This window comes from Enterobacter cloacae complex sp. HYC033_NIDB, from assembly GCF_056673335.1.
This window is the reverse complement of record NZ_CP115123.1, coordinates 4,705,385-4,889,125: the sequence shown is the minus strand read 5'-3', so window position 1 is coordinate 4,889,125 and position 183,741 is coordinate 4,705,385. Positions and strand designations below refer to the sequence as shown.

The window sequence follows — 183,741 nt, the reverse complement described above, 5'->3', positions numbered from 1 at the left end:
GCTGATGGCCAGATACGGTATCAGCGAGCTTGACGCCAGTCTTACATCTGTGCGCGAGGCGTCTTCCCGCACGGCCCCTTCGGATGCTGAAAAAGTTCCGGAATGGATGGTGACCCTTGTCCGGGGCGTCTGTCATGCCTTTGGCTGCCGCGCTTATTACTCATGGCGTCAGACCTCTGCCGGGTATCGCCGTTCGGTAACCTTTTACGGATTCAGTGAAAAACCTGAGATAGCAGCCTATGCCTTTGATGTGCTGACGCGCCAGCTGAAAGATGCCACAAATTCTTATCTCAAAACCCAGAGTAAGCGGCTGAAACTGGCCACACGCCGGGCGAGAGCGGAGCAGTTCCGTGACGGCTGGGTATGTGGGGTGCGTGAGGTGATATCGGCAACTGACATCAGCAGCGAGGAGGAGCAGGTGATGAGCCACTGGCTGGAAAGCCGCAGTATGAAAACAGTCACAACCCGTGAACTGAAAGCCTGCCGCGGGGCGGATACAGCACGTTATCAGGGGTATGAAGCCGGACAAAATGCCCGTATTCATCATGGTGTCAGCGGCCGGGGTCCGGCAGCCATTGGTTACCGTCAGGATTAAGGGGGAATGATGAACAGTTTATCTCAGGCTGCCAACGGATTGCTGATGCAGCTGGTTATGGATCTCAGAAGTGGCTATCTGCGCCGCTGCGAATCGCTGGGACTGAACCGCGAGGAAATGCAGATGCTGCAGGGGCTCTCGCTCGAAGAGCTTCACTACCTTTCCGGCAGTGAGGTGTCGATCATCAGTGTGGGCATCAATCACGGCAATCTGGTGCGCATGCTGCAGCAGGCCCGGACGGAACAGAAACGACTCCAGCGTATCGATCGGGCGCTGGCGCTGGGCGGCTCCATTGAACTGATGGCCAATTACTTCGGGCTCTCCAGTACGGACGTGGCGGCCCGCCGTCGTATTGCCGGTATCGATGTCCGGCCGGGGCGCGGTAACGCACTGGGTGATGAGGAAAACGCCGCCCTGTGGCGTCAGTGGCAAAAGTCCGGCGTTGAAGATGCGGAAAGTGCTGACGGGCTGGACGTAATGATGCTGGCTGCAGAACAGATGAACGTCTCGCTGACGTCCGTCTGGCATGCCGTCCGCGGCTGGCACAAAACCCGGCAGCCTTCTCCGGCACGAATGCCGGTAAGGAAGACGGCATGAAATACAGGATGGTTGCGCCGGGCCTGCGGGCTCCCCATGGTACGCCGCCGCAATGCTGTCAGAAGGCGTTACGTCAGGTTCGCCGTTTCCGGCAGGGGGCGCGTAATTACACCCGGCTCGATGAGAAAGGCTGCGGTTACTACAAAATCGATCTCGGCCCGTTCTGGCGTTTGCTGAGTCGCAACGAAGGCCGGACATGGCTTCTTCTCAGCCACGAACGCTATAACAGCGCCATACGGAAATAGCAGCATGACAGCCTGTTTACCCTGCACCCGTACGCGGGTGCATTACTAAGCATACTGACAGTTCAGAACGGCCGTGATGGCGGCCGAAAAGGAAAAATAATGAGTCTGCCTGCAGAAAGCCTGATTGCTTATACGCTGGATAAAATGAATGCCCGCCTTGCGGCCAGACCCCGGCGGGATGATGGCAGGATACGTAACGGCCTGCTGTTTACCGGAAATGTGCATGATTCCATTCCCCGCCGGCTGTTGCTCGACACGCGGTTGTCACCACTGGACAAGATGGGCTGGATGATGATCCGGCTGTATGCACAAAATAATGAGGGGGCAGTTTTCCCCAGCTATGACGAACTGCAACTGCAGCTTGCCTCACCCGGAAAGGGGAAAGCCTCAAGGGAAACGGTAAGCCGCGTCCTGCTTATGCTACGAATAACCGGCTGGCTCAGCCTCTGTAAACGCGTGCGGGATGATAAAGGGCGGGTGCGGGGGAATATCTATGCTCAGCACGATGAGCCCCTGACGTTCAGCGATGCGGAAACGCTCGACCCCCGCTTCCTTGATACGGTGGCGGATGCCTGCCTGAGTAAAAACCGGACTATCAGCCAGACCGCCCGCGAAGTGCTCGACGATATAAAAAACGACCCCACCATGCGCCATTATCGCAGCCATCTTGCGCTGATCGAATCGCGTCTGGACCGCCCACAGACGCCCAGCCAGATGGCGAAACATCATCACCGAATACCCCGTCCCGCACCGGGTTCGGAAACCGAACTCAGTCATAAACGGCCAGGAATCATCGCTAAAAAACAGGGTTCGGATACCGAACTCAGCCCAGAAAGATACAACAATTCACTGAGTTCGGAATCCGTACTGCCAGTAAAAACAGGCAGTTATGACCGGGTTCGGAAACCGAACCATTACGTACGTAGTATCACACACAGTGTGAATAAAAATACGTACGTACCGGGTAAACCTGTGCTTCCCGACAGTTTGCATGAACTTGTGCCGGCAGAAGATATTGCCATGCTGACCGCCCAGCTGCAGGCGCTGCCTGAAGAACAGGCACAACTTGTGCTGCTCAGCCTGCAAAAGGTGATGGCACGCCAGCAGCTCAGCAACCCGGTTGGCTGGTTGCTGGCCGTAATGAAAAAGGCCCGTGAGGGCAGGTTATACGCGCCCCGTCAGGCTGATGATTCGCCTGAGAGTGCCGTGCAAAAAAATGCTCAGCGTCCTGAACAACAGCTGTGGAAGCCAGAACCACGTTCTTCTGTCCATCCTGTATCGGAAGAGAACATACGAAATTTGGTTAGAGATATTCGTAGAAAGCTAAACGATAGATAGCTACTTCTAGAACCGGAGGTTAAAAAACAACCACCGCTGCGAGTGGCAGCAGTGGTTAAAAAGCAATCGGTGCTGCGAGTGGTAGCAGTGGTTAAAAAGTAATCGGTGCTGCGAGTGGCAGCAGTGGTTAAAAAGCAAACAGTGCTGCGAGTGGCAGCGGCGGATAAAAAATGTACAGCACTGTATGGGTCTGGTTTGAGTAAAACATGAAAGGATTTTATCTTTTGATTTTTAAGCAGTTTGAGGTGTCATTCTATATAACTGACTACTTCAACGCCCTGAGCCAGCCCGCTATGAAGCCATATAAGTGAATTTCCGAGATTAGGGATCTGGTTTCTAGTTGTCCCCAAGCTCCTGCCTGAAGAGTATCACTGACTCAGGTCGAACCTGACCGGGATCTTACAGGAGATGATTTCATGACCACTGAAAATGAAACGCGAAGCGATAAACCGGGCGGACTCACATCCTCCCTGAAAATCGAGATCCACTCAAACTATGCTATCCGTCTCTGGGAAGGCCGCCCGCAGGCTCAGGCGAAGGAGGGTGTAAAGAAAGTTAAGCATGCCATCATGAGTATGCCCCAGGCTATTAAGCGCTCAGGAATTATTTATCAGGATTCCCTGGCAGATAACCCATGGGCAGATGAGGCGATGTTCAGGGTTGAAACGCTTTTGAATGAAGCTGGAGAACATATCAAAAGCCGGGTAGAAGAACTTGAGGTCATATTGAAATCAGTTCCCCCTGCTGTTTCATTTTCTGACATTGCCTCCTCGTCTCCACTTAATATAGGCGTATACAGTCGTTCTCCGCTGGGTTACAGATGTGTATGGGTACTCGTCGGATATGACCAGATGGCCCTTAAAGCATTCCAGGCGGCTCATTACGGTCTCATATCCCGCAACCGTCGCGATGAACTACTGAGCCATTGCGCTCACTTAATCAGAAAAGTATATGGTGTGCTACGCCTTTATCGAACCGTCAAGGTTAACCGTGCTGACATAGCAATCCAGACTAAAGAAGCACAACAGGCAATAGAAAAACTGGGCATGCCCGATACTGACATTCTTACTGGTAAGAAACGCTCTTCCTTTTCTCCACCTCTGAGAAAAGCCGTTCAGGAGGAGAAATAATATGATTCGCCCTGTGTTCCTCCTCACCTCCTTCTTTTTACTGAGCGGATGCGCAACAACGGACTGGGCTGCGATTAATAAACAGGTCAGCGATACCGCTGCGAACCTGACAAAAACGTTAGGCGGCAACGACAGCGGAGAAAGTGGCGGGATGCCGCTGATGAGCCCGGCGGGGCAACAGGCCATGCAGTCCGTCGATAAAACGTTCTCCGTGCCGGTCGATGTGGATACCGCGGCGGCCCGCCTGAAGCGCCATTACAAATTTATCTCCACACAGGAGCTTGAGGCACTGCGGCAGGCCGCAAATGACGGGGACTGGAAAGCGGCGGCAGAAGATGATGCGCATCCCGTCTGGGACGCCATGCCGGGCAGCTACTACAAAATGGGCTCCGACTGGAACGGACGTGATCACCTGGATATCGAAATCGAGAAAAACGGGTCCGGCAGCAGGCTCTATGTTGTCTATCGCTCATCATCATCACAGCGTCTGGCCGGGTCCGGCGTCACGAAGCTGATGAATGATGTCCGCGCTGTTGCGGCGGGTGAAAAACGCTGATGCGGGAGGCAACACATGCAACTCTTTCTGTGTGAAAAACCCTCCCAGGCAAAGGATATTGCCCGCGTGCTGGGTATCAGCAAGCGTGAGCAGGGATTTATCAGCGGCGGTAACATCGTTGTGACCTGGGCGGTCGGCCATTTACTCGAAACTGCCAGCCCTGAAGCCTATGGCGAGCAGTATGGCAGGCCATGGCGTGCCGATGTTCTGCCTGTGCTGCCTGAGGCCTGGAAAATGGTCGTTAAAGAGCAGACAAAATCGCAGTTCACCGTTATCAGTAAGCTGCTCAAAAAGGCGTCTGAAGTGGTCATCGCAACCGATGCCGACCGCGAGGGCGAGGTGATCGCTCGTGAGCTGATGGAATACTGCCGCTACAGTGGCGCGGTACGCCGGCTCTGGTTGTCAGCCCTGGATGAGGCCAGTGTGAAGGAAGCACTTAGCAGTATTCTTCCGGGGGAAAAAACAGCCCTGCTGTATGATGCCGGCAAGGGCAGGAGCCAGGCGGACTGGCTCATTGGCATGAACCTGACGCGTCTTTATACCCTTAAGGCCCGTGACTCAGGGGTGTCAGAAGTGCTGTCCGTCGGGCGGGTACAGACGCCGACGCTTGCTATGGTGGTTAACAGGGATAATGAAATCACATCCTTCGTGCCAAAGCCCTGGTGGCAGGTACATGCGCTTATTGAAAAAGAGGGCGTCCGGTTCCGGGCAGTCTGGGTGCCCGTTGAGCAGTACTGTGATGAGGAAAAGCGTTGCATCAATCCCCAGGCCGCCCGGGCGGTGGGGCAGTTGTGTCAGCAGCAGGGCAGGGCTGTGGTACTGGAGGTAACACAGAAGCGGGAAAAAACGGCGGCCCCCCTCTGTTTTGACCTGGGCACCCTTCAGCAGGTCTGCTCCCGAAAGTTCGGCATGGGCGCAAATGATGTGCTCGCCATTGCCCAATCCCTCTACGAAACCCACAAAGCGACCACCTACCCCCGGACAGATTGCGGTTTCCTTCCAACTTCGATGCAGCAGGAAATACCCGACGTTCTGGCGGCAGTGGCAAAATCCGATCCCGCTGTGGCCCCGGTACTGAATCAGCTGGACAGGAAGTTTGTCTCGCGTGTCTGGAATGACAAGAAAATCACCGCGCACCATGCCATCATTCCCACCCGACAGGCATTTGATTTGTCGCGCCTCAGCGCCGATGAGCTGAAGGTCTACCATCTGATTCGCCAGCATTATTTCGCCCAGTTCCTTCCGCTGCAGGAATCTGACGTGACGGAGGCGTCTTTCAATATCGGTGGTCAGCTGTTCCGTACACGCGGGAAAGTCGGTGTGGTGACGGGCTGGAAGTCATTGTTCCAGGCTGAAAAAGATGACGATGAAGAGGACGTCGACGGTGACAGTATGGCGCTGCCGGCGCTGGCAAAAGGGGATATTTGCGCTGTCACCGGTTCTGAGGTTAAAGATATGAAAACCAGTCCGCCTAAACCGTTCACGGAGGGGACGTTGATTGCTGCCATGAAGAACGCGGCCAGTTTCGTCAGTGACCCGAAGCTCAAGAAAGTGCTGCGTGATAACGCAGGTCTGGGCACAGAGGCGACGCGTGCGGCAGTACTCGAAACCCTCTTCAAACGACACTATCTGGAGAAAAAAGGGAAGCACATCCACTCAACGCAGATGGCCCGGGAGCTGATTGCGGCCCTGCCGGAAACGCTGACGAGCCCGGGCATGACCGCATTATGGGAGCAGGCACTGGATGATATTTCGCAGGGGAAAATGTCGCTTGCGGTCTTTATGCAAAAGCAGCTGCAGTGGACCCGTCACCTTGTCGAAAAAGGCCGCCAGGACAGTGTGAAAATCACCGCTCCCGTCACGCCCCCTTGTCCGTTATGCAAAGGGCCCACACGTAAACGCAAAGGTAAGAAAGGAGATTTTTGGGGTTGCGTGCGTTACCCAGACTGCAAAGGTATTATTAACACCAACGGGAAAAAGACCACAAAGCGCAAAAAAGCAGCATCAGGGACAAAAACAGAATCATCCGCACAGTGATGAGTTATTTCACTGTACAACCCCGGGCCGGGTTCTGCTAATGTGACTACGCTTCGATATGTACCCCTTTGCCGGAGGCAGCCAGCTTAACTTTAACGGGATTAATCTGGCAACCGGCACGACGGTCTGCCATCGCACATCTGGCAGGAACTGTAAGACGCATGCGCTCCGTGAAAATCGCGTCGGGAACGGATCCCCGGAGTAGTGAGATACATTAAGGTCTGGTACAGCCCCCACGGCGTTGCATATGCAGCGCCGTTTTCATTTCTGGTTTTATGGGTTGACACCAGGCTTGTTTGGTTTAAAAATCAACAGTGCTTACCGCTGTTTTTCACAGCCAGCTAAAGTTTCAGCAGTCTGAGAGAAACGCCTTAGGGTGACTGCCAGCTAACGTTTCACCGGTCTGAGAGAAACACCTTCGGGTGACCGGAAAATCCTCGCAGCCTGAGAGAGGATACCTTCGGGTGGTAAATCCGTTTAACCTCTGGAAACGGATATCACTGCACAGTGATTGAGGTCCTTTCAACATACCAGACTCTCAGGATTCAACCGATCCTGACCCCCGACGGGAAACCACTCCCGTCAGGGCAGATGGTTTCTCCGCCGTACCTTTTTTTACCTCCATGGAGAAAACATCATGTCTGCAAACAATACTTCTGCATCTGCAAAATCTGAGTACTTCAACCTGACTATCAAAGGCATCGGGTATCTCAGCAACATCCGCCAGGTTAACCATCAGAATGGCTCGTTCCTCAGCTGCGTAATAAATGCACTGAGTGGTCCGACTGATAATCCGGCCTACGTCCGTTTTGACATTTCTGTCGCAGGTAAAGAGGCAACCAGCCTTATCGCCCGCTGCCAGAAAGCCGTCGATGAAGACAAGAAAGTCCTGTTGGGCTTTAACCTGAGTAACCCGTCCACGGACATATTTACGCTGAACAAAGGCGACCATGCCGGCGAACAGCGCGTCAGTCTGAAAGCCCGCCTGATAAAGGTGGACTGGATCAAAATAGGCCAGGAAATGGTTTACAAGACTGAAAAATCTGACTCCGTGCCGCCGCAGAATGGCTCTGCCGCACAACAAAACTACGCAGAAAACTCATTCTGATGCGCACCTGACACACCCCGTTCGCGGGGTGTTTCTTTATTCCTTACAGGAGAAATGATTATGTCCTCACGCGGCGTTAACAAGGTTATCCTTGTCGGAAACCTCGGCCAGGATCCTGAAGTTCGTTATATTCCCAACGGCAGTGCAGTTGCCACCCTTTCTCTGGCCACGTCTGAGAGCTGGCGCGATAAGCAGTCCGGCGAACAGAAAGAAGTGACCGAATGGCACAGGGTGGTTATTTTCGGCAAGCTGGCAGAAATTGCGGGTGAATATCTGCGCAAAGGCTCCCAGGTTTACATCGAGGGTCAGCTGCGCACACGCAAATGGACCGATCAGGCCGGCCAGGAGAAATACACCACAGAGGTGGTGGTCAATATTGGTGGCACCATGCAGATGCTTGGCGGCCGCCAGTCCGGCAGCGGACAGAATACGTCTTCCCGGAATGACTGGGGGCAGCCTCAGCAACCTTCAGGACCGACTCACAGTGGCCAGGCCTCCGGCAGCAGTGCCGGTGCGCCACCGATGGACTTCGATGACGATATACCGTTCATTGGATTCGGGTATGACTGTTCCAGAGTGGCAATTCACGCCCTCTGAATTAATGGAGCTTTGACTGTTATGACTGTCTCTGACAAACTTCAGGAAGCAACTTTTTATGTTGCATCTTATGTTATCCCCGGAGCATATCTGTTCTGGCGGTTTCTTCACTTTTTGACTAACGGAGGCTTGTATGGGAGCACGTTACGATTCAGACGTTGTTGCCTGGGCCAGTGAACAGGCAGCTTTACTGCGTGCCGGAAAGCTCAGTCAGATTGATATTGAGAACATCGCCGAGGAGATTGAAGACGTGGGCAAAAGTGAAAAGCGTGAGCTGGCCAGCCGTATGGCTGTCTTACTGGCCCACCTTCTTAAATGGAAGTTTCAGCCAACCCATCGAGGTAAAAGCTGGGAGTTAACCATTAAAGGTCAGCGTGATTTGATTGTACGACGTCTGAACAAGACGCCGAGCCTGAAAAGCGCGTTTTCTGATCCTGAATGGCTTGCGGATGTGTGGTTTGACGCCCGCGCCGATGCTTCCAAAGAAACCGGCATAGGTCTGGATATCTTTCCTGAAGACAGCATCTGGACAACAGATACTATTCTCAGTAACGAGTTTTACCCGGACTGATTACTGTCTGTTTCACCGCAACGCCATCCTTTCGGGTGGCGTTTTTTTTCATCAACGGAAAATCAGTTGTTAATTGAGTGAAACCGGACCGATTCCGCACAGTGAGGGCTGTTTTATCACTGTACAGGAAAATTCCGGATGAAACGTAACACCTCTCACAACGTATTTTCACCAGGCAGGCTTGCCACTGTTCTTCCCCTGCTGCTCCTTGCGGGCTGTGTTTCCCAGCCGCAAAAGTTGCAACAGCGTGCGCCTGCCGACCCGACACCCGGCACCACCGTCACCCGCAACGTTCAGCCGGTCTCTCCGGACGAGTATGCGCGGACGCCGGAAGTGGTGCGCTACGATCGTTATCTGCTGGTCAGCACCGATCCGCAGGCGGCCCAGCGTGACCCTCTCTCCCAGATTATTGATATCCGTATCCCGTCATCCCTGCATCCTACCGTGGCGGATGCGCTGCGTTACGCCCTGCGCCAGTCCGGTTATTCCCTGTGCGCGACAGGCTCCGCCAACGGCGTGCTTTACCGCCAGGCATTGCCGGCGGTTCAGTACCAGCTGGGCCCGATGCGCCTGCGTACTGCCCTGCAGGTCCTGGCCGGTCCGGCCTGGCAGCTTGAGGTGGATGATGTACAGCGTGTGGTCTGCCACAGCCTGCGCGACGGCTACCAGCTGCCGGTCTCCCAGCTTCCGCCGCCGGTCAGCAGCTGGTCCACGCCTGCGCCGTCCGCCGTGTCACAACCGGCCATCAGCGCCCCTCAGTCAGTACCCGTTAAACCTGTCAGCGGAGGGTTTCTGAGAAAATGAGCGAACAGCAACCATTCCATACTGACCCCGCTCCGGCTCGTAAAAGATTCAGCTGGCGTCCCCGCTGCCGCCTCATCTGGGGCGCTGCCAGCGGTGTGGCGCTGGCCGGCATTCTGGCGCTGGGCTACACCGCCTTCAGTCTGGGCATATCGAACCTTGATGAACGCCTTGCACGCCTTGAATCTCAGGGCAGTACAGCGGCCACTGTTGAGACAGTCGCGGCCCTGCAGTCAGATGTGACCACGCTCAAAACCGGCCTGCAGGATACCCGGAAAAAACTTGGTGAGATGCAGCAGGAGCTGAGCGCTGCTGCGAAACAGGCCGGCAGCGACGACGCCGTGCGTCAGTCATTGCGAACCCTTCAGGACGCCCAGCAGGGGCTGGAAACCCGCCTGAGTGCGCTGACTGAGCAGCTGACAGCGCTGAAATCACAGCCGGCACCCGCACCCGCCGCACCTGTCGCCGCACCGGTCAAAAAAAACGCGCCTGCTGCAAAAAAGCCCCGTCCCGCTGACACACGTCGTGCTGCTCCGTCCCTTCGCGTGGCCCGCAATGCGCCTTTTGTGCTGACGGGCGTGGAGAAGCGGGGGGCAGAGTCCTGGGCTGCCATCGCGCCCCGGGGCTACAGCAGCCTGTCGCAGGTGGCCCTGGTCGGAGAGGGCGAAACCGTTGCCGGCTGGACGCTGGTCAGTGCCGGTTATGGTGAGGCGACGTTTCGGGTTAACGGCCGCCTGACCGTGCTCAGAGCAGAATAACGGAGCGAATGATGAAACTGAAACACACCTTTTTAGCCGCCATGCTGCTGAGTCCCCTGACCCTGGCCGCGACCACATCAGGACAGACGGATGTCAGCCGACAGGAATCAACACAACGGGCGGACTCCGCACAGCAAAACCTGCAGCAGCAGGCCGGTCAGTGGGGACTCAGTGCCGACGATTATCAGCGTTATCAGCAGCTGATGAAGGGACCCCGGGGTACCCAGTCGCCGGGTCTCGATCCGCTTTCCACCCTCGGTATCGAGGCGCAGACGCCGGCAGAGCGCCGTAAGTTTGCTGAAAAGTGGGTGAAGGAAGAGTTTGCCCGCACCCAGAAAGAGCTTGATTTCCAGCGTGAGGTGAACGCGGCCTGGCAGCGCCTGTATCCGGGCACACTGCCGGTCAATATGGGGAACGCCTCCGGCGTGGCGCACGACAGTGGCGGCCGGCTGGCACTGTTCGTCAGGTCAAAAGACTGCGCAACCTGCGACGCGAAACTGTCTGCCGTGCTGGCTGACAACCGGCCGGTGGACATCTATCTGGTCGACAGCCAGGGCAGTGATGATGCGCTTCGCAGCTGGGCGCGGGACCATCACATTCCCGTGGAAAAGGTCCGCAAGCGCCAGATCACGCTTAACCACGACGGCGGCCGGTGGATGCGCTTTGGTAACGGCCTGATGCCGGTTTTACTGCAGCAGGCGGGAGACGGTAAATGGGCAATCGCAGCATTCTGACCGGCGCGCTGGCGCTGGGCTTACTGATGGCGGCCGTCCCTGACGGCCATGCTGACCAGACGGTGCCGGAGGGTTACGTCCGCGTGGCCATGGCGCACGGCGTGCCCCCCGAAGCGCTTTACTCGGTATCACTGAGCGAGTCTTCGCGCAAACTTCCCCGCGGAATACGGCCATGGCCCTGGACCATCAATGTGGCAGGCAAAGGGTATCGCTATGAGACGCGCCTGCAGGCCTGGCAGGCGCTGCAGGTCTTTATGAAGCGTCACCCGCTTAAGCGCATCGATGTCGGTATTGCCCAGGTCAATCTGGGCTGGAACGGTCATCATTTTGCCTCGACGTGGGATGCGTTTGACCCTTACACCAACCTGAACGCCGCCGCCACCATTCTGCGTGAGTGCTGGGCGCGTAAGCCAGGCAGCTGGCTGGATGCGGCCGGCTGCTACCACCATCCCGCAGGTGGTCAGCCTGCTGCACGTTACCGCGCCATTGTGAGAGGGCATCTGGCAAAAATCAGCCCTGCACCCCGCATTTCTGCGCCGGCAGCTGAAGCGCCCCGCTCGGTTGCTGCGCTCACCCCCGATCCAGGCTTCGTCTGGACTGAACCCGGGAGATAACCCTGATGAAAACGCTGTCCTTACTGCTGTTTACCCTCCTTCCCCTGACCGGCCATGCTGAACTGAATGTGATTGCTGATCTGGGCGGTGAAGATGCTGCGCCGTATTTTGAGGCCGTTAATAAACAGCCCGGCATGCCCGGCGTCAGTGACGTACAGCCTTCACGCCAGCCGGACCACGGTGTTCCGCTGGCTGACGGGATGGCGGGTATGTTACCCGTTAACACACCTGAACTGAGCCCGGGGAATACAGCAGACCGGCCGCTGCAGTTGCCCGGCATTGGGGCGTTGTTTCTGATCGGGGATGATGCTCTGTCCCGTGAATGGCTGAAAGCCAATGCCGGCGCGCTGGCTGAACAGCATGCGGCCGGGATGATAGTCAACGTCACAGACATGGATACCGTGCGCGAGCTGCGCGAGCTGGCACCCGGTGTCAGCCTGGCCCCGGCTTCCGGCAGCGAACTGGCCCGTCGCCTGCAGATTGCGCATTATCCGGTACTCATCACCGATACCGGCCTGACGCAGCAGGTTAAGCCGTGATGAGCGCGCCAGATATCAACGGTCTGCTGATGGCGCACCCTTACGGGGCGGTCATACTGGTTGTCCTTTTCCTGGTGGTGATGGCCTTTCTGAACCTGCGTCGGCGGGAGAAAGCCAGCACCCGCCGTCACCGGCGATACCGGGCAACGGCGGGGCGGGTACTGGATAAACTGACCCGCCTGCCGGGAGACGGGCAGCGTCTGAGCTATCTGCGCAAAGTCAGTCCCTATGTCTTTGAAGAGCTGTTGCTCTCTGCCTTTGAACGCCAGGGGCTGACCGTGGTGCGCAATGCCTCCTACAGCGGTGACGGCGGCCTTGATGGTCAGGTCATCATTGACGGTGAGCACTGGCTTATCCAGGCCAAACGGTACAGTCGTGCTGTTTCCCCCGCACATGTTGAGGACTTCGACCGGCTTCTCCTGCAGTCCGGCCGCCGGGGGCTGTTTATCCACACGGGCCGTACCGGAAAAATGAGCCGCACCATTCGCACGGCGTCACCGCGTCTGCGCATCATCAGCGGGCAACGCCTGCTGGCCATTCTCGCCGGTCAGGACGTCCGGCAGTATCTCTGAGGAATCTTTTATGCACATCTTCCTGAACAGCCTGCGTTACGCGTTGTGGCTTGTGTTCTGTTTATTCCGTCATGCCGTTTTCGTGCCTGCCGCTTTCGGCGGTGTCTACCTGCTCGCCTGGCTTGTTTTCGGCCATCCGGTCAGTGACCTGAACGACCAGTTGCAGAAGGAGGCAACGGCATGGCGCACCGCGCCGCCCGGACATTACATGTGGGAGGAATGCCCGGCGCCTGATAATGCGGCTCCGCCTGATGCAAAGCCGGCAGCCTGTACCGTCACTGCCGTCTCCACAGAAACCGCGGCGAACAATTACCTGCTGTCATTGCGGGCTGTATGGATCATTTTTTTCATCCTGTCGAATGTTCTGTATGTGCTCTGGCGCTTACTGGCGGATGCCCTGCGTTACCACTCCCTTTCCTGCAGGGAAGCCGGTGCCGGGAGGGGAACGTATATCCGTATAGCCGACGGTAAAATTATAAAGGAGGCAGACGATGAGTAACCGTTACGTCATTGAGGCCCTGCTGCGTCCGGCCGTTGAGCTGAATACCGCCGTGGTATCGGGCATGGCGGCGTATGTCTGTGTGCAGGCACCCTGGGCTGTCGCTCTGGCTCCGTCTGTCAGCTATGTCACCGCAGCCGGGTTTGCGGCGCTGGCCGTCACCCGCACGCATCAGGGGATGAAGATTATTCGCTACCGCCGGAATCTCCGCCGCCTGCCGCGCTATGTCATGAGTACTAAACAGATCCCCGTCAGTCATCGTCGCCTGTTTCTAGGCCGGGGGTTCCGCTGGACGCAGAAACACACCCAGCGGCTGCAGGATACGTTGCGCCCTGAAGTGGCCCGTTACCTGCAGCCAAACCGCTTTTACCTGGGGGCGCGTCAGCTCGAAATGATGACAGAGCACCGTCTGCCCTGGCTGGGTAAGCTGCTGAGTGCCGATACGCCGCTGAACCCGGTGCGGCCATTACCACCGGTGGGCGGCAATCCGGCGCTGCACGGCATCGAGCCCGACGAAAAAGACGTCACCCTGGCTCTGGGGGAGCGCGTTGGCCATACGGTGGTGTACGGCACCACGCGCGTCGGGAAGACCCGGCTGGCAGAGCTGCTGGTCACCCAGGATATCCGGCGGGGTGAAGTCACCATCGTGTTTGATCCGAAAGGCGACGCAGACCTGATGAAACGCGTCTGGGCAGAGGCCCACCGGGCCGGACGCGGGGACAAGCTGTATATTTTTCATCTTGGCTGGCCTGAAATTTCAGCCCGTTATAATGCCGTCGGGCGTTTTGGTCGCGTGTCAGAGGTGGCGTCCCGCGTGGCCGGTCAGCTGTCGGGTGAGGGGAACAGCGCGGCATTTCGCGAATTTGCCTGGCGGTTCGTCAACATCATCGCCCGTGCGCTGGTCGCCCTGGGTGAGCGCCCTGACTACACGCTGATCATGCGCTACGTGAACAATATCGCCGATCTCTATATCCGCTATGCGGAAAAAATCATCCAGGCGCAGCTGCCGGCTCTGCAGACGCAGATTGAGAATAATCAGCAGGTGCTGGGAGAGGACGACGTGCCCCGTAACATGCAGGGTCAGCCGGATGCCTTACGTATCTGGGCCATTGAGGTTGCCCTGAGTTCAGAAGAGGGTAAAAAACTCTATGATCCCATCCTTGACGGGCTGCGGTCAGCGGTACGTTATGACCGTACTTACTTTGACAAAATCGTGGCGTCGCTGCTGCCGCTGCTGGAAAAACTGACCACCGGCAAGACCGCCGAGCTGCTGTCGCCGGATTATCAGGACATTGACGACACGCGGCCGATTTTTGACTGGGAACAGATCATCCGTAAAAAAGCCGTGGTGTATGTGGGGCTCGATGCGCTCAGTGACAGTGAAGTGGCGAGCGCGGTCGGTAACTCCATGTTCGCCGATCTGGTGAGTGTGGCCGGGCACATTTATAAACACGGTATCAATGCGGGCCTGCCGGGCGGGAAAGAAGGGAAGTCCCTGATTAACCTGCACTGCGATGAGTTTAACGAGCTGATGGGGTATGAGTTTATTCCTCTCATCAACAAAGGGGGCGGTGCCGGCATGCAGGTGACGGCCTATACCCAGACGTCTTCTGATATTGAGGCACGCATCGGGAATGCGGCCAAGACGGCCCAGGTACAGGGTAACTTTAACAACCTGATTATGCTGCGCGTCAGGGAGAACCGCACCGCCGAGTTGCTGACCACGCAGCTGCCGCAGGTGGAGATTTACACCAAAACGCTGGTCTCCGGGCACCAGGACACGGCGGATGTCAATGCAGACCAGGACTTCACCTCAAGCACCCAGGACCGCGTCGGGACGGTAAAAGTCCCACTACTGGAGCCGGCCGATATCGTGACGCTACCAAAAGGGCAGGCGTTTGCCCTGCTGGAAGGAGGGCAACTGTGGAAAATCCGCATGCCGCTGCCTGCCGGGGATGCTGATGATGTGCTGATGCCGGAAAGTATTGAGAAAATAGCGGAGGAGATGCGGCGCAGCTATCACAGCGGCGAATCCTGGTGGCGGGACGGCCCGGCCCTGAACGTGCCGGTCACAGGAGGGGCGAATGGCTGAGGTAAAACGTCCCCCACAGCAGCAGACGCTGCCGGAACGCAAGCACGGCATTCTGTATAATCTGCTCTGGGGCTGGCCATGGGCCCTGGTGGGCGTGGTGCTGTCCTCGCTGCTGCTGAGCCTGCTGATTGAATATATCGGCATCGCCTTCTTCTGGCCGGAAGCCGGGGCGGCGCACAGTGAAGCGGTCATGAACACCGAGCTGGGGTGGCTGTCCACAGAGTTCACCCGCAGCCTGCTGCTGTCTGAGCCATCGGTGACGGTTGTGCGCTGGGTTAGCACCGCGTATCAGTGGGCCTTTGTGGACAGTGGCTTCCTTGACTGGGTCCGGCAGCAGTATGCGCACCAGATGCACAGTGACAATGCAGTCACGCGGGAAATCAACAGCTGGAGCGGCTGGCTTGCCGGCTACCTGCGTGAATACCTGCTGGCCACGGTATGGATAAGCATTATCACACTGGTACGCGTCACCATCCTGGTGCTGTCCGTCCCGCTGTTTGTGCTGGTCGTGGTGGTGGCCCTGGTTGAGGGGCTGGGGCGGCGTGATCTGCGGCGTTACGGGGCGGGGTATGAAAGTTCTTTTGTCTATCACCATGCCAAGAAACTGGTCAAACCGGCAGCCGTGGTGCCCGCCATGCTGTACCTTTCCTGGCCCACTGCAGTCTACCCCAATCTGCTGTTGTTGCCGGCGGCTGTCCTGTTGGGTATCGCCGTGACCGTGACCACTGCCTCATTCAAGAAGTATCTTTAAATCAGGGCTGGACGGAGGCGTGCAAAACTTGTTTTGCGCGCCTGCCGTCAGCAGACAAGCCATGAAACCACTGTTACTGGCGCGTCAGTGTCAGTTATTAAATACCGTCAGTTCTGTCACTTTGAAGCTGTCTGGCTTGTTGGTTATGCTGTCGTAGGGTGCCTGTAGCTTCCATTGCTGACCCGGCTCCAGATTTTCAGCCATCGCTGCCGTATTTCCTATTACTGCCCCATTCTGAAGCAAGTTGAATTTGACAATTACAGTCTTCACAGGCCCACCTGACACGTTTGTTCCCGTGCCTTCAATTTGCTGCAAACCATTTGCTGCTGTGGCGAAATGCAGGTCTGAAAGTTGGACTTTGCCAGTACCGTCGGCCGCAAGAACAGGGCCGGTAATCAGTGCAGTGATTAACGTGGCCTTCAGAACAGTCTTCATCATTTTCATTTTCCCTCTGTTTACCGTTGAGTTTTCTTAATATCACAATGAACCTTTATTTACAGCTAAACCTGCCACCGGCACTGACCTGCAATTAATTTTGAAATTCCTGTTTAGGGTTTATCGCTGACCCGACGCTCCCTCTTCCGCATCCTGTCCGCACCCCTTAATCCTTCTGGAGGTGCGTATGAACTCAAATCGTCCGGCCATGCGGCGCAACCGTCGTGTCCCGGGCATCACTGGCCTGGTATTGCTGACCTTTCTGGCATCAGCTGCTGCACAGGCATCCGAGAAAGACGAGCTTGCGTCTGTTCAGCGTCAGCTGGACCAGGTTCAGGCGTCGCTTGAACGGGCCCGCGTGGCGGCTGCACAGGCCGACCCGGCTGACCGTGGCCGCTTTTTCTTTGATTACCGTCAGGCCACATCCGATCTCAACACCATCCGCAGCGGCATTGACCGCTATCTGGAGCCCTCCCGCGCGCAACCGCGTGACCCGTCTTATGTGGCCGGTAATTACCGGCGGGAGCGGCCCTGATGCCCATGACATCCGAACAAACGAACGCGTTTAAAGCCGGCTCCGGCAGTCTTGATGTGAACATCCTTCATCTGCTCTGCATCGGGGCACTGCTGGCATTTCTTTTTTTATGGGCCGCGTGGGCGCTGTCGGATGTCTGGACCGGCTGGAGTAACACCAAAGTGCGGGACGCGGCCCTGGGGCGTTTTGCCGTCCGCACCGTGCTGCTGTTGCTTGTGTGTATCTGGATGTTTGCCAGTTAACCCGATTATGAACGTTAAGTCAGGAGATGAATTCCATGCACCATTCTGAGTCTGTTGTTGCCCGCCTGCGCCGTCTCGCCAGTCGTACGCTGACCCGCGCCGGTACGCTTGCCCTCCTGGGCTGGCTCACCTGCAAACCGGCCTTTGCGGACTTGCCAAGCGTTGAAGCGCCTGAATCCGGAGGCGGAAGCGGGCTGTCCGGACAAATCAAGGGCTACCTGCAGGACGGCATTGTTATCGGGGGGCTGGTCGTGGCGGCCGTTGCCTTTATCAACGTTGCCATTGCCGCCCTGCACACCTTCACCGAAGTCCGCAATGAGAAAGCCACCTGGACCAAATTCGGGGCCATTGTGGTGGTGGGTGTGGTGCTGCTGGTTGCCGTTATCTGGCTGCTCGGCAAGTCTGCCGACATTCTGTTGTAGGAGCCTGCGACGATGCAGACCATTCGTTTTTTACCTGACCGTCTCAACAGTGAGCCCGTGGTATTTCGCGGGTTTACCACCCATGAGATGGGGCTGGCAGCCCTTGCCGGCGCGGGTGCGGGTCTGCTCCTGTCACTGCCGTTTATCCCGCTTGCCGGCTGGGTTGTCGTTCCCACCGGCCTGCTGGTCATGCCGCTGCTGCTCGTCTGGTTCGGCGGCCGCTGGATGGCCAGGCTCAAGCGCGGTAAGCCCGAGAACTGGCTCTGGCAGCGACTGGAGACGAAAAAACGCCGGCTGGGGATGGGCAATCCGAAACTGATTGTGGATGCCCGGGGCTGGTCAGTGAAACGTAACAGGAGAGCCTCATGAGCCGTTTTCGCCATGCGGTAAAAGACCGCGACCAGCATATTCAGACGCTGCGCATCGCCTGCGCCGTGCTTGCCTTTTTCCTTTTATTCACCTGTGCAGGCTGGATGCTGGCACCCAGCAAGCTGACCGTGCATAACCCGCCGGATTTACGTACCGGCAGCACGCGGCCCTGGTGGGAAGTGCCGCCCCCGACGGTCTACTCCTTTGCGTTCTACATTTTTCAGCAGCTCAATGCCTGGCCGAAAAACGGCGAGGTGGATTATTCCGCCAAAATCAATGCGCTGTCGCCGTATCTGACGCCGTCCTGTCAGGATTTCCTGAAAGCGGATGCAAAGAAACGCGGTGACGCCGGGGAGCTCACCGACCGCGTGCGCGTGGTGTATGAAGTGCCTGGTCGCGGTTACCAGTCACAGAGCGTGACCGTACAGGATCGCGATCACTGGATTGCCCGCCTGGACGTGGTGGCCGACGAATATTTCCATGCCGAGCCGGTCAAACGCGCCCTGGTACGTTACCCGCTTAAAGTGGTGCGCTGGGAAGGTGATGCGGAGCGCAACCCGTTCGGGCTGGCGCTGGACTGTTATGCCGGTGTGCCCCAGCGTCTGGAGGCGGCACCGCCTGCACCTAAACCGGAGAAGTCAGGAGTGTTTCAGTGATGAGTAAAAACCCCCACTACCGCGCCGGGCTGATGGCGCTGTCCTTCGCCCTGCTGCCCCTGGCAATGCTGGTATCACGTCCTGCCGGCGCAGATGAGCTGATGAAATGGGAGCGTATTCCGCTGCAGATCCCCCTGAAGGTGGGGCAGGAGCGGGTGGTCTTTGTGGACAAAAACGTCCGCGTCGGTTTTCCGCCGGCGCTTAACGGTAAACTCCGGGTGCAGAGCACCGGGGGAGCCGTCTACCTGAAAGCCGACAGCGCCTTTCCGCAGACGCGGGTGCAGCTGCAGGATGTGGAAAGCGGCGAGGTTCTGCTGTTTGATATCGCCGCCGGTGAAAAAGGGCCGACTGAGCCGGTGCGGCTGGTCTACAGCGGTGATGTCAGCACGCTGAGTCACGCCGGCGATGCGGCCGGTCAGCCAGGTGGTGCAGACCGGGCTGCTTCCGGATCAGGCTCATCTGCTCCCACCGGCAGCGATGATGGTACTCAGGCAAAGCGTAAAAAAATCCGCTACAGCGCCCCCATCCCGGTGCTGCTGACCCGATATGCCGCTCAGAGCCTTTATGCTCCGGCACGTACGGTCGAGGCGGTCCCGGGTATTCATCCGGTCAATCCTCATCTGCCCCGACGTGTCAGCACGCTGTATCCCTCTGAACCATTAACGGTCACGCCGCTGGCTGGCTGGGGTGTGGCAAACCGCAGCGTGGTGGCACTCAGGCTCACGAACACCGGCAGCCGTAAGGTCGTTCTGGATCCACGCTCGCTGCAGGGACAGTTTGTGTCCGCCACCTTCCAGCACCGCTGGGTCGGTCCGGCCGGCACGCCTGAAGACACCACCACGGTGTATGTGGTGACCGCCGGTCGTCCGGAGAGCGCATTCATTGCTGAGCCGTCTGCACTGCGTAAAGCGACCCGCACGGTAAAACAGGAGGCCCGCCATGCAGATTAAATCTAATGCCCTGGTGAAGTTTATCGTGCCGGCCGTGGTGATTGCCGGGCTGGCCGTGGGGCTCAAAAGCTGCAAAAACGAACCGGCAGAACAACCTCAGGCAAAACAAAGCGGCTCCCTGAAAAACCTCTCGCCGGATGAACTGAAGGCGCTGGGGGTGGAAGGCGACACGCCGGAGGACACCCTGCGCACGCTCATCGGCCGGCTGAACGATGTGCGTGACCGCCAGAAAACGCTGGATAAGCAGAACGCGGATTTGGTGAAAGAAAACGAACGGTTGCGCCGGCGCAATCAGGACGTTTCAGGACAGGTGAATGAGGCCGTTAATGGCCTGCGCGAGCAGTACGACAAGCGGCAGGCTCAGCTTCAGAACGAACAACTGAGCCTGACGGCGAAAATCCAGGAGCTGACTGACAAACTCAAAAAGCCTGACAGCGAGAAAAAAACGGCGGACAGCGATATCCCGCTGGGGCTGGGACTGGACGGCATGGGCAGCAGCACCGGGGGGAGCGCTTCTCAGGGCAGTGACGGCATGATGTGGGTCGCGCCGACGGACCAGAAAGAGACGGATCCGCGGGATGCGGCCAGCGGCAAAGCCTCACCTCAGTTCCCGACCTCTTTTCTGGGGGAAAATGAGCTGACCCGCCAGAAAGCCGCCTATGAGCAGAAAGTGAAGGGACGGACGAATGAAAAAGGGGCGGAAGAGAGCGCCGAGCCGGTTTACACGCTGCCGGAAAATTCCACGCTGGTCGGCAGCCGCGCCATGACGGCACTGCTTGGCCGGGTGCCCATCAACGGCACCGTGACCGATCCTTATCCGTTCAAGGTGCTTATCGGTAAGGATAACCTGACGGCGAACGGCATCGAGTTACCGGACGTCGAAGGGGCGATTGTTTCGGGGACGGCCAGCGGCGACTGGACGCTGTCCTGCGTGCGCGGGCAGGTTAACAGCGTCACCTTTGTTTTTTCCGACGGTACGGTGCGCACCCTCCCCAGACCCGACACCAGTAACAACGCCGGCGGGCAAAATAATAACGCTCAGGCTAAACAGGATACCGGCACCAGTGGCGGTATCGGTTGGATTTCGGATGAAAACGGGATCCCGTGCATTGGCGGCGAACGTAAGTCCAACGCCTCCACCTACCTGCCCACCATCTTTGGCCTGTCGGCTGCCGGTGCGGCGGGTGAAGCGATGAGCCAGGGGCAGTACACGACGCAGAACAACGTGAATGGCATTTCCGCCACCATGACCGGCGACGCCGGACAGGCGGCGCTGGGGAAAGCCATTTCCGGCGGCATGTCTGAAACCACCGACTGGATCAAACAGCGTTACGGGATGACGTTTGATGCCATTTATGTGCCGCCCGGTGCCCGTCTCGCCGTGCATATCACCCGTCAGCTGGCCATTGATTATGAAGATAAGGGCCGTAAGGTGCGCTACGACTTCACCCTGCCGGGTGGCGTCAGTGACAATGGCGGACTGGACTGAGTACACGGCCATGGCGGGACAGATAACGTTTTTCCCTCTTTCATCCGTGTGCTGGATGTTCAGCGACGGGGCAGGCTGGCATATTGACGTGATCCCTGCGTCTTCTGCGGTTCTGTTGCTGCGACCCGTCGCGCTGTTGCCTGCCGGCGCACCTTTACTGCGCTGGCGCAATGGCCAGCTTTTACTGGATATCGGCAGGTTCTCCCTGCCGCTCAGTGCCCGGGAGTGTGCCGTTTCGTGGCGCAGCCCGAAAATCCCGCGCCGGCTTTACTGCCCGCGTATGACATTACGGGAGCTGGGGCACCTGCTGAATGTCAGTGCGTTCGTTTTTATCTGCGGCGGTTACGATCCGGCCGCCTCACAAAGGAGATACCGGTAATGTACAGAACGGTTTTCATTCTGGCCCTGAGCTGTGTAATGCTCAGCGGCTGCTCAACCTCCAAAGAGGAAATGCTGCCGGCGGGCGATAACACCATGCTTGAACTGTGGAACGGGGCGGACGGTGGCGGCAGTACTTCCCGCCAGTCTGCGGCGGCCCGCGACACGCTGCGACGCCCGCTGACGGGCAGCGAAACGCAGGCGGACGCGCAGGCCGACCGCAGCTACAGCCGTACTCAGGAAAGCGAAATCACCCAGCAGTTTCCCCGGCTGCCCAACCCCGACATGGTGATGTACCTGTATCCCCATCTGGCAGACGGTAACACGCCGGTGCCGGGTTACAGCACTGTGTTCCCGTTCTACAGCCAGACGCAGTATGCCATGCCTGGCGAGCGCACGGAGGCCCTGTAATGCTTTCACTGTTTACGCGTAATAAATCCACCGACCGGCAGACGCCGGTTGATGACGGCCAGTCCGTTCAGGCAGATGAAACCCTGACCGCGGCCGTGAAGGGCCGGCAACCTCTGAAGCGCCCCGGGAAAATGACGCGCCAGGATGAGGAGAAGGTTTATCACGCCAATCCGTCCATCATTGACTTTTTGCCCTGGGCAGAATTTCTCGATGAAGAGCAGTGTCTCCTGCTTGATGACGGCGTGTCGGTGGGGGCCGTTTATGATGTGACACCGGTGGCGACCGAAGGGCGAACCGAAGAGCGCCTGGAGCAGATCCGGGACTCGGTTGAGGATGCACTTCAGGACAGCTTTGATGAACATGACGTGAATCCCTGGGTCGTGCAGTTCTTCTGCCAGGACGAGGACGACACTGACGCGTACCTGGACAGGCTGCGCGGGTATGTCAAACCACATGCACAGCGCACGGCGTTTACCGACGCCTGGCTGGGTGAAATGGAGCGCCATATCCGCAGTATCTCCCGGCCTGAGGGACTTTTTACTGACTCGCTGATTACCGGCCAGCCGTGGCGCGGGCAGCAGCGCCGCACCCGGATGGTTGTTTATCGCTGGCTTGGTAAAAGCCGGGATCCGATGCCGCCGGTGGCGATGCTCAATCAGGTGTGTGACCGGGTCGTTAATGCCCTGGGCGGGGCGGGGATCCGCTGCACCCGGCAGAACGGCCTGCAGGTGCATGGCTGGCTGCTGCGGCTGTTCAATCCGTCACCGGACTGGGTGGAGAAAACCACGCTCTATCGGCAGGCTGCTTACGCAGACCCGCGCGAGACACCTGAAGGCACCGTGCCGGTCAGCAATGATTTTGCCGAAACCCTGTGGTTCACGCCGCCGGTTTCAGACCCGGAAAACGGCGTGTGGTGGATTGACAACAAGCCGCACTGCGCGGTGGCGGTGGAAAAACTGCGTACACCGCCGGAGCCGGGCACCCTGACCGGCGAGAAAAGCCGGGGTGAAAAGAAAATTAATGCCCTGATGGATATGTTTCCGGAAGGGACCATGGTGTGCATGACCGTGGTGGTACAGCCCCAGGACCGGCTTGAAGAGCAGTTTAACCGGCTGTCGAAAAATGCGGTCGGTGAGAATACCGAGTCGGGCCGCGTCCGCCAGGATGTGAAGACGGTCAAAGAGTATCTGGGCAACCGGCACAAGCTGTACCGGGCGGGGATCACCTTCCTGCTGCGCGGCGACGACATGACCAGCCTGAAGCGCAAGCGGCTGGAGCTGTCCACCGTATTGCTAGGGGCCGGTCTGCAGCCGGTACGGCCGGAGTTTGAAGAAGGTCCGCTGAACAGCTGGCTGCGGGCGCTGCCGATGTGCTTTAACCCGGACAGCGACAAAAAACACTGGTATACCCGTCTGACATGGGTTCAGCACCTGGCAGGACTTTTGCCGGTAACCGGGCGGGAAACCGGCACGGGGCATCCCGGCTTCAGCTTTTTCAACCGCGGCGGGGATACCCTTACATTCGATCCGCTCAACAAGCTCGACCGCACCCAGAACGCGCATCTGCTGTTGTTCGGCCCGACCGGGGCGGGCAAGTCGGCCACGCTGTGTGCCGCGCTCTCCCAGCTGATGGCCGTCCATCGTCCGCGGCTGTTTATTGCGGAGGCCGGCAACTCGTTCGGCCTGCTGGCCGACTTCTTTGACAGCCTCGGGCTGACGGTGAATAAAATCAGCGTCAAACCCGGAAGCGGCGTCAGTCTGCCGCCGTTTGCTGATGCTCACAAACTGGTGGAAGAAGGCCTGGCCGCCCAGGCCGTGGATGAGAGCGACCTGCCTGATATCGACACGGACGACGATGGCGAGGATGACAAGCGTGACGTTCTCGGTGAAATGGAAATCTCCGCGCGCATGATGATCACCGGCGGCGACCCGAAAGAAGAGGCTGACCTTAAGCGTGCCGACAGGGCGATGATACGTGAGGCGCTGCTGATGGCGGCACATGCCACGTATAAGGAAGGGCGGCAGATGCTGCCGTCTGACCTGCAGAAGGCGCTGTACGACATTGCCTCTGACAACGATGAGGGCGTCATCAATGTCCGCAATGCTCAGCGCAAGGCGAAAGCGGCGGAAATGGCGGAATCCCTGGGCATGTTCACTCAGGCCGGGAGCTTTGAAGCGGAGCTGTTCAACCGCGAAGGGGAGCTGTGGCCGGAAGCGGACGTGACGCTGGTCGACCTGGGGCATCTGGCGCGTGAGGGTTACGAGGCGCAGATGGCCCTGACCATGGTCTCGATGACCAACATGATCAACAACATCGCGGAGCGTGACCAGTTCCTGGGCCGGGATATTGTCTTCACGGTGGATGAGGCGCATATCGTGACGGTCAACCCGCTGCTGTCGCCCTACATGACGAAGGTGGTCAAGATGTGGCGTAAGCTCGGTGCCTGGCTGTGGCTGGCCACCCAGAACCTTAAAGACTACCCGGATATTGCCGAAAAAATGCTGAACATGGCGGAATGGTGGATTTGTCTGACCATGCCCCCGGAGGAGGTCAAAGATATCAGCCGTTTCCGCGCGCTCACGCCGGAGCAGGAATCGGTGCTGCTTTCCGCCAGTAAACTGTCGGGGTGTTATACGGAAGGCGTGGTGCTGGCGAAACGGATCGAAGCGCTGTTTCGTGCCGTGCCGCCCAGTCTCTTCCTGGCACTGGGCATGACGGAAAAAGAAGAGAAAGCCGAACGCCGGGCGCTGATGAATGAATTTCACTGCAGCGAACTCGAGGCGGCAAAACGCGTCGCGCAGAATCTGGACCGTCTGCGCGGTCTGACGGATAAACAACAGGAGCCTGCCACGGTATGATGACACTGAAGTACCCTGAACCCGCCATTCATGAGCACAGTGGCGGTGCGCTTTTCACCCTGTCGCCTCAGGGGGAGCCCGGCTTGCTCCCGGCGACACATCAGCATCTGGTGAGGCTGCGGGCGATGCTCAGGCAGCGCCTGACCGGGCCGGTCAAAATGACGTGTCACCCGCACCGGGTGGGACTCAGCAGCAGCGTGGCCATCTATCTTGAGGGAAAGCTGAAGCAGGCGGTGAATATTCTTATCACCGTGACGGGACAGACGAGCTGGCCGCAGGAAGAGGAGTATGCGCATCCGCGCTGGTATATCACGGTGCCGGATTCGGCTGACCTGGTGTATCTGATGCTGTGGATTAACGGGCTTGACGTATAACTACAGACTTGCCTTCACCAGGGGCATGATTACAAAAAGAAAATAACAATATTGCATACCGGCCCTCAGGGCCGGTTTTTTGCTAAGTAACGTCATAAAATTGACTACGAGGTCAAGAAGATTTCCTTCGCATAACCTTCTTAACGCATTCACTTATAAATCCTTTTTGCTGATGGGAAATATCCATGAACATTGATTCACCTTCCATTTTGAAAGGTAAAACTCCTCCCTCGTATGCAAACCCTGTTTTGTTTAGAGGATAAAATAGCGCAATCCTATACTCTGCTTCATGAGAAAATATATTTGGTTTAAAAAAAACAAGTTCTTCAGGAGTGAAGCTGTCTGGTGCCGTTCCTGGATGATAATAGATCACATCTTTCCCTTTAATTTCAGTACCCGGGAATCTGTGGTCTAAAAGAGAAAGTCTTTCTTGGAGGAGATCAACGTCGAATGCGATGCAGATATCAGCTTTAAAAGCAGCATAGAGTTCTGGCTCATCTTGCCGATTACTCAAACATATACAATAACAATGACGAGGCGATAGCGTAAACATGGGATCTGCAGTCATATCGTCAGGGTTAAGGGTGCGCCCATTAATTTTTATAGCAACTTGATAACGATCCGGAGTGAAAATTTTTTCCATTTCATTATCGCGCATTTTTTCGTTTTCCATGCGTGAATAATGCGTCAGGTCACACAGTCGTATCGGAGCTTCGTCGCGGATAACGGGGCCAAGAATCTTCTCCTTTCCATACAGATACCTGATATTCATCATCACCTCTGGCAATTTAGTTGAATGATTACAGATTAGTACTTTATGCCGGGTTTAACCGTCTGTAGTTATATCATTAGCTAAATGGTTGTGATCATTTCCTACTGCAAAAGCTACAGATTCGCTGATTAATTTTTTTGTTCGGGTATAGAATTTAATGCGGCTTTTTTGAACGGCCACGGGCACGCTGTCAGGCGATTCAGTCTGACGGAGCCCCGATTCATGAAACTGACCTCACTTGTTTTCCTGCCGGCTCTGCTGCCGGCATCCGTACTGGCCGGCACGGTCGTCTTCACCGACAGTCAGCATCTGCCGGCAAATCTGCCGCCGGACGTGCCGGTGGTACTTCTTGATGGTCCTGACCAACTGCAGGCCGAGATGTTCGGGGAACTGCCTGCAGACCCGCAGCAGGCCGAAGCACAGGTCAGGCAGGTTATGGCATCATCTGCCTGGCAACAAAAACAGCTGCAGCTGAATGATTCCTATCGCCAGGTGGTCCGGGCCTGGGAACTGGGCATTAAAAAAGTGCCGGCCGTGGTGTTTGATGACCGCGATGTGGTGTACGGCACCACGGATGTTGACGTGGCCACTTCCCTGCGTAACCGGGGGGGTGGTCAGTGAATACAAAACCTTCCCGCATCAGAACCACAGTGTGCTCGCTGGCGGTTGCCACGGTACTGGGTACGGCAACCGCGCCGGCAGCTGTTGCAGCACTTAACACGGCGCAGATTATTGCCAGCGCCGTATCGCAAAACTGTATCAGCTGGCGTGTCAGTGGCATCTGTTACTGGCTGTTCTGCACCCCCTTTGGCTGCAAGGTGCGCACGTCGGTCAAAGTCACCCACTTCATTCCTCAGGCAGTCGTTTCGACCTATGTCGCGCCGGGCGGCAACCCGTGGCAGGAAATGGCGTTTGTCAGCCAGACCGCCGGCGGGCTGGAAAGTGCCGTGACCAGCGGGCTTTCCGGTGTTTCTGCCGGAGGAGCCAATCCGGCAGACATGAAAAATCCCGGCCAGCGCAAGTCCGCCGTGCGTTTCAAGTATGCCGATGCGATTGGCCACCCGGCCACCTCCCTGATTGGCGGCAGTATTCCGGGCTATTCCTGTGATACCGCAGCCACCCCGTTAATGCCTTACTTCCTGAGTACGCTGGATTCGGCGGCCTGGCGCACGGGCGTACCGGAGTCCCTGTATCCGGAAGCGCTTGTGCCCGGCCAGCGGGAAATCGGCAGTCAGGCAGCAGCCAATATGTGGGGCAACATCTATCCCCGTTCGGGGTTTATCAGCCAGACCGATGATGACAAAGCCTCTGCCGTGGTGGCGCAGCGTGTGGCAGACATTATCACCCGCGCCGGGCAGCCCCATGTTTATCAGGTGCTCCAGGGCAGCCATCATGACGGGTACTGGCCACCGGGCGAAGTCACGGAAAACACCGGCACGCGCAATCACAAATGGCAGCGGCTGGCTCCCCACATGACTCAGTCATGTGCCGTCTTCCCGGACGGGAGCTATACCGCCGCGAGCGATAACAATGAAGCCTTTGCGTTCTGGCAGCCCTACAGCTGCTGCAAAAAGCGCGGGCAGAAATTTTTGGGCAGCACTGATATCTGATGAGGAAAACCGTGAAAAAAACACCTTCATTTTCAGCCGTTCGCTTAAGCCTGCTGCTGACCGGCTCACTGCTGACTGTCCTCCCGGGCGCGCACGCGGCCGATGATGACAATACCATCCTGGGCATGTCCCTGCCGCAGGTGAACAACAGCGCCATCGGTTACGGCAAGTCCGTCGATGGTGCGGTGTCGGACAAACTGTTCTACACCCTCGGCGGCGGCTCGGTCATTTCCCAGCCGGCCACGCGCGGCAATATGCAGAAGCTGGGGCTGAATACCGGCTGGAGCAGTGACCTGATGTGCGGCAATTTTGATCTGAAAACCACAGTCGGCAACCAGCTCAACGGCGTCACATCAGGCTTTAAAAACCTGATGGGCGACGTGATTCAGGGGGCCACCGGCGCGGTGGCCAGTCTGCCGGCGATGGTCATTCAGCGGGCTAACCCCGGTCTGTATGACATGCTCACCAACGGCGTGCTTCAGGCCAATGTGTCATTCGACAAGGCGCAACTCAACTGCCAGAACATGGCGAAAAAAATGATGGACTTCAGCGACAGCAGTAACTGGACGCAGCAGGCCATGATGGATGAGTACAAATCCATCGTAAACAGCGGTGATGCTGACGCAGTTCGTGTTGATGACGCAGGTCGCAAGGCCAGCGGCGCGTCAGGTAGTAACTGGGTTGGCGGCCAAAAACGTGGGGGGGCGGGGCAGCCCGCGATACGTGTCACCCATGACCTTGTCGCTGCCGGCTACAACATGATGAACGGTCTGCCCGTCACGTCTGATTCGACCGTGGGCGAAAGCAGCTGTAACGGTGGCGCATGCTCTAAATTCGGCAGCGCGGAAGAGGCGGCGGCCATGACCGTGAAGGTGCTGGGCGATCGCTCGATGCGCACCTGTGCCAACGCGAGTGAATGTACCAGCGGTGATGCGGATGACCAGCCCGGTACGACCGTTGCCGGCACCGGTTTTGCCCCACTGCTGGAAGAGGCAACCAAAGCCAACGCTGAGCAGCTGGTCAGGCTCGTCAACGGTACGGAAAAGCCCACGGCCGCGAATCTGGCGAAGCTGAAAACTGGCGGACTGCCGGTGACGGCCGGCGTGATTAAAGCCCTGCAGCGTGATCCGGATAACGCGGCCCTAACCGCCCGCCTTGCAGGCGAACTGGCCATGTCTGACACGGTGGAAACGGCGCTGCTGATGCGTCGCATGATGGTTACCGGTATGTCGGAGCCGAATGCCGCTGCCCAGCCAAAGGCCATTGATACCGCCGGCCAGCGCATTGAGGCGCTGGATCGGGAAATCGCGGCGCTGAAAAACGAGATGGAGATGAAGCGCGAACTGTCACGTAATTCTGTGCTGACCATTATCGACAGGGAGAATCAGCGCGTCGAAACCAACCCGCAGACCCAGTCCGATGACAATACCGACAGTCGCTTCAACCAGATGGCAGCGCCGCAGTCGGCTGAATGAGGGAATAAGGATGCGTAATAAAACGACTGTCAGGAAAGTCTTGACCCGTGCCGGCTTCTTCCTCGCCTGTATGGCGCTGTTCATGGTGGTCTCACTGATGATGGCTGACACCGCCATGAAACATCCGACTGAAGCTGCTGCATTCCGGAGCTGGATGCAGTCGACGCGTTACGGCTGGCTGATGTGGCGACTGGCGCTGTATGCGCTTGTTGCCTGGGGCCTCTGGAAAATCCGGCATGCGCCGGGTTTTCGGGAGGCATACCGGCGGCCGCTGCTGCGCATCAGTGTGGTCAGTGTGCTTTTTATCGCGTTGTGTGAGTACGCGATGTTTACCGGTCCGGGAGCCTGACGATGACAACAAACAGCTATCTTGAGTATTTTCTCACGCTGCTCGGCTGGGTGATCAATAACGGCCTGTGGAATGTCCTGCTGAGCACCGGGCTTTTTGTCCTGCCGCTGGCGTTTAAGGTGGTGGGGATCTGGCTCAAAGTCCGTGAAGAGGGGGAGGATGAAGGCAACAAGGGGATGCTGTCGCTGCCTCGTATCGAGAACGCGCTGTATGCCGGATTCCTGGTGATGATTGCCTGCTGCGTACCGCTGATTAATGTCAGCCTCAGTACGATGCAGTACGACACAACCCGGGCAAAGAGCTGTGGTGTGTGGACGCCAAAAGCGCCGGATGAAAGCGGGTATGCCGGCGTGGTCACCAGTCTCAACGACCAGACGGCCGCAGCACCGGTGTGGTGGGTGCTGATTCATAAACTCTCGAAAGGGGTAACCCAGGCGGCCGTGGCGACCATTCCCTGCCGCCCTGACATGCGGCAGATCCGCTTTGAAGTGCAGCATACGCGTATCGACAACAAAGCGCTGGCGCAGGAACTGCAGGACTTCACCAACGACTGCTATTCGGTTGCGCTGTATCTGTGGAAGCAACAGGATCAGGGCCAGACAAAGGACAAAACTACGCTGCGTGATATCGAATGGATTGGCAGCAGTACATTCCTGAGCCGGTACTATCCTTCGTTGCAGTCCAAACTGCCCCGGGCTGCGTTCCCATGGTCTGACAGCCGGGACAGTGGCCGGCCCAATACCGGAAGAGGAGGCTATCCCACCTGCAGCGAGTGGTGGAGCAGTACGGACACAGGACTGAAAGCGCGGGTGAAAGATCAGGCCGACCCCGATATGTGGCTGCGTATCTCGGCCGCAATGAAAATGTCAGGCTTTAACGACAGTGACTATCAGGAAGCCGTCATCCGTCGTCTGGTAAGCCCGGAAAGCCTGACTGTCTCACAGAATGGTCACGTGTATGCCGGCTATGGCGGCAATGCCGATTTTACCCTGGATAATGCCGCGGCGCGCGTGGCCTCCATTGGCGGTACGGCCCTCGGCAGTCTGGCCGCGTTCCCGGCGTTCGATGCGATGCGACAGGCGCTGCCAATGGTGCAGGCCATCCTGCTGATGGCAATATATGTCATGCTGCCGCTGATCCTGGCATTTGCGGCCTACGAATTCAAAACCGTTATTACGCTGACCTTTGTGATGTTTGCTCTTAACTTCCTGACATTCTGGTGGGAACTGGCGCGCTGGCTCGACAGCTGGCTGTTAACCGCGTTGTACAGTTCGGATACACACAGTCGGTTCAATATGGCGGGACTGCAGAACAGCTCAGATGACCTTATTATGAATCTGGTTATGGGCACTATGTTTCTGGTACTTCCTGCTGTTTGGTTAGGGGCATTATCATGGGCAGGAGTTACCATCGGGAATGCTTTAAGCTCAGCATATCAGCAAGGAACAGCAAAAGCTGAAAGCTCTGGAGGTAAGTTGGGAGAGGCTGGAGCTAATGCTGTTGCAAATAAAGCTATGAAGTAAGCGTAAATTGTCACAAATGAGTAAGGGGGAGCCCTTACTCATCCTCGTTAACCATACGCCCTGCAGCGTCGTACCATCCCCATCCATGCTGGCCATCACGATATTTTCCATAACCTGGCTGCTCTTCCATAAAGTTCTCACATGGTGCATTTTCACTTTCGGAGAGATGTTTTCTATGAGGTGAGAGCACGGCACTAATGAGAAACAATGATCCAAAAGTGAGGATTACAAAACATGCAATGGGTATCATTGGGATATGCCCACACCAAGACGGTAGACGATGAGTAGCCGCCCACGACACACACCGTTTATCCCAGTTTAATAGAGTAGTTCTGGCTCGTTTCCATATACCCGCAAAACGGACGCCACGATTCCAGGCGCGTTTCTCTTGAGACTGATACATCACCCCCTCCGAATTACGTGAATTCTAAAGGGACTATAGCGGAATTTTTGTGCAATTACGAACATCCATGATACCTGACTGAGAACACTAATTAATTCTTTAAAACTCATCAGGTTACTTTTTTCCAAATAGTTACAGCTTGTCATCGTTGAAAATGCATTATTATACTGTATTTATAAACAGTATAATTTGAGGGGGGCGAGTTATGCCAATTCCTTTAGAACAGACGATGTGTTGGGATAAAAGTTCGCAGAAAAATTCAGCAAACACACCGGTTTTGATGATGGCGGCGATAGCCAGACTTACAGGTAGCAATCCATCACTGGCATGTGTTCCTTTGTTTGGCGATGGGGTTTCATGTGGTTTCCCTTCTCCCGCTCAGGATTATGTTGAAAAGCGTCTTTCCCTGGATGACCTTTGTATCCGCTATCCAGAAAGTACTTACCTGGTGCGAGCAGAAGGGGATTCGATGCGTAACGCCGGTATCAGAGATGGAGATTTATTAATAGTTGAATGTATTCGTGAGGCCAAGCACGGTGATATTGTCATTGCAGCTGTAAATGGAGAGTTTACCTGTAAACGACTGCAGTTGTTGCCTTCTCCAGCCCTGTTGCCAGCTAATCCCGCATATTCAGCTATACCCCTGACTGACGACATCGAAACCGTTGTCTTCGGTGTGGTACGCCATCTTGTGCATTCATTCAAGTTTAGGGGCGCTTAGCAGTGTTCGCCCTAGTCGATGTTAACTCATTTTACGCTTCCTGCGAGACAGTTTTCAGACCAGATCTCCGTGGCAAACCTGTGGTGGTGCTGTCTAATAACGATGGCTGCATAATAGCCCGTTCCTCAGCAGCAAAATCACTTGGGTTAAAAATGGGCGATCCCTGGTTCAAGGTTGGTCGTGAGGCTGAGAAAAAGGGTGTTGTAGCATTTTCAAGTAATTACAGCTTATAGTAAGTTAAATGGAATGCAACATCTTCGGTATAAACTTTAATCAGTTGTTATGAACTGAAAGGGGAAGGCCGTGAACACTTCCATGCATTCCGCATCTGCTCTTCTGCTGACTGAGCAGTGGCTTACAATTCTTTCGAATTTAGGAAGAGCCAGCGCAACTATTAAAGCCTATCGAAGTGCCCTGACGCATTTTTTTGCCTTCTGTGAAATACACGACATTGCTCCTGAAAGAGCTTCCTTTGAAGACATTGCAGGATATATCCGACCTCAGCTCCCTGATATGCCGTCGTCCGTTGCAAGCGCCACGCTCCAGTTGCGCCTTTCAGCTCTTCGTCTCTGGTATGACTTTCTGGTTTATCAGGATATTTGCAGTCTCAACCCGTTACCCCGTTCGGGTTTGCCTGGTGCCATTTATACCGGACGCGGCCTGATCCCACGTATCAACCGACTCCCCGTTATTCACGATGACGGGGAGTGGCTCAGGTTCCTGAAACACGTTTCTGCAGCGCCTCTGCGTGACCGACTGATGCTTGCTCTGGCTTATTATGGGGCGCTCCGACGTACTGAAGTGACGGCTCTGAGGCTTGAGGACATTGACCTGGCTCATCGCCTGATACGCATCCGGGCAGAAACGACGAAAAACAGACGGGAAAGAATGGTCTGCTATAGCGCCGACGTTGCGCCGGTACTGGCAAACCATTTTCAAAAGCTACGGCTGGAAGGCTGGTCAGGCGGTGCTTTGTTCCGTTCCGTCTCTGACCGTAATTACGGCGCTCCTCTCTCTTTCTGGAGCTGGAGTAAAACCGTACGGAAATGGGCGGCAGAGACTGATCAGCCAGACATCACCACGCATACTTTTCGTCACCTCCGGCTGACGCATCTGGCACGGGCCGGATGGAAACTGCATGAACTGGCTACTTATGCAGGGCACAGGGACCCACGTACAACACAAATTTATATTCATCTGTCGGGAACGGATATGGCTGCCCGCATGGCTGCTGCCGTCGCTGAAACCGACCGTAAGATTGCAGGGCTTATCTTTCAGGCGGGAGCCGTGTGATGAAAGCAGAAACAGGAATTCATAAAATTTATGTCCCCTTCAGGCGTTCAGATTATCAGCTGAATAATGTGTTAAGCATTGAAGAGCTTGAGGCATTAAGCACAGGGCACAAACGTATCTCTGCTTTGAGCAAGCAAGGTCCGCTGTCATCTTTACTGCGGCCACTTCAGGATATTGCCGCCCGCAGCGGTACGAGTGACAGACTCGTCAGGATTATCATTCCTGTCGTGCTGGCGGAAATACACCGGACAAGGAAACCCTGCTGGCTGTGGGATTCGGAAAAGTGGCTGACGTTGTGCCTGCAGCACCGTTCCGGCAGGCCCCTTATTGCGGCATTTGCCTTCCATCTTGGCCCGTTTCCCTCACCGTTCGACCTGCCGCATCATGGTGCTCCGTCGTTGTACGCCTGTGCCATCTATGGCCGGGACATTTTCATTCAGGAACTCAACCGGCTGACTGATACGCTTGTCTCGCTGGGATACAAACGACAGAACCAGAAAAACGCCCTGTCAGCCCTGCTGGGCATACTGATGATGATGAACAATAATCCTGAGCTTGAAAGCTTCACAACTGAACTCCTGTGGCGCGCGCAGAATTATCACGATCGGGGAATCGCACGAACAGTAGGCAGAGTTTCACATGCGCTGGCCGCAATGGGCATCCTCAAAAGTGCCGTACGTATGCGCAATTACCGTGAGTGGCACGAAAAACCCACAGAAAATATTGCCACAGAGTGGGTAACGTGGTGCCGGCGCTGGAGAGAAACGTCGGTGCTTCGGCCCCGGTCCAGAGAGAGCCAGTACAGCTTTATCCTCCGCTGCGGTCTGTGGCTCGCCCGCGAGCATCCGGAAATTCGCTCGCCGTCCGACTGGACAATGGAGATCTGCGCCAGCTTCATTGCTGCAATCGGAAGAATGAAGGTTGATGAACTTTCACTGGGTACAGAACGTGGGGTGCGCCGCTCTCCACGTTCCGGAGAGCCCATGCTGCCAAATTCCCGTGCCGGTTTCGTGTATGCCGTTCGTCGTTTTATGTTTGACTACGAACTCTGGGAATGGGGACGTCTGAAATTCAGTCCGGCCCGCCATCTCTCCACACCTGATACACCGCTCTTTCGTCAGGGCGTCAATCCGCGTGTTATTGATGATCCTGTATGGCTGAAACTGGTCTGGGCAAGCCTGAATCTGCGTCAGGAAGATTTGCTCAGTGAAATTCACTACCCCCTCTCTATGCTGCAGGCTATGGCAGTCATCTGGACGCATGCAGGGCTGCGTCAGAATGAGCTGATGCGCCTGACCGCTGGCTGCATCATTCCACAATCGGAAGATATTAACCGGGACGACGGCAGTACCATTCCTGCCGGGACTCTTTGCTATCTGAACGTGCCGGCCGGCAAGACATCTAAAGCCTTTGTTAAGCCGGTTTCTGCAGTGGTGAAAAAGTATGTCGATATCTGGCTGGCAGAACGACCAGAAGAACAGGCAGCTCTGACGGATGAACGCACCGGTGAAAAAGTCCGTTTTCTGTTTCAGTACCGGGGCAAACCGGTGGGAAGAGACATAATAAACCGCACCGTTATTCCGGTTCTCTGTGCCCGGGCAGGAGTGCCTGAGGAAGACAGCCGGGGCCCCATTACCAGCCACAGGGGACGCGCATCGGCCGTAACTGCCCTGGCCAGTGTTCCTCAGGGCATGTCTTTATACGAGCTGATGCAGTGGTCAGGACACTCTTCGCCGCAATCCACCATGCATTATATTCGAATACGCCCGACGCAGCTTGCTGCCTCTTTTGTTAAAGCTGACCGGGTAGCGCACATGATAAGCGTGCTGATTGATCATGACCCCGCAGCAACCAGCCTCACGGGACCTGCGACATATTATGATCTGGGCGACTCTTTCTGTACTAATCCCTTCTGGAGCAGTTGCCCGCACCGTATGGCATGCATCGGATGTGATTTTAATCTGCCAAAGAGAAGTGCAAGAGGACTGTTACTGGAAAGTAAGGCATCGGTAAAACATTATCTTGAAGAAGTGCCACTGACGCCCGATGAGAAAGAAGTAATAGAAGGTGATGTGGAAAAACTGAACGCCGCTCTTATGAAAACAGATATCCCACGTATTCTGTAGCAGGCCCTGACCGGAATTCACTTTATGTGTGTGAAGGACGGCGTAGTAAGGAGCTGCTACGCCGTAACGAAAGTAATAAAAAAGAGCTTATTTACTGAGCCATACTTCCATCTGCCGTATTTCTTCTTTCTAGGCGCTGATAATGCTTTCAGCCATCTTCCGCATTGCCGGTGATTTACCATAACGGAGTTCCGTTTCGGCCATGGCAATGGCTCCTTTGTGATGTTCAATCATGCTCCTGGCAAATGCCCTGTCTGCATCCGGGTCCTGTACGGCCTTTATCATTCCTTCGTGCATATTATTCATGCCGTCCATATAGGCCTCAGAAGACGGTGACATTCCGGCATGGTTTCCGTGTACTGCCTGCGCAGCCGTTGCCGGAAACACGACTGCGAGCATCAGCAATAAAATCATGTTACGCGGTTTCATACTCTCTTCCTTTATCGGAGTGCAGATTAGCGGCTATTTTCAGGTGCCTGTCTTTACCGGAAGAGCAGCCAGACAGGTTACTTACGCAACAGGCGCAGACCGTTTGCCACGACAAGCAGGCTTGCCCCCACATCCGCGAATACGGCCATCCACATGGTCCCCATACCTGCAATGGTCAGGGCCAGGAACACTGCCTTGATCCCAATAGCCATAACGATATTCTGAACCAGAATGTTATACGTCTGCCGGGAGAGTCGGACAAAAGCCGGAATTTTACGCAAATCATCATCCATGAGGGCCACATCGGCAGTCTCGATGGCGGTATCCGTGCCCATTGCACCCATGGCAAAGCCGATATCGGCGCGGGCCAGCGCCGGTGCATCATTGATGCCGTCGCCCACCATGCCGGTCGTGCCCTGCGCCGTAAATGTTTCTACAGCACGCAGTTTATCTTCCGGCAGTTGATCCCCCCGCGCCTCATCGATACCAACCTGACCGGCAATGGCCTGCGCAGTGTGCGCATTGTCTCCGGTCAGCATGAGCGTTTTAACACCCAGACTATGCAACTGACTTATCGCCTCGCGGCTGCTTTCCTTCACCGTATCAGCCACCGCAAACAGCCCTAGCACCTGATGAGTGTCACAGAGCATGATGACCGTTTTACCCCCGGTCTCCAGTTCCGTTAGTGCAGCCCTGACCGCTTCCGGACAGCGCACCGTTTCTTCAGCCAGCCTCAGATTGCCCAGACTGTAGGTTTGACCGTTGATGACGCCGCGCACGCCGCGGCCTGGCAGAGCCTCAAAGTTTTCCACTTCATAACGCTGAATGCCATCTGATGCCGCCGATACAGCCTGCGAAACCGGATGATCGGAGTAACCTGCCAGGCTCACAGCCAGACTGCGCCCCTCATCTTCTGCCACCCCGGTATAGATAATCGCATCCGTCTGTACCGGCTTACCGTGCGTCAGGGTGCCGGTCTTGTCGAGCGCCAGCCACTTCAGCTTTCGGCCTTCTTCAAGATAAACGCCGCCCTTGATCAATATCCCCCGGCGGGCTGCTGCCGTCAGGCCACTGACAATGGTCACTGGCGTGGAAATGACCAGCGCACAGGGGCAGGCGATAACCAGCATCACCAGCGCCTTGTAAATCCACTCCTGCCAGCTTTCACCTGCAATCAGCGGTGGGAGAACGGCAACTGCGACGGCAATAGCAAACACCACAGGGGTATAAATTTGTGCAAAGCGATCAACAAAGCGCTGCGTAGGGGCTTTTGCCCCCTGCGCTTCCTCCACGGCATGAATGATACGCGCCAGCGTGGTATTTCCGGCAGCGGCCGTTACACGGTACTCAAAGCCACCGGAGCCGTTGACCGTCCCGGCGAAGACCGGGTCACCTTCCCCTTTATCCACCGGCAGACTTTCGCCGGTAATAGGTGCCTGATTAATGGCGGTCCTGCCCCGGACCACCGTGCCGTCGAGAGCGATACGCTCGCCCGGTTTTACCCTGACCACGCTGTTAAGGGATACAGACCTGGCCTCAGTTTCTTTCCAGGAGCCGTCCGGTTGCTGAACCGTGGCCGTTTCAGGCGTCAGCTTCATCAGAGAGCCGATGGCATTGCGGGCGCGATCAAGAGATTTCGCTTCAATCAGTTCCGCAATCGTGAACAGCACCATTACCATGGCGGCTTCAGGCCACTGTCCGAGCGCCAGCGCCCCGGTGACGGCAATACTCATCAGGGCGTTGATATTCAGGTTGCCGTTGCGAAGAGCAATCCAGCCTTTTTTGTACGTGGACAGGCCACAGGCCGCAACGGCAGCCAGAGCAAGAGCCGCTTCCAGCCATTCCGGCATGCCCGCCCAGTGCATGGCTTCGGCGGCGATTGCCGCCACACCGGCAAGCGCGAGCGGCCACCAGTGTTTTTTCTTTTCCTCAGTGACCGCGTGCCGGCCATTACTGTCAGGAAGTTCAGGTTCAAAGCCCAGAGAACGAATGGCGGCCAGAACCGGCTCCAGCGTATCCGGTGCGTGAACCACCGTCAGTACACGCTGCATAAGATTGAAATCCAGTTCCTTGACGGCTGACATGCCGTCCAGCTTTTTACGGATCATGCCCTCTTCAACCGGGCAGTCCATCTGCATGATCCTGATACTGGTACGCACCCCGTCAGCGGTCACCTGCTGCGTCTGCAGCTCACCGAATGTGACAGGGGCAGGCGAGCAGCAGGAACCGCCGGTATTTTCCGCCTCACGGCCTGAGCAGCAGCTGCCTTCAGGCTGCATTGCTTTATCAATCGGTTCCGGGTCAAAACCCAGCGAGCGCACCGCCTGCAGAACCGGTTCCAGCGCCTGCGGTGTATGGGTCACGGTAAGCACCCTCTGTATCAGATTGAATTCAAGATTGCTGACGGCAGGTAATTTTGCCAGTTTTTTTCGGAGGAGCGTCTCCTCCGTCGGGCAGTCCATCTGCATGATGCGCAGACGCGTCTGAACGTCATCGTTGCGGGGAAGCTCTGCAACCGGTTCGGACATCTGGCTCAGGCCGTCCGTTGAGCAGCAGCTCCCGGTGCTGCAACAGGCCGGTGTGGTCTGAGTCGTTTTTGGTGGCATTTTCCCTGAAGCCTCAGTCGGGGCAGTGGCGGTATTTTTAACAGACGCCTCCTCTCCGGTTGCGGCTGATCCACATTTTTTATTACTGCAGCAGTCACTCATTTTTTTATCCCGTTCATAACGTATACTGGCATTAAAGACCCTGATGTAACTACAGGGTCAAGCTCAGAAGAGGTGTGATATGAAAATTGGTGAACTGGCCCGCCAGGCGGGATGTCCTGTAGAGACGGTACGTTATTATGAGCGAGAGGGGCTTCTGCAGGCCGCATTGCGGGACCAGACTAATAACTACCGCCATTACGATAGCGCACATCTCGAAAGGCTTATGTTTATCCGGCGCTGCCGGGCGCTCGATATGACCCATGAAGAAATCCGGGTGTTGCTGCAGGCGCGCAGCCAGCCAGACGCAGACTGCGGTACGGTTAATGCCCTGATAAATGAACATCTGAACCACGTTCAGGCCCGTATTCGTGAACTAAATATGCTGGAAAAACAACTATTTGAGCTCCACAGCCACTGCAATGCCAACCGGGCAACACGGGACTGCGGTATTCTGCGCGAACTGGAGCAGGCAGAAGAGCCTGAGGATATCGTGCCGGTTATCACTGCAGGTCATCTGGCCGGAAGCCACTCTTACTGATGCTGCTTTCTGCCATAAGTAGAACGGTTCACTAAAGAAACAGGCTTTTTTTGTGATGTTACTTCGTCATGCCCGACCATTAAGGCAGCTGAAAGTGTGCTGCCGTTAAAATCTGTGTGATATCGTTTAACCGCTATTCCCTCATTAAGCTGTACTGAAAAGCCTGTAAGCACGTCAAAACATATATGAATTTATAAATATAAAGTTGACCTTTCGTCTGCAGCAGACGAGACTTGTTGCTGTCCGCCACGAAGGAGAAATTATGCCGTCACTGCTGCCCCTGCAACTTTTTAAGAATCTTTCTGACGAAACCCGGCTCAGCCTGGTGCTGTTGTTGCGCGAAAAAGGGGAGCTTTGCGTCTGCGAGCTTGTATCTATCCTGAAAGAAACACAGCCAAAAATATCGCGGCACCTGGCCCTGCTCAGAGAGAGTGGACTGCTTATCGACAGGCGCGACGGCAAGTGGATCCATTACCGGTTATCGCCACACATGCCTGCGTGGGCAGCAGCGGTCATTGAGCAGGCATATCTGTGTCAGCGGGATGAAATTCTTCATCTCAGTCAGCAGGCTGAGCGTGATAACGCAACCACCAACGGCAAAGCTGTCTGCATGTAAAAATTTTATCTAAACACATTCGATTAAACGCATATATTTACAGGGTACAGTTAGCAGCCCGCTTCAACGGGCAGTTATAATTAAGAAGGAGAGGGTATGTTTCTGGCGGGTGCGATTTTTATTCTGACGCTGGTACTGGTTATCTGGCAGCCGAAAGGACTCAGTATTGGCTGGAGTGCCGTTATCGGCGCCGCGCTGGCGCTGCTGACCGGCGTAGTACAAATCGGGGATATTCCGGTGGTCTGGCAGATTGTCTGGAACGCCACGGCCACGTTTATTGCGGTCATCATTATCAGCCTGCTGCTCGATGAGTCCGGCTTTTTTGAATGGGCCGCGCTGCACGTTTCCCGCTGGGGAGGCGGCAGGGGCCGGCTGCTGTTCACGTATATCGTTCTGCTGGGTGCGGCAGTGGCGGCGCTGTTTGCCAATGACGGAGCCGCGCTAATTCTGACGCCGATCGTTATCGCCATGCTGCTGGCGCTGGGCTTCAGCCCCGGGGCCACGCTGGCGTTTGTGATGGCGGCCGGGTTTATCGCCGATACCTCCAGCCTGCCGCTCATCGTGTCAAACCTGGTCAACATCGTCACGGCAGACTTCTTTAAACTGGGTTTCAGCGAGTATGCCTCGGTGATGGTGCCGGTGAATATCGCGTCCGTGGCCGCCACGCTGGTGATGCTGCACCTGTTTTTCCGCAGGGACATCCCGGACACTTACGACCTGGCGAAGCTGAAGGCGCCGCGTGAGGCCATTCGCGATGCGCGTACCTTTAAAACCGGCTGGATTGTTCTCATCCTGCTGCTGATCGGCTTCTTTGCCCTCGAACCACTCGGCGTGCCGGTCAGCCTTGTGGCCGCGGTGGCGGCGTTTATTCTCTGGCTGGTAGCCCGGAAAGGCAATGTGATTGATACCGGAAAGGTACTGAAAGGTGCGCCCTGGCAGATCGTTATCTTCTCGCTGGGCATGTACCTGGTGGTATACGGACTACGCAATGCCGGGCTAACTGATTACCTTTCTGCCGCCCTGAACCGGTTTGCCGAGCATGGCGTCTGGGGCGCAACGCTCGGCACCGGCTTTCTGACGGCGGCGCTTTCATCAGTCATGAACAACATGCCTACCGTGCTGGTTGGCGCGCTCTCCATTGACGGCAGCACCGCTCAGGGCGTGGTGAAGGAGGCGATGATTTACGCCAACATCATCGGCTGCGACCTCGGTCCGAAAATCACCCCTATCGGTAGCCTCGCTACCCTGCTGTGGCTGCACGTCCTGGCACAGAAAAACATAACCGTCAGCTGGGGCTACTACTTCCGCGTGGGCATCGTGATGACCCTGCCGGTACTGTTTGTGACGCTGGCTGCGCTGGCCCTGCGCCTGTCTGTTTAACCTTAACCCCGGAGCTGTGCCTGTGCAGCGCCTTTATGGAGTAACGCTCATGACTGACATTACCATTTATCACAATCCGGCCTGCGGGACGTCCCGCAATACCCTGGCGCTTATCCGCAACAGCGGCACCGAGCCCACGGTGATTCTGTATCTGGAAACACCGCCGTCGCGCGACGAGCTGAAAAAGCTGATTACGGACATGGACATTAGCGTGCGTGCCCTGCTGCGTAAAAATACCGATCCCTACGAGCAGCTCGGCCTGGCTGAAGACCGGTTCAGCGATGAAGAACTGCTCGATGCGATGCTGGCTCATCCGATCCTCATTAATCGTCCGGTGGTGGTGACGCCGCTGGGAACGAAGCTCTGCCGCCCCTCCGAAGTGGTTCTGGGCATACTGCCGGACCCGCAGAAGGGAGCGTTTACCAAAGAGGACGGCGAAGCAGTCATTGATGAGCAAGGGAATCGCGTCAGCCACTGATGTTTCCCTTGGCTGTGACAGGGAAAATGTGAAAAAGCCGGCAGATGCCGGCTTTTTTATATGCTGCGCTGGTTTACCCGCTCAGAGAGCTGCGCAGCACTCTCCTTCCTTTCGCTGTAGCGGTCGGTGAGATAACCACTACGACCGCGCGTCAGCAGGGTGAACTTCATCAGTTCCTCCATGACGTCCACTATGCGGTCATAATACGGAGAAGGCTTCATGCGGCCGTCCTCATCAAACTCGGCCCAGGCTTTTGCAACGGATGACTGGTTCGGGATAGTGATCATCCGCATCCAGCGCCCAAGAATACGCATCTGGTTTACGGCGTTGAAAGACTGTGAGCCTCCGCTGACCTGCATGACAGCAAGGGTTTTCCCCTGCGAGGGCCGGACCGCCCCGGACGTCAGCGGTATCCAGTCAATCTGCGTCTTCATGATGCCGGTCATGGCACCGTGACGCTCAGGAGAGCACCAGACCATCCCTTCAGACCAGAGCACTAGCTGGCGCAGCTCTGCGACCTTCGGATGCGTCTCAGGTACATCATCCGGCAGCGGCAGGCCGGACGGATTGAATAACTTCACCTCCGCGCCCATGGCCGTCAGCAGCCGTGCGGCCTCTTCCGTGGTGAGTCGGCTGTAAGAGCGCTCCCGAAGCGAACCGTAGAGCATCAGTATGCGGGGCGGATGCGCCACCTCTTCGGCCTTTAATTTCTCTTCCGAAAGGGGCGTATCCAGGAGTGTCAGATCGATATTGTTCAGGGCATCATTCACGTTATTCACAATGGAGTCTCTTTATGGGAAATCTCGGTAGACAGGCTGCAGCTACTGCCACCGGCGCAGCACTCTTCAGTGAGAAAAGCCATCAGCTGCTCAAGCTGCGCATAGCAAGGTCTGCAGAACAAGGTACGACTCTGCCGTTCCTGGCTTATGAGTCCAGCGGACATCAGCGCTGAAAGATGATGGCTGAGCGTGGAGGCAGGAATCTCAAGGTGCTTCTGCAGTTCGCCAACCGGCAGGCCTTCATGACCAGCCCTGACCAGCTCCCGGTATATGCGGAGACGTGTCGGGTGGCCCAGTTCTCGAAGTGCGTTTGCTGCGGTGTGTAAATCCATGCGGCCTCCTTTAACTATATTTCCAGAATAATAGAAATATGGAAGCCGTCAAACATTTTTTTCGTGAAGGGTAGATGCTCCATGGTCCCGGTTCTGCACAACAGAGCCAGAATGACGCTGCCAGAGGACCACAGAAATCGCCGTAATGATCAGGGTCAGGATGAAGGAAAAAAGCAGCGTGCCGGGTATACCGTAGCGCTCCAGCAGTATGGCATACGCAGACGGAGCCAGTGCCGCGAGAAAAAATGCCGGCGACATCAGTATTCCTGTTTTGCGGGCGTACTGCTGCGGATCAAACAGCACAAGAGGAAGTACGGCCTTCACGATCGTATTCAGTCCGTTTACGGCCCCATAGCCCAGAACGAAAAAGGCTGTAGCCACAGGAGTAATGCTGCCTGCAAGGCCGGTCAGAAAACAGAGGGGAAGCAGGATACCGGTTATAAGGTTCAGGCGTATCGCGGAGATTCGTGCACCTGAAACTACACCCAGCAGACGGGCACCTAACTGCCCCACTCCCCACAGCATGCCAGCCAGAGCAGGCACGCCATAAGAGGCCAGTATCCGGGGAAAATGTGTGGACACGCCGGTGGAGACAAAGCTTATCAACGCTATCAGAGTGGCATACCACAGGCCGCTGATGAGTGCTTTTGTGTCCTCTGATGTTGCTGTTGCGTCAGCCGAATGGCCGGATCGCCCTGTTACGGGAAGTTTTACCCGACTGCCTGCCGGAACGGCAGTTAAAAAAAACAGGCTCAGCAGGCCCGCACAGCCATAAATGATGACGGCATGCCGCCAGTCGGTGACGTGAAGAAGCGCTGCGCCAGCAGGCCAGAAAGCGGCCGACGCGAGACCGCCCAGCAGGGTGACCAGAGAGATTGCCTTGCGAGCCTCTGCGCCTGCGGTTTCCACAAGCATGGCAAAAGCGGCGTCATACAGAGCAAGCCGCATGCCCGCGCCTGTCAGGATCCAGACGGCATCCCACGCTAATGTTGAATAGGTAAACGCCATCAGAAAACACCCGATGGTTATAGCCAAAGTTCCCGCCATCATCAGGGTGCGTCCACCGGTACGGGCCATTACGGGACCGATAAGCGGTGAAACCAGCCCCATAACGAGCATGGCAACGCTCAGGCCGGAGAATGTCTCACCGGAAGACCAGCCTGTTTCCGCCATGATGGCGGCTCCGAAGACACCCGGCATGTAGAACGTAATACCCCAGTTGATAAGCTGCGTCATGCCGATGCAGAAAATGGTGCGGCCTGTCAGATATCCTTGTGTCATTCTGTACTTTCCGGAAGCGTAGCGTCGCCATGCCCGAGCGTACGCTGCAGGATAACCGTATCGAGCCAGCGCCCATGCTTGAATCCTACAGACCTGAGGGTGCCAGTGATGCTGAAGCCTGCAGCGCGGTGAAGAGCAAGGGAGGCAGTATTTTCACTGTTCCCCACCACCGCTACAAGTTGCCGAAAACCACGGGCTTCTGCCCATCCTACTGCACGGGATAGCAGCATTTTTCCAATGCCCCGCCCCTGATACGTGGCATCAACATATACAGAGTCTTCCAGAGTAAAGCGATAGGCGCACCGTTCCCGGTATAGAGACAAATAGCAGTATCCTCGAACAATTCCTCCGTCAACCGCCACCAACCAGGGCAGTCCTGCTGCATGTACCTTTTTCAGCCGGGCTGCCATTTCAGCCTCACCCGGCGGTTCGGTTTCAAAAGTGGCGGTGCCGTGTAATACGTGATAAGCATAAATCTGTTGTATAGCGGGAATATGTCGTTCATCTGCTTCGGTTATTTCCATCAGTACAGCTCCCTTTCAGATCAGAAACAGAGACTAACCCGGATGAATCATTTCAGACAGGCAGCAGGGCTTATCAGCGTTATGAGGAAAACTTTGGCATGGCAACACTGAACCTCGATCATCTGGCTACCTTCAGGCTGGTCATCAGCCGGGGCAGTTTCTCGGGGGCGGCAGAAGTACTTGGCTTGTCGCAACCGGCAGTGAGCCTGCAGATAAGACAGCTGGAGCAGACGCTTAAGGTCAGGCTTATTGAGCGAACCAGCCGGGGAGTAAGACCAACGACTGCCGGTTTGACTCTCGCTGAACACTGCATGAAAATTGATGCGGTGGTAAGCGGAGCGGTTGAAGCGGTTTCCCTGCATTCAGACGAAATAACCGGCACCGTTACTGTCGGCACAGGCGCAACAGCCTGTATCCATCTGCTACCTCACTTACTGCAGCAACTTCGACAGACCCATCCCCTGCTGAAGGTGGATGTACGCACAGGCAATACTTCAGATATTGTACGGGGAGTGGAGGAAAACCGTATAGATATTGGTCTGGTAACGCTGCCGGCAGCCGGTAAATGCCTGAGTGTCAGCCCGCTGGGTACGGATGAGTTTGTTGTAATCATGGAAAAGGACACCTCGGAGCAGAGTGCAAAACCGCTGTCTCCTGATACCCTTTTGCCACTGCCGCTGATTGTATTTGAACCCGGAAGTGCCACACGCGATCTGATTGACGGATGGTTCAGCGATGCAGGGCATACTGTCAGCCCGGTTATGGAGCTTGGCAGTATTGAAGCCATTAAAAGGATGGTTCGTTCCGGCCTGGGTTACAGCATCGTTCCCCGTATGTCCGTTGCAAGTCATGAAGAAAGGCAGGGTCTCAGTCTTTACTCAGTAACGCCATCGCTTCACCGGACTCTGGGGACAGTGATGCGGGAGGATCGGATTGTCAGCAGGGGCATAAGTGAAGTACTGAACAGACTAAGTAAGATCTTTCCTGAATCAAAATAAATTTTTAACATGCCCTGACACAGAAAGTCCTGATAGCTGCTTGTTTTACGAGCTGTCGTTCCGCTATAAATTCAAATAAATCAATAGTCCATTATTTTAATGATATTTGTGTCGCCCCACGCTTCTTGCTTCGTCCGTAAAGTCAGACAATACTACTGTAAATACGTACAGCATTTTGACAGGGATTTTTGCTATGTTTCACGCCTTTGAGTTGATGCACCCGGCGGATAATCCGCCGCCCAGCTACAGGCCCCTTTTCCTGGAACGCGTACCCTGCGGTTTTCCCTCTCCTTGCCAGGACTATGCGGAGCAGGAACTCGACTTAAACGAATATCTAATAGCCCACAGGGCAAGCACCTTTTTCCTGCGCGCACAGGGCAACAGCATGCAGGATATAGGACTTTACGACGGCGATCTGCTGATAGTCGATCGGGCACTCAGGCCTGAGCACGGCGACGTGGTTATCGCTGTACTGTACGGCGAATTTACGGTCAAGCGCCTTCTTATTACCCAGAAAGGGCCGGTATTGCAGCCGATGAATCCCGCCTATCCTGTTATTATCCCAGACCCGGATACCCTGGAAATTTTCGGCGTAGTGGCGCACTTCGTGCACACTCCGCGCCGGAGAAACTGATATGTGCGGGTTATCTACACACGGCGGAGATCATGATGTCCATGTTCGGCCTGGCTGACGTTAATTCATTCTATGCCAGCTGCGAGACGCTGTTCCGCCCGGACCTGCGTGGCAGACCTGTGCTAGTGCTCAGCAACAACGACGGATGCGTCATTGCACGCTCCGCTGGCGCAAAAGCGCTTGGCATCAAAATGGGTGCGCCATGGTTTGAGGTAAAAACACAGGATTATCCGGAAAAGGTGCACGTGTTCAGCTCCAATTACGCGCTTTATCACAGCCTCAGCCAGAGAGTAATGACCGCGCTTGAAGAGATAACGCCACGCGTCGAGCAGTACAGCATTGATGAGATGTTTCTGGATCTCACCGGTATTGACGGCTGTGAGAACTTCGAAACTTTTGGCCGTCGCCTGCGTGCGCATGTCTTTACCACAACGGGTCTCACCGTCGGTATCGGCATGGGGCCGACCAAAACACTGGCAAAATCGGCCCAGTGGGCGGGCAAGGAGTGGAAGCAGTTTCGCGGCGTACTGGCGCTTACGCCAGGTAATCCGAAACGTACTGAAACCCTGCTGGCTAACCAGCCCGTTGAGGAAATATGGGGCGTGGGACGGCGTATCGGTAAACGACTCAACCTTATGGGCATCGAAACTGCTCTGCAGCTATCACGCGCGCGTCCGAAGTTCATTCGCGATAACTTTTCCGTGGTGCTGGAGCGCACCGTACGCGAGCTGAACGGTGAATCATGTATTCCGCTCGAAGAGCTGCCACCGGCAAAACAGCAGATTGTCTGTAGCCGCAGCTTCGGCGAGCGAATTACCTCAAAAGTCGCTATGCAGCAGGCGCTGTGTCAGTACGCTGCGCGCGCAGCGGAAAAACTGCGCGGGGAACGTCAGTACTGTCGCAACATCGGTGTGTTTATCCGGACGTCGCCACACGCAAACGGTGAGGTTTTTTACGGGAACAGCGCTGGTGAGAAACTGACGCTGCCAACACAGGACACGCGTGACATTATTGAATCTGCGATGCGATCACTTGACCGTATCTGGCTTGAGGGTCGAAGGTACATGAAAGCAGGTATCATGCTTGATAACTTCACTCCAAACGGTGTAAGCCAGCTCAATCTGTTTGAAGATAACCAGCCGCGGGCCAATAGCGCACAGCTGATGAAGGTACTGGATGATATCAACCAGTCCGGAATGGGAAATGTATGGTTTGCGGGCCAGGGCATTAATACCGAATGGAAAATGAAACGTGAAATGCTAAGCCCTGCTTGGACCACGCGCTGGTCTGACATACCTAAAGCGCGCGTGCTTTGAGTCGGTTACTAATTAAGCTGTTGAAATTGTATTCCACATAAATGCTGATATGTCAGACAGAGTGATGCCTATTTTGCAGTTACTGACTCCGCGTGTGGAAATTTACAGTATCGATGAAGCTTTTTGTGATCTTACGGGTATGCGTAATCTGTTATCGCTTGAGGTGTTTGGCCATCAGATACGTGATCAGATTAAGCGAAGAACACATCTGACTGTGGGAGTGGGAATAGGCCCTACAAAAACGCTCGCCAAACTGGCTCAGTATGCAAGTAAGCGCTGGCCCGCAACGCGAGGTGTGGTAGATCTCAGTGACAGACAGCGTCAGCGTAAGTTAATGGCTTTAGTACCAGTTGAGGAGGTCTGGGGTATAGGACGGCGGCTGGGTAAAAAATTACAGTTTATGGGCATTAACAATGCACTTCAGCTGGCTGAGCTGTCGCCTTCATTCATTCGTAAACAGTTCTCAGTAGTTGTTGAGCGCACGGTCAGAGAGCTGAACGGTATTCCTTGCCTCGGTTTAGAAGAATTTACTGCCCCAAAAGAACAAATCATATGCTCCCGATCTTTTGGAGAAAAACCGTCGGACGAAGTCAGCCTGCATCAGGCCATTTGCGCTCATGCTGAACGTGCAGCAGAAAAACTCCGTGCAGAGCATCAATTTTGTAAACGGGTAGCAGTTTTCATCAGTACCAGCCCTTTCTCAGAAAATGAGGTGTTTTATAAGAATCAGGCGGTAACAGAGCTTGCTGTACCCGCTCAGGATTCACGGGATATCATTAACGCGGCTATAAAGGCATTTGATACGATATTTGTACCAGGGCACCGTTATCATCGTGCTGGCGTGATGCTCACTGATTTCCGAAGCGCTGCCGTATCTCAATTGACCCTTTTTGATGACTTTCAGCCTCATCGTAACAGCGAAGAGCTGATGACATTAATAGACAGCATTAACCATTCAGGCAAAGGCTCTGTTTGGTTTGCAGGGCAAGGTATTAAAGATGCATCTATGGGCTGGAAGATGCGCAGAGAAAGGCTTTCCCCCGCCTTCACGACTAAGCTAAGTGATATAATTAAAGTGAAGTGAGCTTCCTTTTTACGCCCAGCCATTTGGTATACCTCATCATTGACTTTCATTATACAATACGGCAGGGTTTTACAGTCTGTTACAATGTGACGGAATAGTAAGTCGTACTAAAGCTGTTATTTTCACGGTAAAAATAGGGAGAAAAAAGGAATATGAAGGGTCTATATACTATTTTAATACTACCTGTTCTCGTAACAGCTTGTAGTATGAATGATATAGCAACTACAAACCAGAAAATCAGTGATGGTGCCTCAGGAATAATGAATTCCCTGAGAGGTAACTCCTCAGGAAATGATGAGCAGCGTATGAAAGTATCTCCTTCAGAAAAAAAAGAATCGACCTCTAAAAGTTATACTGTACCAGTAGATGTTGATACTGCAGCAGCAAGAATTAAAAGGAAGTTTAAGTTTATCTCTAATGATGAACTGAGATCAATTAGAGAAAAAAATAACGATGGCGAATGGACTGCCAGCGCAATTACCGATAGTAATCAGGAATGGGATGCGATGACTGGAAGTTATTATAAAATGGGCTCAGATTGGGGCGACTATGATGATCACCTAACTATTGAGCTAGAAAAAAATGGGTCAGGTAGTCGTATTCATATAACGTACAGTTCTTCTTCAAAGCAAAGACTCGCAAGTAGCGGCTTGCAGGATTTAATGCAAAATATTAAGAATGTAGCTGAAGGGAAGTAACTAATTATTAAGGGTGTGGATATTGCTATATCCGCACTCATAAATCTATAAGGAGTAAGTGTGTTTAATCTCTTGTCCTATTTCCATAATAAATATAAAGGCCGAATTATAGAGTGTGACGAAACTCTGGATTACAGAGCCAACTTTGAGCATGCATTAAAATTTACAAAAGGGCTGGGCTTTAATGAAGGTTCAATAACGGATTTGAAGGATGGTGAATTGGATTATCATAATATGATGGCAAAAGTGTGTCATGAAGCAGAAGTGGATAGCTTCTCTTTTTCAGCAGGGCAATGTCTCAAGTGGTGTCATTTCCTTCAGCCATATTTTGAATCCGCACTTGGCTGTAAAATTTGGACGACAGTCGGTCAATTATGGAAGGGAGATAAATGGCTTTATAATCCCACATATGATGAATTTGAAAAATGGTCCAACAAGGGATTTCAGCCCGAAGATTTTTCTGAGACGCCTGCTCTAAATCTTCATGCCTGGTATACAACAGATACTGGTCATTTGATTGATATTTCATATCTGAGTACTCTTTCAAATGTATTTCCTGATTGCCATGAATATACTGGAGGTGTGCTGGTAGGTAAGCCAAATGATATTTTTCCTGGCTATCAATACGTACCTATAGTCGTTGGGCAAGGTATAGTAGAAAAAATTCAAAGCAAATCTTTTATACCTTTTCTTGCTAATGACGTTGAGGATCTAATGTCTGTTGGAATGGTGATATATGCAGACCCTAACAATGAATAATATAAGAAAGTTGACGATCATCTGAGGCGTTGCTAACATCACCAGTGCATTAGAAGTCGCTACGGCGACCATCCAAAACCCCTGTAACCTGAGAGGGGTGCCTTCGGGCGGTTACCAGCCAATGCTTCAGCGGTCTGAGAGAAGCGCCTTCGGGTGACTGCCAGCTAATGTCCCACATACCTGAGAGGGACGCCTTATGGCGGTAAACCCGTTTAACCTTTGAAAACGGGGGCCACTAATGTGGATAAGGTCACCGACCAAAAACTGGCCGGCTAACGCCTCAATGATTCACATCTTCCTGATGTTGAATTGTCATTAAAGGAGCTGAATCAGGCTCTGATCTTTCACTACGTTATGATTCTTGCCAGGGATACGCCCTGAGTTTCGTACGACTTTTGCATCGACGGATAAGGCCATTTGGCACATTTGGCCGCTTACGGAGTTGCATTAGGAGCACGAAGCTGCGCGGCGTCACTTGTGAAGTGGCGAAGACACTACCAAGTGACGCGCGCAGCGCATAACGTCTCAACCCACGTACGACGTGGTTTTCAACGTTTTACTACCATCTGACCAACATGTAGTCCGTGTTAGTACGGTATTAAACTCACTTTTACATCAACGTAAGCACGACGGAAGGCCGTCTGAACGTTCAATTATCAGTAAGGAGGAAATCGACTCGGTATCGATGGCGACACTACGAACAGTAGTGTTGGAGGCAGCTTGACGTAAGTCAGCTCTGCATAAGCAGCAAACAGATCAGAGATCTGGGGTGCCTCGCAAGAACTCAACAATTCGCCGCCCCGATGCACAGATACCAGTTGAGACGCAGGAAGCGCAAAAGCAACCGTGTCGTCGGGGATGAATTACTGGGGTACAGATCCGTCCGCTTATTTACAAGCCGAGGGACGTGTATCCCTGTGGAGATATAGGAATGTCCAGATTCAGTAAACAGCTGTGCAAACAACTTGTCACACTTGCTCGTCAGGGAAGGGGAAGTTATAAAACTGTGGCTGACCGCTCAAGAATTGCAGAACGTTTTTCTGAACGTCTGTCTGAACTGAATATTCAGATTAGGGACGTAAAACATATCAAAACTTCCCATATTGAAAAATATATTGAGAGCAGGAAGGCAGACAGTTTGTCTCTCAGGACGTTACAGAATGAGATGTCTGCTATCCGCTCTGTTTTATTATCAGCAGGAAGAAATAAACTGGCCGATCCCAATCATACCAGCCTGAGTAATCAGGCCCTGGGAATTTCTGGTGCTAACCGGGATGGCACTAAACTTCCTATTACAGATGAAAAACTTAATGCGGTTGTGAATTTTGCGCTTAAAAAAGATGAAGGTGTTGCGCTCGCGGTACAACTTTCAAGATACCTTGGATTGAGAACAGAAGAAACCGTGCAGTCCGCAAAGTCGTTAAAAACATGGAAGCAGTCATTGATTAACAATAATGAGCGTGTCCGTGTTGTTTTCGGGACTAAAGGCGGGCGGCCGAGAGAAACAACAGTTTTCAATCGTGAAAAAGTTTTATCAATTCTTGATAAGGCAATTCATTATGTCAGTGAACATAACGGAAAACTGATTGATAAACCTTCTCTGCATACTGCAATAGATCGTTACCGAAATATTGTACGAGAGGCAGGGATGAATGGTAAAAATGCCCCGCATAGTTTGCGTTACGCTTATTCACGTGATGCTGTAAATCATCATATTAAAAATGGAATGAGCCGCGACGAAGCTGAAGCATTAGTATCGATGGATTTGGGGCATGGAGATGGCCGTGGTCGTTATATTAAACAAGTTTATTTTCGCGGTGAAACAGAATAAGTTGTTTCTTTACTGAATTTTCAGGACGTAGCGCCACAGCTCATTCAGGGCTGTGGCTTTTCTAAATTTCAATCCGTATCTTTACATGCTCGAATAACTGTCATGCGTGAAACGCCGGCGAGCCTTGCCGTTTCATTTATTGATTTTCCGTTTTTCTTGCGAAGCGTTCTAATTAACTCATGTTTTTCCTTATCTGCTAGCCTCCCCCTGTATTTCCCTTTTTCCTTGGCGGCTGTAATTCCTTCCATCTGCCTTCTGCGACGATCTTCATAATCTTTACGGGCGATAGCAGCTAACATGTCCAGCATCATATTATTCACTGCCCGGAGCATACTATGAGTAAAGTCATAAGCTGATGGTGTGGACAGGGCAATGTGACTTGTAGGCAAATCAAGGCTTATTATTGAAAGCGATTTCTCATTAATCATCTTTTTTAAAGATTCCCAGCCATTATCATCCAGGCGTGAAAGCCGATCTACTTGTTCTATAAGTATCGCATCCCCTGGCTCTGTATCCTGAAGCAGTCTCATCAGTTCCGGTCGGTGCAATGCTGCGCCTGAAGCATTTTCAACATACCAGCCAGCAATGCGATGATTGTGTTGTTGAGCAAAGTCCTTGAGCCTCGATTTTGCACGCAGTGCATCCTGTTCCTGAGTTGAAGCACGAAGATATCCAAATATAAACAAAGTTCCTCCGGCAGTAACATTAAAATAGTCACATTCCAATCGGTATCATTTAAGTGGTAACTTATTTATATTCTACCAATAAACTGGATAGTATTTAATAGGTATACCCATTTGATACCCAGGTTGACATAATCACTATTTGCTCTGAAAATAGACAGGCTTACTTGTTGCTACATGCAACCAGCTAATGCTCCGGCAGTCTGAGAGGAGCGCCTTCGGGTGACTGCCAGCCAACGTTTTACCGGTCTGAGAGAAACACCTTCGGGTGACCGGAAAATCCTCGCAGCCTGAGAGAGGATACCTTCGGGTGGTAAATCCGTTTAACCTCTGGAAACGGATATTGAATCGCCATGGGTTTAACAGACACCTCAGAGTCATTTAAGATGGCTTAAAGAGAGGTGCCCATGAGCGGTAAGCGTTATCCCGAAGAGTTTAAAACTGAAGCAGTCAAACAGGTTGTTGATCGCGGTTATTCTGTTGCCAGCGTTGCAACACGTCTCGATATCACCACCCACAGCCTTTATGCCTGGATAAAGAAGTACGGTCCGGATTCTTCCACTAATAAAGAACAGTCAGATGCTCAGGCCGAGATCCGCCGTCTCCAGAAAGAGCTGAAACGGGTTACCGACGAACGGGACATATTAAAAAAAGCTGCGGCGTACTTCGCAAAGCTGTCCGACTGAGGTACGCCTTTATCCGTGACAACTCCTGTTGCTGGCCTGTTCGCCTGCTCTGTCGGGTGCTGGATGTTCATCCCAGTGGTTTTTACGCCTGGCTTCAGCAGCCGCATTCACAACGCCATCAGGCAGACCTGAGACTGACAGGACAGATTAAACAGTTCTGGCTGGAATTGGGATGCGTCTATGGTTATCGCAAAATCCATCTGGATCTGCGTGACAGCGGGCAACAGTGCGGAGTAAACAGAGTCTGGAGACTGATGAAACGTGTCGGAATAAAGGCTCAGGTCGGATACCGAAGCCCGCGGGCACGTAAAGGCGAGGCCAGTATCGTGTCACCCAACAGGCTCCAGCGACAGTTCAATCCGGATGCTCCTGATGAGCGTTGGGTAACGGACATAACCTACATCAGGACCCACGAAGGCTGGCTGTATCTTGCCGTTGTTGTTGATCTGTTCTCACGCAAAATTATCGGCTGGTCCATGCAATCCCGGATGACAAAGGACATTGTCCTGAACGCACTGCTGATGGCTGTATGGCGGCGTAATCCCGAAAAACAGGTGCTGGTTCATTCGGATCAGGGCAGTCAGTACACAAGCCATGAGTGGCAGTCGTTCCTGAAATCACACGGCCTGGAGGGTAGCATGAGCCGTCGCGGTAACTGCCATGATAATGCGGTTGCAGAAAGTTTTTTCCAGTTGTTGAAACGTGAACGGATAAAGAAAAAGATCTACGGAACGCGAGAAGAAGCCCGCAGTGATATTTTTGATTACATCGAAATGTTTTATAACAGTAAGCGTCGGCATGGTTCTAGCGAACAGATGTCACCGACAGAATATGAAAAACAGTATTATCAACGGCTCGGAAGTGTCTAGATTATCCGTGGCGATTCAGTACGTTATGTCACCAGAAATGAGACAGGTGAACCCGTTGTAAAAATGCCGGATGACGATGTGCTGAAGGAAGCAACTGAAAGCCTGGGGGTGTTGCCAGAGACTGGTATGGAAAGGGCTAAAGGCATTGTTCTGGTAGAAGGAAAGTCGGATGTCACTTTCCTGAGGCATGCGGCCAGTTCATTTAAACAATCAGGTGTGCTGCCAGCCTCTCTTGAGGACGTGAAAATTGTGCCAGTCCTCATAGGAGGATGCGGGAGCGTCAAACACTGGGTTACCTTAAATCTGGCCAACGATCTGGGGCTTCCCTGGTGCGTATTTCTGGACTCCGATATTGGGGGAGACCCTGCACAGGTTCTGTCCATTCAGAAACGTAAAAAAGAAGTGGAGGAAGCCGGTAAGGTATTCTTCGCCACGCGCAAACGTGAAATAGAGAACTATCTCTGCCCGGATCTGATCGAAGAAATTACCGGTGTAGCAGTCACGTTTACGGACACCTGTGACGCTAAAAAAATAATCGGCCGGGCTGTGGGAATGAAACCCGATAATGTGCTTGATAAATTCTGGCCCCAGATGACAGCGGAAAGAATAATCTCAAGATCAACCTATCATGACGGAACGCAGGAAAGAATTGAACTGATTGAGATCCTGAGCGACATTATTTCCATGACGAGATAATGTGTTAAAATAATCGCAGCTGCATATATTCCGGTCCACAGCAAAGGACCGGAGTATAGAATATAAAAAACCCGAAATTAATCGGGTTTTAATTATTTAACGTTTAACAGGATCCCGTGCCCGGGAGTGATTTAAAATTACGCTTATCATGGCGTTTTTGCAATCTTTATTTTTGACTGCCAAGCCATTTATTCATCTGCTCGATTTCACCTTTCTGAGCTTTAATGATGTCCTGCGCAAGCTTTCTCATTTCGGGATCTTTTCCGTATTTAAGCTCGGTCTCAGCCATTGCTATTGCTCCTTCATGGTGTGCGATCATACCTTTTGCAAAGGCCTTATCGGGATCGGGCTCATTAACGGCGGCCATCATTTTTTCATGCATGTCTTTCATGCCAGCCATATATTCCTGTGACGATGCCGATGAGTGCATATCTGACATTTTCATTTCCGAATGTTCGGCAGAAATTGCTGGCAGGGATAACATTAATATAACAAAAAGGGTGTTTTTGATTTTCATTTAATAAATCCTTTTCAGGTAGGTACCGGTTAATTGTAGCTGAGTCATATAAAAAAGCCCCCTGATGGGGGCAAAAATGTCACAACATATCCGGTTAAGGAATAATCTATCAAGGAAAGGGTAAAAAGCACGGATACTACAGTCGCATTCAGCCTACATTGATCATGCGGCGGTGCGCTTCGGCCATGGCCTGATGTGGGCCGGACTGACCGTTATTCATGAATTCATGGGCAACCGCTGCTCTTTCATGCTCATCCATCGCCGCGTAAGACGTTGAAGGGACGGTCGTGGATACTGTGTTATTTCCCATCATCTTCTGATGACTTTCCACCATTTTCTGGTGCGCATCTGCCGATCCGTTCGTCATGGTTTCATGAGCAATAATGGCCTGTTCATGCTGGTCCATACCGGTCATACGGGGAGCAGTCCCCTGGATCCCGACAGGAGCCGCAGCAGACTGCATCTGGTGAGCAGGGGCCTGTGCATTGTTGACGCGCTCATGGATATTCACGGTTTCAGTGGCCCAGGCCGAAGAAATTAAACCAAAGCCCAGCAAAGATGCTAATACGATATTTTTCATGATAACTCTCCATTTCTCAATTAATGATGTCCGGGGAAGTACAACCGGTGTTTTCAGTTTCATAACTTAAACAGGTTCGGCAGTTCTTATTTCTCCGGGAGATGGCTGGATATTCATTCCTGGCGTACTCTGACGCCGGGTATTGATGAAGCAATCCAGCCTTCCTGATAAGTTGCACTAATTATATCGAATGGCTTCTGTTTGCTGCATGACAGGCTAATGACATCTTTGTCATTTAAATCTTTATTCTCAGTGTTGGGGATCCGGAATCATTTTCTCCAGTCTGGGTACGGATAAAATAAAACGTGTCGAGCGTATATCCGATTCCACATGTACTCTTCCGTGATGTGCTTCCACGATTGACTTCACAATCGCAAGACCGATGCCGCTGCCTTCTCCTTTTCGTTGTCTGGACGGATCCACCCGATAAAAACGGTCAAACAGCCTTGATAAATGCTCTTCAGGGATTGGTTTCCCCGGATTTTCAATCACAAGGTCAAAAAAGCTCCCCTGTTTTCTTATTGAGACGGTGATTGCCTGTCCCTCAGGGGTATAACGCAGGGCATTGGATAACAGATTATTGATCGCTCTTCTAAACATTTGTGGATCTCCCTCGACCAGACAGGGCATCCCGTTAAATTTGAGCGTGATATTGCGTTCTTCGGCCCAGGCTTCGAAAAACTCGAAGACTTTCATGACTTCCGCTCTGAGGTCAAACATGACCCTGTCAGGTATCAGCTGATTATTATCTGCCTGTGCCAGGAACAGCATATCGCTGACCATTTTGGTCATCCGGTTATACTCTTCAAGACTGGAATAGAGGACATCCTCAAGTTCCCTCTGTGTTCGATCCTGACTCAGTGCGATTTCAGTCTGCGTCACCAGATTGGTGATGGGCGTTCTGATCTCATGCGCGATATCGGCAGAGAAATTGGCCTGGCGGGTAAAGACATCCTCAATCTTTCCAATCATATGATTGAACGAGATAACCAGTTGCTCCAGCTCAATGGGAACGCGTGTCGGTTCCAGTCGCGCATCAAGATTCTCGGAGGTGATGTTTTTAATGGCATTGCTGACATTACGAAGGGGCAGGTGCCCCTGACGGACAGCGATTCGAATGATCAGAACAATCAACAGGCTTATCACGACGGCAATCGCAATCAGGTTCTTTTTCAGCGCATCGAGGTAATGGAGATGGAAATTAATGGATAGGCCAGTCAGCATGACATAGTTCTGCTGTTTGCCCTGAAATATCGCCTGACCAGAGGAGGCGATAATCCTGTATGTTTCCATCTTCATTTCGGACCCGGTATCCATCGGTCCCGCAGGATCCTCCACCGTCCAGAGAAAGACATCCCGTGCGCGGCTGTGCTCGCTAAAATCTGCTGAATTCACTGCCGGGCGTAGTGCCGCCCCCTGAGCTGAGCTAAAGAGCACTTCACCCCTGGGATTGAGGAGCAAAAGGGCAACGTTGCGGTAGCTGGCAATTGATTCCTTTATTTTGCTTATTTTTTTATCATCCGGATCCACCGGGGACTGCAGTATACGGTTCAGTGTGGTGCTGATTTGTTGAAGATCGCTGACATCCTGCTCGGCAAAATGATTTTCAACAGAATGCAGCATAAACCAGGTGAAGGCGATAAAAGCCAGTATCGTGGACAGGCTGATAAAAAAGGTCAGCCGCAGAGCGAGTGAGAAAGGGCGTCTGGAAGGTTTGCTATGCATCCGGGACCTCCAGCATGTAGCCCACGCCCCGGACTGTCTGGATCAGCTTTGTCTCGTAATCGTTGTCTATTTTAGCGCGGAGTCGCTTTACTGCGACATCGATCGCATTAGTGTCGCTGTCAAAATTCATGTCCCAGACCTGAGAGGCAATCAGGGAGCGGGGAAGAACCTCTCCCTGATGGCGAATGAAGAATTCCAGCAGGCTGAACTCTTTACTGGTGAGCACAATGCGGTTTCCGGCGCGACTGACTTTTCTGGATACGAGATCAATCGAGAGGTCAGCCACCTTAAACTGGCTTTCCGTGATCATCGTGTTTCCCCGCCTCAGAAGGGTTCTCACCCGGGCGAGCAGTTCGGCAAACGCAAAGGGTTTAACCAGATAATCGTCCGCACCCAGTTCCAGTCCTTTGACCCTATGTTCGATCGTGCCGAGGGCTGTCAGCAGTAAGACCGGCATACCCTTTCCGGCAGTGCGCAGCATGCGGATGATATCCCAGCCGTTCACATCAGGTAGCATGATATCCAGAATGACTAAATCATACTCGGCTGTCATGGCGAGATGATATCCGGTAAGACCATTATCAGCGTGATCCACTACGAACCCTGCCTCTGTAAGCCCTTTGCTGAGATATTCACCTGTTTTAATTTCGTCTTCGACGATCAATATTTTCATCTTGCTCCCCGGCTGGCTGCTAATGTCATTCTATTGCGCCCACGATCGTTATCAACGGATTACAGCAAAAATGACAACATTGTCATTATCCTGTCACTCGGCAAACAGAGAGCGTTAGGTAAAGTACCCCTATCAATACTCTGGACTTCATTTGAACCATTTACCAGGTCTGCCTGGACGAGAAGCGTTATGTTCAAATTAAAATTACTCAGCATTAGCACGATATTCATCCTGGCAGGCTGCGTGTCGCTTGCGCCTGAATATCAGCGGCCCGCAGCACCGGTACCCCAGCAGTTTTCACTGTCCCATAACAGCCTGACGCCAGCGGTAAATGGCTATCAGGATACGGGCTGGCGTAACTTTTTTGTCGATCCCCAGGTTACCCGGTTGATCGGTGAAGCTCTGACTAATAACCGTGATTTGAGAATGGCTGCCCTGAAGGTTGAAGAGGCCCGAGCCCAGTTCAACGTCACGGATGCAGATCGTTACCCCCAGCTGAATGCCTCATCCGGGATAACATACAGCGGTGGTCTGAAAGGTGACAAGCCGACCACACAGGAGTACGACGCGAGACTGGAGCTCAGCTATGAGCTCGATTTTTTCGGCAAACTTAAGAACATGAGTGATGCTGACCGCCAGAACTACTTTGCCAGCGAAGAAGCCCGTCGGGCCGTACACATCCTGCTGGTCTCCAACGTTTCACAGAGCTATTTCAGCCAGCAACTGGCGTACGAACAACTCCGTATTGCGCGGGAAACGCTGAAAAATTATGAACAGTCCTATGCTTTCGTTGAGCAACTGCTCGTGACCGGGAGTACGAACGTTCTGGCACTTGAACAGGCGAGAGGACAAATCGAAAGTACCCGCGCCGAAATAGCCAAACGAGAAGGCGATCTGGCTCAGGCAAACAATGCCCTGCAACTGGTGCTGGGAACGTACCGCGCACTTCCGTCAGAAAAAGGGATGAAAGGCGGGGAGATCGCACCAGTAAAATTGCCACCAAATCTATCTTCACAAATTTTGCTGCAGCGACCGGATATTATGGAAGCGGAATATCAGCTGAAAGCGGCTGATGCCAATATTGGCGCAGCGCGAGCGGCCTTTTTCCCCTCCATTACCCTGACCAGTGGTCTTTCCGCAAGCAGTACGGAGCTGTCAAGCCTGTTTACGTCAGGAAGTGGAATGTGGAATTTTATCCCTAAAATTGAAATTCCTATTTTTAATGCTGGCAGGAATAAAGCCAATCTGAAGCTGGCTGAAATTCGCCAGCAACAATCGGTGGTTAATTACGAACAAAAAATTCAGTCAGCCTTTAAGGATGTTTCCGACACGCTTGCGCTGCGCGACAGCCTTAGCCAGCAACTTGAGTCACAGCAGCGTTATCTTGATTCACTTCAGATAACTCTCCAGCGTGCCAGAGGATTATATGCAAGTGGTGCTGTCAGTTACATCGAAGTGCTGGATGCAGAACGTTCCCTCTTCGCTACGCAGCAAACCATTCTCGATCTTACCTATTCCCGACAGGTTAACGAAATTAATCTGTTTACCGCGCTGGGTGGCGGTTGGGTAGAGTAAATTTATTTAATTAATCAGGAAATTAAAAATGCGTAATTCACTTAAAGCCGTTTTATTTGGTGCCTTCTCTGTCATGTTTTCTGCCGGTCTTCATGCTGAAACACATCAGCATGGCGATATGAATGCTGCCAGTGATGCTTCGGTACAGCAGGTTATCAAGGGCACCGGTGTCGTTAAAGACATTGATATGAATAGTAAAAAGATTACCATTTCGCACGAAGCAATCCCTGCTGTGGGCTGGCCTGCAATGACCATGCGCTTCACTTTTGTTAATGCAGACGACGCTATCAATGCCCTGAAAACCGGCAACCATGTCGATTTCTCGTTTATTCAGCAGGGCAATATCTCCTTACTCAAAAGCATTAACGTTACGCAATCCTGATTATCAGTCCGGAGCGAATACATCCAGTGCGCCTGAACATTCATTAAGGGATTACTGTGAATGAATGATCGGGCGCATATGCCAGGTGTTTTGATTTTTCAGCGAGAAATTGTATGGCTTCTTTAAAGATAAAATATGCTGCAATAATTATCAGCAGCCTCATAGCAGGAGGGCTGATATCGGTTACTGCCTGGCAGTATGTAAACTCATCACAAAAAACAGTACAAACCGAACAAAAGGCACCGGAGCGAAAGGTACTTTTCTGGTATGACCCGATGAAACCGGATACCAAATTTGATAAACCCGGAAAATCTCCCTTTATGGATATGGACCTGGTGCCAAAATATGCTGATGAAAGCGGCGATAAAAGCAGTGGCGGGATCCGTATCGATCCAACGCAGGTTCAGAATCTGGGATTAAAAACGCAAAAAGTCACGCGAGGAATGCTGAATTATTCTCAGACAATCCCGGCTAATGTCAGTTACAACGAGTATCAGTTTGTCATTGTGCAGGCGCGCTCTGACGGTTTCGTCGAAAAAGTGTATCCCCTGACGATTGGCGATCATGTGAAGAAAGGCACTCCGCTTATCGATATCACCATTCCTGAATGGGTTGAGGCACAAAGTGAGTTCCTGCTGTTATCCGGTACAGGCGGTACGTCAACCCAGATAAAAGGGGTTCTGGAGCGACTTCGTCTAGCTGGTATGCCGGAAGAGGATATTCAAAGGCTGCGTTCAACCCGCACAATCCAGACCCGTTTTACCATTAAAGCACCTATTGATGGTGTCATTACTGCGTTTGACCTGCGCACCGGAATGAATATTTCGAAAGATAAAGTAGTGGCTCAGATTCAGGGGATGGACCCGGTCTGGATCAGCGCTGCAGTGCCAGAATCTATCGCATATCTGCTGAAAGATACGTCGCAGTTTGAAATTTCGGTACCGGCTTATCCGGATAAAACATTCCATGTCGAAAAATGGAACATTCTTCCCAGCGTGGATCAGACAACCCGTACGCTTCAGGTCCGTCTCCAGGTTTCTAATAAGGATGAGTTTCTCAAGCCGGGCATGAATGCCTATCTGAAACTGAATACCAAGAGCCAGGAGATGCTGCTGATACCAAGCCAGGCCGTTATCGATACCGGCAAAGAACAGCGCGTGATTACTGTTGATGATGAAGGCAAGTTTGTGCCGAAACAGATCCACGTTCTGCATGAATCACAGCAACAGTCCGGCATTGGCTCCGGCCTGAATGAAGGCGATACCGTGGTGGTCAGTGGCCTGTTCCTCATTGACTCCGAAGCCAATATTACGGGCGCGCTGGAACGTATGCGCCACCCTGAAAAAACAGAAAACAGTATGCCAGCAATGTCTGAGCAGCCTGTAAATATGCATTCAGGGCACTGAGGAGACGACGATGATTGAATGGATTATCCGGCGCTCTGTCGCCAACCGTTTCCTGGTCATGATGGGCGCACTGTTTCTCAGCATCTGGGGCACATGGACGATAATTAACACGCCGGTCGATGCGCTGCCTGACCTGTCAGATGTGCAGGTCATTATTAAAACCAGCTATCCCGGACAGGCCCCGCAGATTGTAGAAAACCAGGTCACCTATCCGCTTACCACCACCATGCTGTCCGTACCTGGCGCAAAAACCGTGCGTGGCTTTTCACAGTTCGGTGATTCGTATGTGTATGTCATTTTTGAAGACGGCACCGATCTGTACTGGGCCCGTTCGCGCGTGCTGGAATACCTGAATCAGGTTCAGGGCAAACTGCCTGCGGGTGTGAGCTCTGAAATCGGCCCGGACGCCACGGGAGTGGGCTGGATATTTGAATATGCCCTTGTCGATCGCAACGGAAAACACGACCTTTCAGAACTGCGCTCTCTGCAGGACTGGTTCCTGAAATTTGAGCTGAAAACCATCCCGAACGTGGCTGAGGTCGCTTCGGTTGGCGGCGTGGTGAAACAGTACCAGATTCAGGTCAATCCGGTAAAACTGTCCCAGTACGGTATCAGCCTGCCCGAAGTGAAACAGGCACTTGAATCGTCTAACCAGGAGGCCGGTGGCTCATCCGTTGAAATGGCCGAAGCGGAGTATATGGTCCGTGCCAGCGGTTATCTTCAGAGCATTGATGATTTTAATAACATCGTCCTGAAAACAGGTGAGAACGGCGTGCCGGTTTATCTGCGGGATGTTGCCCGCGTGCAGACCGGGCCCGAAATGAGGCGTGGTATTGCCGAGCTGAACGGCCAGGGAGAAGTCGCTGGCGGCGTGGTGATCCTGCGGTCGGGTAAAAATGCGCGCGACGTTATCACGGCAGTGAGGGATAAACTGGAGACGCTGAAGGCCAGCCTGCCGGAAGGCGTTGAAATCGTGACCACCTACGATCGCAGCCAGTTAATCGACCGGGCGATTGATAACCTCAGTTCCAAACTTCTGGAAGAGTTTATCGTGGTGGCCATCGTCTGTGCTCTGTTCCTGTGGCACGTACGTTCTGCCCTGGTGGCGATTATCTCTCTGCCGCTTGGCCTGTGTATCGCCTTTATCGTCATGCACTTCCAGGGACTGAACGCCAATATCATGTCGCTGGGAGGGATAGCGATTGCCGTCGGTGCGATGGTGGATGCCGCCATTGTGATGATTGAAAATGCGCACAAACGGCTTGAGGAGTGGGATCATCAGCATCCGGGTGAGCAGATTGACAACGCCACCCGCTGGAAGGTGATTACCGACGCCTCCGTGGAAGTGGGACCCGCGTTGTTCATTAGCCTGCTGATCATCACCCTGTCCTTTATTCCTATCTTTACCCTGGAAGGGCAGGAAGGTCGTCTGTTTGGCCCGCTGGCATTCACGAAAACGTACTCCATGGCGGGAGCGGCCGCACTGGCCATCATCGTCATTCCTATTCTGATGGGATTCTGGATCCGGGGGAAAATTCCTGCCGAGACAAGTAACCCCCTGAACCGGGTGCTGATCAAAGCGTATCATCCTTTGCTGCTGCGGGTCCTCCACTGGCCAAAAACAACCCTGCTGGTTGCGGCCTTGTCCATTTTCACGGTTATCTGGCCACTGAGTCAGGTGGGCGGTGAATTTCTGCCGAAGATTAACGAGGGCGATCTGCTGTATATGCCGTCGACCTTGCCTGGCGTCTCTCCGGCAGAAGCTGCAGCGCTCCTGCAGACAACAGACAAGTTAATCAAAAGCGTTCCTGAAGTGGCTTCTGTATTTGGCAAGACCGGTAAAGCAGAGACCGCAACGGATTCCGCGCCGCTCGAAATGGTGGAAACCACGATCCAGCTCAAACCTGAGGATCAGTGGCGTCCCGGCATGACAATTGACAAGATTATTGATGAACTCGACAGGACAGTCCGTTTACCGGGTCTGGCAAACCTCTGGGTGCCGCCTATCCGTAACCGTATTGATATGCTCTCAACCGGGATCAAAAGCCCGATAGGTATCAAAGTGTCCGGGACTGTTCTGTCCGATATCGACGCGACGGCGCAGAGTATCGAGGCGGTAGCCAAAACCGTGCCTGGCGTGGTGTCTGTCCTGGCTGAGCGACTTGAGGGCGGGCGCTACATCGATATCGATATCAACCGGGAGAAAGCCTCCCGCTACGGGATGACGGTAGGTGATGTCCAGCTGTTCGTCTCTTCAGCAATCGGAGGTGCTATGGTGGGTGAGACGGTTGAAGGGGTGGCCCGGTACCCTATTAACATTCGCTACCCGCAGGATTACCGGAACAGTCCGCAGGCGCTGAAACAGATGCCGATCCTGACCCCGATGAAGCAGCAGATCACGCTGGGCGATGTCGCGGATATTAACGTCGTTTCTGGACCAACCATGCTGAAAACCGAAAATGCCCGGCCAGCCAGCTGGATTTATGTTGATGCCCGCGGCAGGGACATGGTGTCGGTGGTTAACGACATTAAGACGGCCATCAGCGAGAAAGTGAAACTGAGACCGGGAACCAGTGTGGCATTCTCCGGACAGTTTGAACTGCTTGAGCATGCCAACAAGAAACTGAAGCTGATGGTGCCGATGACGGTGATGATCATTTTCATCCTGTTGTATCTGGCATTCCGCCGGGTTGACGAAGCCCTGCTGATCCTGATGAGCCTGCCGTTCGCCCTGGTTGGCGGAATATGGTTCCTGTACTGGCAGGGCTTCCATATGTCAGTGGCGACCGGAACCGGGTTTATCGCCCTGGCCGGGGTGGCAGCAGAGTTTGGCGTGGTCATGCTGATGTATCTGCGTCATGCCATTGAAGCGCACCCGGAATTGTCCCGTAAAGAGACGTTCACACCGGAAGGTCTTGATGAAGCCCTCTATCATGGTGCCGTACTGCGTGTCCGGCCGAAAGCCATGACCGTGGCGGTGATCATTGCGGGTCTGCTGCCAATACTCTGGGGAACCGGCGCAGGTTCAGAAGTCATGAGCCGTATTGCTGCGCCAATGATTGGTGGGATGATCACGGCTCCGCTGCTGTCCCTGTTCATTATTCCTGCCGCCTACAAATTAATCTGGCTGCGCAGACATAAAAAAAGCGTGTCATAACCCTGAAAGGGCGCCCCCAGTGGGCGTCCTTCTGCACTGATTCACCCTGACGTCAGGGTTTATATCGATAATATACAGAGGTGAGTATGAAAAAAGTGGTTCTAATGGCCCTGGCTCTCGGCCTGTCACTGCCTGCAATGGCGAGTGAAAAAGTCATTGATATGTACAAATCTGAAAACTGTGGCTGTTGTTCCCTGTGGGGCAAAGCGATGGAAAAAGACGGGTTCGAAGTGCGAACTCACGTCATGAATGATCAGGCGCTGTCAGCCCTGAAAGAAAAGCATGCTGTTCCTGCTGGACTACGAAGTTGTCATACCGCGGTTGTAGGTAATTTGATCATTGAAGGCCATGTGCCTGCGGCAACGATACATAAGGCCATGCAGTCTGGTTCGGGTATATACGGTCTCGCCACCCCCGGTATGCCAGCAGGAAGTCCGGGAATGGAGATGGGGGCCCGAAAAGAGGCTTACGATGTTATCGCATTCTCACCGGAGGGCAGTAAAAAAGTCTTCCAGCGAATCGAATAGTCAGCGGAACGGCTGATAACGGGACGCCGGCAGCAGGCACTCTTATGCCGGCGGCATTCGTGGTAATCGCATCCATGACATATCCTGAAGACAGAAAATGCTTCAGATATGCATAAGGAGAGTTACTGTGAAAAATGACAATGCAGTGGAACATAACAACCAGACTGCTTCTGAGCAGACATCATCCCCGGACGAGAGTCACGCATTGCATAAGGTGAGAGATCCCGTGTGCGGGATGGTCATCCTGCCTGACAAGGCGCACAGCAGCATTCGATACCAGGACCATCAGCTTTATTTCTGCTCCGCCAGCTGTGAGAGCAAATTTAAAGCCCATCCCGATCATTATTTTACCGAAGATGCCAGTGAACATCACCATCACCACGACCACCATGAAGTCAGCCCTGATAAGATAAAACAGTCTCACCGCCAGGCGGAGAAAGAGATTTCTGAAGGTGTGTGGACATGTCCGATGCATCCGGAGATACGCCGTAGTGGTCCCGGAAGCTGTCCTGTCTGTGGAATGGCACTGGAGCCGCTCGTAGCTACGGCATCCACGGGGACGAGTGATGAACTTCGCGACATGACAAGACGCTTCTGGCTGGGGTTGTTGCTGGCGTTTCCGGTTCTGATACTCGAAATGGGTTCTCATCTGTTTCCCGCTTTGAGGAATACAGTACCGCCACAGTACAACACATGGCTGCAGTTACTTCTGGCCTCTCCTGTCGTTTTGTGGTGTGGCTGGCCATTCTTCGCCCGGGCCGGAATGTCGTTACGTAACCGCTCCCTGAATATGTTTACCCTTGTTGCAATGGGGACCGGCGTAGCCTGGGTTTACAGCGTCATTGCAACCGTCTTCCCCTCCTGGTTTCCTGCATCGTTCAGAAACATGGATGGCCTGGTGGCCATTTATTTTGAAGCCGCAGCTGTTATTACGGTGCTTGTTCTGCTGGGACAGGTCCTTGAATTGCGGGCAAGGGAACAAACCTCAGGTGCCATTACTGCGCTTCTTAACCTTGCCCCCAAAACCGCCAGGCGGCTGGATCAAGACGGTCATGAAACGGATATTAATGCGGAAGATGTCCTGCCTGGCGATAAGCTCCGCATCAGACCTGGAGAGAGTATTCCGGTCGACGGTATCGTGGTCGAAGGCAAAACAACCGTTGATGAATCGATGGTGACCGGGGAATCTATGCCTGTTACCAAAACGGAGGGTGACCCTGTCATCGGGGGGACCATTAATCAGACAGGTAGTCTTATCATCCGTGCAGAGAAAGTCGGTGATGAAACGATGCTCTCACGAATTGTTCAGATGGTCGCTGATGCACAGCGTTCGCGGGCCCCCATCCAGAGAATGGCTGACAGCGTTTCAGGCTGGTTTGTTCCTCTGGTGATACTTATCGCGGTTGTTGCTTTCATGATCTGGTCTGTCTGGGGGCCCGAGCCCAGGATGGCGCACGGTCTCATTGCGGCTGTGTCGGTCCTGATTATTGCCTGTCCCTGCGCGCTGGGGCTGGCCACGCCGATGTCGATAATGGTGGGGGTGGGCAAAGGAGCCCAGGCCGGGGTGTTAATCAAGAATGCCGAAGCCCTTGAGCGTCTTGAAAAAGTGGACACGCTGGTTGTCGACAAAACAGGCACGCTCACGGAAGGTTCGCCGACGGTGACAGGGATTATCAGTCTCAATCCGGGTGGGGAAACATCTCTTTTGCGTGTAACGGCCGCAGTGGAAAAAGGCTCGCAGCATCCGCTGGGTATGGCAGTAGTTAAAGCAGCACAGGAAAAGGGGATCGCAATACCCGCAGTCACTCATTTCAATGCGCCGTCGGGTAAAGGTGTCTCAGGCGATGTCGAAGGTCAACGGGTTGTTATTGGTAATGAACTGGCTATGCAGGAAAACAGTATCGTTATTGATAATCAAAAGGCCGTTGCGGATACGTTGCGGATGGAAGGCGCTACCGTTATCTATGTGGCCACAGACGGGCACCTTGCAGGCCTGATAGCTATCTCGGATCCCGTGAAAGCAACCACGCCGGATGCGCTTAAAGCTTTGCGTCAGGCGGGGATCCGCATCGTTATGCTCACCGGGGATAACCAGCTTACCGCTGAAGCAGTCGCACGGAAACTGGGAATAGATGAGGTTGAAGCCGGGATTCTGCCGGATGGCAAAAAAGCAGTGATAACCCGACTGAAAGCGTCTGGCCATGTGGTTGCGATGGCCGGAGACGGTGTGAATGATGCCCCGGCGCTGGCAGCGGCTGACGTGGGTATAGCCATGGGAACGGGTACAGATGTGGCAATTGAAAGTGCCGGAGTCACCCTTCTCAAAGGCGACTTGATGATACTGAACAGGGCCCGTCATCTGTCAGAAATCACCATGAAAAATATCCGACAGAATCTGTTTTTTGCATTTATCTACAACGCACTTGGCGTGCCTGTGGCTGCAGGTCTGCTTTATCCTGTGTATGGAATACTGCTGTCGCCAGTTATTGCGGCGGCGGCCATGGCTCTTTCCTCCGTCAGCGTCATTGTGAATGCGTTGCGTCTGAAAAGTGTCAGGCTCGGGAAATAACACTGAGTGAAGGGGCTGTTACGAACAGAAGGAGTCCAGTATGAAAAGTACCACCTATGCGCTTATTGCTGTCGCCGCGATCGCGGCATTTGCCCTCCTGCGCGAACACTGGTCACATGTGGCAGGTTACTGGCCATATCTGTTATTGCTGGTCTGCCCGCTAATGCATCTTTTCCACGGCCACGGAGGGCATGGAGATCATCAACATCAAGGAAGTGAAAACGATAAAAAAAATTAATCCGGCAGACGGGGCCGCGTCGCGGCCCCGTTATCAGTCCAGGTATCGTTCGTAGTCTCTGGCATGCGCAAAGGCATGCTGTTCAAGTTTGTTATCAGCGGGTGCCGCTGCCCGGAACGCCAGTGAGTTAACAGGATTGTTATTGATGACCAGCTCGTAATGCAGATGAGGACCGGATGAACGTCCGCTGTTACCGGATAACGCAATAGCGTCTCCCCGGGTAACCCTGGCCCCTTTAGTAACGAGTATTTTATTGAGGTGGAGATAGCGAGTTTTAACACCGGCTTTTCCCGTTACTTCAACAAAATATCCCATGGTACTGTTGTATTCGGCCCGGGTGATTTTTCCGTCGATGACGCTGACTATTTTCGTGTTCATGGGCATGGAATAATCAATGCCATTATGGGGACTCACTTTTCCCGATACCGGGTTAAGTCTTGCAGGATTGAAAGGCGAACTGAGTCTTGCTGTGGCCGGTAACGGATAATCGAGACTGCCTTTCCCGGAAGTATCGGAAAGGTTATAGAACTTTTTATCTGATATACGATACGCCGTGTAATTAAATGAACCGGACGTAAATTTATAGGCCACGACACGTGATTTTCCCGCTTTCTTTTGCAGTACGAGTTTTAATGATTCATTTTTTTTCAAATGCCGCAGATTAAACCGGGAAGGCAAGGAGCGCTGAAGAGTAGCGATCTCGTTCGATTCCAGCCCCGAGCGGGTGGCTGAAAGGTAGGCATTTTCTTTTACGACATCGGTAGAATACATTTACTGGAATTCGCCGTTAGCATGAACACTGCGGCGTATGCTAGGGGTTTTCAGGAGGCGTGTCATCTGTCAGTTAATCGGGAGCACCGTTGATGGTCGTCATTTTTGTAACATATCTTGTTTCCCGTTTGCTCCTGAAGCTCTGGGAACTGTATGACCAGCCCGACGGTGATGATTAACGGGACTGAAACAGGTTACGGCAGAGCAATATGGGGCTCATGTCCTGCTACGTAACCCGTCAGTAAAGCCCTGCTGCGCACCTGACGCTAAGCACTAACCCGCCTGCAGTTACCTGGTCGAATACAGCCCGCGAAGCTTTCTTGCCTGCGTCTGATGTGCTTCCGCACCGGCATTATTGACCTGCTCATGCACGAGAGCGGCTTTTTCTCCGGCATTCAGTTCGTTAAAAGAAGAAGACGAGGTCTTTGAATTTGCATCACTGCCGGACAGCATTTTTTTATGTTCCTCAATCATTTTCTGATGCGCATAGGACGCGCTGTTGTTCATAAATGAATGAGCAACAATGGCCCTTTCATGTTCATTCATTTCAGAGAATGAGGGCGTGTTGTTTTTATTAACCCTGTCCGGTAAGTTTTCATGCGTCGAGGAATTCACATGACTGACGGCTGAGGCATTATTAACAAATCGATGTGCTTCATGGGCAATATCACTGGACTGAGCAAAAGCTGCCCCACAAAATAAAGCTGTAAACGCAGTGGTCGTGATTAATATATTCATGTGTAATTACCTTCTGAGGTACATAAAAGATGTCCTTATGATCATATATAAAAATAATCAACCTGTGGGGAAGATGACGTAAATGTAATACAGCTATGTACATTACACGATTGTAATGAATTTGTTTCTTAAGGTGTGCTAGATTCATTTCATTGTAGTGGATGAACCAGTAATTTAATTTAAATCGGTTCTCGAATTCTGTCAGTAACCATACTTTAAATAAGGGAATGCGCATGCTGTTGAAAACGTCTCGACGAACTTTCCTGAAGGGGTTAACCCTCTCTGGCGTAGCCGGAAGTCTTGGCGTATGGAGTTTCAATGCGCGTTCCAGTCTGAGCCTGCCAGTTGCCGCATCCCTGCAGGGTACTCAGTTTGACCTGACCATTGGTGAAACGGCCGTCAATATCACGGGCAGTGAGCGTCAGGCCAAAACAATCAATGGAGGCCTGCCGGGGCCCGTTCTTCGCTGGAAAGAAGGTGACACCATTACCCTGAAGGTCAAAAACCGTCTTAATGAACAGACGTCCATTCACTGGCACGGCATTATTCTTCCGGCCAATATGGATGGTGTTCCGGGGCTGAGTTTTATGGGCATAGAGCCTGATGATACCTACGTTTACACCTTTAAGGTTAAGCAGAACGGGACTTACTGGTACCACAGCCATTCCGGTCTGCAGGAACAGGAGGGGGTATACGGTGCCATTATCATCGATGCCAGGGAGCCAGAACCGTTTGCTTACGATCGTGAGCATGTGGTCATGTTGTCTGACTGGACCGATGAAAATCCTCACAGCCTGCTGAAAAAATTAAAAAAACAGTCGGATTACTACAATTTCAATAAACCAACCGTTGGCTCTTTTTTCCGCGACGTGAATACCAGGGGGCTGTCAGCCACCATTGCCGATCGGAAAATGTGGGCTGAAATGAAAATGAATCCGACTGACCTCGCGGATGTCAGTGGCTACACCTACACCTATCTCATGAACGGGCAGGCCCCGCTGAAAAACTGGACCGGACTGTTCCGTCCCGGTGAAAAGATACGCTTACGGTTTATCAACGGCTCGGCAATGACCTATTTCGATATCCGTATCCCCGGGCTGAAAATGACGGTCGTGGCTGCAGATGGCCAGTATGTAAACCCGGTTACCGTTGACGAATTCAGGATTGCCGTTGCCGAAACCTATGATGTCATTGTGGAGCCTCAGGGTGAGGCCTATACCATCTTCGCACAATCCATGGACAGGACCGGTTACGCTCGAGGGACACTGGCCACGAGAGAGGGGTTAAGTGCTGCCGTTCCCCCCCTCGATCCCCGTCCTCTGTTGACCATGGAAGACATGGGTATGGGGGGAATGGGACATGATATGGCAGGAATGGACCACAGCCAGATGGGAGGCATGGATAACAGCGGAGAGATGATGTCTATGGACGGTGCTGACCTTCCGGATAGCGGGACATCCTCCGCGCCCATGGATCACAGCAGCATGGCCGGTATGGATCATTCCCGGATGGCCGGAATGCCGGGTATGCAAAGTCATCCTGCGTCAGAAACGGATAACCCACTGGTTGATATGCAGGCGATGAGCGTCTCTCCGAAATTAAATGATCCGGGTATTGGTCTTCGAAATAACGGAAGAAAGGTTCTCACGTACGCGGATTTGAAAAGCCGCTTTGAGGATCCTGACGGACGTGAACCTGGCCGTACCATAGAACTGCATTTAACCGGCCACATGGAAAAGTTTGCCTGGTCATTTAACGGAATCAAGTTTTCAGATGCCGCACCGGTGCTGCTGAAATACGGTGAGCGGCTCAGGATCACGCTGATCAACGATACCATGATGACTCACCCCATTCACCTGCATGGTATGTGGAGCGATCTGGAAGATGAAAACGGTAATTTCATGGTTCGTAAACACACAATAGATGTTCCCCCTGGTACAAAACGCAGTTACAGAGTGACAGCAGATGCGCTTGGCCGCTGGGCGTATCACTGCCATTTGCTCTATCACATGGAAATGGGAATGTTTCGTGAAGTCCGGGTGGAGGAATGATGCGAATGAAGAGAAATTTGAAGGCCATACCTGTTCTGGTCGCCGGTTTGTTTACCTCACAGCTTTCTATTGCGGCGGGCTCCGTCTCTGCAGATCCCCACGCCGGGCACGACATGTCTGCCATGCAGATGCCAGCAGATGAGAATTTCACTGAGATGACGTCAATGGAGCCCATTGTAACTGAGAGCAGAACGCCAATTCCGCCTGTTACCGATGCCGACCGGAAGGCTGCATTCGGCAATTTACAGGGGCATGCGATTCACGACAGTGCGATTAATTATCTGGTTCTGCTGGATCAACTGGAATGGCAACGGTCGGATAACACCAACAATTTCAGCTGGAGTGTTAACAGCTGGATTGGAGGCGACACAGATCGGATTTGGCTAAAGAGTGAAGGTGAACGAAGCAATGGGGAAACGGAGGCGGCTGAAGCGCAGTTACTCTGGGGACATGCGGTTGGCCCATGGTGGGATTTGGTTGCGGGTGTCAGGCAGGATTTCAGACCTGCTTCTGCCCGGACCTGGGCTGCTGTCGGTTTTCAGGGGCTGGCACTCTATAATTTTGAGTCTGAAATTTCGGGTTTTGTCAGTAATGGCGGAAAAGCAGCCCTTCGTCTGGGAGGAGAATACGACGTTTTACTGACTAACCGGCTCATACTCCAGCCATCCTATGAGGTGAATTTCTACAGTCAGGATGATGAATCGCGGGGTCGCGGCAGGGGACTGACTGACACAGAGCTGGGGCTCCGGCTGCGCTATGAAATACGCCGTGAGTTTGCACCCTATATAGGCGTTTCCTGGAATCAACTTTACGGGAAAACATCCGATATGGCGAAAAGAGAAGGTGAGAAAGACCATCAGGTAGTATTCCTGGCGGGAGCCAGAATCTGGTTTTAACGCACTGATATAAAACACTCAACTAAACAGGTAAATAAAATGTCGATTTTAAATAAAGCCATTCTTACAGGTGGCCTCGTTATGGGCGTTGCTTTCTCTGCTATGGCCCATCCGGAATTAAAAAGCTCTGTGCCACAGGCTGATTCAGCCGTAGCGGCCCCGGAAAAGATTCAGCTTAATTTCTCGGAAAATCTGACCGTGAAATTCTCAGGTGCAAAATTAACGATGACGGGTATGAAAGGCATGTCATCACATTCTCCGATGCCGGTCGCGGCAAAAGTGGCGCCAGGCGCTGACCCTAAATCGATGGTCATTATTCCGCGAGAGCCTTTACCCGCTGGCACTTATCGTGTTGACTGGCGCGCGGTTTCTTCAGATACGCACCCTATTACCGGTAATTACACCTTTACAGTGAAGTAATATTATGAACGACCTGATTATGATTGTTATTCGTTTTCTTCTTTATCTGGATTTGATGGTAATATTTGGATTGCCATTTTTTCAGATATATGGAATAAGCGGTGTCAGACATGAAACCTATAACCTGACTAATTTCAGGTCGTTTATAACCTTTGCTGTTGTTACAGGCATCATTCTTACTGGCATTAATATGCTCCTGGTATCTAATGCCATGAGTGGAGTAACTGACCTCAGAGAATTATCCATCCATGTTATCGAGATGGTGATAGAAGAAACTGATGTGGGTATTAGCTGGATTGTCAGGCTCTGTGCCCTGTTTACCACACTCGGTGCTTTGTTCCTTTACACTAATAAGAGAGTATTGTCCTGCCTGCTGATGACGATGAGTGGGGGCGTGGCGCTGGCTACACTTGCCTGGGGAGGACACGCCGTTATGCATGACGGTCTGCATTACTATCTCCATTTACTGAGCGATCTGACCCATCTCGGCGCTGCAGGTGCCTGGACAGGTGCTCTGGTTGCATTTGCTATCCTGCTGATGCGCAGAAACGAGCATAATGCACAGAGCGTCATTGTGATATCTGACTCCCTGGCAAAATTTGCCACGGCAGGAACGGTGATTGTTGTAGCCCTGATCCTGAGTGCGCTGGTCAACTATCTGTATATTGCTGAGGGTAACTTAACTCCCTTATTCAACAGTTCCTGGGGGAGGATATTGCTTGCCAAGACGGCTCTGTTTGTTCTGATGCTTCTTCTGGCTGCAGCAAACCGGTTTCACCTGGGTCCCCGGCTTGAAGTTATGGTCAGGGAAGGGAATTATGATCTCAGCGTTGCCCTGATGCGAAACAGCATCCTGACAGAATTCGTTGTTGCGATTATCATTCTGGGCGCCGTAGCGTGGCTCGGAATGCTTGCTCCGTCTCAGGTCAGCTAGGGGACAGCCAAAGCTCATGCGTGAGATTTTTACTTTCATATCAGCGAGTTGACCATGCAGCGTATTTTAATCGTTGAAGACGAACAAAAAACAGGTCGTTACCTGCAGCAGGGACTGGTTGAGGAAGGCTATCAGGCCGATCTCTTTAATAATGGCCGCGATGGTCTCGGGGCCGCGTCGAAGGGACAGTATGATTTGATAATACTGGACGTGATGCTGCCTTTCCTCGACGGGTGGCAAATCATCAGCGCACTGAGGGAGTCCGGGCACGAAGAACCGGTCCTGTTTTTAACCGCAAAGGACAACGTGCGGGACAAAGTGAAAGGACTGGAGCTTGGCGCAGATGACTACCTGATTAAGCCCTTTGATTTTACGGAGCTGGTTGCACGTGTAAGAACCCTACTGCGCCGGGCACGCTCGCAGGCCGCAACAGTCTGCACCATCGCCGATATGACCGTTGATATGGTGCGCCGGACCGTGATCCGTTCGGGGAAGAAGATCCATCTCACCGGTAAAGAATACGTTCTGCTTGAGTTGCTGCTGCAACGCACCGGAGAAGTGTTACCCAGGAGTCTTATCTCGTCCCTGGTCTGGAACATGAATTTTGACAGTGATACGAATGTGATTGATGTCGCCGTGAGACGTCTGAGAAGTAAAATTGATGATGACTTTGAGCCAAAACTGATCCATACCGTTCGCGGTGCCGGATATGTCCTGGAGATCAGAGAAGAGTGAGGTTCAAAATTTCCCTGACCACACGCCTGAGCCTGATTTTTTCTGCGGTGATGCTTACGGTATGGTGGTTATCAAGTTTTATCCTGATTAGCACCCTTAATGGCTATTTCGATAATCAGGACCGCGATTTTCTGACAGGTAAACTTCAGCTCACCGAAGAGTTTCTTAAAACAGAGACGTTCAGGAACAAAACGGATATTAAGTCATTATCAGAAAAAATAAACGATGCGATGGTGGGGCACAATGGCTTATTCATTTCTATAAAAAACATGGAAAATGAAAAAATTGTTGAACTCTATGCCAAAAATTCTGTTGTTCCAGCGGTCCTGCTTAATAAGTCGGGTGATATTCTCGACTATATGATCCAGACGGAAGAAAATAACACCGTGTACCGCAGTATCTCGCGGCGGGTTGCCGTGACGCCGGAACAGGGTAAAAGCAAACATGTCATCATTACGGTTGCCACGGATACTGGGTATCACACCCTGTTTATGGACAAACTCAGTACCTGGCTGTTCTGGTTCAATATCGGTCTGGTCTTTATTTCTGTTTTTCTGGGCTGGCTGACCACACGTATTGGTCTGAAACCGCTACGGGAAATGACCAGTCTGGCTTCCTCCATGACCGTACACAGCCTGGATCAGCGTCTAAATCCCGATCTGGCTCCGCCGGAAATCTCTGAGACCATGCAGGAGTTCAATAATATGTTTGATCGCCTGGAGGGGGCATTCCGGAAACTGTCAGATTTCTCGTCTGACATCGCGCATGAGCTGCGCACACCAGTCAGTAATCTGATGATGCAGACGCAGTTTGCACTGGCTAGACTGGCCCCCTGAATCTCCAGACAGTTGGTATCACTTAAGTTAGTGATAGTCTTAATACTAGTTTTTAGACTAGTCGTTGGAGTCCGAATGATTGATGTTTTAGGTCCAGAGAAGCGCAGACGGCGAAGTGTTCAGGAAAAAATCGCCATTGTTCAGCAGAGTTTTGAGCCCGGAATGACCGTGTCGCTGGTCGCCCGTCAGCATGGCGTTGCTGCCAGTCAGCTGTTCCTGTGGCGTAAGCAGTATCAGGAAGGCAGCCTTACAGCCGTTGCCGCAGGAGAACAGGTTGTGCCCGCGTCGGAGCTGGCATCTGCGATGAAGCAAATTAAAGAGCTGCAACGCCTGTTGGGCAAGAAAACCATGGAAAACGAGCTGCTAAAAGAAGCCGTTGAATATGGCCGACAAAAAAAGTGGATAGCGCACGTGCCCTTGTTGCCGGAGGATGGCGAATAAGCCTTGTCAGTCGTTGCCTCCGGGTCTCACGTGCGCAACTGCATGCCATGGCCCGTCGGTCGAAGGACTGGCAGGATCGTCGGTGCAAGCGCAAGCCTGATGATACTGACGCGCTGGCCCGTATCCATACCGTTATCGGCGATCTGCCCACCTATGGTTATCGTCGGGTATGGGCACTGCTGCGCAGACAATCAGAAACTGACGACATGGCGGTGATCAATGCCAAACGCGTATACCGCATCATGCGTCAGAATGCGCTGCTGCTTGAGCGTAAACCGGAAATACCGCCATCGAAGCGGGCGCATACAGGGAAAGTGGCCGTTGGAGAAAGTAACCAGCGGTGGTGCTCTGACGGCTTCGAGTTCAGCTGTGATAACGGTGAAAAACTGCGGGTCACGTTCGCTCTGGACTGTTGCGATCGCGAGGCACTTTACTGGGCGGCCAGTAACGGTGGATATGACAGTGAAACCGTGCAGGACGTCATGCTGGGTGCCGTGGAGCGTCGTTTCGGTAACAGCCTGCCGACATCCCCAGTTGAGTGGCTGACAGACAACGGTTCAGCCTACCGTTCTTATCAGACGCGTCAGTTCGCCAGAATGGTAGGACTGGAGCCTAAACATACGGCGGTACGTAGCCCGGAAAGCAACGGGATGGCAGAGAGCTTCGTGAAAACGATGAAGCGCGATTACATCAGCATCATGCCGAAACCCGACGGGTTAACAGCGGTAAAGAACCTTGCGGAGGCCTTCGAACATTACAACGAATGGCATCCGCATAGTGCACTGGGGTATCGTTCGCCACGGGAATATCTGCGGCGGCGAACCAGTAATGGGTTAAGTGATAAAAAGTGTATGGAAATATAGGGGCCAATCCACTGGCTAAGGAAAGGGATGTTTCGCATTACCGCGAAATTTTATTCGCTAACCTGGAAGAACTGAAAAGGTTGTCACGAATGACCAGTGACATGCTTTTTCTGGCACGTTCAGAGCATGGTCTGCTGCGGCTGGATAAACATGATGTGGATCTGGCAGCCGAACTGAATGAATTACGTGAGTTGTTCGAGCCCCTGGCAGACGAAACAGGAAAGACAATCACGGTTGAAGGAGAGGGCGTTGTTGCCGGAGACAGCGATATGCTCCGACGTGCTTTCAGTAACCTGCTTTCCAATGCAATCAAGTATTCTCCCGATAACACCTGTACAGCGATACACCTTGAGCGTGACAGTGACTGTGTGAACGTGATGATTACGAATACGATATCCGGCCAGGTTCCCGCTAATCTGGAACGTTTGTTTGACCGGTTCTATCGCGCAGACTCATCAAGGTTCTACAACACGGAAGGCGCGGGGCTGGGATTATCAATTACAAGGTCGATCATTCATGCTCACGGCGGCGAGCTGTCAGCAGAACAGCAGGGGCGGGAAATTGTGTTCAGTGTGCGTCTGTTAATGGATTAATACCGTTATTCAGGAGAAACCCGGAAGGTGACAAAAATGTCATCGTTCAGTCACGCGATAAACAGAGGCGGTTTTTTATAATCAGCCATAAATCAGGACAGCGTGATAATTCAATCGCCCGGTTCCTAGCATGATGATCAACCAGCCCTGAGATCAAATGCTTTCTCTGTTATAAGCATTGATTGTTCGGGTATGAAAACACCGGAGACCCAACCATGAAAAAGATCCTTGTATCCTTTATTGCCATGATGGCTGTCGCTTCATCTGCCTGGGCTGCAGAGACAATGAACATGCATGACCAGGTAAATAATGCCCAGGCGCCTGCCCATCAGATGCAATCATCCGCTGAAAAAAGTGCAGTTCAGGGGGAGAGCATGAAAATGATGGATATGAGCGGTCACGATCAGGCCGCAATGTCCCATGAAATGATGCAAAACGGCAATTCTGCTGCCCATCAGGACATGGCTGAAATGCATAAAAAAATGATGAAATCCAAGCCAGCAGCTTCTAACGAAACAGCAAAATCATTTTCCGAAATGAACGAGCATGAGAAAGCCGCTGTTGTGCATGAGAAGGCGAATAATGGTCAATCTTCCGTTATTCATCAGCAGCAGGCTGAAAAGCATCGCAGCCAGATCACCCAGAATTAACCCGCAGCTCCACTTGTTAGACCCTCATTTGACGCCGAAGTCACTGGCTTACGCTCCCGTCCGGGAGCGTTTTTTTAACTCTCTCATAAATTTTCAACTGTCAAGGGAATGGCATTCATCTGACCAACGGGTGATGCTGCCAACTTACTGATTTAGTGTATGATGGTGTTTTTGAGGTGCTCCAGTGGCTTCTGTTTCTATCAGCTGTCCCTCCTGTTCAGCTACTGACGGGGTGGTGCGTAACGGCAAAAGCACTGCCGGACATCAGCGCTATCTCTGCTCTCACTGCCGTAAAACATGGCAACTGCAGTTCACTTACACCGCTTCTCAACCCGGTACGCACCAGAAAATCATTGATATGGCCATGAATGGCGTTGGATGCCGGGCAACCGCCCGCATTATGGGCGTTGGCCTCAACACGATTTTCCGCCATTTAAAAAACTCAGGCCGCAGTCGGTAACCTCGCGCATACAGCCGGGCAGTGACGTCATCGTCTGCGCGGAAATGGACGAACAGTGGGGATACGTCGGGGCTAAATCGCGCCAGCGCTGGCTGTTTTACGCGTATGACAGGCTCCGGAAGACGGTTGTTGCGCACGTATTCGGTGAACGCACTATGGCGACGCTGGGGCGTCTTATGAGCCTGCTGTCACCCTTTGACGTGGTGATATGGATGACGGATGGCTGGCCGCTGTATGAATCCCGCCTGAAGGGAAAGCTGCACGTAATCAGCAAGCGATATACGCAGCGAATTGAGCGGCATAACCTGAATCTGAGGCAGCACCTGGCACGGCTGGGACGGAAGTCGCTGTCGTTCTCAAAATCGGTGGAGCTGCATGACAAAGTCATCGGGCATTATGGAAGGTGCGAACAAGTTCCTGATATGAGATCATCATATTCATCCGGAGCGCATCCCAGAGGGACATCATGAGCCATCAACTCACCTTCGCCGATAGTGAATTCAGCACTAAGCGCCGTCAGACCCGAAAAGAGATTTTCCTCTCCCGCATGGAGCAGATTCTGCCATGGCAGAATATGACCGCTGTCATCGAGCCGTTTTATCCCAAGGCGGGCAATGGCCGACGGCCCTATCCGCTGGAGACCATGCTGCGTATTCACTGCATGCAGCATTGGTACAACCTGAGCGACGGTGCCATGGAAGATGCCCTGTACGAAATCGCCTCCATGCGCCTGTTTGCCCGATTATCCCTGGATAGCGCCCTGCCGGATCGCACCACCATCATGAATTTCCGCCACCTGCTCGAGCAGCATCAACTGGCCCGTCAATTGTTCAAGACCATCAATCGCTGGCTGGCCGAAGCAGGCGTCATGATGACCCAAGGCACTTTGGTGGATGCCACCATCATTGAGGCACCCAGCTCTACCAAGAACAAAGAGCAGCAACGCGATCCGGAGATGCATCAGACCAAGAAAGGCAATCAGTGGCACTTTGGCATGAAGGCCCACATTGGTGTCGATGCCAAGAGTGGCCTGACCCACAGCCTAGTCACCACCGCGGCCAACGAGCATGACCTCAATCAGCTGGGTAATCTGCTTCATGGAGAGGAGCAATTTGTCTCAGCCGATGCCGGCTACCAAGGAGCGCCACAGCGCGAGGAGCTGGCCGAGGTGGATGTGGACTGGCTGATCGCCGAGCGTCCCGGCAGGGTAAAAACCTTGAAGCAGCATCCGCGCAAGAACAAAACGGCCATCAACATCGAATACATGAAAGCCAGCATCCGTGCCAGGGGGGAGCACCCGTTTCGCATCATCAAGCGGCAGTTCGGCTTCGTGAAAGCCAGATACAAGGGGCTGCTGAAAAACGATAACCAACTGGCGATGTTATTCACCCTGGCCAACCTGTTTCGGGTGGACCAAATGATACGTCAGTGGGAGAGATCTCAGTAAAAACCGGAAATAACGCCAGAAATGGTGGAAAAAATAGCCTAAATAGGCTGATTCGATGTGTTTGCGGGAAAAAAATCGGCCCAGATCCGCGAAATTTTAATCAGCGAGTCAGCTTGGGAAGAAATGACCTGCTTATTCGCACCTTCCTTAGTTAGGATATAAGTCAGCGAAAATGTATAAATAATCTTAGCCGTAGGCTAGGGACTGTTATTAAAAAAAGTTAATGACAATATTGTGCCAGTTCGTCAGTTGACATGTTCACTATTTGCTCTGAAAATAGACAGGCTTACTTGTTGCTACATGCAACCAGCTAATGCTCCGGCAGTCTGAGAGGAGCGCCTTCGGGTGACTAGCAGCTAACGTTTCACCGGTCTGAGAGAAACACCTTCGGGTGACCGGAAAATCCTCGCAGCCTGAGAGAGGATACCTTCGGGTGGTAAATCCGTTTAACCTCTGGAAACGGATATCGCTGAACAGTGATTGAGGTCATTTCAACTTATCAGACAGTCAGAATGTTGTTTTTTCTGACTCCCCGACGGGAAACACTTCCCGGTCGGGCAGGTGTTTCCTTTTTTTATGGAGAAACACCATGTCTGTCATCTCTTTTGCGGTTTTCCCTGAACATCTCCTTACTCAGCTTCAGCAGTCTGCTGACGCAGCTGTCCGGAGATTGAAATCTTTCATTTATCTGCATCGCAACAGCAGCTGGTATGTCAACGGTTCGGGCAATTATGCCGTCCGTGCGCACATCACTTCTGTCAAAGACCAGGGCGTTAACGTCTTTCTTACCGTTCGTACAGGTTGCCACCGCGCCGAGTATGTTTTTCACCGCCTGCCGGTTTCCTTTCCTGAGGGAATAACAGGTCGTCGAAACGCATACCGCCATGCTTGCCGTCAGGCACAGCATCTGGCACACCTGCGCTACCGTTTTCTTTCCGGAGGGCATTCTCATGACTGAAGCACTGCACGATGTCACTTTCCGTATTCTGTCGATGTCTGAGACGCGACGGGATGTATGTCCCGCTCAGTATGGCCCCGTAAGTGGTGTTTTCATCCGGGCGAAATCCTCAGAGATAACGTCTCCTGTGGCGAACAGGTTTTTGTCGCACCGCTCGGTGATTGTGATCCGGCTGACCCCGAACTCTGTGTATGGTGTCAGTATTACGGATATTCTCCCCGGGTGGAGGCTGGCGACATACTGGATGGCGTGGCCGTTTCGGGCATAAATTCCGTAGATCCACTGTCGGTAGCTGCGTTGAAAAGCCTGCGCTTTAATCCTGAATATGTGTATCAGGAGCAATCTGATTCATATGCACTGAACTGATCGGTTGATGAACGCCGGTCAAAAAATGTTGTGGACCCTGACGGGGATATCTCTCCGTCGGAGGGAATATCCCGTTATTTACCTGAGGATATACCCATGCACACAGACGTTTATACGCTTAAAACTCCACTGGACACGCTCAGCTGGCTTTGCCTGCTTGAGAGTGAACTTCTGAGCATAAGGGCATTCCAGCGTCTCGATCTTCATACGGACCGGGATGAACCGAATGAACTGACGTTTCTGGAAGATTCCATCATTGGCACCGGCACAGCTTATGGCTGGTTTGTCTTTTTACTCGGGGAAGGCGATATTCCGCCTTTGCCTGATACGTCTAAAAATTTGCTCTTCACGCTGGACGAGCTGGGAAAAGAAATTAACCGGCCCTTCTGGGAGAAGGCCGTGGATGAAGGTATCCAGGATGCCCGGTGTGATCGGGCTATAGCGGCTCTCGAACGGATGTAACCAGCAGAAAGAACACACCCTGACGGGGATTTACTCCCGTCCGGGGGATAAATCCCCCCTTTTTTATTCGCGGAGGATTTATCGATGAAAAACCTGTTTTCTTCGCCGGCTTCCATGTCGGTTGTCTACACCATCGAGCACGTCAGCACGGTTCCGTTGCGACACTGGCATGCTTTCGTTCAGGCCGTCACAGAAACTTTCTGGCAACTGCCGGTGCGTCTGCGTCCGGGGAATACGTATCTGCCGTCGCTTAATCGCGCGGCTGACCTCTTTCCGGTTGCTGATGTCATGGCGTTTTGTGGCGACACAGGCGGCAGTGTCTGGCCGGTCAACATGACGATTGAGCGTGAGCGCAACCGCAATACGCTGAGTATCCAGGAGCTGGATTTTCAGCATCAGCCCTGCGATTTCTTTGCACGCATTGTGATGGTCCTGCTGCATAACCTGTGTCCGGGCAGCTTTCGGATACATTCTTCTGACGAAGGCCGCAGCTGGGCGTTACCGTTACGCTGGATTGAGCGACATCTCGGCCTGCCTGAGCAGCCGACGCTGACCGCGCCTCAGCCGGTACTGAAAACGCCGGTGCGTGGTGACGCGTTTGATTCCCTGCTGCTGCAGCTGCTCTGCGGTGGTGAGCGTGTGCTGAGCAACGACGACTGGAATGCGTTTACGGAGGCTGAATTTCAGCTGTATGAACTGAAGCGGGTCGCGGAAAAAACTGACGCGCTGTAAACAGTACTGACTTTAACCCCGTCGGGAGAGATCACTCCGGACGGGGCGGCTCTCCCGTTTTTAAAGGAGAGCCCCATGCTTTTTTTCGACAACAAAGACCTGACGAACGTCCTGCTGGCCGCCCGCATGCAGGGAGGTCAGCTTCACCTGGCAAAGGATGAGGGTGTTTATCTTATGCCGGCCACCGGTGCCTGGCAGGGCAACGATCCGGTGCCGCGTATTGCGTATGCCACAGGGTGTCACCCTCAGAAAAATGAGGACTGGTACGACACGGCACGCCTGCTTGCCGGCGGCGATGATTTCATTGAATCACTGTCGATAAGCGACGCGGTAGCCACCTCTGTACTGTCCGGCAGGACGGACCTGAGGATCCTGATTACCGACACACAGATACAGGTGCTCACCGCAGCGACTGACCGGGTGAAAGTCGCGCAGTACCGCCAGAAAGCCGATCAGCTTCTGGCGAGTGCAGTCTGTCACTTCAATGCCTGTGTCGGGCCTGATGAACTCTGCCGCTGGCGTGAAAACGCCGTGCGTCTGCTAAAGCAGGCGGCCTTCATCAGTTGTAAGCGGGCGAAGCCTGAAGATCATCAAACCTTTCTGAACGCCTGTGGCAGGCTGCAGGCCAGGTTATCGCAGGTGACCCCGCAGGGGGCGCTGCGAATAACCGGACGTTAACTCACCCCGGCAGGGACTTTTCCTGCCGGAAAGGTTCCTGCCTCTTTCTGAACCGAAGGAGGCCCGTATGGGACTGGATATTTTTCTCTACAGCCAGCACAGGCAGATCGTCGCAGTACCGGCACCGTATCATCCGGTGTATGAACTGAGCCGCGATTTTTCACTGATTACCTGGGTGGATAAGCATGTCGGTGAGGTGGAAAACGCGACCTGTCTGGAACTGTCACGCGAGCATATTCAGCAACTGAAAGAGAGGCTGGACTGTGCGATTGCGACATTTACAGAGGGGAATGAGGATAATCAGCTTCTTCAGCGCCGGCTGCAGTACGTTTTCACCCTGCGTGACAGGCTGGAAAGCCTGCTCAGTGATTTTGACTTTGAACATGAATACCTGTGGTTTTATGCCGCATGGTAACTGACTTCTGAATTTCCCGTCGACGGGCGTATCTCTGCGCCCGCCGGCGCAGGGGTATGCCTCTGATTAAAGGTATATCTCATGAAAAAAACGACTTCACACAAGGCGGCCCGCCGTCCGGCAAAACATACTGACCTTTATCGTCAGATCACCGACCGCATTGTTGTCGCTCTGGAAAACGGCGTCGCGCCCTGGCGTAAGCCGTGGCGCGCGGCTGCCGGCATCGGTCTGGCCGGTCTGCCCCTAAATGCCACAACCGGACGTCACTACAGCGGCGTGAATGTCCTGCTTCTCTGGATGTCAGCGGAAGAGCAGGGTTTTCGCAATAACCGCTGGATGACTTACCGGCAGGCGCAGCAGGCTGGCGGGCAGGTGCGTAAGGGTGAGAAAGCCACCCTGGCGGTGGTTTATAAGGACTGGACGAAGCAGGCGGAGGATCGCGAAGGCAACCGCCTTTATGACAGTGACGGTAAACCGCTGATGGAAACCGTGCCGATGCTTAAACCCCTGCAGCTGTTCAACGCTGAGCAGTGTGAGGGGTTGCCGGCAGAGGTTGCGGCTTCACCTGAGCAACCGCCGACGGTGGATGAGGACGGCATACTCAGCCCGGACGTGATGAACAGGGTGATCCGGATGTTTAACGCCACAGGGGTTAAACACCGGATGCTGCCTCAGAACCGGGCTTATTACCGTCCGCTGACGGATGAAATTGTGATGCCGGTGGCTGAGCAGTTTTTTACGGAGGCGGACTGCTGGTCCACGCTGCTGCATGAACTGGTACACAGTACCGGTCATGCGAAGCGACTTAACCGGGAGGGGATAACCTCCTCATCCCGCAAGTTCGGGGACCCGGTGTATGCCTTTGAGGAGCTCATCGCCGAAATGGGCAGTGCGTTTTTGTGTGCCCAACTCGGGGTATTCGGTGAGGTTCAGCACGACAGCTATGTGGACCACTGGCTGAAGGTGCTGAAATCTGACAAAAAGGCCCTGTTCCGCGCCTGCCGGCATGCCCGGGAAGCGTCGGAATATCTACTGGCACTGCCTGAAAGTCAGGCTGTGGCGGCGTAATTAACTTATCCGGTGGCGGTTATTCCGTAACTGTCGCCCTCCCGTGAGGACACCGCTCCTCACGGGGCTGTGTCCTCTTTTTTTTATGAAAGAGGAGTATTCACTATGTCCGAATGGTGTCATAACCGCCTGGAAATCACCGGTAAATCCGTCTGCATTGATGTCATGCTGCAGTGGATAAACGGAACTGACGTACCGCGTCACCGCCACGCAGTGCAGCAGAGCATACAGCTTTTTCTGGCTGGCGCGGCGGGGATACTCAAGCCGGTGCGCACAACGTCGTATCCGCCCTGTCAGGGGCTGGTCCGTGCAGGCACAGGGCTTTCCACTGCGGCCAATCAGGCGTTTGAAAGCTGGCTGGCGCTCCTGCTGAAGGATGCCATCCTCGATGCGGAAACCATCCGGGCCATTGACCGGCTGTATCACCAGTCAGGTCTGGGCGCGCTGAAATGGGAGAATATTCCCGACCCGGCACGTGAGGTTATGGCGGAGCTGATTGCCAGGCAATACACCGACTGGTTTGGTCTGGTCAGCGCCGGCGATGAGTCTGATGCCGCAACTGCCTGGGAGCGGCTCAGCCAGTATCCTGAACGCTCCCAGCCCTGCGATATGCTGGCCGTCATACCTACGCGGCTGGCAGCAGAGCTGAACGGTTCCGGAGGGCTGATGTCAGGCGTATCGACCACAACCAGCCTCTACTGCCGGCAGTACGGCATGGAGTGGCCTGCCGGGCACAATGTCAACTGGCAGCGGCATTCGCCAAACAGTCTTACGCTGCAGATGGATACGCCCTGGCTTCCGCCGTCAGGTGAGGTTGTCGGGGAAATTTCTGCGGTATTTGACTGCGAGGTGCGTCACAGCTACAGCGAGCCCGTGAGCGGGCTCAGCGGTTACGACTGCTATGACGGCGGCGAACATGTCGACGGACACAAAGGTGCGGCCGGCGCGTCTCAGCCCGGTCAGGTGCTTTATCTCGTCAGCGATGAGCCGGCGTTATCGACTCAGGAAGCAGCATCTTATCGTGAGGTCCGGGGGTAAAAGCCTGTTCCTCCGTTAACCCAGCCACGGCAATGCCGTGGCTTTTTACCCTCAGGGGACACGTCCCCTGGTCAGGGTGCGTGTTCCCTTTTTTTATGGAGAAGACGCATGCCTGGCATGATTAACCACGAAAAAGCCTTTGTTAAGTTGTTCAGTCAGACGGCCCGGTATCATCACCGGTTTAAAGTGTTTGAAGACTTCATCAGCTGCAGCGTCATCGCGCTGGAAAACCGGCTTCACTTCAGTGAAGCGCAGGAGCAAAAGTATCTGCGTATAGTCGGTGGATACGAAAAGGAGGACGTCACGCGCATGGCGCAGCTGCTGGCCCACGTTGTTAACGGGCTGGGTGAAGCGCCCGGGGACTTCCTTGGCCGCGTCTTTATGCAGCTGGAGCTGGGTGACAAATACAGGGGGCAGTTTTTCACGCCCTGGGACGTGGCCAGAATGATGGCGGCCATGCAGCTGGGCGACACTGAAGCGTTGTTCCGTGACAAACCCTTCATCACCCTGAGTGAACCTGCGTGCGGTGCCGGCTGCATGGTGCTGGCATTTGCTGATGTTCTGCAAAAGGCGGGGTGGCCACCGCACCGGTATCTGTGGGTATCCGCGACAGATATCGATCCGCTTGCGGCCGGAATGGCTTACATACAGCTGTCCCTGTGCGGGATTGCCGGCGAAGTGGTGGTAGGTAATACCCTGGCGAATGAACGACGCCGGATACTCTATACCCCCGGGCACTATCTCGGCGGCTGGCCTGTTCGTCTGGATCCACGGTACTTGCAGGCGGCATAATCACATCCACACGCTCCCGCCCGGGAGCGTTTTTTATTTCTGAAGCACGGTATCTGGTTTTTTATCGTAGTGAACTCTTCCCGCTGTCAGGCTGTTTTTTTTCACATCTGCTGCTGCGGGAGAACACAGTGACCTGGAAAACAACAGCCGAACAAAACGCCATCATCGAATGGAAGGGTAATCATCTTGTGGTAAATGCGTTTGCAGGCACAGGCAAAACCTCCACGTTAGTGAACTACGCTGAAGCCAACCCGGAAAGTAAGATGCTTTACCTTGCCTATAATCGCGCTGTGCGGGATGAGGCTGAACGCAAATTCCCCTATAACGTAGAGTGTAAAACGTCGCATCAGCTGGCATGGGCCCGTTTCGGCAGGCATTTCCGTGACCGGCTGACAGCCAGTCTGCGCATTACGGATGTGGCCCGCAAGCTCAATACCCGCCACTGGCCGCTGGCGCGGCTGGCGCTAAGCGGGCTGAACATGTTCCTCTGCAGTGCAGATACTGAGCCGGGGCTGATACATCTGCCGTCTGAGGATGATCGCCACGGTCTCGATGCCGGTAAAATTCTGGGGGCAATCCAAATCCTCTGGTATGAAATGAGCCGTACTGATTCAACCTTTCCCGTCACGCACGACACCTACCTTAAACTTTTCCAGCTTTCACATCCTGATTTATCAACACGCTGGGATACCATCCTTTTCGATGAGGCGCAGGACGCTAACCCGGTGACCAGTGCGTTTGTACTGAATCAGCCCTGCCGGGTCATCCTGGTCGGCGACCGCTACCAGCAGATTTACCGCTTTCGCGGGGCGGATAACGCGCTCAATGCCCCTCAGCTGGCGCAGGCAGACAAATTGTGGCTGACGGCGAGTTTTCGTTTTGGCCCTGAGGTCGCGCGTATGGCCAACATCCTGCTGGACCGTGCCGGTGAAGATAAACAGGTAACAGGCAACGGGGGGGAAGACAGTGTGGTGACCCGAATTCCGGAGGGAACTGAGCACATTGCTGTACTGAGCCGGACGGTATCCGGTGTGATTGGGAGTGCTTTAACGGCAAGTCTCATGGAGAAAAAGGTCTTCTGGGTCGGCGGGATTGAAGGCTACAAGACCGAAGAGCTTGAGGATCTGTACTGGTTCTCCGCCGATATGCCTGAAAAGATGCAGTCCCCGCGCTTCAGCCGGGACTACCGGGATTTTGACGAGTACTGCTCGATAGCCAAAGCCACGCAGGACGTGGAGATGAACCAGGCTATTCGCCTGCTCGATGACTTTTTCCCGCTCCCTCAAAAGCTGGCCATTATGCGCCGTCAGGTCGTCACTCATGAAAAAGAGGCTCAGGTCACGGTTTCAACCGCACACCGCAGCAAGGGGCTCGAATGGCCGGTGGTGATGCTGAGTGAGGATTTTACCGACATTACCGACCCGCTTCTTTCGCAGGATGAGCGGCAGGATGAGACCAACCTGCTGTACGTGGCTGTCACCCGGGCCAGAAGAACGCTCGTGCTTAACGAGTTGATGCGCTGGCTGAGCGATGAAGGCGGGAAAAACCGCGAGACGACGTACGAAACCGTACCGTCCGGAAATGGAGAGAGTGCCGACAGCCACGAAGAAACGGGAAAAACTTCTGAGAATGAGTAACTGGTTTTTTATGGTGAAGCGCGGGGAGTGTCACAACACTGGGCAGCCCTATACCAGGAGAAAATCATGCGCGACAGAATCAGGACTCTGAGGTTTCTGTTTTCAAAAGGTGAACCGGAACCAGCACGTCATGTATCCGCTTTCACACCTGCCGGCTACCACGCTCCGCGTACGGTCGATACGCTGTGCTGTAGCCCGTTGAGAAAAACCTGCCTGCAACAAATATGGGAAAACAGCTCACTTCCGGCGGATGTTTATCACCGGTTTTATATAACGCCACTGCATGGCTTACTGGCCAGGGTACAGAATGTGCCGGCAACACAGCAGGGAAGGTGGTCGCAGTCAGACGGCTTCGGGGACCTTACGCTGCAGTTCACAACCTGTGCGGTCAGACTGGCCAAAGGATACATGTTTCCACCCGGAGCTGCGCCAGAAGAGCAGGCAGAGCAAAACGTGATGTGGAATACGGTCATTTTCTGGTCTGCACTGTTCTGGCATTTGCCGCTCCTGGCGTCTCTGGAGGGGGAGCTGCTTGATGGTAAAAGCTGGCTTCCGGGAATAACCGTTCCGGACTCGCCTTATCGATTTCGCTTCCGGGAAGCTGACAACTCCTCAGCTTTTGCAGCGCTGGCAGCCGGACAACTTATGCCAGCGGAAGCGACAGGCTGGCTGGCAGAAAATCCCGAAGCTCTGGGCAATCTTGCCGGGGCCTTATGGAACCAGCATCCGGCAATGCCGTTGATCCGAAGCCTGATGAAACAAGCAGCTGAGAAAACAGAGTCTCCTCTGATGGAGAGGAAACCTGCGGAAATTTTAGGTTCTTATGCAGGTGAAATTCCAGTAAATACAGCCCTTTCAAATGAGGGGGGCGCTACGGTTTTACCTACAGATATGTTATCTGAACAAACAGCTCTGAGCGGGGCAACTGATCCATCTTCCCCTGAGATCTTTACACTTGCCACAGGTATTGATAACCCCACTCAGCTTAGTGATTCACCAGTTAAAAGCCGTGAAGAAAACGAAGCAGAAAGTGTTTTAAGCGAAATCGAAAAAAGTACTGGCTCTGACTCTCTGCCCTCTGAAGATGATGCTGATGCTCTCCTTTCTCTTTTCGACATGTCAGGAGATGCTAAAGCTTCAGAAAATGAAGGTGAGGTACAGGCAGGCGTGTCCGTTGTGATTGCAGAGGAACAGCAATCGTCAGAACCCCTTGAAAAGATAGAAGACCCCGCAAATGAAAAGGAACCGTCTGCAAAAGGAAACTCGGACTATTCTCAGGTTGCAATTGTTAACAAATGTGATGAAAGATCAGATTCCGTACCCGTAGCAGTCTCCGGTACTGACGTAGCGGAAGGAGAACAGTTTTTTGACTGGCTCCGGGAGGGACTCAATCGGGGAGATATTAGTTTTAATGGTAAAGCAGACAAAATCCATGTTATTGCCGGCTATGTCTTTTTACCCGTCCCCGGTATCTTTTTCGACTACCTTAAGGCCACTGGTTCGACTATTCAACGGGAAAGCATTCAGGCTTCTTTTGAGCGACTTAACCTGCATAAGCGTCGTGATAACAGGAGATTTTATTTTGCTCAGCTTTACGATACACCCGACAAGTCCGGGAGGTTCAAACGGGTAAAAGGCTACCTGGTGAAAAGCAGGCGGGTATACAGAAAGACCATCCCTCAGGACAGTCAGTTCATTTTGTTCCCCTGACCACAACGTCGGTCTGACATCTGGTGCGTTACTGTTACTAAGAGAGGAATGGAAAAAATGAACGAAAATAGTGCTGACTGGCTCTGGCAGGAACTTATGGATGAGTACTTTTTCTGTAAATCGCTGCGCGAAGATACCGAGTGGAGTTATAAGAAGGTTGTTCGTGGTTTCAGGAAGCATATCGGGGAAGCCTGTCCGCCTTACGGCATAACCAGTCGCGATGTGCTTGAGTGGCGAAGGCATGTGCTCAAGAAGCAGTGCCTTTCTGCACATACCTGGAACAATAAGGTCAGCCATATGCGTGCCCTGTATAATTTTGCCATCACTTCTCAACTGACGAACTTAAGTAAAAATCCCTTCAATGGCGTATCGGTCAAACAGGACAAGAAGCGTAAAAAAACGCTAACAAAAAACCAGATGACAAAAATCTGGCTAACTATGCAGCAATTTGCTTCTGAGCCCAGAACCGAATCTAAATGCGCTCTGAGGCCAGTATGGTACTGGCTGACTGTCCTGGACACCTTGCGTTACACTGGTATGCGGCAAAATCAACTGCTCCATATACGTCTAAAAGATGTGTCTCTTGACGATGGGTGGATTGAATTAAGAGCGGAAGGCAGTAAAACGTACCGGGAATGGCGGGTTCCCGTTGTCAGTCATTTACGACCGAGACTGGAAGCATTGCTTCAGCGTGCAAGGGACTGCGGTGCCGGCAATAATGATGCGCTTTTTCACTATGAGCGGTTTGTCTCTTCGCCTGCAGAAAGGGCGTCTCTTTCGGAAAAACCATCGCTGCAACCGTTACGCTCTTTTTTTCGTAGACTGTCAAAAGAGTGCGGATTTGATGTTTCTCCCCACCGGTTCAGGCACACCCTTGCCACGACACTGATGAGCTCGCCTGAACGAAACCTGCAGCTGGTTAAGGGATTGCTGGGGCACCGCAACGTGAGTACAACAATGGAATATGTTGATATCAGTATGGATATTGTGAGCCAGGCGCTGGAAAAGGAAATGGCACTTTACACCGATAAGGCTGAAGAGATGTTTTACAATGGTTGACATTCAGTCACGTCATTGTAATTATTCACAGTGATCGAGAAAAGGGAGCCTGTGTCAGCAGGCTCCCTAATCGAGAGGGTAACTTCTTGATGTATGCTGATGTGAGGATCAACATCAACAAGTACCACTCCCGTTAAACGCCCGTCAGTTTTCTCACCTCTGACCAGCGTGCTTCGAATAGTGGTGCCCGGAGGCGGAATCGAACCACCGACACGGGGATTTTCAATCCCCTGCTCTACCGACTGAGCTATCCGGGCAACGGGGCGCATTAAACCCGATCCTCCCTCCGGCGTCAACGAAATTTGTTGCTTTCGGTGCAGACTGCACACTCTCTCACCATTTCGTCGCAAACTTAAGCGAAAAAGCGCGTCCAGAGCGCGGAAAGCGGCATCGCGAGCAGCAGGGCAGGGAGCATGTTCACCACTGCAAACATCTTAATGCCACAGATGCGCAGCCCTGTCGCCAGCAGCAACAGGCCGCCGACGGCGGTAAAGTCTGCCATCATCGCTGGCGTTGTCAGCGGTAGGATCAGCGTGGCGCAGGTGGCCAGCGCCAGCTGAATAAGCAACATCGGCACACAAATCGCGGCGACGGCGATGCCGAGGGTGGTGGCAAAAATGGTGGCAGTAAAGAAATCCAGAAACGCTTTCGCAATCAATATGCTGGGATCGCCGGTCATCCCTTCCTGCATCGAACCGAATATCCCCGTGCCGCTGGCGCAGAACAGAATAATGATCGCAACGTAGTTCTGAATAAACGACTCGTGCGTGCCGTGCTTTGCCTTGCCCGGTCGGGCAATCAGATTTTTGGCTTTGCCTACCGCGTGATTAATACCTTTTTCCAGATAGCAAAACTCGCCGATGAGTGCGCCGAGCAGCGTCGCCAGTACCATCACCGGCAGGTTGGCGCATTTCACCACTAAAAGGATACCAATCCCTAACGACGCCAGGCCAAAAATAGAAGGCATGGAGACGCGAATACGCTCCGGCAGGCGCTGACTTAATACTGCCCCAAGTACACCGCCCAGCAATACGGCTCCCGCATTGATAAAGGGTCCAATTACCACGTTTAACTCCTGTTATTTAAGCACTGGCATTGCATGATTATGGCACGTTCGTCCCAGATTACGCTTAGCTTTGGGAGGCGTAACGCATACTGATTCCTTCTTGCACCTGAAAATAAAAGGTGACATGATTGCGCGAATTTTCTCCTTCCTGTCTCGCCGTTCGGTGAGGGTATTTGCGCCTATGAAAACCATGAAAATTGCCGTCAGCCGTGAGCTGGTATCCAAAGTTTCTACGCATCGCGAAAAAGTTATGCTGGATAACACCGATTTCACCGATGTGGCGGCAGTCGTCATTACGGTTGTTGAAAGCTACAGCGGCATTCTCGCATTGCTGAAGCGTACGGGCTTTCAGTTACCGGTATTTTTGTTCTCAACAGAGCCAGGAGAGGTGCCAGAGGGTGTCACGGCGATCATCTCGGGTAAAGCACAGGAATTGCTGGAACTGGAATCTGCCGCCTGCCGGTATGAAGAGAACCTGCTGCCACCCTTTTTTGACACCCTGAGCCAGTATGTGGCGATGGGAAACAGCACCTTTGCCTGTCCGGGTCACCAGCACGGTGCCTTTTTCAAAAAACACCCGGCGGGGCGGCAGTTCTATGATTTCTTCGGTGAGAACGTTTTTCGCGCCGACATGTGCAACGCCGACGTTAAGCTGGGCGATCTGCTGATCCACGAAGGCTCCGCCAAGCACGCGCAAAAGTTCGCGGCGAAAGTATTCAACGCGGACAAAACCTACTTTGTGCTGAACGGCACGTCGGCGGCCAACAAGGTGGTGACCAACGCGCTGCTGACCCGCGGCGACCTGGTGCTGTTCGATCGTAATAACCATAAGTCCAACCATCATGGGGCGCTGATCCAGGCCGGGGCAACGCCTGTCTATCTTGAGGCAGCCCGTAATCCGTTTGGTTTTATCGGCGGGATTGATGAACACTGCTTTGATGAGGCCTGGCTGCGGGAACTGATCCGTGACGTCGCGCCGCAGAAAGCCGCCGAGGCGCGCCCGTTCCGCCTGGCGATCATTCAGCTCGGCACCTATGATGGCACGATCTACAACGCCCGTCAGGTGATCGACAAGATCGGTCACCTTTGCGACTACATCCTCTTTGACTCCGCCTGGGTCGGCTACGAGCAATTTATCCCGATGATGGCGGAAACGTCTCCGCTTCTGCTGGAACTGAACGAGAACGATCCGGGAATTTTCGTGACCCAGTCGGTCCACAAGCAGCAGGCCGGGTTCTCGCAAACGTCGCAGATCCATAAAAAGGATAACCATATTCGCGGTCAGTCGCGCTTCTGCCCGCACAAGCGGTTGAACAATGCGTTCATGCTGCATGCCTCCACCAGCCCGTTTTACCCGCTGTTTGCTGCGCTGGACGTGAACGCCAAGATCCACGAGGGCGAGAGCGGACGCAGGCTGTGGGCGGAGTGCGTCGAGCTGGGCATTGAAGCGCGCAAGGCCATCATCGCCAACTGCAATATGATCAAACCGTTTATCCCGCCGGTGGTGGCGGGGCGGCCATGGCAGGATCACCCCACGAAGGCTATCGCCAGCGAGCGTCGCTTCTTTAGTTTTGAACCGGGTGCAAAATGGCACGGTTTTGAAGGCTATGCCCGCGAGCAGTATTTCGTCGATCCGTGCAAGCTGCTGCTGACCACGCCGGGCATTGATGCTGAAACAGGGCACTATACCGATTTCGGCATTCCGGCGACCATTCTCGCCCACTACCTGCGCGAGAACGGCATTGTGCCGGAGAAGTGCGATCTCAACTCCATCCTGTTCCTGCTGACGCCAGCCGAGAGCGCGGAGAAGCTAATGCAGCTGGTGGCGATGCTGGGGCAGTTTGAACAGCATATTGAAGACGACACGCCGCTCGCGGATGTGCTTCCGACCATCTGTCAGAAATACCCGGTGCGTTACCGCGACTACACGATCCGTCAGCTGTGCCAGGAGATGCACGATCTTTACGTCAGCTTTAACGTGAAGGATTTACAGAAGGCGATGTTCCGTCAGGAGAGCCTGCCTGCCGTGGTGATGAACCCGCAGGATGCCAACCAGGAGTACATTCGCGGGAACGTCGAACTGGTGCGTATTCGTGACGCCGAAGGACGCATTGCCGCCGAAGGTGCGCTGCCATACCCGCCGGGCGTGCTGTGTGTGGTGCCCGGGGAAGTCTGGGGTGGAGCAGTACAGCGCTATTTCCTGGCGCTGGAAGAGGGCATTAATATGCTGCCGGGTTTCTCGCCAGAGTTGCAGGGCGTTTACAGCGAGAAAGATGCGGACGGGATTAAGCGGCTGTATGGATACGTATTGAATGTCTGAACGTAGGCCGGGTAAGCGTTAGCGCCACCCGGCGAGTGCCCGGCGGCGCAAGCTTACCGGGCCTACAATACTGCGTCAGGCTTCTGCGCGGCGGTACATCCTTCTCGGATGCCCAATCTTCCCGTACAGCATCTCCACCGTCAGAAAACCCACCTCCACGCAGTGTTCCAGATAGCGCCGGGTGGTGGTTTTACTCAGGCCCGTCTCGCTCACCACCTCATCCACCGTAAAACAGTGCGCCGCCTTGTTGTTAAACAGCATTTGCACCCGCGCCAGCGTGTTCTCCTCTATCCCTTTGCTGCCGTTGTCCAGGCGATAGTTTTTCGCCTGCAATTGATAGAGTGAATCTACGTTCTGCTGGTCGACGATCTTCCAGACGCGCTGCTGTTCGGCAAACTGCACAAAACGTTCCAGCGACTGGCTCAGGCGCTTCCAGGAAACCGGCTTGAGGATGTAGTCGAACGCGCCGTTACGAATTGCCTGGCTACAGGTGTCCATATCGCTGGCGGCGGTGATGAAAATCACCGAGCAGTTGGCGCGGGTGAGCATCGGGTTGCTGATAAGGGTGATGCCTTTGCCGTCCGGCAGGTAGTTATCCAGCAGCATCAGCTTCGGCTGTTTGCTCTCCAGTTGTACCTGCGCGTCGGCCAGCGACGCGGCAATCCCCACCAGCCTCAGGCGCGGATGTTTACCGATAAGCTCCGCGTGCAGTTGCGCCAGTTCGTTCTCGTCTTCAACAATCAGTACGTCGATAAGTTCATGTTGCATAGTCGGTATCTTCCAGTTCCTGTACGGGGTGCCGGGCCGTTCCCGTGGCGGGAATAAACAGTGAGAAAATGGCACCGCGTGGGGTGTTATCGGCAACTTCAATTGCACCGCCAGCCTGTGTGACGTAGCTTTCAATCAGATACAGGCCAATACCATGATCGCCGCGCGTTTTGGTGGTGATGCCGCGCTCAAAGATCCGGTCGCGGATCTCCGGTGTGATGCCGACGCCCTGGTCGGCGACTTCAATAATCAGTTCCTGCTCGTTCAGCTTTATCAGCACGTCCACCGGGGCATGCGGGAGCGGTGCACGCTGGGTCGCTTCAATGGCGTTATCCAGCAAGTTCCCGATGATCGAGATAAGTTCCGATTCGAGCAGCGGCAGGAACGGTTTATCCACCCGGCAGGCCGGGTCGAAACTCAGCTCAACGCCTTTTTCACTCGCGCGGGCGGCCTTTCCAAGCAGCAAACCACACAGCGTCGGAGAGCTAAAGCGGGACGAGATAAAGTCCAGCAGCTCCTGAGCGTGTTCCGACTGCGCCTGTATGTAGCGAATCGCTTCGTCATAACGGCCCATATGCAGCAGGCCGGACAGCGTAGTCATGCGGTTCAGCTGTTCATGGCGCATGATGCGCAGGTTATCAACGTAGCGCTTCACCTGGCTGAGCTGGGCGCTGAGCGAGTCGATCTCGTTGCGATCGCGAAAGGTGATCACCCAGCCCTGCAACGCATCTTCCAGCATGATCCGCACCCGGCTGGCAATAACTGTGAGATCGTTAAAGCGACAGATCTCATCGTGGGTGTCTTTCGCAAGCATGGTTTGCGCGTTGAAGAACGGAACGGGCGCGATCACCTGGCTGATGAGCTGACCCCGCAGTTCGCGGGCGGGCTGGCGTAAGCCTAATAATTTACGCGCCGCCTGGTTGATCACCTCAATGCGGAGATCGTCGTCGATGGCAATCACCCCTTCATAAATGGATTCCATCATCGCCTTTTGCTGGCGCACCAGCAGGCCGATTTCGCGCGGCTCCAGAGAGAATATCTGCTTCTTGATGCTGCGGGTGAAGAACCAGGAGAAAATAAACAGGGCGATAAGCAGCAGCACGGCGGCAATCAGGATATTAACCACCTTGTTGACGGTGATGGTGTCCAGATAGCTCGTGAGATAGCCTACCGAAACAATCCCCACCACCTGCCCGGCATCATTAAAAATGGGCGCTTTGCTGCGCAGCGAAATGCCTAACCCGCCCTTGCGGATGGTGATGGTGCTTTTGCCGTGTAATACCTCGTCGTTATCTCCGCCAACCAGCGTTTTGCCTACCCGGTCGGCAAACACGGAGTGGAAAAGATGCAGCCCCTTATTGTCACCAATCACAATAAAACTGGCGTCGCTGCGGGCGGCTATTTTCTGCATAAAGTCATGGATACCCAGGATATCCTTTTGTTCGACTTCTTTTCGCAGGGTAGGAATAAGCGCAATTTCTTCGGCCTGTATTTTTGCGCGCGCGCTCATTTCCTGATAAAGCTGCCTGCCGACATCGACATAATAATATCCGCCCAGTAATGCGAACAGCACTGAGAAAAAGGCGACCAGCGAAATAAACAGCTTGATCTGAAACGATACTTTCATAACTATCACGCGAGATATCAACAGGTCGGCTGAATATATCATCTTTTAAAGCCAGGATGCCCGCTTTGCCGAAAACTTGTGATCCCTTGCACAGCGCAGCCTGTAAAAGATTTTTCCGAAAGTCTCATCCTCTTAAGGTTAAATGAATAAATGTTATTTCTTTGTTCAGTTAAGAAAAGAAACCATAAAAACCACGGCAATAAATAAGGCGTAAATCACATTAAATAAAAGAAACCATTAAAACCATAGCGTCCATTAAAACTTCGCTTTTAATATGCCATCCCTCACATAAAGTAAGCCTTTGTGACTCTAAGCTGAACGCACAAAATAACTAAGGGGCTTATTATGAGCACAACTGACGATTCATTCTCTGTTACCCACGACCCGATTGATATTCAGCGGCCATCGCTCAAAGAGCGCTGGTGGCATATTATGGATACCTGGAAAATCGGCATTATTCCTCTGCCGCTGTTCGTTCTGGCGGGCGCGCTGATTGCGATTGATTGCCTGGGCGGAAAACTGCCGAGCGACATTGTGGTCATGGTGGCCACGCTGGCCTTCTTCGGCTTTGCCTGCGGTGAGTTCGGCAAACGCCTGCCGATTGTCGGCAAGCTCGGTGCGGCGGCAATTTGCGCCACCTTTATCCCTTCCGCGCTGGTCTATTACGGCCTGCTGCCGGACGTGGTGGTTGAGTCCACGACCAAATTCTATAAATCCACCAATATTCTCTACCTCTATATCTGCTGCATTATCGTCGGCAGCATCATGAGTATGAACCGCACCGTGCTGATCCAGGGCTTCCTGCGCATCTTCTTCCCGATGCTGTGCGGTGAAATCGTCGGCATGATTGTCGGCATGGGTGTTGGGCTGGCGCTGGGCCTCGAGCCGTTCCAGATCTTCTTCTTTATCATTCTGCCGATCATGGCGGGCGGCGTCGGGGAAGGGGCGATCCCGCTCTCTATCGGCTATGCCACCCTGCTGCATATGGATCAGGGCGTGGCGCTCGGCCGCGTGCTGCCGATGGTGATGCTCGGCGGCCTGACGGCGATCATTATCTCCGGCTGCCTCAACCAGCTCGGGAAACGCTACCCGCACCTGACCGGTGAAGGCCAGCTGATGCCGAATCGCGCCAACGCTGATGCCACTGTTTCCCAACCTGCGTTCTCCGGCAAAGCGGACGTGACGACCATCGCCTCGGGCGCGCTGCTGGCGGTGCTGCTGTACATGCTGGGCATGCTCGGTCACAAGCTGATTGGTCTGCCAGCGCCGGTGGGCATGTTGTTTATGGCGGTGCTGGTGAAGCTCTGCAACGGCGCCTCTCCGCGTCTGCTGGAGGGTTCCCAGGTGGTGTACAAATTCTTCCAGACCTCCGTGACCTACCCAATCCTCTTCGCTGTCGGCGTGGCGATTACCCCATGGCATGAACTGGTGGCGGCGTTCACCGTCAGCAACCTGCTGGTGATTGTCAGCACCGTTTCCGCGCTGGTGGCGACCGGATTCTTCGTTGGCAAAAAGATTGGTATGCACCCGATTGATGTCGCCATCGTCTCCTGCTGTCAGAGCGGGCAGGGCGGCACCGGTGATGTGGCGATCCTGACCGCAGGCAACCGCATGAGCCTGATGCCATTCGCCCAGATTGCTACCCGTATCGGCGGCGCGATTAACGTCTCTGTCTCACTGCTGATTCTGGGCAACTTCCTCGTTTAAGTTTTCAGGAAAGAACAATGAAACTCGCAAGCTTTTTATACCAGGGAAAACGCAGCTACGGCATCGTACAGGCCGAAGGCGTGATTGATTTGGGCCGCCGCCTGGGCGACCGCTATGGCGACCTTAAAGCGCTGTTGCAGGGGAACGGGCTGGCGCAGGCCACCCGTTTTCTGAACGACGCGGTGGATGTACCGCTGAACGCCATCACCTTCTTACCGGTGATTGTCCAGCCGGAAAAAATCCTCTGCGTGGGCATGAACTATGCCGACAAGCGCAAGGAGTTTGACCAGCACAACCCGGCCCCGACGCTGTTTGTCCGCTTCCCGGACTCACAGACCGGCCACAACGAGCCGGTGCTGAAGCCGCGCCACTCCAGCGAGTTCGACTACGAAGGCGAGCTGGCTGTGATCATCGGCAAAGGCGGGGAGAACATCAGCCGCGACGACGCCCTGCGCCACGTGGCGGGCTACAGCTGTTACATGGACGGCTCCGCCCGCGACTGGCAGCACACCTGGTTCACCGCCGGGAAAAACTGGCGGCAGACCGGGGCGTTCGGCCCGTGGATGGCGACGGCGGATGAGATCCCGGACCCGCACAGCCTGGCGATCCGCACCTGGCTGAACGGCCGCATGGTGCAGGAGGACAACACCAGCAGCATGATCCACAAGGTGGCGGAACTGATCGAGTATATCAGCACCTTCACCCGTCTCAGCCCGGGCGACGTGATCATCACCGGCTCGCCTGGTGGCGTGGGTAAAAAGCGCAACCCGCCGCTGTTTATGAAGGAGGGGGATCGCATTGAGGTGGAGATCGAGCATATCGGTCATCTGAGCAACGTGATCGTGGAAGCGCCAGCCGTCGGGCTCGCGGCAGCGCACTGAGTAAGGCGGCAGCATGCAATCGCAACCCATTGATTTTCGGCACACCGTTGTGGCGAAACACCCGGAACGCTTAAGCCAGATCCGCTACCTGCTGGCAGACAGCGGCCTTGGCCTGGACAACGACATCACGCTGTTTGTCGAAGCCTGGTCCGGCGCGCAGCTGGTGGGTTGCGCCGGGCTGGCTGCCAACGTCATCAAATGCGTGGCGGTCAACGAGCAGCTTCGTGGGGAAAACCTCAGCGCGCGTCTGCTGGCAGAGGTGGAAAACGCGGCGCTGGAGCGCGGCCATTTTCACCTCTTCCTCTGCACCCGTCCGTGCAATAAGGAGCGCTTTGGCCGCAGCGGTTTCTGGCCGATTGCCCAGAGCGGGAACAACGCGGTGCTAATGGAGAACACTCCGCAGGGGATCGCGCGCTACTGCCGATCCCTGCGCGCGAAGCGCCGGTGTGGGGAAAAAACGGGCGCGATCGTGATGAACGCCAATCCCTTCACCCTCGGCCATCGTCATCTGGTGGAGCAGGCGGCGACGCAGTGCGATGCCCTGCATCTGTTTGTGGTGCGTGAAGACGCCTCGTTCTTCCCGTTCAGCGCGCGCATTGAGATGGTGCGTGCGGGCGTGGCGCATCTGCCGAACGTGGTGGTGCATGAAGGCTCGCAGTACATCATCTCCCGCGCCACCTTCCCGGCCTACTTCCTGAAGGAGACCGGCAAAGTGCAGCAGGCGTGGAGCGAGATCGACGTGCTGATCTTCCGGGACTATATCGCCCCGGCGCTGGGCATCACGCACCGCTTCATCGGCTCGGAGCCGTTCTGCGACATCACGCGGCAATACAACCAGACGCTGCACGACCTGCTGGCCTCGCACATCGACGTGGTGGAGATGCCGCGCATCAAAGCCACCGGCAACGCCATTTCGGCCTCGGAAGTGCGCCGTTTACTCAAGACACAGCAGTTTTCCCGGATCCGGGAGATTGTCCCGGACTCCACCTTCGCGCACCTCGAAGCACATTATCGTGCGAGTGCGGAAGTCGCATAACTATCAGGAATTTATCATGAATATTGTAAGGGAGGCGCTGGCCGGAACGCAGGAGTCCAGCGACCTGATGGTGAAAATCGCCCCCGCTCACGGTGAGCTGGAGATTGTCATCCACAGTGAAGTGATTAAGCAGTTTGGCGAGCAAATACGCCAGGTGGTCAACGACACATTGCGCGCCATGAACGTGCACCAGGGATTAATCATTATTGAAGACAAAGGGGCGCTGGACTGTGTGATCCGCGCTCGCCTGCAAAGCGCGCTTCTGCGTGCCGCCGATGAACAGGCCATCAACTGGGGGGCGCTGAAATGAGCAAACTCCGCCGCAGTATGCTGTTCCTGCCAGGCGCCAATGCCGCCATGCTCTCTACCGCCTTTATCTACCGCCCTGACTCCATCATGTTTGACCTTGAGGACGCCGTGGCCCTGCGCGAGAAAGACACCGCGCGCATGCTGGTGTTCCACGCGTTGCAGCACCAGATGTATCAGGATATCGAAACCGTGGTGCGCATTAACCCGCTGAACACGCCATTTGGCCTGCTGGATCTGGAGGCCGCCGTGCGCGCGGGCGTGGACGTGATTCGCCTGCCGAAAACCGACACCCCGGATGACATCTACGAGCTGGAAGGCCACCTCGAGCGCATTGAGCAAGCGTGCGGGCGCGAAGTGGGTTCCACCCGCGTGATGGCGGCGATTGAATCGGCCATTGGCGTTATCAACGCCGTGGCGATTGCCCGCAGCTCCCCGCGCCTGATCGGCATCGCACTGGCCGCCTTTGACTACGTGATGGACATGCAGACCGAGCGCGGCGACGGCACCGAGCTGTTCTACGCCCGCTGCGCCGTGCTGCACGCCGCACGCGCCGCCGGTATCGACGCCTTCGACGTGGTGTGGTCCGACGTTAACGACGAAGCCGGGTTCCTGCGCGAGGTCGACCTGATCCGCAAGATGGGCTTTAACGGCAAATCGCTGATTAACCCGCGCCAGATAGACCTGCTGCACAACGCCTACGCCCCGACTCAGGAAGAGGTGGATCACGCCAAAAGGGTGATTGAGGCGGCAGAAGAGGGCGAGCGTAACGGCCTGGGTGTGGTCTCGCTCAACGGCAAAATGGTGGATGCACCGATTATTAACCACGCGCAGGTGGTGCTGGAGCGCGCGGCGGCCTCCGGCGTGCGTCGGTAAGGATGACATAATGAATCAGACAGAACTTCTCCATGTGAATTTCCCCCATCTGCGGGATCTGAAACCCTTTGATACTGCCCACAGCGCGACGCCGTGGCTGGCGGACAGCGAGACGAAGCACAGCCGCAAGCTCTGCGCCTCTATTGAAGAGGCGGTAAAGCGCAGCGGCTTGCAGGACGGGATGACCATCTCTTTCCACCATGCCTTTCGCGAAGGCGACCGGGTGATCAACACCGTCGTGGCGCTGCTGGCGCGGATGGGCTTCAAAAATCTGACCCTGGCTTCCAGCTCGCTGATGACCTGCAACGACGCGCTGATCGAGCATATCGAGAGTGGCGTCATCACCCGGATTTACACCTCCGGCATGCGCGGCAGGCTGGCGGATGCCATCTCCCACGGGCTGATGGACGAGCCGGTGCAAATTCACTCCCACGGCGGGCGCGTGAAGCTGCTCCAGGACGGCGAGCTGAATATCGACGTGGCGTTTCTCGGCGTGCCGTGCAGCGATGAGTTTGGCAACGCCAACGGCACGCACGGAAAATCGTGCTGCGGTTCGCTGGGCTACGCCATGGTGGATGCGCACTTTGCCCGTAAGGTGGTGCTGCTTACGGAAGAACTGGTGCCGTTTCCGAATATGCCCGCCAGCCTGGTGCAGGATCAGGTGGACTACATCGTGCAGGTGGAGAGCGTGGGCGACCCGGCGAAAATCAGCGTCGGCGCGGCGCGCGTCACCAGCAACCCGCGCGAGCTGATGATCGCCCGCTATGCGGCGGACGTGATTGAACACTCTGGCTATTTCAAACCAGGCTTCTCGATGCAGACCGGTTCCGGCGCAGCGGCCACCGCCTGCACCCGTTTTATGGAAGAGAAGATGGAGCGCGGCGGCGTGAAGGCGCGCTTCGCCCTTGGCGGCATCACCGGCAGCCTGGTGGATCTGCACGAGAAGGGGCTCATCGAAAAGCTGCTCGACACCCAGTGCTTTGACGGCCAGGCAGCGGCCTCGCTGGCGCGCAACCTGAACCACGTGGAGATCTCCACCAACGTCTACGCCAACCCCGGCAGCAAGGCGGCAAGCTGCGACCAGCTCGACGTGGTGATCCTCAGCGCCCTGGAAATCGACGTCGACTTTAACGTCAATGTCATCACCGGCTCCGATGGCGTGATGCGTGGCGCATCCGGCGGACACTGCGACGTGGCGGCGGCAGCCAACCTGACCATTGTGGTCGCGCCGCTGCTGCGAAGCCGCATCCCGACCGTCGTGAAGCGCGTTACCACCCGCCTCACGCCGGGGGAGAGCATTGACGTGCTGGTCACCGACCACGGTATTGCGGTCAACCCGGCGCGCCCGGAGATCCGCGAACGACTCATGGAAGCAGGGCTGAAGGTTGTAGATATCAACGCGCTGTATGAACGAGCGATTTCGTTGACAGGCGTACCGAAACCGATTGAGTTCACCGACAAAATCGTCGGGGTGATCCGCTACCGCGACGGCAGCGTGATCGACACCGTGCGACAGGTAAAGGAGGAAGTGTGACGATTGCGACACCCGTGCGGACGGGTGTCAGCCTGGACGAACTGCTGGCGGCGAAAGAGCGCCGCGCAGCGCGCCAGGCTGACATGCTTGCGCACTATCAACAACCGGTGATCTCCCTCACGCTGGTTACGCCCGGGGAGATCAAAGACAGCCTGCGCTATCGCAACACCATGGGTGTGGCGTTACAGATGTGCGACCAGCTGCTGTGGGAAAACCGCTGGCAGGTGCTGGACCGCCGGGTGCTGTGGCTACCCACCGGACCTGAAGCCTTGTGGTGCGTAGCCCATCCGGCGGCGGAAATTAAAGCGCACTGTGCAGAACTGGAGCAGACGCACCCGCTCGGCAGGCTGTGGGATCTGGATGTGATCTGCCCTCAGCACGGCCACGTCGGGCGTCAGTCGCTGGGGGCGAATCTCAGACGCTGCCTGATCTGTGACGAGCCCGCTCATGCCTGTTCCCGTTCGCGCAATCACCCCGCTGAGCAGGTTGTTTCCCGCGTGGAGAAGATGATCGATGACTGGTTTGCTCGCGACTGAACCGCGCCCGGTTGACGTGCCTGCGCTTGCCGCAGAGGCGCTGTGGCAGGAGCTGGAGCTGACGCCAAAACCGGGTCTGGTGGACAGGCTCAATAACGGCTCCCATTGCGATATGGACCATGCCTTGTTTGTCCGCAGCATTATGGCGATTACGCCGTGGTTTGCCCGGTTTGCGGAACTGGGTGAAGCACATGCGGCCAAACCTGCCGATCGGCAGTTGCGGATTCTCCGCCCGATGGGAATGGCCTGCGAGCAGGCAATGTACGCCGCCACGGGCGGGGTAAATACCCACAAGGGCGGTATTTTTGCCCTCGGTTTGCTCTGCTTCGCCGCCGGGCGTGTGAAAAATATCTCTGCGGATAGCCTCTGTTGTGAGGTAAGTAACATCTGTCGTGGGCTGGTGGCGCGGGAGCTGGTCGGGCGCAGCGGGCAGGCAACGGCGGGGGAGCGGCAGTTTCAGCTGTACGGTTTAACCGGCGCGCGCGGCGAGGCGGAAAGCGGCTTTGCGACGGTGCGTAAGGCTTTGGATGCGTGGAACGGTCAGTCGCTTCACGGCCTGCTGCTGCGCCTGATGGCGGTCAATCAGGACAGTAATCTCGTGTCGCGCGGCGGCATTGAAGGGCTGCGCTACGTTCAGGGCTATGCGCGGGAACTGCTGGCTAACGGCTGGGACTGCGAGGCGTTGCTGAAGATGGATAAGGCATTGATTGAACGCAACCTGAGCCCGGGCGGCAGCGCGGATTTGCTGTCGGTGGGGTGGGTGCTTTCTGGAATAAAATAGCCGGGTGGCGGCTACGCCTTACCCGGCCTACGGTCTGGTTTTCCAGGCCCGGTAAGCGCAGCGCCACCGGGCACAACAATCAATGCGCGATCGGCTGTGCACCGTGCGGCTCGCGCACGTGTTTGTACTTGAACAGCGCGATGAACGCGAAGAACAGCACCAGCGAGTACCCGGCGAAGATCAGCCACACTGGTTGCCAGTTGGTGATGCCGTTAGTGGTATACATCTCAACCACTTTGCCGCTCACCACGCCGCCCAGAATACAGCCGAAGCCGTTGGTCATCATCAGGAACATGCCCTGCGCACTGGCGCGGATTTCAGGCTTCACCTCTTTTTCCACAAACACCGAGCCGGAGATGTTGAAGAAGTCGAAGGCACAGCCGTAAACAATCATCGACAGAACCAGCAGCACGGTGCCGAACGCGCTCGGGTCGCCATAGGCGAACAGACCGAAGCGCAACATCCAGGCGGCGATACTGATCAGCATGACGTTCTTGATACCGTAGCGGCTCAGGAAGAACGGGATGGTCAGGATGAACAGCGTCTCGGAGATCTGCGAGATGGACATCATCACCGACGCGTGTTCGACGATAAAGCTCCCGGCAAACAGCGGATCGTTATCGAAGCTGTGCAGGAAGGTATTACCGAACATGTTGGTGATTTGCAGTTCCGCGCCCAGCAGCATGGAGAAGATAAAGAAGATCGCCATGCGCTTGTTTTTAAACAGTGCGAAGGCGTCCAGGCCAAGCATGGTGCTCCAGCTCTGGTTTTTCTGCTGATTAGATACCGGAATGGTGGGCAGTGTCAGGGTGAACAGCGCCAGCAGTACGGAGAGCGCCGCGCCGATGTAGAGCTGCATATGGCTCAGCTCGAAGCCCGCGAAGCTCACGCCCCACATCGCCATGATAAAGCCGATGGTGCCCCAGATACGGATTGGCGGGAAGTCGGTGACGATATCCAGACCGGCAGATTTCAGGCGATAGTAGGAGATGGTGTTGATCAGGCCAAGCGTTGGCATATAGGCCAGCGAGTTAAGCAGGATCACCATGAACATCGCCCCCGGCGTGGTCACTTCGGCCGCCATAAACAGCGTCCCCGCACCCACCAGGTGGCAAAGCATATACAGCCATTTCGCGCTTAGCCATTTATCCGCCACGATACCGAGCAGCGTTGGCATGAAGACAGCCGCAATACCCAGCGAGCTGTAAACGGCACCGATCGACGCACCATCGAACTTGAGCGTCACAAACATATAGGAGCCGAGTGTAGTCAGCCAGCTACCCCACAGGCAGAACTGCAGAAACGACAAGATTTTAAGCTGCAGCTTAAGGTTCATGTTACTTTCCTCACAAGTGAGCGGGAGATATGTTGTTTTGGGAACATTCAGGGTTGTTATTTGATGCAATTCTATCAGTTGGCAACGATATGTTTTGTTACCTCCCGCAAAAAAATGCAATCCACATTAATTTGCAGTCTGGATTGTGATGCAAATAGCATTTTCGTATGGGGGGGATGAGATGGGTGCGGTCTGATGTCCCCTCACCCTAACCCTCTCCCAGAGGGAGAGGGAACTTGAATACCCTCTCCCTCTGGGAGAGGGCAGGGTGAGGGGTAGTTTTCTAGCGGCGACGGTAGTTCTTCTGCGCCGTATTCACCTTATACAGATAGCGGCGTGATTCCGCAGACGGGTGGCGGGTGGTGAGGGTTGAGTAGACATCCCCCGGCGCCATGCTGTTGATGATGTTCGCGGCCTGCACTTTGTCATTTGAGAAGACGCGCAGCACGCTGCCCGCGCCACCGTTATAGGCGGTGATCACCGCATAGCGGCGTGAGGTTGGGTTATCAATCCCGCCCAGGTAGACATTGTTCAGCATCGCCAGGTAGGCCGTACCGGTATCAATGTTGCTTTGCGGATCGAACAGGTAGCTGCGGCTCGGCGTGCCGGATTTCCCCTGTGCGCGGAACACGTCTTTACCGGCGCTGTGCTGTACAACCTGCATCAGCCCCAGCGCGTCGGAACGGCTTACCGCGTAGGGGTTGAACGAGGACTCGGTCTGCATAATCGCCAGGATCAGCGACTCATCCACGCCATACTTACGCGACGCCTGACGCACCATGCCCAGATACTTATGCGCACGCTTGTCGAGGTGGTTCGGCACCAGGTTGATCGTGACGCTGTAGATCACTTTCAGGCCGTTGGTGCGGCTTTTCAGGCGCGTTTGCAGCAGGTAGTCGGCAAATTTCGTGGCGCGGCCTTCCCAGCGGATCGGCTGACCGGTCTGGTCAACGACCTGGCCATACAGAAACGGCTCTTTGGAGATGGTGATGTCATCGGCATCAGAGTAGAGGTCGATAGACCCCGGATCGTCGCCCATCAGCAGGGTTTTGATGATGGCCTGACGTAAATGCGCCGCAGGTTCAGTCCCTGCGATGGTTTCAACCGTAATCGTACCGTCATCGAAGTTGATGTGGCTACGGGTCTGATAGGCGTCGGTGTACTTAACGTAGTCCTTCGGTCCGGCAATAAGAACTTCGTTAAATCCCCATATGTTCTCGATGTTGTGGGCAAACTGCCCCATCAAAATGTCAAAACCGTTGGTGTCCTTGACCCAGGCTTCGTTGTATTCATCGCCTTTTTTGGAAGAACAAGACACAAGCAACGGCGCAACAAGGGCTAGCGCTAAAAGTTTTTTCATCATTCCGGGAGTGCGTGTTGTGTTTGCTTTGGGGTTGCTGTTGCCGGGTGGCGCTGCGCTTACCCGGCCTACAAAACCGTAGGCCCGTGCAAGCGCAGCGCCGCCGGGCAGCAGCCGCAGAGTATTATTTTTCCGGTGGCGTATAGCCTTCGATATGGACGTCTTTACCCTCGAACAGGAAGTTCACCATCTCCTGCTCCAGCAGTTTGCGGTGTTCCGGGTTCATCATGCTGAGCTTTTTCTCGTTGATCAGCATGGTCTGCTTCTTCTGCCACTGTCCCCAGGCTTCTTTGGAGATCTCGTTGTAAATGCGCTTACCCAGGTCGCCCGGGTAGAGCTGGAAATCCTGGCCTTCAGCGTCGCGCTGTAGGAAAGTACAAAAAATGGTTCTGGCCATACTCATTCCTCTTTGTCTTGCCGATGCTAAACCATTGCACCGACACGTAATTGCTGTAACAGGCGCTCCACGGGAGCCGCCAGCCCGACTGATGGCGGTTGCGCTAAGTTATACCAGAGAGCGTTGCCTTCATCCATGCACGACGTGAATGAGGACACGGGAAGCCACATCGGCACAATATCCAGATGGAAATGGCTGAAGGTATGACGGAACGCGTTGAGTTGCGTCAGGGTATCGGCCGCAATGCCGCGCTGTTCAAGCCATGCCCGAAGCGAGGCTTCATCCTCAAACTGTGGGAAGCAGTATAGACCACCCCACAGGCCACTCGGCGGGCGCTGAGCGAGAAACACCTCGTCGCCATGCTGCATCAGCAGCATGTACCCGGTGCGTTCAGGCAGTGTCTGCTTCGGTTTTTTCCCCGGATACTGCGCCCAGGTGTGGTTCGCATACGCCACGCAGAGGTTGTTTACCGGGCAGAGTTCGCACTTCGGTTTTGAACGGGTGCAGACCATCGCGCCCAGATCCATCATCGCCTGGTTAAAACGCTCCACTCCTTTCGCCGGAGTGACCGCTTCACTGATCTCCCACAGGCGTTTCTCAACCTCTTTCTTGCCCGGCCAGCCATCTACGGCGTAGCAGCGTGCGAGCACGCGCTTGACGTTGCCGTCGAGAATAGGGAAATGTTTGCCTAAAGAGAGGGAGAGGATTGCGCCTGCGGTTGAACGCCCGACGCCGGGCAAATCCGCCACCTCGTCAAAGGTTTCCGGGAATTTACCGTTGTGGCGGGTGGCGACCTGCTGTGCGGCTTTGTGCAGGTTGCGCGCGCGGGCGTAATAGCCGAGGCCTGTCCACAGGTGCAGTACCTCGTCCAGCGGCGCGTTGGCCAGATCGGTGATTGTCGGGAAGCGCGCCATAAAACGCTCGAAGTAAGGAATGACCGTCGCGACCTGCGTTTGTTGCAACATCACCTCGGAGAGCCATACTTTGTACGGCGTTTTTTCAATTTGCCAGGGCAGGGTTTTACGCCCGTATTTGTCGTACCAGTCCAGCACCTGGGCTGAAAATTGAGAGGCTTGCATGGTCATCGATTCGCTTAATCAGGGACGCAGATTGCAGCACAGCGTCAATCTGCTGTAAACCGGATCTTTCCCATGCTTGCATAGAAGCCTTAACTTTGGATAATGCCCGTTTCCCGAACATTCTCACAAGCAGACAACTCTTTTATGAAAAACGACGTCATTTCACCGGAATTTGATGAAAACGGTCGCCCGCTTCGCCGTATTCGCAGCTTTGTCCGCCGTCAGGGGCGCCTGACAAAAGGGCAGCAACACGCGCTGGACAACTACTGGCCGGTGATGGGCGTTGAGTTCAGCGAGCAACCGCTCGACTTCACCGACCTGTTTGGCCGCGACGCGCCAGTGACGCTGGAGATTGGTTTTGGCATGGGCACCTCGCTGGTGACTATGGCGAAAGCGCGCCCGGAGCAGAACTTCCTCGGTATCGAAGTACACTCGCCGGGCGTCGGCGCGTGCCTGGCAACGGCCCACGAAGAGGGCGTTGAGAACCTGCGCGTCATGTGTCACGACGCGGTGGAAGTGCTGCACAAAATGATTCCTGACAATTCTTTGAACATGGTTCAGCTCTTTTTCCCTGACCCATGGCACAAAGCGCGTCATAATAAACGCCGTATCGTTCAGGCGCCGTTTGCCGAGCTGGTGAAAAGTAAGCTCAAGCTGGGCGGCGTTTTCCACATGGCAACCGACTGGGAACCTTATGCGGAACATATGCTGGAAGTGATGTCGTCCCTGGACGGGTATAAAAATCAGTCTGAAAGCAACGACTACGTACCGCGTCCGGATTCACGTCCGGTGACAAAATTTGAACAGCGTGGCCATCGTCTTGGTCACGGCGTATGGGACTTAATGTTCGAGAGGGTGAAATAATGGCAAAGAATCGTAGCCGTCGTCTGCGTAAAAAGATGCACATCGAAGAATTCCAGGAAGTGGGCTTCTCCGTTGCCTGGCGCTTCCCGGAAGGCACCAGCGTTGAGCAGATCGATCAGGACGTTGATGCGTTCATCAACGAGGTGATCGAGCCAAACAAGCTGGCCTTCGACGGTAGCGGCTATCTGGCGTGGGAAGGTCTGATTTGCACCCAGGAAGTGGGGAAATGCACCGAAGAGCATCAGGCGCTGGTACGCAAATGGCTTGAAGACCACAAACTGGAAGATGTCCGCGTTAGCGAACTTTTCGACGTTTGGTGGGACTAATAAAGCAAGAACGGGCCAGCATTAGCTGGCCCATTTTGTCTGAGGGAGTGTTAAAGATGCGCAAAACGTTGCTGGCTGTTGCTTTACTGGCAATCGGAACCACCGCCCATGCGGAGTATAAATGTAGCGTCACCCCGCGTGATGACGTGGTGCTGAGTCCGCAAACCGTGCAGGTTAAGGGCGAGAATGGCAATCTGGTGATTACGCCGGATGGCAACGTGACCTTTAACGGCAAACCGCAAAACCTGACGGCCGCCCAGCGCGAGCAGGCGATGGACTACCAGGCCGAGTTGCGTACCGCGCTGCCCTGGATCAACGATGGCGCGCTGACCCGCGTTGAAAAGAGCCGCGTGGCGCTGGATAAAATCATCACCAAAGAGGTGGGGGAGAGCAGCAATATGCGCACCCGCCTGACGAAGCTGGATAAACAGCTGAAAGAGCAGATGAACCGTATTATCGAGACGCGCTCTGATGGCCTGACGTTCCACTATAAGGCGATCGATCAGGTGCGTGCCGACGGTCAGCAGCTGGTGAACCAGGCGATGGGCGGCATTCTCCAGGACAGCATCAACGAGATGGGCGCCAAAGCGGTGCTGAAGGGTGGCGGTAATCCGTTGCAGGGTGTACTGGGTAGCCTGGGCGGACTGCAAACCTCGATTCAGAACGAGTGGAAGAATCAGGAAGCCGATTTCCAGCAGTTCGGCAAAGACGTGTGTAAACGCGTGGTGTCTCTGGAAGACAGCCGGAAGGCGCTGGTGGGGACGCTGAAGTAATTCACTTAGCCCCTCACCCTAACCCTCTCCCCAAAGGGGCGAGGGAATAGTTTGCTCCCTCACTTTAACCCTTTCCCTAAAGGGGCGAGGGAATAGTTTGCGCCCTCACATTAACCCTTTTCCTAAAGGGGCGAGGGGATGGTTTGCCCCCTCTCCCTTTCAGGGAGAGGGCCGGGGTGAGGGTTGCAGCGCTTGCAGCGTTTCAAGGATCCTTTCTAACACCGCCTCTTCGTTATTCCAGAGTTCGTTGTTCCAGAATCGAATAACGTGCCAGCCCTTATGGTTTAACCACAATGTCCTTTGTCGATCGTATTCCTGCTTTTCATCATGTTGTCCGCCATCTAGCTCAACGGCCAGCCGAGCCGCGCAACAGGCGAAATCCAGAATGTAGTGACCTACCGGGTGCTGTCGGCGAAATTTATAATTTTCGAAACGGCGGCTGCGCAGTAAATACCAAAGCCGCCTTTCTTCCTGTGTCAGCTCGCGTCTGAGCTGTTTTGCATAAGAACGAGTAATTTCCATCCCCACACTCTGCCAGCCTTTCCCTCAGCCAGCAGAACGGGATGCAAAATCCTGAATCAGCCTTCAGGATTTTCAGCGAGGAACAGCTCAAGAAGGGAGTTTAAGAACAGCTTGCCGTGCTCGGTGATCTGCCAGGACTCATCACACTCGGTCAGATACCCCTGCGCCAGCGCCTCGTCAATCTGCGGACGAATCACTGACTCCGGCAGCCCGGTATAACGCGTAAATTCCGCGCGCGGTGCGGCTTCCAGCAGACGGAAGCGGTTCATAAAGAACTCAAACGGCTTATCCGCCGCCTCGACGTCGTGCTGACGCTCCAGGTAGCGGCCTTCCATATACCCGCGCGGGTGACGCGTTTTGGCGGTACGCAGAATGCGTCCGTCCGGGAAGGTCACTTTGCCATGTGCGCCGCAGCCAATTCCCAGATAATCACCAAAACGCCAGTAGTTCAGATTGTGCTGACACTGATAGCCCGGCTTCGCATACGCCGACGTTTCGTATTGCTGATACCCCGCCGCGGTCAAAAGCTGGTGGCCCTGCTCGAAGATATCCCACAGCGCGTCATCGTCCGGCAGCACCGGAGGACGGGAACCAAACAGGGTGTTAGGCTCAATGGTCAGCTGATACCACGACAGATGCGGCGGATTCAGTTCAATCGCCTGACGCAAATCGTCCAGCGCTTCTTCGAGCGACTGATCCGGCAGGCCATGCATCAGGTCGAGGTTAAAGCTGCGCAGCCCAAGCCCCGTTGCCAGGTTTGCCGCGCGTTTTGCCTCTTCCGGGCCGTGGATACGCCCCAGACGCTTCAGCTTTGGCTCGCTAAAGCTCTGCACGCCGATAGAGATACGGTTCACGCCCGCACGCTGATACTCGACAAAACGGTCGGCCTCAACGGTACCGGGGTTGGCTTCCATCGTAATTTCAGCATCCACTGCCAGGTTCAGGCGTGCGCGCACGCCATCCAGCAGCGTCTGCATCGCCGGGCCTGAAAGCAGGCTCGGTGTACCGCCACCAATAAAAATGGTCTTCACTTCACGTCCCTGTGCGTACGATACATCAGCATCCAGATCGGCCAGCAGATGCGCGACGTAATCATCGTGCGGCACTTCGCCCTTCAGCGCGTGCGAGTTGAAATCGCAGTACGGGCATTTCTGCACGCACCATGGGATGTGAATATAAAGACTCAGAGGCGGCAAATTAGCCATTACGCAGTGCTTCCAGTAACAGTTTCAGGGCGCGTCCACGGTGGGAGATCGCGCTTTTCTCTTCGCGGGTGAGTTCCGCAGCGGTTTTTCCCTCGGTCGGGACAAAGAAAATCGGGTCGTAACCAAAGCCGCCGTTGCCCGCCGCTTCACGGGTGATCACGCCCGGCCAGCTGCCGTGACAGACAATCGGCGTGGGATCTTCCGCGTGACGCATGTAGACCAGCACGCAGTGGAACTGCGCGGTACGCTGTTCGTCAGGGACGTCTTTCAGGGCCACAAGCAGCTTTTCCAGATTCTGCTGGTCGGTGGCGTCCACCCCGGAATAGCGGGCGGAGTAAATCCCCGGCGCACCGCCCAGAAAATCCACGGCCAGACCGGAGTCATCGGCTATCGCGGGCAGTCCGGTGATCTGCGCGGCGTGGCGCGCTTTCAGAATGGCGTTTTCGATAAACGTCAGGCCGGTCTCTTCGGCGGAGTCCACGCCCAGCTCGGTCTGGGCCACCACGTCCAGCCCAAAATCATTTAATAGCGAGGCCAGCTCGCGCACTTTACCGGCGTTACCGGTGGCGAGAACAACTTTCTGCATGGTTTAGTCCTGTTCTTTCAGAGCCGCGACTTCCGTCGGGATAGATTGCGGGTTAAGGATTTTTACCTGTTTATGCCGGCCAAGTTCACCTTTCTCAATGATGACCTGGCTTTTAGCGACGCGAAACTGTTTAGCCAGATATTTGGTCAGATGCGCATTCGCCTGGCCGTCAACCGGCGGGGCAGTGATGGCGACTTTTAGCTCGTCGCCATGCAGCCCAACAATACTGTCGCGGCTGGCTTTCGGCTGAATGTACAGCCGCAAAACCAGCCCGTCGGCGCAGGGGCTAACTGCACTCATAACGCCATCCACAGCCCCGGCAGCAGCATATTACCCGTCGCCTGTAACAGTTCCGCGATACCCATATTCAGCACGTACAGCAGCAGAACGAGAAGCATCGGGGAGAAGTCGATTCCGCCCATTGCAGGCAGCAGGCTACGAATCGGACGCAGCAACGGTTCAGTCAGCTGAATCAACGCGTACTCCACCGGGCTACGGCCCCGGCTTACCCAGCTCATGATCGCCATCACCAGCAGGACCCAGAAGATCAGCGAACCGACGGTTTTAACCAGGATCAGAACGGCTGAAATCCAGATAATTGGCTGGAAAGTGATGACCATAAACAGCACGATCGCTTTGATAACGCTCAAAATAAACGCCATCAGCAGAGATGAACTGTCAATTGGCCCCATTGCCGGAATGACGCGGCGAAGCGGCCCCACAACGGGCTGCGTGATTTTCACGATAAATTGTGAGAATGGATTGTAAAAATCACAACGGGCCCACTGCATCCAGACGCGCAACAGCAGCGCCATCGTATACAGTTCAATGACCGTTGAAAGCAGGAAAGTCAACGTCTTCATGGCGTTCCTCAGGTTTCCTTATTATTGGGGGTAATCGCGCGCACCGAAAATTGCCGTGCCGATGCGCACCATGGTGCTGCCTGCCGCGATGGCGGCTTCCATATCGTCCGACATGCCCAGAGAAAGCGTGTCTACCGTGTCATAGCGCGCCTTAAGCGCCTCAAATGCTACAGCCATTTGCTGTGCCACGGCAAACTGCCTTTCATAACTTGACTCTGGCGCCGGGATAGCCATCAGCCCGCGCAGGGTTAAGCGCGGCAGCGCCGCCACGTCCGCCGCCAGCGCATCCAGTTCGCCCAGCGTAATGCCGGACTTGCTGTTTTCATCACTGATGTTGATTTGAATCAGCACGTTAAGCGCTGGCATCTCCATAGGGCGCTGGTCGCTCAGACGGGTAGCGATGCGCAGACGATCGATGGTGTGGCACCAGTCAAAGTGCTCTGCTACCAGACGGCTTTTGTTCGACTGTAGCGGACCGATAAAGTGCCATTGCAGGTCTGTATTTCCCCGTTCCCGGAAAGCACGAATTTTATCCACGCCTTCCTGCACATAGTTTTCACCAAAGGCACGATGACCGGCGGCTATCGCTTCTGCGATGGCGCTCGCAGGCTTAGTTTTGCTGACTGCAAGCAACGTAATTTCTTCTGAAGCACGGCCGCAACGCGTTGCCGCGGCTGAGATTTTGTCCCGGACCTGTGCCAGGTTATGCGCAATGTCGTTCATTTTCCGAGGAGTAGTCTATGGATGTGGAAGAAATTGTGGCCCTTAGTGTAAAGCATAACGTCTCCGATCTACACCTGTGCAGTGATTCGCCACCGCGCTGGCGCAGGTCAGGCCGTCTTGAACCTGCGCCGTTTCCGCCCCCGGATGTGGAGGCGTTATTAAAAGCGTGGCTCAACGACGAACAGCAGGGCGCATGGTGGGCAAACGGGCAAGTGGATTTTGCCGTTACCCTCGCAGGCCGTCAGCGGCTGCGCGGCAGTGCGTTTAAGCATATGCTCGGCGTTTCGATTGCGCTGCGGCTGTTGCCGCTGACGTGCCCGCAGCTCTCTGCGCTAGGTGTGCCGCGAGCGATCCCGGAACTACTGTCCAATGACAATGGCCTGATTCTGGTCACCGGCGCCACCGGCAGTGGGAAATCGACCACCCTGGCCGCGATGGTCGATTTCCTCAATCACCAGACGGACGGGCATATTCTGACCCTGGAAGATCCGGTGGAGTTTATGTACCAGAGCGAACGTTGCCTGATCCAGCAGCGGGAGATAGGCCAGCACAGCCCGTCCTTTGCCGAGGCGCTGCGCAGCGCGCTGCGTGAAGATCCGGATGTGATTCTGCTTGGTGAGCTGCGCGACAGCGAGACGATACGCCTGGCGCTGACGGCGGCGGAAACCGGCCATCTGGTGTTAGCCACGCTGCATACGCGCGGCGCGGCGCAGGCGATCGAGCGCCTGGTCGACACCTTTCCAGCGCAGGAGAAAGATCCGGTGCGTAATCAGCTGGCGGGAAGCCTGCGTGCGGTCCTGGCGCAGAAGCTACGTCAGGATGTCCAGGGCGGGCGCGTGGCGCTGTATGAGCTACTGGTGAATACCTCGGCGGCGGCAAACCTGATCCGCGAAGGCAAAACCTGGCAACTGCCGGGCATTATTCAAACGGGGCAGCAGGCGGGAATGCAGAACTTTGAGCAGAGTCTGGCGGAGCGACGGGCGCAGGGGCGGCTGTAGCCCCGGCGCTCAGTAACCCTGTTCGAAATAGCTTTCGAGAATAATGACGGCTGAAGCTGAATCCACGCTGCCTTTGTTCAGCGCCCGGAAGCCACCGTGTTCGAACAGGCCAGCGCGTGCCTCGACGGTGCTCAAACGTTCATCGTGCAGCTTAACGGAGACGCCAAAGCGGCCATGGATTTTGTTCGCGAACTTGCGCGCGCGGGCGGTAAGCGGTTGCTCGGTGCCGTCCATGTTTAGCGGCAGGCCGACAATCACGTCGTCCGGCTGCCACTCTTTGAGCAAGCGCTCAATAAGGTTCCAGTCCGGCGTGCCGTCGTTAGCTTTCAGCGCCGTGAGCGGGCGAGCGGTGCCGGTGATCCGTTGACCCACAGCGACGCCGATGCTTTTGGTGCCGAAGTCGAAGGCGAGAAGGGTGCCGCTCATTACGCATGCCCCGCAACGCCAGGCATGGTCAGAATATCAATGCCAATCAGTTTTGCCGCGTCACGCCAGCGATCGGCGATAGGGGTTTTAAACAGGATATTCATATCCGCAGGGGCTGTCAGCCAGGCGTTGTCCAGAATTTCTTGTTCCAGCTGCCCTTTTTCCCAGGAGGCGTAGCCGAGCGCAACCAGCACCTCAGAAGGCTGACTGGCAGTGCCTAGCGTTTCAAGCACGTCGCGAGAGGTGGTGACGACGGTGTTATCGGAGATACGAATGCTGGACGAGAAAACCGGCGGGGTATGCAGGATAAAGCCACGATCTTCTGCAAGCGGGCCGCCGAGCATCACCGGTTTATCGAGACGGATTTCCGGCAGCCGCGCTTCAGCAGGGATTTTCAGCTTGTCCAGAATGCCTTCCACCTGGAGGTTTTCCAGCGGCTTATTGATGATAATCCCCATCGCGCCGTCTTCGTTGTATTCGCAAATATAGACCACGGAGCGGCGGAAAATCGGATCCTGGAGAGCAGGCATGGCAATAAGAAAGTGATGCTGTAAATTCATTGTCAGAGGTACTGTTTCCTGGTTTAAAAAGCGACAGCGCCCAGTATGGGGATAAACACAGGCGCTGTCACAGGTTATTTCTGTAAACGTTTTTCGATAGCGTCCATCAGCATTCCGGTGATCGAGATCGGGAATTCCGCTTCGATTTCACGAATGCAGGTCGGGCTGGTGACGTTCACTTCGGTCAGGCGATCGCCGATGATATCGAGGCCGACGAAGATCAGGCCTTTGGCTTTCAGCGTAGGGCCGACGCGGCGGGCAATTTCCCAGTCGCTTTCGCTTAACGGACGCGGTTCGCCACGGCCGCCAGCCGCCAGGTTGCCACGGGTTTCCCCTCCCTGCGGGATACGCGCCAGGCAGTAAGGCACCGGCTCGCCGTCTACGACCAGCACACGCTTGTCGCCGTCTTTAATGGCTGGCAGATAGTTCTGCGCCATGCAGTAGCGGGTTCCCAGCTCGGTCAGCGTTTCGGCAATCACGCCAATGTTCGGATCGCCCTCTTTCACGCGGAAGATCGACGCGCCACCCATGCCGTCCAGCGGCTTCATGATGATGTCGCCGTGCTTCTGCCAGAATTCTTTCAGCTGCGTTTTGCTGCGGGTGACGAGCGTTTCCGGCGTCAGGTCAGAGAACCATGCGGTATAGAGCTTCTCATTGCAGTCGCGCAGGCTCTGCGGCTTGTTGACGATCAGCGTTCCTTTCTCTTCGGCACGCTCAAGGATATAGGTGGCGTAAATGTATTCGGTGTCGAACGGCGGATCTTTACGCATCAGGATCACGTTAAGGTCGGCCAGGGCAATATCCTGCTCGGTACCGAATTCGTACCATTTTTCGTAGTTCTGCTCGACGTTAACGATGCGGGTGCGTGCGCGGGCTTCACCGTTGATCAGGTAAAGATCGTTCATCTCCATATAGTGGAGTTCATAGCCGCGACGCTGCGCTTCCAGCAGCATAGCGAAGCTGGAGTCTTTCTTGATGTTAATGTTTGCGATGGGGTCCATCACGATGCCGAGCTTAATCATCTTCTTCTCCGGTTATGGGTCAGGCTTTGCTTCAACCCAGATCGCCAAATCGCACCTGTAGCGCGGTAATGGCGGTGAGTGCCGTTGTCTCAGTGCGCAGAACGCGAGGTCCCAACAGAATATCAGTAAACTGGTAACGCGCCGTCATGGCAATTTCGTCAGCCGACAGGCCGCCTTCCGGGCCAATCAGCAGGCGTACACGCTCAACGGGCAGCGGCAGCGTATTGATGCTGGCGCTGGCGCGCGGATGAAGATTGAGCTTAAGCCCGCTTTCCTCTTCTGCACACCAGTCCTCCAGATCCATCGCCGGGCGGATCTCCGGGATACGGTTGCGGCCGCTCTGTTCGCAGGCCGCAATGGCAATTTTTTGCCACTGCTGGATCTTTTTGTTCAGACGTTCCGCATCCAGTTTAACGCCGCAGCGCTCAGAAAAAAGTGGCGTAATGAGGCTTACACCCAGTTCAATGGATTTCTGAATGGTGAACTCCATCTTTTCCCCACGCGACATCACCTGGCCCAGGTGAATGTGCAGCGGGGATTCCCGGTCATCCACCTCGCCACGCAGTACCTTCACGTGCACGCTTTTTTTATCGGCGCGCGTAATTTCAGCGTCGAAAACCTGATTAGAGCCGTCAAAGAGCTGAATCGCCTGGCCTGCACCCATGCGCAGCACGCGGCCTACATGGTTTGCGGCATCATCAGACAGGGCGATTTCGCCGCCTGGGGTAATCAGTTCAGGGTGATAGATGCGAGGGATGCGCATAGTCAGAAATTCCATGTGTCATGCGATATAAGCGAATTGCCGTAGTGTAGGTTAGCTCTTTTGCGCCTGGCAAGCCCGCTGGACGTAAGGGTTGTGATTCCCCTGGACTTTGGCGATACGTTCGTCGCGCTGGCATTCCCAGTCCGTCACCGGGTAGAGCTTGTCCCAGGCATTGAAGAGCTGCGTCTGCTGGCGGGAAAGATTGAGATCGTAGCGGTCGCGCATATAGAAATAAGTGCGGGCGATGCTGCCGCGCGCGCGGGCAGGCGGTTCGGCGACTTTCTCTTTGAAATCGACCTTCATGGCGCACTGACCGTACTGGCCTTCGCCACCGTTCCACTGGCTGTACATGAAGTTTCCGCGGTCGCCATTGACCTCACCCACGGCGGGTTGCAGGTTGTGCATATCGCTTTCCATCTGGCGGTAGACCGGATCTTTTGCGCAATTTTTACGTCCACCGTCCTGCCAGCACTGGCGCTGGTGGCCAAACTGCCAGGCCGGAACAACGTGTTCCCATTCGATTCGGCTGGCGCGATTCTCGTTCTTGCGCACCTTATAGCCGCAGGATCCCAGATCCACGACCCCTTTCTTACCCTGCCAGTTAATTTTACAGCCGCAGTAGAAATCACCCGGTACGTCGGCGTTAATCTTTACGCCCGCGGTTTTTGCCTGAGAGAAACTGTGAATACCGTCGGCCAGAGCATGGCCGGAGAGCGCTGTCGCCAGAAAAGCGACCGCGAGAGAAACATTACGGGACATCTTACACTCCGTGTCAAAACGAGCCCGCAACGTAACGAATGTTGTTCCCGTATGCAATCAGTCAGATCAGGAAAGTTCCTGAAAGTTCGAGTGATTATTCCGCAACCAGCGGTTCGCCGCATTTAACGCAGCGATAGGTCGCCTCGCCGCGCACCACGCGGTTATGGCGGCGGACGGTAAGCTGGTGCTGCTGACACTGGCAGCGGTAGGGGAAGGTATTGCGGCGTACCGATTCCAGCTCGAACTGATGGGTGCGGCGAGCCGGAACCCCGAGCACCGCCTCCATCATCCATTTCCACTCTTTGCCGTGCGGCGTGACGCGGCCAAAGTGTTTCCACACCAGCAGGTGCGCCAGCTCGTGCGGCACCACTTCGTCGATAAACGCCTGCTGGTTTTCCATCATCAGTACCGGATTCAGGCGGATCTCATACGATTCCAGCCAGGCGGTGCCTGCCGCGGTGCCACGCTGCTGATAGACCAGCTTCGGTTCAGGATAATTGCGGCCGAGCTTCAGGTTGGCCTGGGCGAGTTTTTCCCGCAGGCTGCGCATGACGGCTTGCTGAATGGCGATGGGGAGACGGGGAGCTTTCATAGGGGCAGAGCATAAAGCGGGAAGCGGGGAGGCGCAAGAGGCGCCTCCCGCAGGAGGATCAGTCGTGTGCGCCGATTTCGCGCAGAGGACGACCTTTCATCAGGTTACGTTCAATGTGTTCCAGTGAAACATGTTTGGTTTCAGGAACCAGCCAGATAGTGAGAACGATAAAGAACAGGTTCAGACCGGCGTAGACCCAGAAGGTATTGGCGTTACCCAGGGTATTGAGCATGGTCAGGAACGTTGCGCCGACGATCATGTTGGCAATCCAGTTGGTTGCGGTAGAGCAGGTGATGCCAAAATCACGCCCTTTCAACGGCTGGATCTCAGAGCACAGCACCCAAATCAGCGGACCGGCGCTCATCGCAAACCCAATGATAAACATCAGCAGCATCGCCACGGCGAAGTACTGTGCCGTTGGGGAATGAATGCCCATGTGCATCATGGTACCCAGCACGCCCATCCCGACGGCCATCACCAGGAAGCCCAGCGTCAGGGTTGGCTTACGTCCCCAGCGGTCCACCAGACCGATAGCGATAAAGGTCGCCAGCACGTTGGTCAGGCCGACGATCACGGTGCCCCACATCTGCTCGGTGGTGTTGGTGTAGCCCGCCAGTTCGAAGATTTTCGGCGCGTAATACATGATGACGTTCATCCCGGTGAACTGTTGCATGATCTGTAACAGCACACCGAGGAACACCGCGCGACGGAAGTTGCTGTTCTCTTTAAACAGCGCCCAGCCGGACTGTTTGACCTTCAGGCTTTCGCGGATCTCTTCCAGCTCGTTTTTGGCTTCGGCGCTGGTATCACGCAGGCGTAAGAGCACGCGTTCGGCATCATGGAAGCGGCGTTTGGCGGCGAACCAGCGTGGACTGTCCGGCAGGAAGAAGACGCCAATCAGCAGCAGGATGGCAGGAATGATGATTACGCCCAGCATCCAGCGCCATGCGCCGCTGTAGCTGAATGCGGTATCCGAGAGATAAGCCCCCAGAATACCGATGGTGATCATCAGCTGATACATGGAAATCATGCTGCCGCGGATTTTTTCCGGAGCGATTTCAGACAGGTACAGCGGGGCAGTATAAGACGCCACGCCCACTGCCAGACCGAGCAGCACGCGGGAGATGATCAGCACTTCAACGTTAGGCGCAGCGGCAGAGAACAGTGAGCCGGCAACGAACAGGATCGCGCCGATCATCAGGCTCTTTTTACGCCCGAGCTTAAAGGAGAGCCAGCCGCTGCCGACCGCGCCGACGGCGGCACCGAACATCATGGAGCTAACCACCCATTCCTGAGTGTGTGCGCTAATCTGGAACTCATCGGTGATGAAAGGTAATGCACCGGCAATTACGCCAATATCCAGGCCAAAGAGTAATCCTGCCAGAGCGGCGAGGAAGCAGACGAAGAACGTCATTGCCTTATTGGACGTACGCCCCTGTTTATTATTGTCAGGCATTATGCCCTCCAGTTGGGTTATCAGTTTTTACGATATTAAGAGTAGGTGAGCGGCTCATAAAAATATGTGAGTCAAATCACAATGGTGTAATCGGTTACACTGGCTTGTAACCGTAAAAATAATTAAAGCTTTGAAAATATAGAGGTAAATTAATTGATGTGCATCGCGTTTGCACAAATTTCAGACTTAACTGAAAGGGAATGTAACAGCAGAAGAAATGCGATCATGCAAAGAGAATATTCTGAAAGCGGGGTATAGAGAGTGAGGTGTAAACGGTTCCAAACATTGCCGGGTGGCGGCTGCGCCTTACCCGGCCTACAAAAACTCACTACCCGTAGGTCGGGTAAGGCATAGCCGCCACCCGACATAAAAAAGGCCAGCACAAAGGCTGGCCTGTTTAAGCTACTGGCAGTCGATTATTTCAGACCGGCAGCATCACGCAGCAGGGCGGCTTTGTCGGTTTTTTCCCATGGGAAATGTTCGCGGCCAAAGTGACCGTACGCTGCGGTTTCCTGGTAGATTGGGTGCAGCAGATCCAGCATCTGAATCAGACCGTATGGACGCAGGTCGAAGAACTCACGCACCAGCAGGGTCAGCTGTTCAGAAGGCACTTTTTCAGTCCCGAAGGTTTCCACCATGATGGAGGTTGGCTCAGCCACGCCGATGGCGTAGGAAACCTGGATCTCACAGCGGTCAGCCAGACCGGCAGCAACGATGTTTTTCGCCACATAACGTGCAGCGTACGCCGCAGAACGGTCAACTTTAGACGGATCTTTACCGGAGAATGCGCCGCCGCCGTGACGTGCCATGCCGCCGTAGGTATCTACGATGATTTTACGACCGGTCAGACCGCAGTCACCCATTGGGCCGCCGATAACAAAGCGTCCGGTTGGGTTGATGAAGAATTTGGTCGCAGAGCTCAGCCATTCAGTTGGCAGAACCGGCTTGATGATCTCTTCCATCACCGCTTCTTGCAGGGATTTCTGGTCAATCTCTTCAGCATGCTGCGTGGAAAGAACCACTGCATCGATACCGACGATTTTCCCGTCGTCATACTGGAAGGTCACCTGGCTTTTCGCATCCGGACGCAGCCACGGCAGGGTGCCGTTTTTACGCACTTCAGCCTGACGCTGCACCAGACGATGGGCGTAGGTTACCGGCGCTGGCATCAGCACGTCGGTTTCGTTGGTTGCGTAGCCGAACATCAGGCCCTGGTCACCCGCGCCCTGTTCCAGCGGATCGGCACGGTCAACGCCCTGGTTGATATCCGGAGACTGTTTGCCAATCGCGCTCAGTACGGCGCAGGAGTTGGCATCAAAGCCCATATCAGAATGTACATAGCCAATCTCACGCACCGTGTTACGGGTGATCTCTTCGATATCAACCCATGCGCTGGTGGTGATCTCACCGCCAACCAGAACCATGCCGGTTTTGACATAGGTTTCACATGCTACGCGCGCCTTTGGATCCTGCGCCAGGATCGCATCCAGCACCGCATCGGAGATTTGGTCAGCAATTTTATCAGGATGTCCTTCTGATACGGACTCGGACGTAAACAGGTGTTTTGCCATGTTTTATTTCACCTAAGAGGAATTTGGTTAGCTCAAGCTGCTGTGTGGAATAGCCATAGGAGATAATTCTACCAAGGCCTACAGGATTTTGACACTGGCAGTCTGAGTGTTAATCGGTATGGATGGATTAACATCTGGACGTCTATTTTAGGTCACTTCTTCACCCGATTTCCAGTTTTTTTTGACTCACCTCTCACTGCGTTGAAAACACGGCTGGAAATTTTTCCTGACGACGCTGGCAACCTGCGCATTTTTGTTTTGCTTTTTAGCGACCTTCTCGGTATAAAACGCGGCGCGCGGCTCATATAAAATAAGCGCTCGATGAACACATCGTGTCGCCACTTCCAGCCGGGTTAAGCAGTGAACTTTTAGCTTTGGCTTGTGGTCCGTTTCAGCAGAGGCGGCCGTGGAGGTGATACCAGATAATGAACCATCGTTTTCCGCTCATTCAGCGCAGCCGTTCTGGCGCGCATTTGATTCCCACCCGCACTTCTGGTCTAAACACCTGCCGATGTTATACCCATCTCGGTGCTTCTCAGGATTCCAGAGCCGGTCACGCTTTGTGAAAACTGAACAAGGGCGCTCTTGTTAATACAGGAGTTTTCTCGTGGTTTCGCCGAACCTTGTCATACAGAGTTCGGATACGTGTTTTACAATGATATGAATAAGAAACCGGTCGCACGGTCTGGATTTCAGCATACTCTGCTGGGAAATGGAGCCGTTAATGGGTTGTTATCGCCGTATAACGCTGCGATAGTAGTCAACTGTTTTACACTTAATACAAAGAGTTGAGGTTCGCTATGTCTGACGACATGTCTTCGCTTTCGCCTTCGTCAGCAGGCGAACAGGGTGTACTACGTTCTATGCAGGAGGTTGCGATGAGCTCCCAGGAAGCCAGCAAGATGCTGCGCACTTACAATATTGCCTGGTGGGGCAATAACTACTACGACGTTAACGAGCTGGGCCACATCAGTGTCTGCCCGGATCCGGACGTCCCGGAAGCGCGCGTGGATCTCGCTAAACTGGTGAAAACCCGTGAAGCGCAGGGTCAGCGCTTGCCTGCACTGTTCTGCTTCCCGCAGATCCTGCAACATCGCCTGCGTTCTATTAACGCCGCGTTCAAACGCGCGCGGGAATCGTATGGTTATAACGGCGACTATTTCCTCGTTTACCCGATCAAGGTCAACCAGCACCGTCGCGTGATTGAATCCCTGATCCACTCCGGCGAGCCGCTGGGCCTGGAAGCAGGCTCTAAAGCGGAGCTGATGGCGGTTCTGGCGCATGCGGGCATGACCCGGTCGGTGATCGTCTGTAACGGCTATAAAGACCGCGAATACATTCGTCTGGCGCTGATTGGCGAGAAGATGGGCCACAAGGTCTATCTGGTGATCGAGAAGATGACCGAAATCGCGATCGTGCTGGAAGAGGCCGAGCGTCTGAACGTGATCCCACGCCTTGGCGTGCGTGCGCGACTGGCGTCGCAGGGTTCCGGTAAATGGCAGTCTTCCGGCGGTGAAAAATCCAAGTTCGGCCTCGCGGCGAACCAGGTGCTTCAGCTGGTGGAAATTCTGCGCGAGCGCGGTCGTCTGGACAGCATTCAGCTGCTGCACTTCCACCTCGGCTCGCAGATGGCCAATATTCGCGACATCGCCACTGGTGTGCGTGAATCCGCGCGTTTCTACGTTGAGCTGCATAAGCTCGGCGTGAATATTCAGTGCTTTGACGTGGGCGGCGGCCTGGGCGTGGACTACGAAGGGACCCGCTCGCAGTCTGACTGCTCGGTAAACTATGGCCTGAACGAATATGCCAACAACATCATCTGGGCGATTGGCGATGCCTGCGAAGAGCACGGCCTGCCGCACCCGACGGTGATCACCGAATCCGGCCGCGCGGTCACCGCGCACCATACGGTACTGGTCTCTAACATCATTGGCGTTGAGCGTAGCGAAATCACCGAAGCCACGCCTCCGGCAGACGATGCCCCACGTTCCCTGCAAAGCATGTGGGAAACCTGGCAGGAGATGCACGAGCCGGGCACGCGTCGTTCCCTGCGCGAATGGCTGCACGACAGCCAGATGGACCTGCACGATATTCACGTCGGCTACTCGTCAGGCACCTTCAGCCTGCAAGAGCGCGCGTGGGCCGAGCAGCTCTATCTGAATATGTGCCACGAAGTGCAGAAACAGCTCGACCCGAGCAACCGCGCGCACCGTCCGATTATCGACGAGTTGCAGGAGCGTATGGCGGACAAAATGTACGTCAACTTCTCCCTGTTCCAGTCGATGCCGGATGCCTGGGGTATCGACCAGCTGTTCCCGGTTCTGCCGCTGGAAGGGCTGAACCACGCCCCGGAACGCCGCGCCGTGCTGCTGGACATCACCTGTGACTCCGACGGCGCAATTGACCACTACGTCGACGGCGACGGTATCGCAACGACGATGCCAATGCCGGAGTACGATCCGGAGAACCCGCCAATGCTGGGCTTCTTTATGGTGGGTGCGTATCAGGAGATCCTCGGCAACATGCACAACCTGTTCGGTGATACCGAAGCGGTTGACGTGTTTGTCTTCCCTGACGGCAGCGTGGAGGTTGAGCTGTCCGACGAAGGGGACACCGTGGCGGACATGCTCGAATACGTTCAGCTGGATCCGAAAAAACTGCTCACCCAGTTCCGCGATCAGGTGAAAAACACCGGTCTGGACGATGCCTTGCAGCAGCAGTTCCTGGAAGAGTTTGAAGCGGGTCTGTACGGGTATACGTATCTGGAAGACGAGTAAGAAAACCTCCCTCTCCCTGTGGGAGAGGGGCGGGGTGAGGGCATCAGGCCGCTGTGCCGCCGATGCCCGGTGGCGCTGCGCTTACCGGGCCTACGAATGTAGGCCGGAGAAGGCGAAGCCGCCATCCGGCAGAATGCTATACTCACTTGAACCCGTATGAATTAACGGCGATAATTCGCCCCAATATGCGATTTACGAATCAATCCCTTCCTCGTCGGGTTTAACGACGCGGAGGGGATTTTTTTTCATCTGTTTTTAATGTATCGACTTTATAAGAGGTCAGGACATGAGCACTTTAGGTCATCAGTACGATAACTCTCTGGTATCTAACGCGTTTGGTTTTTTACGCCTTCCGATGAACTTCCAGCCGTACGACAGCGATGCGGACTGGGTGATCACCGGCGTACCGTTCGACATGGCAACGTCCGGTCGCGCGGGTGGACGTCATGGCCCGGCGGCGATCCGTCAGGTTTCCACCAACCTGGCCTGGGAGCACAACCGCTTCCCGTGGAACTTCGACATGCGCGAGCGCCTGAACGTGGTGGACTGCGGCGATCTGGTGTACGCCTTCGGTGACGCGCGTGAAATGAGCGAAAAATTGCAGGCGCACGCCGAGAAGCTGCTGGCGGCCGGTAAACGCATGCTCTCCTTCGGCGGTGACCACTTCGTGACCCTGCCGCTGCTGCGCGCCCACGCGAAGCACTTCGGTAAAATGGCGCTGGTGCACTTCGATGCGCACACCGACACCTACGCGAACGGCTGTGAATTTGACCACGGCACCATGTTCTATACCGCGCCGAAAGAAGGCCTGATCGATCCGAACCACTCCGTGCAGATCGGCATCCGCACCGAGTTCGACAAAGACAACGGCTTCACCGTACTCGACGCGGGCCAGGTGAACGATCGCGGCGTGGACGATATTCTGGCTCAGGTTAAGCAGATCGTCGGCGACATGCCTGTCTATCTGACCTTCGATATCGACTGCCTGGATCCGGCATTCGCTCCGGGTACCGGTACGCCGGTGATCGGCGGCCTGACGTCAGACCGCGCCATCAAACTGGTGCGCGGCCTGAAGGATCTGAACATCGTCGGGATGGACGTGGTGGAAGTAGCTCCGGCCTATGACCAGTCCGAGATCACCGCGCTGGCCGCGGCGACCCTGGCGCTGGAAATGCTCTACATCCAGGCGGCGAAAAAAGGCGAATAAGCCTTACGCGCTGATTGCTGCTGCGCGCCGCATGCGCAGCAGCAACATTCCCCCGGCAAGCAGGGTGACAACCTGCGAGACGACCAGCACCGAAAAGCCTGAACTGACCGACCCCACCGATCTCATCACCATCCCCATCAGCAGCGGAATAAACGCCGCGCAGATATTGCCGATCCCATTGATTATGCCGTAAGCGCTACCCACCGCTTCCCGCGCGGCGTGATGCTGGATCACCGCCGGAATAGCCGCCCCCTGAAGCCCCCAGAAGACGTTAGCCAAAAGCATAAACAGCGCCAGCCAGGCAGGCTGATGGCTGAGCATCAGCGCCACCACCGACAGCGCCGTCATCGCCCCGCCCACCACAAACAGCACCGGTGCCTGTTCCGGACGCATTTTGTCGAGCAGCACGCCGCCCAGAAACTTTGACCCCAGGCTGAGCAGGAAGGGGATCGCCGCAAGCCAGCCCGTGGCATGCAGCGAAAAGTGATGCTCGTCACGCAGCCACGCGGGTAGCCAGGCGCTGCTCCCCCAGAGATAGCTCAGGGTGGCGATTTCAACCACCATGATCCAGCCCAGCAGCGGCGTCTGCCAGGCCAGCGTGAAGGTGTGGACAAACCCCGGTTTTTTCGCGGTCGGGAGCTTGCGCGGCGCGGGCAGAAAACGCCAGATTAAGCCGCCGCCGAGGAGAAGGTTGATTGCCGCCAGTGCATAAAACGATCCGGCCCAGCCCAGATGCGACATCAGCCAGGTCACCAGCGGAAAGCCCACGGCCAGCCCGAGCGAGACGCCCAGTGCGGTCACGGCGTTGGGTTTGCCGATCTCTTGCGCGCTAAAGTTATCGCTGATAAAGCGCGTTTTCAGCGAAAATAGCGGACCCTCCGCGATCCCCAGAATCACGCGGGCGATGAGCATTCCCGTCAGCGAGCCAAGCAAAGGCGAAACCGCGCAAACCGCGGCCCAAATCGCAATGCTGCTTAATAATCCCTGCCGATAATGAAGTTTGCTTTCAATAACCGGCGTTAATAATAAAGCGGAAAAACCATAACCCAGCAGAAAGCAGGTCATGAGCAGACCCTGTAACATTCTGTTTTCATTTAACTGAAAATGTTCGGCAAATTCCGGGTTTAAAATCATTACCGAGATATTTACCCGATCGACGTAGGAAATAATAATGAGTAATAAAAGCGCAATCGTGCCTTGCCATCTTGCCGTCATCATGTCCGCCTTACGTTTTTTTGTAACTTATATTTTTCATCAATGTGATTGTCACGGAACTAAAATGGTTCACCTGTGAAACTCTTTGTTTATTAAAGATAAATTAAAAATTCGTTTCACAGGTGAAACGCTATAGAGGTAACGTTCATTTATTTTTAGAGAGTAAAAAGAAAAGAAGTCAATCTGTTTTATTCAAAATAAGGGACCATTAAAAAAACGTATTTCTCACGCTGCAATAATGAAAATTTCATATCGCTGCATTTTTTCGTGATCCCTTGCACACTTAGTTAATTAATTGCCGATCGATTAACAAATTCGTCACATTGTCGCTTGACGAAACATTCATCGCTTTTATATTGACCGTATTAAATAAGAAACAGAGTTTCATATATGAAACAAAAGCCTGGAGGATCGTGATGAGCTGGATAGGCGTATGTGACGCAGAGCAAGTACAGGAAGATTTCCCTTTTAGCGGCAACGTCGACGGTAAAGAGATCGGCGTTTACCTGATCGACGGTGAATATTACGCGCTGGAGGACGTATGCCCGCACGCCTATGCCCTGCTGAGCCAGGGCTTCGTGGAAGACGGCAAGGTGGAATGCCCGCTGCACGAGGCGGTGTTCGACGTCAAAACCGGCCAGTGTCTGCACGGCCCCGGAGGACGCAACCTCAACCGATACCCGGTTCGGGTCTTTGAAAACCAGATTCAGATTACCTTCGTTGAGGAGACCGTGGCATGAGCGACACGCTGAACTACAACCCGGCGCTGCCGGAAAGCCGCCAGTTTACCCCGCCGGCAGAGGGCGGTAACGGTGCCATTCATAAGCCGGGTGATTACACCAACCTGATCTGGCAGACCCGCAGCCGCGAGCCGGAAAGCTGGGAAGTGAAGCTGATTGCGACGCTGGAAGATCTCTTCGAGCAGGGCGTTGAGACCTTGCCGGAGCTGGTAAGCGGGCTGAACGCAGTGCGTATGCACGACCAGCAGGGCGAGCCGTGGAGCGACGCCAGCTTCCAGGCATTCTTACAGGTTAACGGCTACTGAGGGCAACGCGATGACGACGACCGTACAAAACTATCTTGATAAAGGCCTGCGCGGCCTCTGGTATCCGGTGCTGGCGAGCTGGGAAGTGCAGTCTGCGCCGGTGGGCATCACCCGCCTGGGCGAGCAGATTGTGGTCTGGCGCAATAAAGATGGCCAGGTGCAGGCGCTGGAGGACCGCTGCCCGCACCGCGGCGCGCGCCTGTCGATGGGCTGGAACCTCGGGGACCGCATTGCCTGCTGGTATCACGGCGTAGAGGTGGCGGGCAACGGCGAGGTGAAAGACGTGCCCGCCGTGGATAAATGTCCGCTGGTCGGCCAGCAGTGCGTGCGCAGCTATAACGTACAGGAGGCGCACGGCGCCATCTTCCTCTGGTTTGGCGTCACCGCGGACCAGCAGCCGGACGAACTGACCTTCCCGGATGAACTCGCCGACACGGAAAACTTCAGCAACTTCCTCTGCACCGCCGCGTGGAAATGCAATTACCAGTACGCGCTGGAAAACGTGATGGACCCGATGCACGGCACCTATCTGCACTCCTCGTCGCACTCGATGGCGGAAGGGGATCGCAAGGCAGACATGGTGCTCCAGCCGACCAAAACCGGTTTTATTTTCGAGAAGAAAGGGCAGAGCGGCGTCAATTTTGACTGGGTGGAGCTGGGCAACAGCGGCACCTGCTGGATGCGCCTCTCCATTCCGTACAAGAAGCGCTTCGGACCGGGCGGCCACTTCTTTATCGTCGGCATGGTGGTGCCGGAAGATAACGACAACTGCCGCGTCTTCTTCTGGCGCATCCGCCGCGTACAGGGCTGGCAGCGCGATATGTGGCGCTTCATGTACCGCAACCGGCTGGAAAAACTGCACTGGGAAGTGCTGGAGCAGGACCGCGTGGTGCTGGAGAGCCTGGCGCCAAACGCGCGCGATCATGAATACCTGTATCAGCATGACGTTGGACTCTCGCGCCTGCGCCGCATGATGCAAAAGGCCGCCAAAGAGCAGCTGGCGATGCGTGAAGCACAGCAGGGAGCTGCCTGATGAACGGGCTGCTGAGCGGAAAGCGCATCGTGGTGACCGGTGCCGCGCGCGGGCTGGGCTATCACTTTGCCAAAGCCTGCGCGGAGCAGGGCGCGGCGGTGGTGATGTGCGACATCCTCAAAGGCGAGCTGGCCGAGAGTGCCCACCGGCTGCGCGAGCAGGGCTATGCGATCGAATCGCACGTTATCGATCTGGCCGATCAGCACTCTATCGACCAGGTGTTCAGCGCCATTGGCGAGCAAGGGCAGATTGACGGCCTGGTGAACAACGCGGCGATGGCGACGGGCGTCGGCGGCAAAAACATGCTTGATTACGATCCGGATCTCTGGGATCGGGTGATGAGCGTCAACGTGAAAGGCACCTGGCTGGTGACGCGCGCCGCCGTGCCGCTGCTGCGCGAAGGGGCAGGCATTGTGAACGTGGCGTCCGACACCGCGCTGTGGGGCGCGCCGCGCCTGATGGCCTACGTTGCCAGCAAGGGGGCCGTGATTGCCATGACCCGTTCAATGGCGCGCGAACTGGGGGAAAAACGTATCCGGATCAACGCCATCGCACCGGGGCTAACCCGCGTCGAGGCGACGGAATATGTCCCCGCCGAACGGCATCAGCTCTACGAAAACGGACGCGCGTTAACCGGCGCGCAGCAGCCGGAAGATGTCACCGGCAGCGTGGTCTGGCTGTTAAGCGATCTGTCGAGGTTTATCACCGGACAGCTGATCCCGGTCAACGGCGGTTTTGTCTTTAACTAAGGTAGGGCGATGATGGCAAACGATCAGGAAGTGAAGTATCTGGTGCCGGGGCTAGAGCGCGGTTTACAGCTGCTGTTGGCCTTTGGCGAGCAGCATCGCGATCTGACCTTTGCCGAACTGCACCGGCTGGTGGATATGCCGAAGGCCACCGCCTATCGCGTGGTACAGACGCTGGAGTACATGGGATTTCTGGAGCGTAACACGCGCACCAATACCTTTTCGCTGGGCATGAACGTGCTGCGTCTTGGCTTTGAGTACATCGCCTCGCTGGACGTGGCGCAGGTCGGCCAGCCGGTGATCGAGCAACTGCGCGACGTGAGCCAGTGCAGCAGCCATCTGGCGATCCGCGACGGGCGCGACATTATCTACATCGCCCGCGTCAGCGCCGCCGGGTCGCGCATCAACCAGGTCAGTATTGGTACCCGTCTGCCGGTGCACTGCACCTCGCTCGGCCGCATGCTGTTGACCGATATTTCCCGCGCTGATTTCGAACAGCTGTTCCCGCATGAGCGTCTGCCGGGCAACACGCCGGGGCAGCTTCACGACCGTGAAGCCCTGTGGCAGATGGTGCAGCAGGACAAAGCCCGCGGGTATGTCATCGGCGAATCCTTCTTCCGCCACGGCATCTCCTCCATCGTCTACCCGGTGTATGACCGAAGCGGCCGCGTGGCGGCGGTGGTCAGCATTCTGGTGCCGTCGGAGGAGATCCCGCAGAGCGACCGCGAGCGCCTGCAAAACGAGGTTCGCCTCGCGGCGGATAAAATTTCTGGCTTCTTAGGGTATTTGTCACAGGCCAGTTAAATCAGTGAGTTAACGTCAGGCGCTTGACTGCGTCGGGCATGTTTTACGCCCAATCTGGGCCAGATGAGGCAACGAACGATGAGTGTAACCGGAATTGAAAAGCTGGAATTTGGTGTGGAAGACCTGACGCACTGCGCCAAATTTATGCGTGATTTTGGCCTGACGGGCGATGCCAGCGGCCAGCGTTTCACCACCCTGAGCGGCGCGCGCGTGGAGCTTAACCCGATCGACAGCCCCGACCTGCCGCCCGCGTTTGAAGCGGGCAACACCCTGCGCCGCATGACCTGGGCGGTTGCCAGCCAGTCTGATCTGGACGCGCTGCGCCCGAAGCTGGCGCAACAGCCAGGTTTTCGTGAAGTGGGCGACGCGCTGGAGTTCCTGGACCCGAACGGCATGACGCTGCGCGTGCAGGTGACCCAGCAAACTGACGTGGAGCTGAACGTCGAGCCGATTAACCAGTGGGGCGATGCCCGCCGTATCGACACCCCCAGCCCGGTTTACGATCGCGCCCAGCCGATCAACGTGGGGCATGTGGTGTTCTTCGTGGAAGAGCTGGCGGCAGTGGAGAAATTCTACCGCGAGGTGCTCGGCTTCCAGGTCTCGGACCGCTATATCAACCGCGCCGTGTTCCTGCGCTGCGGCGTGCGCGGCGGCCATCACAACCTGTTCCTGCTGCAACTGCCGAACCGCAAGCGCGGCCTCAACCACGTGGCCTTCACCGTGCGCGACATCCACGAGGTGATCGGCGGCGGTATCGCGATGAATAAACATGACTGGAGCACCTTTATCGGGCCGGGCCGTCATCCGGTGTCGTCGGCGTACTTCTGGTACGTCAACAGCCCGACCGGCGGGGCGTTTGAGTATTACACCAACGATGATTACCTGACGGAAAACTGGCAGCCGCGTGAGCTGGAGCATTCCCTGGTCTCCTTTACCGAGTGGGCGGTGGAAGGCGGGATTGACCATGACACACGCCGCCAGCAGAAAAAGCCGGAGGCGGTATGACGTCGCGCATTGTCATTATCGGCGGCGGCCAGGCGGGCGGCTGGGCGGCGAAAACCCTGCGCGATGAGGGTTTCGACGGCGAGATTTGCGTGGTAGCGGAAGAAGAGTGGGATTTCTACGAGCGCCCGCCGCTGTCAAAAGCGTCTTTGCTGGAGCCGGACGCGGCGCTCCCAAGGCTGTTTAGCGACGAGGTGCAGCAGGCGCTGAACCTGACCTGGTACCGGCCGCTGCGCGCTGAATCTGTCGATCGCGATGAGAAAAAAGTCGTTCTTAGCAACGGCGAGCAGCTTAGTTACAACATCCTTTTAATCGCTACCGGCGGTCGGGCGCGCCTGCCTTCGCAGGCGTGGGCCAGCCATCCGCAGGTCTATACCCTGCGCCACTGGCAGGACGCGCAGCGTCTGAAAGGGCGGCTGGCGGAAAGTAAAAAACTGGCGATCGTCGGCGGCGGCTGGATCGGACTGGAGATTGCTGCCTCGGCGCGGAAAAGCGGCGTGGCGGTCACCCTGTTCGAGCAGCAGCCCGCGCTCTGCATGCGCTCGGTGAGCGGCGAGGTGTCGCAGCGCCTGGAGGCCATCCACCGCGAGCAGGGGGTGGAGATCCGTACCGGCTGCGGTGCGCTGGAGCTGGAGGACGACGGCGGCCTGCCGGTCATCCACTGCGACGGCCAGCGTGAAACCTTTGATGCGGTCGTGGTTGGGATCGGCGTCGATCTCAATCTGGAGCTGGCGCGCGATGCGGGGCTGAAAACCGGGCGCGGGATCGTGGTGGATGCCCAGGGACGCACGTCGGATCCGTTCATCTTTGCCGCAGGAGATGTCGCCCAGCACCATCACTACGGGCTGTGCATCCAGTCCTGGGCCTTCGCCCAGAACCAGGCGGTGGCGACGGCGAAAGCGATGCTCAACCCCGATGCGCCGGGCTATGACGACGCGCCGTGGCTATGGTCGGATCAATACCAGCACAACATCCAGATCCTCGGCATTCCGCAGCCGGGCAGCAGAACGGTAGTGCGTGAAGAGACGCTGTACTTCTCGCTGGACGACAACGGGAGGCTGACGCAGCTGGTGGCGTTCGACGATGCGCGTACCGTCAAGCTGGCGAAGCGCTGGATGGCGGCGGGGCGGGATCTGTCCGACGTGCCGCTCGCCGACCCGACCTTTTCACTGATGTCACTGCGATAGCTAACCCGCACCCGTAGGGGGAGAGATGACCACACTAGAGACTAACACCGCACCGGTTGAGGCGAGCGGTGAGGGGACCCGCACGCCCGAAAAAGCGGTGCGCTGGGCCATCCCGCTGTCGCTGCTGGCCTGCGTGCTGCTGGCGTTTTTCGACAAAATCAGCATCGCGGCGCTCTTTTCGGATACCCATTTCCAGCAGGCGATGGGCATTGATTTCGACACCACGCGTCTCGGCATTTTGATGAGCGCTTTCCTGCTGAGCTATGGCTTCTCATCGGTGTTTTTAAGCGGTTTAGGCGACAAAATCGCGCCGCTGCGCCTGCTCACCGGGATGATGGCGGTGTGGTGCGTGCTGATGGTGGCGATGGGCTTTACCCATAACTACACGCTGATGATCGTCCTGCGTATTCTGCTGGGCGTGGCGGAAGGACCGCTGTTCCCGCTGGCCTTTGCCATCGTACGTCACAACTTCCCGCAGCATTTACAGGCACGCGCCACCATGCTGTGGCTGCTGGGTACCCCGGTGGGCGCGGCGATTGGTTTCCCGCTCTCCCTCTGGCTGCTGAACACCTTTGGCTGGCAGAGCACTTTCTTTGTGATGGCCATGCTTACCGTGCCGGTGCTTATCTTTGTGCGCATTGGTCTGCGCGGGATCCGCCTGGAGGCAAAACCCGGCACCTCGCAGGCGTCCCGGGACGAGCGGCGCGCGGCGCGGCGTGAGCTGTTCGTCAGCCCGCACTTCTGGATCATCTGCATCTTTAACATCGCTTTCCTGACCTATCTGTGGGGCATCAACGGCTGGCTGCCGGGCTACCTGATCAAAGGCAAAGGCATTCATCTGGAGCACGCGGGCTGGCTGTCGTCGATGCCGTTCATCGCCATGCTGGCAGGGGAAGTGATTGGCGCGTGGCTCTCGGACAGGGTCGATAAGCGCGCGGCGGCATGCTTTATCTCCATGGCGGGGGCGGCCGTCGGGCTGGCGGCGGTGATGCACCTTGATACCCCGCTGGCCGTCATCGCGGCGATGAGCTTCAGCACCTTTATGTGGGGCACCGGCGCACCCAACATTTTCGCCCTGCTGGCGAAGGCCACCCATCCCCGGGTGAGCGCCACGGCGGGCGGTATCTTCAACGGGCTGGGAAACTTTGCGGGCGCGCTGTCGCCGGCGGTGATGGGTGCGCTTATCGCCTTCACCCACAGCATGGATTCCGGGCTGATTTTTCTGGCGGTGATGGCGGCGGTGGGCTGCGTCCTGTTACTGCCGCTGCTGAGACGTTACTGAGGAGAGTGTCATGACTGATTCAACCGTAACCAACACAACAGGCATCAAACCTGACCACCTGACGATGGAAGAGTGGGTCGAGTCGCGCATCGCGCGCTTCGAAGGGCGTAAATACGACTGGAACGCGCTGAAGTTCCAGGCCGATTTTGACCCGAAATACCGCCGGGCGCAGATGCGCTACATCGGCACCGGCGCAACCGGCGTGGCGAACGACACCAACACCGTGCAGGCGGACCATTTTACCTTCTCCACCATGGTGCTGCCGTCGAAGTGCGAAGGACCGCTGCACCTGCACGACGACGTGGAAGAGGTGTTCTTCATGCTCAAGGGGCAGATCACGCTGATGATCCAGGACGGCGACAACTACACAGAAACCGTGCTGCGCGAGCGTGATCTGATCTCCGTTCCGCCGGGCATCTATCGCGGCCTGTTTAACCACGGCGAAGAAGAAGCGCTGATGTGCGTCATGCTGGGGACCAACAAGCCGGAAATCCCAACCTATCCGTCCGACCATCCGCTTTCCAAAGTGAAGCGGAACTAAGGGGGCATGATGACGGGTTTTCGTGAACAGGGAAGCGGTATTCCGCTGATGCTGCTGCACGGGATCAGCTCCGGCGCCGCCTCCTGGCACAAGCAAATGGCGCTGAACGGTTTTCGCGTGCTGGCGTGGGACATGCCCGGTTACGGCGAAAGCCCGATGCTGGCCGTAGCGCGGGCGAACGCGGGGGATTACGCCGACGCGCTGGCAGCCATGCTGGATCGCGCCGGTGTCTGGCAGGCAGTGCTGGTCGGCCATTCCCTGGGGGCGCTGGTGGCCAGCGCCTTTGCGGCAAAGTTCCCTGAGCGCGTCATCCATCTGGTGCTGGCCGACGCCGCGCAGGGGTACGGCAATGCCGCGCCGGAGCAGCGGGAGCAGGTCTGGCGCAACCGCGAGCAGCAGATGGCGCTGGGGGGCGACATCCTCGCCCAGACCCGCGCCGCGAAGCTGCTGCGCCCCGGCGCGCGCGCGGAAGATATCGCCACCGTCGCGTCGGGCATGCGGGCGCTGCGCCCGGAAGGCTATCTCGCTGCCGCGTGGATGCTGGCACATGACGACATTCACGGCTGGCTTAAACGCTATTCCGGCACGTTTGAAGTCTGGTGCGGCGAGCAGGATGCCATCACCCAGCCGGAACTGGTTCAGGGTCTGGCGCTGCGCTACGGCATGCCGTTTATCGCCATTCCGCAGGCCGGGCACGCCAGCTATCTCGATAACGACGCGTTTTTCAACCAACAGCTTTTACGCATTAACGAAGAGGTGCGCGATGAATGCACAAATTGACGGGCGCGTAGCGGTCGTTACCGGCGGTTCTTCCGGCATTGGCTTTGAAACGCTGCGCCTGCTGCTGGGTGAAGGGGCGAAAGTCGCCTTCTGCGGCCGTGACCCGGACCGGCTCGCCAGCGCCCATGCGACGCTGCAAAACGAATTTCCTCACGGGGAGATTTTTGCTTACCGCTGCGACGTGCTGAACGCCGACGAAGTTCAGGCCTTTGCGGATGCGGTACAGGCGCGTTTTGGCGCGGCGGATATGCTGATCAACAACGCCGGGCAGGGCTACGTGGCGCACTTCCATGACACCCCGCGCGAGGCGTGGCTGCACGAAGCCGAACTCAAACTGTTCGGGGTGATTAACCCGGTGCAGGCGTTTCAGCCTCTGCTGGAGCAGTCCGACATTGCCTCTGTTACCTGCGTGAACTCCCTGCTGGCGCTACAGCCGGAGGAGCACATGATCGCCACCTCTGCCGCTCGTGCCGCGCTGCTGAACATGACGCTGACGCTGTCGAAAGAGCTGGTGGGCAAAGGTATTCGCGTCAATTCCATTCTGCTCGGCATGGTGGAATCCGGCCAGTGGCAGCGCCGCTTTGAACACCGGGCGGACAAAAGCCAGAGCTGGCCGGAGTGGACGGCGGATATCGCGCGCAAGCGCGGCATTCCGATGGCGCGCCTCGGCAAGCCGCAGGAGCCCGCGCAGGCGCTGCTGTTCCTCGCTTCGCCGCTGGCCTCGTTTACCACCGGCGCGGCGCTGGACGTTTCCGGCGGCTTCTGCCGCCATCTGTAAGGACACATCATGAAAAAGGTAATGTTGATTGGTTTTGGCGCCATGGCGCAGGCGGTGATTGAGCGCCTGCCCGCCGGCGTGGCTATCGGCTGGATCGTGGCGCGCGCGTCTCACCATGCCGCCATTCACGACCAGTTTGGCGATGCGGTTGAGGCGCTGACGTCGCCGATGGCGTGCGCACAAACGCCGGATCTGGTGCTGGAATGCGCCAGCCAGCAGGCGGTGGCCCAGTACGGGGAAGAGATCCTGCGTCGCGGCTGGCATCTGGCCGTCATTTCCACCGGCGCGCTGGCGGACAGCGCGCTGGAGCAGCGTCTGCTCGCTGCGGGCGGAAAAATGACCCTGCTTTCCGGTGCGGTGGCCGGTATCGACGGGCTGGCGGCGGCGAAAGAGGGCGGCCTTGAGCGCGTTACCTATCAGTCGCGCAAAAGCCCGGCCAGCTGGCGCGGCAGCTATGCTGAGCAGCTTATCGATCTGAATGCGGTGTCAGAGGCAAAGGTCTTTTTTGAAGGCAGCGCCCGCGAGGCGGCGCGCCTGTTCCCGGCGAACGCCAACGTGGCGGCGACCGTGGCGCTCGGCGGCGTCGGGATGGACGACACCCGCGTGCAGCTGATGGTTGACCCGGCAACGAAACGCAATACCCACACGCTCCACGTGGAAGGATTGTTCGGCGAGTTTCATCTGGAGCTGAGCGGACTGCCGCTGGCTTCTAATCCTAAAACCTCCACCCTGGCGGCACTGAGCGCGGTGCGCGCCTGCCGCGAGCTGGCCCTGAGCTGAGGAGAGACGATGGACGATCTGAAGATTTTTATCGGCGGCCAGTGGCGACACGGCGGCGGCAACCCGATGCAGAGCCACTTCCCGGCAGACGGGTCGATCAACGCGACGCTGAACGCCGCCAGTCTGGATGACCTGGAGGAGGCGGTAGACGCCGGAGAGCGCGCCTGGCGCGATCCCGCATGGCGTAACAGCCTGCCGCATATGCGCGCGAAGATCCTGCATAAGGTTGCCGATCTCATTGAATCCCGCGTCGACGCGCTGGCGCAGATGCAGAGCCGTGATAACGGCAAGCCGCTGGCGGAAGCGCGCGGGCTGGTGATGAGCGCGGCGGGAACGGCGCGCTACTTTGCCGCTGCCTGCGAGCTGCTGGAAGGGGAACTGCCCACGCCGCGCCAGCCGGATCTGCTGACGCTGAGCCGCTATGAGCCGCTCGGCGTGGTGGCGGCCATCACGCCGTGGAACTCGCCGATTGCCAGCGAAATGCAGAAGGTCGCACCGGCGATTGCCGCCGGGAACGCGGTGATCCTCAAGCCCGCCGAAGCCACGCCGCTGATGGCGCTGGAGCTGGCGCGGATTTTTGAACAGGCCGGGCTGCCCGCCGGGCTGCTGAGCGTGCTGCCGGGCAAAGGCTCGGTGATTGGCGATGCGCTGGCGCGCCATCCTCGCGTGCGCAAAATCTCCTTTACCGGTGGAACCACCACGGGCCGCCATCTGGCGCACGTGGCGGCGGAAAAACTGATCCCGGCCTCGCTGGAGCTGGGCGGCAAATCGCCGACCATCGTGCTGGAGGATGCTGATATCGAACAGGCCGCGCGCGGGATCTGCTATGGCATTTTCAGCTCGGCGGGGCAGGCGTGTATCGCCGGGTCGCGGCTGTTTATCCACGAGAGCATTTACTCCCCGCTGATGGCGAGGCTGCTGGAATTAACTCGCGGGCTGCGCGTCGGACACCCGTTTACCGACGGCGTGCATGTCGGACCGCTGATCGGCGAAAAACATCGCCAGAGCGTGATCGAGTACGTCGAACTGGCGAAGCGTGAAGGGGGCCGCGTGCTGTGCGGCGGCGAGATCCCCGCCGATCCCGCGCTGGCAAACGGCAGCTTTTTCCAGCCCACGATTATTGAAGGGTTGAGCAACAGCGCCCGCGCCTGTCAGGAAGAGATCTTCGGCCCGGTGCTGGTGGCGATGCCGTTTGCCGATGAAGCCACGCTTATCCGCGAGGCGAACGACTCGGTTTACGGCCTGGCGGCGGGGATCTGGACGCGCGATACCGGACGCGCCCTGCGTCTCAGCGAGCAGCTGGAGGCAGGCACGGTGTGGATCAACACCTACAAGGTTTTTGCGATTTCGACCCCGTTCGGGGGCTTTAAAGAGAGCGGTCTGGGCCGCGAGAAGGGTATTCAGGGGCTGAAAGCCTGGATGCAACAAAAGAGCATTTATCTGGCGACGGGTAACAGCGTCAACCACTGGTGCGACTGAGAAAGGGTGAGCAATGAGCGAAATGATAACCGTCGGCGACGCCATCGCCAGAACGCTGGAGCAGTATCAGGTTGAGGCCATCTACGGCGTCATCTCCATTCATAACCTGCCAATTGCCGACGCGGTTGGGCAGCGGGGCAATATCCGCTTTGTGCCCGCGCGCGGTGAAGCCGGTTCCGTCACCATGGCCGATGCCCACGGGCGCTTTTCCGGCCTCGGCGTGGCGCTGACCAGCACCGGCGCGGGGGCGGGTAATGCGGTAGGCGCGCTGGTGGAAGCCATGAATGCCTGCACGCCGCTGCTGCATTTAACCGGGCAGGTTGAGAAAGCCTGGCTGGACGCCGACACCGGGTTTATCCATGAAACCCGTGACCAGCTGACCTTCCTGAAGGCCAGCTCAAAACGGGCGTACCGCATCAGCAATGCGAATCAGGCGATAGCGATTCTGCATAAAGCTATCCAGGACGCGCAGACCCCGCCGTGCGGACCGGTCTCGGTGGAAATCCCGATTGATATTCAGGGCGCCAAAATTCCGCTGTCGCTGGTGACTAAACCGGTTAAACCGGCATCGGTTCCAGCCGTGGATACCGGAATGGTTGACGCGCTGTGGGCGCAGCTCAAACAGGCGAAACAGCCGCTGCTGTGGCTGGGGGGCGGGGCGCTGGGCAGCGCAGACGCGGTTAAAACGCTGGCGGATGCGGGCATCACCGTGATTTCCAGCACCCATGCGCGCGGCGTGCTGCCGGACAGCCACCGCGCCAGCCTGCGGGCGTTTCACAACTCGCCGTCGGTGGAGGCGCTGATCGCGCAGTGCGATTTTACGCTGGTGGCCGGTTCTCGCCTGCGCAGCAACGAAACCCGTTCCTGGACGCTTGAGCTGCCTTCCCCGCGGGTGCAGATCGATATCGACCCGGCGGCAGCAAGCCGTAACTACCTGATGGATAGCACGTTGATAGCCGATTGTTCAGCGGTGCTTGGCGCGCTTGCAGACAAAATTCAGGGCCGCGAGTGGGGCAACGCACAGTGGGATACGCAGGTGCAGCAGGCGGTTGAGCAAGCCGAACAGGGGCTGCGCGAGCAGTGCGGCGCCTACGCGAAGCTCAACGATGCCATCGAGAAAGCGCTGCCGAAAGATGGCCTGCTGGTGCGCGATATCACCGTGTCCGGCAGCCTGTGGGGTAGCCGCCTGTTCAGGGCTAACGGTCCGATGATGAACATTCACTCCCTCGCCGGGGCGATTGGTATGGGGCTGCCGATGGCCATCGGCACCGCGATTGCCAACCCGCAGCGCAAGGTGGTGGGGCTGGTGGGCGACGGCGGCCTGAGTCTGAATTTAGGCGAGCTGGCGACGCTGGCGCAGGAGAAAGCTAACGTGACGCTGCTGGTCATGAACGACGGGGGCTACGGCGTAATGCGTGGTATTCAGGATAAATATTTTGGCGGGCGTCAGTACTATAACGAACTGCATACGCCGGACTTTACCCTGCTGGCGCAGGCGATTGGCCTTCAGGCGTGGAGCGTTGAGCGGGCAGAGGATTTTGATGCGGTGATGACGGAGGCGCTGGCGATGCCGGGGCCGTCGGTAGTGGAAGTGCGGATGGGGCAGATTGGCGCCCTTAAGTTTGCGGGGCCGCCGCAGAAGACGCTTTACTAGCTGTTTCCCCCTCATCCTAACCCTCTTCCACAGGGAGAAAACGGTAGGCCGGGTAAGGCGAAGCCGCCACCCGGCTTTTTTCATCAGAACACGTTAAACGGGTATTCCACGTAAGCGCGGATCTCGTCCCCGCCGACGTTGTACTCGCTGGCGTTGCTGGAGACGCGCAGTACGGAGTAGCGCAGCTTCAGCTTCAGATCTTTCGCCGGGCCATCCTGCACCTGGTACTGGATCTGGTTAAACCACTCGTGCTCTTTGCCATTGCTGGTTTCAGAGGTTTTGATGTTATCGCCGCGCACGTAGGCGGTGGTCCAGCTCAGGCCCGGTAAACCAAGGCCGCCAAAGTCCAGACCGTAGGATGCCTGCCAGGAACGTTCATCTTCCCCGTTGAAATCAGACCAGTAGGAGTTCGCCAGCCAGATGGTGTTACCGCCGTCACCCACGCCGCCTTTGTCGCGATAGCCGCCGTAGTTGTAGCCGGTACTGCCGCTGCTCTGCTGGTACGCCACTTTGAACGTGTGAATGTCCCAGATATAGCTCGCTGCCAGGCTCCAGATGGTGTTGCTGCGGCCCGTGTTGAGGCTGTCCGCGTAATGCTGGTCGAGACGGGAGTTATAGCCGTTGAAGTCGAGCACCAGCTGCTGCCCGGTACTGAACGGCTGTTTGAAGTTCATGCCCAGGTACTGCTTGTTCATCACCTCTTCGTTATGAGAGGCGTACAGCGCGCCGCTGAACTGGTCGTTAAACTGATAGCTCGCACCGCCGAAGGAGAGGCTCTTCAGTCCGCTGTCGTGGCGGTCATCACTTTTACGCTGCTCGTCGGTGAAGTAACCGGCGTTGACTTCCAGACCGTCGATCTCTTTCGAGGTCAGCAGGGTGCCGGTGTAGCTTTCAAACAGCAGGCGGGAGCTGTCGGATGTAATGATTGGCAGTTCAGGACGCTGGTTCCCGTAGCTCAGCACGGTATTGGAGATGCGCATTTTGGCCGTCGCGCCAAACTTTGCCAGATCGGATTTTGCCCGGCCGTCGTCTTCCTGCTTAAAGAAGTCGATGCCGCCCGCGCCGCTCTTGCCGCGGCCACCGTCCAGACGCACGCCATACTGCGCGATACCGTCCACGCCGAAGCCCACCAGCCCTTCGGTATAGCCGGATGCAAACGTGGCGATGATCCCCTGACCCCATTCGGCTTTGTCCTGCTGGCCCTGATGGTAGTCGCGGCTGATATACGCATTGCGTAAAAACAGATCCAGATGGCTGTCGTCAATAAAACCCTTGCTGTCGGATTGCTGGCTTGCGGCGGCAGGTAATGCGGCAAATAAACTTAAAGCAATTAATGATAATTCTTTTTTCACGGAGGGAACGTCTCTGTCTGGATATATTAATTTGAATAACTGCGGAAGAGATAATTACCGGAAAAAGTAACCTTTGCAATAATTATGTGACCAGACATTTCAGAGTGGCAGGGTAGATTTGGCGGGGCTTTCAGGGGTGTTATCGATACGTGCTTTTAAGTTAACAATTCATGCGAAATAAAAAGGAGGCAAAACTGCCTCCTTCTGAAATTATTTAATTCCGTCTGCCGCCATACGGTCGCGAATATGCTGCGCACGCTCTTCCGAAGCCGGGTGATCGTCAAACATGGAGCTTTGACGGCCCTCCTCCAGTTTCGCCAGTTTTTCGAAGCTGGTAGCTAAACCCGATGGATTGATGCCGCGTTTGCGCAACAGATCGTAAGAGTAGTCATCCGCTTCCGACTCCTGACGCTGGGAGAACTGCGAGTTCACCAGTTTTTCGCCCACGTCGCCCAGCTGCGACTGGGACAGGCTGCCGACGATGCCGCCCGCAGAGGCCGCCGCTGCGCGCACGGCATTGGTGCCCAGCGCAACCTGCATCCCTTTCTTCACGTGACCCAGTGCAACGTGACCCATTTCATGGCCGATCACCGCTTCCACTTCGTTGTCGGTCATCATGTCCATCAGGCCGCTGTAAACGCGGATACAGCCGTTCGCCATCGCAAAGGCGTTGACGTCTTTCGCCATATACACCTTGTAGTTCACCGGCTGACCGTTAATGTTGTCGCCCAGCGCGGAAGCAATCTTGTTCAGACGCTGCGTGTAGGTGCTGTTTGCCGGGGCAAGCGTAGCTTTTCCATCCATATCCTTACAGGCCTCGTCGCTCAGCGCTTTCACCTGCGCATCGCTCAATGAGTAGGCCTGAAAAGCTTCTGCGCCTGAGGTCATCAGGCCGTTAGAATCCATATTCTGACAGCCGCTTAGCAGGAGCGTTGTTCCCACAGCCAGCCCGATTGCACGCATTTTCATGATGTTGCTTCCGTACTCGTTAATCTGAATTAATTCCGAAAAATGCACCGTCAACGAAGCCGGTGTCGGGCTAAGTATAAGGAATATCGACAGAGGCGGGCGAGCAGATTGCGCAACATGCGAGCATGATCCAGAGATTTCTTAAGCTGCAAAAGAATGGTCCATGTACATGCCCTGCGGCTTGGGTTACATTGTTGGCACTTTTTTCCGGCGTAGCCCAAAACGCGCTGTCGTCAAGGGCATGGCCTTTAACAGTCCGATCTGGAGTTAAAATGTCCTCACGTAAAGAGCTTGCTAATGCTATTCGTGCGCTGAGCATGGACGCAGTACAGAAAGCCAAATCCGGCCACCCGGGCGCCCCTATGGGCATGGCTGACATCGCCGAAGTCCTGTGGCGTGATTTCCTTAACCACAACCCGCAGAACCCGGCATGGGCAGACCGCGACCGTTTCGTGCTGTCTAACGGCCACGGCTCTATGCTGATCTACAGCCTGCTGCACCTCACTGGCTACGATCTGCCAATCGAAGAGCTGAAAAACTTCCGTCAGCTGCACTCCAAAACTCCAGGTCACCCGGAAGTGGGCTACACCGCTGGCGTTGAAACCACTACCGGTCCGCTGGGTCAGGGCATCGCTAACGCCGTAGGGATGGCGATTGCAGAGAAGACCCTGGCGGCGCAGTTTAACCGTCCTGGCCACGACATCGTTGACCACTTCACCTACGCCTTCCTGGGCGACGGCTGCATGATGGAAGGCATTTCTCACGAAGTGTGCTCCCTGGCAGGCACCCTGAAGCTGGGTAAACTGGTTGCGTTCTACGACGACAACGGCATCTCCATCGACGGTCATGTTGAAGGCTGGTTCACTGACGACACCGCCGCACGTTTCGAAGCCTACGGCTGGCACGTTGTGCGCGGCGTTGATGGCCACGATGCTGACTCGATTAAACGTGCCGTAGAAGAAGCGCGCGCCGTGACCGACAAACCGTCCCTGCTGATGTGCAAAACCATCATCGGCTTCGGTTCTCCGAACAAAGCGGGCACTCACGACTCCCACGGCGCACCGCTGGGCGACGCGGAAATTGCACTGACCCGTGAAGCACTTGGCTGGAAACACCCTGCCTTCGAAATCCCGTCTGAAATCTACGCTCAGTGGGATGCGAAAGAAGTGGGCCAGGCGAAAGAAGCGGCCTGGAACGAGAAGTTCGCGGCATACGCGAAAGCCTTCCCTCAGGAAGCGGCTGAATTCACCCGTCGTATGAAAGGCGACATGCCGTCTGACTTCGACGCGAAAGCGAACGAGTTCATCGCGAAGTTGCAGGCGAACCCAGCCAAGATCGCCAGCCGTAAAGCATCTCAGAATGCGATCGAAGCGTTTGGCCCTCTGCTTCCAGAATTCCTCGGCGGCTCCGCTGACCTGGCGCCATCAAACCTGACCCTGTGGTCCGGATCTAAGCCAATCAACGAAGACACTGCCGGTAACTACATCCATTACGGTGTACGTGAATTCGGGATGACCGCGATTGCCAACGGTATCGCTCTGCACGGTGGCTTCCTGCCGTACACCTCTACCTTCCTGATGTTTGTGGAATATGCACGTAACGCCGTGCGTATGGCTGCGCTGATGAAACAGCGTCAGGTGATGGTCTACACCCACGACTCCATCGGTCTGGGCGAAGACGGTCCTACCCACCAGCCAGTAGAGCAGGTGGCTTCCCTGCGCGTGACCCCGAACATGAGCACATGGCGTCCATGTGACCAGGTTGAATCTGCGGTGGCGTGGAAATACGGCGTTGAGCGTCATGATGGCCCGACCGCACTGATCCTCTCCCGTCAGAACCTGGCGCAGCAGGAGCGTACCCCAGAGCAGCTGGCAAACATCGCGCGCGGTGGTTACGTGCTGAAAGATTGCGCAGGCCAGCCTGAGCTGATCTTCATCGCGACCGGTTCTGAAGTTGAACTGGCCGTTGCCGCATGGGAAAAACTGACTGCTGAAGGCGTGAAAGCGCGTGTGGTTTCTATGCCATCTACCGATGCGTTCGACAAGCAGGATGCCGCGTACCGCGAATCCGTACTGCCTAAAGCGGTCTCCGCTCGCGTGGCAGTGGAAGCGGGTATCGCTGACTACTGGTTCAAATACGTTGGCCTGAACGGCGCTATCGTCGGTATGACCACGTTCGGTGAGTCTGCGCCGGCTGAACAGCTGTTTGAAGAGTTCGGCTTCACCGTTGAGAACGTTGTCGCTAAGGCGAAAGAACTGCTGTAACTCTCCCAGTGAGGCAAAACGGGTCGCTAAGGCGGCCCGTTTTTATTTCGATGGTATTTTTTGTGTTAACAACATATATTTGGTGATTCCCATCACAAATGCGTAAAGTCATAATATGTGTAATTTGCAATGGATATCACATATATAGACTTGCTTTTTTATTTCTTGTTTTTAACGATATGTTTTTATTCGTTTTATTAAAATGCGTTCTGACACGCTCGCCATTTTCTCCCCGTTTGATTTCATTTTACCGCAGGCGTATTTTGTTTTTAGCGATACGTTGTACCCTAAAAATAAAATAAGGATGATATATGCGGTTAATTGATTATTTCCCTGAATCCTCAATATCAATAAAATCCGCAGCAAAGGACTGGCAGGAAGCCATTGATTTGTCCATGTCGTCTTTGCTGCAAAATCATTATATTAACGCTGGTTATATTGAAGCAATTAAAACCTCGACGCTCACTAATGGTCCTTATTACATTCTCGCTCCGGGTGTAGCGATGCCTCATGCCCGTCCGGAGTGCGGTGCCTTAAAAACAGGTATGTCATTAACGCTTCTTAAACAGGAAGTGCAGTTTGCCGACGACGATGAGCCCGTAAAATTACTCATTGGTTTATCGGCGGCGGATGCGGATTCACATATCGGCGCTATCCAGGCATTAAGCGAATTATTATGTGAAGAAGATAAACTGTCGGCGTTGTTAACCGCTAAGTCAGAAAAGCAGTTGGCGGATATTATCGCTCACGCATAATTATTCTCTCCTTTACAGGACATTATTATGGAACACAAGTCTGCTCGTGCAAAGGTCCAGGCTTTTGGGGGCTTTTTGACTGCAATGGTCATCCCGAATATTGGCGCTTTTATTGCCTGGGGATTTATTACCGCATTATTTATTCCAACCGGCTGGATGCCAAATGAGCATTTTGCCAAAATTGTCGGTCCGATGATCACCTATTTATTGCCGGTGATGATTGGCTCTACCGGTGGACACCTGGTTGGCGGCAAACGTGGGGCGGTGATGGGGGGGATCGGCACTATCGGCGTGATTATCGGCGCGGATATTCCTATGTTCCTCGGCTCAATGATCATGGGGCCACTTGGCGGTCTGGTGATTAAGCACATCGATCGGCTGCTGGATAAACGCATTCCCGCTGGTTTTGAGATGGTCATCAACAACTTCTCGCTGGGTATTGCGGGCATGCTCCTCTGCCTGCTGGGATTTGAAGTGATCGGCCCTGCGGTGTTAATTGCCAATAACTTTATCAAAGAATGTATTGAAGCACTGGTGCATGCGGGCTATTTGCCGCTGCTGTCGCTGATTAACGAACCGGCAAAAATCCTGTTTTTAAATAACGCTATCGATCAGGGTGTTTATTATCCGCTGGGAATGCAGCAGGCTTCCGAAACGGGTAAATCCATCTTCTTTATGGTGGCCTCCAACCCCGGGCCGGGATTAGGTCTGCTGCTGGCTTTTACTTTTTTTGGCAAAGGGATGGCAAAGAAATCAGCCCCTGGCGCGATGATTATTCACTTCCTGGGCGGCATTCATGAGCTCTATTTCCCTTACGTACTGATGAAACCGCTGACGCTGATTGCGATGATTGCTGGCGGCATGAGCGGAACGTGGATATTTAATATGTTGGGCGGTGGTCTGGTAGCTGGCCCAAGTCCGGGTTCGATTTTCGCCTATCTCGCGTTAACACCTAAGGGTGCTTTTCTCGCAACGATTGCTGGCGTAACGGCAGGCACTCTGGTCTCTTTTGCAGTCACCTCCCTGATCTTAAAAATGGATAAAAGCCATGAAGCTGAAACGGAAGATACTTTCAATGATTCTGCCAACGCCGTAAAAGCCATGAAGCAGGAAGGCAAGTTTTCTTATCGGGATATTAAGCGCATCGCTTTTGTCTGCGATGCCGGAATGGGCTCCAGCGCTATGGGCGCGACGACATTCCGCAAGCGTCTGGAAAAGGCCGGGCGAGATATCGACGTAAAACATTACGCCATCGAAAATGTGCCTGACGATGCGGACATTATTGTTACCCATGCCAGCCTGGAGGGGCGTGCTAAACGGGTCAGTGACAAACCGTTAGTGCTGATAAAAAACTATCTCGGCGATCCGCAGCTTGACGATCTCTTTAAGCATTTAACGGCGAATTAATCTATCTGGTTTCTGGAGTCATTATGAAAACGAAAGTGGCTGCCATTTATGGCAAGCAGGATGTTCGTATCCGTGAATTTGAACTGCCCGAAATAAGCGACAATGAACTGCTGGTGAGCGTAATTTCTGACAGCGTTTGTTTATCAACCTGGAAGGCAGCGAAATTAGGCAGTGAACATAAACGTGTGCCGGACGATCTGGAAAATCATCCGGTCATCACCGGACATGAATGCGCCGGGGTGATTGTTGAGGTCGGGAAAAATCTGACCGAAAAATATAAAAAAGGTCAGCGCTTTGTTTTACAACCGGCAATGGGATTACCGACCGGTTATTCTGCTGGCTACAGCTATGAATATTTTGGCGGCAATGCGACGTATATGATTATTCCAGAAGTCGCAATTAATCTGGGCTGCGTTTTACCTTATCACGGCTCCTATTTTGCGGCGGCTTCGCTGGCGGAACCCATGTGCTGCATTATCGGCGCGTATAACGCCAATTATCATACGACGCAATATGTCTATGAGCACCGGATGGGCGTGAAACCGGGAGGTAATATTGCGCTTCTGGCCTGCGCCGGGCCGATGGGAATTGGCGCTATTGATTATGCGATTAACGGCGGGATTCAGCCGTCGCGCGTTGTGGTGGTGGATATCGATGAGGCTCGCCTTGCGCAGGCGGAAAAACTCCTGCCGGTTGAGCTGGCGGCACAAAAGGGTATTGAGCTTATCTATGTCAATATCTCCGAACTGGAGAACCCTGCCGCTACGTTACGCGCATTAACTGACAATGCAGGCTTTGACGACGTGTTTGTCTATGCCGCGGTTCCGGCGGTCATTGAACTGGCAGACGATCTTCTCGCCGAGGACGGGTGCCTGAATTTCTTCGCCGGACCAACGGACAGCAATTTCAAGGTGCCGTTTAATTTTTACAACGTCCATTACAACAGTACCCACGTGGTGGGCACCTCCGGCGGCTCGACGGAGGACATGAAAGAGGCGATTGCGCTGAGTGCAACGGGCCAGCTCCAGCCGTCGTTTATGGTGACCCACATCGGCGGCCTTGATGCGGTGCCGCATACGGTACTCAATCTTCCGGACATTCCTGGAGGCAAGAAGCTTATCTATAACGGTGTCACCATGCCGTTAACGGCCATTGCCGATTTTGCCGAAAAGGGCAAAACCGATCCGCTTTTCCGGGAGTTGGCAAGGCTTGTGGAAGAGACGCACGGCATCTGGAATGAAAAAGCAGAGCGCTATCTGCTGGCGCAGTTTGGTGTGGATATTGGGGAGGCGGCGGCATGATGTCTCTGGCATGGCCGCTCTTTCGCGTTACGGAACAGGCGGCGTTGGCCGCCTGGCCGCAAACCGGGTGCGGCGATAAAAACCGAATCGACGGGCTGGCGGTAACCGCCATGCGCGAGGCGCTAAACGCGATAGCGATGCGCGGGCGTATCGTTATCGGCGAAGGTGAGATCGACCATGCGCCAATGCTGTGGATTGGCGAGGAGGTCGGAAGCGGCATCGGCCCGGCGGTGGATATTGCCGTCGATCCCATCGAGGGCACCCGCATGGTGGCGATGGGGCAAAGCAATGCGCTGGCTGTGATGGCGTTTGCGCCTGAGGGCCGCCTGTTTCATGCCCCTGATATGTACATGAAAAAACTGGTGGTTAACGCAGCGGCAGCCGGGGCAATCAGCCTCGATCTCCCGCTGGCAGAAAACCTTCGCAACGTTGCCCGGGCGCTGGGCAAGCCGCTGGAGCATCTGCGGATGGTGACGCTGGACAAACCGCGCCTGCAAAATGCAATTGCCGAGGCGACGCAACTGGGCGTGAAAGTGTTTGCGCTGCCCGATGGCGACGTCGCCGCCAGCGTTCTGACCTGCTTACAGGATAATCCCTATGATCTGATGTACACCACAGGCGGCGCGCCGGAAGGGGTGATCTCCGCCTGCGCGGTGAAAGCGCTGGGTGGCGATATGCAGGCGGAGCTGATCGATTTTTGTGAAGCGAAAGGGGAGAGTCCTGAGAACCGTAGGGTCGCCGTGCAGGAGCACCGTCGCTGTGCGGAGATGAAGGTGGAAGTCAATCGTATCTATACCCTTAGCGAACTGGTAAAGGGCAATGACATTCTGTTCAGCGCGACGGGCGTGACGGGCGGCGAACTGGTTAAAGGTATTCAACAGGTTGCGAAGGGTGTGCGCACGCAAACTTTACTGATCGGCGGCGCAGATCGAACGTGTAATATAATAGACTCTCTGCATTCACGGTGATTTATCGAGATACAAATGACGACACTGACAGAAGACGATGTGCTTGAGCAACTGGATGCTCAGAATAACCTCCTCGCATTTATGACGACGGCACAGTCTTTTTTACTCCAGGGCATTAAATGTTTTCTGCCGTCGCTGTTTGTCGATAACGATGAAGAGATCGTGGAATATGCAGTGAAGCCGTTACTCGCCCGGAGTGGGCCGCTTGATGACATCGATGTGGCGTTACGCCTGATCTATGCGCTGGGGAAAATGGAAAAATGGCTCTACGCCGACATAACGCATTTTTCGCAGTTTTATCAGTATCTGAACGAGCAGGATACGATCCCTGGCTTCGCCGATGACATCACCTGGGATTTTATCAGCAACGTTAATTGCATCACCCGTAACGCGACGTTATTTAGCGCGCTGGAGTCGATGAAATTTGCTGACTTTGCCGCATGGTCTGAGGTGCGCTTTACCGCAATGATCAAGACGGCGCTCACCCTGGCGGTAACGACAATTTTAAAGGAACTTACGCCGTGAAAATTGGGCTAACGGTCAATGGGCTATATGTAGAAGCACATTATCCTGACGACGAAATTGAAAATGTTCATAAGCCTTTGCTGCGGCAACTGGCGAAACGGCATTTCGCCAGCGCCAGCAGACGTACGATTGTTTTTCTCAGCGCCCCGCCCGGTACGGGCAAGTCCACCCTGACCGCCTTCTGGGAATATCTCTCTCGTCAGACGGAGGGGCTCGCTCCGATTCAGACGTTGCCAATGGATGGATTTCATCACTACAACGTCTGGCTGGAAGCGCATAACCTGCGCGCGTACAAAGGCGCCCCGGAGACCTTTGATGTCGACAGGCTGGCGCAACATCTGCGGCAGATAAAAGAGGGCGACGGTACCTGGCCGCAGTATGACCGGCAAACGCACGATCCTGTCGAAGAGGCAATCGTGGTAACGGCCCCTGTCGTGATTGTTGAGGGTAACTGGCTGCTGCTCGATGACGAACGATGGCGAACGCTGATGGAATACTGCGATTTGTCAGTGTTTATCCGCGCCCCCGCCGAAGCGTTACGCACGCGCCTGGTGGGACGTAAGCTGGCCGGGGGGCTCTCTCAGGCCGACGCCGACGCGTTTTATGCCCGCACCGACGGGCCAAACGTGGAGCGTGTTTTGCGTCACAGCCGTCCTGCCAATGTTGAACTGATGATGTCGGCAAATGGCCAATACCGACTCGTCTGATCCGCAGCGGCTTTCAGTGGGGGCTCCGGTCGACCCGCCGCGTTTTTACGTGGCGGGATGAAAAGGGATTATTCCGGAAAAATGTGATGGAGATCAGATAAAATCGCTCTTAATCTGGACAGAGATTCCTTTTATTCCCCGATTCGCTTATTCTTGCTGAAGCGTTTCAGTCGATTAAATGTTCGACAATTGACCAATCAATCGCAGTTTGTGACAGCAAGGATTCCCCTTCGGGCGTCGCTGGATTACTCTTTCAGCCACCTCAAACTCAGGGATAGCTTTGCAGGAGATCTATGACCGTACGCGTAGCGATTAATGGCTTCGGTCGCATCGGACGCAACGTGGTTCGTGCTTTATATGAATCCGGGCGTCGTGCGGAAATCACCGTGGTGGCAATCAATGAACTGGCGGATGCTGCGGGCATGGCGCATTTGTTGAAATATGACACCAGCCACGGTCGCTTTGCCTGGGACGTTCGCCAGGAAAGGGAACAGCTGTTCGTCGGTGACGATGCCATCCGCGTGCTGCATGAGAACAGTATTGAAGGGCTGCCCTGGCGCGAACTGGGTGTGGATGTGGTGCTGGACTGTACCGGCGTGTACGGTAACCGTGAACATGGCGAAGCGCATCTGAATGCTGGCGCGAAAAAAGTGCTGTTCTCCCATCCCGGCAGTAACGACCTCGACGCCACCGTCGTGTTTGGCGTCAACCAGCACGAGCTGGAAGCTGAACACCGCATTGTCTCCAACGCCTCCTGCACCACCAACTGCATTATTCCGGTCATTAAACTGTTAGACGATGCGTATGGCATTGAATCCGGCACCGTGACCACGATTCACTCCGCCATGCACGATCAGCAGGTCATCGACGCCTACCATCCGGATTTACGGCGCACTCGCGCGGCGAGCCAGTCCATCATTCCGGTGGATACGAAACTGGCTGCCGGGATCACCCGTATTTTCCCGCAGTTTAACGACCGTTTCGAAGCGATTGCCGTGCGCGTGCCGACGATAAACGTCACCGCAATCGATCTTAGCGTGACGGTGAAAAAACCGGTAAAAGCCTGTGAAGTCAACCTGTTGCTGCAAAAAGCGGCACAGGGAGCATTTCATGGTATAGTTGACTATACGGAATTACCGTTGGTCTCAGTAGATTTTAACCACGACCCGCACAGCGCCATCGTGGATGGCACGCAGACGCGAGTCAGTGGTGCGCACCTTATCAAGACGCTGGTCTGGTGTGATAACGAATGGGGCTTTGCTAACCGAATGCTCGACACCACGTTAGCCATGGCCGCAAAAGGTTTCAGGTAGAGCGCACCTTGCGCTTGCAAAACTTTAAGAATCAACGAGAGGATTCACCATGTCTGTAATTAAGATGACCGATCTGGATCTGGCAGGTAAACGCGTTTTCATCCGTGCCGATCTGAACGTACCGGTTAAAGATGGCAAAGTGACCAGCGACGCGCGTATCCGTGCATCTCTGCCAACCATTGAACTGGCTCTGAAGCAGGGCGCTAAAGTGATGGTCACCTCCCACCTGGGCCGTCCAACTGAAGGCGAGTACAACGAAGAGTTCTCTCTGCTGCCGGTTGTTAATTACCTGAAAGACAAACTGTCCAGCCCGGTTCGCCTGGTGAAAGATTACCTGGACGGCGTGGAAGTTGCCGAAGGTGAGCTGGTTGTTCTGGAAAACGTTCGCTTCAACAAAGGCGAAAAGAAAGACGACGAAACCCTGTCCAAAAAATACGCTGCGCTGTGCGACGTATTCGTGATGGATGCATTCGGTACGGCTCACCGTGCGCAGGCATCTACCCACGGTATCGGTAAATTCGCAGACGTCGCCTGTGCAGGTCCGCTGCTGGCTGACGAACTGGAAGCGCTGGGTAAAGCTCTGAAAGAACCTGCTCGTCCAATGGTCGCTATCGTTGGTGGTTCTAAAGTGTCTACCAAACTGACCGTACTGGATTCCCTGTCCAAAATCGCTGACCAGCTGATCGTTGGTGGTGGTATCGCGAATACCTTCGTTGCTGCGCAAGGCCACAACGTGGGTAAATCCCTGTACGAAGCGGATCTGGTTGACGAAGCCAAACGTCTGCTGAGCACCTGTGATATCCCGGTTCCAACTGACGTTCGTGTAGCTACCGAGTTCTCCGAAACCGCTACCGCAACCCTGAAATCTGTTAACGACATCAAAGATGAAGAGCAGATTCTGGACCTGGGCGACGTTTCTGCACAGAAACTGGCTGAAATCCTGAAAAACGCAAAAACTATCCTGTGGAACGGTCCTGTCGGCGTGTTCGAATTCCCGAACTTCCGCAAAGGGACTGAGATCGTGGCTAACGCTATCGCAGACAGCGAAGCGTTCTCTATCGCAGGCGGTGGTGACACCCTGGCAGCTATCGATCTGTTCGGTATCGCTGACAAGATCTCCTACATCTCCACTGGTGGCGGCGCATTCCTCGAATTCGTGGAAGGTAAAGTCCTGCCAGCAGTAGCAATGCTCGAAGAGCGCGCTAAGAAGTAAGCCATTCAGGGGCAGGGAAACCTGCCCAATTTTCAGCGCGCTTATCAGAGCTCGCACCTTTTCTAACGGCCGAAGATACAGGACTAAGCAACATGTCTAAAATTTTTGATTTCGTAAAACCTGGCGTTATCACTGGTGATGACGTACAGAAAGTGTTCCAGGTAGCTAAAGAAAACAACTTCGCTCTGCCAGCAGTTAACTGCGTAGGTACCGACTCCATCAACGCCGTACTGGAAACCGCTGCAAAAGTTAAAGCACCGGTTATCGTTCAGTTCTCTAACGGCGGCGCTGCGTTCATCGCAGGTAAAGGCGTGAAAACTGACGTTCCTCAGGGCGCTGCTATCCTGGGTGCTATCTCTGGCGCACATCACGTTCACCAGATGGCTGAGCACTACGGTGTTCCGGTTATCCTGCACACTGACCACTGCGCGAAAAAACTGCTGCCATGGATCGACGGTCTGCTGGACGCAGGTGAAAAACACTTCGCAGCAACCGGTAAGCCACTGTTCTCTTCTCACATGATCGACCTGTCCGAAGAGTCTCTGGAAGAAAACATCGAGATCTGCTCTAAGTACCTGGCGCGTATGTCCAAAATGGGCATGACCCTGGAAATCGAACTGGGTTGCACCGGCGGTGAAGAAGACGGTGTGGACAACAGCCACATGGACGCTTCTGCTCTGTACACTCAGCCAGAAGACGTTGATTACGCTTACACCGAGCTGAGCAAAATCAGCCCACGCTTCACCATCGCAGCGTCCTTCGGTAACGTACACGGCGTATACAAACCAGGTAACGTGGTTCTGACCCCGACCATCCTGCGTGATTCTCAGGAATACGTGTCTAAGAAACACAACCTGCCGCACAACAGCCTGAACTTCGTCTTCCACGGCGGTTCCGGTTCTTCTGCTCAGGAAATCAAAGATTCCGTAAGCTACGGCGTAGTGAAAATGAACATCGATACCGACACCCAATGGGCAACCTGGGACGGTATCCTGCAATACTACAAAACCAACGAAGCTTACCTGCAAGGTCAGCTGGGCAACCCGAAAGGCGAAGACCAGCCGAACAAGAAATACTACGATCCACGCGTATGGCTGCGCGCTGCCCAGACTTCTATGATTACTCGTCTGGAGCAGGCATTCAAAGAACTGAACGCGGTTGACGTTCTGTAATTTGAGCTGTTCATAGCGTCAAGAAGGTCCGCATATGCGGGCCTTTTTTTATGCCTTTTCAATAGCCTGATGCCTCTGTTTTTGTGATCTGTTTGGCAATATCATGGCTTTTTGTTTACCCTTTACTGACCTGCCTGTCTCCGTGTGGGATAGATTTTGTGGTTTTTATGAGCATAAGGAAAGATAAATGGAAGATCTCGGTGTTGTAGATAGCATCAATAACGCTGGCTCCTGGCTGGTGCGCAACCAGGCGCTCCTGATTAGTTACGCTGTGAATATTGCGGCGGCAATCGCCATTATTATTGTGGGGATGATCGTTGCCCGCACGGTTTCCCGGGGCGTTAATCGCGTAATGCTATCCCGTCATATCGATGCAACCGTTGCTGATTTCCTTTCTGCGCTGGTGCGTTACGGGATTATTGCGTTTACCCTCATTGCGGCAATGGGGCGGGTCGGTGTACAGACCGCTTCGGTCATTGCCGTACTTGGTGCCGCTGGTCTGGCCGTAGGTCTCGCTCTTCAGGGCTCGCTGGCTAACCTTGCAGCTGGCGTACTGTTAGTGACGTTCCGTCCTTTCCGTGCCGGAGAGTATGTTGATCTCGGTGGCACTGCGGGCACCGTGCTGAACGTGCAGATTTTTTCTACCACGCTGCGTTCGGCAGACGGCAAAATCGTCATTGTGCCAAACAAGAAAGTTATTGATGGCAACATTACTAACTTCTCTCGTGAGCCGGTTCGCCGTAATGAACTCATTATCGGGGTTGGCTATGATTCAGATACTGAGTTGGTGAAAAAGCTGATTACCGATATCATCGAATCAGATGACCGCATTCTTAAAGATCGCGAAATGACCGTTCGCCTGAACGAGTTGGGCGCGTCATCCATTAATTTTGTGGTGCGCATCTGGAGTAAAAGCGGCGATCTGCAAAACGTTTACTGGGACGTGCTGGAGCGCATCAAGCGTGATTTCGATGCCAACGGTATCAGCTTCCCTTATCCGCAGATGGACGTAAATCTCAAACGCGAGAAAGCAGCCGAATAATTTGCTTTAACGTAGGCCCGGTAAGCGTCAGCGACACCGGGCTTTTCTTTGATTAGCCCGGCTAATCCCCAATTAATATTATCAATTTCCTCTAATGTCGTTCCCGCAGTATAGTCTGCCTCCAGGACAACTCTGCGAGAATTACGTCATGTTATCTTATTATTTTCAGGGGCTTGCGTTAGGCGCGGCTATGATCCTTCCCCTTGGTCCACAAAATGCGTTTGTGATGAACCAGGGCATTCGCCGCCAGTATCATCTGATGATTGCCCTGCTGTGCGCGGTGAGCGATTTGCTACTGATTTGCGCCGGGATTTTTGGCGGCAGCGCCTTGCTGATGCAGTCGCCGTGGCTGCTGGCGCTGGTTACCTGGGGCGGCGTAGCGTTTCTGCTGTGGTACGGGTTTGGCGCCCTGAAAACGGCCATGAGCAGCAATCTTGAGCTGGCGAGCGCCGAAGTGATGAAGCAGGGGCGCTGGAAGATTATCGTCACCATGCTCGCCGTGACGTGGCTTAACCCGCACGTTTATCTTGATACGTTCGTGGTGCTCGGCAGCCTGGGTGGACAGCTGGACGTTGAGCCCAAGCGCTGGTTTGCGCTCGGTACGGTCAGCGCCTCCTTCCTCTGGTTCTTTGGTCTTGCGATCCTGGCGGCATGGCTGGCGCCACGTCTGCGCACCGCTAAAGCGCAGCGCATTATCAATACCCTGGTTGGGCTGGTGATGTGGTTTATTGCCTTCCAGCTGGCGAAAGAGGGCATTCATCACGTACAGGGATTGTTCAACTAAGCGTTGTCTTATGGACATCTGAACAAGACCCGCTAAGCTTGCTGGCATGAGCCCTGTTGATGGGGCACTCTTCGCAACATGGAGGAATGACAGTGAAGTTTAAGGTGATGGCCCTGGCGGCATTAGTAAGTTTAGGTGCGGTGTCGGTGCAGGCGAATGAACTGCCAAACGGCCCGCACATTGTCACTTCAGGCACGGCAAGCGTGGATGCGGTACCGGATGTTGCAACCCTGGCAATTGAAGTGAACGTGGCGGCGAAAGATGCTGCTTCCGCCAAGAAACAGGCAGACGATCGTGTTGCGCAATACCTCTCTTTCCTGGAACAGAACGGTGTCGCGAAAAAAGACATCAGCTCTGCGAACCTGCGTACCCAACCGGATTACGACTACCAGAACGGCAAAAGCATCCTGAAAGGCTATCGCGCCGTGCGTACTGTGGAAGTGACTGTACGCCAGCTTGATAAGCTCAACGGATTGCTGGATGGTGCGCTGAAGGCTGGGCTGAACGAAATTCGTTCCGTCTCGCTGGGCGTTGCGCAACCGGAGAAATATAAAGACGAAGCGCGTAAAGCGGCGATTGATGATGCCATTCATCAGGCGCAGCAGCTGGCATCCGGCTTCAAGAGCAAGCTCGGTCCGGTTTACAGCGTCCGTTACCACGTTTCAAACTACCAGCCAAGCCCGATGGTTCGGATGATGAAGGCGGACGCCGCGCCGGTTTCTGCTCAGGAAACCTACGAGCAGCCAACCATTCAGTTCGACGATCAGGTTGATGTGGTGTTCCAGCTGGAGCCGACTGAAAAGCCCGCTCAGTAACCCGTAGGCCGGGTAAGGCGAAGCCGCCACCCGGCTAGTTTTTCAATCCTGTCTTAACACCTTATGCCCAAATGCCAGCAGCGCGTCAGTGACGTTGCGCATCATGCGGCTTTCCGGCGCAAAACGGTGCCAGTACAGCATCCGGCGCTGATACAGCCCCGGGGTTAAATCAATCAGCTCACCGCTTTTCAACTCTTTCTCAATCTGCAAATGCGGGATCATGCAGCAGGTGGTTCCCTGACGCGCGAGCTGTACGAAGGCTTCGGACGAGTTAACGATATGACACGGTACGCTGCCCGGCGGCAGATCGAAGTTTTGTTGCAGGAAGGCCTGATGCATATCGTCCAGATGGTCGAAAGCGACGGCAGGCGCTTTCAGCAGCGCGGCGCGGGTCACACCGTTCGGGAAGTAACGCTCGGCAAAGGCTTTTGAACCGACAAACAGGTAATCCAGCGCGCCCAGCTGATCCACCAGACAGCTTGGCAGCGCCTGAGGCTGAATACTGACCGCCCCAACCACTTCGCCACGGCGCAGGCGCTCCTGGGTGCGGGTCTCGTCTTCAACCTGGAGATTCAGGCGGATAGGGGAGTCGGCCAGCACCGGCGCAAGGGCCGGCAGCAACCAGGTTGCCAGACTGTCGGCGTTCACCGCCAGCGACAGCAGCAGCGGCGTGGAGCCGGTCTGTTCATCGCCCAGCCACTCATCTTCCAGCAGTTCAACCTGCCGCAGCAGGGCGAGGAGCTTTTGTCCTTGCTCCGTCGGACGCGGCGGTACGGTACGCACCAGCAGCGGCTGCCCGAACATGTTTTCAAGCTGTTTGATACGCTGTGATACGGCGGACTGGGTGATGCACAGCTTTTGCGCCGCGCGCTCAAAACCGCGTTCACGAATAACTGCATCAAGTGCCTGTAGTGTTCTGTAGTCCGGACGTTTCATTGCTCTGGCTGACTCCTTAATTTTGCTTAATCTGCACTATGACACAATTTTCCCTTCGTGGCAGACGAAATCCATTCGACGTGTTCTATAATGCGCCCTGAGTTTTCACACCACAGGCAAAACGATCATGACGCAGGATGAACTGAAAAAAGCAGTAGGATGGGCCGCTCTCCAGTACGTACAGCCGGGTACCATTGTCGGTGTTGGTACGGGGTCGACGGCGGCGCACTTTATCGATGCGCTGGGCACGATGAAGGGGCAGATCGAGGGCGCGGTTTCCAGCTCCGATGCTTCCACGGAAAAGCTGAAAAGTCTCGGCATCACCGTTTTCGACCTCAACGAAGTGGACCGTCTGGGCATTTACGTTGATGGCGCGGATGAAATCAACGGCCATATGCAGATGATCAAAGGCGGCGGCGCGGCGCTGACGCGCGAGAAGATCATTGCCTCCGTTGCGGATAAGTTCATCTGCATCGCGGACGCCTCCAAGCAGGTCGACATTCTGGGGAATTTCCCGCTGCCGGTCGAAGTGATCCCGATGGCGCGCAGCGCCGTGGCACGTCAACTGGTGAAGCTGGGTGGTCGTCCGGAATACCGTCAGGGTGTGGTGACCGACAACGGCAACGTGATCCTCGACGTTCACGGCCTTGAGATCCTCGATGCCATTGCGCTGGAAAATGCGATCAACGGCATTCCAGGCGTCGTTACCGTAGGGTTATTTGCCAACCGTGGCGCGGACGTGGCGCTGATCGGCACGGCTGACGGTGTAAAAACCATCGTAAAATGATCTGACGGGGGGAGCGCTCCCCCCCGCTAAAAAATTTTTGAAAAGCTAAATTCGGTGACTTGTGTCACGTTTTTCCGCCTCTTTTGCCGATCCTGCCACGTTCGTAATTTTCCGCAGCATTTTCCTCTGCCATTTTGCTCTGTATGACTTTTCTTCAGAGTGCCGACGCAAACGTTCATATTGCTGCAATAGTTTTTTTTGATATGTTGGCTGCACGGGATTTATATCCAGCACAACATCAGTTCAGATAAAAACAGGGTCGGGTAAATGGCAAAGGTATCACTGGAGAAAGACAAGATTAAATTCCTGCTGGTTGAAGGCGTGCACCAGAAAGCGCTCGATAGCCTTCGCGCAGCAGGCTACACCAACATCGAATTTCACAAAGGCGCGCTGGACACTGAAGAGCTGAAAGCGTCCATCCGTGATGCCCATTTCATTGGCCTGCGATCCCGTACCCAACTGACTGAAGACGTTATTGCTGCGGCGGAAAAGCTGGTGGCGATTGGCTGTTTCTGCATCGGCACCAACCAGGTTGATCTGAATGCCGCCGCCAAACGCGGTATCCCGGTCTTTAACGCGCCGTTCTCTAACACCCGTTCCGTGGCGGAGCTGGTGATTGGCGAGCTGCTGCTGCTCCTTCGCGGCATTCCGGAAGCTAACGCCAAAGCGCACCGCGGCGTGTGGAATAAGCTGGCTGCGGGCTCCTACGAAGCGCGTGGTAAAAAGCTCGGGATTATCGGTTACGGCCACATCGGTACGCAGCTCGGTATTTTGGCGGAATCCCTCGGCATGCACGTGTTTTTCTACGATATCGAAAGCAAGCTGCCGCTGGGTAACGCGACGCAGGTGCAGCATCTCTCTGATCTGCTGAATATGAGTGACGTGGTCAGTCTGCACGTGCCGGAAAATGCGTCCACCAAAAACATGATGGGGGCGGAAGAGCTGGCGCTGATGAAGCCGGGCTCTCTGCTGATCAACGCCGCGCGCGGCACTGTGGTTGACATTCCTGCGCTGTGCGACGCGCTGAAGCGTAAGCATCTGGCGGGTGCGGCGATTGACGTATTCCCGACGGAACCGGCCACCAACAGCGATCCGTTCACCTCTCCGCTGTGCGAGTTCGACAACGTGATCCTGACGCCGCACATCGGCGGTTCTACTCAGGAAGCTCAGGAGAATATCGGCCTGGAAGTGGCGGGTAAGCTGAGCAAATATTCCGACAACGGTTCAACGCTCTCTGCGGTGAACTTCCCGGAGGTGTCTCTGCCGCTGCACGGTGGGCGTCGTCTGCTGCACATCCACGAAAACCGTCCTGGCGTGCTGACCGCCATCAACCAGATTTTTGCCGAGCAGGGCGTTAACATTGCCGCGCAGTATCTGCAAACTAACTCGCAGATGGGTTATGTGGTGATTGATATCGAAGCGGATGAAGACATCGCCGAGAAAGCATTGCAGAGCATGAAGGCCATTCCGGGGACGATTCGCGCGCGCCTGTTGTACTGATGGTGCGAGGTAAATGCAAAACGGTAACGATAGTTACCGTTTTTTATGTTTTCACCCTCTCCCTGTGGGAGAGGGCTGGGGTGAGGGCATCTGGCCGCACGCTTGGTTCACCACTCCCACAACTTCGATGGCGTCACCACCGCCGGCAACGGCACATCCCATTTCTCTACGGGTAATGCCTCCACGCCCTGGCAATCATGCGCATACCCCACCGGCTGCAATCCGTACTGCTGCCAGTTTTGTAGCGTCCTGTCATAGAATCCCCCGCCCATGCCTAATCGCTGGCCCTGCTCGTCAAACGCCACCAGCGGTGTAATCAGCACATCCAGCCCGGAAAGCGGGAGCACGTCGCGCACGTCGAGTTTGGGTTCGGTGATTTTCAGACGATTTACCACCAGCTCGCTGTGCGGATGGTAGTGCAGAAACAGCAGATTGCCCGGGCTAAAGGGATGCAGAACCGGCAGGTAAACTTTTTTCCCGGCGCGCCAGAGCTGGTCGATAAGCGGTTGGGTATCCAGCTCACCATCAAACGAGAGAAACAGGGCGACGGTGTTTGCCATCACCACAGGCGGATAGGCCATCATGCGGGCGGCGGCCTGCTGGGCAAACTGTGCCTGTTGCTCGGCGCTTAGGGCGCGACGACGCTGGCGAATAAGCTGACGGATGTCCTGGCGTGAAGCAGAAACTTCAGGGAGTTGAGTCATGGTAGTCGGTAGAAGAAAAGAGAGGGAATCTCCGAGATGCCGCCGCAGGCTGTAACCCTTGAACCCTTGGTTCAAGGTGAATGTGTCGTCATAGTTTTAAGGCTTCTCGGACGAACCGAGCATGCTCACCAACCATGGAGCGCCACATTCTTGTGGTATGAAATATCGGCTCAGGGGACTGGCCCGCTTGCGAACATCTCAGAGAAATTTTGTCTTCACAGTTACTCTACCATAGTCAACTGAGAAGTGTTATTCAAACTTTGGTCCCGGTCTTTCGGGACTGCGACCTTGATCAAGCAATGCCTGTTCTATGGTCTGCTGGAGCATTTTAATGCGCTGCTCCATGCTTGCCGCGTAATCGCGGGTCTTCGCTTTTTCCTGAGTCAGTTCATAGCTGATGTTCAACGCGGCGATGAAAACCAGCTGCTCAGTATTTGTGACTCTAGTGCGTTCTTTTAGATCTTGCAACCGCTGATTCAAATCGTCCGCAGCCTGATTCAAGGCATCCCTTTGTTCAGGCGGACAATTCACTCGCAGTGAACGGCCAAAAATCTGGAGATCGACGGGTTGTGCAGACATGCCACCTTCCTGCTGATTGACTGCGCTGCCTTCGCTTACTGCCCCGGGGGCTGCGAAGGGGCGACACTATAGCTACCCTGATGTGAAGATACAAGCCCTTTTCTGGTATCACCAGGGTCCAAAGTGGTAGCATATCATGAATATCCTCCCTTTGATGACGAATGCGTATGTCTATACAGAACGAAATGCCTGGTTACAAGGATTTAAACCAGTTACTGAACCAGCAGGGAGTCGGTCTGACCCCTGCCGAAATGCACGGTCTGATCAGCGGCATACTGTGCGGCGGAAACAGCGACAGCTCATGGCAGCCGCTGATCCACGACCTCACCAACGAAGGGCTGGCGTTTGGCCACGAACTGGCGGAAGCGCTGCGTAAAATGCACGCCGCAACCAGCGATTCCCTGGAAGACGATGGCTTTCTTTTTCAGCTTTATCTGCCTGAAGGCGACGATGTCAGCGTCTTCGATCGCGCTGATGCGCTCGCGGGTTGGGTAAACCACTATCTTCTTGGCCTGGGCGTAACCCAGCCTAAACTGGATAAAGTGACCGGCGAAGCGGGTGAAGCGATCGACGATCTGCGTAACATCGCCCAACTCGGCTACGATGAAGACGAAGACCAGGAAGAGCTGGAGATGTCTCTCGAAGAGATTATCGAGTACGTGCGCGTGGCGTCTCTGCTGTGCCACGACAACTTTACGCGCTCGCAGCCGACCGCGCCGGAAGTTCGCAAGCCAACATTACACTAAGAAAAATAACGCACAGGAGGGTGTCATGGTTATCTCCAGTCAAGAGTATTCTCGCCGTCGTCAGGCGCTGCTGGCAAAAATGCAGCCGGGAAGCGCTGCCCTGATTTTCGCCGCGCCGGAAGTGACGCGCAGCGCCGACAGCGAATACCCCTATCGCCAGAGCAGTGATTTCTGGTACTTCACCGGGTTTAACGAGCCGGAAGCGGTACTGGTGCTGATTAAAAGCAATGACACCCACAACCACAGCGTGATTTTTAACCGCGTGCGCGATCTGACCGCGGAAATCTGGTTTGGCCGCCGCTTAGGACAGGAGGCGGCGCCAGAAAAACTGGGCGTGGACCGCGCGCTGGCCTACAGCGAAATCAACCAGCAGCTCTACCAACTGCTGAACGGTCTGGACGTGCTCTATCACGCCCAGGGCGAATACGCGTATGCGGATGACATTGTTTTCACCGCGCTGGATAAGCTGCGTAAAGGCTCACGTCAGAATTTGTCTGCACCCGCCACCCTGACGGACTGGCGACCGATGGTGCATGAGATGCGCCTGTTCAAGTCTGAAGAAGAGCTGAACGTGATGCGCCGCGCGGGCGAAATCAGCGCCCTGGCGCATACCCGCGCCATGGAAAAGTGCCGTCCCGGTATGTTCGAGTACCAGCTTGAAGGCGAAATTCACCATGAATTTAACCGTCACGGCGCGCGCTTCCCGTCCTATAACACCATCGTAGGCGGCGGGGAAAATGGCTGCATTCTGCACTACACCGAAAACGAAAGTGAACTGCGCGACGGCGATCTGGTGCTGATTGACGCCGGCTGTGAATATCAGGGTTACGCGGGCGACATCACCCGTACCTTCCCGGTGAACGGTAAATTCACCTCCGCGCAGCGTGAAATCTATGACATCGTGCTTGAGTCTCTGGAGACCGCGCTGACGCTGTTCCGCCCTGGCACCTCCATTCAGGAGGTTACGGGCGAGGTGGTACGCATCATGATTACCGGGCTGGTGAAGCTCGGCATTCTGAAAGGCGATGTGGACACCCTTATAACCGAAAACGCCCATCGTCCGTACTTTATGCACGGCCTGAGCCACTGGCTGGGGCTGGATGTGCATGACGTCGGGGCATACGGTCCGGAACGTTCGCGCGTGCTGGAGCCTGGCATGGTGCTGACCGTTGAGCCGGGGCTGTACATCGCGCCGGATGCCGACGTGCCGGAACAGTACCGCGGGATCGGCATTCGTATTGAAGATGATATCGTCATCACCGAAACCGGTAACGAAAACCTGACCGCGACCGTGGTGAAAAAAGCCGACGACATCGAGGCGCTGATGGCGGCGGCACGCGGATGAGCGTAATCATCGTTGGCGGAGGCATGACCGGCGCTACTCTGGCGCTGGCTATTTCGCAGTTAACCCAGGGCCAGCTTCCGGTGCATCTCGTCGAGGCGGTCGCGCCGCAGGCGGCCGATCATCCCGGTTTCGACGCCCGCGCTATCGCGCTGGCGCAGGGAACCTGTCAGCAGCTTGCGCGTATTGGGATCTGGCAGGCGATAGCGGATTGCGCAACGGCGATCGGCACCGTTCACGTCAGCGATCGCGGGCATGCCGGGTTTGTGACGCTGGATGCCCACGATTACCGGATCGAGGCGCTGGGGCAGGTTGTCGAGCTGCATAACGTAGGGCTGCGGCTGTTCCGTCTGTTACAGGACGCGCCTGGCGTCACGCTGCACTGTCCGGCGCGCGTCGCCAGCTTTAGCCGTCGTGACGAGGCCGTCAGCGTGACGCTGGACAACGGCACCACGCTGGAGGGGCAACTGCTGGTGGCGGCAGATGGTTCACGCTCCGCGATCGCCACGCAGTGCGGCGTCGAATGGCGCTCTGAACCCTATGGGCAGGCGGCGGTCATCGCTAACGTCTCTACGGCTGGCGCGCATAACGGCAGGGCATTTGAGCGCTTCACGGAGCACGGCCCGCTGGCCATGCTGCCGATGTCGAACGGGCGCTGCTCGCTGGTATGGTGCCATGCGCAGGATCGGGCCGATGAGGTTCTCTCCTGGTCCGACGAACGTTTTTGTTCCGAGCTGCAAAAAGCCTTCGGCTGGCGGCTTGGGCGCATCACCCATGCCGGAAAACGCGTGGCCTATCCGCTCGCGCTGACGACCGCATCGCAGACTGTCTCCCATCGCGTCGCCCTAGTCGGCAACGCCGCGCAGACGCTGCACCCCATCGCCGGGCAAGGCTTCAACCTTGGCCTCCGTGACGTAATGAGTCTGGCAGAGCTACTGGCCCGGACGTGGAGCGAACAACAGGATTGTGGCGCATACTCAGTGCTGAGCCATTACCAGAAACGACGCCAGGCGGACAAAGCGGCGACCATTGGCGTCACCGACGGTTTAGTCCACCTGTTTGCCAATCGCTGGGCACCGCTGGTTGCGGGTCGCAACCTTGGGCTGATGGCGATGGAACTGTTCATTCCGGCACGTGACGTGCTGGCGCAGCGGACCCTGGGTTGGGTCGCGCGTTAAGGAGTATTGACCGTGCAAAATGTTGATGTCGCCATTGTGGGCGGCGGAATGGTAGGACTGGCGCTGGCCTGTGGTTTACAGGGCAGCGGCCTGCGCGTGGCCGTGCTTGAGCAAAAAGCGCCGCAGCCTGTGGCGCAGGATGCACCGCCGGAGCTGCGCGTCTCGGCGATCAATGCCGCCAGCGAAAAGCTACTGACGCACCTTGGCGTCTGGTCTGAAATCGTGGCGCTGCGTGCCAGCTGTTACCATGGCATGGAAGTGTGGGACAAAGACAGCTTCGGCCATATCGCGTTTGACGATGAAAGCATGGGCTACAGCCACCTTGGACACATCGTTGAAAACGCGGTGATCCACCACGCGCTGTGGCAGAAAGCACAGCAGTGCAGCGACGTCACGCTGATCGCACCGGCGAAACTCCAGCAGGTGGCGTGGGGCGAAAACGACGCGTTTATCACTCTTGAAAGTGGCGACATGCTGACCGCGCGTCTGGTGGTGGGTGCCGACGGCGCCAATTCCTGGCTGCGTAACAAAGCGGATATTCCGCTGACCTTCTGGGATTACCGCCATCACGCGTTGGTGGCCACAATCCGCACCGAAGAGCCGCACGGCGGCGTGGCGCGCCAGATTTTCCATAATGACGGCATTCTGGCCTTCCTGCCGCTTGCCGATCCGCATCTCTGCTCCATCGTCTGGTCCTTAGAGCCGGAGAAAGCGCAGCAGATGCAGGAGGCGACGCCGGATGCCTTCAGTCAGGCGCTATGCGTGGCGTTTGATAACCGTCTGGGCCTGTGCATGCTTGAAAGCGAACGCCAGACGTTTCCGTTAACCGGTCGCTACGCGCGTCAGTTTGCCGCGCACCGTCTGGCGCTGGTGGGGGATGCGGCGCATACCATTCATCCGCTGGCCGGGCAGGGGGTGAACCTTGGCTTTATGGACGCGGCTGAGCTGGTTGAAGAGCTGCGTCGTCTGCATCGGGAAGGCAAGGATATTGGTCAGCATCTGTATCTGCGTCGCTACGAGCGCAGCCGCAAACACAGTGCGGCGATGATGCTGGCGGGTATGCAGGGCTTCCGCGAGCTGTTTGCCGGAGCGAATCCGGCGAAAAAACTGCTGCGCGATATTGGCCTCAAGCTGGCCGACACCCTTCCCGGCGTAAAACCGCAGCTTCTTCGTCAGGCAATGGGCCTCAACGATCTTCCCGACTGGTTACGTTAATCTCGATCCCCGTCACACTTTATTTTCCCGGCCTCCGCGCCGGGGAAATTTCCTCGTTTGAAATAATCTAATTTCACGTCATTTTTCGCATTAGAAAATCTAATCTTACTATTTTTATGTTACGGAAAATCGGCCCGTTTTTCCGCACGAAATATCACCATCTGCTAAATCCTGTTAGATCATTGTTAATTTTATGCGGGTTTAATCGCATTTTCCCAGTGAATAACTCTGTAGGCTTTTCAGCGATTTTTGGTCATAAGCTAATGTGATGACCCGTTTTACCTTATGGTTAACCGCCGGTTTCGGTGGTAAGTTCAGGTAAAAGAGAACGTTTGCGTCGGCCCCCGATCGCGAGGCCGACACCGGGTTTCACGGTGAATTTTTCAACGAGGAAAAGATGGCTCAACAGACTCCTTTGTACGAACAGCACGTGTTGTGCGGCGCCCGCATGGTGGACTTCCACGGCTGGATGATGCCGCTGCACTACGGCTCGCAGATTGATGAGCACCACGCGGTGCGCACCGATGCCGGTATGTTCGACGTGTCTCATATGACGATTGTCGACCTGCGCGGTAGCCGCACCCGGGAGTTTTTGCGTTATCTGCTGGCAAATGACGTCGCCAAACTGAAGACGCCGGGCAAAGCGCTCTATACCGGCATGCTGAATGCCTCGGGCGGCGTGATTGACGACCTCATCGTCTACTACTTCACCGAAGATTTCTTCCGCCTCGTTGTAAACTCCGCCACCCGCGAAAAAGACCTTTCCTGGATTTCCCAACACGCTGAACCTTACGCCATAGACATCACCGTCCGTGACGATCTGTCGCTGATTGCCGTGCAGGGGCCAAACGCCCAGGCGAAAGCCGCCTCTCTTTTCAGCGACGAGCAGCGCAAAGCCACCGAAGGCATGAAGCCATTCTTCGGCGTGCAGGCGGGGGATCTGTTTATCGCCACCACCGGCTACACCGGTGAAGCGGGCTATGAAATTGCGATGCCAAACGAGAAGGCCGCTGATTTCTGGCGTGCGCTGGTGGAGGCGGGCGTGAAGCCTGCGGGCCTGGGCGCGCGCGATACGCTGCGTCTGGAAGCGGGGATGAACCTCTACGGTCAGGAGATGGACGAAGGCGTCTCTCCGCTGGCGGCCAACATGGGCTGGACCATCGCGTGGGAACCGGCTGACCGTGATTTTATTGGCCGTGAAGCGCTGGAGATGCAGCGCGAGAAGGGCACTGAACAGCTGGTAGGCCTGGTGATGAAAGAAAAAGGCGTTCTGCGCGGCGAGCTGCCTGTACGCTTCACCGATGCCGATGGCAATCATCGCGAAGGCGTGATCACCAGCGGAACGTTCTCCCCGACGCTCGGCTACAGTATTGCCCTGGCACGCGTGCCGGCGGGGATTGGCGAAACGGCGGTGGTGCAGATCCGCAACCGCGAAATGCCGGTCAACGTGACCAAACCGATTTTTGTTCGCGCCGGTAAGCCGGTCGCCTAACTATTTTTATCAGGAGAACTTCAATGAGCAATGTGCCAGCAGAACTGAAATACAGCAAAGAACACGAGTGGCTGCGCAAAGAGGCGGACGGCACTTACACCGTTGGGATCACCGAGCACGCGCAGGAGCTGCTGGGCGACATGGTGTTTGTTGATCTGCCGGAAGTGGGCGCAACCGTGAGCGCAGGCGACGACTGTGCGGTGGCGGAATCCGTTAAAGCGGCCTCTGACATCTACGCCCCGGTGAGCGGTGAAATTGTTGCCGTGAACGACGCGCTGAGCGACTCCCCGGAGCTGGTCAACAGCGAACCGTATGAAGGCGGCTGGATCTTCAAGATCAAAGCCAGCGACGAAGCGCAGGTTGCCGCGCTGCTGGATGCGACCGCGTACGAAGCACTACTGGAAGACGAATAACGTTGTGCCGGATGGCGCTGCGCTTATCCGGCCTACAGGTCAACGTAGGCCCGGTAAGCGTTAGCGCCACCGGGCAACAGCGTTACAGATAACTACGATTCACTGCACGTTTCAGGAACCATCGCTCATGACACAGACTTTAAGCCAGCTTGAAAACCGTGGCGCTTTCATTGAACGTCACATTGGGCCGGATGCTCAGCAACAGCAGGAGATGCTGAAGACAGTTGGCGCGGATTCATTAAACGCACTGATCGGCCAGATCGTGCCAAAAGACATCCAGCTTGCTACGCCGCCGCAGGTAGGCGAGTCCACGACGGAGTTCGCCGCGCTGGCGGAGCTGAAGGCCATCGCCGGCCTTAACAAGCGCTATAAGTCTTACATTGGCATGGGCTACACCAACGTGCAGTTACCGCCGGTGATCCTGCGCAATATGCTGGAAAACCCGGGCTGGTACACCGCTTACACCCCGTATCAGCCAGAAGTCTCCCAGGGCCGTCTGGAAGCGCTGCTGAACTTCCAGCAGGTGACGCTGGATCTGACCGGTATGGATATCGCCTCTGCCTCGCTGCTGGATGAAGCCACCGCCGCCGCCGAAGCGATGGCGATGGCGAAGCGCGTGAGCAAGCTGAAAAACGCCAACCGCTTCTTCGTCGCGGCGGACGTGCATCCCCAGACGCTGGATGTGGTGCGCACCCGTGCGGAAACCTTCGGCTTTGAGGTGATTGTCGACGACGCTGAAAAAGTGCTGGATCACCAGGACGTCTTCGGCGTGCTGTTGCAGCAGGTGGGCACCACCGGGGAAGTGCACGACTACGGCGCACTGATCGCCGAGCTGAAATCCCGTAAGGTTATTGTTAGCGTCGCCGCTGATTTTATGGCGCTGGTGCTGCTGACGGCGCCAGGCAAACAGGGCGCGGATATTGTCTTCGGCTCAGCTCAGCGTTTCGGCGTGCCGATGGGCTACGGCGGCCCGCACGCGGCGTTCTTTGGCGCGAAAGATGAATTTAAACGTTCCATGCCAGGCCGTATTATCGGCGTATCGAAAGATGCCGCCGGTAACACCGCGCTGCGCATGGCGATGCAGACCCGCGAGCAGCATATCCGCCGCGAGAAAGCGAACTCCAACATCTGTACCTCGCAGGTGCTGCTGGCTAACATTGCCAGCCTGTACGCGGTGTTCCACGGTCCGGCTGGCCTGAAACGTATTGCCAGCCGCATCCACCGTCTGGCCGATATCCTGGCCTGCGGTCTGCAACAGAAAGGTCTCAGACTGCGTCATGAACACTATTTCGATACCCTGTGCGTCGAGGTGGCAGACAAAGCGGCCGTGCTGGCGCGCGCCGAGGCAGCGCAAATCAACCTGCGCAGCGACATTCACAATGCGGTCGGCATTACGCTGGACGAAAGCACCACCCGTGACGATATCCTGACCCTGTTCAACGTATTGCTGGGTGACGCACACGGTCTGGACGTTGATACGCTCGACAAAGAGGTTGCGCTCGACAGCCGCTCCATTCAGGAAAGCATGCTGCGCGACGACGCGATCCTGACTCACCCGGTGTTCAACCGCTATCACAGCGAAACCGAGATGATGCGTTACATGCACTCTCTGGAACGTAAAGATCTGGCGCTAAACCAGGCGATGATCCCGCTGGGCTCCTGCACCATGAAGCTGAACGCCGCGGCTGAGATGATCCCAATTACCTGGCCTGAATTCTCTGAGCTGCACCCGTTCTGCCCGGCTGAGCAGGCGGAAGGGTATCACATGATGATCAACCAGCTCTCCGACTGGCTGGTGAAGCTGACCGGGTACGACGCGCTCTGCATGCAGCCGAACTCCGGTGCGCAGGGTGAATACGCTGGTCTGCTGGCGATCCGTCACTATCACGAAAGCCGCAACGAAGGCCACCGTGATATCTGCCTGATCCCAAGCTCTGCCCACGGTACCAACCCGGCTTCTGCCCAGATGGCAGGAATGGAAGTGGTGGTTGTGGCGTGCGACAAAAACGGCAACATCGATCTGGCCGACCTGCGCGCCAAAGCCGAGCAGGCGGGCGACAAACTCTCCTGCATCATGGTGACCTACCCATCCACCCACGGCGTGTACGAAGAAACTATCCGTGAAGTGTGTGATGTGGTGCATCAGTTCGGTGGCCAGGTTTACCTCGACGGCGCAAACATGAACGCCCAGGTGGGCATCACCTCTCCGGGCTTTATTGGCGCGGATGTGTCGCACCTGAACCTGCATAAAACGTTCTGCATTCCGCACGGCGGTGGCGGCCCGGGGATGGGTCCTATCGGCGTGAAGGCGCACCTGGCGCCGTTTGTCCCAGGCCACAGCGTGGTGCAGATCGAAGGCATGCTGACCCGTCAGGGCGCGGTCTCCGCGGCACCGTTCGGCAGCGCCTCTATCCTGCCAATCAGCTGGATGTACATCCGCATGATGGGCGCGGAAGGGCTGAAGCAGGCCAGCCAGGTGGCGATCCTCAACGCCAACTACATCGCAACGCGTCTGAAGGACGCCTATCCGGTGCTCTATACCGGCCGCGACGGTCGCGTGGCGCACGAATGCATCCTCGATATTCGTCCTCTGAAAGAAGAGACGGGCATCAGCGAGCTGGATATTGCCAAGCGTCTGATCGACTACGGCTTCCACGCGCCAACCATGTCGTTCCCGGTAGCGGGTACGCTGATGGTTGAGCCGACCGAATCTGAAAGCAAGGTGGAGCTGGATCGCTTTATCGACGCCATGCTGGCGATCCGCAGCGAAATCGACCGCGTGAAAGGCGCGGAGTGGACGCTGGAAGATAACCCGCTGGTGAACGCGCCGCATACACAGAACGAACTGGTGGCAGAGTGGAACCACGGTTATACCCGCGAGCTGGCTGTCTTCCCGGCAGGTGTGGCAAACAAATACTGGCCAACCGTGAAACGTCTTGATGATGTTTACGGCGACCGTAACCTGTTCTGCTCCTGCGTACCGATGAGCGAATATCAGTAACGTTGTTCCTGTAGTAACGTAGGCCGGGTAAGGCGAAGCCGCTACCCGGCTTTTTTATTGGGAGAAAAGAATGGCAATTGCACTGGTCACCGGCGCCAGCCGGGGTATTGGTAAAGCCACCGCGCTACAGCTGGCAAGCGAAGGCTACACCGTTGTGGTGAATTTTCATCACAACATCAAAGCCGCGACGGACGTCATTAATCAGATCGTGGACGCGGGCGGTAAAGCCTTTGCCGTACGCGCGGACATCAGCGATGAAGCGCAGGTGATGGCGATGTTCGACAGCATCGATCGCGAAGGTGAGCCGCTCGCCGCGCTGGTGAACAACGCCGGAATTTTGTTTGAACAATCCATCATCGAAAACCTCTCCGCTGAACGTATTAACCGCGTGCTGGCTACCAACGTCACCGGCTATTTTCTCTGCTGCCGTGAAGCGGTTAAGCGCATGTCGCATAAACACGGCGGCAAGGGCGGCGCGATTGTCAATGTCTCCTCGGCGGCCTCCCGGCTGGGCGCGCCGGGGGAATATGTGGATTATGCCGCCTCAAAAGGGGCGGTGGATTCCCTGACTACCGGCCTCGCGCTGGAGGTGGCGGCGCAGGGCATTCGCGTTAACGGCGTGCGGCCAGGCCTGATTTATACCGATATTCACGCCTCCGGCGGCGAGCCGGGGCGTGTGGATCGGGTGAAGTCGATGTTACCGATGCAGCGTGGCGGTCAGCCGGAGGAGGTCGCCCAGGCCATTGTCTGGCTGCTGAGCGACAAAGCCTCCTATGTCACCGGTAGCTTCCTGGAGCTGGCTGGCGGGAAGTAACGCTACGACGCCAGCCACAGCCGCAGGCGCATTCCCCAGCCGCTGGTCCAGCCGGTGGTGATCGACTTCACTTCACCGTGAGAGATCACCACTAGCGTTGGCGTAACCTTAACGTCCCACTCACGCGCCAGTTCTCCGCTGGCGTCGTTGACCGTGGGCATCGTCGCCTTCTTCTTCCTCATCCAGGTTTCGAGCGTCGCGTTATCGCCCGAGCGCAGCGCAACCGACATCACGTTACCCCCGTCCGCGGCAAGCGCCGCCACCGACGGCGTGGTGTAGCGGCAGACGCCGCACCATGTCGCCCAGACGTAGACCAGCAGCGGTCGCTCCTTACTCATGGCGATAAGATCGACGGGCTGACCGTCGAGGGTGTGCAGTGCCGTCGCGGAGAAATTCTGCGGCAGCGCGGGCTGGCGGAAATAGTCCACCGCCAGGCTCACGGCAACGCCAATCAGCAGCCACACGCCCAGCTCGCGCAGCAGGCGCGGAAGCTTACTTGCCACGGGCGTTTGCCAGCTGTTCTTTGACCAGCCCCTCCAGGTCGTCATACGGAATTGCGCCCGCCACCATCTGGTCGCCGATAATGGTCGCCGGGGTACCCTGAATATTCAGCACCTGCGCCAGGATGAGGTTCATCTTTAGGCTGTCCATGGTTTTATCATCCGTTTTAATGCTGTCCGTTCCGGTCTTTGCCTTCGCGGCGGCGATGCTGGCGTCATCGTGATAGCCCTTTTTCATCATCAGCCGCTGGTGCAGCGCCCAGAATTTATCCGGCGCCTGCTGCCACGTTGAGAGTGCCGCTTTCGCGGCATTTATCGAGCTTTGTCCCTTGAACGGCAGCAGTTTGACGATGAGCTGCACGTCGGGATTTTCCTGCACGATTTTCTCAAGCATTGGGTCGAACTGCTTGCAATACGGGCAGTTGTAGTCAGTGAAGGAGACGATGGTCAGCTTCGGCGATGTCGCGCCGGTTCGCGGGCTGTTGGGGTCGTTAAACAGCAGTTTTGCCAGCTGGTCGCTGGAAGCGTCATCAGAAGGTGCGGCGAAACCGAACGTTGATAACGACAGCAGAAGTAAGGCAACGAAGGCTCTCATGTTATTTTCCTTTTGCATCGGACAGGTTGCTCAGCACCGCTTCGCGGCTTAACAACGCAGGCAGCACGTGGCCCTGCGGTAATCCCGGTCCGTAGATCTGGTTAAACGGCACGGCGGCGCTGCCGCGCGTGGTTAAGAACTGGCTGATGGTATCTGAGGGGCGGCTCCAGTCGCCGCGCAGGGCGACAACGTCCGGGGCGGAGAGCGCATCCTGCACGTCGTCGCGCAGCAGCACGTTGTATTTATTGGCTTTACAGGTCACGCACCAGTCGGCGGTCACGTCGACGAACACCCGTTTGTTCTCCGCCAGCGCGCGGGCAATGGCCTGCTCGCTGAGCGGCTGCCAGTGAATACGATCGCGGCGGGAACCCTCGCCGCCGGAACCGGATACAAACGCGACCGCCCCGGCCACCACTACAGCTAATACCCCGGCGCGCAGTGCCGTTTGCCAGCGGTAGCGCCAGGCGGTGACCAGCAGCAGCGTAAGGATCAGGAGCACGCCCAGCGTGATGACGGGCAGGCTGCCAATGTGCACCGTCAGCAGGCTCAGCAGCCACAGCGATGAGCCGAGCATCATCATCCCCAGCGCTACGCGTACGACGTTCATCCAGCGTCCCGGACGCGGCAACCGCTGGGCCAGCCCCGGCCAGGCCGCCACCAGCAGCCACGGCAGGCTCATGCCGATACCCATCGCCAGGAAGATCCCCCACAGCAGGGGAAGCGGCGCCGCCAGCGCGACCGAGACCGCCGTACCCAGGAACGGCGCGGTGCAGGGTGTCGCCAGCAGCGTGGCAAACGCGCCTTGCCAGAAATGACCCGCAAGCCCGTTGCCGCCGCGCGTGGCGAGGAAGGTGCTGGCGCCGGAAGGGAGACGGATTTCAAACAACCCCAGCAGGCTGGCGCTGAAAAGCACCATCACCAGCGCCATCGCGCCAATAAACCACGGATTCTGGAACTGGATCCCCCAGCCAAGCGCCTGATTGCCTAAGCGTAAAACCGTCATCATCAGCGCCAGCGCGAGGAACGACATCACGATCCCGGACACTGAAGCAAGAAACTGCCTGCGCACCTGACCGCGCGCCTGCCGTTCGGTTTGCATCAGCGTGCCCAGCTTCATGGCCAGCACCGGCAGCACGCAGGGCATAACGTTGAGGATCAGGCCGCCAGCCAGCGCCATCAGCAGCACCCAGCCTAGCGAGAACGCGGGGGCGGCGCTGCCCGGCTGGATCTCCACGCGGGACTCCTGCGCCTGGCCGCTGTCGGCGAGCACCAGCGACAGCGTTTTCCCGCTGAGGCTGGGCGCGGCCTCGCCCCAGCTGTCCGTCACGGGCACGGTGGCGACCAGCGAGTCACCGCGCACGGTGAGGGCCGGTTTGCCGAAATCAACATCATCCATACCGTCGATAAACAGGGACGGCGCCTGCCAGCCTGCGTCACGCTGCGCCGTTACGGTCAGCTTGCCGGGGGCATAGGTGGCGTTAAGTGTTGAGGTCAACCCGCCGCTGAGCGGAAGGGTGCCCATGGCCCGACTGAAATCGTAATCAAAACCGGCACCTGCGGATGCGGTCATGTTCAGCGAAAACGGGTAGTCGGTAAGAATACAGACGTTGCTACAGGTGGAGAGCGTCAGTACGCCGCTCAGGATCTTCGGGACGTCGCCCCGCAGAGTGATGGGAAAGCTGACATCGCCGTGGTAGCCCTGCGTGGTGATGCCCGCGACGTCGAAACGCTGCGGCACAGGCCAGCGCCAGATCGCCTCGACGGGCTGATGCCATTTAATCGCGGGTGCGACGCCGCCTTCGCCCGGCGAGCGCCAGTAGGTTTTCCAGCCTTTTTGCAGGGCGACGTCCAGCAGCAGGCGGGTTTCGCCAGTGCTTTCGGGTTGCGCACGCAGCCTGACGCTGGCGTGCTGATTATCGGCGGCGCGCAGCCAGCCGCTGTCGGCAGCCTGGCTGAGGGGCAGCCATAGCCAAAGCAGGCAGACCAGCAGTCGCCTGAATACAGTAAACATAAATTTTCTCCGTAAATGATGAATTAACCTGAAGTAACAGGCGAAGGCTCATTCACGGAAGACGCATAATCGCAGATGCACCCTTAACCGGGGCGAGGAGATAACGCGGGGAGGCCACTGCCGTTCGCGGCGCGGTGGACTGGCTGCCAGCAACGCCAGCAGCAGGGTGACGGCAATCAGGGCGCCTTCAAATAAAACAGGCGGGACCGACATCAGCGACTTGGCGCTAAGCTCACACGGGGTTACCGGTGCGTCGGTACTCTCCTGCCCCTGCTGGACAGACTGACTCGTGGCGGTGACGTTCATGACAAGCGCGTGCATCCCGGCCATCCGCTGGGCGGTGCATATCAGCACCACCAGGCAGGCCAGGGCTACAAGCAGGATAGCGTTGCGTTGTCGCTTGATCATGTTCGCCTCAAATATTCAGGACGCCTATATTATCGGGCGAACATATTTTGGCAACGCAAAAGCTGTAAAGAAGTGTCTGGAAGATAAGCGGTTTGCCCTCTCCGCTTGCAGAGAGGGCGAGCCATTACAGCGTTTCGCCGTTGCTGGCAATGACGGTTTTATACCACTCAAAGCTCTTCTTACGGGAGCGGGACATGTCACCGGTACCGTCGTCGTGCTTGTTGACGTAGATAAAGCCGTAGCGCTTACTGTACTGGCCGGTGGTGAAGGAGACGCAGTCGATGCAGCCCCACGGCGTGTAGCCCATCAGATCCACGCCATCCCAGGTCACCGCCTTCATCATCTCTTCCACGTGGGCGCGCAGGTAGTCGATGCGATAGTCATCGTTGATGCTGCCGTCCTCTTCCACGGTGTCGTAGGCGCCGAAACCATTTTCCACGATAAACAGCGGCTTCTGATAACGTTCGTACAGTTCACACAGCGAATAGCGCAGGCCTACCGGATCAATCTGCCAGCCCCAGTCGGACGCCTTGACGTGTGGGTTCGGCACGCTGCCCTCGAAGCCGGAAATGGCGTCACCGGTACCGCCTTCCGCTTTGACCGCGTTGGTCATGTAGTAGCTGAAACCTAAGTAATCGCAGGTGCCTTCACGCAGGATCTGCTCGTCGCCAGCTTCCATTTTGATGGAGAAGCCACGGCGCTCCCACTCGTTCAGCACGTAAGACGGGTAATAGCCGCGCAGCTGTACGTCGGTAAAGACGTAGCGCTCGCGCATGGATTCCTGAGCGAACATGACATCTTCTGGCTTGCAGGAGTACGGATAGAGCGCCACCATCGCCAGCATGCAGCCGACTTTCATTTCCGGGTTAATGCGGCGTGCGGCTTTCACCGCCAGCGCGCTGGCCACGAACTGGTGGTGCAGCACCTGGTACATGGTCTCTTCCGGGTTGTCGTGCTCGGTATAGACCACACCAGAGCAGCAGTAGCCGAACAGCGGCGCACGCCAGTTGCGCTGGTTGTTGATTTCGTTGAAGGTCATCCAGTATTTGACCTTATTTTTGTAGCGCTCAAATACCACTTCCGAGAAGCGCACAAAGAAATCGACCACTTTACGGTTGGTCCATCCGCCATATTCCTGAACGAGGTGCAGCGGCATTTCAAAGTGGGAGAGGGTGATCACCGGCTCGATGTTGTACTTCAGCAGTTCATCGAACATGTCGTCGTAAAACTTCAGCCCCTCTTCGTTTGGCTGAGTTTCGTCGCCTTTCGGGAAGATGCGCGTCCAGGCGATGGAGGTACGGAAACATTTGAAGCCCATCTCGGCAAACAGCCTGATGTCTTCTTTGTAATGGCCGTAGAAGTCGACGGCTTCGTGGTTCGGGTAATATTTGCCTTCAATCACTTCCTGCGTGATTTCTCGCGGAACGCCGTGTGCGCCGCCGGTGAGCACGTCGCAGATGCTTGGCCCTTTGCCGCCTTTGTTCCAGCCGCCTTCAACCTGGTGCGCCGCTACCGCGCCGCCCCATAAAAAATCTTTCGGTAAGGTGAGTTTTTTCATCTTTGCTATTCTCAATTCAGGACTTATTGATTTCGAGTCTAGCAAAGCGGAATTAAATGTCACGATATAACATTTTGCGGAAATTGTAATTTGTCACATCAAAAAAACAGGATGTTTTATTCTGTTAATTTCTTCGCCAGTTTCCGGCCTAATGATTCCAGAATATAGATGACGGGAATTTGCGTGGTGATATCGTAAACGCCGCCAATGCGCGTTTGCGGTACGTGCCAGGAGAGGTTAAAGTCCGCCAGCTTTGCGAGACGTGAATGTTCGTGGCTGGTGACTGAGAGCACCTTGCAGTGGTGCAGGCTGAACTGGCTGGCGAAGCGCAGGATCTCCTCGGTCTCGCCGGAGACGGAGAGTACAATGGCCAGCGCATTTTTAGCCATGTCGTTAGTGACCGGGAAATAAGGATCGTCGATATGGTTACTGAATTTCCCGATATTTGAAAAGAAACGTGCGCCATATTTTGCCAGCGATCCGGAGGTGCCCGCACCGACAAAAATAATTCGTTCAGATGATAAAATAATTTCGACGGCGTTATCTAATAGCGCATCAAACTCTTCGTTATTTACGCTTTTAAAGAAGCTGATAATTTCACTGGCACCAAAATTCGCCTGCTGCGGCTCGTTCTGCTCCAGATAGAGTTTAAAGCGCACCCGAAATTCCGAGTAACCATCGCAGTTGAGCTTGCGGCAGAAGCGCAGGATAGTGGTAGTGGAAACGCCCGCCGCATCCGCCAGCTCGCGGATGGTCATGTACATCACTTTATCGCGGTTCTTAATGACATAGTTGTAGACCATCATTTCCAGATTGTTGAGGCTGGCAATGGCGGAATGGCTGAACATACTCACAATGGCTAAACTCGCTGTCGGACACTATTCCTGAAGCATACCATGATGACGAAGGGCGGGAGACGGATTTATCTCCTTGATTACTTAGATGTTAATGAAATCATTTACACCTGTGCGGTGGATTGTTTTTACATTATGCTGATTTATAAGGATAAATCTTGAATGTGGATTTATTTTAGCTAACAGGTGTTCACTGGAATCATTCTCAGTTAGCATAGACTGGCGATGAATAATCATCTTTTGTTTTCCGGAGTTAAGTATGGTGAGCAGACCATTAATCGCACAGGGATATTCGCTGGCTGAGGAAGTAGCCAACAGTATAAGCCACGGCATTGGCCTGGTTTTTGGGATTGTCGGCTTAGTGTTATTGCTGGTACAGGCAGTGGATACCAACGCCAGCGCGATGGCCATTACCAGCTACAGTCTGTATGGCGGGAGTATGATCCTGCTTTTCCTGGCCTCAACGCTGTATCACGCTATTCCGCATCAACGGGCGAAGATATGGCTCAAGAAATTTGACCACTGCGCTATCTATCTTCTTATTGCGGGTACCTATACGCCGTTTTTGCTGGTGGGGCTCAACTCACCGCTGTCGCGTGGTCTGATGATTGTGATCTGGAGCCTGGCGCTGCTGGGGATCCTGTTTAAGCTGACTATTGCGCACCGGTTTAAAGTGTTGTCGCTGGTTACCTATCTGACAATGGGCTGGCTGTCGCTGATTGTGGTGTATCAGTTAGCTATTAAGCTGGCGGTGGGGGGCGTGACGCTTCTGGCGGTGGGCGGGGTGGTCTACTCGCTGGGCGTGATTTTCTACGTCTGCAAGCGTATTCCGTACAACCATGCCATCTGGCACGGCTTTGTGCTGGGCGGCAGCGTGTGCCACTTCCTGGCAATTTATCTGTATGTTGGGCAGGTGTAGTTTTTTTGTAAGGTGCGGTCTGATGCCCTCACCCCGACCCTCTCCCACAGGGAGAGGGAGAATATCAACACCGTAGGCCCGGTAAGCGCAGCGCCACCGGGCGATACAGCATCAATCTTCCAGAGAATACGGCAGCGGCTCAATGCTGAGCGTGTTTGCATCATCCCGAACGCGGAACACGCTGTCGGGCTCCATATCATTATTCATGACAACCTGCACCAGCAGGCGGCCATCATCGAGCTGGACGGCGGCTAACACGGTGCCGGTACGGCGCCAGTTTTCGCCCATCTTCATCTCAAGATCTTCACCCGCTTCCGGCACACGGCTGGCGTGACCAGCCAGTGTCCACAGGGCGCGTTTGTTCGCGCCGCGGAATTTCGCACGCGCCACCATTTCCTGACCGGTGTAGCAGCCCTTCTTAAAGCTGATACCACCCAGCGCCTGGATGTTTGTCGCCTGCGGGATAAACTGCGCGCTGTTTGCCGCGTCAATCACCGGCAGGCCCGCTTCGATGTTCAGCGCCAGCCACTGCTGGCTGTTGTTGAGCTGTGCTTCACCGCGCAGGGCGTCAGTGACGCGTTCCGCCGTTGCTTCGTCGGTTACCAGCAGGAAGCGCTCCGCCGGGTGTTCGAACCACAGAATGGAGGTCGCTCCCTCGCTGACCAGCTGTTTTTCAGCATCCGGCAGCTCGGCAAACAGGTTTTTCAGCGCTGCACGCGCCTGGAAACCCGCGACCCCCAGCAGAACGTGTTCATCGTCCGGGGCGATGGTGACTTTAGAAAAGACCGCGTATTTTTTCAGCTCTTTAAGCTGGGCGTCACGCAGGCTGCGGCGCTCAATAAAGGCGAATCCGTCCTGACGGCGGAACAGACGCAGGTTGCTCCACATTTTGCCTTTTGGATCGCAATGCGCGGCCAGCAGATGCTGGTGCTCAGTCAACTGCGCCACGTCCGCCGTGACCTGGCCTTGCAGGTATTTTTCACTGTCCGCACCAGTCAGTGTCGCCAGTGCCCAGTCATCAAGAGTAATCAGCGTCAGCGGCAGACGCGCAGAGGCGGCGGGCTGGCGAGGAGAAAATGGTGTAAATGCCATAGTGATGTCCTGAATTGCTTAACGCTTTGATAATACCTAATGGTAAAAGAGACTGTATTCAATGCAAGCGCTTTCAGCAGGCCATTCGTGCCATTAAACGGTTATGCGTGGCGCTACGCAAAATAGTGTAATCCGCTGTCTTTATAAGGATTATTCAGGGAGCCTGCTCGAGGTTCGCAATATTCCAGTAAAGAAAAGGTCAAAAACACGTTACACTAGCAGGTGTTCCCGGAGAGCAATAATGAATACCAAACGGGATACCGACTGTGCCAAACGTAATGCAGGAAACAGAACATGGATATTAACAACAAGGCCCGTATTCACTGGGCGTGCCGTCGCGGCATGCGTGAACTTGATATCTCCATCATGCCTTTCTTCGAGTATGAGTACGACAGCTTAAGCGATGACGATAAGCGCCTGTTTGTCCGTCTGCTTGAGTCTGACGATCCGGATTTATTCAACTGGCTGATGAATCACGGCAAGCCCGCCGACACCGAGTTGCAACGGATGGTGCAATTAATTCAAACACGGAATCAGGAACGTGGTCCTGTGGCAATCTGATCTTCGCGTCTCCTGGCGCTCACAGTGGATGTCCTTACTGCTCCACGGGCTGGTGGCGGCACTGGTGTTATTGGTGCCGTGGCCGCTTAGCTATACCCCTCTGTGGTTGCTATTGCTGTCGTTTGTGGTGTTTGACAGCGTGCGCAGCCAGCGTCGAATCAACGCCCGTCAGGGTGAAATTAAGCTGCTGATGGATTCTCGCCTGCGCTGGCAGGGAAAAGAGTGGGAGATGATGGGGACGCCGTGGATGCTTAATACCGGGATGATGCTACGGCTGCGTCGGGTCGAGGATAACCGTCGCCAGCACCTGTGGCTGGCCGCAGACAGTATGGATCCCGCGGAGTGGCGAGATCTGCGCCGGTTGATCGTGCAACAGCCGACGCAGGAGTAAATCAGCTGAACTGCTCGGCCATCTCACCCAGAATCTGCTCGCACCAGCTCTGGAGGCGCTCGTCGCTAAGATCGTACTGGTTGGTTTCATCCAGCGCGAGCCCGACAAACAGCTGGCCGTCGGCAATAATCGGTTTTTGACTGGTGAACTCATAGCCTTCCGTAGGCCAGTAGCCGATAAAGGTCGCGCCCTTTGGCGCCAGTTTGTCGTGCAGCATGCCGAGTGCATCAAGGAACCACTCCCCGTAGCCCAGCTGGTCGCCCATGCCGTACATCGCAATGATTTTGCCTTCAAAATTGACTGAATCGAGCTGATCCCAGATAGCTTCCCAGTCTTCCTGAATCTCACCAAAGTCCCAGGTAGGGATACCCAGAATCAGCACATCGTACTGCTCCATCAAGGCGACCACGTCATCTTTCAGGTTATGCAACGTCACCAGTTCCGGGCCAATGATGTCACGAATTTTCTCCGCCGCCATTTCGGTGTAGCAGGTGCTGGAACCATAGAACAGACCAATATTCATCGCGTAACTATCTCAATTCTTGCTATGACTTTGCGCGTAGTGTACCAGAAACCGATGGCAATCAGGCATAATGGCCAGATTGCAGAACCAAAGGGGCTGATGTGGAAAAGGATCTCGCACTCATCGAACAGTTTCTCGACGCGCTGTGGCTGGAGAAAAACCTCGCTGAAAATACGCTCAGCGCCTATCGTCGGGATCTCACGCTGCTGGTCGAGTGGCTGGCACATCGTGGGCTGACGCTTGAAAGCGCGCAAAGCGATGACCTGCAAGGGTTACTGGCTGAGCGGATGGAAGGGGGGTACAAAGCCACCAGCTCTGCACGTCTGCTGAGCGCCATGCGCCGCCTCTTCCAGCACCTGTACCGCGAGAAGATCCGCGCGGATGACCCCAGCGCACTGCTGGCATCGCCTAAACTGCCTCAGCGGCTGCCAAAAGATCTCAGCGAAGCACAAGTTGAGAGATTATTACAGTCGCCCGCAGTTGACCTTCCGCTGGAGTTACGCGATAAAGCCATGCTTGAACTATTGTATGCCACGGGCTTGCGCGTTTCCGAGCTGGTGGGCCTGACGATGAGCGATATCAGCCTGCGTCAGGGCGTGGTGCGCGTTATCGGTAAAGGGAACAAAGAACGGCTGGTGCCGCTGGGTGAAGAGGCGGTCTACTGGCTGGAGACGTATCTGGAACACGGGCGTCCGTGGCTGCTGAACGGCGTCTCCATCGATGTATTGTTCCCGAGCCAGCGCGCGCAGCAGATGACGCGACAAACGTTCTGGCATCGCATTAAACATTACGCCACACTGGCGGGTATTGACAGTGAGAAGCTGTCGCCGCACGTTTTGCGTCACGCCTTCGCGACGCATCTGTTAAACCACGGCGCTGATTTACGCGTGGTGCAGATGTTGCTTGGACACAGCGATCTTTCAACGACGCAAATATACACCCATGTCGCGACGGAACGCCTGCGGCAGCTACACCAACAGCACCACCCTCGCGCGTGAGTGCCGACGAATTGTTACAGGAACAAATATGAAAAAGTCTTTAGCGCTGCTCACCCTGCTGGCAGCTTCGGTTTCCGGTATTGCCCATGCGGACGATGCCGCCATTAAACAGTCTCTGACGAAACTCGGCGTCGCCAGCAGCGAGATCCAGCCAGCGCCGGTGGCTGGCATGAAAACGGTGCTGACCAACAGCGGCGTGCTGTACGTGACCGAAGACGGCAAACACATCATTCAGGGGCCTATGTACGACGTGAGCGGCGCGCAGCCGGTGAACGTCACTAACCAGCTGCTGATGAAAAACCTGAACGCGCTCGAAAAAGAGATGATTGTCTACAAAGCGGCGCAGGAAAAGCACGTTATTACTGTCTTCACCGACATCACCTGCGGCTACTGCCACAAGCTGCATGAAGAGATGAAAGACTACAACGCGCTGGGCATTACCGTGCGTTACCTGGCTTTCCCACGCGCCGGCGTGCAGAGCCAGCCTGAGCAGGATATGAAAGCGATCTGGTGTGCGAAAGACCGCAACAAGGCCTTTGATGATGCGATGAACGGCAAAGGCGTGAAGCCCGCGTCCTGCGATATCGACATCGCTAACCACTACGCGCTGGGCGTACAGTTTGGCGTGAGCGGTACGCCAGCCATTGTGCTGAGTAACGGCTACGTGGTACCGGGCTACCAGGGTCCAAAAGAGATGAAAGCGTTCCTCGACGAGCACCAGAAACAGATGGGTGGTAAATAATTCGCGTGAAAGCCCCGATAAAACTGCGCCGCCGCGATGCGGGTGAAACCGCGGATTTACCAGACACGCTTCCGCTGCTGTTAAAGCGGCTGTACGCCAGCCGTGGCGTGCGTACGGCAAGCGATCTTGAGCGCAGTGTCAAAGGCATGCTGCCCTGGCAAGCGCTGAATGGCATCGAAAAAGCGACTGAAATGCTCTACGACGCGTTCCGGGAAGGCACGCGGATTGTCGTGGTGGGCGATTTCGATGCCGACGGCGCAACCAGTACCGCGCTGAGCGTGCTCAGCCTGCGTGCGCTGGGCTGCGATAATGTGACTTACCTGGTGCCGAACCGGTTTGAAGACGGCTACGGCCTCAGCCCGGAAGTGGTCGATCAGGCCCATGCCCGTGGCGCACAGATGATCATGACCGTGGATAACGGGA

The 183,741-nt window shown here is 55.3% G+C and carries 187 protein-coding genes, 1 tRNA gene, 1 other RNA gene and 4 pseudogenes (1 of these 193 running past the window's edge); 141 read left to right on the top strand and 52 right to left on the bottom strand.

All coding sequences use genetic code 11. The annotated features are described in order from the left end of the window. The 19 genes from O1721_RS23470 to O1721_RS23380 all read left to right on the top strand — a co-directional run. Positions 1-595, top strand: a 595-nt coding sequence (locus O1721_RS23470) for a DUF7168 domain-containing protein (RefSeq protein ID WP_479953473.1), incomplete at its 5' end; no start/stop codon positions are given. 6 nt (positions 596-601) lie between these two features. After that, positions 602-1,192, top strand: a complete 591-nt coding sequence (locus O1721_RS23465) for a DUF2857 domain-containing protein (protein WP_032646920.1) — start codon at positions 602-604, stop codon at positions 1,190-1,192. Then, a complete protein-coding gene (locus O1721_RS23460) occupies positions 1,189-1,437 on the top strand; it encodes a ParE family toxin-like protein (RefSeq protein ID WP_004115572.1) in 249 nt (82 codons plus the stop codon). Before O1721_RS23465 ends, O1721_RS23460 begins: the two co-directional genes overlap by 4 nt. A gap of 99 nt (positions 1,438-1,536) precedes the next feature. After that, positions 1,537-2,775, top strand: coding sequence for an STY4528 family pathogenicity island replication protein (locus O1721_RS23455; RefSeq protein WP_006777723.1), 1,239 nt, complete (start codon positions 1,537-1,539; stop codon positions 2,773-2,775). 416 nt (positions 2,776-3,191) lie between these two features. Continuing rightward, entirely contained in the window at positions 3,192-3,905 is a 714-nt protein-coding gene (locus O1721_RS23450) for a PFL_4669 family integrating conjugative element protein (RefSeq protein ID WP_010615557.1), read from the top strand. 1 nt (position 3,906) lies between these two features. After that, positions 3,907-4,461, top strand: a complete 555-nt coding sequence (locus O1721_RS23445) for a hypothetical protein (RefSeq protein ID WP_006777724.1) — start codon at positions 3,907-3,909, stop codon at positions 4,459-4,461. Positions 4,462-4,476: 15 nt separating this feature from the next. Then, the gene (locus tag O1721_RS23440; RefSeq protein WP_006777725.1) at positions 4,477-6,498 is read left to right on the top strand and encodes a DNA topoisomerase III; all 2,022 of its coding nucleotides are present in this window, start codon (positions 4,477-4,479) and stop codon (positions 6,496-6,498) included. A gap of 637 nt (positions 6,499-7,135) precedes the next feature. Beyond that, entirely contained in the window at positions 7,136-7,606 is a 471-nt protein-coding gene (locus O1721_RS23435; RefSeq protein WP_006785950.1) for an STY4534 family ICE replication protein, read from the top strand. A gap of 60 nt (positions 7,607-7,666) precedes the next feature. Then, the gene (locus tag O1721_RS23430) at positions 7,667-8,203 is read left to right on the top strand and encodes a single-stranded DNA-binding protein (protein ID WP_006785953.1); all 537 of its coding nucleotides are present in this window, start codon (positions 7,667-7,669) and stop codon (positions 8,201-8,203) included. A 133-nt stretch (positions 8,204-8,336) separates the two neighbouring features. Next, the gene (locus tag O1721_RS23425) at positions 8,337-8,774 is read left to right on the top strand and encodes a DUF29 domain-containing protein (protein ID WP_006785955.1); all 438 of its coding nucleotides are present in this window, start codon (positions 8,337-8,339) and stop codon (positions 8,772-8,774) included. Positions 8,775-8,912: 138 nt separating this feature from the next. After that, positions 8,913-9,578: a PFGI-1 class ICE element type IV pilus protein PilL2 gene (pilL2, locus tag O1721_RS23420; RefSeq protein WP_006785957.1), complete on the top strand. Its 666-nt coding sequence runs from the start codon at positions 8,913-8,915 to the stop codon at positions 9,576-9,578. Beyond that, complete coding sequence (locus tag O1721_RS23415; RefSeq protein ID WP_020899224.1) at positions 9,575-10,333, top strand: hypothetical protein; 759 nt, start codon at positions 9,575-9,577, stop codon at positions 10,331-10,333. Before pilL2 ends, O1721_RS23415 begins: the two co-directional genes overlap by 4 nt. A gap of 11 nt (positions 10,334-10,344) precedes the next feature. After that, a complete protein-coding gene (locus tag O1721_RS23410; protein ID WP_006785960.1) occupies positions 10,345-11,067 on the top strand; it encodes a TIGR03759 family integrating conjugative element protein in 723 nt (240 codons plus the stop codon). After that, a complete protein-coding gene (locus O1721_RS23405; protein WP_006785961.1) occupies positions 11,046-11,681 on the top strand; it encodes a lysozyme family protein in 636 nt (211 codons plus the stop codon). Before O1721_RS23410 ends, O1721_RS23405 begins: the two co-directional genes overlap by 22 nt. Before the next feature lie 5 nt (positions 11,682-11,686). Next, complete coding sequence (locus O1721_RS23400) at positions 11,687-12,220, top strand: integrating conjugative element protein (RefSeq protein WP_006785962.1); 534 nt, start codon at positions 11,687-11,689, stop codon at positions 12,218-12,220. Next, positions 12,220-12,792, top strand: a complete 573-nt coding sequence (locus O1721_RS23395) for a restriction endonuclease (RefSeq protein ID WP_006785963.1) — start codon at positions 12,220-12,222, stop codon at positions 12,790-12,792. Before O1721_RS23400 ends, O1721_RS23395 begins: the two co-directional genes overlap by 1 nt. A gap of 10 nt (positions 12,793-12,802) precedes the next feature. Then, positions 12,803-13,291, top strand: a complete 489-nt coding sequence (locus O1721_RS23390) for a hypothetical protein (protein ID WP_006785964.1) — start codon at positions 12,803-12,805, stop codon at positions 13,289-13,291. Next, on the top strand, positions 13,284-15,383 hold the full coding sequence (traD, locus tag O1721_RS23385; protein ID WP_006785965.1) for a type IV conjugative transfer system coupling protein TraD: 2,100 nt from the start codon (positions 13,284-13,286) through the stop codon (positions 15,381-15,383). The genes O1721_RS23390 and traD overlap by 8 nt, the downstream gene beginning before the upstream one ends. Further along, a complete protein-coding gene (locus O1721_RS23380) occupies positions 15,376-16,134 on the top strand; it encodes a TIGR03747 family integrating conjugative element membrane protein (RefSeq protein ID WP_006785966.1) in 759 nt (252 codons plus the stop codon). Before traD ends, O1721_RS23380 begins: the two co-directional genes overlap by 8 nt. 90 nt (positions 16,135-16,224) lie before the next feature. Here O1721_RS23380 and O1721_RS23375 read toward each other — a convergent pair whose 3' ends face one another. Then, a complete protein-coding gene (locus tag O1721_RS23375; RefSeq protein ID WP_016808262.1) occupies positions 16,225-16,572 on the bottom strand; it encodes an FxLYD domain-containing protein in 348 nt (115 codons plus the stop codon). A 184-nt stretch (positions 16,573-16,756) separates the two neighbouring features. Between O1721_RS23375 and O1721_RS23370 the strand changes: the two genes are divergently transcribed. The 11 genes from O1721_RS23370 to O1721_RS23320 are packed head-to-tail and all read left to right on the top strand — an operon-like array spanning position 16,757 to position 25,253. Further along, a complete protein-coding gene (locus tag O1721_RS23370) occupies positions 16,757-17,104 on the top strand; it encodes an integrative conjugative element protein, RAQPRD family (RefSeq protein ID WP_006785967.1) in 348 nt (115 codons plus the stop codon). Then, entirely contained in the window at positions 17,104-17,346 is a 243-nt protein-coding gene (locus O1721_RS23365; RefSeq protein WP_003029734.1) for a TIGR03758 family integrating conjugative element protein, read from the top strand. Before O1721_RS23370 ends, O1721_RS23365 begins: the two co-directional genes overlap by 1 nt. A gap of 35 nt (positions 17,347-17,381) precedes the next feature. Then, positions 17,382-17,768 (top strand): TIGR03745 family integrating conjugative element membrane protein, encoded by a 387-nt coding sequence (locus O1721_RS23360; protein WP_006785968.1) that lies wholly within the window; start codon positions 17,382-17,384, stop codon positions 17,766-17,768. Between the two features lie 12 nt (positions 17,769-17,780). Next, positions 17,781-18,137 (top strand): TIGR03750 family conjugal transfer protein, encoded by a 357-nt coding sequence (locus O1721_RS23355; protein WP_004115534.1) that lies wholly within the window; start codon positions 17,781-17,783, stop codon positions 18,135-18,137. Then, entirely contained in the window at positions 18,134-18,793 is a 660-nt protein-coding gene (locus O1721_RS23350; RefSeq protein WP_004115533.1) for a PFL_4703 family integrating conjugative element protein, read from the top strand. Before O1721_RS23355 ends, O1721_RS23350 begins: the two co-directional genes overlap by 4 nt. Then, a complete protein-coding gene (locus tag O1721_RS23345) occupies positions 18,793-19,743 on the top strand; it encodes a TIGR03749 family integrating conjugative element protein (RefSeq protein ID WP_006785972.1) in 951 nt (316 codons plus the stop codon). The genes O1721_RS23350 and O1721_RS23345 overlap by 1 nt, the downstream gene beginning before the upstream one ends. Then, positions 19,733-21,232 (top strand): TIGR03752 family integrating conjugative element protein, encoded by a 1,500-nt coding sequence (locus tag O1721_RS23340; RefSeq protein WP_006785974.1) that lies wholly within the window; start codon positions 19,733-19,735, stop codon positions 21,230-21,232. Before O1721_RS23345 ends, O1721_RS23340 begins: the two co-directional genes overlap by 11 nt. Beyond that, positions 21,216-21,611, top strand: coding sequence for a hypothetical protein (locus O1721_RS23335; protein WP_020899223.1), 396 nt, complete (start codon positions 21,216-21,218; stop codon positions 21,609-21,611). The genes O1721_RS23340 and O1721_RS23335 overlap by 17 nt, the downstream gene beginning before the upstream one ends. Beyond that, entirely contained in the window at positions 21,611-22,021 is a 411-nt protein-coding gene (locus O1721_RS23330) for a TIGR03751 family conjugal transfer lipoprotein (protein ID WP_006785978.1), read from the top strand. Before O1721_RS23335 ends, O1721_RS23330 begins: the two co-directional genes overlap by 1 nt. Next, positions 22,021-24,879 carry a conjugative transfer ATPase gene (locus O1721_RS23325; RefSeq protein WP_023202704.1) on the top strand — a complete coding sequence of 953 codons (2,859 nt, stop codon included), beginning with the start codon at positions 22,021-22,023 and terminating at the stop codon, positions 24,877-24,879. Before O1721_RS23330 ends, O1721_RS23325 begins: the two co-directional genes overlap by 1 nt. After that, entirely contained in the window at positions 24,876-25,253 is a 378-nt protein-coding gene (locus O1721_RS23320) for a hypothetical protein (protein ID WP_032646930.1), read from the top strand. Before O1721_RS23325 ends, O1721_RS23320 begins: the two co-directional genes overlap by 4 nt. A gap of 112 nt (positions 25,254-25,365) precedes the next feature. Here the strand turns inward: O1721_RS23320 and O1721_RS23315 are convergent, their stop codons facing one another. Continuing rightward, positions 25,366-25,911, bottom strand: coding sequence for a hypothetical protein (locus O1721_RS23315; RefSeq protein WP_223151192.1), 546 nt, complete (start codon positions 25,909-25,911; stop codon positions 25,366-25,368). 336 nt (positions 25,912-26,247) lie between these two features. Here O1721_RS23315 and O1721_RS23310 point away from each other — a divergent pair, with 336 nt between their 5' ends. From O1721_RS23310 to O1721_RS23270, 9 genes and pseudogenes are all read left to right on the top strand, one after another. Beyond that, positions 26,248-26,646, top strand: coding sequence for a TIGR03757 family integrating conjugative element protein (locus O1721_RS23310; protein ID WP_006785980.1), 399 nt, complete (start codon positions 26,248-26,250; stop codon positions 26,644-26,646). Then, complete coding sequence (locus O1721_RS23305) at positions 26,643-27,635, top strand: TIGR03756 family integrating conjugative element protein (protein ID WP_020899220.1); 993 nt, start codon at positions 26,643-26,645, stop codon at positions 27,633-27,635. The genes O1721_RS23310 and O1721_RS23305 overlap by 4 nt, the downstream gene beginning before the upstream one ends. Further along, positions 27,635-29,110, top strand: coding sequence for an integrating conjugative element protein (locus O1721_RS23300; RefSeq protein ID WP_020899219.1), 1,476 nt, complete (start codon positions 27,635-27,637; stop codon positions 29,108-29,110). Before O1721_RS23305 ends, O1721_RS23300 begins: the two co-directional genes overlap by 1 nt. Positions 29,111-29,120: 10 nt before the next feature. Then, positions 29,121-29,459 carry a hypothetical protein gene (locus O1721_RS23295; protein ID WP_020899218.1) on the top strand — a complete coding sequence of 113 codons (339 nt, stop codon included), beginning with the start codon at positions 29,121-29,123 and terminating at the stop codon, positions 29,457-29,459. A gap of 2 nt (positions 29,460-29,461) precedes the next feature. Next, on the top strand, positions 29,462-30,982 hold the full coding sequence (locus tag O1721_RS23290; protein ID WP_006785984.1) for a conjugal transfer protein TraG N-terminal domain-containing protein: 1,521 nt from the start codon (positions 29,462-29,464) through the stop codon (positions 30,980-30,982). 686 nt (positions 30,983-31,668) lie between these two features. After that, complete coding sequence (gene umuD, locus O1721_RS23285; RefSeq protein ID WP_029376740.1) at positions 31,669-32,106, top strand: translesion error-prone DNA polymerase V autoproteolytic subunit; 438 nt, start codon at positions 31,669-31,671, stop codon at positions 32,104-32,106. Positions 32,107-32,108: 2 nt separating this feature from the next. After that, positions 32,109-32,336, top strand: a pseudogene (locus O1721_RS23280) (Y-family DNA polymerase); the annotation flags it as partial. A gap of 85 nt (positions 32,337-32,421) precedes the next feature. Next, positions 32,422-33,399, top strand: a complete 978-nt coding sequence (locus tag O1721_RS23275) for a tyrosine-type recombinase/integrase (RefSeq protein WP_032668774.1) — start codon at positions 32,422-32,424, stop codon at positions 33,397-33,399. Continuing rightward, positions 33,399-35,525, top strand: coding sequence for a tyrosine-type recombinase/integrase (locus O1721_RS23270; protein WP_006785987.1), 2,127 nt, complete (start codon positions 33,399-33,401; stop codon positions 35,523-35,525). Before O1721_RS23275 ends, O1721_RS23270 begins: the two co-directional genes overlap by 1 nt. Before the next feature lie 129 nt (positions 35,526-35,654). Here the strand turns inward: O1721_RS23270 and O1721_RS23265 are convergent, their stop codons facing one another. Together O1721_RS23265 and O1721_RS23260 are read right to left on the bottom strand one after the other, a co-directional pair. Continuing rightward, positions 35,655-35,954 (bottom strand): DUF305 domain-containing protein, encoded by a 300-nt coding sequence (locus tag O1721_RS23265; RefSeq protein ID WP_006785988.1) that lies wholly within the window; start codon positions 35,952-35,954, stop codon positions 35,655-35,657. A gap of 77 nt (positions 35,955-36,031) precedes the next feature. Then, entirely contained in the window at positions 36,032-38,482 is a 2,451-nt protein-coding gene (locus O1721_RS23260) for a heavy metal translocating P-type ATPase (protein ID WP_006785989.1), read from the bottom strand. Positions 38,483-38,741: 259 nt separating this feature from the next. Here O1721_RS23260 and cadR point away from each other — a divergent pair, with 259 nt between their 5' ends. From cadR to arsC, 4 genes are all read left to right on the top strand, one after another. Next, entirely contained in the window at positions 38,742-39,200 is a 459-nt protein-coding gene (gene cadR, locus O1721_RS23255; protein WP_006785990.1) for a Cd(II)/Pb(II)-responsive transcriptional regulator, read from the top strand. A 262-nt stretch (positions 39,201-39,462) separates the two neighbouring features. After that, positions 39,463-39,816: a metalloregulator ArsR/SmtB family transcription factor gene (locus tag O1721_RS23250; protein WP_006785991.1), complete on the top strand. Its 354-nt coding sequence runs from the start codon at positions 39,463-39,465 to the stop codon at positions 39,814-39,816. A gap of 96 nt (positions 39,817-39,912) precedes the next feature. Then, positions 39,913-41,196, top strand: a complete 1,284-nt coding sequence (locus O1721_RS23245; protein ID WP_006785992.1) for an arsenic transporter — start codon at positions 39,913-39,915, stop codon at positions 41,194-41,196. A gap of 49 nt (positions 41,197-41,245) precedes the next feature. Next, a complete protein-coding gene (arsC, locus tag O1721_RS23240; RefSeq protein ID WP_006785993.1) occupies positions 41,246-41,674 on the top strand; it encodes a glutaredoxin-dependent arsenate reductase in 429 nt (142 codons plus the stop codon). 56 nt (positions 41,675-41,730) lie between these two features. On the opposite strand, the gene arsH is transcribed toward arsC, so the two are convergent. Genes arsH through O1721_RS23220 form a run of 4 tightly spaced genes read right to left on the bottom strand, consistent with a single transcriptional unit; the run spans position 41,731 to position 44,590 of the window. Further along, complete coding sequence (gene arsH, locus O1721_RS23235) at positions 41,731-42,453, bottom strand: arsenical resistance protein ArsH (RefSeq protein WP_006785995.1); 723 nt, start codon at positions 42,451-42,453, stop codon at positions 41,731-41,733. Further along, the gene (locus O1721_RS23230; protein WP_006785996.1) at positions 42,450-42,785 is read right to left on the bottom strand and encodes an ArsR/SmtB family transcription factor; all 336 of its coding nucleotides are present in this window, start codon (positions 42,783-42,785) and stop codon (positions 42,450-42,452) included. The genes arsH and O1721_RS23230 overlap by 4 nt, the downstream gene beginning before the upstream one ends. A 48-nt stretch (positions 42,786-42,833) precedes the next feature. Continuing rightward, positions 42,834-44,066 carry an MFS transporter gene (locus tag O1721_RS23225; protein ID WP_023202698.1) on the bottom strand — a complete coding sequence of 411 codons (1,233 nt, stop codon included), beginning with the start codon at positions 44,064-44,066 and terminating at the stop codon, positions 42,834-42,836. Further along, complete coding sequence (locus tag O1721_RS23220) at positions 44,063-44,590, bottom strand: GNAT family N-acetyltransferase (RefSeq protein ID WP_020899215.1); 528 nt, start codon at positions 44,588-44,590, stop codon at positions 44,063-44,065. The genes O1721_RS23225 and O1721_RS23220 overlap by 4 nt, the downstream gene beginning before the upstream one ends. Positions 44,591-44,688: 98 nt before the next feature. On the opposite strand from O1721_RS23220, the gene O1721_RS23215 reads away from it, so the two are divergent. The 7 genes from O1721_RS23215 to O1721_RS23185 all read left to right on the top strand — a co-directional run bounded on the left by O1721_RS23215 (position 44,689) and on the right by O1721_RS23185 (position 51,910). Further along, positions 44,689-45,588: a LysR family transcriptional regulator gene (locus O1721_RS23215; protein WP_006786000.1), complete on the top strand. Its 900-nt coding sequence runs from the start codon at positions 44,689-44,691 to the stop codon at positions 45,586-45,588. Between the two features lie 193 nt (positions 45,589-45,781). Beyond that, positions 45,782-46,222, top strand: coding sequence for a translesion error-prone DNA polymerase V autoproteolytic subunit (gene umuD / locus O1721_RS23210; protein WP_006786002.1), 441 nt, complete (start codon positions 45,782-45,784; stop codon positions 46,220-46,222). 41 nt (positions 46,223-46,263) lie between these two features. Continuing rightward, on the top strand, positions 46,264-47,538 hold the full coding sequence (umuC, locus tag O1721_RS23205) for a translesion error-prone DNA polymerase V subunit UmuC (RefSeq protein ID WP_023202697.1): 1,275 nt from the start codon (positions 46,264-46,266) through the stop codon (positions 47,536-47,538). A 25-nt stretch (positions 47,539-47,563) separates the two neighbouring features. After that, positions 47,564-48,622 (top strand): translesion error-prone DNA polymerase V subunit UmuC, encoded by a 1,059-nt coding sequence (gene umuC / locus O1721_RS23200; protein ID WP_309148660.1) that lies wholly within the window; start codon positions 47,564-47,566, stop codon positions 48,620-48,622. Between the two features lie 152 nt (positions 48,623-48,774). Continuing rightward, complete coding sequence (locus tag O1721_RS23195) at positions 48,775-49,320, top strand: hypothetical protein (protein ID WP_020899213.1); 546 nt, start codon at positions 48,775-48,777, stop codon at positions 49,318-49,320. A gap of 60 nt (positions 49,321-49,380) precedes the next feature. After that, the gene (locus O1721_RS23190; RefSeq protein ID WP_020899212.1) at positions 49,381-50,079 is read left to right on the top strand and encodes a hypothetical protein; all 699 of its coding nucleotides are present in this window, start codon (positions 49,381-49,383) and stop codon (positions 50,077-50,079) included. Between the two features lie 931 nt (positions 50,080-51,010). After that, positions 51,011-51,910 (top strand): integrase domain-containing protein, encoded by a 900-nt coding sequence (locus tag O1721_RS23185; RefSeq protein WP_006786007.1) that lies wholly within the window; start codon positions 51,011-51,013, stop codon positions 51,908-51,910. 68 nt (positions 51,911-51,978) lie between these two features. Here O1721_RS23185 and O1721_RS23180 read toward each other — a convergent pair whose 3' ends face one another. Beyond that, complete coding sequence (locus O1721_RS23180) at positions 51,979-52,596, bottom strand: recombinase family protein (RefSeq protein WP_020899211.1); 618 nt, start codon at positions 52,594-52,596, stop codon at positions 51,979-51,981. A 404-nt stretch (positions 52,597-53,000) separates the two neighbouring features. On the opposite strand from O1721_RS23180, the gene O1721_RS23175 reads away from it, so the two are divergent. Continuing rightward, positions 53,001-54,148 (top strand): IS3 family transposase gene (locus O1721_RS23175; protein WP_087464944.1). Its coding sequence is split into 2 segments (ribosomal slippage): positions 53,001-53,250 and positions 53,250-54,148, totalling 1,149 coding nucleotides; the frame shifts between segments, so codons are not numbered across the junction. 12 nt (positions 54,149-54,160) lie between these two features. Then, positions 54,161-54,844: pseudogene (locus tag O1721_RS23170) on the top strand (TOPRIM nucleotidyl transferase/hydrolase domain-containing protein); the annotation flags it as partial. A 166-nt stretch (positions 54,845-55,010) separates the two neighbouring features. On the opposite strand, the gene copM reads toward O1721_RS23170, so the two are convergent. The 4 genes from copM to silR all read right to left on the bottom strand — a co-directional run bounded on the left by copM (position 55,011) and on the right by silR (position 58,339). Beyond that, positions 55,011-55,361 carry a CopM family metallochaperone gene (gene copM / locus O1721_RS23165; protein ID WP_006785879.1) on the bottom strand — a complete coding sequence of 117 codons (351 nt, stop codon included), beginning with the start codon at positions 55,359-55,361 and terminating at the stop codon, positions 55,011-55,013. 148 nt (positions 55,362-55,509) lie between these two features. Beyond that, positions 55,510-55,941, bottom strand: a complete 432-nt coding sequence (gene silE / locus O1721_RS23160; RefSeq protein WP_006785880.1) for a silver-binding protein SilE — start codon at positions 55,939-55,941, stop codon at positions 55,510-55,512. A 249-nt stretch (positions 55,942-56,190) separates the two neighbouring features. Continuing rightward, complete coding sequence (gene silS, locus O1721_RS23155) at positions 56,191-57,666, bottom strand: copper/silver sensor histidine kinase SilS (protein WP_000555738.1); 1,476 nt, start codon at positions 57,664-57,666, stop codon at positions 56,191-56,193. Continuing rightward, positions 57,659-58,339, bottom strand: a complete 681-nt coding sequence (gene silR, locus O1721_RS23150; protein WP_000697968.1) for a copper/silver response regulator transcription factor SilR — start codon at positions 58,337-58,339, stop codon at positions 57,659-57,661. The genes silS and silR overlap by 8 nt, the downstream gene beginning before the upstream one ends. Positions 58,340-58,528: 189 nt before the next feature. Here silR and silC point away from each other — a divergent pair, with 189 nt between their 5' ends. From silC to O1721_RS23115, 7 genes are all read left to right on the top strand, one after another. Continuing rightward, the gene (silC, locus tag O1721_RS23145) at positions 58,529-59,914 is read left to right on the top strand and encodes a Cu(+)/Ag(+) efflux RND transporter outer membrane channel SilC (protein ID WP_479953462.1); all 1,386 of its coding nucleotides are present in this window, start codon (positions 58,529-58,531) and stop codon (positions 59,912-59,914) included. 28 nt (positions 59,915-59,942) lie between these two features. Continuing rightward, the gene (gene cusF / locus O1721_RS23140; RefSeq protein WP_001246153.1) at positions 59,943-60,296 is read left to right on the top strand and encodes a cation efflux system protein CusF; all 354 of its coding nucleotides are present in this window, start codon (positions 59,943-59,945) and stop codon (positions 60,294-60,296) included. A 113-nt stretch (positions 60,297-60,409) separates the two neighbouring features. After that, a complete protein-coding gene (silB, locus tag O1721_RS23135; RefSeq protein WP_001485328.1) occupies positions 60,410-61,702 on the top strand; it encodes a Cu(+)/Ag(+) efflux RND transporter periplasmic adaptor subunit SilB in 1,293 nt (430 codons plus the stop codon). A 10-nt stretch (positions 61,703-61,712) separates the two neighbouring features. Then, complete coding sequence (gene silA, locus O1721_RS23130) at positions 61,713-64,859, top strand: Cu(+)/Ag(+) efflux RND transporter permease subunit SilA (protein ID WP_000574021.1); 3,147 nt, start codon at positions 61,713-61,715, stop codon at positions 64,857-64,859. Positions 64,860-64,945: 86 nt separating this feature from the next. Beyond that, positions 64,946-65,386, top strand: a complete 441-nt coding sequence (locus tag O1721_RS23125; RefSeq protein WP_002436620.1) for a DUF411 domain-containing protein — start codon at positions 64,946-64,948, stop codon at positions 65,384-65,386. Positions 65,387-65,483: 97 nt separating this feature from the next. Next, positions 65,484-67,955: an Ag(+)-translocating P-type ATPase SilP gene (gene silP / locus O1721_RS23120; RefSeq protein WP_129244003.1), complete on the top strand. Its 2,472-nt coding sequence runs from the start codon at positions 65,484-65,486 to the stop codon at positions 67,953-67,955. Between the two features lie 40 nt (positions 67,956-67,995). After that, positions 67,996-68,193, top strand: a complete 198-nt coding sequence (locus O1721_RS23115) for a DUF2933 domain-containing protein (protein ID WP_000843497.1) — start codon at positions 67,996-67,998, stop codon at positions 68,191-68,193. 33 nt (positions 68,194-68,226) lie between these two features. Here O1721_RS23115 and O1721_RS23110 read toward each other — a convergent pair whose 3' ends face one another. Together O1721_RS23110 and O1721_RS23105 are read right to left on the bottom strand one after the other, a co-directional pair. Next, positions 68,227-68,964 (bottom strand): peptidoglycan DD-metalloendopeptidase family protein, encoded by a 738-nt coding sequence (locus O1721_RS23110; protein ID WP_004118669.1) that lies wholly within the window; start codon positions 68,962-68,964, stop codon positions 68,227-68,229. A 288-nt stretch (positions 68,965-69,252) separates the two neighbouring features. Next, positions 69,253-69,702 (bottom strand): copper resistance protein, encoded by a 450-nt coding sequence (locus O1721_RS23105; RefSeq protein WP_001023257.1) that lies wholly within the window; start codon positions 69,700-69,702, stop codon positions 69,253-69,255. A 233-nt stretch (positions 69,703-69,935) separates the two neighbouring features. Between O1721_RS23105 and pcoA the strand changes: the two genes are divergently transcribed. The 22 genes and pseudogenes from pcoA to O1721_RS22995 all read left to right on the top strand — a co-directional run bounded on the left by pcoA (position 69,936) and on the right by O1721_RS22995 (position 90,943). Next, a complete protein-coding gene (pcoA, locus tag O1721_RS23100; RefSeq protein WP_000925242.1) occupies positions 69,936-71,753 on the top strand; it encodes a multicopper oxidase PcoA in 1,818 nt (605 codons plus the stop codon). Positions 71,754-71,758: 5 nt separating this feature from the next. Then, on the top strand, positions 71,759-72,649 hold the full coding sequence (gene pcoB, locus O1721_RS23095; protein ID WP_006785895.1) for a copper resistance outer membrane transporter PcoB: 891 nt from the start codon (positions 71,759-71,761) through the stop codon (positions 72,647-72,649). A gap of 39 nt (positions 72,650-72,688) precedes the next feature. Further along, positions 72,689-73,069 (top strand): copper resistance system metallochaperone PcoC, encoded by a 381-nt coding sequence (gene pcoC, locus O1721_RS23090; protein ID WP_000025662.1) that lies wholly within the window; start codon positions 72,689-72,691, stop codon positions 73,067-73,069. Positions 73,070-73,124: 55 nt separating this feature from the next. Then, on the top strand, positions 73,125-74,003 hold the full coding sequence (pcoD, locus tag O1721_RS23085; protein WP_479953455.1) for a copper resistance inner membrane protein PcoD: 879 nt from the start codon (positions 73,125-73,127) through the stop codon (positions 74,001-74,003). Positions 74,004-74,057: 54 nt separating this feature from the next. Further along, positions 74,058-74,738: a copper response regulator transcription factor PcoR gene (gene pcoR / locus O1721_RS23080; RefSeq protein WP_001188930.1), complete on the top strand. Its 681-nt coding sequence runs from the start codon at positions 74,058-74,060 to the stop codon at positions 74,736-74,738. Then, positions 74,735-75,562 (top strand): annotated as a pseudogene (gene pcoS / locus O1721_RS23075) (copper resistance membrane spanning protein PcoS); the annotation flags it as partial. The gene pcoR and the pseudogene pcoS (O1721_RS23075), both read left to right, overlap by 4 nt. Positions 75,563-75,649: 87 nt before the next feature. Next, a protein-coding gene (locus tag O1721_RS23070) for an IS3-like element ISEc27 family transposase (protein ID WP_148116659.1) occupies positions 75,650-76,878 on the top strand; the annotation gives its coding sequence in 2 pieces (ribosomal slippage) (positions 75,650-75,965 and positions 75,965-76,878; 1,230 coding nt in all). Positions 76,879-76,889: 11 nt separating this feature from the next. Next, a pseudogene (pcoS, locus tag O1721_RS23065) lies at positions 76,890-77,471 on the top strand (copper resistance membrane spanning protein PcoS); the annotation flags it as partial. A gap of 215 nt (positions 77,472-77,686) precedes the next feature. After that, positions 77,687-78,121, top strand: coding sequence for a copper resistance system metallochaperone PcoE (gene pcoE, locus O1721_RS23060; RefSeq protein ID WP_004388336.1), 435 nt, complete (start codon positions 77,687-77,689; stop codon positions 78,119-78,121). A gap of 184 nt (positions 78,122-78,305) precedes the next feature. Further along, positions 78,306-79,051, top strand: a protein-coding gene (locus tag O1721_RS23055; protein WP_223151193.1) for an IS1-like element IS1B family transposase whose coding sequence is annotated in 2 segments (ribosomal slippage) — positions 78,306-78,555 and positions 78,555-79,051 — 747 coding nt in all. Because the reading frame shifts where the segments join, the coding sequence is not laid out codon by codon here. Further along, the gene (locus O1721_RS23050) at positions 79,048-80,028 is read left to right on the top strand and encodes an IS5-like element ISKpn26 family transposase (protein WP_020899206.1); all 981 of its coding nucleotides are present in this window, start codon (positions 79,048-79,050) and stop codon (positions 80,026-80,028) included. The genes O1721_RS23055 and O1721_RS23050 overlap by 4 nt, the downstream gene beginning before the upstream one ends. Before the next feature lie 589 nt (positions 80,029-80,617). Beyond that, on the top strand, positions 80,618-80,986 hold the full coding sequence (locus tag O1721_RS23045) for a hypothetical protein (RefSeq protein WP_154283625.1): 369 nt from the start codon (positions 80,618-80,620) through the stop codon (positions 80,984-80,986). A 462-nt stretch (positions 80,987-81,448) separates the two neighbouring features. After that, positions 81,449-81,814 (top strand): hypothetical protein, encoded by a 366-nt coding sequence (locus O1721_RS23040; protein ID WP_006781400.1) that lies wholly within the window; start codon positions 81,449-81,451, stop codon positions 81,812-81,814. A gap of 84 nt (positions 81,815-81,898) precedes the next feature. Further along, on the top strand, positions 81,899-82,546 hold the full coding sequence (locus tag O1721_RS23035) for a hypothetical protein (protein WP_063413730.1): 648 nt from the start codon (positions 81,899-81,901) through the stop codon (positions 82,544-82,546). 75 nt (positions 82,547-82,621) lie between these two features. Then, complete coding sequence (locus O1721_RS23030) at positions 82,622-83,224, top strand: DUF3085 domain-containing protein (RefSeq protein WP_006781404.1); 603 nt, start codon at positions 82,622-82,624, stop codon at positions 83,222-83,224. A gap of 67 nt (positions 83,225-83,291) precedes the next feature. Further along, positions 83,292-83,639 (top strand): hypothetical protein, encoded by a 348-nt coding sequence (locus O1721_RS23025; RefSeq protein ID WP_006781405.1) that lies wholly within the window; start codon positions 83,292-83,294, stop codon positions 83,637-83,639. An 81-nt stretch (positions 83,640-83,720) separates the two neighbouring features. Beyond that, complete coding sequence (locus O1721_RS23020) at positions 83,721-84,707, top strand: ArdC family protein (protein ID WP_006781408.1); 987 nt, start codon at positions 83,721-83,723, stop codon at positions 84,705-84,707. Between the two features lie 105 nt (positions 84,708-84,812). Next, the gene (locus O1721_RS23015; protein ID WP_006781409.1) at positions 84,813-85,745 is read left to right on the top strand and encodes a DUF1281 domain-containing protein; all 933 of its coding nucleotides are present in this window, start codon (positions 84,813-84,815) and stop codon (positions 85,743-85,745) included. 108 nt (positions 85,746-85,853) lie between these two features. Further along, complete coding sequence (locus O1721_RS23010) at positions 85,854-86,537, top strand: N-6 DNA methylase (protein WP_006781411.1); 684 nt, start codon at positions 85,854-85,856, stop codon at positions 86,535-86,537. Between the two features lie 128 nt (positions 86,538-86,665). Beyond that, on the top strand, positions 86,666-88,174 hold the full coding sequence (locus O1721_RS23005; protein ID WP_006781413.1) for a UvrD-helicase domain-containing protein: 1,509 nt from the start codon (positions 86,666-86,668) through the stop codon (positions 88,172-88,174). 66 nt (positions 88,175-88,240) lie between these two features. Then, the gene (locus tag O1721_RS23000) at positions 88,241-89,884 is read left to right on the top strand and encodes a conjugal transfer nickase/helicase domain-containing protein (protein ID WP_006781415.1); all 1,644 of its coding nucleotides are present in this window, start codon (positions 88,241-88,243) and stop codon (positions 89,882-89,884) included. A gap of 57 nt (positions 89,885-89,941) precedes the next feature. Beyond that, positions 89,942-90,943, top strand: a complete 1,002-nt coding sequence (locus O1721_RS22995; protein ID WP_006781417.1) for a tyrosine-type recombinase/integrase — start codon at positions 89,942-89,944, stop codon at positions 90,941-90,943. A gap of 181 nt (positions 90,944-91,124) precedes the next feature. On the opposite strand, the gene O1721_RS22990 is transcribed toward O1721_RS22995, so the two are convergent. Together O1721_RS22990 and O1721_RS22985 are read right to left on the bottom strand one after the other, a co-directional pair. Next, positions 91,125-91,200, bottom strand: a tRNA-Phe gene (locus tag O1721_RS22990). A gap of 95 nt (positions 91,201-91,295) precedes the next feature. Beyond that, positions 91,296-92,009: a DUF554 domain-containing protein gene (locus O1721_RS22985; RefSeq protein ID WP_017692680.1), complete on the bottom strand. Its 714-nt coding sequence runs from the start codon at positions 92,007-92,009 to the stop codon at positions 91,296-91,298. A gap of 181 nt (positions 92,010-92,190) precedes the next feature. Between O1721_RS22985 and O1721_RS22980 the strand changes: the two genes are divergently transcribed. Next, positions 92,191-94,329, top strand: a complete 2,139-nt coding sequence (locus O1721_RS22980; protein WP_032650098.1) for an ornithine decarboxylase — start codon at positions 92,191-92,193, stop codon at positions 94,327-94,329. 75 nt (positions 94,330-94,404) lie between these two features. On the opposite strand, the gene O1721_RS22975 is transcribed toward O1721_RS22980, so the two are convergent. Both O1721_RS22975 and O1721_RS22970 read right to left on the bottom strand, forming a co-directional pair. Beyond that, complete coding sequence (locus O1721_RS22975) at positions 94,405-95,097, bottom strand: response regulator (RefSeq protein WP_015571854.1); 693 nt, start codon at positions 95,095-95,097, stop codon at positions 94,405-94,407. Next, positions 95,087-96,724: an ATP-binding protein gene (locus tag O1721_RS22970; RefSeq protein WP_032649500.1), complete on the bottom strand. Its 1,638-nt coding sequence runs from the start codon at positions 96,722-96,724 to the stop codon at positions 95,087-95,089. The genes O1721_RS22975 and O1721_RS22970 overlap by 11 nt, the downstream gene beginning before the upstream one ends. A 345-nt stretch (positions 96,725-97,069) precedes the next feature. Between O1721_RS22970 and O1721_RS22965 the strand changes: the two genes are divergently transcribed. From O1721_RS22965 to citG, 8 genes are read left to right on the top strand one after another with little or no spacing between them, the layout of a single operon-like run. Continuing rightward, positions 97,070-98,431: a 2-hydroxycarboxylate transporter family protein gene (locus O1721_RS22965; RefSeq protein WP_015571852.1), complete on the top strand. Its 1,362-nt coding sequence runs from the start codon at positions 97,070-97,072 to the stop codon at positions 98,429-98,431. A 17-nt stretch (positions 98,432-98,448) separates the two neighbouring features. Beyond that, positions 98,449-99,312 carry a fumarylacetoacetate hydrolase family protein gene (locus O1721_RS22960; RefSeq protein WP_015571851.1) on the top strand — a complete coding sequence of 288 codons (864 nt, stop codon included), beginning with the start codon at positions 98,449-98,451 and terminating at the stop codon, positions 99,310-99,312. A 13-nt stretch (positions 99,313-99,325) separates the two neighbouring features. Then, the gene (gene citC / locus O1721_RS22955) at positions 99,326-100,348 is read left to right on the top strand and encodes a [citrate (pro-3S)-lyase] ligase (RefSeq protein WP_023295419.1); all 1,023 of its coding nucleotides are present in this window, start codon (positions 99,326-99,328) and stop codon (positions 100,346-100,348) included. Positions 100,349-100,364: 16 nt separating this feature from the next. Then, positions 100,365-100,658 carry a citrate lyase acyl carrier protein gene (citD, locus tag O1721_RS22950; RefSeq protein WP_017382935.1) on the top strand — a complete coding sequence of 98 codons (294 nt, stop codon included), beginning with the start codon at positions 100,365-100,367 and terminating at the stop codon, positions 100,656-100,658. Continuing rightward, entirely contained in the window at positions 100,655-101,530 is an 876-nt protein-coding gene (citE, locus tag O1721_RS22945) for a citrate (pro-3S)-lyase subunit beta (protein ID WP_032649497.1), read from the top strand. The genes citD and citE overlap by 4 nt, the downstream gene beginning before the upstream one ends. A gap of 10 nt (positions 101,531-101,540) precedes the next feature. Then, the gene (citF, locus tag O1721_RS22940; RefSeq protein WP_045324807.1) at positions 101,541-103,064 is read left to right on the top strand and encodes a citrate lyase subunit alpha; all 1,524 of its coding nucleotides are present in this window, start codon (positions 101,541-101,543) and stop codon (positions 103,062-103,064) included. Beyond that, positions 103,061-103,600: a citrate lyase holo-[acyl-carrier protein] synthase gene (gene citX, locus O1721_RS22935; RefSeq protein WP_032649492.1), complete on the top strand. Its 540-nt coding sequence runs from the start codon at positions 103,061-103,063 to the stop codon at positions 103,598-103,600. The genes citF and citX overlap by 4 nt, the downstream gene beginning before the upstream one ends. Then, positions 103,578-104,381: a triphosphoribosyl-dephospho-CoA synthase CitG gene (gene citG, locus O1721_RS22930; RefSeq protein WP_032649490.1), complete on the top strand. Its 804-nt coding sequence runs from the start codon at positions 103,578-103,580 to the stop codon at positions 104,379-104,381. Before citX ends, citG begins: the two co-directional genes overlap by 23 nt. A 79-nt stretch (positions 104,382-104,460) precedes the next feature. Here the strand turns inward: citG and O1721_RS22925 are convergent, their stop codons facing one another. From O1721_RS22925 to mutY, 4 genes are all read right to left on the bottom strand, one after another. Then, positions 104,461-105,717 carry a nucleoside permease gene (locus O1721_RS22925; RefSeq protein ID WP_015571846.1) on the bottom strand — a complete coding sequence of 419 codons (1,257 nt, stop codon included), beginning with the start codon at positions 105,715-105,717 and terminating at the stop codon, positions 104,461-104,463. 283 nt (positions 105,718-106,000) lie between these two features. Beyond that, the gene (mltC, locus tag O1721_RS22920) at positions 106,001-107,077 is read right to left on the bottom strand and encodes a membrane-bound lytic murein transglycosylase MltC (RefSeq protein ID WP_017382930.1); all 1,077 of its coding nucleotides are present in this window, start codon (positions 107,075-107,077) and stop codon (positions 106,001-106,003) included. Between the two features lie 124 nt (positions 107,078-107,201). After that, complete coding sequence (locus tag O1721_RS22915) at positions 107,202-107,474, bottom strand: oxidative damage protection protein (protein WP_003862425.1); 273 nt, start codon at positions 107,472-107,474, stop codon at positions 107,202-107,204. A 26-nt stretch (positions 107,475-107,500) separates the two neighbouring features. Continuing rightward, positions 107,501-108,553 (bottom strand): A/G-specific adenine glycosylase, encoded by a 1,053-nt coding sequence (gene mutY, locus O1721_RS22910; RefSeq protein WP_168728606.1) that lies wholly within the window; start codon positions 108,551-108,553, stop codon positions 107,501-107,503. A 144-nt stretch (positions 108,554-108,697) separates the two neighbouring features. Here mutY and trmB point away from each other — a divergent pair, with 144 nt between their 5' ends. The 3 genes from trmB to O1721_RS22895 are packed head-to-tail and all read left to right on the top strand — an operon-like array spanning position 108,698 to position 110,516. Next, complete coding sequence (gene trmB, locus O1721_RS22905) at positions 108,698-109,417, top strand: tRNA (guanosine(46)-N7)-methyltransferase TrmB (protein ID WP_015571843.1); 720 nt, start codon at positions 108,698-108,700, stop codon at positions 109,415-109,417. Next, entirely contained in the window at positions 109,417-109,743 is a 327-nt protein-coding gene (locus tag O1721_RS22900) for a YggL family protein (RefSeq protein ID WP_003862421.1), read from the top strand. The genes trmB and O1721_RS22900 overlap by 1 nt, the downstream gene beginning before the upstream one ends. A 56-nt stretch (positions 109,744-109,799) precedes the next feature. After that, positions 109,800-110,516 (top strand): YggN family protein, encoded by a 717-nt coding sequence (locus O1721_RS22895; RefSeq protein WP_015571842.1) that lies wholly within the window; start codon positions 109,800-109,802, stop codon positions 110,514-110,516. Between the two features lie 159 nt (positions 110,517-110,675). Here the strand turns inward: O1721_RS22895 and O1721_RS22890 are convergent, their stop codons facing one another. From O1721_RS22890 to O1721_RS22865, 6 genes are read right to left on the bottom strand one after another with little or no spacing between them, the layout of a single operon-like run. Continuing rightward, a complete protein-coding gene (locus tag O1721_RS22890) occupies positions 110,676-111,038 on the bottom strand; it encodes an endonuclease domain-containing protein (RefSeq protein ID WP_032649485.1) in 363 nt (120 codons plus the stop codon). Between the two features lie 56 nt (positions 111,039-111,094). Beyond that, positions 111,095-112,243 (bottom strand): radical SAM family heme chaperone HemW, encoded by a 1,149-nt coding sequence (gene hemW / locus O1721_RS22885; RefSeq protein WP_017382926.1) that lies wholly within the window; start codon positions 112,241-112,243, stop codon positions 111,095-111,097. Further along, positions 112,236-112,829, bottom strand: coding sequence for an XTP/dITP diphosphatase (locus O1721_RS22880; protein ID WP_015571839.1), 594 nt, complete (start codon positions 112,827-112,829; stop codon positions 112,236-112,238). The genes hemW and O1721_RS22880 overlap by 8 nt, the downstream gene beginning before the upstream one ends. A gap of 3 nt (positions 112,830-112,832) precedes the next feature. Next, positions 112,833-113,129: a DUF167 family protein YggU gene (yggU, locus tag O1721_RS22875; RefSeq protein WP_023304404.1), complete on the bottom strand. Its 297-nt coding sequence runs from the start codon at positions 113,127-113,129 to the stop codon at positions 112,833-112,835. Continuing rightward, positions 113,126-113,692, bottom strand: coding sequence for a YggT family protein (locus tag O1721_RS22870; protein ID WP_015571838.1), 567 nt, complete (start codon positions 113,690-113,692; stop codon positions 113,126-113,128). Before O1721_RS22870 ends, yggU begins: the two co-directional genes overlap by 4 nt. A gap of 21 nt (positions 113,693-113,713) precedes the next feature. Then, positions 113,714-114,415, bottom strand: a complete 702-nt coding sequence (locus O1721_RS22865) for a YggS family pyridoxal phosphate-dependent enzyme (RefSeq protein WP_032649482.1) — start codon at positions 114,413-114,415, stop codon at positions 113,714-113,716. A gap of 17 nt (positions 114,416-114,432) precedes the next feature. Here O1721_RS22865 and O1721_RS22860 point away from each other — a divergent pair, with 17 nt between their 5' ends. Continuing rightward, complete coding sequence (locus O1721_RS22860; protein WP_017692691.1) at positions 114,433-115,413, top strand: type IV pilus twitching motility protein PilT; 981 nt, start codon at positions 114,433-114,435, stop codon at positions 115,411-115,413. 9 nt (positions 115,414-115,422) lie between these two features. On the opposite strand, the gene ruvX is transcribed toward O1721_RS22860, so the two are convergent. The 8 genes from ruvX to metK form a co-directional block, all read right to left on the bottom strand. Continuing rightward, positions 115,423-115,839 carry a Holliday junction resolvase RuvX gene (gene ruvX / locus O1721_RS22855; protein WP_006811925.1) on the bottom strand — a complete coding sequence of 139 codons (417 nt, stop codon included), beginning with the start codon at positions 115,837-115,839 and terminating at the stop codon, positions 115,423-115,425. After that, positions 115,839-116,399 (bottom strand): YqgE/AlgH family protein, encoded by a 561-nt coding sequence (locus O1721_RS22850; RefSeq protein ID WP_006811924.1) that lies wholly within the window; start codon positions 116,397-116,399, stop codon positions 115,839-115,841. Before O1721_RS22850 ends, ruvX begins: the two co-directional genes overlap by 1 nt. A 74-nt stretch (positions 116,400-116,473) precedes the next feature. Beyond that, positions 116,474-117,421 (bottom strand): glutathione synthase, encoded by a 948-nt coding sequence (gshB, locus tag O1721_RS22845; protein WP_015571835.1) that lies wholly within the window; start codon positions 117,419-117,421, stop codon positions 116,474-116,476. A 31-nt stretch (positions 117,422-117,452) separates the two neighbouring features. Continuing rightward, positions 117,453-118,184 (bottom strand): 16S rRNA (uracil(1498)-N(3))-methyltransferase, encoded by a 732-nt coding sequence (gene rsmE, locus O1721_RS22840; RefSeq protein WP_017692692.1) that lies wholly within the window; start codon positions 118,182-118,184, stop codon positions 117,453-117,455. A gap of 51 nt (positions 118,185-118,235) precedes the next feature. Beyond that, positions 118,236-118,943, bottom strand: a complete 708-nt coding sequence (gene endA, locus O1721_RS22835) for a deoxyribonuclease I (RefSeq protein ID WP_003860034.1) — start codon at positions 118,941-118,943, stop codon at positions 118,236-118,238. Between the two features lie 94 nt (positions 118,944-119,037). After that, positions 119,038-119,535, bottom strand: coding sequence for a SprT family zinc-dependent metalloprotease (locus O1721_RS22830; protein ID WP_032649479.1), 498 nt, complete (start codon positions 119,533-119,535; stop codon positions 119,038-119,040). Positions 119,536-119,593: 58 nt separating this feature from the next. Next, on the bottom strand, positions 119,594-120,991 hold the full coding sequence (gene galP / locus O1721_RS22825) for a galactose/proton symporter (protein ID WP_015571832.1): 1,398 nt from the start codon (positions 120,989-120,991) through the stop codon (positions 119,594-119,596). A 416-nt stretch (positions 120,992-121,407) separates the two neighbouring features. Further along, complete coding sequence (metK, locus tag O1721_RS22820; protein WP_003860037.1) at positions 121,408-122,562, bottom strand: methionine adenosyltransferase; 1,155 nt, start codon at positions 122,560-122,562, stop codon at positions 121,408-121,410. A 425-nt stretch (positions 122,563-122,987) separates the two neighbouring features. Between metK and O1721_RS22815 the strand changes: the two genes are divergently transcribed. The 4 genes from O1721_RS22815 (at position 122,988) to speB (ending at position 126,546) form a co-directional block, all read left to right on the top strand. After that, on the top strand, positions 122,988-123,128 hold the full coding sequence (locus O1721_RS22815; protein WP_418235904.1) for a hypothetical protein: 141 nt from the start codon (positions 122,988-122,990) through the stop codon (positions 123,126-123,128). A 94-nt stretch (positions 123,129-123,222) separates the two neighbouring features. Beyond that, entirely contained in the window at positions 123,223-123,354 is a 132-nt protein-coding gene (yqgB, locus tag O1721_RS22810) for an acid stress response protein YqgB (protein WP_057979949.1), read from the top strand. 8 nt (positions 123,355-123,362) lie between these two features. Beyond that, positions 123,363-125,339, top strand: coding sequence for a biosynthetic arginine decarboxylase (gene speA / locus O1721_RS22805; protein ID WP_017382922.1), 1,977 nt, complete (start codon positions 123,363-123,365; stop codon positions 125,337-125,339). A gap of 286 nt (positions 125,340-125,625) precedes the next feature. Further along, the gene (gene speB, locus O1721_RS22800; RefSeq protein WP_017382921.1) at positions 125,626-126,546 is read left to right on the top strand and encodes an agmatinase; all 921 of its coding nucleotides are present in this window, start codon (positions 125,626-125,628) and stop codon (positions 126,544-126,546) included. A 3-nt stretch (positions 126,547-126,549) separates the two neighbouring features. Here the strand turns inward: speB and O1721_RS22795 are convergent, their stop codons facing one another. Further along, positions 126,550-127,761 carry an MFS transporter gene (locus O1721_RS22795; protein ID WP_032649476.1) on the bottom strand — a complete coding sequence of 404 codons (1,212 nt, stop codon included), beginning with the start codon at positions 127,759-127,761 and terminating at the stop codon, positions 126,550-126,552. 416 nt (positions 127,762-128,177) lie between these two features. Here O1721_RS22795 and O1721_RS22790 point away from each other — a divergent pair, with 416 nt between their 5' ends. The 14 genes from O1721_RS22790 (at position 128,178) to O1721_RS22725 (ending at position 140,872) form a co-directional block, all read left to right on the top strand. Beyond that, on the top strand, positions 128,178-128,501 hold the full coding sequence (locus O1721_RS22790; RefSeq protein ID WP_003860044.1) for a Rieske (2Fe-2S) protein: 324 nt from the start codon (positions 128,178-128,180) through the stop codon (positions 128,499-128,501). Continuing rightward, positions 128,498-128,806 (top strand): recombinase-like helix-turn-helix domain-containing protein, encoded by a 309-nt coding sequence (locus tag O1721_RS22785; protein ID WP_017382919.1) that lies wholly within the window; start codon positions 128,498-128,500, stop codon positions 128,804-128,806. The genes O1721_RS22790 and O1721_RS22785 overlap by 4 nt, the downstream gene beginning before the upstream one ends. A 10-nt stretch (positions 128,807-128,816) precedes the next feature. Beyond that, positions 128,817-129,839 carry an aromatic ring-hydroxylating oxygenase subunit alpha gene (locus tag O1721_RS22780; RefSeq protein WP_006811913.1) on the top strand — a complete coding sequence of 341 codons (1,023 nt, stop codon included), beginning with the start codon at positions 128,817-128,819 and terminating at the stop codon, positions 129,837-129,839. Then, positions 129,839-130,588, top strand: a complete 750-nt coding sequence (locus O1721_RS22775) for an SDR family oxidoreductase (protein ID WP_032649473.1) — start codon at positions 129,839-129,841, stop codon at positions 130,586-130,588. The genes O1721_RS22780 and O1721_RS22775 overlap by 1 nt, the downstream gene beginning before the upstream one ends. 12 nt (positions 130,589-130,600) lie before the next feature. Continuing rightward, positions 130,601-131,389, top strand: coding sequence for an IclR family transcriptional regulator (locus tag O1721_RS22770; protein WP_003860053.1), 789 nt, complete (start codon positions 130,601-130,603; stop codon positions 131,387-131,389). A 78-nt stretch (positions 131,390-131,467) separates the two neighbouring features. Further along, positions 131,468-132,394, top strand: a complete 927-nt coding sequence (locus O1721_RS22765) for a VOC family protein (RefSeq protein WP_032649471.1) — start codon at positions 131,468-131,470, stop codon at positions 132,392-132,394. Further along, positions 132,391-133,578 (top strand): NAD(P)/FAD-dependent oxidoreductase, encoded by a 1,188-nt coding sequence (locus O1721_RS22760; protein ID WP_032649469.1) that lies wholly within the window; start codon positions 132,391-132,393, stop codon positions 133,576-133,578. The genes O1721_RS22765 and O1721_RS22760 overlap by 4 nt, the downstream gene beginning before the upstream one ends. Before the next feature lie 25 nt (positions 133,579-133,603). Then, entirely contained in the window at positions 133,604-134,860 is a 1,257-nt protein-coding gene (locus O1721_RS22755; RefSeq protein ID WP_015571825.1) for an MFS transporter, read from the top strand. Between the two features lie 10 nt (positions 134,861-134,870). Further along, the gene (locus O1721_RS22750) at positions 134,871-135,401 is read left to right on the top strand and encodes a cupin domain-containing protein (protein ID WP_015571824.1); all 531 of its coding nucleotides are present in this window, start codon (positions 134,871-134,873) and stop codon (positions 135,399-135,401) included. Between the two features lie 9 nt (positions 135,402-135,410). After that, positions 135,411-136,181, top strand: a complete 771-nt coding sequence (locus O1721_RS22745; protein WP_032649465.1) for an alpha/beta fold hydrolase — start codon at positions 135,411-135,413, stop codon at positions 136,179-136,181. Further along, on the top strand, positions 136,165-136,959 hold the full coding sequence (locus tag O1721_RS22740) for an SDR family oxidoreductase (RefSeq protein ID WP_032649463.1): 795 nt from the start codon (positions 136,165-136,167) through the stop codon (positions 136,957-136,959). Before O1721_RS22745 ends, O1721_RS22740 begins: the two co-directional genes overlap by 17 nt. Positions 136,960-136,968: 9 nt before the next feature. After that, positions 136,969-137,739, top strand: a complete 771-nt coding sequence (locus O1721_RS22735; protein WP_017692699.1) for an aspartate dehydrogenase — start codon at positions 136,969-136,971, stop codon at positions 137,737-137,739. 9 nt (positions 137,740-137,748) lie between these two features. Next, entirely contained in the window at positions 137,749-139,218 is a 1,470-nt protein-coding gene (locus O1721_RS22730; RefSeq protein ID WP_032649461.1) for an aldehyde dehydrogenase, read from the top strand. 13 nt (positions 139,219-139,231) lie between these two features. Beyond that, positions 139,232-140,872 (top strand): thiamine pyrophosphate-binding protein, encoded by a 1,641-nt coding sequence (locus O1721_RS22725; RefSeq protein ID WP_032649458.1) that lies wholly within the window; start codon positions 139,232-139,234, stop codon positions 140,870-140,872. 83 nt (positions 140,873-140,955) lie between these two features. Here O1721_RS22725 and O1721_RS22720 read toward each other — a convergent pair whose 3' ends face one another. Continuing rightward, entirely contained in the window at positions 140,956-142,224 is a 1,269-nt protein-coding gene (locus O1721_RS22720; protein ID WP_017382910.1) for an OprD family outer membrane porin, read from the bottom strand. Positions 142,225-142,434: 210 nt separating this feature from the next. Next, complete coding sequence (gene loiP, locus O1721_RS22715; protein ID WP_017382909.1) at positions 142,435-143,193, bottom strand: metalloprotease LoiP; 759 nt, start codon at positions 143,191-143,193, stop codon at positions 142,435-142,437. Between the two features lie 272 nt (positions 143,194-143,465). Between loiP and tkt the strand changes: the two genes are divergently transcribed. The 13 genes from tkt to O1721_RS22650 all read left to right on the top strand — a co-directional run bounded on the left by tkt (position 143,466) and on the right by O1721_RS22650 (position 157,459). Continuing rightward, the gene (tkt, locus tag O1721_RS22710; protein WP_017382908.1) at positions 143,466-145,457 is read left to right on the top strand and encodes a transketolase; all 1,992 of its coding nucleotides are present in this window, start codon (positions 143,466-143,468) and stop codon (positions 145,455-145,457) included. A 311-nt stretch (positions 145,458-145,768) separates the two neighbouring features. Next, positions 145,769-146,212 carry a PTS mannitol transporter subunit IIA gene (gene cmtB, locus O1721_RS22705; protein ID WP_032649454.1) on the top strand — a complete coding sequence of 148 codons (444 nt, stop codon included), beginning with the start codon at positions 145,769-145,771 and terminating at the stop codon, positions 146,210-146,212. 27 nt (positions 146,213-146,239) lie between these two features. Next, positions 146,240-147,619: a PTS mannitol transporter subunit IIBC gene (locus O1721_RS22700; RefSeq protein ID WP_023295398.1), complete on the top strand. Its 1,380-nt coding sequence runs from the start codon at positions 146,240-146,242 to the stop codon at positions 147,617-147,619. 23 nt (positions 147,620-147,642) lie between these two features. Beyond that, a complete protein-coding gene (locus O1721_RS22695) occupies positions 147,643-148,920 on the top strand; it encodes a zinc-binding dehydrogenase (RefSeq protein WP_032649452.1) in 1,278 nt (425 codons plus the stop codon). Continuing rightward, positions 148,917-149,888 carry a class II fructose-bisphosphatase gene (gene glpX / locus O1721_RS22690; RefSeq protein WP_023295396.1) on the top strand — a complete coding sequence of 324 codons (972 nt, stop codon included), beginning with the start codon at positions 148,917-148,919 and terminating at the stop codon, positions 149,886-149,888. The genes O1721_RS22695 and glpX overlap by 4 nt, the downstream gene beginning before the upstream one ends. A 15-nt stretch (positions 149,889-149,903) precedes the next feature. Then, positions 149,904-150,413 (top strand): MltR family transcriptional regulator, encoded by a 510-nt coding sequence (locus O1721_RS22685; protein WP_015571811.1) that lies wholly within the window; start codon positions 149,904-149,906, stop codon positions 150,411-150,413. Beyond that, a complete protein-coding gene (locus O1721_RS22680; protein ID WP_032649448.1) occupies positions 150,410-151,120 on the top strand; it encodes a nucleoside/nucleotide kinase family protein in 711 nt (236 codons plus the stop codon). Before O1721_RS22685 ends, O1721_RS22680 begins: the two co-directional genes overlap by 4 nt. Positions 151,121-151,413: 293 nt before the next feature. Continuing rightward, the gene (gene epd, locus O1721_RS22675) at positions 151,414-152,433 is read left to right on the top strand and encodes an erythrose-4-phosphate dehydrogenase (protein WP_032668611.1); all 1,020 of its coding nucleotides are present in this window, start codon (positions 151,414-151,416) and stop codon (positions 152,431-152,433) included. Between the two features lie 49 nt (positions 152,434-152,482). Next, on the top strand, positions 152,483-153,646 hold the full coding sequence (gene pgk / locus O1721_RS22670; RefSeq protein WP_015571809.1) for a phosphoglycerate kinase: 1,164 nt from the start codon (positions 152,483-152,485) through the stop codon (positions 153,644-153,646). A gap of 92 nt (positions 153,647-153,738) precedes the next feature. Continuing rightward, positions 153,739-154,818: a class II fructose-bisphosphate aldolase gene (gene fbaA, locus O1721_RS22665; RefSeq protein ID WP_017692704.1), complete on the top strand. Its 1,080-nt coding sequence runs from the start codon at positions 153,739-153,741 to the stop codon at positions 154,816-154,818. 187 nt (positions 154,819-155,005) lie between these two features. After that, a complete protein-coding gene (gene mscS, locus O1721_RS22660) occupies positions 155,006-155,860 on the top strand; it encodes a small-conductance mechanosensitive channel MscS (protein ID WP_015571808.1) in 855 nt (284 codons plus the stop codon). 148 nt (positions 155,861-156,008) lie between these two features. Beyond that, on the top strand, positions 156,009-156,644 hold the full coding sequence (argO, locus tag O1721_RS22655) for an arginine exporter ArgO (RefSeq protein WP_003860085.1): 636 nt from the start codon (positions 156,009-156,011) through the stop codon (positions 156,642-156,644). A 92-nt stretch (positions 156,645-156,736) separates the two neighbouring features. Then, positions 156,737-157,459 carry an oxidative stress defense protein gene (locus O1721_RS22650; RefSeq protein ID WP_022649323.1) on the top strand — a complete coding sequence of 241 codons (723 nt, stop codon included), beginning with the start codon at positions 156,737-156,739 and terminating at the stop codon, positions 157,457-157,459. Between the two features lie 42 nt (positions 157,460-157,501). Here the strand turns inward: O1721_RS22650 and argP are convergent, their stop codons facing one another. Next, the gene (argP, locus tag O1721_RS22645) at positions 157,502-158,395 is read right to left on the bottom strand and encodes a DNA-binding transcriptional regulator ArgP (protein WP_003860089.1); all 894 of its coding nucleotides are present in this window, start codon (positions 158,393-158,395) and stop codon (positions 157,502-157,504) included. A 127-nt stretch (positions 158,396-158,522) separates the two neighbouring features. Between argP and rpiA the strand changes: the two genes are divergently transcribed. Both rpiA and serA read left to right on the top strand, forming a co-directional pair. Further along, entirely contained in the window at positions 158,523-159,182 is a 660-nt protein-coding gene (rpiA, locus tag O1721_RS22640) for a ribose-5-phosphate isomerase RpiA (protein ID WP_003860091.1), read from the top strand. 267 nt (positions 159,183-159,449) lie between these two features. Next, positions 159,450-160,682 carry a phosphoglycerate dehydrogenase gene (gene serA, locus O1721_RS22635; RefSeq protein ID WP_017692705.1) on the top strand — a complete coding sequence of 411 codons (1,233 nt, stop codon included), beginning with the start codon at positions 159,450-159,452 and terminating at the stop codon, positions 160,680-160,682. Positions 160,683-160,789: 107 nt separating this feature from the next. Here serA and O1721_RS22630 read toward each other — a convergent pair whose 3' ends face one another. The 3 genes from O1721_RS22630 to zapA all read right to left on the bottom strand — a co-directional run bounded on the left by O1721_RS22630 (position 160,790) and on the right by zapA (position 161,965). Further along, positions 160,790-161,386: a 5-formyltetrahydrofolate cyclo-ligase gene (locus O1721_RS22630; RefSeq protein WP_032102944.1), complete on the bottom strand. Its 597-nt coding sequence runs from the start codon at positions 161,384-161,386 to the stop codon at positions 160,790-160,792. 24 nt (positions 161,387-161,410) lie between these two features. Beyond that, positions 161,411-161,594, bottom strand: a non-coding RNA gene (gene ssrS / locus O1721_RS22625) — 6S RNA. A gap of 41 nt (positions 161,595-161,635) precedes the next feature. Beyond that, positions 161,636-161,965: a cell division protein ZapA gene (gene zapA, locus O1721_RS22620; RefSeq protein ID WP_003860096.1), complete on the bottom strand. Its 330-nt coding sequence runs from the start codon at positions 161,963-161,965 to the stop codon at positions 161,636-161,638. 167 nt (positions 161,966-162,132) lie between these two features. On the opposite strand from zapA, the gene O1721_RS22615 reads away from it, so the two are divergent. The 8 genes from O1721_RS22615 (at position 162,133) to O1721_RS22580 (ending at position 172,166) form a co-directional block, all read left to right on the top strand. After that, positions 162,133-162,711: a YecA/YgfB family protein gene (locus O1721_RS22615; protein ID WP_003860099.1), complete on the top strand. Its 579-nt coding sequence runs from the start codon at positions 162,133-162,135 to the stop codon at positions 162,709-162,711. A 31-nt stretch (positions 162,712-162,742) separates the two neighbouring features. Continuing rightward, positions 162,743-164,056 carry a Xaa-Pro aminopeptidase gene (pepP, locus tag O1721_RS22610; RefSeq protein WP_026080576.1) on the top strand — a complete coding sequence of 438 codons (1,314 nt, stop codon included), beginning with the start codon at positions 162,743-162,745 and terminating at the stop codon, positions 164,054-164,056. Further along, positions 164,053-165,231: a 2-octaprenyl-6-methoxyphenyl hydroxylase gene (gene ubiH / locus O1721_RS22605; protein WP_032668607.1), complete on the top strand. Its 1,179-nt coding sequence runs from the start codon at positions 164,053-164,055 to the stop codon at positions 165,229-165,231. The genes pepP and ubiH overlap by 4 nt, the downstream gene beginning before the upstream one ends. A gap of 12 nt (positions 165,232-165,243) precedes the next feature. Next, complete coding sequence (gene ubiI, locus O1721_RS22600; protein ID WP_023295388.1) at positions 165,244-166,446, top strand: FAD-dependent 2-octaprenylphenol hydroxylase; 1,203 nt, start codon at positions 165,244-165,246, stop codon at positions 166,444-166,446. Positions 166,447-166,843: 397 nt separating this feature from the next. Next, the gene (gene gcvT, locus O1721_RS22595; RefSeq protein WP_003860107.1) at positions 166,844-167,938 is read left to right on the top strand and encodes a glycine cleavage system aminomethyltransferase GcvT; all 1,095 of its coding nucleotides are present in this window, start codon (positions 166,844-166,846) and stop codon (positions 167,936-167,938) included. Between the two features lie 23 nt (positions 167,939-167,961). Beyond that, positions 167,962-168,351, top strand: coding sequence for a glycine cleavage system protein GcvH (gcvH, locus tag O1721_RS22590; protein ID WP_006811885.1), 390 nt, complete (start codon positions 167,962-167,964; stop codon positions 168,349-168,351). 127 nt (positions 168,352-168,478) lie between these two features. Continuing rightward, a complete protein-coding gene (gcvP, locus tag O1721_RS22585) occupies positions 168,479-171,352 on the top strand; it encodes an aminomethyl-transferring glycine dehydrogenase (RefSeq protein ID WP_015571799.1) in 2,874 nt (957 codons plus the stop codon). Between the two features lie 70 nt (positions 171,353-171,422). Continuing rightward, a complete protein-coding gene (locus O1721_RS22580) occupies positions 171,423-172,166 on the top strand; it encodes an SDR family oxidoreductase (RefSeq protein ID WP_032649439.1) in 744 nt (247 codons plus the stop codon). A 2-nt stretch (positions 172,167-172,168) separates the two neighbouring features. Here O1721_RS22580 and O1721_RS22575 read toward each other — a convergent pair whose 3' ends face one another. The 6 genes from O1721_RS22575 to O1721_RS22550 form a co-directional block, all read right to left on the bottom strand. Continuing rightward, on the bottom strand, positions 172,169-172,669 hold the full coding sequence (locus O1721_RS22575; protein WP_017382895.1) for a protein disulfide oxidoreductase: 501 nt from the start codon (positions 172,667-172,669) through the stop codon (positions 172,169-172,171). Further along, positions 172,659-173,261 carry a DsbA family protein gene (locus O1721_RS22570; protein WP_032649436.1) on the bottom strand — a complete coding sequence of 201 codons (603 nt, stop codon included), beginning with the start codon at positions 173,259-173,261 and terminating at the stop codon, positions 172,659-172,661. Before O1721_RS22570 ends, O1721_RS22575 begins: the two co-directional genes overlap by 11 nt. 1 nt (position 173,262) lies before the next feature. Beyond that, positions 173,263-175,272 carry a protein-disulfide reductase DsbD family protein gene (locus O1721_RS22565; protein WP_032649432.1) on the bottom strand — a complete coding sequence of 670 codons (2,010 nt, stop codon included), beginning with the start codon at positions 175,270-175,272 and terminating at the stop codon, positions 173,263-173,265. Between the two features lie 48 nt (positions 175,273-175,320). Then, a complete protein-coding gene (locus O1721_RS22560; RefSeq protein WP_032649430.1) occupies positions 175,321-175,680 on the bottom strand; it encodes a hypothetical protein in 360 nt (119 codons plus the stop codon). Between the two features lie 124 nt (positions 175,681-175,804). Continuing rightward, positions 175,805-177,238, bottom strand: a complete 1,434-nt coding sequence (bglA, locus tag O1721_RS22555) for a 6-phospho-beta-glucosidase BglA (RefSeq protein ID WP_017382891.1) — start codon at positions 177,236-177,238, stop codon at positions 175,805-175,807. A gap of 116 nt (positions 177,239-177,354) precedes the next feature. Next, positions 177,355-178,086 carry a MurR/RpiR family transcriptional regulator gene (locus O1721_RS22550; protein WP_032649427.1) on the bottom strand — a complete coding sequence of 244 codons (732 nt, stop codon included), beginning with the start codon at positions 178,084-178,086 and terminating at the stop codon, positions 177,355-177,357. Positions 178,087-178,351: 265 nt separating this feature from the next. Between O1721_RS22550 and trhA the strand changes: the two genes are divergently transcribed. Beyond that, positions 178,352-179,011: a PAQR family membrane homeostasis protein TrhA gene (trhA, locus tag O1721_RS22545; RefSeq protein WP_003863433.1), complete on the top strand. Its 660-nt coding sequence runs from the start codon at positions 178,352-178,354 to the stop codon at positions 179,009-179,011. A gap of 111 nt (positions 179,012-179,122) precedes the next feature. On the opposite strand, the gene ygfZ is transcribed toward trhA, so the two are convergent. Then, positions 179,123-180,103, bottom strand: a complete 981-nt coding sequence (gene ygfZ, locus O1721_RS22540; protein WP_022649306.1) for a tRNA-modifying protein YgfZ — start codon at positions 180,101-180,103, stop codon at positions 179,123-179,125. Between the two features lie 294 nt (positions 180,104-180,397). Between ygfZ and sdhE the strand changes: the two genes are divergently transcribed. Next, positions 180,398-180,664: an FAD assembly factor SdhE gene (gene sdhE, locus O1721_RS22535; RefSeq protein WP_003863437.1), complete on the top strand. Its 267-nt coding sequence runs from the start codon at positions 180,398-180,400 to the stop codon at positions 180,662-180,664. Continuing rightward, positions 180,645-181,055, top strand: coding sequence for a protein YgfX (locus tag O1721_RS22530; RefSeq protein WP_017382887.1), 411 nt, complete (start codon positions 180,645-180,647; stop codon positions 181,053-181,055). Before sdhE ends, O1721_RS22530 begins: the two co-directional genes overlap by 20 nt. A 1-nt stretch (position 181,056) precedes the next feature. On the opposite strand, the gene fldB is transcribed toward O1721_RS22530, so the two are convergent. Next, positions 181,057-181,578 carry a flavodoxin FldB gene (gene fldB / locus O1721_RS22525; RefSeq protein WP_032649423.1) on the bottom strand — a complete coding sequence of 174 codons (522 nt, stop codon included), beginning with the start codon at positions 181,576-181,578 and terminating at the stop codon, positions 181,057-181,059. Positions 181,579-181,679: 101 nt separating this feature from the next. Between fldB and xerD the strand changes: the two genes are divergently transcribed. The 3 genes in view from xerD to recJ are tightly spaced (at most 28 nt apart) and all read left to right on the top strand, a layout consistent with a single transcriptional unit that may run on beyond the window. Next, a complete protein-coding gene (gene xerD / locus O1721_RS22520) occupies positions 181,680-182,576 on the top strand; it encodes a site-specific tyrosine recombinase XerD (RefSeq protein ID WP_003863442.1) in 897 nt (298 codons plus the stop codon). Positions 182,577-182,604: 28 nt separating this feature from the next. Further along, complete coding sequence (gene dsbC, locus O1721_RS22515) at positions 182,605-183,318, top strand: bifunctional protein-disulfide isomerase/oxidoreductase DsbC (protein WP_015571792.1); 714 nt, start codon at positions 182,605-182,607, stop codon at positions 183,316-183,318. Positions 183,319-183,323: 5 nt separating this feature from the next. Continuing rightward, positions 183,324-183,741, top strand: partial view of a single-stranded-DNA-specific exonuclease RecJ gene (gene recJ, locus O1721_RS22510; RefSeq protein WP_032649421.1) — the beginning only. The gene runs 1,316 nt beyond the window's last position; 418 of the gene's 1,734 nt are visible here — the first part of the coding sequence; it begins with the start codon at positions 183,324-183,326; its stop codon lies beyond the right edge, outside the window.

What these genes read in the sequence shown, in the direction of transcription:
- silB (WP_001485328.1), top strand. Translation starts at nt 60,410, where the DNA reads ATGGCTTCTTTAAAGATAAAATATGCTGCAATAATTATCAGCAGCCTC.
- O1721_RS23395 (WP_006785963.1), top strand. Translation starts at nt 12,220, where the DNA reads ATGAGCGCGCCAGATATCAACGGTCTGCTGATGGCGCACCCTTACGGG.
- O1721_RS22865 (WP_032649482.1), bottom strand. Translation starts at nt 114,415, where the DNA reads ATGAACGACATTGCGCATAACCTGGCACAGGTCCGGGACAAAATCTCA.
- O1721_RS23450 (WP_010615557.1), top strand. Translation starts at nt 3,192, where the DNA reads ATGACCACTGAAAATGAAACGCGAAGCGATAAACCGGGCGGACTCACA.
- O1721_RS22770 (WP_003860053.1), top strand. Translation starts at nt 130,601, where the DNA reads ATGGCAAACGATCAGGAAGTGAAGTATCTGGTGCCGGGGCTAGAGCGC.
- O1721_RS23290 (WP_006785984.1), top strand. Translation starts at nt 29,462, where the DNA reads ATGACAACAAACAGCTATCTTGAGTATTTTCTCACGCTGCTCGGCTGG.
- bglA (WP_017382891.1), bottom strand. Translation starts at nt 177,238, where the DNA reads ATGAAAAAACTCACCTTACCGAAAGATTTTTTATGGGGCGGCGCGGTA.
- O1721_RS23270 (WP_006785987.1), top strand. Translation starts at nt 33,399, where the DNA reads ATGAAAGCAGAAACAGGAATTCATAAAATTTATGTCCCCTTCAGGCGT.
- cusF (WP_001246153.1), top strand. Translation starts at nt 59,943, where the DNA reads ATGCGTAATTCACTTAAAGCCGTTTTATTTGGTGCCTTCTCTGTCATG.
- argP (WP_003860089.1), bottom strand. Translation starts at nt 158,395, where the DNA reads ATGAAACGTCCGGACTACAGAACACTACAGGCACTTGATGCAGTTATT.
- gcvT (WP_003860107.1), top strand. Translation starts at nt 166,844, where the DNA reads ATGGCTCAACAGACTCCTTTGTACGAACAGCACGTGTTGTGCGGCGCC.
- pcoR (WP_001188930.1), top strand. Translation starts at nt 74,058, where the DNA reads ATGCAGCGTATTTTAATCGTTGAAGACGAACAAAAAACAGGTCGTTAC.
- O1721_RS23030 (WP_006781404.1), top strand. Translation starts at nt 82,622, where the DNA reads ATGCTTTTTTTCGACAACAAAGACCTGACGAACGTCCTGCTGGCCGCC.
- ruvX (WP_006811925.1), bottom strand. Translation starts at nt 115,839, where the DNA reads ATGAGCGGCACCCTTCTCGCCTTCGACTTCGGCACCAAAAGCATCGGC.
- silE (WP_006785880.1), bottom strand. Translation starts at nt 55,941, where the DNA reads ATGAAAAATATCGTATTAGCATCTTTGCTGGGCTTTGGTTTAATTTCT.
- O1721_RS23015 (WP_006781409.1), top strand. Translation starts at nt 84,813, where the DNA reads ATGTCCGAATGGTGTCATAACCGCCTGGAAATCACCGGTAAATCCGTC.
- O1721_RS23400 (WP_006785962.1), top strand. Translation starts at nt 11,687, where the DNA reads ATGAAAACGCTGTCCTTACTGCTGTTTACCCTCCTTCCCCTGACCGGC.
- cadR (WP_006785990.1), top strand. Translation starts at nt 38,742, where the DNA reads ATGAAAATTGGTGAACTGGCCCGCCAGGCGGGATGTCCTGTAGAGACG.
- O1721_RS22870 (WP_015571838.1), bottom strand. Translation starts at nt 113,692, where the DNA reads ATGAAGACGTTGACTTTCCTGCTTTCAACGGTCATTGAACTGTATACG.
- O1721_RS23335 (WP_020899223.1), top strand. Translation starts at nt 21,216, where the DNA reads ATGGCGGACTGGACTGAGTACACGGCCATGGCGGGACAGATAACGTTT.
- tkt (WP_017382908.1), top strand. Translation starts at nt 143,466, where the DNA reads ATGTCCTCACGTAAAGAGCTTGCTAATGCTATTCGTGCGCTGAGCATG.
- pcoD (WP_479953455.1), top strand. Translation starts at nt 73,125, where the DNA reads ATGGTAATATTTGGATTGCCATTTTTTCAGATATATGGAATAAGCGGT.
- O1721_RS22755 (WP_015571825.1), top strand. Translation starts at nt 133,604, where the DNA reads ATGACCACACTAGAGACTAACACCGCACCGGTTGAGGCGAGCGGTGAG.
- O1721_RS23045 (WP_154283625.1), top strand. Translation starts at nt 80,618, where the DNA reads ATGTCTGTCATCTCTTTTGCGGTTTTCCCTGAACATCTCCTTACTCAG.
- O1721_RS22890 (WP_032649485.1), bottom strand. Translation starts at nt 111,038, where the DNA reads ATGGAAATTACTCGTTCTTATGCAAAACAGCTCAGACGCGAGCTGACA.
- O1721_RS23265 (WP_006785988.1), bottom strand. Translation starts at nt 35,954, where the DNA reads ATGAAACCGCGTAACATGATTTTATTGCTGATGCTCGCAGTCGTGTTT.
- O1721_RS22565 (WP_032649432.1), bottom strand. Translation starts at nt 175,272, where the DNA reads ATGTTTACTGTATTCAGGCGACTGCTGGTCTGCCTGCTTTGGCTATGG.
- pcoC (WP_000025662.1), top strand. Translation starts at nt 72,689, where the DNA reads ATGTCGATTTTAAATAAAGCCATTCTTACAGGTGGCCTCGTTATGGGC.
- silC (WP_479953462.1), top strand. Translation starts at nt 58,529, where the DNA reads ATGTTCAAATTAAAATTACTCAGCATTAGCACGATATTCATCCTGGCA.
- O1721_RS23020 (WP_006781408.1), top strand. Translation starts at nt 83,721, where the DNA reads ATGAAAAAAACGACTTCACACAAGGCGGCCCGCCGTCCGGCAAAACAT.
- copM (WP_006785879.1), bottom strand. Translation starts at nt 55,361, where the DNA reads ATGAAAATCAAAAACACCCTTTTTGTTATATTAATGTTATCCCTGCCA.
- trmB (WP_015571843.1), top strand. Translation starts at nt 108,698, where the DNA reads ATGAAAAACGACGTCATTTCACCGGAATTTGATGAAAACGGTCGCCCG.
- O1721_RS23460 (WP_004115572.1), top strand. Translation starts at nt 1,189, where the DNA reads ATGAAATACAGGATGGTTGCGCCGGGCCTGCGGGCTCCCCATGGTACG.
- O1721_RS23340 (WP_006785974.1), top strand. Translation starts at nt 19,733, where the DNA reads ATGCAGATTAAATCTAATGCCCTGGTGAAGTTTATCGTGCCGGCCGTG.
- citC (WP_023295419.1), top strand. Translation starts at nt 99,326, where the DNA reads ATGCAATCGCAACCCATTGATTTTCGGCACACCGTTGTGGCGAAACAC.
- O1721_RS22740 (WP_032649463.1), top strand. Translation starts at nt 136,165, where the DNA reads ATGAATGCACAAATTGACGGGCGCGTAGCGGTCGTTACCGGCGGTTCT.
- O1721_RS22580 (WP_032649439.1), top strand. Translation starts at nt 171,423, where the DNA reads ATGGCAATTGCACTGGTCACCGGCGCCAGCCGGGGTATTGGTAAAGCC.
- O1721_RS22700 (WP_023295398.1), top strand. Translation starts at nt 146,240, where the DNA reads ATGGAACACAAGTCTGCTCGTGCAAAGGTCCAGGCTTTTGGGGGCTTT.
- epd (WP_032668611.1), top strand. Translation starts at nt 151,414, where the DNA reads ATGACCGTACGCGTAGCGATTAATGGCTTCGGTCGCATCGGACGCAAC.
- silA (WP_000574021.1), top strand. Translation starts at nt 61,713, where the DNA reads ATGATTGAATGGATTATCCGGCGCTCTGTCGCCAACCGTTTCCTGGTC.
- rpiA (WP_003860091.1), top strand. Translation starts at nt 158,523, where the DNA reads ATGACGCAGGATGAACTGAAAAAAGCAGTAGGATGGGCCGCTCTCCAG.
- cmtB (WP_032649454.1), top strand. Translation starts at nt 145,769, where the DNA reads ATGCGGTTAATTGATTATTTCCCTGAATCCTCAATATCAATAAAATCC.
- endA (WP_003860034.1), bottom strand. Translation starts at nt 118,943, where the DNA reads ATGTCCCGTAATGTTTCTCTCGCGGTCGCTTTTCTGGCGACAGCGCTC.
- fldB (WP_032649423.1), bottom strand. Translation starts at nt 181,578, where the DNA reads ATGAATATTGGTCTGTTCTATGGTTCCAGCACCTGCTACACCGAAATG.
- O1721_RS23345 (WP_006785972.1), top strand. Translation starts at nt 18,793, where the DNA reads ATGAGTAAAAACCCCCACTACCGCGCCGGGCTGATGGCGCTGTCCTTC.
- O1721_RS22860 (WP_017692691.1), top strand. Translation starts at nt 114,433, where the DNA reads ATGGATGTGGAAGAAATTGTGGCCCTTAGTGTAAAGCATAACGTCTCC.
- galP (WP_015571832.1), bottom strand. Translation starts at nt 120,991, where the DNA reads ATGCCTGACAATAATAAACAGGGGCGTACGTCCAATAAGGCAATGACG.
- O1721_RS23455 (WP_006777723.1), top strand. Translation starts at nt 1,537, where the DNA reads ATGAGTCTGCCTGCAGAAAGCCTGATTGCTTATACGCTGGATAAAATG.
- O1721_RS23040 (WP_006781400.1), top strand. Translation starts at nt 81,449, where the DNA reads ATGCACACAGACGTTTATACGCTTAAAACTCCACTGGACACGCTCAGC.
- O1721_RS23330 (WP_006785978.1), top strand. Translation starts at nt 21,611, where the DNA reads ATGTACAGAACGGTTTTCATTCTGGCCCTGAGCTGTGTAATGCTCAGC.
- umuC (WP_023202697.1), top strand. Translation starts at nt 46,264, where the DNA reads ATGTTCGGCCTGGCTGACGTTAATTCATTCTATGCCAGCTGCGAGACG.
- O1721_RS23410 (WP_006785960.1), top strand. Translation starts at nt 10,345, where the DNA reads ATGAAACTGAAACACACCTTTTTAGCCGCCATGCTGCTGAGTCCCCTG.
- O1721_RS22900 (WP_003862421.1), top strand. Translation starts at nt 109,417, where the DNA reads ATGGCAAAGAATCGTAGCCGTCGTCTGCGTAAAAAGATGCACATCGAA.
- O1721_RS23465 (WP_032646920.1), top strand. Translation starts at nt 602, where the DNA reads ATGATGAACAGTTTATCTCAGGCTGCCAACGGATTGCTGATGCAGCTG.
- O1721_RS23000 (WP_006781415.1), top strand. Translation starts at nt 88,241, where the DNA reads ATGCGCGACAGAATCAGGACTCTGAGGTTTCTGTTTTCAAAAGGTGAA.
- O1721_RS23245 (WP_006785992.1), top strand. Translation starts at nt 39,913, where the DNA reads ATGTTTCTGGCGGGTGCGATTTTTATTCTGACGCTGGTACTGGTTATC.
- ygfZ (WP_022649306.1), bottom strand. Translation starts at nt 180,103, where the DNA reads ATGGCATTTACACCATTTTCTCCTCGCCAGCCCGCCGCCTCTGCGCGT.
- O1721_RS22735 (WP_017692699.1), top strand. Translation starts at nt 136,969, where the DNA reads ATGAAAAAGGTAATGTTGATTGGTTTTGGCGCCATGGCGCAGGCGGTG.
- rsmE (WP_017692692.1), bottom strand. Translation starts at nt 118,184, where the DNA reads ATGCGCATCCCTCGCATCTATCACCCTGAACTGATTACCCCAGGCGGC.
- O1721_RS23425 (WP_006785955.1), top strand. Translation starts at nt 8,337, where the DNA reads ATGGGAGCACGTTACGATTCAGACGTTGTTGCCTGGGCCAGTGAACAG.
- loiP (WP_017382909.1), bottom strand. Translation starts at nt 143,193, where the DNA reads ATGAAAATGCGTGCAATCGGGCTGGCTGTGGGAACAACGCTCCTGCTA.
- O1721_RS23225 (WP_023202698.1), bottom strand. Translation starts at nt 44,066, where the DNA reads ATGACACAAGGATATCTGACAGGCCGCACCATTTTCTGCATCGGCATG.
- O1721_RS22815 (WP_418235904.1), top strand. Translation starts at nt 122,988, where the DNA reads ATGAACCATCGTTTTCCGCTCATTCAGCGCAGCCGTTCTGGCGCGCAT.
- O1721_RS23325 (WP_023202704.1), top strand. Translation starts at nt 22,021, where the DNA reads ATGCTTTCACTGTTTACGCGTAATAAATCCACCGACCGGCAGACGCCG.
- mscS (WP_015571808.1), top strand. Translation starts at nt 155,006, where the DNA reads ATGGAAGATCTCGGTGTTGTAGATAGCATCAATAACGCTGGCTCCTGG.
- O1721_RS22760 (WP_032649469.1), top strand. Translation starts at nt 132,391, where the DNA reads ATGACGTCGCGCATTGTCATTATCGGCGGCGGCCAGGCGGGCGGCTGG.
- O1721_RS23435 (WP_006785950.1), top strand. Translation starts at nt 7,136, where the DNA reads ATGTCTGCAAACAATACTTCTGCATCTGCAAAATCTGAGTACTTCAAC.
- O1721_RS22725 (WP_032649458.1), top strand. Translation starts at nt 139,232, where the DNA reads ATGAGCGAAATGATAACCGTCGGCGACGCCATCGCCAGAACGCTGGAG.
- mutY (WP_168728606.1), bottom strand. Translation starts at nt 108,553, where the DNA reads ATGCAAGCCTCTCAATTTTCAGCCCAGGTGCTGGACTGGTACGACAAA.
- metK (WP_003860037.1), bottom strand. Translation starts at nt 122,562, where the DNA reads ATGGCAAAACACCTGTTTACGTCCGAGTCCGTATCAGAAGGACATCCT.
- sdhE (WP_003863437.1), top strand. Translation starts at nt 180,398, where the DNA reads ATGGATATTAACAACAAGGCCCGTATTCACTGGGCGTGCCGTCGCGGC.
- gcvP (WP_015571799.1), top strand. Translation starts at nt 168,479, where the DNA reads ATGACACAGACTTTAAGCCAGCTTGAAAACCGTGGCGCTTTCATTGAA.
- pcoB (WP_006785895.1), top strand. Translation starts at nt 71,759, where the DNA reads ATGAAGAGAAATTTGAAGGCCATACCTGTTCTGGTCGCCGGTTTGTTT.
- O1721_RS23375 (WP_016808262.1), bottom strand. Translation starts at nt 16,572, where the DNA reads ATGATGAAGACTGTTCTGAAGGCCACGTTAATCACTGCACTGATTACC.
- umuD (WP_006786002.1), top strand. Translation starts at nt 45,782, where the DNA reads ATGTTTCACGCCTTTGAGTTGATGCACCCGGCGGATAATCCGCCGCCC.
- O1721_RS23220 (WP_020899215.1), bottom strand. Translation starts at nt 44,590, where the DNA reads ATGGAAATAACCGAAGCAGATGAACGACATATTCCCGCTATACAACAG.
- O1721_RS22765 (WP_032649471.1), top strand. Translation starts at nt 131,468, where the DNA reads ATGAGTGTAACCGGAATTGAAAAGCTGGAATTTGGTGTGGAAGACCTG.
- dsbC (WP_015571792.1), top strand. Translation starts at nt 182,605, where the DNA reads ATGAAAAAGTCTTTAGCGCTGCTCACCCTGCTGGCAGCTTCGGTTTCC.
- O1721_RS23230 (WP_006785996.1), bottom strand. Translation starts at nt 42,785, where the DNA reads ATGGATTTACACACCGCAGCAAACGCACTTCGAGAACTGGGCCACCCG.
- pcoA (WP_000925242.1), top strand. Translation starts at nt 69,936, where the DNA reads ATGCTGTTGAAAACGTCTCGACGAACTTTCCTGAAGGGGTTAACCCTC.
- O1721_RS23315 (WP_223151192.1), bottom strand. Translation starts at nt 25,911, where the DNA reads ATGCGCGATAATGAAATGGAAAAAATTTTCACTCCGGATCGTTATCAA.
- O1721_RS23445 (WP_006777724.1), top strand. Translation starts at nt 3,907, where the DNA reads ATGATTCGCCCTGTGTTCCTCCTCACCTCCTTCTTTTTACTGAGCGGA.
- O1721_RS22925 (WP_015571846.1), bottom strand. Translation starts at nt 105,717, where the DNA reads ATGAACCTTAAGCTGCAGCTTAAAATCTTGTCGTTTCTGCAGTTCTGC.
- O1721_RS23050 (WP_020899206.1), top strand. Translation starts at nt 79,048, where the DNA reads ATGAGCCATCAACTCACCTTCGCCGATAGTGAATTCAGCACTAAGCGC.
- O1721_RS23355 (WP_004115534.1), top strand. Translation starts at nt 17,781, where the DNA reads ATGCAGACCATTCGTTTTTTACCTGACCGTCTCAACAGTGAGCCCGTG.
- O1721_RS23430 (WP_006785953.1), top strand. Translation starts at nt 7,667, where the DNA reads ATGTCCTCACGCGGCGTTAACAAGGTTATCCTTGTCGGAAACCTCGGC.
- O1721_RS22785 (WP_017382919.1), top strand. Translation starts at nt 128,498, where the DNA reads ATGAGCGACACGCTGAACTACAACCCGGCGCTGCCGGAAAGCCGCCAG.
- gshB (WP_015571835.1), bottom strand. Translation starts at nt 117,421, where the DNA reads ATGATTAAGCTCGGCATCGTGATGGACCCCATCGCAAACATTAACATC.
- O1721_RS22685 (WP_015571811.1), top strand. Translation starts at nt 149,904, where the DNA reads ATGACGACACTGACAGAAGACGATGTGCTTGAGCAACTGGATGCTCAG.
- silP (WP_129244003.1), top strand. Translation starts at nt 65,484, where the DNA reads ATGCTTCAGATATGCATAAGGAGAGTTACTGTGAAAAATGACAATGCA.
- O1721_RS22995 (WP_006781417.1), top strand. Translation starts at nt 89,942, where the DNA reads ATGAACGAAAATAGTGCTGACTGGCTCTGGCAGGAACTTATGGATGAG.
- O1721_RS22560 (WP_032649430.1), bottom strand. Translation starts at nt 175,680, where the DNA reads ATGATCAAGCGACAACGCAACGCTATCCTGCTTGTAGCCCTGGCCTGC.
- O1721_RS23215 (WP_006786000.1), top strand. Translation starts at nt 44,689, where the DNA reads ATGGCAACACTGAACCTCGATCATCTGGCTACCTTCAGGCTGGTCATC.
- ubiH (WP_032668607.1), top strand. Translation starts at nt 164,053, where the DNA reads ATGAGCGTAATCATCGTTGGCGGAGGCATGACCGGCGCTACTCTGGCG.
- O1721_RS22550 (WP_032649427.1), bottom strand. Translation starts at nt 178,086, where the DNA reads ATGTTCAGCCATTCCGCCATTGCCAGCCTCAACAATCTGGAAATGATG.
- O1721_RS22960 (WP_015571851.1), top strand. Translation starts at nt 98,449, where the DNA reads ATGAAACTCGCAAGCTTTTTATACCAGGGAAAACGCAGCTACGGCATC.
- zapA (WP_003860096.1), bottom strand. Translation starts at nt 161,965, where the DNA reads ATGTCTGCACAACCCGTCGATCTCCAGATTTTTGGCCGTTCACTGCGA.
- O1721_RS22615 (WP_003860099.1), top strand. Translation starts at nt 162,133, where the DNA reads ATGTCTATACAGAACGAAATGCCTGGTTACAAGGATTTAAACCAGTTA.
- O1721_RS23405 (WP_006785961.1), top strand. Translation starts at nt 11,046, where the DNA reads ATGGGCAATCGCAGCATTCTGACCGGCGCGCTGGCGCTGGGCTTACTG.
- O1721_RS23110 (WP_004118669.1), bottom strand. Translation starts at nt 68,964, where the DNA reads ATGTATTCTACCGATGTCGTAAAAGAAAATGCCTACCTTTCAGCCACC.
- O1721_RS22895 (WP_015571842.1), top strand. Translation starts at nt 109,800, where the DNA reads ATGCGCAAAACGTTGCTGGCTGTTGCTTTACTGGCAATCGGAACCACC.
- O1721_RS23195 (WP_020899213.1), top strand. Translation starts at nt 48,775, where the DNA reads ATGAAGGGTCTATATACTATTTTAATACTACCTGTTCTCGTAACAGCT.
- O1721_RS22745 (WP_032649465.1), top strand. Translation starts at nt 135,411, where the DNA reads ATGACGGGTTTTCGTGAACAGGGAAGCGGTATTCCGCTGATGCTGCTG.
- pgk (WP_015571809.1), top strand. Translation starts at nt 152,483, where the DNA reads ATGTCTGTAATTAAGATGACCGATCTGGATCTGGCAGGTAAACGCGTT.
- O1721_RS22975 (WP_015571854.1), bottom strand. Translation starts at nt 95,097, where the DNA reads ATGCAACATGAACTTATCGACGTACTGATTGTTGAAGACGAGAACGAA.
- yqgB (WP_057979949.1), top strand. Translation starts at nt 123,223, where the DNA reads ATGAATAAGAAACCGGTCGCACGGTCTGGATTTCAGCATACTCTGCTG.
- O1721_RS22980 (WP_032650098.1), top strand. Translation starts at nt 92,191, where the DNA reads ATGAAAACCATGAAAATTGCCGTCAGCCGTGAGCTGGTATCCAAAGTT.
- O1721_RS23365 (WP_003029734.1), top strand. Translation starts at nt 17,104, where the DNA reads ATGCCCATGACATCCGAACAAACGAACGCGTTTAAAGCCGGCTCCGGC.
- citE (WP_032649497.1), top strand. Translation starts at nt 100,655, where the DNA reads ATGAGCAAACTCCGCCGCAGTATGCTGTTCCTGCCAGGCGCCAATGCC.
- O1721_RS23320 (WP_032646930.1), top strand. Translation starts at nt 24,876, where the DNA reads ATGATGACACTGAAGTACCCTGAACCCGCCATTCATGAGCACAGTGGC.
- O1721_RS23125 (WP_002436620.1), top strand. Translation starts at nt 64,946, where the DNA reads ATGAAAAAAGTGGTTCTAATGGCCCTGGCTCTCGGCCTGTCACTGCCT.
- citF (WP_045324807.1), top strand. Translation starts at nt 101,541, where the DNA reads ATGAATCAGACAGAACTTCTCCATGTGAATTTCCCCCATCTGCGGGAT.
- argO (WP_003860085.1), top strand. Translation starts at nt 156,009, where the DNA reads ATGTTATCTTATTATTTTCAGGGGCTTGCGTTAGGCGCGGCTATGATC.
- O1721_RS23415 (WP_020899224.1), top strand. Translation starts at nt 9,575, where the DNA reads ATGAGCGAACAGCAACCATTCCATACTGACCCCGCTCCGGCTCGTAAA.
- O1721_RS23300 (WP_020899219.1), top strand. Translation starts at nt 27,635, where the DNA reads ATGAGGAAAACCGTGAAAAAAACACCTTCATTTTCAGCCGTTCGCTTA.
- O1721_RS23380 (WP_006785966.1), top strand. Translation starts at nt 15,376, where the DNA reads ATGGCTGAGGTAAAACGTCCCCCACAGCAGCAGACGCTGCCGGAACGC.
- traD (WP_006785965.1), top strand. Translation starts at nt 13,284, where the DNA reads ATGAGTAACCGTTACGTCATTGAGGCCCTGCTGCGTCCGGCCGTTGAG.
- O1721_RS22570 (WP_032649436.1), bottom strand. Translation starts at nt 173,261, where the DNA reads ATGAGAGCCTTCGTTGCCTTACTTCTGCTGTCGTTATCAACGTTCGGT.
- silS (WP_000555738.1), bottom strand. Translation starts at nt 57,666, where the DNA reads ATGCATAGCAAACCTTCCAGACGCCCTTTCTCACTCGCTCTGCGGCTG.
- O1721_RS23250 (WP_006785991.1), top strand. Translation starts at nt 39,463, where the DNA reads ATGCCGTCACTGCTGCCCCTGCAACTTTTTAAGAATCTTTCTGACGAA.
- O1721_RS22750 (WP_015571824.1), top strand. Translation starts at nt 134,871, where the DNA reads ATGACTGATTCAACCGTAACCAACACAACAGGCATCAAACCTGACCAC.
- fbaA (WP_017692704.1), top strand. Translation starts at nt 153,739, where the DNA reads ATGTCTAAAATTTTTGATTTCGTAAAACCTGGCGTTATCACTGGTGAT.
- gcvH (WP_006811885.1), top strand. Translation starts at nt 167,962, where the DNA reads ATGAGCAATGTGCCAGCAGAACTGAAATACAGCAAAGAACACGAGTGG.
- trhA (WP_003863433.1), top strand. Translation starts at nt 178,352, where the DNA reads ATGGTGAGCAGACCATTAATCGCACAGGGATATTCGCTGGCTGAGGAA.
- yggU (WP_023304404.1), bottom strand. Translation starts at nt 113,129, where the DNA reads ATGAGTGCAGTTAGCCCCTGCGCCGACGGGCTGGTTTTGCGGCTGTAC.
- O1721_RS23295 (WP_020899218.1), top strand. Translation starts at nt 29,121, where the DNA reads ATGCGTAATAAAACGACTGTCAGGAAAGTCTTGACCCGTGCCGGCTTC.
- hemW (WP_017382926.1), bottom strand. Translation starts at nt 112,243, where the DNA reads ATGGCTAATTTGCCGCCTCTGAGTCTTTATATTCACATCCCATGGTGC.
- O1721_RS23360 (WP_006785968.1), top strand. Translation starts at nt 17,382, where the DNA reads ATGCACCATTCTGAGTCTGTTGTTGCCCGCCTGCGCCGTCTCGCCAGT.
- O1721_RS23440 (WP_006777725.1), top strand. Translation starts at nt 4,477, where the DNA reads ATGCAACTCTTTCTGTGTGAAAAACCCTCCCAGGCAAAGGATATTGCC.
- O1721_RS23390 (WP_006785964.1), top strand. Translation starts at nt 12,803, where the DNA reads ATGCACATCTTCCTGAACAGCCTGCGTTACGCGTTGTGGCTTGTGTTC.
- mltC (WP_017382930.1), bottom strand. Translation starts at nt 107,077, where the DNA reads ATGAAAAAACTTTTAGCGCTAGCCCTTGTTGCGCCGTTGCTTGTGTCT.
- O1721_RS23035 (WP_063413730.1), top strand. Translation starts at nt 81,899, where the DNA reads ATGAAAAACCTGTTTTCTTCGCCGGCTTCCATGTCGGTTGTCTACACC.
- speB (WP_017382921.1), top strand. Translation starts at nt 125,626, where the DNA reads ATGAGCACTTTAGGTCATCAGTACGATAACTCTCTGGTATCTAACGCG.
- O1721_RS22780 (WP_006811913.1), top strand. Translation starts at nt 128,817, where the DNA reads ATGACGACGACCGTACAAAACTATCTTGATAAAGGCCTGCGCGGCCTC.
- O1721_RS23350 (WP_004115533.1), top strand. Translation starts at nt 18,134, where the DNA reads ATGAGCCGTTTTCGCCATGCGGTAAAAGACCGCGACCAGCATATTCAG.
- citG (WP_032649490.1), top strand. Translation starts at nt 103,578, where the DNA reads ATGACTGGTTTGCTCGCGACTGAACCGCGCCCGGTTGACGTGCCTGCG.
- O1721_RS22630 (WP_032102944.1), bottom strand. Translation starts at nt 161,386, where the DNA reads ATGACTCAACTCCCTGAAGTTTCTGCTTCACGCCAGGACATCCGTCAG.
- O1721_RS23310 (WP_006785980.1), top strand. Translation starts at nt 26,248, where the DNA reads ATGAAACTGACCTCACTTGTTTTCCTGCCGGCTCTGCTGCCGGCATCC.
- arsC (WP_006785993.1), top strand. Translation starts at nt 41,246, where the DNA reads ATGACTGACATTACCATTTATCACAATCCGGCCTGCGGGACGTCCCGC.
- pcoE (WP_004388336.1), top strand. Translation starts at nt 77,687, where the DNA reads ATGAAAAAGATCCTTGTATCCTTTATTGCCATGATGGCTGTCGCTTCA.
- O1721_RS22830 (WP_032649479.1), bottom strand. Translation starts at nt 119,535, where the DNA reads ATGAAAGCTCCCCGTCTCCCCATCGCCATTCAGCAAGCCGTCATGCGC.
- O1721_RS22915 (WP_003862425.1), bottom strand. Translation starts at nt 107,474, where the DNA reads ATGGCCAGAACCATTTTTTGTACTTTCCTACAGCGCGACGCTGAAGGC.
- O1721_RS22775 (WP_032649473.1), top strand. Translation starts at nt 129,839, where the DNA reads ATGAACGGGCTGCTGAGCGGAAAGCGCATCGTGGTGACCGGTGCCGCG.
- citD (WP_017382935.1), top strand. Translation starts at nt 100,365, where the DNA reads ATGAATATTGTAAGGGAGGCGCTGGCCGGAACGCAGGAGTCCAGCGAC.
- O1721_RS23275 (WP_032668774.1), top strand. Translation starts at nt 32,422, where the DNA reads ATGCATTCCGCATCTGCTCTTCTGCTGACTGAGCAGTGGCTTACAATT.
- O1721_RS22850 (WP_006811924.1), bottom strand. Translation starts at nt 116,399, where the DNA reads ATGAATTTACAGCATCACTTTCTTATTGCCATGCCTGCTCTCCAGGAT.
- O1721_RS22695 (WP_032649452.1), top strand. Translation starts at nt 147,643, where the DNA reads ATGAAAACGAAAGTGGCTGCCATTTATGGCAAGCAGGATGTTCGTATC.
- O1721_RS22730 (WP_032649461.1), top strand. Translation starts at nt 137,749, where the DNA reads ATGGACGATCTGAAGATTTTTATCGGCGGCCAGTGGCGACACGGCGGC.
- O1721_RS23105 (WP_001023257.1), bottom strand. Translation starts at nt 69,702, where the DNA reads ATGAATATATTAATCACGACCACTGCGTTTACAGCTTTATTTTGTGGG.
- O1721_RS23025 (WP_006781405.1), top strand. Translation starts at nt 83,292, where the DNA reads ATGGGACTGGATATTTTTCTCTACAGCCAGCACAGGCAGATCGTCGCA.
- O1721_RS23010 (WP_006781411.1), top strand. Translation starts at nt 85,854, where the DNA reads ATGCCTGGCATGATTAACCACGAAAAAGCCTTTGTTAAGTTGTTCAGT.
- glpX (WP_023295396.1), top strand. Translation starts at nt 148,917, where the DNA reads ATGATGTCTCTGGCATGGCCGCTCTTTCGCGTTACGGAACAGGCGGCG.
- O1721_RS23115 (WP_000843497.1), top strand. Translation starts at nt 67,996, where the DNA reads ATGAAAAGTACCACCTATGCGCTTATTGCTGTCGCCGCGATCGCGGCA.
- O1721_RS22970 (WP_032649500.1), bottom strand. Translation starts at nt 96,724, where the DNA reads ATGAAAGTATCGTTTCAGATCAAGCTGTTTATTTCGCTGGTCGCCTTT.
- O1721_RS23260 (WP_006785989.1), bottom strand. Translation starts at nt 38,482, where the DNA reads ATGTCCGAACCGGTTGCAGAGCTTCCCCGCAACGATGACGTTCAGACG.
- O1721_RS23370 (WP_006785967.1), top strand. Translation starts at nt 16,757, where the DNA reads ATGAACTCAAATCGTCCGGCCATGCGGCGCAACCGTCGTGTCCCGGGC.
- silR (WP_000697968.1), bottom strand. Translation starts at nt 58,339, where the DNA reads ATGAAAATATTGATCGTCGAAGACGAAATTAAAACAGGTGAATATCTC.
- O1721_RS23185 (WP_006786007.1), top strand. Translation starts at nt 51,011, where the DNA reads ATGTCCAGATTCAGTAAACAGCTGTGCAAACAACTTGTCACACTTGCT.
- speA (WP_017382922.1), top strand. Translation starts at nt 123,363, where the DNA reads ATGTCTGACGACATGTCTTCGCTTTCGCCTTCGTCAGCAGGCGAACAG.
- O1721_RS22795 (WP_032649476.1), bottom strand. Translation starts at nt 127,761, where the DNA reads ATGACGGCAAGATGGCAAGGCACGATTGCGCTTTTATTACTCATTATT.
- pilL2 (WP_006785957.1), top strand. Translation starts at nt 8,913, where the DNA reads ATGAAACGTAACACCTCTCACAACGTATTTTCACCAGGCAGGCTTGCC.
- O1721_RS22965 (WP_015571852.1), top strand. Translation starts at nt 97,070, where the DNA reads ATGAGCACAACTGACGATTCATTCTCTGTTACCCACGACCCGATTGAT.
- O1721_RS22880 (WP_015571839.1), bottom strand. Translation starts at nt 112,829, where the DNA reads ATGCAGAAAGTTGTTCTCGCCACCGGTAACGCCGGTAAAGTGCGCGAG.
- umuD (WP_029376740.1), top strand. Translation starts at nt 31,669, where the DNA reads ATGGCGGCGATAGCCAGACTTACAGGTAGCAATCCATCACTGGCATGT.
- serA (WP_017692705.1), top strand. Translation starts at nt 159,450, where the DNA reads ATGGCAAAGGTATCACTGGAGAAAGACAAGATTAAATTCCTGCTGGTT.
- O1721_RS22790 (WP_003860044.1), top strand. Translation starts at nt 128,178, where the DNA reads ATGAGCTGGATAGGCGTATGTGACGCAGAGCAAGTACAGGAAGATTTC.